This is a genomic window from Ruegeria sp. AH12 (assembly GCF_056541465.1).
In genome coordinates this window covers 446,893-677,006 of record NZ_JBQFYL010000001.1, presented here as the reverse complement: position 1 = coordinate 677,006, position 230,114 = coordinate 446,893, and the positions used below count along the sequence as shown (strand labels likewise).

Annotated in this window: 211 protein-coding genes, 6 tRNA genes and 1 pseudogene (1 of these 218 running past the window's edge); 106 read left to right on the top strand and 112 right to left on the bottom strand. The window is 57.5% G+C overall.

Annotation, left to right across the window (positions count from 1 at the left end; translation table 11 throughout):
- The 4 genes in view from fumC to ACR0EL_RS03385 are tightly spaced (at most 59 nt apart) and all read left to right on the top strand, a layout consistent with a single transcriptional unit that may run on beyond the window.
- A protein-coding gene (fumC, locus tag ACR0EL_RS03400) for a class II fumarate hydratase (RefSeq protein WP_480498189.1) crosses the window boundary here: on the top strand, nt 1–41 show its 3' portion. Its footprint begins 1,354 nt before the window's first position; 41 of the gene's 1,395 nt are visible here — the last part of the coding sequence; the start codon falls outside the window, past its left edge; its stop codon occupies nt 39–41.
- Nucleotides 41–217, top strand: coding sequence for a DUF4169 family protein (locus ACR0EL_RS03395; protein ID WP_353007429.1), 177 nt, complete (start codon nt 41–43; stop codon nt 215–217). The genes fumC and ACR0EL_RS03395 overlap by 1 nt, the downstream gene beginning before the upstream one ends.
- Nucleotides 214–435 carry a ribbon-helix-helix domain-containing protein gene (locus ACR0EL_RS03390; RefSeq protein ID WP_170536890.1) on the top strand — a complete coding sequence of 74 codons (222 nt, stop codon included), beginning with the start codon at nt 214–216 and terminating at the stop codon, nt 433–435. The genes ACR0EL_RS03395 and ACR0EL_RS03390 overlap by 4 nt, the downstream gene beginning before the upstream one ends.
- A gap of 59 nt (nt 436–494) precedes the next feature.
- Nucleotides 495–1,097, top strand: coding sequence for a DNA-3-methyladenine glycosylase I (locus tag ACR0EL_RS03385; protein ID WP_480498186.1), 603 nt, complete (start codon nt 495–497; stop codon nt 1,095–1,097).
- Between the two features lie 3 nt (nt 1,098–1,100).
- Here ACR0EL_RS03385 and ACR0EL_RS03380 read toward each other — a convergent pair whose 3' ends face one another.
- From ACR0EL_RS03380 to ACR0EL_RS03365, 4 genes are all read right to left on the bottom strand, one after another.
- Entirely contained in the window at nt 1,101–1,982 is an 882-nt protein-coding gene (locus ACR0EL_RS03380) for a fructose bisphosphate aldolase (protein WP_480498184.1), read from the bottom strand.
- 70 nt (nt 1,983–2,052) lie between these two features.
- The gene (locus ACR0EL_RS03375; protein ID WP_480498182.1) at nt 2,053–3,402 is read right to left on the bottom strand and encodes a cytochrome P450; all 1,350 of its coding nucleotides are present in this window, start codon (nt 3,400–3,402) and stop codon (nt 2,053–2,055) included.
- A complete protein-coding gene (locus ACR0EL_RS03370; protein WP_480498180.1) occupies nt 3,399–4,613 on the bottom strand; it encodes a hypothetical protein in 1,215 nt (404 codons plus the stop codon). Before ACR0EL_RS03370 ends, ACR0EL_RS03375 begins: the two co-directional genes overlap by 4 nt.
- 55 nt (nt 4,614–4,668) lie before the next feature.
- A complete protein-coding gene (locus tag ACR0EL_RS03365; RefSeq protein WP_480498178.1) occupies nt 4,669–5,421 on the bottom strand; it encodes a cytochrome c biogenesis CcdA family protein in 753 nt (250 codons plus the stop codon).
- A gap of 105 nt (nt 5,422–5,526) precedes the next feature.
- Between ACR0EL_RS03365 and ACR0EL_RS03360 the strand changes: the two genes are divergently transcribed.
- Nucleotides 5,527–5,760, top strand: a complete 234-nt coding sequence (locus ACR0EL_RS03360; RefSeq protein ID WP_480498428.1) for a sulfurtransferase TusA family protein — start codon at nt 5,527–5,529, stop codon at nt 5,758–5,760.
- A gap of 59 nt (nt 5,761–5,819) precedes the next feature.
- On the opposite strand, the gene ACR0EL_RS03355 is transcribed toward ACR0EL_RS03360, so the two are convergent.
- The 7 genes from ACR0EL_RS03355 to purC all read right to left on the bottom strand — a co-directional run bounded on the left by ACR0EL_RS03355 (nt 5,820) and on the right by purC (nt 14,823).
- Nucleotides 5,820–8,549, bottom strand: a complete 2,730-nt coding sequence (locus tag ACR0EL_RS03355) for an Rne/Rng family ribonuclease (RefSeq protein WP_480498426.1) — start codon at nt 8,547–8,549, stop codon at nt 5,820–5,822.
- Between the two features lie 511 nt (nt 8,550–9,060).
- Entirely contained in the window at nt 9,061–10,395 is a 1,335-nt protein-coding gene (locus tag ACR0EL_RS03350; RefSeq protein WP_170536901.1) for a sigma-54-dependent transcriptional regulator, read from the bottom strand.
- Between the two features lie 11 nt (nt 10,396–10,406).
- Nucleotides 10,407–12,185, bottom strand: a complete 1,779-nt coding sequence (locus ACR0EL_RS03345) for a sensor histidine kinase (RefSeq protein WP_353007410.1) — start codon at nt 12,183–12,185, stop codon at nt 10,407–10,409.
- 36 nt (nt 12,186–12,221) lie between these two features.
- A complete protein-coding gene (gene purQ, locus ACR0EL_RS03340) occupies nt 12,222–12,890 on the bottom strand; it encodes a phosphoribosylformylglycinamidine synthase subunit PurQ (protein WP_480498176.1) in 669 nt (222 codons plus the stop codon).
- Nucleotides 12,891–12,915: 25 nt separating this feature from the next.
- Nucleotides 12,916–13,146, bottom strand: coding sequence for a phosphoribosylformylglycinamidine synthase subunit PurS (purS, locus tag ACR0EL_RS03335; RefSeq protein ID WP_117872765.1), 231 nt, complete (start codon nt 13,144–13,146; stop codon nt 12,916–12,918).
- Nucleotides 13,147–13,259: 113 nt separating this feature from the next.
- Nucleotides 13,260–13,925 (bottom strand): MarC family protein, encoded by a 666-nt coding sequence (locus ACR0EL_RS03330; RefSeq protein ID WP_480498174.1) that lies wholly within the window; start codon nt 13,923–13,925, stop codon nt 13,260–13,262.
- A 142-nt stretch (nt 13,926–14,067) separates the two neighbouring features.
- Nucleotides 14,068–14,823, bottom strand: coding sequence for a phosphoribosylaminoimidazolesuccinocarboxamide synthase (gene purC / locus ACR0EL_RS03325; protein ID WP_480498424.1), 756 nt, complete (start codon nt 14,821–14,823; stop codon nt 14,068–14,070).
- A gap of 186 nt (nt 14,824–15,009) precedes the next feature.
- Here purC and ACR0EL_RS03320 point away from each other — a divergent pair, with 186 nt between their 5' ends.
- Entirely contained in the window at nt 15,010–15,330 is a 321-nt protein-coding gene (locus tag ACR0EL_RS03320) for a DUF1476 domain-containing protein (protein ID WP_480498172.1), read from the top strand.
- A 124-nt stretch (nt 15,331–15,454) separates the two neighbouring features.
- Nucleotides 15,455–16,468, top strand: a complete 1,014-nt coding sequence (gene bmt / locus ACR0EL_RS03315; protein ID WP_480498170.1) for a betaine--homocysteine S-methyltransferase — start codon at nt 15,455–15,457, stop codon at nt 16,466–16,468.
- 6 nt (nt 16,469–16,474) lie between these two features.
- On the opposite strand, the gene ACR0EL_RS03310 is transcribed toward bmt, so the two are convergent.
- The 10 genes from ACR0EL_RS03310 to ACR0EL_RS03265 form a co-directional block, all read right to left on the bottom strand.
- Complete coding sequence (locus ACR0EL_RS03310; protein ID WP_480498168.1) at nt 16,475–17,251, bottom strand: enoyl-CoA hydratase-related protein; 777 nt, start codon at nt 17,249–17,251, stop codon at nt 16,475–16,477.
- 73 nt (nt 17,252–17,324) lie between these two features.
- Nucleotides 17,325–17,780 (bottom strand): cytochrome c-type biogenesis protein, encoded by a 456-nt coding sequence (locus ACR0EL_RS03305; protein ID WP_480498166.1) that lies wholly within the window; start codon nt 17,778–17,780, stop codon nt 17,325–17,327.
- Entirely contained in the window at nt 17,777–19,741 is a 1,965-nt protein-coding gene (locus tag ACR0EL_RS03300) for a heme lyase CcmF/NrfE family subunit (RefSeq protein ID WP_480498164.1), read from the bottom strand. Before ACR0EL_RS03300 ends, ACR0EL_RS03305 begins: the two co-directional genes overlap by 4 nt.
- A 75-nt stretch (nt 19,742–19,816) precedes the next feature.
- Entirely contained in the window at nt 19,817–20,395 is a 579-nt protein-coding gene (locus ACR0EL_RS03295; RefSeq protein WP_480498162.1) for a holin family protein, read from the bottom strand.
- A complete protein-coding gene (locus ACR0EL_RS03290) occupies nt 20,386–20,997 on the bottom strand; it encodes a holin-associated N-acetylmuramidase (RefSeq protein WP_480498160.1) in 612 nt (203 codons plus the stop codon). The genes ACR0EL_RS03295 and ACR0EL_RS03290 overlap by 10 nt, the downstream gene beginning before the upstream one ends.
- Nucleotides 20,998–21,148: 151 nt before the next feature.
- Entirely contained in the window at nt 21,149–21,595 is a 447-nt protein-coding gene (ccmE, locus tag ACR0EL_RS03285) for a cytochrome c maturation protein CcmE (protein WP_480498158.1), read from the bottom strand.
- 7 nt (nt 21,596–21,602) lie between these two features.
- Nucleotides 21,603–22,631 carry an N-acetyl-gamma-glutamyl-phosphate reductase gene (gene argC, locus ACR0EL_RS03280; RefSeq protein WP_480498156.1) on the bottom strand — a complete coding sequence of 343 codons (1,029 nt, stop codon included), beginning with the start codon at nt 22,629–22,631 and terminating at the stop codon, nt 21,603–21,605.
- Nucleotides 22,632–22,725: 94 nt separating this feature from the next.
- Nucleotides 22,726–23,535, bottom strand: coding sequence for a glutamate racemase (locus ACR0EL_RS03275; protein ID WP_480498154.1), 810 nt, complete (start codon nt 23,533–23,535; stop codon nt 22,726–22,728).
- An 8-nt stretch (nt 23,536–23,543) separates the two neighbouring features.
- Nucleotides 23,544–24,422 (bottom strand): lysophospholipid acyltransferase family protein, encoded by an 879-nt coding sequence (locus ACR0EL_RS03270; RefSeq protein WP_480498152.1) that lies wholly within the window; start codon nt 24,420–24,422, stop codon nt 23,544–23,546.
- A 78-nt stretch (nt 24,423–24,500) separates the two neighbouring features.
- The gene (locus ACR0EL_RS03265) at nt 24,501–27,920 is read right to left on the bottom strand and encodes an indolepyruvate ferredoxin oxidoreductase family protein (protein ID WP_480498150.1); all 3,420 of its coding nucleotides are present in this window, start codon (nt 27,918–27,920) and stop codon (nt 24,501–24,503) included.
- 169 nt (nt 27,921–28,089) lie between these two features.
- Between ACR0EL_RS03265 and ACR0EL_RS03260 the strand changes: the two genes are divergently transcribed.
- The 5 genes from ACR0EL_RS03260 to grxD all read left to right on the top strand — a co-directional run bounded on the left by ACR0EL_RS03260 (nt 28,090) and on the right by grxD (nt 34,883).
- Entirely contained in the window at nt 28,090–28,998 is a 909-nt protein-coding gene (locus ACR0EL_RS03260) for a LysR family transcriptional regulator (protein ID WP_353007375.1), read from the top strand.
- A gap of 278 nt (nt 28,999–29,276) precedes the next feature.
- The gene (locus tag ACR0EL_RS03255; protein ID WP_480498148.1) at nt 29,277–31,544 is read left to right on the top strand and encodes a mechanosensitive ion channel family protein; all 2,268 of its coding nucleotides are present in this window, start codon (nt 29,277–29,279) and stop codon (nt 31,542–31,544) included.
- A 188-nt stretch (nt 31,545–31,732) separates the two neighbouring features.
- Entirely contained in the window at nt 31,733–33,892 is a 2,160-nt protein-coding gene (purL, locus tag ACR0EL_RS03250; protein WP_480498146.1) for a phosphoribosylformylglycinamidine synthase subunit PurL, read from the top strand.
- Between the two features lie 142 nt (nt 33,893–34,034).
- Nucleotides 34,035–34,271, top strand: a complete 237-nt coding sequence (locus ACR0EL_RS03245) for a BolA/IbaG family iron-sulfur metabolism protein (RefSeq protein ID WP_480498144.1) — start codon at nt 34,035–34,037, stop codon at nt 34,269–34,271.
- Nucleotides 34,272–34,520: 249 nt separating this feature from the next.
- Nucleotides 34,521–34,883, top strand: a complete 363-nt coding sequence (gene grxD, locus ACR0EL_RS03240; RefSeq protein ID WP_170458109.1) for a Grx4 family monothiol glutaredoxin — start codon at nt 34,521–34,523, stop codon at nt 34,881–34,883.
- A gap of 7 nt (nt 34,884–34,890) precedes the next feature.
- Here the strand turns inward: grxD and ACR0EL_RS03235 are convergent, their stop codons facing one another.
- The 3 genes from ACR0EL_RS03235 to ACR0EL_RS03225 are packed head-to-tail and all read right to left on the bottom strand — an operon-like array spanning nt 34,891 to nt 36,490.
- The gene (locus ACR0EL_RS03235; protein ID WP_480498142.1) at nt 34,891–35,241 is read right to left on the bottom strand and encodes an MliC family protein; all 351 of its coding nucleotides are present in this window, start codon (nt 35,239–35,241) and stop codon (nt 34,891–34,893) included.
- Nucleotides 35,238–35,633, bottom strand: coding sequence for a cell division protein ZapA (locus ACR0EL_RS03230; RefSeq protein WP_480498140.1), 396 nt, complete (start codon nt 35,631–35,633; stop codon nt 35,238–35,240). Before ACR0EL_RS03230 ends, ACR0EL_RS03235 begins: the two co-directional genes overlap by 4 nt.
- Nucleotides 35,633–36,490: a hypothetical protein gene (locus tag ACR0EL_RS03225; RefSeq protein ID WP_480498138.1), complete on the bottom strand. Its 858-nt coding sequence runs from the start codon at nt 36,488–36,490 to the stop codon at nt 35,633–35,635. Before ACR0EL_RS03225 ends, ACR0EL_RS03230 begins: the two co-directional genes overlap by 1 nt.
- Before the next feature lie 236 nt (nt 36,491–36,726).
- Here ACR0EL_RS03225 and tkt point away from each other — a divergent pair, with 236 nt between their 5' ends.
- A complete protein-coding gene (gene tkt, locus ACR0EL_RS03220; RefSeq protein WP_480498136.1) occupies nt 36,727–38,748 on the top strand; it encodes a transketolase in 2,022 nt (673 codons plus the stop codon).
- A 48-nt stretch (nt 38,749–38,796) separates the two neighbouring features.
- On the opposite strand, the gene ACR0EL_RS03215 is transcribed toward tkt, so the two are convergent.
- Nucleotides 38,797–39,597 carry a thioesterase family protein gene (locus ACR0EL_RS03215; RefSeq protein WP_480498134.1) on the bottom strand — a complete coding sequence of 267 codons (801 nt, stop codon included), beginning with the start codon at nt 39,595–39,597 and terminating at the stop codon, nt 38,797–38,799.
- A gap of 86 nt (nt 39,598–39,683) precedes the next feature.
- Entirely contained in the window at nt 39,684–40,655 is a 972-nt protein-coding gene (locus tag ACR0EL_RS03210; protein ID WP_480498132.1) for a DUF808 domain-containing protein, read from the bottom strand.
- A 183-nt stretch (nt 40,656–40,838) separates the two neighbouring features.
- On the opposite strand from ACR0EL_RS03210, the gene gap (ACR0EL_RS03205) reads away from it, so the two are divergent.
- From gap (ACR0EL_RS03205) to gap (ACR0EL_RS03195), 3 genes are all read left to right on the top strand, one after another.
- Entirely contained in the window at nt 40,839–41,840 is a 1,002-nt protein-coding gene (gap, locus tag ACR0EL_RS03205; protein ID WP_353007349.1) for a type I glyceraldehyde-3-phosphate dehydrogenase, read from the top strand.
- A gap of 72 nt (nt 41,841–41,912) precedes the next feature.
- Nucleotides 41,913–42,056 carry a hypothetical protein gene (locus ACR0EL_RS03200; protein WP_480498130.1) on the top strand — a complete coding sequence of 48 codons (144 nt, stop codon included), beginning with the start codon at nt 41,913–41,915 and terminating at the stop codon, nt 42,054–42,056.
- 89 nt (nt 42,057–42,145) lie between these two features.
- Nucleotides 42,146–43,150, top strand: coding sequence for a type I glyceraldehyde-3-phosphate dehydrogenase (gap, locus tag ACR0EL_RS03195; RefSeq protein ID WP_480498128.1), 1,005 nt, complete (start codon nt 42,146–42,148; stop codon nt 43,148–43,150).
- Here the strand turns inward: gap (ACR0EL_RS03195) and coaD are convergent.
- The 3 genes from coaD to ACR0EL_RS03180 all read right to left on the bottom strand — a co-directional run bounded on the left by coaD (nt 43,142) and on the right by ACR0EL_RS03180 (nt 45,118).
- The gene (gene coaD, locus ACR0EL_RS03190) at nt 43,142–43,633 is read right to left on the bottom strand and encodes a pantetheine-phosphate adenylyltransferase (protein WP_170536957.1); all 492 of its coding nucleotides are present in this window, start codon (nt 43,631–43,633) and stop codon (nt 43,142–43,144) included. The genes gap (ACR0EL_RS03195) and coaD overlap by 9 nt on opposite strands.
- Nucleotides 43,634–43,716: 83 nt before the next feature.
- Nucleotides 43,717–44,154 (bottom strand): CBS domain-containing protein, encoded by a 438-nt coding sequence (locus ACR0EL_RS03185; protein ID WP_353007339.1) that lies wholly within the window; start codon nt 44,152–44,154, stop codon nt 43,717–43,719.
- Nucleotides 44,155–44,215: 61 nt separating this feature from the next.
- Complete coding sequence (locus ACR0EL_RS03180; protein ID WP_480498126.1) at nt 44,216–45,118, bottom strand: LysR family transcriptional regulator; 903 nt, start codon at nt 45,116–45,118, stop codon at nt 44,216–44,218.
- 103 nt (nt 45,119–45,221) lie between these two features.
- On the opposite strand from ACR0EL_RS03180, the gene ACR0EL_RS03175 reads away from it, so the two are divergent.
- Complete coding sequence (locus ACR0EL_RS03175; RefSeq protein WP_170536963.1) at nt 45,222–46,721, top strand: CoA-acylating methylmalonate-semialdehyde dehydrogenase; 1,500 nt, start codon at nt 45,222–45,224, stop codon at nt 46,719–46,721.
- A gap of 210 nt (nt 46,722–46,931) precedes the next feature.
- Entirely contained in the window at nt 46,932–47,516 is a 585-nt protein-coding gene (locus tag ACR0EL_RS03170; protein ID WP_480498422.1) for a L,D-transpeptidase, read from the top strand.
- Nucleotides 47,517–47,586: 70 nt separating this feature from the next.
- On the opposite strand, the gene ACR0EL_RS03165 is transcribed toward ACR0EL_RS03170, so the two are convergent.
- Nucleotides 47,587–48,063 (bottom strand): fasciclin domain-containing protein, encoded by a 477-nt coding sequence (locus tag ACR0EL_RS03165; RefSeq protein ID WP_480498124.1) that lies wholly within the window; start codon nt 48,061–48,063, stop codon nt 47,587–47,589.
- A 71-nt stretch (nt 48,064–48,134) separates the two neighbouring features.
- Nucleotides 48,135–48,986, bottom strand: coding sequence for a class I SAM-dependent methyltransferase (locus ACR0EL_RS03160; RefSeq protein WP_480498122.1), 852 nt, complete (start codon nt 48,984–48,986; stop codon nt 48,135–48,137).
- Nucleotides 48,987–49,125: 139 nt separating this feature from the next.
- Between ACR0EL_RS03160 and ACR0EL_RS03155 the strand changes: the two genes are divergently transcribed.
- The 4 genes from ACR0EL_RS03155 (at nt 49,126) to mmsB (ending at nt 53,421) form a co-directional block, all read left to right on the top strand.
- Nucleotides 49,126–50,241, top strand: coding sequence for a carboxylate-amine ligase (locus ACR0EL_RS03155; protein ID WP_353007327.1), 1,116 nt, complete (start codon nt 49,126–49,128; stop codon nt 50,239–50,241).
- A gap of 113 nt (nt 50,242–50,354) precedes the next feature.
- Nucleotides 50,355–51,497: an acyl-CoA dehydrogenase family protein gene (locus ACR0EL_RS03150; protein WP_480498119.1), complete on the top strand. Its 1,143-nt coding sequence runs from the start codon at nt 50,355–50,357 to the stop codon at nt 51,495–51,497.
- Between the two features lie 7 nt (nt 51,498–51,504).
- A complete protein-coding gene (locus ACR0EL_RS03145) occupies nt 51,505–52,545 on the top strand; it encodes an enoyl-CoA hydratase/isomerase family protein (protein WP_480498117.1) in 1,041 nt (346 codons plus the stop codon).
- Nucleotides 52,546–52,548: 3 nt separating this feature from the next.
- Nucleotides 52,549–53,421, top strand: a complete 873-nt coding sequence (mmsB, locus tag ACR0EL_RS03140) for a 3-hydroxyisobutyrate dehydrogenase (protein WP_480498115.1) — start codon at nt 52,549–52,551, stop codon at nt 53,419–53,421.
- A gap of 79 nt (nt 53,422–53,500) precedes the next feature.
- On the opposite strand, the gene uvrA is transcribed toward mmsB, so the two are convergent.
- From uvrA to ACR0EL_RS03125, 3 genes are all read right to left on the bottom strand, one after another.
- Entirely contained in the window at nt 53,501–56,359 is a 2,859-nt protein-coding gene (uvrA, locus tag ACR0EL_RS03135; RefSeq protein WP_480498113.1) for an excinuclease ABC subunit UvrA, read from the bottom strand.
- A gap of 175 nt (nt 56,360–56,534) precedes the next feature.
- Nucleotides 56,535–56,611 (bottom strand) — tRNA-Asp (locus tag ACR0EL_RS03130).
- Nucleotides 56,612–56,663: 52 nt separating this feature from the next.
- Nucleotides 56,664–56,740: transfer RNA gene (locus tag ACR0EL_RS03125), tRNA-Asp, on the bottom strand.
- A gap of 201 nt (nt 56,741–56,941) precedes the next feature.
- Between ACR0EL_RS03125 and ACR0EL_RS03120 the strand changes: the two genes are divergently transcribed.
- Nucleotides 56,942–57,016 (top strand) — tRNA-Val (locus tag ACR0EL_RS03120).
- A 108-nt stretch (nt 57,017–57,124) separates the two neighbouring features.
- On the opposite strand, the gene lon is transcribed toward ACR0EL_RS03120, so the two are convergent.
- From lon to ACR0EL_RS03100, 4 genes are all read right to left on the bottom strand, one after another.
- Nucleotides 57,125–59,533 carry an endopeptidase La gene (lon, locus tag ACR0EL_RS03115; protein ID WP_480498111.1) on the bottom strand — a complete coding sequence of 803 codons (2,409 nt, stop codon included), beginning with the start codon at nt 59,531–59,533 and terminating at the stop codon, nt 57,125–57,127.
- Between the two features lie 224 nt (nt 59,534–59,757).
- The gene (locus ACR0EL_RS03110; RefSeq protein ID WP_353007310.1) at nt 59,758–60,165 is read right to left on the bottom strand and encodes a DUF6636 domain-containing protein; all 408 of its coding nucleotides are present in this window, start codon (nt 60,163–60,165) and stop codon (nt 59,758–59,760) included.
- Between the two features lie 92 nt (nt 60,166–60,257).
- The gene (tgt, locus tag ACR0EL_RS03105) at nt 60,258–61,388 is read right to left on the bottom strand and encodes a tRNA guanosine(34) transglycosylase Tgt (RefSeq protein WP_480498420.1); all 1,131 of its coding nucleotides are present in this window, start codon (nt 61,386–61,388) and stop codon (nt 60,258–60,260) included.
- Nucleotides 61,389–61,451: 63 nt separating this feature from the next.
- A complete protein-coding gene (locus tag ACR0EL_RS03100; RefSeq protein ID WP_480498109.1) occupies nt 61,452–62,363 on the bottom strand; it encodes a nucleoside hydrolase in 912 nt (303 codons plus the stop codon).
- Between the two features lie 164 nt (nt 62,364–62,527).
- Here ACR0EL_RS03100 and ACR0EL_RS03095 point away from each other — a divergent pair, with 164 nt between their 5' ends.
- From ACR0EL_RS03095 to ACR0EL_RS03085, 3 genes are all read left to right on the top strand, one after another.
- A complete protein-coding gene (locus tag ACR0EL_RS03095; protein WP_170536986.1) occupies nt 62,528–63,418 on the top strand; it encodes an SPFH domain-containing protein in 891 nt (296 codons plus the stop codon).
- Nucleotides 63,418–63,696 carry an NfeD family protein gene (locus ACR0EL_RS03090; RefSeq protein WP_480498106.1) on the top strand — a complete coding sequence of 93 codons (279 nt, stop codon included), beginning with the start codon at nt 63,418–63,420 and terminating at the stop codon, nt 63,694–63,696. The genes ACR0EL_RS03095 and ACR0EL_RS03090 overlap by 1 nt, the downstream gene beginning before the upstream one ends.
- Before the next feature lie 89 nt (nt 63,697–63,785).
- The gene (locus ACR0EL_RS03085) at nt 63,786–64,148 is read left to right on the top strand and encodes an SUF system Fe-S cluster assembly protein (protein WP_170536990.1); all 363 of its coding nucleotides are present in this window, start codon (nt 63,786–63,788) and stop codon (nt 64,146–64,148) included.
- A 233-nt stretch (nt 64,149–64,381) separates the two neighbouring features.
- Here the strand turns inward: ACR0EL_RS03085 and ACR0EL_RS03080 are convergent, their stop codons facing one another.
- Nucleotides 64,382–64,672, bottom strand: a complete 291-nt coding sequence (locus tag ACR0EL_RS03080) for a hypothetical protein (protein ID WP_480498104.1) — start codon at nt 64,670–64,672, stop codon at nt 64,382–64,384.
- A gap of 192 nt (nt 64,673–64,864) precedes the next feature.
- Here ACR0EL_RS03080 and ACR0EL_RS03075 point away from each other — a divergent pair, with 192 nt between their 5' ends.
- Nucleotides 64,865–65,230: a HesB/IscA family protein gene (locus ACR0EL_RS03075; protein ID WP_480498102.1), complete on the top strand. Its 366-nt coding sequence runs from the start codon at nt 64,865–64,867 to the stop codon at nt 65,228–65,230.
- On the opposite strand, the gene ACR0EL_RS03070 is transcribed toward ACR0EL_RS03075, so the two are convergent.
- On the bottom strand, nt 65,227–66,138 hold the full coding sequence (locus tag ACR0EL_RS03070) for an isopenicillin N synthase family dioxygenase (RefSeq protein ID WP_480498100.1): 912 nt from the start codon (nt 66,136–66,138) through the stop codon (nt 65,227–65,229). The genes ACR0EL_RS03075 and ACR0EL_RS03070 overlap by 4 nt on opposite strands.
- A 123-nt stretch (nt 66,139–66,261) precedes the next feature.
- On the opposite strand from ACR0EL_RS03070, the gene tpiA reads away from it, so the two are divergent.
- A complete protein-coding gene (gene tpiA / locus ACR0EL_RS03065; RefSeq protein ID WP_480498098.1) occupies nt 66,262–67,011 on the top strand; it encodes a triose-phosphate isomerase in 750 nt (249 codons plus the stop codon).
- Between the two features lie 8 nt (nt 67,012–67,019).
- Here the strand turns inward: tpiA and ACR0EL_RS03060 are convergent, their stop codons facing one another.
- The 7 genes from ACR0EL_RS03060 to ACR0EL_RS03030 form a co-directional block, all read right to left on the bottom strand.
- A complete protein-coding gene (locus tag ACR0EL_RS03060; protein WP_480498097.1) occupies nt 67,020–67,466 on the bottom strand; it encodes a nucleoside deaminase in 447 nt (148 codons plus the stop codon).
- 73 nt (nt 67,467–67,539) lie between these two features.
- Complete coding sequence (locus ACR0EL_RS03055) at nt 67,540–67,851, bottom strand: DMT family transporter (RefSeq protein ID WP_170537001.1); 312 nt, start codon at nt 67,849–67,851, stop codon at nt 67,540–67,542.
- 139 nt (nt 67,852–67,990) lie between these two features.
- Entirely contained in the window at nt 67,991–69,367 is a 1,377-nt protein-coding gene (locus ACR0EL_RS03050) for a TRAP transporter large permease (protein ID WP_170537003.1), read from the bottom strand.
- Nucleotides 69,367–70,044: a TRAP transporter small permease gene (locus ACR0EL_RS03045; protein WP_480498094.1), complete on the bottom strand. Its 678-nt coding sequence runs from the start codon at nt 70,042–70,044 to the stop codon at nt 69,367–69,369. Before ACR0EL_RS03045 ends, ACR0EL_RS03050 begins: the two co-directional genes overlap by 1 nt.
- A gap of 112 nt (nt 70,045–70,156) precedes the next feature.
- Nucleotides 70,157–71,158, bottom strand: a complete 1,002-nt coding sequence (locus tag ACR0EL_RS03040) for a DctP family TRAP transporter solute-binding subunit (RefSeq protein WP_480498092.1) — start codon at nt 71,156–71,158, stop codon at nt 70,157–70,159.
- 366 nt (nt 71,159–71,524) lie between these two features.
- Entirely contained in the window at nt 71,525–72,754 is a 1,230-nt protein-coding gene (locus ACR0EL_RS03035; protein ID WP_480498090.1) for a sigma-54-dependent transcriptional regulator, read from the bottom strand.
- Nucleotides 72,751–74,484: a sensor histidine kinase gene (locus tag ACR0EL_RS03030; protein ID WP_480498088.1), complete on the bottom strand. Its 1,734-nt coding sequence runs from the start codon at nt 74,482–74,484 to the stop codon at nt 72,751–72,753. The genes ACR0EL_RS03035 and ACR0EL_RS03030 overlap by 4 nt, the downstream gene beginning before the upstream one ends.
- Nucleotides 74,485–74,531: 47 nt before the next feature.
- Between ACR0EL_RS03030 and ACR0EL_RS03025 the strand changes: the two genes are divergently transcribed.
- Nucleotides 74,532–75,713, top strand: coding sequence for a cytochrome P450 (locus tag ACR0EL_RS03025; protein ID WP_480498418.1), 1,182 nt, complete (start codon nt 74,532–74,534; stop codon nt 75,711–75,713).
- A 136-nt stretch (nt 75,714–75,849) separates the two neighbouring features.
- On the opposite strand, the gene ACR0EL_RS03020 is transcribed toward ACR0EL_RS03025, so the two are convergent.
- Nucleotides 75,850–76,329 carry an Lrp/AsnC family transcriptional regulator gene (locus ACR0EL_RS03020; RefSeq protein ID WP_170537018.1) on the bottom strand — a complete coding sequence of 160 codons (480 nt, stop codon included), beginning with the start codon at nt 76,327–76,329 and terminating at the stop codon, nt 75,850–75,852.
- A 132-nt stretch (nt 76,330–76,461) separates the two neighbouring features.
- Between ACR0EL_RS03020 and cobA the strand changes: the two are divergent.
- From cobA to infC, 7 genes and pseudogenes are all read left to right on the top strand, one after another.
- Nucleotides 76,462–77,241 (top strand): annotated as a pseudogene (gene cobA / locus ACR0EL_RS03015) (uroporphyrinogen-III C-methyltransferase); the annotation flags it as partial.
- On the top strand, nt 77,241–77,555 hold the full coding sequence (locus ACR0EL_RS03010) for a DUF2849 domain-containing protein (protein WP_170537020.1): 315 nt from the start codon (nt 77,241–77,243) through the stop codon (nt 77,553–77,555). The pseudogene cobA and the gene ACR0EL_RS03010, both read left to right, overlap by 1 nt.
- Before the next feature lie 67 nt (nt 77,556–77,622).
- On the top strand, nt 77,623–79,287 hold the full coding sequence (locus ACR0EL_RS03005; RefSeq protein WP_480498086.1) for a nitrite/sulfite reductase: 1,665 nt from the start codon (nt 77,623–77,625) through the stop codon (nt 79,285–79,287).
- Nucleotides 79,277–80,038 (top strand): phosphoadenylyl-sulfate reductase, encoded by a 762-nt coding sequence (locus ACR0EL_RS03000; RefSeq protein ID WP_480498084.1) that lies wholly within the window; start codon nt 79,277–79,279, stop codon nt 80,036–80,038. Before ACR0EL_RS03005 ends, ACR0EL_RS03000 begins: the two co-directional genes overlap by 11 nt.
- Nucleotides 80,035–80,442, top strand: a complete 408-nt coding sequence (locus ACR0EL_RS02995) for a DUF934 domain-containing protein (RefSeq protein WP_353007271.1) — start codon at nt 80,035–80,037, stop codon at nt 80,440–80,442. The genes ACR0EL_RS03000 and ACR0EL_RS02995 overlap by 4 nt, the downstream gene beginning before the upstream one ends.
- A 106-nt stretch (nt 80,443–80,548) precedes the next feature.
- Nucleotides 80,549–81,400 (top strand): ferredoxin--NADP reductase, encoded by an 852-nt coding sequence (locus ACR0EL_RS02990; protein WP_480498082.1) that lies wholly within the window; start codon nt 80,549–80,551, stop codon nt 81,398–81,400.
- 116 nt (nt 81,401–81,516) lie between these two features.
- Nucleotides 81,517–82,107: a translation initiation factor IF-3 gene (gene infC / locus ACR0EL_RS02985; protein ID WP_425328970.1), complete on the top strand. Its 591-nt coding sequence runs from the start codon at nt 81,517–81,519 to the stop codon at nt 82,105–82,107.
- Nucleotides 82,108–82,158: 51 nt separating this feature from the next.
- On the opposite strand, the gene ACR0EL_RS02980 is transcribed toward infC, so the two are convergent.
- The 3 genes from ACR0EL_RS02980 to ACR0EL_RS02970 all read right to left on the bottom strand — a co-directional run bounded on the left by ACR0EL_RS02980 (nt 82,159) and on the right by ACR0EL_RS02970 (nt 84,692).
- On the bottom strand, nt 82,159–82,548 hold the full coding sequence (locus tag ACR0EL_RS02980) for a hypothetical protein (RefSeq protein WP_480498080.1): 390 nt from the start codon (nt 82,546–82,548) through the stop codon (nt 82,159–82,161).
- A 78-nt stretch (nt 82,549–82,626) separates the two neighbouring features.
- On the bottom strand, nt 82,627–83,943 hold the full coding sequence (locus ACR0EL_RS02975) for an aspartate aminotransferase family protein (RefSeq protein ID WP_480498078.1): 1,317 nt from the start codon (nt 83,941–83,943) through the stop codon (nt 82,627–82,629).
- A complete protein-coding gene (locus tag ACR0EL_RS02970) occupies nt 83,940–84,692 on the bottom strand; it encodes a beta-keto acid cleavage family enzyme (protein ID WP_480498076.1) in 753 nt (250 codons plus the stop codon). The genes ACR0EL_RS02975 and ACR0EL_RS02970 overlap by 4 nt, the downstream gene beginning before the upstream one ends.
- A gap of 143 nt (nt 84,693–84,835) precedes the next feature.
- On the opposite strand from ACR0EL_RS02970, the gene ACR0EL_RS02965 reads away from it, so the two are divergent.
- The gene (locus ACR0EL_RS02965) at nt 84,836–85,681 is read left to right on the top strand and encodes a MurR/RpiR family transcriptional regulator (protein ID WP_480498074.1); all 846 of its coding nucleotides are present in this window, start codon (nt 84,836–84,838) and stop codon (nt 85,679–85,681) included.
- A 45-nt stretch (nt 85,682–85,726) separates the two neighbouring features.
- Here the strand turns inward: ACR0EL_RS02965 and ACR0EL_RS02960 are convergent, their stop codons facing one another.
- The 5 genes from ACR0EL_RS02960 to ACR0EL_RS02940 all read right to left on the bottom strand — a co-directional run bounded on the left by ACR0EL_RS02960 (nt 85,727) and on the right by ACR0EL_RS02940 (nt 91,603).
- Nucleotides 85,727–86,518 (bottom strand): FAD binding domain-containing protein, encoded by a 792-nt coding sequence (locus ACR0EL_RS02960; RefSeq protein ID WP_480498072.1) that lies wholly within the window; start codon nt 86,516–86,518, stop codon nt 85,727–85,729.
- Nucleotides 86,519–86,612: 94 nt separating this feature from the next.
- Nucleotides 86,613–88,973 (bottom strand): xanthine dehydrogenase family protein molybdopterin-binding subunit, encoded by a 2,361-nt coding sequence (locus ACR0EL_RS02955; RefSeq protein ID WP_480498070.1) that lies wholly within the window; start codon nt 88,971–88,973, stop codon nt 86,613–86,615.
- A 25-nt stretch (nt 88,974–88,998) separates the two neighbouring features.
- Nucleotides 88,999–89,484 (bottom strand): (2Fe-2S)-binding protein, encoded by a 486-nt coding sequence (locus ACR0EL_RS02950; protein WP_480498068.1) that lies wholly within the window; start codon nt 89,482–89,484, stop codon nt 88,999–89,001.
- Nucleotides 89,485–89,636: 152 nt separating this feature from the next.
- A complete protein-coding gene (locus tag ACR0EL_RS02945; protein WP_480498066.1) occupies nt 89,637–90,638 on the bottom strand; it encodes a molybdopterin-binding protein in 1,002 nt (333 codons plus the stop codon).
- The gene (locus ACR0EL_RS02940; RefSeq protein WP_480498064.1) at nt 90,635–91,603 is read right to left on the bottom strand and encodes an XdhC family protein; all 969 of its coding nucleotides are present in this window, start codon (nt 91,601–91,603) and stop codon (nt 90,635–90,637) included. The genes ACR0EL_RS02945 and ACR0EL_RS02940 overlap by 4 nt, the downstream gene beginning before the upstream one ends.
- Nucleotides 91,604–91,773: 170 nt before the next feature.
- Here ACR0EL_RS02940 and ACR0EL_RS02935 point away from each other — a divergent pair, with 170 nt between their 5' ends.
- Nucleotides 91,774–92,274: a hypothetical protein gene (locus ACR0EL_RS02935; RefSeq protein WP_480498062.1), complete on the top strand. Its 501-nt coding sequence runs from the start codon at nt 91,774–91,776 to the stop codon at nt 92,272–92,274.
- A 3-nt stretch (nt 92,275–92,277) separates the two neighbouring features.
- On the opposite strand, the gene ACR0EL_RS02930 is transcribed toward ACR0EL_RS02935, so the two are convergent.
- The 3 genes from ACR0EL_RS02930 to ACR0EL_RS02920 all read right to left on the bottom strand — a co-directional run bounded on the left by ACR0EL_RS02930 (nt 92,278) and on the right by ACR0EL_RS02920 (nt 94,985).
- A complete protein-coding gene (locus ACR0EL_RS02930) occupies nt 92,278–93,534 on the bottom strand; it encodes a vWA domain-containing protein (RefSeq protein WP_480498060.1) in 1,257 nt (418 codons plus the stop codon).
- Nucleotides 93,527–93,991 carry a hypothetical protein gene (locus ACR0EL_RS02925; protein ID WP_480498059.1) on the bottom strand — a complete coding sequence of 155 codons (465 nt, stop codon included), beginning with the start codon at nt 93,989–93,991 and terminating at the stop codon, nt 93,527–93,529. The genes ACR0EL_RS02930 and ACR0EL_RS02925 overlap by 8 nt, the downstream gene beginning before the upstream one ends.
- A gap of 85 nt (nt 93,992–94,076) precedes the next feature.
- Nucleotides 94,077–94,985, bottom strand: coding sequence for an AAA family ATPase (locus tag ACR0EL_RS02920; RefSeq protein ID WP_480498057.1), 909 nt, complete (start codon nt 94,983–94,985; stop codon nt 94,077–94,079).
- A 121-nt stretch (nt 94,986–95,106) separates the two neighbouring features.
- On the opposite strand from ACR0EL_RS02920, the gene pyrC reads away from it, so the two are divergent.
- The gene (gene pyrC, locus ACR0EL_RS02915) at nt 95,107–96,144 is read left to right on the top strand and encodes a dihydroorotase (protein ID WP_480498055.1); all 1,038 of its coding nucleotides are present in this window, start codon (nt 95,107–95,109) and stop codon (nt 96,142–96,144) included.
- On the opposite strand, the gene ACR0EL_RS02910 is transcribed toward pyrC, so the two are convergent.
- Together ACR0EL_RS02910 and ACR0EL_RS02905 are read right to left on the bottom strand one after the other, a co-directional pair.
- A complete protein-coding gene (locus ACR0EL_RS02910) occupies nt 96,141–97,436 on the bottom strand; it encodes an MmgE/PrpD family protein (RefSeq protein ID WP_480498053.1) in 1,296 nt (431 codons plus the stop codon). The two genes, pyrC and ACR0EL_RS02910, sit on opposite strands and share 4 nt — an antisense overlap.
- Before the next feature lie 38 nt (nt 97,437–97,474).
- Nucleotides 97,475–97,921: a type II toxin-antitoxin system RatA family toxin gene (locus tag ACR0EL_RS02905; protein ID WP_480498052.1), complete on the bottom strand. Its 447-nt coding sequence runs from the start codon at nt 97,919–97,921 to the stop codon at nt 97,475–97,477.
- Between the two features lie 73 nt (nt 97,922–97,994).
- Between ACR0EL_RS02905 and hpt the strand changes: the two genes are divergently transcribed.
- Nucleotides 97,995–98,540 carry a hypoxanthine phosphoribosyltransferase gene (gene hpt, locus ACR0EL_RS02900; protein ID WP_480498050.1) on the top strand — a complete coding sequence of 182 codons (546 nt, stop codon included), beginning with the start codon at nt 97,995–97,997 and terminating at the stop codon, nt 98,538–98,540.
- A 9-nt stretch (nt 98,541–98,549) separates the two neighbouring features.
- Here hpt and ACR0EL_RS02895 read toward each other — a convergent pair whose 3' ends face one another.
- On the bottom strand, nt 98,550–99,692 hold the full coding sequence (locus tag ACR0EL_RS02895; RefSeq protein WP_480498048.1) for an amidohydrolase: 1,143 nt from the start codon (nt 99,690–99,692) through the stop codon (nt 98,550–98,552).
- Nucleotides 99,689–100,639 carry a lipoyl synthase gene (gene lipA / locus ACR0EL_RS02890; protein WP_480498046.1) on the bottom strand — a complete coding sequence of 317 codons (951 nt, stop codon included), beginning with the start codon at nt 100,637–100,639 and terminating at the stop codon, nt 99,689–99,691. The genes ACR0EL_RS02895 and lipA overlap by 4 nt, the downstream gene beginning before the upstream one ends.
- A gap of 263 nt (nt 100,640–100,902) precedes the next feature.
- Here lipA and ACR0EL_RS02885 point away from each other — a divergent pair, with 263 nt between their 5' ends.
- Nucleotides 100,903–101,451: a redoxin family protein gene (locus ACR0EL_RS02885; RefSeq protein WP_480498044.1), complete on the top strand. Its 549-nt coding sequence runs from the start codon at nt 100,903–100,905 to the stop codon at nt 101,449–101,451.
- A 46-nt stretch (nt 101,452–101,497) separates the two neighbouring features.
- On the opposite strand, the gene ACR0EL_RS02880 is transcribed toward ACR0EL_RS02885, so the two are convergent.
- Entirely contained in the window at nt 101,498–102,421 is a 924-nt protein-coding gene (locus tag ACR0EL_RS02880) for a LysR substrate-binding domain-containing protein (protein WP_480498042.1), read from the bottom strand.
- A 50-nt stretch (nt 102,422–102,471) separates the two neighbouring features.
- On the bottom strand, nt 102,472–103,542 hold the full coding sequence (locus ACR0EL_RS02875; RefSeq protein ID WP_480498416.1) for a DUF6456 domain-containing protein: 1,071 nt from the start codon (nt 103,540–103,542) through the stop codon (nt 102,472–102,474).
- 242 nt (nt 103,543–103,784) lie between these two features.
- Here ACR0EL_RS02875 and ACR0EL_RS02870 point away from each other — a divergent pair, with 242 nt between their 5' ends.
- Nucleotides 103,785–104,084, top strand: a complete 300-nt coding sequence (locus ACR0EL_RS02870) for a DUF6477 family protein (protein WP_353007213.1) — start codon at nt 103,785–103,787, stop codon at nt 104,082–104,084.
- Here ACR0EL_RS02870 and ACR0EL_RS02865 read toward each other — a convergent pair whose 3' ends face one another.
- Together ACR0EL_RS02865 and ACR0EL_RS02860 are read right to left on the bottom strand one after the other, a co-directional pair.
- A complete protein-coding gene (locus ACR0EL_RS02865; protein WP_480498040.1) occupies nt 104,085–105,629 on the bottom strand; it encodes a trimethylamine methyltransferase family protein in 1,545 nt (514 codons plus the stop codon). It abuts the gene before it with no gap.
- Nucleotides 105,630–105,771: 142 nt separating this feature from the next.
- Complete coding sequence (locus tag ACR0EL_RS02860) at nt 105,772–106,467, bottom strand: MgtC/SapB family protein (RefSeq protein ID WP_170530088.1); 696 nt, start codon at nt 106,465–106,467, stop codon at nt 105,772–105,774.
- A 157-nt stretch (nt 106,468–106,624) separates the two neighbouring features.
- Here ACR0EL_RS02860 and guaA point away from each other — a divergent pair, with 157 nt between their 5' ends.
- The 11 genes from guaA (at nt 106,625) to ACR0EL_RS02805 (ending at nt 118,325) form a co-directional block, all read left to right on the top strand.
- Complete coding sequence (gene guaA, locus ACR0EL_RS02855; protein ID WP_480498037.1) at nt 106,625–108,199, top strand: glutamine-hydrolyzing GMP synthase; 1,575 nt, start codon at nt 106,625–106,627, stop codon at nt 108,197–108,199.
- Nucleotides 108,200–108,434: 235 nt separating this feature from the next.
- On the top strand, nt 108,435–109,451 hold the full coding sequence (locus tag ACR0EL_RS02850) for a hypothetical protein (protein WP_480498036.1): 1,017 nt from the start codon (nt 108,435–108,437) through the stop codon (nt 109,449–109,451).
- A gap of 99 nt (nt 109,452–109,550) precedes the next feature.
- Nucleotides 109,551–110,456: a DMT family transporter gene (locus tag ACR0EL_RS02845; protein WP_480498034.1), complete on the top strand. Its 906-nt coding sequence runs from the start codon at nt 109,551–109,553 to the stop codon at nt 110,454–110,456.
- 125 nt (nt 110,457–110,581) lie between these two features.
- Nucleotides 110,582–111,727, top strand: a complete 1,146-nt coding sequence (locus ACR0EL_RS02840) for an OmpP1/FadL family transporter (RefSeq protein WP_353007199.1) — start codon at nt 110,582–110,584, stop codon at nt 111,725–111,727.
- 102 nt (nt 111,728–111,829) lie between these two features.
- Nucleotides 111,830–112,726, top strand: coding sequence for a DMT family transporter (locus tag ACR0EL_RS02835; protein WP_480498031.1), 897 nt, complete (start codon nt 111,830–111,832; stop codon nt 112,724–112,726).
- 50 nt (nt 112,727–112,776) lie between these two features.
- A complete protein-coding gene (locus ACR0EL_RS02830; RefSeq protein ID WP_480498029.1) occupies nt 112,777–113,649 on the top strand; it encodes an ATPase in 873 nt (290 codons plus the stop codon).
- 37 nt (nt 113,650–113,686) lie between these two features.
- Nucleotides 113,687–114,604, top strand: a complete 918-nt coding sequence (gene metA, locus ACR0EL_RS02825; RefSeq protein WP_480498027.1) for a homoserine O-acetyltransferase MetA — start codon at nt 113,687–113,689, stop codon at nt 114,602–114,604.
- The gene (locus ACR0EL_RS02820; RefSeq protein ID WP_480498025.1) at nt 114,594–115,547 is read left to right on the top strand and encodes an alpha/beta fold hydrolase; all 954 of its coding nucleotides are present in this window, start codon (nt 114,594–114,596) and stop codon (nt 115,545–115,547) included. Before metA ends, ACR0EL_RS02820 begins: the two co-directional genes overlap by 11 nt.
- A gap of 48 nt (nt 115,548–115,595) precedes the next feature.
- The gene (ppk2, locus tag ACR0EL_RS02815) at nt 115,596–116,465 is read left to right on the top strand and encodes a polyphosphate kinase 2 (protein ID WP_480498023.1); all 870 of its coding nucleotides are present in this window, start codon (nt 115,596–115,598) and stop codon (nt 116,463–116,465) included.
- 115 nt (nt 116,466–116,580) lie between these two features.
- Nucleotides 116,581–117,597 (top strand): sterol desaturase family protein, encoded by a 1,017-nt coding sequence (locus ACR0EL_RS02810; protein ID WP_480498021.1) that lies wholly within the window; start codon nt 116,581–116,583, stop codon nt 117,595–117,597.
- 113 nt (nt 117,598–117,710) lie between these two features.
- Nucleotides 117,711–118,325, top strand: coding sequence for a TetR/AcrR family transcriptional regulator (locus ACR0EL_RS02805; RefSeq protein ID WP_170530110.1), 615 nt, complete (start codon nt 117,711–117,713; stop codon nt 118,323–118,325).
- Between the two features lie 5 nt (nt 118,326–118,330).
- On the opposite strand, the gene ACR0EL_RS02800 is transcribed toward ACR0EL_RS02805, so the two are convergent.
- From ACR0EL_RS02800 to pyrH, 12 genes are all read right to left on the bottom strand, one after another.
- A complete protein-coding gene (locus ACR0EL_RS02800; RefSeq protein WP_353007183.1) occupies nt 118,331–119,389 on the bottom strand; it encodes an adenylate/guanylate cyclase domain-containing protein in 1,059 nt (352 codons plus the stop codon).
- Nucleotides 119,386–119,754 (bottom strand): group I truncated hemoglobin, encoded by a 369-nt coding sequence (locus ACR0EL_RS02795; RefSeq protein WP_353007180.1) that lies wholly within the window; start codon nt 119,752–119,754, stop codon nt 119,386–119,388. The genes ACR0EL_RS02800 and ACR0EL_RS02795 overlap by 4 nt, the downstream gene beginning before the upstream one ends.
- Nucleotides 119,755–119,891: 137 nt before the next feature.
- Nucleotides 119,892–120,758 (bottom strand): urea carboxylase-associated family protein, encoded by an 867-nt coding sequence (locus tag ACR0EL_RS02790; RefSeq protein ID WP_480498018.1) that lies wholly within the window; start codon nt 120,756–120,758, stop codon nt 119,892–119,894.
- Between the two features lie 147 nt (nt 120,759–120,905).
- Nucleotides 120,906–120,995, bottom strand: a tRNA-Ser gene (locus tag ACR0EL_RS02785).
- Between the two features lie 90 nt (nt 120,996–121,085).
- Nucleotides 121,086–123,506, bottom strand: coding sequence for a DUF3772 domain-containing protein (locus ACR0EL_RS02780; RefSeq protein WP_480498016.1), 2,421 nt, complete (start codon nt 123,504–123,506; stop codon nt 121,086–121,088).
- Entirely contained in the window at nt 123,506–124,540 is a 1,035-nt protein-coding gene (locus tag ACR0EL_RS02775) for a cysteine synthase A (protein WP_480498014.1), read from the bottom strand. The genes ACR0EL_RS02780 and ACR0EL_RS02775 overlap by 1 nt, the downstream gene beginning before the upstream one ends.
- 68 nt (nt 124,541–124,608) lie before the next feature.
- Nucleotides 124,609–125,724, bottom strand: a complete 1,116-nt coding sequence (locus ACR0EL_RS02770) for an NUDIX domain-containing protein (RefSeq protein WP_480498013.1) — start codon at nt 125,722–125,724, stop codon at nt 124,609–124,611.
- A gap of 28 nt (nt 125,725–125,752) precedes the next feature.
- Nucleotides 125,753–126,193 carry a TrgA family protein gene (locus tag ACR0EL_RS02765; protein ID WP_480498011.1) on the bottom strand — a complete coding sequence of 147 codons (441 nt, stop codon included), beginning with the start codon at nt 126,191–126,193 and terminating at the stop codon, nt 125,753–125,755.
- A 15-nt stretch (nt 126,194–126,208) separates the two neighbouring features.
- Nucleotides 126,209–127,417 (bottom strand): class I SAM-dependent methyltransferase, encoded by a 1,209-nt coding sequence (locus ACR0EL_RS02760; RefSeq protein ID WP_480498010.1) that lies wholly within the window; start codon nt 127,415–127,417, stop codon nt 126,209–126,211.
- A gap of 69 nt (nt 127,418–127,486) precedes the next feature.
- Nucleotides 127,487–128,911, bottom strand: a complete 1,425-nt coding sequence (locus ACR0EL_RS02755) for a cryptochrome/photolyase family protein (protein WP_480498008.1) — start codon at nt 128,909–128,911, stop codon at nt 127,487–127,489.
- Nucleotides 128,912–128,959: 48 nt separating this feature from the next.
- A complete protein-coding gene (locus tag ACR0EL_RS02750) occupies nt 128,960–130,186 on the bottom strand; it encodes an aminotransferase class V-fold PLP-dependent enzyme (RefSeq protein ID WP_480498006.1) in 1,227 nt (408 codons plus the stop codon).
- Between the two features lie 42 nt (nt 130,187–130,228).
- On the bottom strand, nt 130,229–130,972 hold the full coding sequence (gene pyrH / locus ACR0EL_RS02745) for a UMP kinase (protein WP_480498004.1): 744 nt from the start codon (nt 130,970–130,972) through the stop codon (nt 130,229–130,231).
- Between the two features lie 97 nt (nt 130,973–131,069).
- On the opposite strand from pyrH, the gene miaA reads away from it, so the two are divergent.
- The 5 genes from miaA to ACR0EL_RS02720 all read left to right on the top strand — a co-directional run bounded on the left by miaA (nt 131,070) and on the right by ACR0EL_RS02720 (nt 138,833).
- Nucleotides 131,070–131,963, top strand: coding sequence for a tRNA (adenosine(37)-N6)-dimethylallyltransferase MiaA (gene miaA / locus ACR0EL_RS02740; RefSeq protein ID WP_480498002.1), 894 nt, complete (start codon nt 131,070–131,072; stop codon nt 131,961–131,963).
- Nucleotides 131,964–132,332: 369 nt separating this feature from the next.
- A complete protein-coding gene (locus ACR0EL_RS02735) occupies nt 132,333–134,003 on the top strand; it encodes an ABC transporter substrate-binding protein (protein WP_480498000.1) in 1,671 nt (556 codons plus the stop codon).
- A gap of 123 nt (nt 134,004–134,126) precedes the next feature.
- Nucleotides 134,127–135,173 (top strand): ABC transporter permease, encoded by a 1,047-nt coding sequence (locus ACR0EL_RS02730; protein WP_353007157.1) that lies wholly within the window; start codon nt 134,127–134,129, stop codon nt 135,171–135,173.
- Nucleotides 135,174–135,186: 13 nt separating this feature from the next.
- Nucleotides 135,187–136,650, top strand: coding sequence for an ABC transporter permease (locus ACR0EL_RS02725; protein WP_480497999.1), 1,464 nt, complete (start codon nt 135,187–135,189; stop codon nt 136,648–136,650).
- 95 nt (nt 136,651–136,745) lie between these two features.
- Nucleotides 136,746–138,833, top strand: a complete 2,088-nt coding sequence (locus ACR0EL_RS02720; protein WP_170530142.1) for an ABC transporter ATP-binding protein — start codon at nt 136,746–136,748, stop codon at nt 138,831–138,833.
- Between the two features lie 123 nt (nt 138,834–138,956).
- On the opposite strand, the gene ACR0EL_RS02715 is transcribed toward ACR0EL_RS02720, so the two are convergent.
- From ACR0EL_RS02715 to ACR0EL_RS02705, 3 genes are all read right to left on the bottom strand, one after another.
- A complete protein-coding gene (locus tag ACR0EL_RS02715) occupies nt 138,957–139,943 on the bottom strand; it encodes an MBL fold metallo-hydrolase (protein ID WP_480497996.1) in 987 nt (328 codons plus the stop codon).
- 130 nt (nt 139,944–140,073) lie between these two features.
- Entirely contained in the window at nt 140,074–141,036 is a 963-nt protein-coding gene (locus ACR0EL_RS02710) for a LuxR C-terminal-related transcriptional regulator (protein ID WP_480497994.1), read from the bottom strand.
- A gap of 97 nt (nt 141,037–141,133) precedes the next feature.
- Nucleotides 141,134–141,712: a lytic transglycosylase domain-containing protein gene (locus ACR0EL_RS02705; RefSeq protein ID WP_170530148.1), complete on the bottom strand. Its 579-nt coding sequence runs from the start codon at nt 141,710–141,712 to the stop codon at nt 141,134–141,136.
- A gap of 205 nt (nt 141,713–141,917) precedes the next feature.
- Here ACR0EL_RS02705 and ssb point away from each other — a divergent pair, with 205 nt between their 5' ends.
- Together ssb and ACR0EL_RS02695 are read left to right on the top strand one after the other, a co-directional pair.
- On the top strand, nt 141,918–142,412 hold the full coding sequence (ssb, locus tag ACR0EL_RS02700; RefSeq protein ID WP_480497991.1) for a single-stranded DNA-binding protein: 495 nt from the start codon (nt 141,918–141,920) through the stop codon (nt 142,410–142,412).
- 18 nt (nt 142,413–142,430) lie between these two features.
- Complete coding sequence (locus tag ACR0EL_RS02695) at nt 142,431–143,501, top strand: site-2 protease family protein (RefSeq protein WP_480497989.1); 1,071 nt, start codon at nt 142,431–142,433, stop codon at nt 143,499–143,501.
- 8 nt (nt 143,502–143,509) lie between these two features.
- On the opposite strand, the gene aroB is transcribed toward ACR0EL_RS02695, so the two are convergent.
- Together aroB and ACR0EL_RS02685 are read right to left on the bottom strand one after the other, a co-directional pair.
- Nucleotides 143,510–144,622, bottom strand: a complete 1,113-nt coding sequence (gene aroB, locus ACR0EL_RS02690; protein ID WP_480497987.1) for a 3-dehydroquinate synthase — start codon at nt 144,620–144,622, stop codon at nt 143,510–143,512.
- Complete coding sequence (locus ACR0EL_RS02685; RefSeq protein WP_480497985.1) at nt 144,623–145,210, bottom strand: shikimate kinase; 588 nt, start codon at nt 145,208–145,210, stop codon at nt 144,623–144,625.
- Nucleotides 145,211–145,289: 79 nt separating this feature from the next.
- On the opposite strand from ACR0EL_RS02685, the gene ACR0EL_RS02680 reads away from it, so the two are divergent.
- The 9 genes from ACR0EL_RS02680 to ACR0EL_RS02640 all read left to right on the top strand — a co-directional run bounded on the left by ACR0EL_RS02680 (nt 145,290) and on the right by ACR0EL_RS02640 (nt 156,884).
- Nucleotides 145,290–145,439, top strand: coding sequence for a hypothetical protein (locus tag ACR0EL_RS02680; protein WP_170530159.1), 150 nt, complete (start codon nt 145,290–145,292; stop codon nt 145,437–145,439).
- Nucleotides 145,429–146,946: a hypothetical protein gene (locus tag ACR0EL_RS02675; protein ID WP_480497983.1), complete on the top strand. Its 1,518-nt coding sequence runs from the start codon at nt 145,429–145,431 to the stop codon at nt 146,944–146,946. Before ACR0EL_RS02680 ends, ACR0EL_RS02675 begins: the two co-directional genes overlap by 11 nt.
- A gap of 5 nt (nt 146,947–146,951) precedes the next feature.
- Nucleotides 146,952–147,905, top strand: coding sequence for a site-specific tyrosine recombinase XerD (locus tag ACR0EL_RS02670; RefSeq protein WP_480497981.1), 954 nt, complete (start codon nt 146,952–146,954; stop codon nt 147,903–147,905).
- Between the two features lie 63 nt (nt 147,906–147,968).
- Nucleotides 147,969–149,285, top strand: a complete 1,317-nt coding sequence (locus ACR0EL_RS02665) for an HlyC/CorC family transporter (RefSeq protein ID WP_480497978.1) — start codon at nt 147,969–147,971, stop codon at nt 149,283–149,285.
- 122 nt (nt 149,286–149,407) lie between these two features.
- Nucleotides 149,408–151,825 carry a GcvT family protein gene (locus ACR0EL_RS02660; protein WP_480497976.1) on the top strand — a complete coding sequence of 806 codons (2,418 nt, stop codon included), beginning with the start codon at nt 149,408–149,410 and terminating at the stop codon, nt 151,823–151,825.
- A gap of 31 nt (nt 151,826–151,856) precedes the next feature.
- Nucleotides 151,857–152,474 carry a nucleotidyltransferase family protein gene (locus ACR0EL_RS02655; protein ID WP_480497974.1) on the top strand — a complete coding sequence of 206 codons (618 nt, stop codon included), beginning with the start codon at nt 151,857–151,859 and terminating at the stop codon, nt 152,472–152,474.
- Between the two features lie 742 nt (nt 152,475–153,216).
- Nucleotides 153,217–154,653, top strand: coding sequence for a Do family serine endopeptidase (locus tag ACR0EL_RS02650; protein ID WP_480497971.1), 1,437 nt, complete (start codon nt 153,217–153,219; stop codon nt 154,651–154,653).
- Between the two features lie 193 nt (nt 154,654–154,846).
- On the top strand, nt 154,847–155,527 hold the full coding sequence (locus tag ACR0EL_RS02645) for a response regulator transcription factor (RefSeq protein WP_170530173.1): 681 nt from the start codon (nt 154,847–154,849) through the stop codon (nt 155,525–155,527).
- Complete coding sequence (locus ACR0EL_RS02640; protein WP_480497969.1) at nt 155,520–156,884, top strand: ATP-binding protein; 1,365 nt, start codon at nt 155,520–155,522, stop codon at nt 156,882–156,884. The genes ACR0EL_RS02645 and ACR0EL_RS02640 overlap by 8 nt, the downstream gene beginning before the upstream one ends.
- 2 nt (nt 156,885–156,886) lie before the next feature.
- Here the strand turns inward: ACR0EL_RS02640 and ACR0EL_RS02635 are convergent, their stop codons facing one another.
- The 3 genes from ACR0EL_RS02635 to ACR0EL_RS02625 are packed head-to-tail and all read right to left on the bottom strand — an operon-like array spanning nt 156,887 to nt 159,618.
- On the bottom strand, nt 156,887–157,354 hold the full coding sequence (locus tag ACR0EL_RS02635; RefSeq protein ID WP_480497967.1) for a CYTH domain-containing protein: 468 nt from the start codon (nt 157,352–157,354) through the stop codon (nt 156,887–156,889).
- Nucleotides 157,351–158,106, bottom strand: coding sequence for a ParA family protein (locus ACR0EL_RS02630; protein ID WP_480497965.1), 756 nt, complete (start codon nt 158,104–158,106; stop codon nt 157,351–157,353). Before ACR0EL_RS02630 ends, ACR0EL_RS02635 begins: the two co-directional genes overlap by 4 nt.
- Nucleotides 158,107–158,109: 3 nt before the next feature.
- Entirely contained in the window at nt 158,110–159,618 is a 1,509-nt protein-coding gene (locus tag ACR0EL_RS02625; protein WP_480497963.1) for a CHAD domain-containing protein, read from the bottom strand.
- Nucleotides 159,619–159,715: 97 nt separating this feature from the next.
- Here ACR0EL_RS02625 and ACR0EL_RS02620 point away from each other — a divergent pair, with 97 nt between their 5' ends.
- Nucleotides 159,716–160,063: a TfoX/Sxy family protein gene (locus tag ACR0EL_RS02620; RefSeq protein WP_480497961.1), complete on the top strand. Its 348-nt coding sequence runs from the start codon at nt 159,716–159,718 to the stop codon at nt 160,061–160,063.
- A gap of 53 nt (nt 160,064–160,116) precedes the next feature.
- Here the strand turns inward: ACR0EL_RS02620 and ndk are convergent, their stop codons facing one another.
- Together ndk and ACR0EL_RS02610 are read right to left on the bottom strand one after the other, a co-directional pair.
- On the bottom strand, nt 160,117–160,539 hold the full coding sequence (gene ndk / locus ACR0EL_RS02615; protein WP_008757405.1) for a nucleoside-diphosphate kinase: 423 nt from the start codon (nt 160,537–160,539) through the stop codon (nt 160,117–160,119).
- Nucleotides 160,540–160,642: 103 nt separating this feature from the next.
- Nucleotides 160,643–161,845, bottom strand: coding sequence for a multidrug effflux MFS transporter (locus ACR0EL_RS02610; RefSeq protein ID WP_480497959.1), 1,203 nt, complete (start codon nt 161,843–161,845; stop codon nt 160,643–160,645).
- A 109-nt stretch (nt 161,846–161,954) separates the two neighbouring features.
- Here ACR0EL_RS02610 and ACR0EL_RS02605 point away from each other — a divergent pair, with 109 nt between their 5' ends.
- The 6 genes from ACR0EL_RS02605 (at nt 161,955) to ACR0EL_RS02580 (ending at nt 167,859) form a co-directional block, all read left to right on the top strand.
- Nucleotides 161,955–163,808: an ABC-F family ATP-binding cassette domain-containing protein gene (locus ACR0EL_RS02605; RefSeq protein ID WP_480497957.1), complete on the top strand. Its 1,854-nt coding sequence runs from the start codon at nt 161,955–161,957 to the stop codon at nt 163,806–163,808.
- Nucleotides 163,805–164,425 (top strand): MarC family protein, encoded by a 621-nt coding sequence (locus ACR0EL_RS02600; RefSeq protein WP_170530189.1) that lies wholly within the window; start codon nt 163,805–163,807, stop codon nt 164,423–164,425. The genes ACR0EL_RS02605 and ACR0EL_RS02600 overlap by 4 nt, the downstream gene beginning before the upstream one ends.
- 41 nt (nt 164,426–164,466) lie before the next feature.
- Nucleotides 164,467–165,048, top strand: a complete 582-nt coding sequence (locus tag ACR0EL_RS02595) for a TIGR02281 family clan AA aspartic protease (RefSeq protein ID WP_170530191.1) — start codon at nt 164,467–164,469, stop codon at nt 165,046–165,048.
- A gap of 48 nt (nt 165,049–165,096) precedes the next feature.
- Nucleotides 165,097–165,723 carry an ImuA family protein gene (locus ACR0EL_RS02590; protein WP_480497955.1) on the top strand — a complete coding sequence of 209 codons (627 nt, stop codon included), beginning with the start codon at nt 165,097–165,099 and terminating at the stop codon, nt 165,721–165,723.
- Between the two features lie 230 nt (nt 165,724–165,953).
- Nucleotides 165,954–166,550 (top strand): YceI family protein, encoded by a 597-nt coding sequence (locus ACR0EL_RS02585; protein WP_480497953.1) that lies wholly within the window; start codon nt 165,954–165,956, stop codon nt 166,548–166,550.
- A gap of 82 nt (nt 166,551–166,632) precedes the next feature.
- Nucleotides 166,633–167,859 (top strand): MFS transporter, encoded by a 1,227-nt coding sequence (locus ACR0EL_RS02580; RefSeq protein ID WP_170530197.1) that lies wholly within the window; start codon nt 166,633–166,635, stop codon nt 167,857–167,859.
- A gap of 14 nt (nt 167,860–167,873) precedes the next feature.
- Here the strand turns inward: ACR0EL_RS02580 and ACR0EL_RS02575 are convergent, their stop codons facing one another.
- The gene (locus tag ACR0EL_RS02575) at nt 167,874–168,317 is read right to left on the bottom strand and encodes a MarR family winged helix-turn-helix transcriptional regulator (RefSeq protein ID WP_480497951.1); all 444 of its coding nucleotides are present in this window, start codon (nt 168,315–168,317) and stop codon (nt 167,874–167,876) included.
- A gap of 102 nt (nt 168,318–168,419) precedes the next feature.
- On the opposite strand from ACR0EL_RS02575, the gene ACR0EL_RS02570 reads away from it, so the two are divergent.
- Complete coding sequence (locus ACR0EL_RS02570) at nt 168,420–168,641, top strand: hexameric tyrosine-coordinated heme protein (RefSeq protein ID WP_353007090.1); 222 nt, start codon at nt 168,420–168,422, stop codon at nt 168,639–168,641.
- A 45-nt stretch (nt 168,642–168,686) separates the two neighbouring features.
- On the opposite strand, the gene ACR0EL_RS02565 is transcribed toward ACR0EL_RS02570, so the two are convergent.
- Together ACR0EL_RS02565 and ACR0EL_RS02560 are read right to left on the bottom strand one after the other, a co-directional pair.
- Nucleotides 168,687–170,363, bottom strand: coding sequence for a flotillin family protein (locus tag ACR0EL_RS02565; protein WP_480497948.1), 1,677 nt, complete (start codon nt 170,361–170,363; stop codon nt 168,687–168,689).
- A gap of 32 nt (nt 170,364–170,395) precedes the next feature.
- Nucleotides 170,396–171,112 carry an OB-fold-containig protein gene (locus tag ACR0EL_RS02560; RefSeq protein ID WP_480497946.1) on the bottom strand — a complete coding sequence of 239 codons (717 nt, stop codon included), beginning with the start codon at nt 171,110–171,112 and terminating at the stop codon, nt 170,396–170,398.
- Nucleotides 171,113–171,368: 256 nt separating this feature from the next.
- Here ACR0EL_RS02560 and metG point away from each other — a divergent pair, with 256 nt between their 5' ends.
- The 3 genes from metG (at nt 171,369) to ACR0EL_RS02545 (ending at nt 177,679) form a co-directional block, all read left to right on the top strand.
- The gene (gene metG / locus ACR0EL_RS02555) at nt 171,369–173,087 is read left to right on the top strand and encodes a methionine--tRNA ligase (protein ID WP_480497944.1); all 1,719 of its coding nucleotides are present in this window, start codon (nt 171,369–171,371) and stop codon (nt 173,085–173,087) included.
- A gap of 284 nt (nt 173,088–173,371) precedes the next feature.
- Nucleotides 173,372–174,538: an efflux RND transporter periplasmic adaptor subunit gene (locus ACR0EL_RS02550; protein WP_480497942.1), complete on the top strand. Its 1,167-nt coding sequence runs from the start codon at nt 173,372–173,374 to the stop codon at nt 174,536–174,538.
- 3 nt (nt 174,539–174,541) lie between these two features.
- The gene (locus ACR0EL_RS02545; protein WP_480497940.1) at nt 174,542–177,679 is read left to right on the top strand and encodes an efflux RND transporter permease subunit; all 3,138 of its coding nucleotides are present in this window, start codon (nt 174,542–174,544) and stop codon (nt 177,677–177,679) included.
- A gap of 63 nt (nt 177,680–177,742) precedes the next feature.
- On the opposite strand, the gene ACR0EL_RS02540 is transcribed toward ACR0EL_RS02545, so the two are convergent.
- Together ACR0EL_RS02540 and glpD are read right to left on the bottom strand one after the other, a co-directional pair.
- On the bottom strand, nt 177,743–178,300 hold the full coding sequence (locus ACR0EL_RS02540; protein ID WP_480497938.1) for a DUF2087 domain-containing protein: 558 nt from the start codon (nt 178,298–178,300) through the stop codon (nt 177,743–177,745).
- 192 nt (nt 178,301–178,492) lie between these two features.
- A complete protein-coding gene (gene glpD, locus ACR0EL_RS02535; protein ID WP_480497936.1) occupies nt 178,493–180,070 on the bottom strand; it encodes a glycerol-3-phosphate dehydrogenase in 1,578 nt (525 codons plus the stop codon).
- A gap of 179 nt (nt 180,071–180,249) precedes the next feature.
- Between glpD and ACR0EL_RS02530 the strand changes: the two genes are divergently transcribed.
- The 6 genes from ACR0EL_RS02530 (at nt 180,250) to ACR0EL_RS02505 (ending at nt 184,987) form a co-directional block, all read left to right on the top strand.
- Entirely contained in the window at nt 180,250–181,011 is a 762-nt protein-coding gene (locus ACR0EL_RS02530) for a DeoR/GlpR family DNA-binding transcription regulator (RefSeq protein WP_480497934.1), read from the top strand.
- A 110-nt stretch (nt 181,012–181,121) separates the two neighbouring features.
- On the top strand, nt 181,122–181,277 hold the full coding sequence (locus ACR0EL_RS02525) for a DUF5993 family protein (protein ID WP_480497932.1): 156 nt from the start codon (nt 181,122–181,124) through the stop codon (nt 181,275–181,277).
- A gap of 10 nt (nt 181,278–181,287) precedes the next feature.
- On the top strand, nt 181,288–181,857 hold the full coding sequence (locus ACR0EL_RS02520) for a disulfide bond formation protein B (protein ID WP_480497930.1): 570 nt from the start codon (nt 181,288–181,290) through the stop codon (nt 181,855–181,857).
- Nucleotides 181,858–181,892: 35 nt separating this feature from the next.
- Nucleotides 181,893–182,249, top strand: coding sequence for a DUF3302 domain-containing protein (locus ACR0EL_RS02515; RefSeq protein WP_480497928.1), 357 nt, complete (start codon nt 181,893–181,895; stop codon nt 182,247–182,249).
- Between the two features lie 21 nt (nt 182,250–182,270).
- On the top strand, nt 182,271–183,416 hold the full coding sequence (locus tag ACR0EL_RS02510; protein ID WP_480497926.1) for an HlyD family secretion protein: 1,146 nt from the start codon (nt 182,271–182,273) through the stop codon (nt 183,414–183,416).
- A gap of 11 nt (nt 183,417–183,427) precedes the next feature.
- Nucleotides 183,428–184,987 (top strand): efflux transporter outer membrane subunit, encoded by a 1,560-nt coding sequence (locus ACR0EL_RS02505; protein ID WP_480497925.1) that lies wholly within the window; start codon nt 183,428–183,430, stop codon nt 184,985–184,987.
- Nucleotides 184,988–184,990: 3 nt separating this feature from the next.
- On the opposite strand, the gene mprF is transcribed toward ACR0EL_RS02505, so the two are convergent.
- Both mprF and ACR0EL_RS02495 read right to left on the bottom strand, forming a co-directional pair.
- Nucleotides 184,991–187,600, bottom strand: coding sequence for a bifunctional lysylphosphatidylglycerol flippase/synthetase MprF (gene mprF, locus ACR0EL_RS02500; RefSeq protein WP_480497923.1), 2,610 nt, complete (start codon nt 187,598–187,600; stop codon nt 184,991–184,993).
- 90 nt (nt 187,601–187,690) lie between these two features.
- Complete coding sequence (locus ACR0EL_RS02495; protein WP_170530226.1) at nt 187,691–188,119, bottom strand: Lrp/AsnC family transcriptional regulator; 429 nt, start codon at nt 188,117–188,119, stop codon at nt 187,691–187,693.
- Between the two features lie 86 nt (nt 188,120–188,205).
- On the opposite strand from ACR0EL_RS02495, the gene rocF reads away from it, so the two are divergent.
- From rocF to ACR0EL_RS02480, 3 genes are read left to right on the top strand one after another with little or no spacing between them, the layout of a single operon-like run.
- Nucleotides 188,206–189,126: an arginase gene (rocF, locus tag ACR0EL_RS02490; RefSeq protein WP_480497920.1), complete on the top strand. Its 921-nt coding sequence runs from the start codon at nt 188,206–188,208 to the stop codon at nt 189,124–189,126.
- Nucleotides 189,126–190,046 (top strand): citrulline utilization hydrolase CtlX, encoded by a 921-nt coding sequence (ctlX, locus tag ACR0EL_RS02485; RefSeq protein WP_480497918.1) that lies wholly within the window; start codon nt 189,126–189,128, stop codon nt 190,044–190,046. Before rocF ends, ctlX begins: the two co-directional genes overlap by 1 nt.
- Before the next feature lie 9 nt (nt 190,047–190,055).
- The gene (locus tag ACR0EL_RS02480; protein WP_480497916.1) at nt 190,056–191,096 is read left to right on the top strand and encodes an ornithine cyclodeaminase; all 1,041 of its coding nucleotides are present in this window, start codon (nt 190,056–190,058) and stop codon (nt 191,094–191,096) included.
- Nucleotides 191,097–191,353: 257 nt separating this feature from the next.
- On the opposite strand, the gene ACR0EL_RS02475 is transcribed toward ACR0EL_RS02480, so the two are convergent.
- From ACR0EL_RS02475 to ACR0EL_RS02465, 3 genes are read right to left on the bottom strand one after another with little or no spacing between them, the layout of a single operon-like run.
- A complete protein-coding gene (locus tag ACR0EL_RS02475) occupies nt 191,354–192,757 on the bottom strand; it encodes a TRAP transporter large permease (protein WP_480497914.1) in 1,404 nt (467 codons plus the stop codon).
- Between the two features lie 3 nt (nt 192,758–192,760).
- Nucleotides 192,761–193,390, bottom strand: coding sequence for a TRAP transporter small permease subunit (locus ACR0EL_RS02470; RefSeq protein WP_480497912.1), 630 nt, complete (start codon nt 193,388–193,390; stop codon nt 192,761–192,763).
- Between the two features lie 60 nt (nt 193,391–193,450).
- A complete protein-coding gene (locus ACR0EL_RS02465) occupies nt 193,451–194,467 on the bottom strand; it encodes a C4-dicarboxylate TRAP transporter substrate-binding protein (RefSeq protein WP_353007048.1) in 1,017 nt (338 codons plus the stop codon).
- 427 nt (nt 194,468–194,894) lie between these two features.
- Between ACR0EL_RS02465 and acs the strand changes: the two genes are divergently transcribed.
- From acs to ACR0EL_RS02435, 6 genes are all read left to right on the top strand, one after another.
- The gene (acs, locus tag ACR0EL_RS02460) at nt 194,895–196,859 is read left to right on the top strand and encodes an acetate--CoA ligase (RefSeq protein ID WP_480497910.1); all 1,965 of its coding nucleotides are present in this window, start codon (nt 194,895–194,897) and stop codon (nt 196,857–196,859) included.
- Nucleotides 196,860–197,102: 243 nt separating this feature from the next.
- Complete coding sequence (locus ACR0EL_RS02455) at nt 197,103–197,387, top strand: DUF4212 domain-containing protein (RefSeq protein WP_170530242.1); 285 nt, start codon at nt 197,103–197,105, stop codon at nt 197,385–197,387.
- 7 nt (nt 197,388–197,394) lie between these two features.
- Nucleotides 197,395–199,179, top strand: a complete 1,785-nt coding sequence (locus tag ACR0EL_RS02450) for a sodium:solute symporter family protein (RefSeq protein WP_353007044.1) — start codon at nt 197,395–197,397, stop codon at nt 199,177–199,179.
- Nucleotides 199,180–199,288: 109 nt separating this feature from the next.
- Nucleotides 199,289–201,112 carry a putative nucleotidyltransferase substrate binding domain-containing protein gene (locus ACR0EL_RS02445; RefSeq protein ID WP_480497908.1) on the top strand — a complete coding sequence of 608 codons (1,824 nt, stop codon included), beginning with the start codon at nt 199,289–199,291 and terminating at the stop codon, nt 201,110–201,112.
- A gap of 73 nt (nt 201,113–201,185) precedes the next feature.
- The gene (locus ACR0EL_RS02440; RefSeq protein WP_480497906.1) at nt 201,186–201,704 is read left to right on the top strand and encodes a hypothetical protein; all 519 of its coding nucleotides are present in this window, start codon (nt 201,186–201,188) and stop codon (nt 201,702–201,704) included.
- 2 nt (nt 201,705–201,706) lie between these two features.
- On the top strand, nt 201,707–203,119 hold the full coding sequence (locus tag ACR0EL_RS02435) for a 3'-5' exonuclease (protein ID WP_480497904.1): 1,413 nt from the start codon (nt 201,707–201,709) through the stop codon (nt 203,117–203,119).
- A 56-nt stretch (nt 203,120–203,175) separates the two neighbouring features.
- Here the strand turns inward: ACR0EL_RS02435 and ACR0EL_RS02430 are convergent, their stop codons facing one another.
- The gene (locus tag ACR0EL_RS02430; protein WP_480497903.1) at nt 203,176–204,495 is read right to left on the bottom strand and encodes an ATP-binding protein; all 1,320 of its coding nucleotides are present in this window, start codon (nt 204,493–204,495) and stop codon (nt 203,176–203,178) included.
- A 44-nt stretch (nt 204,496–204,539) separates the two neighbouring features.
- On the opposite strand from ACR0EL_RS02430, the gene ACR0EL_RS02425 reads away from it, so the two are divergent.
- The 3 genes from ACR0EL_RS02425 (at nt 204,540) to ACR0EL_RS02415 (ending at nt 205,811) form a co-directional block, all read left to right on the top strand.
- On the top strand, nt 204,540–205,454 hold the full coding sequence (locus ACR0EL_RS02425; protein ID WP_480497901.1) for an MBL fold metallo-hydrolase: 915 nt from the start codon (nt 204,540–204,542) through the stop codon (nt 205,452–205,454).
- A gap of 77 nt (nt 205,455–205,531) precedes the next feature.
- Nucleotides 205,532–205,606: transfer RNA gene (locus ACR0EL_RS02420), tRNA-Asn, on the top strand.
- 130 nt (nt 205,607–205,736) lie between these two features.
- Nucleotides 205,737–205,811: transfer RNA gene (locus ACR0EL_RS02415), tRNA-Asn, on the top strand.
- A gap of 21 nt (nt 205,812–205,832) precedes the next feature.
- On the opposite strand, the gene ACR0EL_RS02410 is transcribed toward ACR0EL_RS02415, so the two are convergent.
- From ACR0EL_RS02410 to zwf, 4 genes are all read right to left on the bottom strand, one after another.
- A complete protein-coding gene (locus ACR0EL_RS02410) occupies nt 205,833–207,452 on the bottom strand; it encodes a long-chain-fatty-acid--CoA ligase (RefSeq protein ID WP_480497899.1) in 1,620 nt (539 codons plus the stop codon).
- A gap of 176 nt (nt 207,453–207,628) precedes the next feature.
- Nucleotides 207,629–209,236 carry a glucose-6-phosphate isomerase gene (gene pgi, locus ACR0EL_RS02405; protein ID WP_480497897.1) on the bottom strand — a complete coding sequence of 536 codons (1,608 nt, stop codon included), beginning with the start codon at nt 209,234–209,236 and terminating at the stop codon, nt 207,629–207,631.
- Nucleotides 209,237–209,241: 5 nt separating this feature from the next.
- Nucleotides 209,242–209,913: a 6-phosphogluconolactonase gene (pgl, locus tag ACR0EL_RS02400; protein ID WP_480497895.1), complete on the bottom strand. Its 672-nt coding sequence runs from the start codon at nt 209,911–209,913 to the stop codon at nt 209,242–209,244.
- Nucleotides 209,910–211,364 (bottom strand): glucose-6-phosphate dehydrogenase, encoded by a 1,455-nt coding sequence (zwf, locus tag ACR0EL_RS02395; protein ID WP_480497893.1) that lies wholly within the window; start codon nt 211,362–211,364, stop codon nt 209,910–209,912. Before zwf ends, pgl begins: the two co-directional genes overlap by 4 nt.
- A gap of 175 nt (nt 211,365–211,539) precedes the next feature.
- On the opposite strand from zwf, the gene ACR0EL_RS02390 reads away from it, so the two are divergent.
- A complete protein-coding gene (locus tag ACR0EL_RS02390) occupies nt 211,540–212,493 on the top strand; it encodes a radical SAM protein (RefSeq protein WP_480497891.1) in 954 nt (317 codons plus the stop codon).
- Here ACR0EL_RS02390 and ACR0EL_RS02385 read toward each other — a convergent pair.
- The gene (locus ACR0EL_RS02385; protein WP_480497889.1) at nt 212,490–212,759 is read right to left on the bottom strand and encodes an usg protein; all 270 of its coding nucleotides are present in this window, start codon (nt 212,757–212,759) and stop codon (nt 212,490–212,492) included. The genes ACR0EL_RS02390 and ACR0EL_RS02385 overlap by 4 nt on opposite strands.
- Nucleotides 212,760–212,951: 192 nt before the next feature.
- On the opposite strand from ACR0EL_RS02385, the gene gyrA reads away from it, so the two are divergent.
- A complete protein-coding gene (gene gyrA, locus ACR0EL_RS02380; RefSeq protein WP_480497887.1) occupies nt 212,952–215,678 on the top strand; it encodes a DNA gyrase subunit A in 2,727 nt (908 codons plus the stop codon).
- A gap of 131 nt (nt 215,679–215,809) precedes the next feature.
- Nucleotides 215,810–216,472, top strand: coding sequence for a PAQR family membrane homeostasis protein TrhA (gene trhA / locus ACR0EL_RS02375; RefSeq protein ID WP_480497885.1), 663 nt, complete (start codon nt 215,810–215,812; stop codon nt 216,470–216,472).
- Here the strand turns inward: trhA and ACR0EL_RS02370 are convergent.
- The 4 genes from ACR0EL_RS02370 to ACR0EL_RS02355 all read right to left on the bottom strand — a co-directional run bounded on the left by ACR0EL_RS02370 (nt 216,469) and on the right by ACR0EL_RS02355 (nt 221,239).
- Nucleotides 216,469–217,725, bottom strand: coding sequence for a DsbA family protein (locus ACR0EL_RS02370; protein WP_480497883.1), 1,257 nt, complete (start codon nt 217,723–217,725; stop codon nt 216,469–216,471). The two genes, trhA and ACR0EL_RS02370, sit on opposite strands and share 4 nt — an antisense overlap.
- 88 nt (nt 217,726–217,813) lie before the next feature.
- On the bottom strand, nt 217,814–219,283 hold the full coding sequence (locus tag ACR0EL_RS02365) for a carboxypeptidase M32 (RefSeq protein ID WP_480497881.1): 1,470 nt from the start codon (nt 219,281–219,283) through the stop codon (nt 217,814–217,816).
- Between the two features lie 4 nt (nt 219,284–219,287).
- Nucleotides 219,288–220,433 carry a heme A synthase gene (ctaA, locus tag ACR0EL_RS02360; protein WP_480497879.1) on the bottom strand — a complete coding sequence of 382 codons (1,146 nt, stop codon included), beginning with the start codon at nt 220,431–220,433 and terminating at the stop codon, nt 219,288–219,290.
- A 62-nt stretch (nt 220,434–220,495) separates the two neighbouring features.
- The gene (locus ACR0EL_RS02355) at nt 220,496–221,239 is read right to left on the bottom strand and encodes an RNA methyltransferase (RefSeq protein WP_480497877.1); all 744 of its coding nucleotides are present in this window, start codon (nt 221,237–221,239) and stop codon (nt 220,496–220,498) included.
- A gap of 163 nt (nt 221,240–221,402) precedes the next feature.
- On the opposite strand from ACR0EL_RS02355, the gene ACR0EL_RS02350 reads away from it, so the two are divergent.
- Entirely contained in the window at nt 221,403–222,026 is a 624-nt protein-coding gene (locus ACR0EL_RS02350) for a thiamine phosphate synthase (RefSeq protein ID WP_480497875.1), read from the top strand.
- On the opposite strand, the gene ACR0EL_RS02345 is transcribed toward ACR0EL_RS02350, so the two are convergent.
- Nucleotides 222,019–223,134: a hypothetical protein gene (locus tag ACR0EL_RS02345; protein WP_480497874.1), complete on the bottom strand. Its 1,116-nt coding sequence runs from the start codon at nt 223,132–223,134 to the stop codon at nt 222,019–222,021. The genes ACR0EL_RS02350 and ACR0EL_RS02345 overlap by 8 nt on opposite strands.
- A 152-nt stretch (nt 223,135–223,286) precedes the next feature.
- Here ACR0EL_RS02345 and ACR0EL_RS02340 point away from each other — a divergent pair, with 152 nt between their 5' ends.
- From ACR0EL_RS02340 to ACR0EL_RS02330, 3 genes are all read left to right on the top strand, one after another.
- Nucleotides 223,287–224,180: a PfkB family carbohydrate kinase gene (locus ACR0EL_RS02340; protein ID WP_480497872.1), complete on the top strand. Its 894-nt coding sequence runs from the start codon at nt 223,287–223,289 to the stop codon at nt 224,178–224,180.
- Nucleotides 224,177–225,088, top strand: a complete 912-nt coding sequence (locus tag ACR0EL_RS02335; protein WP_480497870.1) for a pseudouridine-5'-phosphate glycosidase — start codon at nt 224,177–224,179, stop codon at nt 225,086–225,088. Before ACR0EL_RS02340 ends, ACR0EL_RS02335 begins: the two co-directional genes overlap by 4 nt.
- Before the next feature lie 64 nt (nt 225,089–225,152).
- A complete protein-coding gene (locus tag ACR0EL_RS02330; protein WP_353006996.1) occupies nt 225,153–225,830 on the top strand; it encodes a DUF502 domain-containing protein in 678 nt (225 codons plus the stop codon).
- Here the strand turns inward: ACR0EL_RS02330 and ACR0EL_RS02325 are convergent, their stop codons facing one another.
- Together ACR0EL_RS02325 and ACR0EL_RS02320 are read right to left on the bottom strand one after the other, a co-directional pair.
- Entirely contained in the window at nt 225,831–226,856 is a 1,026-nt protein-coding gene (locus tag ACR0EL_RS02325; protein ID WP_480497868.1) for a patatin-like phospholipase family protein, read from the bottom strand.
- A gap of 64 nt (nt 226,857–226,920) precedes the next feature.
- The gene (locus tag ACR0EL_RS02320; RefSeq protein WP_480497866.1) at nt 226,921–227,694 is read right to left on the bottom strand and encodes a 3-hydroxybutyrate dehydrogenase; all 774 of its coding nucleotides are present in this window, start codon (nt 227,692–227,694) and stop codon (nt 226,921–226,923) included.
- Between the two features lie 299 nt (nt 227,695–227,993).
- Here ACR0EL_RS02320 and ACR0EL_RS02315 point away from each other — a divergent pair, with 299 nt between their 5' ends.
- Nucleotides 227,994–229,820: an extracellular solute-binding protein gene (locus ACR0EL_RS02315; protein ID WP_480497864.1), complete on the top strand. Its 1,827-nt coding sequence runs from the start codon at nt 227,994–227,996 to the stop codon at nt 229,818–229,820.
- Nucleotides 229,821–230,114: the final 294 nt, after the last annotated feature.

The window sequence follows — 230,114 nt, the reverse complement described above, 5'->3', positions numbered from 1 at the left end:
CGGTTGTCCGGCCCGAGCAAATGATCGGTCCGAAAGACTGATGGGCAAGCCGGTCAATCTGAACCGGTATCGAAAGGAAAAAGCGCGGGCCGAGAAAAAGGCCCGCGCGGACCAGAACTCTGTCTCCTTTGGGCGGAGCAAAGCCGAGAAAGACGTCTTGAAACTGCGGCAAGACAAGCAGAAACGCGACCTCGACAATCACGAGTTGGATGAATGAGCGGTCGGCCTGTCAAACGCTCTCTGACCCTCAAAGGACATCGGACATCGGTGTCTTTGGAAGATGAGTTCTGGCGAGCCTTTCGCGATATCGCACTTGAAAAAGATCAACCAATCAACGCCTTGGCCGCCGAGATTGATGTTGACCGGGATCCAGAAACGGGCCTTGCCTCGGCCATTCGTGTTTTCATCCTGAATTGGTACCGCAATAAGCTTTGATCCTTGCCAGCCGCGCCCTACTAGGTGTAGCGTTGAGGTGGAACAAAAAGGGTACATTCATGAGCAAGACATTGATCGGGCCAGACGGGAAAGCCAGGTGCACATGGTGCATGTCCGCACCAGAATATCCTGACTATCACGACAATGAATGGGGTTACCCGGTCGCCGATGACCAACGGTTGTTCGAAAAAATCTGCCTCGAAAGCTTTCAGTCCGGTCTCAGCTGGTTGACGATCCTGCGCAAGCGCGAGAAATTTCGCGCAGCCTTTTGTGGCTTTGATTTCAACAAGATGGCAGCGTTTACTAGTGCAGATGTTGAGCGTCTGTTGCAGGACACTGGCATCATCCGTCATCGTGGCAAAATCGAAGCTGTGATCAACAACGCGCGTCGGGCGCAGGAGCTGGTCGCCTCTGAAGGCTCCTTTGCGGCCTATGTCTGGCGGTTCGAGCCTCAGACCCCTCCACCACCGCAAACCGCCTCTACGTCAGCGGAATCCATCGCCATGTCGAAGGATCTGAAGAAACGTGGCTGGAAGTTTGTGGGTCCAACCACTGTTTTCGCTTTTATGCAGGCGATGGGGCTAATTAACGATCACGCAGAAGGTTGCGCCTTTCGGGAAAAAGCGGCGCAGATGCGCCGCGATTTTGTCAAACCCGTCTGAGGTTTAGCAGGAAGCCTTAAAAATCTTGTCAATATTCCCACCCAGGGCTGCGTTGAATTCCGCATCAGTCTGTTGCTTAGACAGCCCTTCGGTCAACGCGCGCGAGAAGGACGCGATCATCTTGCTGTTCTGATCCAGCAGATCACAGGCCTGTTCGGTCGAGTAACCGCCAGACAAGGCGACAACACGTACAACACGCGGGTGATCCGCGACCGTATCATACAGACCCGCAGCGCTGGGTATCGTCAGTTTCAGCATCACATCCTGGCCTTCGCCCAGCTGGTCCAAGTTCTTGATGATCTCTGTCTTCAGAATGTCTTCGGCCTCGGCCTTGGTTTCGGAATGGATGTTCACCTCGGGCTCGATGATGGGAACCATTCCGGCGGCCAGAACTTCGCGTGCAACGTCGAACTGTTGCGCAACCACGGCAGCGATACCTTCGGCATTTGCTTCGTGGATGACCGAGCGTTCCTTGGTCCCAAACACACCTTCGGCCTTGCCCAGAGTTTCTGCCAGACCGGGAATTGGCTTCATCAACTGCACACCATTTGCCTGATCTTCCAAACCTTTATCGATTTTTAGAAACGGCACGATCCCTTTGACCGACCACAAGTAGTCAGCCACTTTGCGGCCTTCGATCTGTTCCCCCAGCGTACGTTCAAACAGGATCGCACCAATTACTTTGTCCTTGGTGAAATCATCCGCCAGAATGATCCGCGCCCGCATCTTCTGGATCTCGCCAAACATCTCGGTATCTGATCCGTATTCCGAGGCATCCACGCCATAGAGAGCCAGCGCCTTCGGTGTCGACCCGCCGCTTTGATCCAGTGCTGCGATAAACCCTGCGCCACCTGTCATTTGTGCGCGCTGTTCTGCTTTGGACATAATGCATTCCCGTTCAAAACTGATTCCGTTGCCCTCCGAATACAGCAGGGCGTGAGGGGATGGTAGTTTGTTAGCGCTCAACCATGCGCAACCAGATGCCATCCTTTGATCTGACGGTCAGATGTGCGACGGGAACAGGTGTTTTGCCGGGGATTGTTTCGAATTTGTAGGCGCGTAACAGCATAGACAGGATCAACGGGCCTTCGACCATCGCAAAGCCAGCACCTGTGCAAACGCGGGGGCCGGCTGAGAACGGGATGTAAGCCTCTCGCTGACAGGTCTTGCCATTCTCAGTGCTCCAGCGAGCGGGGTCGAACGCGTCCGGATCGTCCCATAACCTCTCCTGCCGGTGCAGGTGCCAGGGGCTGATGACGATTTGTGAACCTTTGCGGATCTCACGGCTTCGAAATTCTTCAGGACAGCTGGCCTGCCGCACCATCATCGGGACAGGCGGATAGAGGCGCAGCGCCTCGCGGAAGACATCCCTGCTGATCTTGAGGCGTGACATGGCCGCGAATGCGCGGTCGTCCAACGCCTGTGCCTCGGATGCAACCTTGTCCTGCCACTCGGGATAAAGCGCCATCAGGTATAACGTCCATGCTAGGGCAGAGGCGCTGGTTTCATGCCCTGCCAGAAAGAAGATCGCCACCTGATCGACCATCTCATCCGTGCTGAACCGCTTACCCGTATGGGGATCAGCCGTGGTCATGATCTTCGTGGCCAGATCATCTGGTGCCCGGCCCTGTTCGATCGCGTTCGCCCGTTCTGAGGTCAGCCGTTCAATCAAAGCTCGGATGTTACGTGCATTTCGACGGGTGTTCCTGGAATGAAACCGGGGCAACCAAAGTGGCAAAGGCACAAGAGCGGCCAGGTTCAATAAAGGCTGCGCGCGCTGATAGGCACGGAATTTCTGAAAGACCTCTGTGGCGATTTCATTCTCGATTGGTACAGAAAATAAGGTGCGGAAAATCACATCGGCTGCGGCGTGGCTGGTGATTTCTTCACATTCGATCTGCTTGCCTGTTTTGTCGCGCAGTCTTTCTACGCAGGCCTCGGCAGCCTCTCGCATGGCTGGAAACGTGTCTTTCAGACGACCGCCCTCGAAGGCCGGATCAATGATGCGCCGCTGCCGTTTCCAGGTCTCGCCATTGGTCAGGAATACTGAGTTACCCAACAACGGCCGCAGCCCTTCGCTGATCCGACTGGATTTTGGAAAATCATCCGGTCTTTTCTTAAGGACTGTATCAATCAGATCAGGCTGGTTGATCATGTAGGATCGAAAGAACGGCGTGCGAAACTCAGCCATCCAGGCGCGATAAAGGCGCTGAGGCTGCGCTGATAGCAAATCCTGCCGAAACAGTTTCAGGTAACGCCATAGGGAAACGCGATCCGGGCGGGATTTTGGCTTGGGCGGCGTCATGGGCTAACGTTTCTGTATTTGGAAACCGGGGTTTCGATGCGGGTTTTAGACGGTTGCCGCCTCGCAAACCGCGCACCCAGCGTCTGTGGCCCAGCGGTGATGCGGAAATAATCATAGGTGCCAGGTTGATCAAAGGCACAGAGATATTGGAAATGCAGCCTAAAAAACCTCCAACGCAGCGCGTGCCAGCGCTCAGGTGAAAGCGTTTGTGTAAAGGCCGCCGATAGGACCAAAGGCCAGATCTTATTCGACCCGGCAACGCCAGAAACCGCAACCGGATCACAAAGCGCAAAGGAACACCCATCACCGGGGGCCGACACATCCACCCAGGTCGCTGTGTCTTGCATCGAAAGAAACCGCAGATCACCCCGCAATTTCGCGGCCTTAGGCAGGAAAGAAACCATCGGGACCACCTGCCCCAGGCTCAGGAATGATAACGCTGGACCATGCGACGCTTCCTGTCGGCCACGGATAACATCCGACAATACCGACACGCCAAGATGCGCCCCGGAACTGTGGCCAACGACAAGAACCTCATCCACATCGTCTTTCAAGGATGCGCTGATCAGCGCGGCGAACTGATCCAGACGATCCTGCAGTTCCGCTGGCGTTTCCCCATTCAACCGCGCGGAATAGGCGTAGTCATGCATCAGGTAGTAAGCAAACAAGCGGTTGTCGATCTGGCGGAACCAGCGCAGCAGCGCATAGGCCAAGGCGAGCGCGGGCAACAGCGCCCAAACGCCAATCCAAATCCCCAGTAATGCCGTTACTCCGGCCACAACGCCCAATGCGGCGAGCAATTGTAACAGCAGCATCCCGACAGGATAAAGCGCTGCAATCACCGGTCCTTTCCTCAGCTTACGAAGACGTCGCAGCGTTCCGGTTGAGATATAAATCCAGGCCGTGCGGGCAAGCTGCAGGTAGGTCCCCAGGATCGACCCGGACATGCTGTCGCGCACGATGTCAGACCAGACCAGAACCTCGATATCCGTTTGCACCTCAACCCCATCCTGAGTTGAGGTGACATGCCAGCCAAACGGCCCCTCACCTGATTTCGGCGCAATAGAGATGTCATATCCTGAAATCGCAGCCTGTTGGTTGGATTCGGTCCGATACAGCTCACGGTAGCGCCGGGCAGGAATCGGGTCGTAGCCGGGGATGTAGAACACCCGCCGCCTGCGCACCTGTGGCTGTTTTGTCTGACTGCTCATGGCCTTACCTTCTGCTGCGCAGGTTAACGCAGCATTGCGGCCAAGGTAAGATGGATCAGCCCAGTACCGCCAGCGCCGGGAAAGTTTCCAGCAGCCACCAGCTGAATTCGGTGAACAGACCGGTAATCAGCATGATGCCAACAAACAGCAACAGCCCGCCCATCACCTTTTCAATCGCACCCATATAGGGCTTGATCCGGTTCATCACATGCATCGAGCGGTTCAGGAACATCGCTGCCAGCAGAAACGGAATGCCCAAACCTGCCGCATATACGCCCAGCAACAGCGTGCCGCGTGCCACCGAAGCCTCGGACGCGGCCAGCGACAGGATCGCACCAAGCTGAGGGCCGATGCAAGGTGTCCACCCGAAGGCAAAGGCGAGACCCAGGATGTAGGCCCCAAATACGGACCCTCCGGAATCACCAGTTTCAACCCGCGCCTCACGATCCAAGAGCGGGATACGGAACACGTTCAGAAAATGCAGACCAAAGATGATCACCACCGCACCGGAAGCTTTGGCAAACAGCTCCTGATTCTTCAGCACAAACGCGCCAAAAGCCGATGCAGTGAACCCAAGCAGCAAGAAGACGGTCGACAGACCCAGCACAAAAAACAGCGCAGACAGCGTCGCCTTGCGTCGGGCCCGCGCCTCATCCTGCATCTCGTTGATGGTCACACCGCTCATATAGGCCAGATAGGGTGGCACAATCGGCAAAACGCAGGGTGAGAGAAAGCTGATCAACCCGCCGATCATGGCGATGAACATGGCAGGCAGAAGTCCCGCGTCGATGATATCTATTCCGAACATAGACCTGCACATATGGTATGAAAGCGGCTTCGTCACGGGGCCATTCGGTCACAACCTCGTGGTTGCGCGCTGGACACCATGGCAAAGTGGAAATATCTGACCCTTATGTCAAATCCAACCGAGACCCTTGATGCGCTTGGGCTGCTTTGCCCCCTGCCTGTGCTGAAGGCGCGCAAACGGCTGAAATCCATGCCAGGCGGCGCGGTGCTGCGCGTATTGGCTGATGACCCCGCCGCAATCGTAGATGTACCGCATTTCTGTACTGAGTCTGGTCACAAACTGGTATCGCAAGGCGAAGAGAACGGGCATCAGGTCTATCTGATCCAGAAACAAGGCTGATCGCGCCCCGAAGAGGTAACGAAAAAGGCGAGCACCAGGCCCGCCTTTTCGTATTTCGTTTAGCTGCCCAGCGACCACCAACCGCGCCGCTTGGGCTTAGCAGGTTCGCTTGGTTGCTCTGGCTCTTCTGCCACCGTTTCCAGAACGGGTTCGGCCTGAACCTCTTCGGCAACGGGTTCTGCAACCTCTTCCACTGCAGCCGATTCTTTAGCGGCTACTTCGGGTTCAGCCTGTTCCGGTTCGGGCTCTGCTGGTGCAGGTGTTTCTTCGACCGATACTTCGGCTACTTCAGGCTCTGTCGCAGGCTCTGACGGTTCAACCGAGGCATCCTCAGCCGCTTGCACTTCAGGGTCTTGCTGAACCTCGGCATCCGCCACCTCAACCTCTGCCGCAACGGGTTCGGCGTCTTTTTTCTTGCGACGCGGCGCCCGGCGGCGCTTCGGCTTGGCGGGTTTTTCGTCTTCGCCTGTGGCCTCTGGGTCTTCCTGAGCGCTTTCCGCTGGGATGTCTTCCGGCGTTACCTCTTCGGGAGTTGCCTCGGACGCGTCAGTCTCGCCATCCTGTTGCTCGCCAGAATTTCCACCCTTCTTACGACGACGACGGCGACGTTTACGCTTGGGTTTGACCTCTTCTTCGGCCTGAACGGTTTCGTCCTCGACCTCGTCCTCATCGGTCTCGTCAACCATATCCATCAGCGACGCATCGACAGATACAACCGGCGCGGTGGCCTCGGGCACAATCCGGCTGGCCGTCTTGAACTTCTCCATCGAGAAATCCGGGCTGACCAGATGCAAATCCCCTTCGACACGCACCGAAAGACCATAGCGCGCCTCGATCTGAGCGATGTGCTCGCGCTTCTGGTTCATCAGGAAGTTTGCAATGCCAACTGGGCAACGCACCAGAACCTCGCGCGAGCGGCGGCGGGTACCTTCCTCTTCGATCTGACGCAGAATCGACAGCGCCATATTGTCGTCCGACCGGATCAGGCCAGTGCCATGACAATGCGGGCACGGCTGCGTCGTCGCCTCCAGCATGCCGGGGCGCAGACGCTGGCGCGACATCTCCAGCAGGCCAAAGCCCGAAATGCGGCCCACCTGGATGCGCGCACGGTCGGTTTTAAGCTTATCTTTCAAACGCTTCTCGACGGCAGAGTTGTTCTTGCGCTCGTCCATATCGATGAAATCGATCACGATCAGACCCGCCAGGTCGCGCAGACGCAGCTGGCGCGCCACCTCTTCCGCTGCCTCAAGGTTTGTCTTGAGCGCCGTCTCCTCGATCGAGCCTTCTTTGGTTGCTCTCCCTGAGTTCACATCAACCGCCACAAGCGCTTCGGTCACGCCGATAACGATGTAGCCACCCGATTTCAGCTGAACGGTCGGGTTGAACATCCCGGCCAGATAGCTTTCCACCTGATACCGCGCGAACAGCGGCAACGCGTCCTCATATCGTTTCACGTTCTTGGCGTGGGACGGCATGATCATCTTCATGAAGTCCTTGGCGATGCGATACCCGCCTTCGCCTTCGACCAGAACCTCGTCGATGTCGCGATTATACAGATCACGGATCGACCGTTTGATCAGATCGCCTTCTTCATAGATTTTCGCAGGCGCGATGGATTTTAGCGTCAGCTCGCGGATCTGCTCCCACAGACGCTGCAGATATTCATAGTCGCGCTTGATCTCGGATTTTGTACGCTTGGCTCCTGCGGTCCGGATGATCAATCCAGCGCCTGCAGGCACATCAATCTCAGCAGCGATTTCTTTCAGTTTCTTACGATCAGGTGCATTGGTGATCTTGCGGCTAATGCCGCCGCCACGGGCTGTGTTCGGCATCAGAACACAATAGCGCCCTGCCAGAGACAGGTAGGTGGTCAGAGCCGCGCCTTTGTTGCCGCGTTCTTCCTTCACGACCTGTACCAGCAGAACCTGACGGACTTTGATGACTTCCTGAATTTTATACCGACGAGGGCGAGGCTTGCGCGGCGGGCGAATATCTTCGCTGTCATCCTCGTCAGCCACAGATTCGATGGATGCGTCTTTTTCAACCGCGTCCGTCAGTGCTTCAGCCTCTTCACCTTCATCGGTATCGGAGTCAGGTTTCGCCTCTTCGATCTCGTTGGAAGGCTCCACCTGTTCAGGTTCCGCGGTCTCTTCAGCCACCGCTTCTGCTTCGGCCTCAGATGCTTCTTCCGGCGCAGTGTCTTCCACGCCCTCTTGCGCTACCTCCTCGGCAACCGCATCATCGGAGGTCTCAATCTCATCAACCGGTTCTTCGACGGGTTTTTCGGCGACACGATCCGCCGGCGAGGTTCCTTCCTCAACCGCCAGATCCGCTTCTTCACCCTCTTCCAGGTCGATGGTTTCCATGCCGGTCGGTTCGTTCGACACTTCAATCGACTCGACCGCATCATCGGATTTCACATCCGCCGCTTTGGCGCGCGAGCGGCGGCGCTTTTTCGGCTTAACCTCTTCCGCCTCATCCCGGGCCTTCATGGCCTCGGCATAGGCGCGCTCTTCCTCCATCAGCGCCTCACGGTCGGCGACGGGGATCTGGTAGTAGTCGGGATGAATCTCGGAAAACGCCAGGAATCCATGCCGGTTCCCGCCATAATCCACAAAGGCCGCCTGCAGTGACGGCTCGACCCGAGTTACTTTTGCAAGATAGATGTTGCCAGCAAGCTGGCGCTTGTTTTCGGATTCAAAATCGAACTCCTCGACCTTGTTTCCGTCGACCACCACGACGCGGGTTTCCTCCGCGTGGGTGGCATCGATAAGCATTTTCTTAGCCATGTGTCCTTGGTGCACCGCGCCAAACGCGTTGTCCTGACCCGTCCAGGCGGACAGGCGCATTTGGGAAGGTGTCTTGTCAGGGCGATATCAGACGGCGCGCGGCAGGGTCTGGCGCTCTGGCCCCCTGCCCGGTCTTTCAAACGTTGCGCGCGCGTCATCGCGGTTCTTCTCCGACAGGCGCGGCTCACCGCCGCCTGCCCATTTATTCCTTTCGCCCGACGCATCGGGCTCAGGCACTCCACTGCCCCGGGGAAAGGGGCACAATCGGTCTGCTTTGCGATGAAAACCAACGTTCACCTTCGGCAAAACAGCGAAACTCAAAAATCGGGACTTAAAGACACGAAAAAGGTCCGGCCCGTCCGGACACAATAAAAGCAGTCCTGTGGAAAACACAATGGGCAAACTGCATCCCGCCTGCCAACACAGCGCAGGATCCCCTTCATCTGGCCAAAAATATCTCGGGGGTGAATTGAGCCGGAGGCTCAAGAGGGGGCTGGCCCCCTCCCCTTGTTCACAAATAATCCGACCGTTGAAGACCGTATTTGGCCATCTTCTCATTCAAAGTCCGGCGCGGCAGGCAGAGCTCATCCATGACCGAGGCAATCGATCCCTTGTGGCGGCGCATCGTGTTGTCGATCAGCATCCGCTCGAACGCTTCGACATATTCCTTCAAAGGCTTACCTTCGGTGGTCATCACCGGCTGCATTTCCTCGTGATCCGACATCAGCAATGACGCAATCGTCCCCGACCCACGCCGCGATTGCAGCACGGCGCGTTCGGCGATGTTGATCAATTGACGTACATTGCCCGGCCACGGGGCCTGCAACAATTGTGCGGCTTCTTGCGCACTCACCTGCGGTGCCTCGCAGCCGTATTCCTCCGCAAATTGCTCGCTGAGGCGGGTGAACAGGGTCAGAATGTCTTCACCCCGTTGACGCAGCGGCGGCATAGTGATCCGCAGCGCAGCAAGACGGTAGAACAGATCGGGACGCAGCACGTCCTCGCTGGTCTTTCCGGCCTCTTGCAGGTTGGAAATCGCCACGATGCGCGTTTCTGCCGGGGTGCCCTGTTCGTTCATCACGCTTAGCAAGCGTGCCTGCAGCGTGTCGCTCAGCGCTTCGACGTCTTCCAGAACCAGTGTTCCACCGCGCGCCTCTTCGATCGCGGGCAGCTGCGCGTCCTCGGGCATCATCGGGCCAAATAGACGTTTAGACAAAGCCTCTTCTTCCAGCGCCGCGCAGGAGACCAGAACGAATTTCTTGCCCGCCCGGCTGCCCACCGCGTGCAGAGCGTGCGCAACAAGGGTCTTACCCGTCCCGGTTTCACCGTCGATTAGCACATGGCCATCGGCTTGACCAAGATCCAGAATATCCTCGCGCAAACGCTCCATCACAGGGCTGGCGCCGATCAGCTTATTCATGATCTGCGTACCACCCGATAGCTCTTGGCGCAGGGCTCGGTTGTCCAAGGTCAGACGGCGGGCATTGCTGGCCCGCTTAGCCAATTCCGACATGCGGTCTGGGTTAAAGGGTTTCTCAAGGAAATCGAACGCGCCAACGCGCATCGCCTCAACCGCCATCGGGACATCCCCATGGCCAGTGATCATGATGACCGGTAGAGTGCTGTCTGCCCCCATCAGCTTCTTCAGCAATTGAATGCCGTCCATGCCGGGCATCTTGATGTCCGAGATCACAATACCCGGATACTCTGGCCCCAGAACCTTCAGCGCATCCTCAGCGCTGGCAAAGGTTTCGGTGTCATACCCTGACAATGCCAGCCATTGGCTGATCGACTGGCGCATGTCCTGTTCATCATCAACAATGGCGATCTTCATGGCTTGGGCCATAGTCTTCCCTTTTATTCTGCGGCCTCAAGGCCGTCGCTGCCCAAGATGGGCAATTGCATTTCAAACACCGCGCCGCCGTGCTGGCCGTTGCGCGCAGTCAGCCGTCCGCCATGGTCGTTCACGATCCCGGACGAGATGGCAAGCCCCAGCCCGACGCCATCGCCAGGCTGCTTGGTAGTATAGAACGGCTCGAACAGATTCTCGATGTCATCGATCCCATAGCCATTGTCGCGCACGGTCAGCACCGCCATATCTCCCGCCGCCAGGATGATCTCCACATCCGGCTCTGCCACCGATTTGGTGGCGTCCAGAGCATTGCGCAACAGGTTGACCATGACCTGTTCGATCCGCATCCGATCTCCGTTCACCAGCACCGGCTCCTCGGGCAGAATCTGAGTGATCTTAACATGCCTTTGCCGCAACTGCGGCTCCATCATCGACAGCGACGAGGCCAGGGCCTCCCCAAGATTTACGGGCGAAAACGCATCCGCCCCCTTGCGTGCATAGGATTTTAGTTGCCGGGTAATCGCGCCCATCCGCTCGATCAGACCGTCGATGCGGCCAAAGCTGGCCAATGCCTCTTCGGGCCGGTTTCTGCGCAATAGCAGCCGCGCACCCGCCAGATAGGTTTTCATTGCAGCCAGCGGTTGATTCAATTCGTGACTCACCGCTGCTGACATCTCTCCCAGCGCCGCCAATTTCGAGCTTTGGGCAAGCGTCTGTTCGGCCAAATCCAGCGTCTTTTCAACCCGTTCCCGCTCAGCAATTTCCCGCTGTAGCCTTGTGTTCAATGCGCGAAGCTCTGCCGACTCGCGCTGGAAAAGCGTCATCCGCAAGGTGGCCCGACGGCTGAGCGCATAGAAGGCAAGCGCCAGAAGAATCGCAAATCCCATAATCTCGAGCGCCAAAACGCTGTTCACCCGCTCGCGCACCGACTCGAATGTGGTGAAGGATGTCATCTGCCAGCCGCGAAACGGAATGCGTTTTTCCATACGCATCACCGCCTCACCCTGAAGATAGGCATCCGGTGGTAGCGCGGTCCAATCCGTGGTCACGCGGATCGCGCGTTGAATGGCGCTGAGCGGTGGTTGGCGCAGCATCGCCGCCTCTTCATCCAACCCGCGCCATTGTGGTTCGGTCGACAGGATGATGTTGCCAGCGCTGTCAGTGACCAGCACCGCATGTGCAATCCGCGCCCAGGCAGTTTCGAACTTCTGCAGATCGACCTCGACCACGATCACGCCGAGTATGTCCGAGTTGCCCTGGATACGGCGTGAATAGACAAAACTATAGCCACCGGCCTCACGCGGGATGACCGAGAAAATCGTCGAATTTGACCGTATCGCATCAACGAAATAAGGCGCGTTGCGATGTGCCTCGCCCAGACGGTTGCGATCAGTGGCGGCAACTGACCGCCCATCACTGTCAAGCAGCATCAGCGACGCAGCGCCAATCTCTTCGACAAATGAAATCAGGCGCTGGGTCGACAGCGTATAGTCGCTGGAGCGCAGGGCGGAAATCAGCGTCGGATCGCGCGCCAACAATTGCGGCACAATGGCATTGCGGCGCAGCTCACTGACCAGGTTGCCCGAATCGAGTGTCAGCCTGAGCTCGGCCCGATTTCGCGTATCTTGGGTAAAACGATCCGTCAGCAAACGGTTCGTTGTCCAGACCGTTACAACCGTGGCGGCCAATAGGACAAAAACGGCCAGTCGCAATCGCCAACCAAGCGGCGCGCCGCGAAAGGGTCGTAGAAGTTTGGACCAGCCAGTGCGAACCTCTGTACTCATCCCCAGAAGGTACGCGCGCTATGATCTGACCTCAAGTCACGCTGGCGACAGGACGCCCGACAATGCGCGGAACAATGCCGTACCGTCGGTGCCACCATGCCCCTGATCCGCGGCCCGTTCCGGATGCGGCATCATGCCGAGAACGCGACGATTTTCCGACAGGATGCCCGCGATATCCCCGACCGAGCCGTTCGGATTCTCGGTATAGGTGAACGCGACGCGGTCCTGATCCTGCAGCGTGGACAATGTATCGTCATCGGCGAAATAGTTGCCGTCATGGTGGGCAATCGGGATTCCGATCACGTCACCTGCGTTGTAGCCTTCGGTAAACGGGCTGCTGCTGGTTTCAACTTTCAGACCCACGGTTTTGCAGATGTATTTCAGGCCCGCATTTCGCAGCAACGCGCCCGGCAGAATGCCGGTTTCGGTGAGAATCTGGAAGCCGTTACAGACCCCCATTGCATACCCGCCGCGTTTGGTGTGATCGACCACCGCCTGACAGATTGGCGACTGGGCCGCGATGGCTCCGCAGCGCAGATAGTCGCCATAGGAAAATCCGCCCGGAACACCGACGATATCAACGCCGTCAGGCAGCGTCGCATCCTTGTGCCAGACCATATCGACCTGAAAACCGGATTGCTTGAAAGCCACAGCAAGATCCCGGTCACAATTCGATCCGGGGAAGACGACAACGGCAGCGCGCATGGCAAACCCTCCTAATAGGACTGGATCAGACCAGTTCGATCTCGTAACGCTCGATGACCGTATTAGCCAACAGCTTTTCGCACATCTCGGTCACATCCGCCTCGGTCGCGCCGTCTGCAAGCTCCAGATCGATCACCTTGCCCTGCCGAACGCCTTCGACCTGATCAAAGCCCATGGCGCCTAGTGCGTGCCGCACCGCCTCGCCCTGGGGGTCAAGCACCCCGTTCTTGAGCATCACATGCACCCGTGCTTTCATTTTCGCAACTCCACCTGGGGGCCGCAGGTCGGCCCTATTCCGTTGCGCGGGGGATAGCGTGGTTGGGTGCATTGAACAACCCTGTATGATCGCAGTTTGCCGCAGGTGGTACCCTAGCCGTCACCCTTGGACAAAGCGGGATAGTGCGCATCGATTGCATGGAATGTGCCGGTCAAAACCATCTCGACCGCAACGGCCATTAACAATATCGCCATGATACGGGTCACAACGTTGATCATCGTCTCGCCTACAAGGCGCGAGATTTGGTCCGCGAACAACAATCCCAACCCGACAATTGCACAGGCAATCAATATGGCAGCACCCAGCGTCAGGATTTCCGTACCGTCAGACAGCTGATGTGAAAACACAATGGTAATTGCAATCGTGCCGGGCCCGATGGTCAAAGGGATCGCCAGCGGAACAACAGCAAAGTTCAGCTTTCTTTGATGTCCGTCCGCTACGGCGGCCTGATCGCCAGGGGTGCGATCCTCGGCCTTCAGCATCGACATACCTATTCCGAAAATGATGATACCGCCCGCGATCCGGAAAGACGGCACATCTATGCCAAAAATCCCAAGGATTCTTTCGCCTGTCAGCACAGCGGCCAACGCGATTATCGTGACAGAAATTGCAACAACAATCGCAACATGACGCCGTTCCGCAGCAGAACAGTTCTTGGTCATGCTCAGGAAGATCGGAATGTTATAGAGTGGGTTGAAAATCGCCAGCACGGCGGCCAGGAACTTCAGGAAAACTGCCTGATCAAACAATTCCGTCATGCGTTAGATCACCCCGACCGCAAGCAAGTTGGCTGCTTAGATCCAAACATGATCAGGAACGCATAAGCTGTCAAACGTTCTGGAACAGAAAAAGCACCGCTAAAGATCAGCGGCGCCTTCATGGAATTCAAACCAATATCGCTTAGTTGATCAGCGTCGGCTTGGTCACATTGCTTTTGGGAAGAACGCCCAGACGACGCGCGACCTCGGAATAGGCATCCGTCAGATTGCCCAGATCGCGGCGGAAGACGTCTTTGTCCAGTTTCTGGCCTGTTTCAATATCCCACAGACGGCAGCTGTCGGGGCTGATCTCATCGGCGACGATCAATCGCTGGTAGTCACCATCAAAGACGCGGCCGATCTCGATCTTGAAGTCGATCAGTCGAATGCCAACGGCCATCATGACACCGCTCATGAAATCGTTCACGCGCAGGGCAAGGCTGAGGATATCGTCCATATCTTGCTGGCTGGCCCAGCCAAAGGCGGCGATATGTTCCTCGGTGACCAAAGGATCGCCCAGAGCATCGTCTTTATAGCAATATTCGACAATCGGGCGCGGCAGCTGCGTGCCTTCGGCGATGCCAAGACGCTTCGACATGGTCCCGGCCGCATAGTTGCGCACGATGATTTCCAGCGGCACGATTTCGCAATTGCGCACCAGCTGTTCCCGCATATTTAGGCGACGGATGAAATGGGTCGGCACACCGATCTGGTTCAGACCGTTCATGAAGAATTCAGACAGGCGGTTGTTCAGAACGCCCTTACCGTCAATCACGTCCTTCTTCTCCGCGTTGAACGCGGTGGCGTCATCCTTGAAATACTGCACGATTGTGCCCGGTTCAGGACCTTCATACAGAATCTTGGCTTTGCCTTCATAGATTTTCTTGCGACGCGCCATAAGCGACCTTTCCAGTCTGAGCAGTGGGAATGAGTCCCGCCGGTTGGCGCCCTCATAGTCCATGCCCCCCTTCCCCGCAAGTTTGCAAGGCAGCGAGACTTTGACACAGCGCAAATCCCTTGCACCCGTGCTGCCGTATGGTCATATCATCAACAGAGTAATCGCAACCCAAGAGGTCCCTGTCTCATGACCACCTTTGACGAACGTGAAAATGCGTTTGAAACGAAATTTGCGCATGACGAAAAAATGCAGTTCATCGCCCGTATGCGCCGCAACCGGTTCATGGCTGTCTGGGCCTCGACCCTGAAGGGCGAAACCGTAGAACAGGCGCGCAAATACGGTCAGGAGCTGGTTCAAACCGATCTGAAGCACGTCAACGAAGATGACGTCGTCAATGCGGTCAAAGGCTACTTGGGCGATCTTGCCGATGAAGCCAAAATTCGCGCGAAGATGGCGGAACTTCTGGTCGAAGCCAAAGAACAGGTGATGGCTGAGGCCGACATCTAAGTCTCTTTGCAGCACCGCTCATGATGTTCATGAGTATTATGAATTTGATTTGACGCCCCGGTCATGTGACACGGGGCGCCTGTTATTCATAATGGCGCTTTGCGCCAATTTTCGGGCTTCTCTAATGACAAATGCGCTCACCGACCTGCTGAACACCGCTGATGTAATTCTGGCCGATGGTGCGACAGGGACCAACCTGTTCAACATGGGTCTGCAATCGGGCGATGCGCCCGAGCTTTGGAACGTGGATTCACCTGAAAAAATCAAGGCTTTGTATCAGGGCTGGGTCGATGCTGGCAGCGATCTGTTCCTGACCAACACATTCGGCGGAACAGCGGCGCGTTTGAAACTGCATGATGCGCAGAACCGCGTGACCGAGCTGAACCGGATCGGGGCAGAGCTTGGCCGCGAAGTGGCCGATGCGTCCGGGCGCACCGTTATTGTGGCCGGTTCTGTCGGACCAACGGGCGAGATCATGGAACCGGTCGGCAGCCTGTCGCACAGCGATGCGGTCGAGATGTTTCACGAACAGGCCGCCGCATTGAAAGAAGGCGGCGCAGACGTCTTGTGGGTCGAAACCATCAGCGCCCCAGAAGAGTTCCGCGCGGCGGCCGAGGCCTTTGCACTGGCCGACATGCCATGGTGCGGCACCATGAGCTTTGACACTGCAGGTCGCACGATGATGGGCGTAACCTCCGCCGATCTGGCGCAGCTGGTTGAAACTTTTGAGAACCCGCCACTGGCCTTTGGGGCCAATTGCGGCACCGGCTCATCGGATATTATGCGCACCGTTCTGGGATTTGTAGCGCAGGGCACTCAGCGCCCGCTGGTGTCCAAAGGGAATGCAGGCATCCCGAAATATGTAGATGGCAGCATCAAGTATGACGGAACGCCTGATCTGATGGCCCAGTACGCCGTCATGGCGCGGGATGCGGGCGCAAAGATCATCGGCGGTTGTTGTGGCACAATGCCTGCCCATGTCGAGAAAATGCGCGAGGCATTGGATACGACCCCAAGGGCTGAACGCCCGACGCTGGATCAGATCACCGATGCTTTGGGGCCATTTTCGTCGGCCTCAGACGGTACTGGAGAGGAAGCGGCCCCGGAACGGCGCACGCGTCGGCGCCGCCGGGCCTGATTGCGCTCAGCGCCCCTCGAACTTGGCGGGGCGCTTTTCCAGAAAGGCCACGACACCTTCGGCAAAGTCACGCGAGCGCCCGCAGTCACCTTGCAAGCTCGCCTCGGTCTTGAGCTGCTGGGTCAGCGTGTTTTCATATGTACCGCGCAGGGCCGTTTTTATGGCTGCGAAACCAGCTGTTGGGCCAGTGGCCAGATACTCGGCGCGCTTGCGCCAATGCGCGGCGAAGTCGTCATCGGCAACCGCTTCCCAGATCAGGCCCCAATCATCGGCCTGACGGGCACTGATCTTTTCGGCAAAAAGTGCTGCGCCCATAGCTTTGGCCAAACCCATCTGGCGCGGCATGAACCAGGTGCCACCAGCATCAGGCAACAGACCGATCCGGGCAAAGGCCTGCAGGAAGTATGCGCTTTCACTTGCGATCACCACATCGGCGCACAAAGCAAGGTTCGCCCCTGCCCCTGCAGCCGCGCCGTTTACTGCTGCAATGGTTGGCACCGGGCAATCGTGGATCGACTCGAGCATCGGCTCATATTCGTCGCGCAAGGACCGTTCTAGGTCGATTTTTCCGGTTGATGAGGCGTCGCCAAGATCCTGACCCGAGCAAAAAGCCGGTCCAGCCCCTGTCAGCACCACGCAGCGCGCATTGCGAGCAGCCTCTTTCATCGCATGGGTGATCTCTGCCCGCATCTGAGTGGTCAGTGCGTTCATTTTATCCGGGCGGTTGAATGTCAGAACGGCCAGACCGTCAGTGATATCCAACAGGATTGTTTCGTAATTCATGTAAAGCCTCCCCTCGCGCCAGGTTTTGCGAACCCTGACCTATTCGAACAACAAGGGAAAGTGGAACCGAACGTCAGCCGTCGAGAATCTTGCGCAGCCGCTCTTTTTCTTCATCGCTGAGCGTATCATCAGCCTCAACTGCTTGAGCCATTGACCGATTGCGGACAAACGCCCATCCCATGCCCGCTGCAGCCAACAACATGAACGGCCCTGCAAGCCACAGCACTAGGTTGGCGCCTGAAATTTGCGGCCTAAGAAGCACATATTCACCATATCGGTCGACGATAAAGGCCATCGCTTCTTCGTCAGTATCTCCGGCAACCAGACGCTCGCGGACCAAAAGACGCAGATCGCGAGCCAGATCCGCGTTGCTTTCATCAATGCTTTCGTTCCGGCAGACCAGACACCGCAATTCGGCGCTCAGATCACGGGCCCGCTGCTCAAGCACCGGATCTTCAAGAACTTCATCAGGCTGCACAGCATATGCCGGGGCAACCCACAGCATTAGGATCAGGATCAGGCGTTTCATTCCGCAGGCACCCCGGACGCAGGCGTTTTGCGTGCGCCAGCAGCCACCCGAAAGCGTCGATCGCACAGGCTGAAAACGCCCCCAAAGGCCATCAGGATACATCCTGCCCAAATCCAGTTGGCGAAAGGTTTGATATAGGTCCGCACGACCCAACCCCCATCGGCCTGTTGGTCACCGATCACCACATAGAGGTCTCGCCAAATGCGATAGTCAATCGCGGCTTCGGTCGTGGGCATACGTGCAACCGGATAATCCCGCTTTTCAGGATGCAGCATTCCCAAGGACCGACCGTTTGTCTCGACCGAGATATCGGCCATGGTCGAGAAATAGTTCGGCCCTTGAACACGCCGCACATCTTCCAGCGTCAGGGTGAACTGTCCAACTTCAAAAGGTGCTCCGGGCTGGGCAACACGGATGTCTTCAACCTCCCACGCGGTCAGGCCAGCAATCGCAAAGATCGTGACACCCAAACCGGTATGGGCAATCGCCTTGCCCCAATCCGCACCGGGCAATCGGAACAAGCGCCCGAGGCTGCCCTTTCGGCCTGTTCTGCTCCAAAGATCGATGATTGCGCCGCAGGTGATCCAGACCCCAAGAAACAGCCCCACTGGCCCCAGTGCGCTACGCCCCGTCTGCATGGCCCACACCAAAAGCGCCAAAGCCAGCGCCAGCAGAAACGCATAGCGCAAAGACCATGCGGTTTTTCCAAGTCTGCCGCGCTTCCACGGCAGCAATGCACCGATTGGCAGAACTAACCCCAGCAGCACCATGAAGGGAGTGAAGGCAAAGTTGAAAAACGGCGGCCCAACCGAGAGCGTCCGGTCAAACATCATCTCGGCCACCATCGGCCACATCGTTCCCACGAAGACCACGAAACAGCTGACCGCCAGCAGGACATTGTTTACCACCAGCGCGCTTTCGCGGCTGACGACGCCAAACACACCCTTGGCCTCCATCGTCTGGGCGCGTGCCGCGAACAGGGTTAGCGCACCGCCGGTGAAAAAGACCAGAATCATCAGAATGAACACACCCCGCTCCGGGTCGGTGGCAAAGGCGTGGACTGATGTCAGAAGCCCCGAGCGGACAATGAATGTTCCGATCAGCGAGAATCCGAAGGCGATGATCGCCAGAAGAATGGTCCAGCTTTTCAACGCCTCACGTTTTTCAACAACGATGGCCGAATGCAACAATGCTGCCGCCAGCAACCAGGGCATGAACGAGGCGTTTTCAACCGGGTCCCAGAACCAGAACCCGCCCCAGCCAAGCTCGTAATAGGCCCACCAGGACCCAAGTGCGATACCAATCGTCAGAAACACCCAGGCCGCCAGTGTCCACGGCCGCACCCACCGACCCCAGGCCGCATCGACCCGACCTTCGATCAGTGCTGCAACGGCAAAACTGAACGACATGCTCAGGCCTACATAGCCCAGATACAGAAACGGCGGGTGAAACGCCAAGCCGGGGTCCTGCAACAAGGGATTGAGATCGCGCCCATCAAATGGCGCAATTGCCAGCCGATCAAATGGGTTCGACGTAAACAGAATAAACGCAAAAAAAGCCACGGCGACGGCCGATTGAACCGCCAGAACACGCGCTTTCAAGGTGGGTGGCAGCCCGCCGCCAAACAGTGCCGCCATGGCCCCGAACAAGGTCACGATCAGAACCCATAACAGCATAGATCCTTCGTGGTTGCCCCAGGTTCCGCTGATCTTATAGATCATCGGTTTTGCCGAATGGCTGTTTTCCACCACGATCCGAAGCGAGAAGTCCGAGGTTGTGAATGCCCAGACCAGTGCCCCAAAGGAAAACGCCGTCAGCAAAAATTGGGAGATCGCCGCAGGTTCGGCAAAGACCATCCATCCGGTCCAGCGTTTCGCGGCCCCGATCAGGGGGACCACGCTTTGAACGATGGCAATCATAAAGGCGAGGATGAGGGCGAAGTGACCAAGCTCTGTAATCATGGCTCAGGATATATCCCTCAGGTACGTGGCGCGCCAATCACTTTCGCCCATTTCTTCCGAACATAGTGTCGCGGCTCAGGCGTGTCTCAGCCGTTTCCATTCGGTCAGGGCCGGATTGTCGTCCGCTTGTGCGACCTCAATCTGCAAACCCGCATCCGGGCCCGGATCGGCAATGCCGGGGCTGTCACTGCGCATTTGCGCCAAGCTACGCAAATTGGCCAACACCTTGGGTGCACGCGTCATTGTATCCGAAATCTCGCGCTGCAACTCCTGCGCCTTGGCCTGATGGCGCGCGCCGAAATAAAACGAGACGATCACACCCAAAAGCCACCAAAGCGGTTCCGGCACCAGTGCAATGCCCTGCATCCGGGCCGCAAACCACAAGGGATCGATCATCGCAGCCACGAACAAGCCCAACGTCCCCAAAGCCAGCGCTGGGCGGGGCAAACGGTTCAAACCATCCATAAATCGGTCAAAACTGCCCTTACGCGGCACCTGAAACTCTGCCCCGAACTGCGCCATCGCCTGGCTTTGAACCGTCAATGCCCGTTGCGCACCCTCTTCGGCGTTTTCCCGAAAAACCTCTGCCGTTTCACGCACAACATTGCGCCCGCCACCAAACAGAAAACCCAGAATGCCCGATATCAGCCCCATGCTGCGACCCTTTCCTGAAACTGCGCGTCGCTCAGGTGGTATTTTGGAGACAAAAACTCCTCCGCCCGTTTGATCCAGCCCCCTTTGCCGCCTGAACGGCTGCGCGCATATTTGCGCGAGGCAGGCCTGCGATCGGCCAAGCGAAAATAGTAGTTCCGTCGCGCCACCCCATATGCATCGCGCAAGGCTAATTCCCCCGGCAGGGCCGCCTGCGCGCAGGCGCGCGTTGTCTTCGGACCGATCACGCCGTCCACTGCGACGTCAAACCCCATCTCGCGCAACAAACGCTGCAGGATTTTCACGGCCTGGCTGCCCGCATTCACATACATGTCAAAAACCGACGCGTGCAGTACCACGGGCAACTCTGAAATCCGAGGTTTTTCAAAGTAATGCCGCACAAAAATGTCAATCGCCTGCCGCTTGCTCAGCGCGCGCACATCGCTCGTGTCAATCCGACCGTCACCTGTCAGATCAAGTCCCAGCCGCCGCAGGGTGTGAATGGTCACACCAAAATTCGTCGCACCACCGGGATCATCCGGATCATGCACAAATCCACCTTCGCGCGCCATAATCTCTGTCGCTATATCCCGAACCGTCTGCATGTCGTCCCCCGAATGCTCTGTCAGGTGAAACGGTCCGGCAGTAAGCTTAATATCCTCAAACGACACAGGGCGCTGCCCGCCCTTCGCGCGCAACGCCCCTTGTTCTTCTGTTTCAAAATACCTCTGCCGGAGGCACGCAGCAGCGCTGCGTTCAACTGTCGCTGGGCTCTTGATAAACGCCTTGTTCTTTCAGCGCGTCCATCACTTCTTTCGGCATATAGGTCTCGTCATGTTTGGCCAGGATTTCAGTCGCTTCAAACACACCGTTCACGTAACGCCCGGTCCCAACCATCCCCTGGTTTTCCGAAAACAGATCGGGCAATACACCGGTAAAGGCCACCGGCACGCTTTCACCACCATCGGTGACGACAAAGCGCACAGTCTCGCCCTGCCCACGCTGGATCGAGCCTTCCGCGACTAGGCCACCAATCCGGAAAACTTCCGTAGGCTCCGGCGGCTCGGCTATCACTTCGCTTGGCGACCGGAAGAAATTGATCCCATCCTGCAAGGCCCACCCAATCAACGCCGTTGAGGCCGCCAAAGCAACCACCGCGACCAGAATAACCTGTATCCGACGACGTTTCTTGAGCGATTTCATACCGTCCTCACGGGAAAAGCGGGGCCATCATCAGGCCTTTGGTTTCGTCCTCACCTAACATCAGATTGGCGTTCTGCAAGGCCTGACCGCTGCTACCTTTTGTCAGATTATCCAGCGCCGCAACAACGATCGCGCGCCGCTCAATCCGATCCGCAACTACTCCGATATGGCAAAAGTTCGAGCCGCGCACATGGTGGGTCGATGGGGCCTCGCCCATTGGCAGCACTTCGATGAAAGGCTCGTCCGCATATGCCTTAAAAAGCGTTTCATAGACGCTTTGCGGATCGCCCTTCACGTAGCTGGTCGCAAGAATACCCCGATTGGCCGGGATCAGGTGGGGTGTAAACTGTATATGCACGGTCCGGCCAGCAAGCCTGGAAAACTCCTGATCGAACTCCCCCAGATGCCGATGCGTGCCTCCGACAGCATAGGCATTTGCGCCCTCGCTCAACTCAGCATGCAACAGGTTTTCCTTAAGCGACCGCCCTGCCCCGGACACTGCGCATTTCAGGTCCAGAACGATATCGTCCAGATCAATCACTTCGGCGCTGATCAGCGGCCGCAGCACATATTGCCCGGTTGCCGCGTTGCAACCCGTGCCAGCGACCAGCCGCGCTGTGCGAATGTCGTCTCGGTAGAATTCAGTCAGGCCGTAAACAGCCTCTTCCTGCTGTTCCAACGCGCTATGCGGGTTGCCATACCATTTCTCGTATTCATCCGGGTCCTGCAGCCGGAAATCCGCAGATAGATCGATGATTTTAAGGTCATTTGGCAAATCCCGGATGACTTCCTGACTGGTCTTATGTGGCAAGGCGCAGAAACACAGATCGATCTGCGAGAAATCGATTTCCGAGATTTTGCACAGATCCGGCAGGTCCATATGGCGCAGATGCGGAAAAACCTGCGCCATTGACAGCCCGGCCTTACGCTCGGCGGCCAGGGCAACGATGTCCATATTCGGGTGCTCGGCAATCAGCCGCACCAGTTCAGCGCCGGTATATCCAGAGGCACCCAGAATTGCGATTTTGTGGGTCATATCAGACCTCTTCTTTTCATGTGTCACGGGATGTGACCGCCGATGTGACGGTCTTTATATTCAGAATTTCGGAAAGGATGCGCCTTGACCTAGGTCAGGCCGCCTCGAACGTGATTTGTCGTCGGAGGAACTGGGTCGCACGGTCGCTGACAAAACCCGGCTTACCCGTGGTCAGGAACCCGCCAGCGCCCTCGCCCAGCATATTCGGGTGGCGCTGCAGATAGTCCGCCAGGCTTTCGGCAACCAGATCACCCTGGCTGAACACTTGCACATCCGGGCCCAAAGCCGCCTGAAAGGTTTCGGCCATCAAGGGATAGTGTGTACAGCCCAGAATAGCGGCCTGAGGGTCTGGCATCTTGCGTTTCAACGCATCCACATGGCTGCGCACCAGCGCTTCGGCCAGAATCAAATCGCCGTCTTCAATGGCATCGACCACGCCACCGCAGGCCTGTGCTTCGACATCGACACCAATCGCCCTGAACGCCAGTTCCCGTTGAAACGCGCGGCTGGACACGGTTGCAGGCGTGGCAAACAGCGCCACATGCTTAACCGCCACTTCCCGCGGGGGTGAGTTGTCGCCCCACTGCCGTTCTGTCAGCGCCTCGATCAGGGGCACAAAGACGCCCAGAACCCGCTTGCCCTCGGGCACACCGGCCTCCTGCATCCGCCGCAGCGCCGCCGCACTTGCGGTGTTGCAGGCCAGAATCACAAGATTGCAGCCGCGATCCCACAGGTCGTGCACGGCCTTACGGGTCAGCTGATAGATATCGTCGGAATCGCGCACGCCGTAGGGTGCATGCGCACTGTCCGCATAATACAAGAAATCAACGTCCGGCAGGTGTTTCTGCGCGGCGTTCAGGACGGTCAGACCGCCCAAACCGGAATCAAAGATGCCTACTGCCATTTGCCCCTTCAGGCGCGATGCCGTTCCTCGAATTCATAGCCGTAGTCATAAGACTTCAACGGCTTCGGAGACAGCTCATACGTGGCTTTGCGCAGGAAATCCATCATCTTGCGCGTATCCTTGCCAAGTGGGTCCAGAACGTCACGCCCGATGGGGTCGCCAATCACTACTTTTACCGGGGTATCGACGCGTTTCTTGAACTCTTTGATCAAAAGCCCCATGCGCAATGTGTTGTGCAAATGACTGGCGATCTGGAACAGGCGCGAGGTGTGGCCGTCAAAGAATACCGGCACTACGGTCGCATTTGATTTGGCCACCATCCGCGCGGTGAACCCTCGCCAACCCGGATCCATCGGATAGGCGAACGGGTTGACTGCCGTGCTCACTGTTCCGCCCGGGAAAATGCCTATCGCCCCGCCATCGCTCAGATAGTTCAGCGCAGTTTTGCGGGTTTCGAGGTTCAGCTTCATCGCCTCTTTCGTCTCGTCGAACGAGATCGGCAGGATAATTCGGTTCAGCTCTTCCGCCTTACGGAACACGCGATGCGCTAGGATGCGAAAATCCCCACGCATCTCGGACAGCATGTGCCCCATCATCAACCCATCCAGGATGCCATAGGGATGGTTTGCAATCAGGATTAGTGGACCGTCTTTTGGGATGTTCGACAGCGCCCCGCCAACGACATCCAGTGTCAGACCATAGCGTTCAACCATGACGGCCCAGAAGTCACGCCCACTGGCGACGTCTTTTTCATACCCATCCGCACGTTTGATCAGACGGATCCGACCAGTCGTGTTTTCCATAAGCTTGATAACCATCCGGCCACCCTTGGTTTCGGCAGAATGGGCATAAGAAATGTCACGAACAGCATGACGGCGCGAGGGCATCTAATATCTCCGGTATTTCGCCTGCATTATAAATTAGGCGACACTTTTGCCTAGCTCTTGTGACAGATTTGTGACGCCTCATTCCGCCGCAGCGCGCAATTCGGGGCCTCCGCTGCGGATGCTTGCCAGCAATTCTTCACGTCGTTTTGCAGCTTTGGCCTCATTTTCCAGCAAAACAGGGCCGAAACCTCGGATTTCCAGCGGTAAACGCGCCAAGGCTGCAATGGCGTCGTGCGTGTCCTGCGATAGCAGAGGCAGAACCTGTTTCATGTCACTTTCATATTGCTTGATCAGCGCACGCTCCATCCGTCGTTCAGCTGTGTAGCCAAAGATATCCAGCGGCGTGCCGCGCAGCGTTTTCATCCGCGCCAACAATTTCAATGGCCCCATCATCCATTCGCCGAAGGCACGTTTGCGGGGTCTGCCAGTGCCATCCGTCCCGCCTAGGATTGGAGGCGCCAGGTGGAAGGTCATTTTGAAATCGCCGTCAAACTCTGCCGTGGCCTTGTCGCGACTGCTCAGCAGCAACCGCGCGACTTCGTACTCATCCTTGTAGGACAACAGCTTGTGATAGCCTTTTGCAACGGCTTCACGCACCGTTTCATCCTGAATGTCATCGACCAGCTTGCGGTAGCGTTTAGCCAGACGAGCCGATTGATAATCGGTCAGATGCTGGGCCCTGAAATCGATCATTTGATCCAGAGTCTTTGGCATCTCAGCAACAGACCGAGACAGGATCGATTGAACATCAGCCGGAAACAGAACCGCCCAACGGCCGATATCAAAGGCGCGTTTGTTCCGTTCGACCGCTGTGCCGTTCAGTTCGATCGCAGCCAAGATTGCCGAATGGCTAACCGGCAAGATGCCCCGCTGCCAAGCGGCCCCGAACACCATCATATTTGAGTAGATCGAATCCCCCATGACGGTTTTGGCCAGATCGGTCGCGTCAAACAGGCTCACCCCATCCTTCAGACGTGCCTGCAACGCCAGTTCCAACTGATCGCTGGGGATACGGAACTCGGTATCGCGGGTGAAATCACCTGTCACCGTTTCGTGATTGTTCACTACGGCGCCGGTTTGACCCGTCCGTGTCAGGCCCAAAGTCTTGGCCCCGGCAGAGACAACTAGATCGCCGCCAATCAGCGCATGCGCCTCACCAGTGGCCACACGAATGGCACTGATATCCTCGGGCCTGTTGGCCAGACGGCAATGGATATGCACAGCGCCGCCTTTCTGGGCAAGACCGGCCATCTCCATCATGCCGGCGCCTCTACCGTCGATTTGCGCAGCCTGCGCCAGGACGGCCCCAAGCGTGACAACACCCGTGCCGCCAACACCAGTGATGACGACATTATGCGTGCCGTCGATCTCGGGCAGATCAGGCATAGGCAGATCAGGTAGATCAAGTTGCTTCGTGGCTTCTTTTCGGATTTTCGCACCTTGCAGCGTCACGAAAGACGGGCAAAACCCGTTCAAGCACGAGAAGTCCTTGTTACAGCTGGATTGGTCAATCGCACGTTTGCGGCCAAGTTCGGTCTCTTTCGGTACGATTGAAACGCAGTTGGATTGCACCCCGCAATCGCCGCAGCCCTCACAGATATCGGTGTTGATGAACACGCGCTTGTCCGGGTCTGGGAATTCGCCTCGCTTCCGCCTGCGACGTTTCTCGGCAGCACAGGTCTGGACATAGACGATGACCGAGACACCTTCGATCTCGCGGAACCGGTCTTGAACCTTCATCAACTCTGCGCGTTCAAAGCTTTCCACGCTCGCAGGCAACGCGCTCAGGTTCACGTCTTCCTTTTCGTCATAGACTAGTGCGACATGCTGAACGCCCATGGCCTTTACCTCAGCGACGATCCGTTCGGCGGTCAGATCACCTTCGTTCCCCTGCCCACCGGTCATAGCGACCGCGTCGTTGAACAGGATCTTGAACGTCATGTTGGTCCCCGCTGACAGCGCCGCGCGGATCGCCTGGACGCCCGAATGGTTATACGTCCCATCGCCCAGGTTCTGGAACACGTGTTTGGTGGTCGAAAACGGTGCCTCACCGATCCAGTTCGCGCCCTCACCCCCCATCTGGGTGAAACCGGTCGTCTCGCGGTCCATCCACTGCACCATATAGTGACAGCCAATGCCCGCATAGGCGCGGCTGCCTTCGGGTACTTTGGTCGAGCTGTTATGCGGACAGCCCGAACAGAAATACGGCAGGCGCGTTGCGATTTCCTGTGCATTGTCGGCTCGGCGCGCCTCGGACAGTTTTGACAGACCGGCGCGCACCCCGTCTGTGTCGCGGCCTTCTTCGATCAGAATCTCGCCCAGCTTCTCGGCAATCATGATAGGATCAAGCGCATCGCGGGTCGGGAACAACTCTTCACGATGCAGCGCGCCCGCACCGCCTTTGTACCAGCCATAGACCCGACGACCACGCCGATCGTCAAAGATGGCCTCTTTGACCTGAACCTCGATAAGTTTTCGTTTTTCTTCAACGATCACAATCAGGTCCAGCCCCTCGGCCCATTCATGAAAACTGGTCATATCCAGTGGGAAGGTTTGACCGATCTTGTAGGTCGTGATGCCCAGACGCTCTGCTTCGGCTTCGTCGATATTCAACAGCGACAGCGCATGGGTCAGGTCCAGCCAGTTTTTGCCTGCCGCGACGAACCCGACCTTGGCACCTGGTTTGCCCCAAACCCGTTTGTCCAGCTTGTTGGCCCTGCAGAACATCTCGGCCGCAAAGCGTTTGTAATCAATGACCCGCGCCTCTTGCAGATGCGGTGTATCGCCCAGCCGGATGTTCAACCCACCCTCCGGCATATCAAATTCAGGCATCACCAGTTGCATCCGATCCGGCCTGCCATCCACAACCGAGGTGACCTCGATCGTGTCTTTCATGGTCTTCAACCCGACCCAGACACCGGCAAAGCGACTAAGCGCAAAGCCATAGATGCCGTAATCCAGTATTTCCTGAACGCCTGCCGGGCTGACCACCGGCATATACATATCGACCAGAGACCATTCCGATTGGTGCAACACGGTCGAGCTTTCGCCCGTGTGGTCGTCGCCCATGGCCATCAGCACACCGCCATGCTGTGCAGTGCCCGCCATATTCGCATGGCGCATCACGTCGCCGGACCGATCAACGCCCGGACCCTTGCCATACCAAAGGCCAAAAACCCCATCGTATTTGCCATCGCCACGCAGACCCGCCTGCTGACTGCCCCATAGCGCAGTCGCGGCCAGATCCTCGTTCAATCCGAATTGAAAAGTTACATCGCTCTGGGTCAGATATTTTTGAGCGCGCATCATCTGCTGATCGACCGCCCCGAGCGGCGAACCACGATACCCTGTCACCAGACCCGCTGTATTTAGGCCCGTATGCTGGTCGCGTGCCTTCTGCATCAACATCAGCCGCACAAGCGCCTGCGTCCCGTTCAAAAGAACAGGTGATTTCTCAAGATCAAACCGGTCATTCAGCGAAATCTGTGGCTGACTCATCAGACGTCTCCCTTCGTCAGATCAGTGTGCTTTATCTTCGCGCATATTAGGTCACAATTGCTGACCTGTATAGAGTTTATCCACTGAAACCTAAGCATTTCGTGGTTTGTTTGTGGAACTTGTTACCTATTTCATATAGGTCTTCCCGAGGATAACGAAAGTTGCGGCGATGGATTGGGACAAGCTTAGAATATTTCACGCAGTTGCGGACGCGGGCAGCCTGACCCATGCGGGCGACAAGCTCAATTTGTCTCAATCCGCCGTGAGCCGACAAATCCGCGCTTTGGAAGAATCACTCGACGCAACCCTGTTTCACCGCCATGCCCGCGGCCTGATCCTGACCGAACAGGGTGAGTTGCTGTTCGACGCCACCTCGGCCATGTCCAAACGTCTTGATACAGCAGCTGCCCGTATCCGCGACAGCGAAGAAGAAGTTTTTGGCGTTTTGCGCGTCACCACGACCTTTGGCTTTGGCACATTGTGGCTCGCCCCGCGCCTACCCAAGCTTTATGAGGAATACCCCGATCTGAACATCGACCTCATGTTGGAAGAACGTGTACTGGACTTGCCCATGCGCGAAGCGGACGTTGCCATTCGCATGAAAGAGCCCAGCCAAGCTGATCTGGTACGCAAACGCCTTATGACCGTTCAGATGATGCTGTATGCAACACAGGAATACATCGAAACACATGGCGGGATGTTGAATGCGCTGGAGGACATCAAGGATCATCGCCTGATCTGTCAAACACCCGCGGCCCCCCAGGTGGGTGCAAGTGCCTCGATGGTGCAGCACCTGATGACCTACAATCCGAGGTCACTTTTGACTGTGAACAACTACTTTGGTGTGCTTCAGGGGGTTTTGCACAATCTGGGAATTGGCGTTCTACCTGATTACGTGACCCAGGACTTCCCGCATTTGCTGCCGGTTCTGTCCGATATCGAAACTGCTGATGTCCCCGTCTATTTGGCATATCCGGAAGAATTGCGGCATTCCAAACGCGTCGCAGCATTCCGTGATTTTGTTCAAGATGAGATCATTGAGCAGCGTAAGCAAATGAAAAGAATGGGTAAACTTTAGATATGCACTGACAGCATATCGGACATGACCAATCTACAGGCCGTTATTCCTTGAACGTTCACAAACTGCCACCTAAATGAACTCTCGAAGGCGGTGATGCTGAAACGCTCATCATCTTCATACCTCCCTGTTGGACTACGGCCGAGCTTAGTGCTCGGCCTTTTTTTTGGTTTTCCGCCAATTGCATCCCTCAACGCGCGAATAAGTCTGGGAAAACAGGCGGGTGCGCTCTAAGATCACGGAAAAATGATCGAATTTCTAAGATCGAGGGATAATTCATGCTCCACCCACTTCGCCTGATTTTGGCGCTGGTATCTGTCATGTTCCTAACCCTGCCGCTTCATGCGCAGGTAGCAGGGACCACTTCGAGCGACACGTCGACCAGCGTGACAATTCCGGAAGACCTTACGCCGGAACAAGTGGATGATCTTGTTGCGCGCATGTCAGATGACCAAGTCAGGTCGATCCTACTCGAACGTCTAGACGCCGTTGCTGAGAAAAACGCAGCCGACGCTGAAGAGCGAGATGACCCGATCACCGAAATCAACGAGATTTGGGCCGAAATGGTCGCGTCTTGGACTCATGTTATTGTCACGATTCCGAATTTGTTCAGCGCCCAAGCCCACGCCGTCGAGAATTTTATCAAAAAGTTCGGCGGCAATGGTGCTCTACTATTGATCGCTCTCGTCGTCAGCGTTCTGGTTGTCGGGTTCGTGGCTGAAAAACTGTTCGGCCTGCTCACGAGAAAGTGGCAACCCAATGCAGAAGTTGCGGATGAGAACGATCTTAGGGGAGCGGTAAGTTATCTCTTTGTCCGGTTCTGCAAGGAGATCGCCGGGCTCGTTGTCTTTTATGTCGTCATTCGGGCCGTTGGTCGCGGGCTTCTGACGACCGAGCAAATAACCTACGCCGCGCCGTTTGTATTCTATTTGATCTGGGTTCCACGCCTTGGCGCCGCGGCATCGCGGTTCGTTCTTGCGCCAAACAAAGCGGAATTCCGGCTGGTCAATATCGACGACCATTGGGCGAAATACTTGCATCGCAATTTGATTGGCCTTCTGATCCTCGTGGGCTTTACCTTGTTCCTGCTGCATTTCAACGGCCTGAACGGAGTAACAGGTGGTGAAACACGTATCGGTTTCTGGCTCAATGCAGGCATCCACATCTACATTGGTTTGATCGCATGGAAAGCGCGCGAAGGCTTATCTCAGATGATGCTGGGTACTGACCCTGATCACACCAAGTTTGACCAGGAAATCGCCCACTACTACCCTTACTTCGCAATTGGTGTATCGGCGGTGATTTGGCTTCTGGTGGAATTCCTTGCTGCTCAGCGCGATCCGGCGATCCGAGTTATCTTGCTGCAAGGTGCTCATTTCACGACCATGTTCTGGTTGTTGATCGCTCCGGCGCTCGACACATTGATCAGGGGTTTGGTCCGCCACCTTCAACCACCAATGCTAGGCGATGGGCCTGTAGCGGAACAAGCGTATAAATCTACGAAGCGCAGCTACATTCGGATTGGTCGAGTTGTGGCAGTAATTTTCGTGATCCTAATGATCGCCCGCGCCTGGAACCTGAACCTCAGCGAAATCGCTGGTGGCGGTGGGGAAGAAGGCAGTCGCGTCATCCAGTTCTTCATTATCATCGCGGTAGGCTACATCTTGAACGAGGTTGTCTCGCTTTGGATCAACCGCCGCTTAGCGAAAGAGATGACCGCATCCGAGCAGAGCCCTGATGAAGAGGCCGGTGAAGGTGGCGGCGCAGGTGGCTCTCGATTGGCGACCGTTCTGCCACTGCTGCGCGTGACGGCACAGGTTGCAATTGCAGTCATTTTCGCCCTTCTGGCACTCGGGGCCCTTGGGCTGGATATCACCCCGCTTCTGGCCGGTGCTGGAATCTTGGGCCTCGCCATTGGTTTCGGCGCTCAGAAATTGGTTTCCGACATCGTCGGCGGGATTTTCTTCCTGATCGACGACGCTTTCCGTGTGGGTGAGTATGTCGACGTTGGTGGCACCACGGGTACGGTCGAGAAAATCTCGATCCGCTCGATGCAGCTGCGCCACCACCGCGGGCCGGTACACACTATTCCCTATGGTGAGATTCAGAAACTGACCAACTACAGCCGCGACTGGGTCATCATGAAGCTGAAATTCACCGTGCCTTTCGACACCGATCCCAACAAGGTTAAGAAGATCTTCAAGAAGATCGGCGCCGAGATGATGGAAGACGAGACCCACAAGGATGGCTTCCTGCAACCCTTCAAGTCGCAAGGCGTCTTTGATTTTGACGACGTCGGCATGATCATCCGCGGCAAGTTCATGGCCAAGCCGGGCAAGCAGTTCACACTGCGCAAGGAGATTTTCAACCGGGTCAAGGCATCTTTCAAGGAAAACGGTATCGACTTTGCCCGCCGCGAGGTACGCGTTGCGATCCCCGGGCTGGATGACAATGATGACCTGTCTGGCGAGCAAAAGACTGCTATTGGCGCAGCGGCAGGAGCTGTTGCTCAGCAGGCCCAACAACAGAAAGATCAGCCCAAATAAGCTGCAGATCATTCTGTGATCCAAAGATCAAACACGGGGTCGCCATGAGGCGGCCCCTTTTTTCAGCAGACATCGCACACACACACTCAAAACCCTGCCTCAATTGGCAGAGCCGCCTTTCCTCTTCCCCCCGGCGGCTGCTTCCCCTAAAAGGCGCCAAACATTGCCATCTCGGGGACGGATACAGGATGCAAGAGCCAGCCATCACACCGGATTTGATTGCCGCACACGGGCTTAAGCCCGAGGAATACGACATGATCCTAGAGATCATCGGGCGTGAGCCGACCTTCACCGAGCTGGGCATCTTTTCTGCCATGTGGAACGAGCATTGTTCCTACAAGTCGTCCAAGAAATGGCTGCGTACTCTTCCGACCGAGGGCCCTCAGGTCATCTGCGGACCGGGGGAAAATGCTGGTGTGGTTGACATTGGTGACGGTCAGGCTGTGGTCTTCAAAATGGAAAGCCACAACCACCCATCCTACATCGAACCCTATCAGGGCGCGGCGACCGGCGTTGGCGGCATTCTGCGCGACGTCTTTACCATGGGCGCCCGTCCGATTGCGTCGATGAATGCCCTGTCCTTTGGCGAGCCAAGCCACCACAAGACCCGCCAGTTGGTCAACGGCGTGGTCGAAGGCATCGGTGGCTATGGCAACTGCTTCGGCGTGCCTTGCGTGGGTGGCGAGGTGCGTTTCCACCCGGCCTATAACGGCAATTGCCTTGTGAATGCCTTCGCGGCCGGCCTCGCCGATAGCGATAAGATTTTCTACTCCGCCGCCTCGGGAGTCGGCATGCCTGTCGTCTATCTTGGCGCGAAAACCGGGCGCGATGGTGTTGGCGGCGCGACCATGGCCTCAGCCGAATTCGACGTCACCATCGAAGAAAAACGCCCCACCGTCCAGGTCGGCGACCCCTTCACCGAAAAACGCCTGATGGAAGCCACGCTGGAGCTGATGCAAACCGGTGCCGTGATTTCGATTCAGGACATGGGGGCGGCTGGCCTGACCTGTTCCGCCGTTGAGATGGGTGACAAGGGCGGTCTGGGCGTGCGCCTTGATCTGGAAAACGTCCCCCAACGTGAAGAAAACATGACGGCGTACGAAATGATGCTGTCCGAGTCTCAGGAACGCATGCTGATGGTCCTCAAGCCCGAGCTTGAGGCCGAGGCCCGCGCTGTGTTCGAGAAATGGGATCTGGATTTCGCCATCGTCGGCGAAACCATCGCCGAAGACCGCTTCCTGATCATGCATAATGGTGAGGTCAAAGCTGATCTGGTGCTGTCGAAACTCTCCTCCACCGCGCCGGTATATGACCGCCCGTGGGTTGCGACACCCGAGGCTGAGGAACTGGCCGAAGTCCCTCAGATCGACCCCATCGACGGGCTGCGCGCCCTGCTCGCCTCGCCCAATTACGCAGGCAAGCAATGGGTTTACGAACAGTACGACACTATGGTCATGGCCGACAGCACGCGCACACCCGGGCTGGGTGCAGGCATGGTGCGCGTCCACGGAACCGACAAGGTGCTGGCATTCACTAGCGATGTAACCCCGCGCTATGTCCGCGCCAACCCGGTCGAAGGCGGCAAGCAAGCTGTGGCCGAGGCCTACCGAAACCTGACCGCCGTTGGCGCTAAACCGCTAGCCACAACAGACAACCTGAACTTCGGAAACCCCGAAAAGCCCGAGATCATGGGCCAGTTCGTCGGTGCCATTCAAGGCATCGGTGCAGCCGTTGGCGCGCTGGATATGCCGATCGTGTCGGGGAACGTCTCGCTGTACAATGAGACCGATGGACAGGCGATCCTGCCTACCCCGACCATTGGTGCGGTTGGCTTGCTCAGCCACAGCGATGAGATCATCGGCAACGAGGTTCGTGAGGGCCATGTGGCACTGGTGATTGGCGAAACCCTAGGCCATCTGGGCCAATCTGCCCTGCTGGCCGAGGTGTTCAACCGTGAAGATGGCGACGCACCTCATGTCGATCTGGATGCGGAAAAGCGCAATGGCGACTTCATTCGCGCCAACCGCGAATTGATCAAAGCCTGCACCGATCTGGGTGATGGCGGCCTTGCATTGGCGGCGTTCGAATTGGCCGAGGCCGCTGGCGTTGGTGTGCATCTCGATGAGGCCCCGACCGAATTCCTGTTTGGCGAAGATCAGGCCCGTTATCTGGTGGCTTGCAACTTTGATCAGGCAGAGGCGCTGATGATTGCCGCCGGGCAGGCCGGTGTTCCGCTGGTCTCGGTTGGCCGCTTCGCAGGCGACGCTGTGAAGATCGGCGGTTCCGAAGCAGCTTTAACCGACCTGCAGGACACATTCCGCAGCAGCTTTGCGGCAGCCGTCGCCTGATCACACGCGAGCAACGCGAACCAGCCTAATGCACTCCTGCGCTTTCGTGGCGCAGGATTTGGCGTCCTAGGCGATCCGTGCCATCTTGCACGCCCCCGCCCATCGCTCTACATCTTGGGAAAGACTTTCAGGAGTAACCTACATGCCGATGAGCGCCCACGAAATTGAAACCCTGCTGCGCGAGAGCTTTCCGAATGCGGAAATTCAGGTCGGCGGCAGCGATGGCGTGCATATGTCCGCCATGATCGTGGATGAAAGCTTTCGGGGCAAAAACCGGGTGCAACAGCAACGGGCCGTTTACGCGGCCTTGAAAGGCAAAATGGACGGCCCGGATGGGGAGCTGCACGCACTGGCCTTGACTACAAAAGTGCCGGAGTAAAATGGAGCATGCGATTGTAGTCTCAATTGCGGTCTCCGTCTTTGTTTTGCTCATTGCGCTGTTAGCGTGGAGCCATTCAAAGACCAGACACAAGACGAGGCGAGGATCGCCGCCCGGACGCGGACAGCATCTGTTGCATTCCTCTTACAATTCACATGATGGTGCAATTAGTTCGTCGCAGACCCATATGCCCAAAGACCCACAAGACTACGCCAAAGCGATGATGCCGAAGAGCAAAGGAAACGCGAAATGACCGACGTGAAAACCCAGATCGACGAAACCGTCAAAGCCAATGACGTTGTGCTGTATATGAAAGGCACGAAGGAGATGCCTCAGTGCGGTTTCTCATCCCGTGTGGCAGGTGTGCTGAACTATATGGGCGTCGACTATGCCGATGTGAACGTTCTGGCTGATGAGGCTGTGCGTCAGGGCATCAAGGATTACTCCGACTGGCCGACTGTCCCTCAGCTATATGTCAAAGGCGAATTTGTCGGTGGCTGCGATATCATTACCGAGATGACTCTGTCGGGTGAGCTGGACACGCTATTTGACGAAAACGGTGTTGGCTACAACAAAGACGCTGCAGACAAAATCCGCGAGGCGAACGCCTGATCCGCCCTTAGCGGCTGGAGCAATTCTGATAAATGACCTGCTCGTCGGCGGCACCTGAGGCCGACGCGTAGCTTACGCTGGCATCCCACCCTTTTGAGCGCAAAATATACGTTCCGTTAGTGTCCACGGATTCATATCGGATGCCCGATCCGCTTTCGACCTGACGCATTGAAACAAGGGTGTTGTCCACAATCGTCGCCGCCGCGCCCGATCCGTCCGCCGCGTTGAAATAGGTCACCGGCAGCGGCACGCCATTCTCACAAGTGAAACTCACGGTCAGAATGTCGATCTCTGCCGATGCAAGTGATGCAGACAGTGTTAGAATGGCAGTACAGGCCAAAGAACGCATGAAGGTCATTGGGTTTTCTTCTCCTCGATCACGGATGCCAAAGCCTCGGCCCGTGCGGCCAGTTCAGCCAATGTGTCAGTTACCGACGGGGGCACCACAGCCACCTCAACCCGTTCCGGTTCTGGCGCAGGTGCTGCGCGCAGCGTATTCAACTCGGCCTCAACCTCGGCCAATTTGCGTTCCAGAACTTTGACCTTGTCATCCGTCGCGGCGGTTTTGTCGGCCAGCATCAAACCCGCCATAAGCAGCATCCGCGCCTCGGGCATCCGGCCAATCTGATCTGACAGAACCTGCGCTTCGTCATCCAGCATCTTGGCGGCAGTGTGCAGAAACGCCTCTTCCCCGTCCTGGCAAGACACTTCGAAACCACGTCCGCCGATATGAATGGTCACTTCGGGCATTATTCTACCTCACCTTCTGCCAGTTCTGCCTTGCTGAGCAGGGGCTCAAGTCGGGCCAGAATGGCATGCGCTTCGGATGCGTCCGAGGCCTGTTTTGCGCGGGTGGCCTCCAATTCGGCGGCGGTGACCTGATCCAGCAGTTCGGCAACGGGCTGCCCCTGCTCTGCCGCCGCTCGCAGCTCATCAATCGCGCTTTGAAGCGTCGCGTTCGCCTTGCGCATTCGTTGCAAATCGCTGTCCAGGCGCGACATCGCGGCCCCATGGCTGGCCCGTTCGGCACGCAGCATATCAAGCTCGGCGCTCAGGTCTTCCAGCCGTTCGGTATCGGCAAGTTCCGACCGCAACCGGCTGTTTTCCGCCTCAATCTGCTTGGATCGCTCTACGAGCCCACGCAGCTCATCCAATTCTGCCTGTATCGGAGCTGTGTCGGCAAGCATATCCATTTCGGATCGAAGCTGCGCATTCTCAGTCTTCAATGCATCAAGTTCTTCCGAATTCTCCAGCGCCTCTTTGGCCTCGGCCAGTTCCAGCCGGGCGGCCTCAACGCTTGCAAGCTTGGTCGATGCTTCCGCTAGCTGTTCACGCAGCCCCTCAACCTCGGCGTTGTCACCAGACGAAGCCTGCGCCTGATCCAACTCAGCGCGCAGACTGTCCATTTCCTGATCATGACGTTCTTTCAGGGACTTCAGCCGCTCCTGCAACTGGGCATTGGCAACGCGCTCCTCATCAAGCGCCGTTTTCAGGCTGTCATCGGTCGGTTCTCCGCCGGGGGCCGCGTGCTGCATGGCGTCGACACCTGCGCCGATACGCTCCATCGCGGCGATGATGCGATGCTGTAATTCCTCGATCTGGCTCATGCCCCTGTCACCTCTTTATCAAGGTTCGTTCTGTTACGGGGTGATCCGAATCAACTTCACCCCCCGCCTGCGCCTAGTCTAACGGAATGCGACGGAAAATACCCACTGTTTGGTTTCAACAACTTGGACCGCGCTGTTGAAGCATAAACCTTATGCAAAACCCAGTTCTGCTTGCACTTTGAGGGGTGGATGGTATTGAGCCCGCAATCTGCTTGTAATCCGAAGGAACAACGCCCGTGGACCTGACTGCGCTGCGCAATGCCAACCCCGAACACTGGGACAAAGCTGCGGCCATCCGCACTCTGACCCTTGATGCCGTCGCCGCCGCAAATTCCGGCCATTCCGGTATGCCGATGGGCATGGCCGATGTTGCGACCGTGCTGTTCGAAAAGCACCTGAAATTCGACGCCGCAAACCCCAACTGGCCCGACCGCGACCGGTTCATCCTGTCCGCCGGTCATGGCTCGATGCTGGTCTATTCGCTGCTCTATCTCACCGGCCACGCGGATGTGACATTGGATGAGATCAAGAACTTCCGCCAGTTGGGTGCCAAAACTGCGGGCCACCCGGAAAACTTTCTGATCAACGGTGTCGAAACCACCACCGGCCCGCTGGGTCAGGGCATTTCGAATGCTGTGGGTTTTGCCATGGCCGAGGAAATCCAGCGCGCCCATTACGGCAAGAAGGTCGTCGATCACTATACCTATGTCATCGCAGGCGACGGCTGCCTGATGGAAGGCGTCAGCCAAGAGGCAATCACTCTGGCCGGACGTCACGAATTGGGCAAGCTGATCGTCTTTTGGGACAACAACAACATTACCATCGACGGCACCGTCGATATCGCCGACCGCACCGATCAGGTGAAACGCTTTGCCGCTTCGGGCTGGCAGGTGATCGAGATTGACGGGCATGACCCCGAAGCGATTGATGCGGCCATAACCAAGGCCAAAACGTCGAAAAAGCCGACTATGATCGCTTGCGAAAGCCATATCGCGCTGGGTCACGCGGCGCAGGACACCTCAAAAGGTCACGGTGCGCTGACGGATCAGGATCAGCTCAAGGCGGCCAAGGCAGCCTATGACTGGCCGCATGATGCGTTCGAAATCCCGGCTAATGTGAAATCTGCATGGGAAGCCATTGGTACGCGAGGTGCCGCTGAACGTACCGCCTGGGAAGAGCGTTTCGCGCAGCTTTCCGAACGCAAGCAGGCCGAGTTCAACCGGGCCTATGCGTTTGACGCACCCAAGAAACTGGCCGGCGCCATCCGTTCATTCAAGAAACAGATGTCGGAAGACCAGCCGAAACTGGCCACCCGCGCTTCGTCCGAGAAGGTGCTGAACGTGGTGAACCCGATCATGGCCGAGACCGTTGGCGGCTCGGCTGACCTAACCGGTTCGAACAACACCAAATCGGCTGATATGGGTGTGTTCCTGCCCGAGAACCGCAAGGGTCGCTACATCCACTACGGTATCCGTGAGCATGGCATGGCCGCGGCGATGAACGGCATGGCGCTGCATGGCGGCATCCGCCCTTATGGCGGCACCTTCATGGCCTTCACCGACTATGCCCGCCCATCCATGCGTCTGGCCGCGCTGATGAAAATCCCGTCGGTCTTCGTGATGACCCATGACTCGATCGGTCTGGGTGAAGACGGCCCGACCCACCAGCCGGTCGAGCATCTGGCGATCAGCCGCGCGACGCCGAACACCTATGTGTTCCGCCCCGCCGACACCGTAGAGACCGCTGAAGCCTGGGAACTGGCCCTGACCTTCAAGGACAGCCCCTCGGTCCTGTCGCTGACCCGTCAGGGCGTGCCAACTGTGCGCACGGATCACAAGACCAAGAACCTGACCGCCCAAGGCGCTTACGTTCTGGCCGAGGCCGAAGGCAAACGTCAGGCCATTCTGATCGCCACCGGGTCCGAGGTTTCGCTGGCGATGGAAGCCAAAGCAATGCTTGAGGCCGACGGCATTGGCACGCGCGTCGTCTCCATGCCCTGCATGGAGCTGTTCGCTGAACAGGACGAAGCCTACCGCAAACGGGTTCTACCTGCCGGTGCTGTGCGCGTCGGCATCGAAGCCGCCGTACGTGCCGGTGGCTGGGATCGCTGGCTGCTGGGCGAACGTGGCCGCGAAGCCAAGGCGGGCTTCATCGGCATGTCCAGCTTTGGCGCGTCAGCCCCTGCGGGTGAGCTCTACAAGCATTTCGGCATCACGGCCGAGGCGACAGTTGCGAAGGTCAAAGACCTGCTGGGCTGATCCCTACCTGAGAACCACAAAGCCCCGGTGCGGACCGGGGCTTTTTTGTTAGACGAAGATAATCACAGACTGCATTCCGTCGACCAGCAGATCACCCCCGGTGTTCCAGACCCGCATGACCTGAGAGCTGTAGCCATCACGCCCGGCGGTCAGTTGATGCTCCAGCAAGAACCAACCGTCACCTGTTTGAATATCCTCAGCCAAAACATTGAAAATCCAATTCATTGTCGAGTTTGGACCCGGTTTCTTTAGAGTTGGATAGATTGCAGGTGGCGGCAGATCGGCAACCGAAACTAACCCTTCCATCCGATCCCACATGCGCGGATCATTGTGTCGCGCCCAAAGACGCAGATATCCTTTCTCAGCACCCGAGAACGGCAACGCGCCTTCAACCAGCCGGACATCAAAGTTTTGAAGGAACGGGATAGGAGGTCTGGGCAAATCTGGCGGGAAATAAGGCCCCGTGTCTTCAGGTTTCTCCGCAGGTTTGGCCCGGCACTCAAACGCGACATGGCTATCCTGAGGATGACCAAAGGAGAACGTCGCCATAGCGGCGACTTTCCCGTCGATCTGAGCGCGGGCATTGATGATGGTCACATTCCGCCCCTGCCGCAGCACCTCAGTGCCGATGATTGGCGAAGTTCCAATCGGTGCGGTGAAATTCACCAAAGCCGAGCGCAAGGGTGGCAGATCCTTATGCTGCGCGCGAACCGCATCCAGCATGAGCGCAGAAGAGAATCCGCCAAAAGTAGTCCGGCCCTGCATCCAGTTGGATGGCACGGGATAGCTTAGGCCATCGCCCTGCGGCGTTCGGCTTTCAAGAACCTCGGTTAGCGTATGAGACGACATTTGACTTCCAGTTCTTGTGTTTCAGGTCACAGCCTACCTGCCGTTCGGCTTGCGGCCACAACGACCCAACGTCACAAATAGGATTTTCAATGCAGTTTGCTTGATCCTGAAACCATCCCCATCAACGGAGCAACGATCCTGGTTGCCACCGGGATCAGCGCCAGCCCATAGACCAGACCGAAAATGCCATCCATTGTTGCTTTGGAAATCCACTCGACTGCTCCGACCCATTGCTCGGATGCCATGTGCCCCAGCGCATAGGCCCAATCGTGGATATGGTGACCCAGCCAGCCATAGCCCAACACTTCAAGCCCGTGAATCACAATCGACCCACCAACCCAAAGCATCGCGGCGGTGCCGATGATCGACAGCAGTTTCATCACTACAGGCATGGCCTTGACCAATCCGCGCCCGATACCACGCCCAATCGGCGTGGGTGCGTTGCCAGCCAGGAACAGTCCTACGTCGTCCATCTTCACGATCAGCGCGACCGAACCATAGACTGCCACCGTCACCCCGATCCCAACAACGGCCAGCGTTGCCGCCTGCATCCACAGGTTCGGGGCCTCAATCGCGGCCAGAGCAATGGTCATGATCTCGGCGGACAGGATGAAATCTGTCTTGATTGCACCTTTGACCTTTTGTTCTTCCAAATGTCCCGGATCGCGGTTCTTCATATCCTCGTCGATGGCGTGGCTGCCATGTGGAAACAGCACATGGAATATCTTCTCGGCCCCTTCGAAACATAAGTATGAGCCGCCGATCATCAGCAACGGCGTGATCAGCCAGGGCGCAAAATTGGCCAACAACAATGCAACGGGCAGCAACAGGATCAGCTTGTTAAAAAAGGACCCCCGCGCAATGCGCCAGATGATCGGCAACTCGCGCGCGGGCGCAAAACCCTGAACGTATTTCGGGGTTACCGCCGCATCGTCGATAATCACACCCGCCGTCTTGGCCCCGGCCTTGCCCGCAGCGGCGACAACATCGTCAACCGAAGCAGCCGCAACTTTGGCGATCCCCGCCACATCGTCCAAAAGGGCCAACAGACCGCTCATCGCGCTTCCTTTCCTGTCACCTGTCGCGTTTCGGACCCTACCTGATCCAACAGCTAGCGCAAGCGTTAGCGCAATCGGACCAGGTTTGCGCTAACACCTTCAAAATATGCCGTTTTTGCCCTTTTGAGACTCAGGTTTCACCGCTATACGGCCAACAACACAAGCGCATTCTGGAGACATGTTATGACCATCAAGGTCGGGATTAATGGTTTTGGCCGTATCGGTCGCTGTACCCTGTCGCATATCGCCGCCTCTGGGCGCAACGATATCGAGGTGATCAAAGTCAACGCCACCGGCCCGCTGGAAACCTCGGCGCATCTGCTGAAATATGACAGTATTCACGGCCGTTTCCCCCGCGACGTCTCGATCGAAGGCAACACCATGGATCTGGGTCGTGGCCCGATGCACATGTTCTCGACCTACGACATGAACGAGCTGGACTGGGAAGGCTGCGATGTCGTTCTGGAATGCACCGGCAAGTTCAACGATGGCACCAAAGCAAAAACGCATCTTGAGCGTGGCGCACGAAAGGTACTGTTGTCTGCACCCGGCAAGAACGTCAACAAGACCATCGTGTTCGGTGTGAACCACAACACCCTGACCGCCAATGACAACATGGTCTCGAACGGCTCTTGCACCACCAACTGCCTTGCCCCGCTTGCCAAGGTCCTGGACGAAGGTGTTGGCATCGAACATGGCATCATGACCACGATCCACGCTTATACAGGTGACCAGCCGACGCTGGACCGCCGCCACAGCGACCTGTACCGCGCGCGTGCAGCCGCCATGTCGATGATCCCGACCTCGACCGGTGCTGCCGCTGCACTTGGCGAAGTGTTACCCAACCTCAAAGGCCGTCTGGACGGCTCGGCGATCCGCGTGCCTACCCCGAATGTCTCGGCTGTAGACCTGAGCTTCCGCGCCTCGCGCGATGTCACCGTCGAAGAGGTTAACGCCATCGTCGAAGAAGCCGCCAAGGGCCCGATGCAACGCGTTCTGGGCTTTGAGCCCGCTCCGCTGGTTTCGACCGATTTCAACCATACCGAAGAAAGCTCGATCTTCGCGCCGGATCAAACTCGTGTGGTCGACAACCGTATGGTGCGGGTGCTGGCCTGGTATGACAACGAATGGGGCTTTTCCGTGCGCATGGCCGATGTGGCTGTTGCAATGGGCCGTCTTAACTGAGCCTTTGCACATCGCTTGTACCTTCGGGTCCGCTCAGGTTATCTGGGCGGGCCTTTTTCGTTCGGGGAAAGAATGACAAATCAACTCGCTATATGGCTTGGGCTTCTGATCCTTGGCGCGGTGATTCTGGATTATGCACTGTTCGGACCTGAACATTTGGTGTTTCTCAGCAAAAAGCTCTACGCGTTTCTGGACTGGCTCGCCTTCTGGCGCTGATCTAGGTTTTGCTTGACATTCGTGCCAATCTGCCATTGTTAGCGCTAACCAAGCCTCATATCGGGGCCAGCTGACGAACGGAGCGTGACATGACACTCAAACTGGCAATCAACGGCTTTGGACGGATCGGCCGCGGTGTTCTGCGGGCCTTGATGGAAACAGGCCGCACAGATGTGCAGATCGTAGCAATCAACGATCTGGGGAAACCGGAAATGAACGCGCATATGTTCGAGTTCGACAGCGTGCATGGCCGCTACCCAAACAAAGTCACGCTGACCGAAGCAGGCCTGGATGTTGGTGCAGGTCCGATCCGCCTGACCAGCGAGCGCGATCCCGAAGCGCTGAACTGGTCCGACGTAGATGTGGTTCTGGAATGCACCGGCGTTTTCCGAACGCGCGAGGCGGCAGAACGTCACCTGAAAAACGGATCGAAAAAAGTACTGATTTCGGCCCCCGCGCGCGGTGATGGCGGCGTCAAAACCGTCGTCTTCGGCGTGAATGATCACGAGTTAACAGCGGCGGACACGATCGTCTCGAACGCCTCGTGCACCACCAACTGCCTGTCTCCGGTCGCCGCGGCGCTGGATGCTGGGCTGGGCATTGTGCATGGGAACATGACGACGGTTCATGCCTACACGGCCAGCCAGCCCGTACATGATAATGCCGGTAAGGACCCTTACCTGTCGCGTGCTGCTGCCCTGTCGATGATCCCGACTACCACCGGGGCGGCGTCGGCCGTGGGGCTGGTCCTTCCACAACTCGCGGGTAAACTGACCGGTCAGGCGATCCGAGTTCCGACCCCGAATGTCTCGGTCGTTGATCTGGTGGCCGAAGTGTCGCGCCCAACCACCGAAGATGAGGTGAACGCCCTGTTCACGGAAGCCGCCGCAAAAATCCCCGGCGTTCTGGCTGCAGAGTCCCGGCCGCTGGTCTCGATCGATTTCAACCACGATCCCCACAGCTCGACTGTGTCACTGGATGAAACCAAGGTGACGGACGGCACTTTGGTGCGCGTGCTCGCCTGGTATGACAATGAATGGGGCTTTTCGAACCGGATGCTGGATACCGCTGCCGCCATGGGCGCGCTATCCTAAACGGCCTTTCAACGCATCATTCACGCGGGGCGTGACGAATTTCGACACGTCCCCGTTTAGCCGTGCGATTTCCTTGACCAGTTTTGAGGCAATCGCCTGATGCCGTGCTTCGGCCATCAGAAAGACGGTTTCAATCGTATCATCCAAAGCGCGATTCATTCCGACCATCTGGAATTCATACTCGAAGTCCGCCACAGCGCGCAGCCCGCGCACAATAATCTGAGCGCCAACATCACGGGCACAATCGATCAACAAGTTCTCGAACGGATGCGCAACAATCTCTGTCCCCGTCTGCTGGGTCAGTTGTGCGCATTCCGCCTCGATCATCGCAACACGTTCTTCCAGCGTGAACAACGGCCCTTTGTCGCGGTTGATCGCAACGCCGATCACTAACTTGTCCACCAGCGCAGCGGCCCGGCGGATGATATCGATATGACCCAAGGTTATTGGATCAAAAGTTCCAGGATATAATCCAACCCGCATCAGGCTCTCCCGCGCAACAATATTTCTGCGCTAGCAAACATAACTTTGCCGCAGGTGCAAGGGGCTGAAACGCCGCTGCCTCGTCAATGGCCCATGATCATGCCTTGCAGGGCGTCTTTCTCCATCGCCAGTTCCGCAAGCTGCGCCTTGACCACATCGCCCAGTGTCACAATCCCGATCAGCTTTCCATCCTCAACCACGGGCATATGGCGAAAGCGGCCCTCGGTCATACGGGACATGATGTCCTGCACCGTCGCTTGACGCGTGGTCGTCACAAGCTCTTTCGTCATGTAGGAACTGACGGGTTCGTTCAGACATCCGCTACCGCTGGCTGCCAGTTCGCGGACAACATCGCGCTCGGACAGAATACCCTTGGCCGTCTGCCCGCCATCGTCCGAAACGATAACTGTACCGATCCGCTTTTCCGCAAGTATTTTCGATGCTTCCGAAACGGTCGCCGAAGGCTTGACCGTCACAACACCCTCGGTGGCTTTGGATTTCAGAATGGCTTGAACGAGCATGAAAAAAACCTCCGGCAATAACGTACTGTTTTCCAAAGCGTTGCGCGATTAGGGCACCCTGTCAAGTTGCAGTGGCAGCTTCCAGCCGGGCGACCTCTTCCCGAATGCCCTGGGTCAGGGCCTCGGCAAACCGATTCAATCGCTCATTCCGCTGATCACCCTGATGCCGAACCAGATGAAAACTGCGCGTCAAACTCACCTGATCTGTCAGGATTTGCCGCAAGCCCGGATGGAACGGCAGTGTAAAATCATGCGCGACGCAGACGCCGGTCCCCAGAGACACCTGCCGCAGCTGAACAGAAACCGAGTTTGAGGCAAGTGCAACGCGGTCGATACCGATATCGTTCAGATAATCCAGTTCTCGGTCGAAGATCATGTCCGGGATATAGCCGATCAGGCGATGTCCCTGCAGATCAGCAACCGAACGGATCGGGTTGTGGCGGTTCAGGTAATCTTGCGTGGCCACCATGTGCAGCTGATAGTCGCAGATCTTCTGAACCAGCAGTTTTCCGGCTGTTGGTGCACTGACCGTGACAGCCATATCCGCCTCGCGCCTGGACAAGTTGATGATCCGTGGCAAAGCGAGGATTTGAATATCCAGATCAGGGTTCGCGTCGCTGATCTTTGCACAGACTTGCGGCAAAAGATAATTGGCCGATCCATCCGGCGCCCCGATCCGAATTTGTCCGCTGAGCGATTTGCTTGATCCGACCACGGCCCCTGTGGCTGCACGCATCGCTTCTTCGGCCTGTTGTGCATGATCCAGCAAGCGTTCCCCCGCGCTGGTAAGCATGTAGCCTTGCTGAGATTTGGTAAACAACGGCGCATCCAGTTTGGCCTCGAGCCGTGCAATGCGGCGACCGACCGTTGCGGGATCAATCTTTAGGATGCGGCCCGCCGAGGACAGGCTTTCCTCGCGCGCAACAGCTAGAAAAATCCTCATATCATCCCAATTCGGGTTCACGCATCACCTTTTGCATTTTTGCAAAGCCCTTTTGAAACATTGCCTCTGTTCAGGTAATTTCTGCAAGCCTATTCTGCGCGCAACAGATTCAGAGGAGTTTTCGATGCAAGACCTGACCCATTTCCTGAATGGCGCGCAAGTCGCCGGCACCTCGGGCCGGTTTGACGATGTCTTCAACCCCGCAACGGGCGAAGTTCAGTACAAATGCCCGATGGCCAGTGCGGCCGAAACAACTGCCGCGATTGAGGCCGCCGCCGCAGCGCAACCCGCATGGGGCGCGACAAACCCTCAGAAACGTGCGCGCGTCATGATGGCTATGGTCGGCCTGATGAACCGTGACATGGACAAGCTGGCCGAAGCGCTGAGCCGCGAGCACGGCAAGACCATCCCCGACGCCAAGGGCGATCTGCAGCGTGGTCTGGAAGTGATCGAATACTGCATTGGCGCGCCACAGATGCTGAAGGGTGAGTTCACCGACAGCGCGGGCCCCGGTATTGACATGTATTCGATGCGTCAGCCACTGGGTGTTGTCGGCTCGATCATGCCTTTCAACTTCCCGGCCATGATGCCCCTGTGGCACGTGGGCCCAGCACTGGCCTGCGGCAACGCCGTGGTTCTGAAACCATCCGAGCGTGACCCCTCGGTGCCCCTGATGCTGGCCGAACTGTTCATCGAGGCTGGCTTGCCCGCAGGTGTGTTCCAGGTCGTCAACGGCGACAAGGAAGCCGTGGACACGATCCTCGACAGTGAGATCATTCAGGGTGTCAGCTTTGTAGGCTCGACCCCGATCGCGCAGTATATCTACAGCCGCGCAACCGCCAATGGTAAACGCGCGCAGTGTTTTGGAGGCGCCAAGAACCACATGATCGTCATGCCTGACGCTGACTTGGATCAGGCCGCCGACGCGCTGGTCGGCGCTGGTTTTGGCGCTGCAGGCGAGCGTTGCATGGCAATCTCGGTCGCTGTTCCTGTGGGCGAAGAAACTGCGGATCGCCTGATCGAAAAGCTGATTCCTCGTGTCGAAAAGCTCAAAGTTGGCCCCTATACCGCGGGCGACGATGTCGATATGGGCCCTGTTGTAACCGGCGCCGCGAAACAGCGTATCCTTGGTCTGATCAACTCGGGTGTTGAACAAGGCGCGAAGCTGGTTGTCGACAATCGTGATTTCAGCTTGCAGGGCTATGAAGACGGCTTCTTTGTTGGTCCGCACCTGTTTGATCACGTGACGCCCGACATGGACATCTACAAGCAGGAAATCTTTGGACCGGTTCTGTCGACTGTCCGTGCGGGTTCCTACGAAGAGGCGATCGGCCTGGCCATGGATCATGAATACGGCAATGGAACCGCGATCTTCACACGCGACGGTGACACTGCCCGTGATTTTGCCAGCCGGATCAACATCGGCATGGTTGGCATCAACGTGCCAATCCCTGTTCCGCTGGCCTATCACACCTTCGGCGGCTGGAAGAAATCTATGTTCGGTGACTTGAACCAGCACGGCCCGGACAGCTTCAAGTTCTACACTCGCACCAAAACCGTGACCGCGCGCTGGCCGTCGGGCATCAAAGAAGGTGGAGAGTTCAACTTTAAGGCCATGGATTAACCCTATATAATTTAATCCGAAAACGAAAACCGGCCCCATCAGGGCCGGTTTTTTTGTGCAAAGACTTGCCCAGACTTCGAGATAGTCCTGTGCCCTCACGATAAATTCAGATCGCTTGGGCTGGAATTTAAAGCCCTGCGGAAATATCTTACTCGCGATTTGTTGATCGAGCAGTTTGAATATTCGGAGGCCAAATTGTCTAATTCCCGCATGACCCGCCGCTCTGCCTTGTTGGGTGCAGCGTCCGTTCTGGCGACACCCGCAGTGTTGCGCGCCCAAAGCCTGGATGCCTTTCCGCAGGCCGAAGACCCAATCAGCACTCAACCCCCGGTGCGCCGCAATGTATCCTCGTTCTCACAACAGAACTGGCAGGATCACTTTGACGAATTGGGATCCGGATGCTTGCTGGCGGATATCACCAGCCGCGCTGTTCACTATTGGGGGCCCGACGGGACCTACAAGCTCTACCCAAGTTCCGTTCCGATGAGCGAAGAGCTGACAAAACGCGGCTATACCAAAGTGGTGCGCAAGGCCGAAAACCCCAGCTGGACCCCGACCGCATCGATGCGGGAACGTGATCCTTCGCTGCCTGTACGGATGGATGGCGGCGATCCCGGCAACCCTCTGGGCACCCGCGCGATGTATCTGGGCTGGCCCGCCTATCTGGTACACGGCACGCATGACACACGTAAAATCGGACGTCAGAGCTCGTCCGGCTGCATCGGTCTGTATAACCAGCATGTTGAAGAACTGTATCCACTGGTGCAGGTTGGCACACAGGTGCGGCTGGTCTGAAATTCGATACACCAAGCAACAACAAAGCCCCGGCCAGCAGGACCGGGGCTTTTTCGTAAGCGGGCAGCGACTATTCCGGCAGGATCACTTCGTCGATGACGTGGATCACACCGTTGTTGGCCTCGATATCAGCCTGTACCACCTCGGCGCCGTTGACCTTGACGCCATTCTTGGCATTCACGCTCAGACGGTCGCCCTGCACGGTCAGAACCTTCGCGCGCTTCCCTGCGATGTCACCCGACATGACTTTGGCAGGAACCACGTGATAGGTCAGGATCGCAACGAGTTGATCCTTGTTTTCGGGCAGCAGCAGGCTTTCAACGGTGCCTTCAGGCAGCGCAGCGAATGCTTCGTCGGTTGGAGCGAACACTGTGAACGGGCCATCCCCCTTCAGCGTTTCGACCAGCCCGGCGGCTTGTACAGCTGCAACCAAAGTGCTGAATGATCCGGCCGAAACGGCAGTGTCGACAATGTCAGCAGCCTGGGCCTTTAGCGGCATGGCAAGTGCAATTGCGGCGGCAGCGCCCATAAACGTACGACGAAACATGGCTGTCTTCTCCTCTCCAGCTTGTTATGGAAAGGGGTACGGGCCTTCTTCAAACCCGGATCACTTTGCGATCACCGTTCCTTGATCTGGACCCAGATACTCTGCGCGCGCCCGTCGGCGAGAAACGGCAGAGCCTCGACCGCATCGGGGCGATCCTTTTGCAGGTAGTACCCCGGCCAAAGCATTGAAAACGCACCTGATTGCAGCATTGCATGTAGCATGTACTGCTCGCCCCAACCCGGACAATCATAGAAGAACCGCTTGGGATACTCATAAGGCAAAAAAACATCGTGCACATGGATCACAACACCGGGTTTCAGCGCAGGAATAATCCGACAAAACAGGTGCGCCACGTCGTTGGACATCCGCACGACATGGCTGGAATCGATAAACAGGACATCGCCTGCCTCAAGCTGGTCGAACAGCGCCGGGTCCACATCCTCCAGCCGTTTTTGTTCGAACGCATCAACCACATGAGCGATATCGGCACGAGGATACGGATCAATGGCCGTGATCGTTGTGTTCAAACCACCATCGATGATCGCTTGCCGCGTCACGCGGGTCGAGTTTCCGCATCCAACCTCGATCACCCGTTTTGGCTGAAACCTGCGGATCATCAGATAAAGCGCATCCGCATCCGGACTGTCATAGTAGCCATTGCCAATGTGATAGCCGGTTTTGTTGCGCGCGGGGTCTTTCAGCGCGGCCAGAGCGTCATGATGCTGAGCGAACTCTTGTTTTAGCGGCTCGATATCAAACCTCTCCATCCCCGGTGACAGGGCATAGGCCGGGCGCGTCAGCCCTCCTGCCTGCTCAAAGGTTTCGAGCCGCGCACGCTCCTCCTGCTCGGTGACCTTGTCGACCAGTTTGACGCCAAAACGGTCCAACGCGGCATTGATCCGGGGGAATTTTCTGGGTTTCACTCGGCGGGCTCCGATCTGAGGGGCGTTACCGCTCCTTACCTGTGCAGGGCCGGCCTCTGCAAGCGGCAGAACCCCAAACCCTTGGCAAAAGGCCAATTTCCGTATTCACTGAATCAACACGATAAAGAGAGGTCAGCCCATGCAGCAGGATTTCACGCTGGGCATCGAAGAAGAGTATCTGCTGGTCGACCGCGACAGCCTGCAACTGACCGAGGCACCCGCCGCCCTGATGGAGGCCTGCCAGACCGATTTCGAAGGTCAGGTCAGCCCCGAATTCCTGCAATGCCAGATCGAAGTTGGAACCCGGCCTCATACCACCGTCAAAAGCGCGCGTGAGGATCTAAAGCGTCTGCGCAGCTGTGTTTCGAAACACGCGGCGCACTACAATCTCAGCCCGATCGCCGTGTCCTGTCATCCTTTCGCCAATTGGAAAGACCAGCATCACACGCGGAAAGAGCGCTATGATGCCCTTCAGCACGCACTGGGCGGCGTTGCGCGGCGCATGCTGATCTGCGGGATGCATGTGCATGTCGGGGTCGAAGATCAGGCGCTGCGGGCCGATCTGATGCCTCAGCTGTGTTATTTCCTACCACATCTTCTGGCGCTGTCCACCTCGTCCCCCTTCTGGAACGGGGAAGATACCGGTTTGTCCTCGTACCGGCTGACTGTCTTTGACAACCTGCCCCGCACCGGCCTGCCGCCGGATTTCAGCGGCTGGTCGGAATACGAGCGTACAACAGGCGTTCTGGTCGAGCTTGGCGTCATCGAAGACACCTCCAAAATTTGGTGGGATTTGCGCCCCTCACATCGCTTTCCCACGCTTGAGACGCGCATCATGGATGTTCAACCGCGGCTGGAACACACCTTGTCTTTGGCCGCTTTGGTCCAGGCCCTGACCCGGATGCTCTGCCGCCTAAAAGCGCGAAACCTACGCTGGCGGCAATATGATCGCTTTCTAATCGGCGAAAACCGTTGGCGCGCACAACGCTATGGGGTCGGCGAAGGCTTGATTGATTTTGGAGATCGTTCGGTCAAACCCATGGCCGAGCTCATAGGTGAGCTGATGGGCATGCTGGCTGAGGATGCCGAGGCCTTGGGCACCATGACCGAACTTGCCCGTTTGCGCCAGATCGCCGAAACCGGAACCTCAGCCACCCGCCAACGCCGCGTTCATGCTGAGGCTGTCGCCAAGGGAGACGACCCGGGTCAGGCGGTTGTGCGGCACCTGATCGAGGAATTCCACGCGGATTTGTGACCCCGGATCAGGACTGAAAAACCCGCGCCGCCTGCAATTGCCGACCTTGAAAAATTTCTGTAACGATTGAGAAATAAACAACCGTTCAATTCAATGCCGACGGGAGGGTAGCAATGGATTTCGGGCTGACCGAGGAACAGACCGCAATTTTCGATATGGCCTATGGGTTTGGGCAGGAAAACATCGCCCCATTCGCACGGGAATGGGAAAGTGACGGCATCATCCCAAAAGAGCTGTGGCCCCAGATCGGCGAGCTAGGGTTTGGTGCGCTCTATGTGTCCGAGGACAGCGGCGGCTCGGGCCTGACCCGATTGGACGCCACGCTGGTGTTCGAGGCTTTGTCTATGGCCTGCCCCTCGGTTGCTGCGTTCCTCTCGATCCACAATATGTGCGCAAAGATGTTGGACAGCTTTGCCAGCGACGATTTGAAGTCCCGCATTATGCCCGACGTACTGAGCCTGAACACAGTCCTCAGCTACTGCCTAACCGAACCAGGCTCCGGCTCAGACGCCGCTGCGCTAAAAACCCGCGCGGAACGCACGAATGAGGGCTACACGCTAAACGGCTCCAAGGCCTTCATCTCCGGTGGAGGGTATTCGGACGCCTATGTCTGTATGGTGCGTACCGGGCAGGATGGCCCCAAAGGCATCTCAACCGTCTATGTCGAGGATGGCACACCGGGCCTAAGCTTTGGCGCGCTGGAACAGAAGATGGGTTGGAAAAGCCAGCCCACTGCGCAAGTTCAGTTCGACGACTGCAAAATCCCTTCGGGCAATCTTGTCGGAGTCGAAGGCGACGGGTTCAAATATGCCATGATGGGTTTGGATGGCGGGCGTCTGAACATTGCCTCTTGCTCGCTGGGTGCCGCACAAGCCGGGCTGGACATGACGTTGCAATACATGTCAGAGCGCAAAGCCTTTGGTCAATCCATCGACCAGTTTCAGGCCCTGCAATTCCGTCTTGCGGATATGGAGATCGAGCTTCAGTCCGCCCGCACCTTCCTGCGCCAAGCCGCCTGGAAACTGGATCAGGGCGCGCCGGATGCGACCAAGTTCTGCGCCATGGCCAAGAAACTCGTGACCGAGACCGGGTCGAAGGTTGTGGATCAATGTCTGCAACTGCACGGCGGCTACGGCTATCTGGCCGATTACGGCATCGAAAAGCTTGTGCGTGATCTGCGGGTGCATCAGATTCTGGAAGGCACGAACGAGATCATGCGCGTGATCGTTGCGCGCCAGATGATTGCACAAGGCTAAAGGTTTCATGTCTGACATCGACATCCGCACAACCGGCCGCGCCGGTCGCATCACCCTGACCCGCCCCAAAGCGCTGAATGCCATGACCTATGACATGTGCATGGCCATCGATACTGCCCTGCGCAACTGGCGTGAGGATGATGCGGTTGATCTGATCATTTTCGATGCCGAGGGTGACAAAGCCTTTTGCTCCGGGGGGGACATTGCCGAACTTTATCAGACAGGAACGCAGGGCGATTTCACCTATGGCCAGACGTTTTGGCGCGACGAATACCGGCTGAACGCACTGATCTTTGAATATCCCAAGCCTGTCGTCAGCTTCCTGCAAGGGTTCACCATGGGCGGCGGCGTTGGCATTGGCTGCCATGGCAGCCACCGGATTGTCGGCGAAAGCGCGCAGATTGCGATGCCGGAATGTTCCATCGGGCTGGTTCCGGACGTTGGCGGAACCCTCATGCTAGCCCTCGCGCCCGGCCGGTTGGGAGAGTTCCTGGGTACCACAGGCCAGCGCATGGGCCCGGCCGATGCGATCCTTGCCGGGTTTGCCGATCACTTCATCCCACAGGATCAGTGGCCCGATCTGATCGAAATGCTCGAGGCGTCTGGCAATGCCGATTTGATCGCCGAACACGCTGTGGCTCCGCCCGCGGGTGACCTTGCCAATCTGCAATCCGAAATCGATAACAGTTTTGGCGGTGAAACACTTGGCGATATCCTAACCAATCTGCGCGGAAGTGATTCAGAGTTCGCGGCGAACACTCTGGCCAAACTGGAACGCAACGCGCCGCTGTCAACGGCCTGTACGGTTGAGATGTTGCACCGCCTGCGCGGGAGTTCTTTGACCATGCGCCGCGCGCTGGAGATGGAATACCGTTTCACCTTCCGCGCCATGCAGCATGGTGATTTTTTGGAAGGCATCCGGGCGCAGATCATAGACAAGGACCGTAGTCCGCGCTGGCAATACGCCGATATGGCCGTGCCTGCGGTCGCGGTTTCAAAAATGTTGCAGCCCCTGGGCAAGGACGCCCTGACATTCGAGGAGGAATAAGTCATGCAAATCGGGTTCATCGGGCTGGGAAATATGGGCGCGCCCATGGCGGCCAATCTGGCCAAAGCAGGCCATCAGGTGCGGGGGTTCGACACCGCCGGGGTCAGTGTCGATGGTGTGACAAAGGCTGAAACCGCCGCCGAGGCCGTGGCGGGTGCCGAGGCTGTAATCACGATGCTTCCGAATGGCGCCATCCTGCGGACCGTCGCAGACCAGATCATCCCTCATATGCAATCTGGCGCAGCACTGGTCGACTGCTCCACGGTCGATGTCGACAGCGCGCGCGCCGTGGCTGATCAAGCCAATGCCGCTGGCTTGCTATCGGTCGACGCGCCCGTTTCGGGCGGGATCGGTGGCGCCTCTGCGGGTACATTGACCTTCATGGCCGGCGGGTCTGAAGACGCCTTTGCCAAGGCCGCGCCGCTCTTCGACCTTATGGGGCAAAAGGCTGTGCATTGCGGTGAGGCCGGAGCCGGACAAGCGGCCAAGATCTGTAACAACATGATCCTCGGCGTCACCATGATCGCCACTTGCGAAGCCTTTGCCCTGGCTGACAAATTGGGGCTCGACCGTCAAAAGATGTTCGACGTGGTGAGCACCTCCTCCGGCTACAGCTGGACGATGAACGCCTATTGCCCCGCCCCTGGCGTCGGCCCGACCAGCCCCGCGGACAATGATTATCAACCGGGCTTTGCCGCCGAGTTGATGCTGAAAGACCTGCGCCTCAGCCAGCAAGCCGCGGAAAGCGCCGATGCGGACACCCCGATGGGCCAGGCCGCCACCGCACTCTATCAGCAGTTCGTCGAAGCCGAAGATGGTTTGGGCCAGGATTTTTCGGCCATGCTGCCCAGATTTGAGAAACGCAGCCGAGAATAAGGCGCAAGGATCCTTCATTCATCTGGCCAAAAATATCCCGGAGCGCGAGGCAGAGCCTCGCAAAAACCCGTGTCGCAGCCTATTCAGCCGCGACACGGGTGCCTGAAAGCATTGGTTTGAGGTAGCGCCCGGTGTGGCTGCGCTCAACTTCGGCAACCTCTTCCGGCGTGCCTGTTGCCACAATTTCACCGCCACCATCGCCACCCTCGGGGCCGATATCGATGATATGATCAGCTGTTTTCACAACGTCCAGATTGTGTTCGATCACAACAACAGTATTGCCCTGATCGACCAATTCATGCAGCACTTCCAAAAGCTTACGCACGTCCTCGAAATGAAGGCCTGTGGTGGGTTCATCCAGAATATATAGCGTCCGCCCGGTTGAGCGTTTCGACAGCTCTTTCGACAGCTTGACCCGCTGCGCCTCACCCCCGGACAGAGTCGTGGCCTGTTGACCAACCTTGATATAGCCCAGCCCCACACGCGCCAGCGCATCCATTTTATCCCGGATCGAGGGCACGGCCTTAAAGAACTCCTGCGCGTCCTCCACCGTCATATCCAGCACATCAGCAATGGACTTGCCTTTGAATTCGATCTCCAGCGTCTCGCGATTGTACCGCGCGCCCTTGCAGGTCTCGCAGGTCACGTAGACATCGGGCAGAAAGTGCATTTCAATCTTAATAACGCCGTCGCCCTGGCAGGCCTCACACCGCCCCCCTTTGACGTTGAAGCTGAACCGTCCCGGCTTGTAGCCGCGCGCTTTGGCCTCGGGCAATCCCGCGAACCAGTCGCGGATCGGGGTGAAGGCCCCGGTATACGTCGCTGGATTCGACCGCGGGGTGCGCCCAATCGGTCGCTGGTCGATATCGATGACCTTGTCCAGATGCTCCAACCCTTTGATCGTCTCGCAGGGGGCCGGGGTTTGTCGCGCACCGTTCAACCGCATCGAGGCGGTTTTGAACAGCGTTTCAATGGTCAGCGTGGACTTGCCCCCACCCGATACGCCCGTGACACAAACAAACTTCCCCAGTGGAAAATCAGCAGTCACATTCTTAAGATTGTTGCCCGTCGCCTTGATGACCGAGACCTTTTTCCCGTTACCCTTTCGGCGTTCGGCAGGCACTGCGATTTCGCGTGTTCCGGCCAGATACTGCCCGGTGACCGAGGCTGCATCTGCGGCAATCTCACACGGGGTTCCCTTGCTGACGACCTGCCCGCCATGCACACCGGCACCGGGGCCGATATCGAACACATAATCCGCCTCGCGAATGGCTTCTTCATCATGCTCGACCACGATCACGGTATTCCCCTGATCCCGCAGGTTCTTGAGCGTTCCCAGCAACCGGTCATTGTCACGCTGATGCAGCCCGATTGAGGGCTCGTCCAGCACATAGAGAACCCCTGTCAGGCCCGAGCCAATCTGGCTGGCCAACCGGATACGTTGGCTTTCGCCACCAGACAAAGTACCACTCGAACGTGACAGCGTAAGGTACTCCAAACCAACATTATTCAGGAATCCCAGTCGTTCGCGGATTTCTTTGAGAATGGCCCGCGCGATCTCGTTTTTCTGAACACTCAGATGGTTCGGGGCGTCCTCGATCCAGGCCAGAGCCTCACGGATCGACATCTGAACGACCTGACCGACATGCAGGCCGGCAATCTTGACGGCCAGCGCTTCGGGGCGCAGGCGATAGCCTTCACAGGTTCCACACGGGCGGTTGTTCTGATAGCGTTCAAACTCTTCCCGGATCCACGCGCTGTCGGTCTCGCGATAGCGGCGTTCCATATTCGGGATCACACCCTCAAAACTGCGCGTGACCTGATAGACCCGACCGCCTTCATCATAACGGAACTGGATTTCCTCCTCACCTGAGCCGCGCAGGAACACCTGCTGTACCTTCTTGGGCAGGTCCTTCCACGGTGTATTCTTATCGAACTCGTAGTGCCGCGCGATGGCCTCGATGGTTTGCAGAAAGTACGGAGATTTGCCCTTCCGCCACGGGGCCAAGGCCCCGTCATACAGTTTCAGTGTCTGGTCCGGCACGACCAGTCGTTCGTCAAAGAACAGCTCTACCCCCAAACCATCACAATCCGGACAAGCGCCGAAGGGTGCGTTGAACGAAAACAGCCGGGGTTCGATCTCAGGAATGGTGAAGCCACTGACCGGGCAGGCAAAATTTTCGCTAAACGTGATACGCTCTGGGTCACCTTCACGCGGAGCCGTTTCTAGAACGGCAATGCCATCCGCAAGGTCCAACGCGGTGCGCAGACTGTCGGCCAGCCGGGTCTCCATCCCTTCGCGGACCACCAGCCGGTCGACCACCACGTCGATGTCGTGGCGGAATTTCTTGTCCAATGTGGGTGGTTCATCCAGCTCATAGAAGTCGCCATCGACCTTTACACGCTGAAAGCCCTGTTTGCGCAGTTCCAGAAACTCTTTCTTATATTCGCCTTTCCTATCCCGCACGATGGGGGCCAGCAGGTACCCCCGCGTCCCCTCCTCCATCGTCATGATCCGGTCGACCATATCCTGCACCTGTTGTGCTTCGATCGGCAGGCCCGTTGCGGGGCTGTATGGCGTCCCTGCACGCGCAAAAAGCAGACGCAGATAGTCGTAAATCTCGGTCACGGTCCCCACAGTCGAGCGCGGGTTTTTCGACGTGGTTTTCTGCTCGATGGAAATCGCCGGGCTCAAGCCGCTGATGTGATCCACATCCGGCTTCTCCATCATGTCCAGGAACTGACGCGCATAGGCCGAAAGGCTTTCGACATAGCGGCGCTGACCCTCGGCATAGATCGTATCAAAGGCCAGCGAAGACTTGCCCGAGCCCGACAGACCGGTGATCACCACCAGCTGATCCCGTGGTATATCCACGTCGATGCTTTTGAGGTTATGCTCGCGCGCGCCGCGCACCTCGATATTTTTCAGCTCAGCCATTCTGGCCCCCAACAAACACGTCCCTCAGAAATAGGCGAGTGGCGCTGAGTCTCCAACAGAAAAGTTAGAACAAAGGCGGAACTTTTGGATTATTGCCGACACATCCTGACAAGATGCGATGCAGATAGGCGCGATACGACCAGCGCTCTGGTAACGTGACATGATCAAGGGAAAATGGCGCGGTTGACGGGGCTCGAACCCGCGACCCCCGGCGTGACAGGCCGGTACTCTAACCAACTGAGCTACAACCGCGCATTTTGGGTCTATGTCCGATCCGTTTGCCTGGATCAAAGGCTGACAGTGATGGCGCGGTTGACGGGGCTCGAACCCGCGACCCCCGGCGTGACAGGCCGGTACTCTAACCAACTGAGCTACAACCGCCCACTGCCCGTTCCCGATGGAACGTTGGGGTGTATTATGGCCCCGCCCCGACATCGTCAAGCGGCGTTTTGAAGTTTTTTGACAGAAGCCTGATTTTTCCATGCGGCCCAAATCGAAGGCCCCATTTTCGTGCCTCACACAGCATTTCCGAGCAGCTCGGGCTTGCGCAGCCTTTTAGGACACGATAACAGCACGCGCTATGGGTGATTAGCTCAGTGGTAGAGCGCTTCGTTCACATCGAAGATGTCAGGAGTTCAAATCTCTTATCACCCACCATCTTACCCTTGCGGATTGTTTTGAAGCGCTCCTATGTCCTGGGTTTTCGGGTACGCCATCAAAAAAGGCGAGCATGTCTGCCCGCCTTTTTGAGTTTAGTTAATAGTCTTAGTGCGCCGTCGCTGCTGGGCCTGCACTTTCAGCCGCTTTCGCTGCCGCGGCGGCTGCTTCCTCAGCGGCCTCATCCCATTCGATGGGCTCAGGATCACGCACGAGCGCCAGCTTCAACACTTCCGAGACGTGTTTGACCGGGATGATTTCCAGCCCTTCTTTCACGTTGTCCGGTATCTCGGCCAGATCCTTTTCGTTTTCTTCCGGGATCAGAACCGTCTTAATGCCGCCACGCAGCGCCGCCAGCAGTTTTTCTTTCAACCCACCAATGGGCATAGCGTTCCCGCGCAGGGATACCTCGCCCGTCATGGCGATGTCTTTGCGCACCGGAATACCGGTCAGGACCGAGACAATCGACGTGACCATCGCCAGACCAGCCGATGGACCATCTTTGGGCGTTGCCCCATCCGGTACGTGGACGTGGATGTCCAGCTTATCGAATTGCGGAGGCCTCACCCCGATCTTCGGCGAGATCGACCGCACGTAAGACGACGCCGCGTCGATGGATTCCTTCATCACGTCGCCCAGCTTACCGGTGGTCTTCATCCGACCCTTGCCGGGCAGTTTCAGCGCTTCGATATGCAGCAGATCACCGCCCACGGAGGTCCAGGCCAGACCGGTCACAACGCCGATCTGATCGTCTTGCTCTGCCAGGCCATAGCGGAACTTGGGCACACCAAGGAAGTCATCCAGATTTTCAGGCGTCACGGTAACCGAGTCCGCCTCTTTCTTGATGATCTTGGTCAGCGATTTCCGCGCCACCTTGGCGATCTCACGTTCAAGGTTCCGCACACCCGCCTCGCGGGTGTAGGTGCGGATGATCGATTGCAGCGCCTCATCGGTCAGTTCAAATTCCTTGGCCTTCAGACCGTGGTTTTTGACCTGCTTGCTGATCAGGTGCTGCTTGGCGATCTCAGACTTTTCCTCTTCGGTGTAACCGGCCAGCGGGATGATCTCCATCCGGTCCAGCAGAGGCCCGGGCATGTTATAGCTGTTCGACGTGGTCAGGAACATCACGTTGGACAGGTCATATTCGACCTCAAGGTAATGATCCATGAACGTGTTGTTCTGTTCAGGATCCAACACCTCCAGCATAGCCGAGGCCGGGTCACCACGGAAGTCCTGCCCCATCTTGTCGATCTCGTCGAGCAAGATGAGCGGGTTCGTGGTTTTCGCCTTTTTCAGCGCCTGAATGATCTTGCCGGGCATCGAGCCAATGTAAGTCCGACGGTGGCCGCGAATTTCGGATTCATCGCGCACACCACCCAAGCTAATGCGAATGAACTCGCGTCCCGTTGCTTTGGCAACGGACTTACCCAGCGAGGTCTTACCCACGCCCGGAGGTCCGACAAGGCAAAGGATCGGGCCTTTCAGCTTTTTCGAGCGTTGCTGAACCGCCAGATACTCGACAATCCGTTCTTTGACCTTCTCAAGGCCATAGTGATCGGCATCCAGAATATCCTGCGCCCGGCCCAGATCCTTTTTGACGCGGGATTTGGTGCCCCACGGCAGCGACAGAATCCAGTCCAGATAGTTGCGCACGACGGTGGCCTCAGCCGACATCGGGCTCATATTACGGAGCTTCTTAAGCTCGCCTTCGGCCTTTTCGCGCGCCTCTTTCGACAGCTTGGTCTCGTTGATCTTTTCTTCCAGCTCGGCAACTTCGTTCGAGCCGTCCTCACCATCGCCAAGCTCTTTCTGAATGGCCTTCATCTGCTCATTCAGATAATACTCGCGCTGCGTCTTCTCCATCTGGGATTTGACGCGGGTCTTGATCTTTTTCTCGACCTGCAGAACTGACATTTCGCCCTGCATCAGGCCATAGACCTTCTCAAGCCGCTCGCTGACGCTGAGGGTTTCCAGCAGTTCCTGCTTTTGCTCGACCTCAATACCAAGGTGACCTGACACAAGGTCAGCCAGTTTGGCGGGCTCGGTGGTCTCACCAACGGCAGTCAGCGCTTCCTCGGGGATGTTTTTGCGTACTTTGGCATAGCGCTCGAACTCATCCGCCACAGTGCGCAGCAGCGCCTGGGTCGTGGTTACATCGCCCGGGATTTCAGTCAAATATTCGGCGCGAGCCTCGAAAAACTGATCGTTTTCAAGGAATTCGGTGATCTGCACGCGCGCCTGCCCTTCGACCAACACCTTCACGGTGCCATCGGGCAGTTTCAGCAGTTGCAGCACATTGGCCAGAACGCCGGCCTGATAGATGCCGTCCACTTCCGGGTCATCAACACCGGGGTCGATCTGGCTGGACAACAGAATTTGCTTATCATCCTGCATCACCTCTTCCAGCGCGCGGACCGATTTGTCTCGGCCCACGAACAGCGGCACGATCATATGTGGGAACACCACAATATCGCGCAGCGGCAGGACGGGGTATGAGGAATTCAGAGGCTCTTGCATGCTCTATCCTTATCGTTGGCAAGACGACTCTGGTCCCTGCTTGAGGCAACCGCTGGCCGTCTCCTGTCTTGGATGGTTAAAGGTGGGGCTGTCACCGCCCTATTTCAACCTCACCATCATGTCTCAGTTCGCAGCATGACCCGAGGTTTTCCGGACTGCAAGGCGCCCGACCGAGATATCCACCGAAATTAGAGCGCCACGCATGCAAAATACGCAGCCAAAACTCAGAACACGCGCTGCACGGCGCGAGACAGGAAAAATCCGTGGCCGTCCTGATTGCGACACTCAAGACCTTTCCGAGAAGAACTGCACGTAAACCCACCAAACTGGCCCGTGACCCCATATTCCGCGCGGTCAAACCCGCCGCGGTTTCGATTTAGCGGCTGGCACAGCATTTCCACGGGGCCGGTATCGAACATCAGGAAATCATGGCCCCAGTCGGATTGGCAGTCCGAAGGCCGCGGCAACGCGGGCTGGCCAGACTTTTCGATTATCGTGCACTGGATATCAGAAGACTCAGCGCCTTCCCCTACCGAACACTGAATATTTTCGGATGGGGTTTCAAAGGTCCAGACATCTGGAATGGCAGGTGTCGCGCAGAAAACAGCTGCACCGAGAAAAAGGCGAAACATAAAAACTCTCCGGGTCACGAACAAAAAATAGCATTGCTTGAAGTGGTCTTAGACTACCTGAAAACCACGCAATTGTCACCCGAACGGGATGGCTACAGCGGCTCGATATCACCCTGCGCGCGTGTTGCATGAAACTCAGCCTGCCACGCGTCGAAGGTTCCGGCGGCGATCGCATCCCGCATGCCCTGCATGATGTCCTGGAAGTAGTGCAAATTGTGCCAGGTCAGAAGCATGCCCGAAATCATCTCATTAGACCGGAACACATGATGCAGATAGGCGCGTGAATAGTTCGAACAGGCCGGGCAAGAGCATTCCTCGTCCAGCGGGCGCGGATCATCGGCATGGCGGGCGTTTTTGATGTTGACGACACCACGTCGCGTAAACGCCTGCCCCGTGCGCCCAGAGCGTGATGGCAATACGCAATCCATCATGTCGACGCCGCGCGCAACGGCACCCACGATATCGTCGGGTTTACCCACGCCCATCAGATAGCGCGGCTTGTCCGTGGGCAGAAAGTCGGGCGCGTAGTTGAGGCAGTCGAACATCGCCTCCTGCCCCTCACCCACGGCGAGGCCTCCGATGGCGTAGCCCTCGAAACCGATGGCTTTCAGCGCCTCGGCGCTTTCTTCGCGCAGGTCTTGTTCTAAACCACCTTGCATGATCCCAAACAAGGCATGGCCCGGACGTTCGCCAAACGCATCCCGGGACCGCTCGGCCCACCGCATCGACAGCCGCATCGACTCAGCGATCCGATCCCGATCAGCAGGCAGCGAAGGGCATTCGTCGAAACACATCACAATATCCGAGCCCAGCAGGCGTTGGATCTCCATCGACCGTTCCGGCGTCAACTCATGTTTGGATCCATCCACATGGGATTTGAAGGTCACGCCCTTTTCGGTCAGCTTGCGAAGCCCGGCCAGAGACATAACCTGAAACCCACCCGAGTCTGTCAGAATGGGCCGGCCCCAGTTCATGAACTTGTGCAGACCACCTAGCCGATCGATCCGTTCAGCCGTGGGACGCAGCATCAGGTGATAGGTGTTTCCCAGCAGGATATCGGCCCCGGTGGCACGCACGCTTTCCGGCATCATCGCCTTGACGGTCGCCGCCGTCCCGACCGGCATAAACGCTGGCGTGCGCACTTCACCACGGGGCGTGTTGATCACGCCTGTACGGGCCTTGCCATCGGTGGCTTTGAGGTCAAATGAAAACGGCTGGGTCATGTCAGTAACTCGGATAGCGGAACCGGGCAGGCTTTGCCCGATCCGCTGATGCATTGCAACCCGTCAAGGCAGCGAAGCGACCCGGGCCGTGAAGAGGTCAACCACCCCTGCCCCATCCACATCTCGACATACGGTCACGGGCGGGCGGCCATCCTGCGGTATTGTCGCGCCCAACGCATCCCCTTCGGTAATCACCTGCACCCCGGTTTGAACCAAGTCGAACATATGGTCATGGGTGCAGGCAATCACCGCGGTGGAATCGTGCAGGCCACAGCCATCCAGGCCGCCGATCTCCTTGTAGAACTGCAAATAGAACTTGGAGATGTCGCGCAGGAACACCCCTATATCGGTTGACTTCTGCGCCAGCGCCTCGAAATCCGCGTTTTGATACAGCGTTTTCAGCGTCACATCCAAACCCACCAGAACCGTTTCGGGCGGCGCGGCAAAAACCGCATCGGCGGCCTGCGTATCGTGATAGATATTGGCTTCGGCATGCGGGGTGATGTTTCCGGGGCAATAGACAGCGCCCCCCATAATCACCAAGCGTCCAAGGTTCTTTGAAAACAGCGGGTCCAGCGCCATCGCATCAGCGATATTGGTGAGCGGACCAATGGCACAGACAACCAACTCTCCGACATGCTGCTGGGCCATTTCGACCAGAAACTCAGCCGCCGTCAGATCATGGTTCTGCCCGATCTCGGGAATATCGGTCAGATCACCAAAGCCTTCTGGCCCGTGCACATGCTCGGATGGGTTGTGATCGTCTTTGCCATGAGCCGCGCTTGCACCTTGGGCAACAGGAATATCCAAACCCAATTTATTGACCAAAAATCGGGCGTTCCGGCTGGATTGGTGGACATGTGTATTGCCAAAAACGGTGGTCAGGCCGATCAGGTCTATTTCGGGCGCGGCGGCAGCGTAGGCGATGGCCATCGCGTCATCGATGCCGGGGTCTGTATCAATTATCAGTTTCATTCCGTTCCGATACCGCAGTCACATGCAGATGCAAAGCGATCACTGTCGTCGTCGCCAAGGCACGACACTATTTGCAACCAACCACATTCGCGCCATACCAGAGTTGAAATCGGGCGACTCAATCCCCAAATGTATACTATAGTACACAATAAAAGAGGACAGATATGACAGAAGAGCAGATCATCGGATTGCTTTCATCGAATATTATCTACCTGCTTGGCGCCGTTCTGGTCGTCATCGTTATTCTCAAGGGCATTAAAATCGTGCCACAATCTGAGAAATACGTAGTTGAACGGTTCGGGCGTTTGCACTCGGTGCTGGGCCCCGGCATAAACTTTATCGTTCCATTTCTGGATGTTGCACGCCACAAGATCTCGATCCTGGAACGTCAGCTGCCAAATGCAACGCAGGACGCGATTACCAAGGACAACGTGTTGGTGCAGATCGACACATCGGTATTCTACCGGATTCTGGAGCCGGAAAAGACTGTCTACCGTATCCGCGATGTGGACGGCGCGATTGCCACCACCGTCGCCGGTATCGTCAGGGCGGAAATTGGTAAAATGGATCTGGATGAGGTTCAATCGAACCGTTCGCAGCTGATCAGCCGTATTCAGGAAAGCGTCGAAACCGCCGTGGATGACTGGGGGATTGAGGTGACGCGTGCAGAAATTCTGGACGTGAACCTTGACCAAGCAACACGGGACGCGATGTTGCAGCAGCTGAACGCCGAACGCGCACGACGCGCACAAGTGACCGAGGCCGAAGGTCAAAAACGCGCGGTTGAGCTGCAGGCAGATGCCGAGTTGTATGCCGCCGAGCAATCGGCCAAAGCCCGCCGTATTCAGGCCGATGCCGAAGCCTACGCTACCGGTGTCGTGGCCAAGGCCATTCAGGATAACGGGATTGAGGCCGCCCAGTACCAGGTTGCCCTGAAACAGGTGGAATCGCTCAACGCATTGGGCAATGGTTCGGGCAAACAGACTATCGTTGTTCCGGCCAACGCCTTGGAAGCATTTGGAGATGCGTTTAAGATGCTGAAAGGAGCAAAGTAATGGCTGATCCCTTTTGGCTGACATGGTGGATCTGGTTGGCGGGCGCCCTGGCGCTCGGCATACTGGAACTGGTTCTGCCCGGGTTCATCTTTCTGGGCTTTGCCATCGGAGCCGCGATCACAGGTTTGATTCTGGTCATCCCCGGAGTCACGCCGTCGCTGCCCATCCTGTTGCTGATTTTTGCGGTTCTGTCCCTGATTGCCTGGCTGATTTTGCGCCGCATGTTCGCACTGCCGCATGGCCAAGTGAAAACATTCCAGCACGATATCAATGACTGACACCATTCTGGCATTGCCCGGACGGGATGACTGGACGCTGGGCAGGCCATTCCCTATATAAAAAGTCAGGCAACTGACCCGAGGCTATGATGACCCATCCCAGCGAACAGTTTGAAGGTGCACCCTTGATTGCGCCCTCGACAATCGAACATCCTCTATACGATCAAGTGGTGGATGCATGCCGAACGGTTTATGACCCTGAAATTCCAGTCAATATCTATGATCTGGGCCTGATCTACACGATCGACATCAAGGAAGATAATGCCGTCAAAGTCATCATGACCCTGACCGCTCCGGGATGCCCGGTTGCCGGGGAAATGCCCGGCTGGATTGTCGAAGCCATCGAACCCGTTGCTGGCGTGAAAGAGGTTGATGTCGAACTGACATGGGAACCCCCTTGGGGCATGGACATGATGTCTGACGAAGCGCGGCTAGAACTCGGCTTTATGTAAATCAGCCTGAACAGCCTGCTGAAGGCTGATTGTCACAAAACATTAGCTTTTGCGTTACCTTGCTGTGTGCTGCCTGTCACATTGCTGCGGGACATTTACGGCGCATCTGCAATCGCACAGGTTGAACGCAGTGATGCACTTGGGCCGTGACCAATGCGCCGCCCCCCCGCCGCCCGGCCCCGAATCTGGACCGCTCTTGCCCGAGAGCGGTCTTTTCAATGTCTAACAAACACTTATGGTATGCCACAAGTCGATCTGATCTCGGCCGCGCGTGCATCAAGCTGTTTGATATAGTCGCCTGCTAACATCTTAAGATGTTTGTTCTCAGTTCCCGTCACCAGACCCAGCAGAGCACCCGCGGGCAGAATCGAAACAACACTTTCAACCTGCTGATCTTCGGCATGTCGTTTCTCAGCCGCGATCGCGCGTAAATCACCGGGTGCAGTCGCGCAGTTAACGGGATGCCGCTTTGTATCATCGGCAGCCATCGCCGGTTGCGCAACAGCGAAGCAGAGCAAACCCATCAAGATGCTTTTTCTAACTATGTGTTGCACCGTCATCGCGTCTGACCTCCTTCAAAACAATCTGCTCGCAGGCTAAAGCGAGCCAGCCACCGATGACAACCCGCAGCAGAAACAGAAATTGAATGCGCGCTCTCTTGAGCCCGGCCCGTGTCGGGCCTAGATTAAAACAAACGCGTGACGACGGAGACACAGATGTTCGGCATTCCCGGCAAACAAGCCGTGACCATGACGCCCAAAGCTGCAGAGCAGATCACCCGCCTGATGACAACAGGTGGGCATGCCGGTTTGCGCATCGGCGTCAAAAAGGGCGGCTGCGCGGGCATGGAATACACCATGGACTATGTGGATGAGGCCGACCCCCATGACGAGGTCGTCGAGCAAGACGGCGCACGCGTGATGATCGCCCCTATGGCGCAGATGTTCCTGTTCGGCACCGAGATTGACTACGAGGTCTCGCTGCTTGAATCCGGTTTCAAGTTCAGAAACCCGAACGTGGTCGACGCCTGCGGATGCGGTGAGTCAATCAAATTTGACGAAAGCCTTTCTTCAGAGGCTTAGGCCGACTTTAAATGCACATAGGTTTCGTTGAAGCGTTTCGTCAGGTGCTCACCTGCCGAAATCATCTGATCTGACTCAGGCGGCGCGACATTGGTGTCGTAGGACGGGTTAAAGAACAACGGGACCGAAATCCGTTCATGAGCCCCGCCAACCACCCGGTGTTCCGTCGCCTTGACGCGGCCTGCGGTCCAGAACTCAAGCATTTCACCAAAGTTGATGATGAACGTACCTGGCGCGGCCTCGACCTTTTCCCAGGTCCCGTCAGGCATACGAACTTCCAGGCCTGCGGTTCCATCGGTTGCCAGCAGGGTCAGGCAGCCATAATCGGTATGGGCCCCAATGCCAAAATCCCTCTCGCCCGCCCATACAGGCCGCTGCGGATAATAATTCCCGCGCAGCAGAGCCATTGGCGTGTCAAAGGCCGTGTCGAAACTGTCAGCATCTCGACCCAGGGCCACGGCGATGGCGCGTAGTACCCGCATTGCTACACCACACGCATCCGAATAGTAGGCACGGATGGTCTGCTCGAAGCTTTCTGGTGCCTCGGGCCACTGGTTCGGCGCATAAACGCTCAGTTTGCGCGCGCGATATGGGCTCAGTTCAGGCAGTTCATAGCCGCAATCAAAGACCTCTTTGAAATCCGGGTTGGCGTTCGGATCCACCTGTTCAGATTTCGGCGCGCCCCACCCCCGGTTTGACCCGGTCGCAGCCATATCGACCAGTTTCTTATCCTGCTCAGGCAGCCGGAAGAAGTCGAAGTAAGTCGAAATCACCTGCTGCACCCGTTCAGCGCTCAGCCCGGTATTTCCGATGGTTAAAAAACCCACCTGCCCGATGGCTTGCTGAAGCCGGGCAAGTTCGTCCTTGTCGCGGCTATCCAGTTTTTCGAGATCAAGATTATCAATCATGGCGCCCTCACCGAATCACGGCGGACCGTGCCGAGGTGCAGCCGGAACTGCAACCGGAATTGTAAGGCCCGATCAACGGTGATATCCGGATGGCAAATCACAGATGCAACGGGAGAAACGGGTATGCGGCGCAAGCTGGCGGCGGGAAACTGGAAAATGAACGGAACCGGCGCGGCCCTTGCCGAGCTTGAGGCGTTGGCAGCGCGTTATCCAACGCCCGAGGTCGATATCCTGATCTGCCCGCCAGCCACGTTGCTAGAGCGTGCTGCGACAACCGTCGAAAGCTCTGGTGTGGCCGTTGGTGGCCAGGATTGCCACGCGGAAAGCGCGGGGGCACATACCGGCGACATCAGCGCCGAGATGCTGCGGGATGCGGGCGCCTCGGCGGTGATCCTGGGCCATTCGGAACGCCGTGTGGACCATGGCGAACAAAATGAAGATATCCGCGCAAAGGCCCGTGCTGCCATGGACGCAGGGTTGCAAGCCGTCATCTGCGTCGGTGAAAGCTTGGAACAGCGCGAAGCGGCCAACACGCTGGACATCATCGGCGGTCAGATGTCAGGCTCGATCCCCGATCAATCTACTGGCGAGAACCTGATCGTCGCCTATGAACCGATCTGGGCCATTGGCACCGGCAAAGTCCCAACGCTGGACGAGATTGGGGCCGTACACGATTTTATTCGTGCCCGTCTTGAACGCCGATTTGGTGAGGGTGTCGGACGTTCGGTCCGTGTGCTCTATGGGGGATCGGTCAAGCCGTCGAACGCGGCGGAGATTTTTGGCGTATCCAATGTGGATGGCGCGCTGGTGGGCGGCGCCAGCCTGAAAGCAGATGATTTCTCGGGCATTATCGACGCATTGCGTACGATGTGAGGCGGATGTTACTCAGCGATATCTTCCGCCCAAAGCTCGGGCTTCTCCGCGATAAACCGCTTCATCAAGGCGATACATTCTGGGTCTTCGGCTAAGACAACCTCAACGCCGCGTTCACGCAGAAACGCTTCATTACCGCCAAAGTTCTGAGTGTCCCCGATAACTACGCGTGGGATTCCGAATTGCACGATGGTGCCCGCACACATCATGCAGGGTGACAAAGAGGTATAGAGGACCGTATCAAGATAGGTCTTCTGTCGCCCCGCTTTGCGCAAGGCATCCATTTCGCCATGGGCGATCGGGTCACCACGCTGCACCCGTTGGTTGCGCCCTCTGGACACAACCTCTCCACCCCGCGCCAACACCGATCCGATTGGGCAGCCACCTTCGTCAAACCCCGCTTTCGCCTCATCATAGGCAATGCGCAGTAGGCGCATGTCGGTGTCTGTCATCATGTCGCGTAAACCTCCTCGGATCGGTGTTTTGTCAGCAGCGTGACGAATACAGATGCAGGCGTCAACGCCGCCATCACGCCAGCTTCATGGTTACGATCCCCGCAATGATGAGGGCCGCGGCCAACAAGCGCATAGGAGTCAGCGCTTCACCCAACACGGTGACGCCAACCACAAACGCGCCAACCGCACCAATACCGACCCAGATCGTGTAGGCGGTGCCTAGCGGCAGGTCTCGCATCGCCAGCGACAGTAGTCCAAACGACCCGATCATCGAAACGCCCATGATCGCGGTCGGCCAAAGCCGCGTAAAACCAGCGGATTGCTTCATCGCACCCGCCCAGACAATTTCTAGTATTCCGGCAAAAACAAGCATGATCCATGCCATGAGGTGACCCCGTATCAAAGCGGGTCGTCCCGCATGATCTGCCCGTGGTGGGGAGGTCGTCCTCTGATCCAGAGATGGGTATCCCTGTCCCGACGTTCAAGTCTGGCCGGGCAACATCTGCTGCCCGGCCATCCACGCGCTAGTTCGTTATGATTTCAGGCCCCATGACCGAGTTCGGCAGGAAGGTCGAAATCCACGGGATGTACGTCACCATGATCAGGAAGACGAACAGCACCGCCAGGAAAGGCAGCGCAGCCTTCACGACACCCATCATCGGCATGCCGGCAACGCCGGACGTCACGAACAGGTTCAGCCCAACCGGTGGTGTGATCATCCCAATCTCCATGTTCACCACCATGATGATGCCCAAATGGATCGGGTCGATGCCCAGTTCGATTGCAATCGGGAACACCAGAGGTGCAACGATCACCAACAGACCTGAAGGTTCCATGAACTGACCACCGATCAGCAGAATCACATTCACCACGATCAAGAAGGTTACAGGACCCAGGCCAGCAGACAGCATCGCCTCGGCAATGTGCTGCGGCACCTGTTCGTCGGTCAGAACATGTTTCAGGATCAACGCGTTGGCGATCACGAACAGCAGCGTGACGGTCAGCTTTCCAGCCTCGAACAGCGTGTGCTTGGTGTCAGGATGGAAGAACGCTGTGATCAACGCGTGGGGTTTTTTGAACAGCGAGATATTCGCGGTCCCTTCTTCCGTGCTAAGCGGCCCCATATCCTTGTAGACAAAGCTGGCAATCAGAAAGGCGTAGACAGCGGCCACGGCTGCGGCCTCGGTTGGTGTGAAGATACCACCATAGATACCGCCCAGGATGATCACGATCAGGAACAGGCCCCAACCAGCCTCGCGCGCCGAGACGAAGATTTCGCCCCAGCCCTTCCAATCGCCCTTCGGCAGATTCTTAACCTTGGCCATGACATAGATGGTGATCATCAGCATCAGACCGGCCATCAGGCCCGGAATAACACCGGCCAGAAACATGCGCCCGACCGAAACCTCGACGGCCGCGGCGTAGACAACCATCACAATCGACGGCGGGATCAGAATGCCCAGAGTTCCCGCGTTACAGATCACACCGGCGGCGAACTCTTTGGAGTATCCAACCTGCCGCATCCCTGCGATCACGATGGACCCGATGGCGACCACAGTCGCTGGCGACGATCCGGACAGTGCTGCAAACAGCATACAGGCGAACACACCCGCGATTGCCAGACCGCCCGGCAAATGCCCCACACAGGCAATCGAGAACCGGATGATCCGCCGCGCCACACCGCCCGTGGTCATGAAGGACGAGGCCAGAATGAAGAACGGGATCGCAAGAAGGGTAAAGTGCCCCTCGAACGCCTCAAACAGTGTTCCTGCGACAGAAGCCAATGAACTGTCGGAATAGATCAGCAGGAACAGGGTCGAGCTAAGGCCCAAAGCCACGGCAATCGGAACACCGATCAGCAGGAGGCCAATGACCATTGAAAAGAGAAGTACGACGTCCATTAGTTGTGCTCTCCTTGCTGAGCCCGGACCTCTTCGATCTCGTCCTCGACCTCGTGACTGGCGACCAGGCGGTCGGTCTCACCACGCCAGATCTGAACGGCGACCTGCGCAAAGCGGATCACCAGCAGCAGCATCGACAGGGGTAGGATGAAGTAAGGAACGACCTTGGGTAGTTTTTCGTAGTATTCGCCGTAGTTGATCAGGCCTTCCAGAAACCGCAGCGGAGCGATCATCGGGATGTCGTCAACTTCGTAAAAGCTCTGACTGCGCGCATCAAAATTCAGACCCGTGGGAAACCAGCGGCCTGAGGTCGGCGGCAAATCCGCGAACACCGCCCAGTAGTCATAGGACCCTTTGAGCAGCAAAAGCGAGAAAACCAGACAACAAGCGACGGCAATCAGCGCCAATACGCGACGCGGTGCCGGGGCCAGCATGTTCAGGATCGCATCAACGCCCAGATGCGCGTGCTTTTTCACCGCATAAGAGGCGCCCAACAGAACCAACCAGCCGAACATGAACACTGTCAACTCCAGCGCCCATAGAATATTGGAATTAAAGAAGAACCGGGCGATCACATTGGCAAAGGTCACGGCCGTCATCAGGCCCAGCAGCAATGCAATCAGGGTTTCTTCGATATGGTCGACCAGCCCGGTCGGGCCGGATTTCGCACCAGACATCTTTCTGTCCCCGCAATTTTTGTGATGAGAGTGATAGCGGGCGGGCTTTCACAGCCCGCCCGGCCGACGCGTCGAATACTCCCCAGTCCCCCGACGCGTGGCCCGATCCGGATCAGAACCCGGCGTTGATCGCCTGAGCGGCGTCGATCTTGTCCTGACCTACGTCGCCAGCGAATTGATCCCAAACAGGCTTCATCGCATCGACCCAGGCTTGACGCTGTTCAGGTGTCAAATCGCGGATGATGCCGCCCGCGTCGGTGATCGAAGCTTTGGCCGCTTCGTTCACTGCGAAGGCTTCCTTATTCCGTTGCTCGGTCACTTCGGCCAGAATAGTTGTGAACTGGTCGCGGACTTCCGGGTCCAGGCTATCCAGCCAGTCCACCGAGGTCACGACCAGATAGTCGATGATACCGTGATTGGTCTCGGTGATGCCGTCCTGCACCTCAAAGAACTTCTTGCCGTAGATGTTCGACCAGGTGTTCTCCTGCCCGTCTACAACGCCCTGCTGCAGCGCGCCATAGACTTCCGAGAACGCCATTTTCTGCGGGCTGCCGCCAATGGCTTCCATCTGAGCAACCAGAACGTCCGAAGATTGCACACGGAACTTCAGGCCATCTGCATCGGACGGATCAACCAAAGGCTTGTTGGCCGACATCTGCTTCATGCCGTTGTGCCAGAAGGCCAGCCCCTGCAGGCCACGACGCTGCATGCTGTCTTTCATCGCCTGACCATCTGCTGATGCTTGGAACGCATCCACAGCATCGATGTTCTTGAACATGAACGGCAGGTCAAACAGGCGGAACTGCTTGGTGAATTTCTCGAACTTCGACAGCGATGGCGCGGCCAATTGCACATCGCCCTGCAGCATCGCCTCAAGCACTTTGTCATCGTTGTAGAGGGTGGAGTTCGGGTAGACCTCCATGCACATCACGCCCTGCATCTCGTCATTGACGCGCTGCTCTAGCAGCGAGGCAGCGATACCCTTGGGGTGTTTGTCGGTGTTGGTCACATGCGCGAATTTGACAACAATCTCGCCGTCATCACAGGCCGTCATGCCTGCTGTAGCGGTTACCGTAAGCGCCATCGCCGTTGCGGCGGTTGCTAGAAGTTTCATCTGTCTTCCTCCCTGACTTCAAAACAGTTCAATAGGTGCCACACGGGCACCGCATGCCGGGCAGTCAAACGAATCAATTCTAACGGCACAACGATTTGATCGACTTCAGCTGAGATCCTATTTTAATAAATAATAACAATGTATTATATCTAACTTCGAACTTCCCCCCTTACACATGGCAACTCGCTTGTGCGAAAATTCGCACATCAAAATTCTTGTATGTGCGGATTTTCGCACGGATTTCGAATCAATTGATACGAATCGCATTTGATGCCCAAAAGCACCGACCGCAGCCCGCGCCAGCGGGCTGCCCGGTCCAACAACTTGCCCGCATGACATGCGGGTTAAGTTGGCGGGAGTACCTGCTTATCTTCGGTAGTCTTCCGGTTTGATCTGGTACCGCGCGAGTTTGTCATAAAACGTCTTGCGTGGCAGCTTCAGTGCCTTTGCCGCGTCCGAGGCTTTGCCGTTGTGCCGCCCTAACGCAGCAATCAGCAATGATCGTTCGACCCGCGCCATCTGATCGCTGAGCCCAAGCTCAGCCGCTTGCGCCACATCGTCCGGCATCCCCAGAACAAAACGCATCGCTGCCGACATCAGAGACCGCGCATTGCCCGGCCAATCACGCGCCATCAGCGAGGCAAGGTGTTCCGAAGTGATCTCTGGCTCGGGAATGCCTGCCTGTTCAGCCGCTTGCGCAACATAGTGGCGGAAGATGACAGGAATATCTTCAGGCCGTTCTGCCAGTGACGGAATACGCACCCGCATCACATCCAACCGATAGAAGAGATCGGCGTTGAACTGACCTTGGTCTGAAAGCGCTGACAGATCAGCCGTTGTTCCCGCGATAATCCGCGTCTCAGTGCCTTGTTCCATCAGCTCAAGCGCGGCGTATTGGGTTGCCACCGGCAGCGCGGATATCTCATCCAGAAACAACGACCCGCCGACAGCAGAAGCAGCACTTTGTACCAGATCATCAGCGCTCAGCCCCGAGGACGGGCGTTTCACAAACGATCCTTGGGCAACGGCTGACATCAGGTGCACAACTTCCGCAACCTTGGAGATGCCGCTGCCCGGCGGACCGGTGACCAAAACCTCGGCGCCGGTCATTGCAACATTGCGGACCCGGTCACGCAAAGCCGCTGCCTGCGCGGACAAGCCAAACAACAGCCGTGCGGCTGGGTCACCGCGCTCCAACTCGGTTTTTAGTGCACGCTCACGCAGAACTTCACAGCGCGCCGAAAAAGCGCGTTCAAGCACGGTCAGCAAATCAGCAGCGGCGCAGGGCTTCTCCAGAAAATCGAAAGCCCCCTGCCCCATGGCTTTTACCGCCATGGGGATATCGCCTTCGCCGGTCAGCAGGACAACCGGCAGGTCTGGGTCAATCTCATGTGCATAGGCCAACAGATGAAATCCATCCCGACCCGGCATTCTAATGTCTGACAGGATCACACCCGGAAAATCGGCGCGTATATGATCCTTGGCTGCCACAAACGATCCCATGGACAGAGGCTCACATTCCGCCAGCTCCAGCGTCTGTGACAACGCCTCGCGCACCGCTGCGTCATCATCCACCAACAGCACTTTGCGCGTCATGCCACCTTACCCTCTGCGAAATGCTCCAGTTCCACACTGAACACAGCACCACCTTCCGCGTTTGCACCCCGGATATTGCCGCCAAAGCTTTGCACCAATCCGTAAGAGATCGACAACCCAAGCCCCAAACCTTCGGACGAGCCTACGGATTTTGTTGTGTAGAAGGGCTCAAACAGCTTGTCCGGATCTTCGATCCCCGGGCCTGTATCGCGGATGAACACAACCAGACGATCCCCGTTATCGATCTGAATACTGATCCGTTTGTCCGCCTGACCGTGCATGGCATCGATAGCGTTGTTGATCAGGTTCACAAAAACCTGCGCCAGACGGACCTCTCCACCCCAGGCGTTCATGGGATGGGAGGGAGGCCACCAATTTAGTGTCACCCGCTCCTCTCGCAGGCGAGGCTCGGTCAGTTCTATTGCCGACTGGATGACCTGCACCAGATCGACCTTCCCCATAGGCTCGCTCTCATTACGAGCAAATGCCCTGAGGTTTTTGATGATCCGCGCCATGCGTGCCGCCATTTCTGAGATGCGCCCAAGGTTTTTCCCAGCTTTCTCGCCTTGCCCGCGCTCCATATAGGCCGCGCCATTGTCCGCAAATTGCTGGATTGCCATCAACGGTTGGTTCAACTCGTGACTGATGCCTGCCGACATCTGACCCAAAGCGCTGAGCTTACCGGCCTGAACCAATTCCGCTTGCGCTTTCTTCAGCGCCGCTTCGGCCTCCTGCCGCTCTGCCACTTCGCGCCGCAAAGCGGTATTGGCCGTGGTCAGGTCACGCGTTCGTTTCGCCACGCGGCCTTCCAGTACCGCATTTGCCTCAGTCAGAGTGCGCCGTCGTTCGGTTGCCAGAAACAACAACGCACCGAACGCGAGGCAGATCGCTGCAACCGCCGCCGCCTGCAGCCCAGCCAAACGCCGCGCCGGCGCCACGTCCATCAGCACTTCAGCCGTCATGTCGATCACGGGCAGATCAAGTGTCAGATGCAGAGCCCGTTGAGGCAAATAGCGACCCCAGTTCAACGACCAGAGCTCGTGCCCATCCACCCAGGACGTGGCAAAATCAATCGGGCTCCCATCGGGCGGTGTCAGCCCCCGTTGCCCCTCAGCCCGTGACCAGAACAAAAGATCGGACCGGTTCGAGATAAAGACAACCCCGTCATTGTCCACAAAAAACACCGCTTCTGTACTGCCGCGCCAGGTCTGTTCTACATCCTGAACATCCGCGACCACCATAAGCGCGCCGTCAACCTGACCTGTGGGGCCGAAACTGGGCGCGGCATAAGAATACGTCCTGTTTCCGCTGTCCGGTTCAACGCCATGCGCGCTGCCCATGGCCCCCTGCAGGGCGCGCTTGAAGGCTGGATGCTCGGCCATATTACGTGGCCCCATGGGCTTTGCGGATGCCAAAACCCGGCCCGTCTGATCCAGATAGATCATGTTGATCGCGGCCGTCTTGTCCGCCACATCCAGCAGCATCAGACGGGCCGCCAGTTCTTGCTCAGGAGTACTGAGCTCTTGCAGCGTCGGATGGTTCGCCATCAGGACCGCAAGCTCTTGATAGACCTGCATCTGCGTGCTCAGCCGGTCGGCGGCGAGTTCCAGATCGGCCTCAGCCTTTTGGCTCAGCTGCGACAAGGCCTGCCGATACCCATAAGACCACACAGCCGTCGATAACAAACCAACCGCCAACAGGAATCCAGCAATGACCCAAAGCCTCTGCATGACATAGGGTCTTGCATTCACCACGCCCGATGGCAAGTCTGCGCGACATGAAGACCCTGTCACAATCCCCGACCGACATCGCTTTTGTCCAAAACCCGTACCCGTTCTACGACACGGCCCGCGCCTGTGGCGATCTGTTCTATTGGGAGGACTACCAGATGGTCGCGGCAGCCTCACACAAAGCTGTGCAGGCGCTGTTTCGTGACAGACGATTTGGCCGTGAAGTTCCACCCGAACACGCCCAACCCTCGCCCGATCATCTGGCCCCGTGGCTTGCGGTCGAGGCGCATTCGCTGCTCGAAGCTGAACCGCCCCGCCACACGCGCTTGCGCGCCTTGGTCACCCGCGCCTTTACGTCTCGGGCGATTACCAGCCTTGCGCCTTCCATCGAAACGCTCTGCCACGAACTGATCGATCACTTTCCTGATACGCCGTTCGACCTGCTGCAGGCTTACTGCACCCAAGTTCCGGTCATCACAATCTGCCGCCTTCTGGGTGTACCAGAGGCAATGGCCCCGGATCTCTTGCGCTGGTCCCATGATATGGTCGCCATGTACCAGGCCAGCCGAATAATCGAAACAGAACATCGGGCAGCGCAATCCTCGCGCGAGTTTGCCGACTTCCTTCTGGGGTATATCGATCAACGACGTACGGACCCGCGCGATGATCTGATCACCCGCCTGATTGCGGCTGAGGAAGAAGGAGAGAAACTGTCGACGGATGAACTGGTCGCGACTTGTATCCTGCTTTTGAACGCCGGGCATGAGGCAACGGTGCATTCGCTCGGCAATGGGGTCAAAACCCTGTTGCAAACCCAAACTGACAAGGCGGCTCTGGCATCTGATGCGATAGACTCCACGGTCGAAGAAATCCTGCGCTACGACCCGCCCCTACATATGTTCACACGCTACGTCTATGAAGACATCGAAGCCTTCAGTCATCCATTCAAACGCGGCGATCAGGTGGCACTGCTGCTCGGGGCCGCCAATCGAGACCCTGCGGCTTGGCCTGATCCAACCCTTTTCGATCCAACTCGGCCCGTCCAAACCAATTCCAGCTTTGGCGGCGGTCTTCATTTCTGCGTCGGCGCGCCGCTCGCCCGTCTTGAAATGCGCATCGCCCTGCCGATCCTGTTCGACAGATGCCCCGATTTGCAATTGACCGAATCTCCGCAGTTTTCAAACAGCTACCACTTCCACGGCCTGGAAAAGCTGATGGTTCAATACTGAATCGCGCGTGCCGCGCGATGCCTCCGGCGGGGATATTTTTGGCCAGATGAACAGGGGATCCAGACTTCATCTGGCCCAAAATATCTCGGGGGGGTCGCCCCTTTAGGGGCGTCGGGGGCAGAGCCCCCAAGACATCCTAACCATCTGCCAATGCGCTCAGGGGCAGCATTGTCGTCGATTTAATCTCCTCCATCGACAGCAAAGCGGTCACGTTGTGAACGCGCACTTCGGCGATCAGGGATTGATAGAACTGATCGTATGCGCGGGCATTTTTAACCCGCACTTTCAGGATGTAATCGATATCCCCAGCCAAGCGGTGCGCCTCTTGCACCTCGGGCTGATCCCGTAGCGCTTTCAGGAACTTTCGCTGCCAGTCTGCCTCATGCTCCGAGGTCCGGATCAACACAAAAAACGTCGCTTCAAACCCCAGCGCCTCAGCATCCAGCAAAACCGTTTGCTGGCCAATAATGCCAGCACTTTTCAGTTTACGGATTCGATTCCAAACAGGTGTCTTGGAACTGCCTACCCGGGCCGCTATTTCATCCAGCGACTGACTGGCATCGCGTTGCAACTCAGCCAAAATTTTCCGATCTGTGCTGTCTATCCGCACTGTCATTCCGGTTTCCCTTCGATATTAGAACCCGCGTCCCGCTATTTTCAATCATTAGAACATTTGTTCTTATTTGATCACCAATATGGCACTTTGACGGGAATATTTCCTATATTGAGAAGCAAGTCAAACCACGCTCTGGACGATCTGATGCAGCTCGAACGCAAAACAGGATATGTCGAATTTGTCGGCGCGGGACCCGGTGATCCGGACCTGCTTACGCAAAAGGCGCTCAAAGCCTTCGCAGCTGCGGATATTGTCCTGCATGATCGGCTGATCAGCGCAGAGATTCTGGCGCTTGCCGGTCAGACTGCGACTCTCGTCGATGTTGGAAAAGCCGGGTTTGGACCCTCCTGGAAACAGGAAGATATCGACGCTCTTCTGGTCGACTATGCGCTCAAGGGCAACCGCGTTGTGCGCCTAAAATCTGGTGACCCCACAGTGTTCGGGCGGCTGGATGAAGAAATCGACGCCGTCGATGCTGCTGGCATTCGTTGGAGCATCGTTCCGGGCATCACAGCCGCGTCTGCCGCTGTTGCAGGAATTGGCCAAAGCCTCACCCGCCGCGGTCGCAATTCATCGGTTCGCTTTCTGACCGGGCATGACATGAAAGGCTTTGCCGATCACGATTGGTCTGCGCTTGCCCGCAATGGTTCGGTTGCTGCGATCTATATGGGCAAAAAATCCGCGCGTTTCATTCAGGGCCGTCTGATCATGCATGGTGCGGATCGCGCGACCCCGATCACACTGGTCGAAAACGCCTCGCGCCCCGATCAGCGCGTTCTGACCACCAACCTAGATCAATTGCCCGCCGACCTGAGCGCCGCCGAACTGGATGGCCCGGTGCTGACATTCTATGGCCTTGCCCCGCGCCAGGCGGCTGAGGCCTTGACCGAATTCAATAAGGAGCTTGCCTGATGGCCCGCGCTTTTACCCCCAAAGTTGTCACCGCCAATGACCTGTTGGAAGGCGATGTGATCTATCAGACCGAGGATGACCGCTGGTCGCGTGAGCTGTCCGAGGCCGAGTTGATCACAGACGAGGCCCACGCACAGGTGCGTCTGTTGGATGCCGCCCGTCAGGCCAACAAGATCGTCGGCGCCTACCTGGCCGATGCGGTTGCTGGCGACAACGGCCCCGAACCCACCCATTTCCGCGAGGAGTTCCGCCGCACCGGACCTTCGAACTATGCCCATGGCAAGCAGGAAACCGAAACGCAGCCCCGGGCCTGATTTCTGGCCCGCCTCTCTCCCCATAAAAGGCCCCAGGTTTCGGGGCTGCAACTAAGGACAGCTAGATATGTATCGCTACTCCGAGTTCGACACAGCCTTTCTGGCAGAACGCAACAAGCAGTTCCGCGCGCAGGTTGAGCGTCGTATTGACGGCTCGCTTACCGAAGACGAGTTCAAGCCCCTGCGCCTGATGAACGGCCTTTATCTGCAACTGCACGCCTATATGCTGCGGGTCGCAATCCCCTACGGCACGCTCTCAAGCGCACAGATGCGCCAACTGGCCCTGCTGGCCGAGAAGTGGGACAAGGGCTATGGCCACTTCACTACACGTCAGAACATCCAGTACAACTGGCCGAAACTGAACGACGTGCCGGATATGCTGGACGCGTTGGCCGAGGTTGGCATGCATGCCATCCAGACCTCAGGCAACACCATCCGGAACGTGACCGCCGACCACTTTGCCGGCGCCGCAGCAGACGAGGTCGCCGACCCGCGCCCCTATGCCGAACTTCTGCGCCAGTGGTCCACCGACCACCCCGAGTTCCAGTTCATGCCGCGCAAATTCAAGATCGCCATCACCGGCAGCGAAAATGATCGCGCCGTGATCAAGGCCCATGACATCGGGCTGCAATTGGTCGAGCGCGATGGTGTTCTGGGTGCCCGTGTCATCGTCGGCGGTGGTTTGGGCCGCACGCCTATGATTGGCAAGGAACTGTCGGACTTCGTCGCCTTTGACGATCTGCTGGCTTATCTTGAGGCCACCGTTTCTGTGTGGAACCAGATCGGCCGTCGGGACAACAAGTACAAAGCGCGCATCAAAATCACAGTGCATGAGCATGGCATCGACGCCATCCGTGCCAAAGTGAACGAACGCTTCCTGAAGGTTCGCCCGCAGTTCAAAGGCGCGGATATGAACCTGCTGGAAGAAATCAAAGGCCACTTTGCGCCCCCGGCTTTCCGTGAAGGTTCGGTTGCCTCGTTCGAGAGTGCCTACACCAATGATCCGGTTTTCCGGTCGTGGGTCGACACCAACATCGCGCCGCACAAGAATGCGGACCACGCGATCGTTACGATCTCGATCAAGAAACACGGTGCAACACCGGGTGATGCAACTGCCGAGCAGATGCGCGTGATGGCCGATCTGGCCGAAGAGTTCGCCTATGACGAGCTGCGCATCAGCCATGAGCAGAACGTGATCCTGCCGCATGTTCACAAATCGGACCTGCCTGTGATCCATGCCAAGCTGAAGGAATACGAGCTGGCCACCGCCAATATCGGTCTGATCAGCGACATCATCGCCTGCCCCGGCATGGACTATTGCGCGCTGGCCACGGCGCGGTCGATCCCGGTTGCCCAGGAAATCGCGACCCGGTTCGACGAGCTGAAGCTGGAGCATGATATCGGCCACCTGAAGATCAAGATATCGGGCTGCATCAACGCCTGCGGTCACCACCACGTGGGTCACATCGGCATTCTGGGGCTGGATCGTGCAGGCGTCGAAAACTACCAGATCACTCTGGGCGGCGACGGCACGGAGAACGCAGCCATTGGAGACCGCACAGGCCCCGGCTTTGCCTATGATGAGATCGTTCCGGCCGTGGAACGCATCGTGGGTACCTATCTTGAACTGCGCGAGAGCGCGGAAGAGGAGTTCCTGCAAACCTACCGTCGCGTCGGCATGGCGCCGTTCAAGGCCGCACTCTACCCCGAGGCGCAGGCGAATGCCGCTTGATCTGATCCAGACGGAACTGGGCAGGGATCGGCGTGAACTGACCGAAAAGGTTAACGCGCTGAATGCCCGGTTCCGCCATCACTCGGCCCATGACGTGATGCATGGAGCCATCGAAGAGATCGAAAGGCTTGCCCTCGTCTCAAGCTTTGGTGCGGAATCGGTGGTATTGCTGCATATGGTGGCGGTGGTCGACAAGATGACCCCGGTATTGTTCATCGACACCCAGATGCTGTTTGCCGAAACGTTGACATACCAGCAGGACGTCAGCGAGCGTTTGGGGTTGCAGAACGTCCAGATCATCCGCGCGGATGAGGGGGATGTGCAGCGAGAAGACCCATATGGCGCGCTGCGTCTGCGTGATACGGATGCCTGCTGCAACCTGCGCAAAACCTTCCCGCTGCAACAGGCCCTGACGGGGTATTGCGGTTGGATCACCGGGCGCAAACGGTTTCAGGCCGGCACGCGGGCCGCGCTCGACTTTTTCGAGGTCGAGGACGGCACCGGTCGGATCAAGGTGAACCCGCTGGCCCATTGGGCGCCCGAGGACGTGCGCACATATATGGACGAAAACAACCTGCCCCGGCATCCGCTGGTGGCCAAAGGATACCCTTCGATCGGCTGTGCGCCCTGCACCTCGCCGGTCAAAGCAGGCGAAGACCCCCGCGCCGGACGCTGGCGCGACCAGAGCAAGGAAGAATGTGGCATTCATTTTGTAGATGGCAAGATGGTGCGCGCCGGAGAGACAACATGAACGTAATCGTAAACGATGAGGGCTTTGCCCCCGATGACTGGACCGACGGGTTCGTCACACTGGAAGACGCCGCAAATGACGTTGTGGCACTGGATGTGGCCTCGGACACCGACCCGGATGAGCTGATTGACCGCCTAGGCGGCGCCAAGATGGTCCGCGTGGACTTTCCGTCCTCGGCGGATGGGCGCGGCTTCACTATTGCTCGTGTTCTGCGCCTGAAAGGCTTTACTGGTCGTTTGCGCGCAAAGGGTCATGTCCTTGCGGATCAGTACGCCATGGCGCGTCGCAGCGGCTTTGACGAGGTTGAAATCGACAACGCACTGGCCGCCCGCCAACCCGAAGATCAATGGCTAGCGCGGGCCGATTGGAAAAACAACAACTATCAGGCCCGTTTGCGCGGCTAACCCAGCTATCGACAGCCAACCAGAACCGGGGGCAATCTGTCCCCTTTTCCTGACCTGGATCAAAGATTAAACGGAGATGTCGGTTTAACAAACCGGCAGTGAAACGATGACAGAGATGAAACCCGTGAGTGAAGCCACCGCCGTGAAAGCCCCTGTCCTGCCTGACGCGCAGACCGTGACCGATGTAAAGCATTGGACCGACAGCTTGTTCTCGTTCAAAGTATCGCGCCCGGCAACGCTGCGTTTCCGCTCGGGCGAGTTCGTGATGATCGGCCTGATGGGCGACCCGGACCCCAAGACCGGCCGCCAGAAGCCTTTGTTGCGCGCCTATTCCATCGCTTCGCCTTCGTGGGATGAGGAACTGGAATTCTACTCAATCAAGGTGCAGGACGGCCCGCTGACCTCGAAGCTGCAGCATATCAAACCCGGCGATCAGATCATTCTGCGGCCCAAGCCCGTCGGCACATTGGTCCATGACGCCCTGCTGCCTGGCAAGCGCCTGTGGTTCTTTGCCACCGGTACCGGCTTTGCCCCCTTCGCCTCGCTGCTGCGCGAGCCTCAGACCTATGAGGATTACGATGAGATCATCATCACCCATACCTGCCGCGAAGTGGCCGAGTTGGAATATGGTCGTCAGCTGATCGACAGCATCCGTCAGGACGAATTGCTGGCGGAACTGATCGGCGAAGGCTTTGCCGACAAGATCCGCTACTACCCAACCACCACGCGGGAACAGAGCCCTAAGATGGGCCGCATCACCGAGTTGCTGAAAGATGGCACCGTGTTTGCCGATTTGGGCATCGAAGGCGGCATCAAGCCGGAAACCGACCGTGCAATGGTCTGCGGATCATTGGCTTTTAACCTGGATATCAAGGAAATCCTGGAAGGATTTGGCCTGCGCGAGGGCGCAAACTCGGAACCCAAAGAGTTCGTGATCGAAAAGGCATTTGTCGGCTGATAGACAAGGCTGGCCGGGCCTTTCCTGACCCGGCCAGCCGATTCCCGCGATAATTCACGGGAATTTCCGACTAACAGGCGTTTATGCTGCTTGAAACGCTGCCCGGCCCGGTCTAAATTCCGGGCTCGAAATTCTGCAATCATCAAAGGAATGAACCCATAGCTCGCAGACCCCACAACGCGCCGCCGCAAAGAGACACCGGACCGCGCGTCAATGACAAGATCCGTGCCCCCGAAATTCGCCTGATTGGCGCTGAAGGCGAAAATGTCGGGGTGGTTCATCCCGCCAAAGCCATGCAACTTGCTGACGAAGCTGGTCTCGACCTGGTCGAGATTTCGCCAAATGCGAATCCGCCGGTTTGCAAGATCATGGACTTCGGCAAGTTCAAATATGAAACGCAAAAGCGTGAAGCCGAAGCCCGCAAGAAGCAAAAAGTCATCGAGGTGAAAGAGGTCAAATTCCGGCCCAACACCGACACTCATGACTATGACGTCAAGATGCGCAACGTTTTCAAGTTTCTGGAAAACGGTGACAAAGTCAAAGTCACGCTGCGTTTCCGCGGTCGTGAGATGGCACACCAGAACCTAGGCCGTGAGCTTCTGGAACGGGTGGCCGAGGATGTTAAAGAAATCGGCAAGATTGAAAACATGCCGAAGATGGAAGGCCGTCAGATGATCATGATGATCGGCCCGCTTCCACAGAAATAAAACCGATTGCAGAAGCCCCCTTGATGCCAAGGGGGCTTTTTTGCGCGCGCATTACTGCCTTTTGCGGTCTTTGTTCCACAAAATCGCGTCTCGCAGGTCAAAGCCCAGCGAAATAAGATCGACCACCAGCAGCACAAGCAAAAACTGCGCGTAGATCGGCAGAAGATCGGTATGCGTGTTCAGGACGTAGACGATGATCAAAACCATCGGCGTCCAGAACAGCAGATGCGGAAGCGCCATGGCGCGCGACATGCCACGCTCTGCCATCATGATCGGCAGGTTCAATGTCATCCCCAGAATGGCCAGCCCCGCAATCACCGTCCCATAGGGCTGATCCAAAAACGCCAGCGGCACCAAATTGGCCGGAACCAGAACGACCGACATCCAAATTTGGACCCAGGCCGGAAGGTTTCGGAAGCTGATCCAGATATCTCTGAGCATTTTCAAGGACCTTACTGTCTTTATTTCAGGTCGAGCTTAATCAGGCCCTCGCTGGCGGAAAGGCCCCTCACAGAATTGTCAGAGGGACGCGTCCAACGCCGCCGAAAGCTTGGTGACCAACTCGTCGATCTGGGCCTCTTCGATGATGAAAGGTGGTGCCAGCAGGATGTGATCACCGGTATTACCATCGCGGGTACCCGACATCGGATAACAAATCAGACCTTCGGCCAACGCCGCTTTCTTAACCTTCCCCGCTAGCCACAAAGATGGGTCAAACGGGGTTTTGGTCGCGCGATCAGTCACCAGCTCCAGCCCCCAGAACAGCCCTCTCCCGCGTATATCCCCCACATGAGAATGCTGACCAAAGGCCGCGTTCAGCGCCGCTTCCAGTTTATCGCCCATCGCCGCGGCGCGTTTTGGCAGGTCTTTGGAGGTCAATTCCTGAACAACAGCCAGGGCGGCTGCGGTGGCGACTGGGTGGCCGATATAAGTGTGGCCATGTTGAAAAAAGCCTGAACCGTCCCGAATGGCATCATAGATTTTACCGGTACACAACATCGCACCGATCGGTTGATATCCGGCCCCCAACCCTTTGGCGATGCACAATATATCCGGACTGATCTGGTCATGATCGCAGGCGAAAAGATGGCCGGTTCGCCCCATACCGCACATGACCTCATCCAAAATCAAAAGCACGCCGTATTGATCGCAAATCTCCCGAATCCGCTGGAAATACCCATCAACGGCTGGAACCGCCCCCAAAGTCGCGCCCACCACCGGCTCTGCCATGAACGCCATCACGGTATCCGGGCCAAGGCGCAAAATTTCGGCCTCAAGCTCATTGGCGACGCGCTGGCCATAATCAAAGCTGCTCTCATTGTCGGGCTTTTCAGCATATTCGTAACAGGCCGCGATATGGGACATACCGATCAACATGGGTGCAAACTGCGCCCGGCGCCATTCATTGCCGCCCGCTGACAACGCGCCCAACGTGTTGCCATGGTAGCTCTGCTTGCGTGCAATCACATGGCGGCGTTCGGGCTGCCCGATCTCTAAATAGTACTGCCGTGCCAGTTTGATCGCTGCCTCGGTGGCCTCGGACCCACCGGATACAAAATAAACCCGCTCCAAATCACCCGGGGCGTGTTTGATCAGCAAATCCGCCAGCGTTTCAGCCGGTTCCGAGGTCATGAAGCCGCTATGCGCAAAGGCAATCTGCTCAACCTGCTGCTGCACGGCCCTAGTGACCGCAGGGTTCGAGTGCCCCAAACAAGACACTGCCGCATCACCACAATCCAAATAGCGTTTGCCATCTGCGTCGATCAGGTAACACCCCTCGCCCGCCACTGCGACGGGCAAAGTGGATTTGGTATGTCGGGGAAACACGTGGCTCATTGGGAAGCTCCTTTAAGCAAAGCCATGAGTCCTGTGACCGAGGCTGCATTGTCAGGCCAAGGCTGGCCGTCCGAATTCGTCAAGCTGTTTTCAAATCCAACCCGCAGATCACCGCCCTGCCGCGCCGCCTCAGCCAGACACGCATGTTCGAGAGGCCCAAACGCGCACACCATCCACGGGGAAGTATCCTGCGGAAAGGATGCGATATCTTCGGGTGAGGAGATTTGATTGACTGTGTACCGCCCCAGCACCAGCAGGCGATCCACCTGCCCGTCTCGCACGACGCCCGCGTTCTGCCATTCGTTCAGCAGCGCCGCGTCCTCAGCGTCATACAGAATATGCTGCACCCGTGTGCCCTGATCATGACACAGCCCATAGACGCGTTCGGCCAGATCCGGCTGCCGGGCGATTTCTCGTACCGAGATGGAGGCCCATTTTGGTTGCACTCGGCGCAAACACTCAAACTGCGCCTCAACATCATAGAGACCTGCCGCCTCAGTCGTGATCTGAACATCCAGCTTAGGGAGTTGCCTGTTCAGCTCTGCGACCGCCTCAAGATATCGCGCTACATCCAGCGAATGCCGCCCATCCGCGCCCCGAATGTGAAGATGCAGACCATCCGCCCCTGCCAAATGACATGCCCGTGCGGTTGATATGGTCTGATCCAAGGTGACCGGCAGCTTGGCGTGATCCTCAGGTCCACGCCGGGCACCATTCGGCGCGACTAGAATATAAGGGGTTGTGGCCACCGGACCCTCCGCAATTGCCTCAGCTCGACCTACTCTGTTCCAGCTTGTTTTCAATTGGCAACATAGAAAACATATGTTTTCTTTGTTCAATGACCGATACGTATAGCCATTTGATCAGAACCCTCCGGCACGACATTGATCACATGCCGCCACAACTGCAGGCGGCTGCGAAATACGTGATCGATCATCCCGGCGATTTCGGCCTTGATCCGATCCGCACAACGGCCCGGAAGATCGGCGTCAGTTCTAACGTTCTTGTCCGCCTTGCTCAACGGATGGGCTATGACGGCTACGACGCATTTCGCCACCCGTTTCGTCAAGCCCTGGTCACGGATGGAGAGGATCGGTTGCACCAGGATTGGTTATCGCTTCAATCGTCCGACGGGCCGTTCAGCGCGGCCCAAGCCGATTTTGCCCGCAATGAGTTGAACGTGGTCGCCCGATCCCTGCGCCTTGTAGAACCTGGACGGGTCAAGGCCGCAACAGATCTCATTCTGAACACGCAACGGTGCTTTGTCACAGCAACACGGGCCAGCTATGCCCTGGCCTATTACTTTCACTATGCAGGTCGCATGGCCCATCCCGGATTGCAGCTGGTTCCCCGGCATATGGGCTCTGCAGCAGATGATCTGCTGGATGCGGGCAGCGGCGATTGCCTGCTGGCTATTACCGTCAGGCCCTATTCAGCCGAAACCATCCGCACCATGCGCTTTGCCGCTGATAAGGGCGTCCGGATCATCCTGATTTCAGATAGTGATGTGATCGCACCGGGAGTGCGCCCCGATGTCAGCTTACAGATCAGCACACGGTCAATGCACCATTTCTCTAGCTTTTCCGGGGCGATGGCCGTTCTGGAATGCCTGCTGAGCCATCTCTTTTCTGCAGGTGGTCAAGATGCCCTTCACCGAGTCGAGGCCTATGAGAAAGCCCGTGAAGACACAGGCGCTTATTGGCAGCCGCAAAAATTGCCCAGACTACGCCGCACGTGAAAAAGCCCCGGTTTTCACCGGAGCTTTGCTGTGTCTATCGGTTTTCTACAAACAAGCTTGGACTGCGCGTTTGGTCATGACGGAGACCAGATGTGCGCGGTAGTCTTTGCTTCCGTGCAGGTCGGCGATCATGTTCATCGGGTTGACCTTCAGCCCCATCAGGGCGTCGGCGCGAAACTCGGTGTTGAGCGCGGCTTCCGCCTCGGACCAGCGGAACACGCCGTCCTCGCTGGCGCCGGTGACGGCCACCCGCACACCATCGGCAAACCGGGCCAGATAAACCCCGACCAAGGCAAAGCGCGAGGCGGGTTGCAGGAACTTCTGGTAGCTTGCCGCTTGCGGCACCGGGAATCGGACCGAGGTGATGATCTCGCCCTCATCCAGCGCAGTACTGAACATGCCTTCAAAGAAGTCATCCGCCGCAATCTGGCGCGTGTTGGTCACAACCGTCGCGCCCGACCCCAAAACACCCGCCGGATAACAGGCCGCCGGATCGTTATTGGCAACTGACCCGCCGATGGTGCCGCGATTGCGCACCGCCGGATCACCGATCTGACCCGCCAGCGCGGCCAGCGCCGGATAAGACCCCGCCGCCTCGCGCGCGACCGTGGCATGGGGCGTCGCCCCGCCAATGGTGACCGAGCCGTCATCCTCGACACAGACCCCCTGCATCTCGGCAATCCCACTCATGCTGACCAGCACGGATGGCGCCGCCAGGCGCTGCTTCAGCGTCGGGATCAGCGTCTGACCCCCACCCAGCGCCTGCGCATCCTCGGCCCCCATCGCGGCAACCGCGTCGGCAATGGTCGTGGGCTTTTCAAACTCGAAACTGTACATCTCGTCTTCCTTTCCGAAAGGCGCGGATCCGCCCTTCATCTGGCTAAAAATATCCCGGGGGTCTGGGGGCAGAGCCCCCAGCTACCCCAACCTCTCAGCTGTTCATCGCTGCCCAAACGCGCGACGGGCTCACCGGCATGTCGATGTGATCCACCGCCTTGCCGCCCGCGTTCAGCGCATCCAGCACCGCATTGACCACAGCCGGAGGCGAGCCGATCGCCCCGGCCTCACCACAGCCCTTCACCCCCAACGGGTTATGCGTGCAGGGCGTCTGGCTGGAATGATCGACGCCGTAGAAGGGCACATCATCGGCGCGCGGCATGGCGTAATCCATGAAGGACGCGCTTAGCAACTGGCCATTCTCGTCATAGGCGCAGTTCTCCAACAGAGCCTGGCCGATACCCTGACCAATACCGCCATGAACCTGGCCATCCACGATCATCGGGTTGACGATGTTGCCAAAGTCATCCGCCGCCGTGAACTTCTCGATACTGACCTGCCCGGTCTCGGGATCAACCTCGACCTCGCAGGCATAGGCCCCCGCCGGGAAGGTGAAGTTGGCCGGGTCGTAAAACGCGGTCTCCTCCAGCCCCGGCTCCACCTCCAGCGGGAAGTTATGCGGCACGTAAGCCGTCAGGGTCACATCGCCCCAAGCCACCGACTTGTCGGTGCCTGCCACGCTGAACTGACCGTCCTTCAGCTCGATATCGGCCTCGGAGGCTTCCAACAGGTGAGCGGCGATCTTCTTGGCCTTGTCGATCACCTTCTCGGTCGCCTTGACCATCGCTGAGCCACAGACCGCCAGCGAGCGCGAGCCATAGGTGCCCATGCCGAACGGGATCTTCGAAGTGTCGCCATGCACGATCTCGACCATCGACTCGTCGATACCGATCATGTCAGCCACAACCTGCGGGAAGGCGGTCTCATGCCCCTGCCCGTGGCTATGTGCGCCGACCATGACGCTGATTGAACCGGTGGCATTCACCCGCACGGTGGCCGCGTCATAAAGACCCGCTCGGGCCCCCAGCATGCCAACGATGTTCGAGGGCGCAATGCCGCACGCCTCGATATAGCAGTTGATGCCCAGACCCCGCAGCTTGCCCTTGGCCTCGCTTGCCGCACGGCGCGCGGCGAAACCTGACAGATCGGCGGCAGCCTCAAGCTTGTCCATCGTCCCGTTGTAATCCCCGGTGTCATAGGTCAGCGCCACCGGTGTGTCATAGGGGAACTGGGTGATGAAGTTCTGGCGGCGCAGGGCAATCGGGTCGACTCCCAGCTCGCGCGCGGCCTTGTCCACCACGCGTTCCAACTGGAACGTCGCCTCAGGCCGGCCCGCGCCGCGATAGGCATCCACCGGCACCGTATTGGTGAACATCGCCTTCACATTCACCTGAATGACCGGCGTCTTGTAATTGCCAGCCATCAGCGTGCCGTGCAGCCATGTGGGCACGGAACTGGAGAAAGTCGACAGATACGCCCCAAGGTTCGCGTAGGTGTTGGTGCGCAACCCGATGAAGTTATTGTCTGCATCCAGCGCCAGTTCGATTTTGCTGACATGATCCCGGCCATGGGCGTCCGACATGAACGCCTCGGACCGGCTGGAGGTCCACTTCACAGGCCGGTTGCAGGCCTTGGCGGCGAAGGTACAGAACGCCTCTTCCGCATAGTGGAAGATCTTGGTGCCAAAACCACCGCCCACATCCGGGGCCACCACGCGGACCTTGTGCTCGGGCAGGCCCAGCACAAAGGCGCACATCAGCAGGCGGATCACATGCGGGTTCTGCGAAGTGGTATAGAGCGTGTACTCATCCGTGCCACGTTTATACTCGCCCACCGCCACGCGCGGTTCCATCGGGTTGGCGACCAGGCGGTTGTTGACCAGATCCAGCGTGGTCACATGGGCCGCATTGGCGAAGACCTCGTTGACCTTGGCGTCATCCGCTTCACCCAGCTGCCAGTCATAGCAGATGTTGTTCTTCAGATCGTCATGGACCAGCGTCACGCCCTCTTGCGCGGCGGCTTTCATGTCGATCACGGCGGGCAGTTCCTCGATATCCAGATCAATCGCCTCGGCCGCGTCGCGCGCCTGTTCCAGGCTGTCGGCCACGATGGCGGCGATGGGATCGCCCACATGGCGCACCTTGCCTTGGGCCAGAATGGGATGCGCAGGCTCCTGCATGGGCGCGCCGTGCTTGTCCGTCACCTCCCAGCCGCAGGGCATGCCGCCCACGCCTTCGAAATCTTTGCCGGTAAACACCTTGACCACGCCCGGCATGGCCTCGGCCGCCGAGGTATCAAGGCTGGTGATCCGGCCATGCGCGATATCCGAGCGCAGGAAATGAACATAGGCCTGTCCGGCCACGTTGATGTCGTCGGTGTAATTGCCTGCTCCGGTCAGAAAGCGCACGTCCTCGCGCCGCTTGGAACTGGCTCCGATGCCACTGTCTTTGGGCATTGCTTGTTCTCCTCCCTGAGGCCGCTTATTCGGCGGCGATGCTGCTGACGTCCTGGCCCGAAGCGGCCATGATCGCCTTGACGATGTTGTGATAGCCCGTGCAGCGGCACAGGTTGCCCTCAAGATATTTGCGGATCTCAGCCTCGGTCGGGCGCGGATTGTCCTTCAGCAAGGCCGCCGCGCTCATCACCATACCCGGCGTACAAAAGCCGCATTGCAACCCGTGGTGATCCTGAAACGCCTGCTGGATCACGTTCAACAAGCCATCCGGGCCAGACTGGCCTTCAATCGTGCCAACCTCAGCTCCATCCGCCTCAAGGGCCAGCATGTTGCAGGACTTCACCGCCTCGCCATTCACATGCACGACACAGGCTCCGCATTGAGCCGTATCGCACCCTACATGGGTGCCGGTAAGAGACAGATGATCGCGCAGAAAGCTGGACAGCAGGGTCCGGCCTTCGACATCACCGCTAACGGATTTACCGTTCACGGTCATTGAGACCTGTGTCATGAATTCCTCCCAGTTTTGATTTTCTCCCTGTGAACAAGTTAAGCACGGGAATTATTGTTTGAGAACAAAAATTTTGTCGTATTCGACGCGCTATGCGCCGCTTAGCACTCACGATTTAGTGCGATAGCGAAACGGGTCAAAATACCGTCGCGTTACGGCTTGCGATGCGCGCGTGGTTGGGGGCGTGTCGGGATTTCCTTGAGCAATCCGCCGACCCCCATCGCGGCGATATCCGCACCAGTTGTCTCAACGCCGCAAGCCACGCGGGACAGAACCCAATCCGCCCCGTTTAAGGCAGGGGACCGCGCGCAGCCCGGTAGCCCGATTACAGGGCGCTTACCCAACGACCCCAGAAACAGCAGATTGCCGGGATCGACCGGCATCCCAAACCGATCCACCACCCCTCCGGCCTCACGAATGGCTGACGGGGCCACATCATCCACATCCGACGTTGCCGAAGCGGTCAGGATCATCAACAGGTCCCCAGGCATCTGGGCGATTGCCGTAGCGATCCGGCCGCTATCGTGAGGCACGATCTGAACGTCGCTCAGCTCCATCCCCAACAGCTCGACCCGCCCTTTTATGGCCGCGATGCCTTTTTCATTCCGTGGGCCACCAGGAATATCAGTGACGATAAGCCCTGCAGTTTTGTGGACCGGTGCAATCAATCGAACCGCGCTTAGCGCATAGTTTGCGGCACGCCGAACGTCAGCCACGGGAACCGCATAGGAGATGATCTTGATCGTTGCGACCATACCCCCATCGTTCATTTGCTGGTGCTGAGGCACGGTAGCGACGGTGATCATCGGGTTGACCCGATTGAACTGTTCCAGTGCTTCGACATCTAAGATCACAACGCCCGGACTATCAGCCAAAAGGTTCACGCGCCCGGTAAACGCTTCGGTGATCCGCAGATTGGCGGCCTCTGCATCGGGAACCAAAGCGCGCGCCAAAAGACCAGCCGCCTCATCTTCATGACAGTCTCCGGGATCCAGTTGCGCGACGGTGACTTCGGTCAACCCCGCTTGGGTCAGTTCCGCAATGTGATCATCTGAGAGCGTCAATCCCTTGCGCAGCTTGCGCCCGTTTGCTGAAACTGAATGCGCAAGGATCGCTCCCTTCGCCTGATTGACGGGCATTGGGCCAAACTTCATGCCTTGCCCCGCAGAACAGCCGTCATCTGGGCCAGGATGGCCACTGCAATCTCTGATGGATCAGACGCTCCGATATCCAGGCCGATAGGTCCATGGATCAGATCGATCTGTGCGTCGGTAAACCCGGCGGCTTGCATCCGCGCTACCCGTTTCGCGTGGGTCCGGGTCGAACCCAGCGCGCCGATGTAGAACACATTCGCCTCAAGCGCGGCTTGCAGTGCGGGATCATCCAGCTTTGGGTCATGGGTCAGCAACACGACCGCGGTACGCGTATCCAATCCCAGCTTGGCAACGGCCTCATCCGGCCAATCCGTGAGAATAGTCTCACCCGGAAAGCGGGCGTCAGATGCGAAGGCCTCACGCGGGTCGACAATTGCGGGATCATATCCGGCGATCCGGGCCATCGGCACAAGCGCCTGCGCGATGTGAACTGCGCCGACGACGATCAGCCGAAGCGGCGGATTGTGGACGGCAACAAAGGTTTTGCCATCTTCTTCGAAACCTGACCGGTCAATGCGCAAACGGTCGGGATATTTGTTGCGCCGCAGGGACCGGTGGCCGCTGTCGATATTGACTTCATAGGCCAAGGGCTCGCGCGCTGCCCGCGCGGAGACCAGTTCGGCCAGCATGGGTTCGGGCAAAACCTCGCCCACCGGCTCGACCAAAACCCGGATGGTGCCGCCGCAAGCCAGACCGACGGCAAAGGCGTCCTCGTCGCTGACACCAAACTCCAATAGGCGCGCCTCACCCTCGTCGATAGCTTCCAGTGCCTCGACAATCACAGCCCCTTCGACGCAGCCACCCGAGACAGAGCCTTCGATCCGACCATCGCCACCGATGACCAACTGCGCTCCAACGCGACGCGGCGCACTGCCCCAGGTTTCGACAACAGTTGCAAGGGCCGCGCCGCGCCCGCTGCGATACCAGTCCAGAGCCGTTTCAGGGCTGTTATCGAATCTCTGCATCAGAGCCTCCTGCGGTGTATCGGTTCAACATAGTGAACCATGATACAAAGAAAAGCGTAGGCGGGTTGTTGTGATATCAGATTGATCCTATCTCGCCCGACTTCTAGTCTGTCATCATGCTTGGAATCAAATCCGGCAGACCCCCAAAATTTCAGAACGGAGACACAGAGTTGAAACGCATTCTTACACTCGGCGCCGCAATCGGCATGTTGGCTGCAACCACAGCCTCTGCGGATACATATGAACGCTATGGCGAGGTCGAAGGCTGGAAAGTCTTCATCGATAATGAGCGTAAATCCTGCCTGATCGAAGCCATTGATAACGCTGAAAATGTGGTCCAGATGGGGCTGACCGAAGATCGCGGCGTTGGCTATGTTGGTGTGTTCACCAAAGCCAAGACAAACATCAAACGCGGCGAGAAAGAAGCCGTGGCAATCCTTCTGGGCGACAACCTGTATCTGGGCGAAGCCACAGGCATGAAGGGCAACATCACCAAAGGTTATTCCGGCGGATATGTCCTGTCCGATGACCCTCAGTTCGCGGAAGACATCGCGAAGAAACAGGTGATGATCGTGTTCCCCGAAAAGGAGTTCGCCTTCACCGTCGATCTGACCGGCACCTATAAGGCGATGGAAATGGCACGGGAGTGCAACGCAAAACAACTTGGCTAAATCCTAGCCTGAAAGCGCGGACATAAGCCGCGCTTTCTCACCCATGTCACCGGGTTCCGAGATGACGGTCGCCAAGTCTTCAAGCGAGGCAATGGAGTGACCGGCCCGAAAACTATCAACATGTGGCAACATCGCGGCCACACCCTGCGCCTTGGGCGCAAACCCATCCCAGCGCAGCAGCGGATTGAGCCAGATCAGGCGGCGCGCAGACAGGTGCAACCGTTCGGTTTCCTTGGCTAACGCTTCTGGATCACCCCGATCCAACCCGTCCGAGATCAGCAGGACGACTGCACCCTGCCCCATCACTCGGCGCGACCAGTCGCGGTTGAAGGCGTGCAGGCACTCTCCGATACGTGTGCCCCCTTCCCAATCCTGCGCCTCGGCCCCCGCAGCGGCCAAAGCGGCATCCACATCGCGTTGGTGCAGGTGGCGGGTGATATTGGTCAGCCGCGTCCCAAAGGTGAAGGCATGGACCTTTGCCCAACCCGCCCCCTTGGCATTCGAAACCGTGTGCAGGAAGTGAAGGATCAGGCGGCTATATTGGCTCATCGACCCGGAGATGTCGCAAAGCACCACCAGATTGGGCCAACGCTGTCGCTGTTTTTGCCGGGCAATTTCGTGGAGTTCACCCCCTTGTCGCATTGCTGCACGCAGGGTTCTGGCCCGATCTATCCGATGACCAACATGACTGGGCTGTCCACGGCGGCTTTCAATAGGTTTAACAGGAAGGCTGAGACGCGCCAAAAGGCGTTTGGCTTGGGCAATCTCTGCCGTGCTCATCTGTTCGAAATCCAGACTGCGAAGCCTTTCTTCGGAGGATGCGGTTTGTGACGCGTCAATATCGAGTTCGGTCTCACCCTTATCATTCGTACTTTCGGGCTGGTCGCGCTCGACCCCATCTAGCAACGCCTCTGCCGCCCGTTTTTCGGCGGCGTCCGCTTTGCGTTCCTCCTGCACCCCACGAATGGCAGGCAGCATCATGGACATCATATGCTCCAGATATCGCGGGTCGCGCCAGTAGAGGCGAAAGACCTGAGCAAAAACGGTGCGATGTTCGGGCCGGTTCACAAAGCAGGCGTGCAGGGTCCAATAGAAATCCTGCCTTTGGGTAAAACCGGCAGCCTGCACCGCCCGGATCGCATCCACCACCCGCCCCGTCCCAATCGGCAATCCCGCTTTGCGTAAGGCCCGTGCGAAATGCGTGATGTTCTGAGCCAGCTTCGGGTCTTCGGGGATATCCAACGGGAGTTGCTCAGCCACGCGACGCCTCCAGGTGCTGGACAATGAACGCCGCCGCAGCCTCCGCCGTCATATCTGTTACATCCAAAACCACCGCTGTGTCGGGAATGAGCAGCTTTTCTGAGTTTCGAATACTTGCAAGGATGTGAGGATCAGTCAGTTTGGCCCCACCAACACGTGTCGGATCCATCAGCCTTCTTTGGTTCTCTTGAACGGTGGCATCCAAGACAAATAGATGCAAAGGCGCTTTGCGATCTTTCGCAAAATCAAGCGTTGGTTGAAACAAGGGAACCGCCGCAGGTTCATCCGCTAACGCATCTGTAAAAACAATGGCTATGTCCTTGGGCAAATTCTTGGCACGGTCGAGTATGAGTTTGCGAACCTCCTCACGCATTTCAATACTCTCGAGCGTGTTGCGCGCGTAGAGAGCGCGCGAGGCGTCTAGCATCAAATGATTGTGGATCAGACGTCCGCCCAAAGTCTCGGCCACGATCCGACCGATTGTCATTTTGCCAACACCTGGCCAGCCACCGATATGAATAACGGGAGCGACGGGCATTGAATCAGACCGGTTCCAAATCCGCTTTGGCCTCATCCAGAATGCGTTTCGCTTCCGAACCCTGCAGCTTCTGGATGTCATCCTGGTATTTCAAGATCGCGCCCAGCGTGTCGCCGATCACCTCGGGGCTGAGGTTGATGACGTCCAGCGCCAACAGGCATTTAGCCCAGTCGATGGTCTCTGCCACGCCGGGTTTCTTGAACAGGTCTTCGGTGCGAAGACGCTGAACAAAGGCCACAACCTCGCGACTAAGGGCCTCAGCGGCTTCGGGCGCGCGGGCGTGCAGAATTTCAATCTCACGATTGAAATCAGGGTAGTCGACCCAGTGATACAGGCAACGCCGTTTCAGGGCGTCATGCACTTCGCGGGTGCGGTTCGAGGTCACGATGACGATGGGCGGTTCGGGTGCCTTGACGGTGCCGAGTTCGGGGATGGTGACCTGAAAATCGCTGAGCGCTTCGAGAAGGAAGGCCTCGAACGGCTCGTCGGTGCGATCCAGTTCGTCGATCAGCAAAACCGGCGCACCGTATTCATCGGGCCTCATCGCTTGCAACAACGGGCGCTCGATCAGGAAATCATCCGAGAACAGTTCTGTTTGCAATGCGTTTCGATCTGCACCCCCGGAAGCCTCGGCCGTGCGGATCGCCACCATCTGGGCCGGGAAATTCCATTCATAGACAGCGGAAGAGGCATCCAGTCCTTCGTAGCACTGCAGACGGATCAGGCGGCGGTTCAATCCGGCGGCCAACGCCTTGGCGATCTCGGTCTTGCCAACCCCAGCTTCGCCTTCCAGAAACAGAGGCCGACCCAGTTTCAGCGATAAGAACACCACGGTCGCCAGAGCCCGTCCGCAGACATAACCCTGCTCTCCCAACGTTTTCTGAACCGCATCAATCGACTGCATCTTTGACATGGCATCCCTCCGTCCGACCAAAAGGTCACGCTGGGCGCCGGTCGTCAACCCGGCCCGATATGGTCCCTTAGTCGCATTCCAGGCTCTTTCACAGCGGCCCGCGCTATGTTAGCGGGGCGTCATGACCGAAAGCATCACGATCCGCCGCCCCGACGATTGGCATTTGCATCTGCGCGATGGCGCGATGCTGAAGGCCGTCCTGCCCGAAACCGCACGCCATTTTGGACGTGCGATCATTATGCCCAACCTAGTGCCCCCGGTTGTGACCGGTGCGCTGGCTGCCGCGTATCGGGATCGTATTCTGGCTGCGCTGCCAGAAGGCATGCATTTTGAGCCGCTGATGACTCTGTATCTGACCGAGGATACCGACTCGAGCGATCTGGCTGCGGCCCATGCCAGCGGATTGGTCAAGGCTGTGAAGCTTTATCCGGCCGGGGCCACGACTAATTCAGCCTCGGGCGTGCGAGATTTTGACAAGGTTCGCCCGGTGCTTGAGAAAATGGCCGAGATTGGTCTGCCCCTATGTGTGCATGGTGAGGTCACAGACGCCGAGATCGACATCTTCGACCGTGAGGCGGTGTTCATCGACCGCGTTCTTGACCCGATCCGCAAGGCCACACCGGGCCTGCGTGTGGTGATGGAGCACATCACGACCCGCGATGGCGTTCAGTATGTTGCCGCCAATGAGGCCGATCTGGGTGCGACGATTACGGCGCATCACCTGATCATCAACCGCAATCACATTCTGGTAGGCGGGATCAAACCGCACTACTACTGCCTTCCGGTTGCCAAGCGCGAAGAACATCGGCTCGAGTTGCTGAAAGCTGCGACATCGGGTGACCCACGTTATTTCCTGGGCACGGACAGTGCGCCGCATACGGATGACAACAAGGAAATGGCCTGTGGTTGCGCCGGGTGTTTCACCGCAACTAACACGATGTCACTGGTGGCTGAAATGTTCGACCGTGAAGGGGCCATGGACAAGTTGGAAGGGTTCGTCTCGCTGAATGGACCCGCGTTCTATGGCCTTCCGGTGAACGAAGATACCATCACGTTGGCCAAAGGCGACCCGGTCGAATATCCCGACAAGATCGAAACCGAAGACGGCCCCGTTACGGTTTTTGATCCCGGCTTCCCTCTGCACTGGCGTGTGGTCTAACCCGCCAGTTTTGCCGCAAGATCGCGGGCGCGACCTCCGGTGCGCAGCATCGACCAGATCGCGTCCGCCTCATCCGTGCCAATCAGTTTCGAGGCTTTGGCGCGCACACGATCCTCTCGATCCGGCAGAGATATCGGGGTCATCAGGTCATGTGTTGCCTCAAGCCGAGCCCCATCGCGGCGCAGCAGGGCCAGTTGGGCTTGCGTCTCAGACAAAGCCTCGTCTGCTTCGACCACGATACGATCCTGCAGCGATTTGACACGCGCGTCTGCACAGACTTTCTGAGAGTAGCTTCCGAGCAAGGCGGTATCATAGCCAAGGGCCTGCATGGCGATCACGGCACGGTACGAGAACTTGGCTTCGAGCCCTGTGGTGGGTGACATCTGGTTGCAGACGCTCATCCAGCGCGGATGCGTTTTGACCTTGATCTCAGCGACTTCGGGTTCGGCGATATCCAGATCACGTGCCGCTTCAAGCGCCGCATGCAATCCATGACAACAGGCGTGGAACTTGTGGCTAACGGATTCGAACAGCCATTCATCTCCGAGACCGTCCAGCGCTGCGGCGTCATCGGCAGCCCCTTGATGGGTGGCGCCAAAACCAAACGGGCCCTCCATAGCGTTCTCGTTAGGCTCAAACCCTTTGTGAATCAGAAGCGCAGCCTCGACGCCCGCAGCAGAGGCCATCCCAGCGTTATAGGGTTTGCCCATTGTCCCGAATTGCGCCTTCAGACCCGCCGCGCGGGTCGCCGTCAGGCCCAGCACCTGCCGCATCTGACCCGCGCTGAACCCCAGAATGCGCCCGACCGCAACCGCTGCCCCAAAGGCCCCTGCTGTGGCCGTTTGATGAAACCCGTTCTGATAGTGACCACGGCCCAGCCACAGCCCGATACGGATTGATGTCTCCATCCCAACCAAAGCCGCCTCCAGAAGATCGACCAGGATACGATCATCCCACTCTGACACGGCCAACGCCGCGGGTAGGACAGCGACCGAAGGATGGCCGATATGGGCAAAATGGGTGTCGTCATAATCCAACGCATGGGACACTGTACCATTGACCAAAGCCGCAGTACGTAAGGGCGCGGCGCCTCCACCGAACAGATGCGCCTGCGCTGCACCATTCTCGTCCATCGCCATGTCGCGGACAATCGTCGAAACGGGCTCGTTAATACCGGCCCGGCCAACAGCGACCCAATCCAGAACAGAAAGCGATGTGACGATGCGCGCCTGGGCGGTTGTCGTGATCGGGCCTGCGGCAAATGCCGCCAGTGTTGAGGTGAAATCTGACATGAGGCGCAGTCTAGCGTGCGCCAAGCGCGGGTAAAGCCTTAGCTGTAAAGCGCGGCGGCGCGCGCCTCGAACGCACGCACGATGCGCTGCATGGCTTCGTTAAATACAACGCCGATAATGCCTTGCAGGATGGCGTTCTTGAACTCGAAATCCACGTGGAATGAGATGTTGCACCCACCTTCAGGCGCGTCCTCGAACTGCCAATCGGATTTCATGTATTTGAACGGGCCATCCAGATACTCGGTATCGATTTTCTTCTGATCCGGATACAGGGTCACCCGGCTGCCAAATCGTTCGCGGAACACCTTGAACGAGATGACCAGATCAGCCTCCATCACTTCAGCCTCGCCCACCGCATAGGTTTTGCGAATACGGGCTGCCGCGCACCAGGGCAGAAACTGCGGATACTGGGCGACATCCGCGACCAGATCATACATCTGTTGGGCGGTGTATGGCAGGTGGCGGGTTTCCGAGTGGATAGGCATGGCATTCAGGCATTTACAGGTGACAATGGCGCGTCATGTCGTATGTTGCGCGCCAAAGATCAAGGGGGCAGCGATGAGCGACCGCGCATATGTGATAGATGAGATGATCTCGGCCAAGGCCATCGCGGCGCGGATCGAGGAGTTATGTCGCGAAATCACCGAAGAGTTTGGCGATACCGACAAGCTGGTCGTGGTCGGCCTGTTGCGCGGTAGTTTCGTTTTCATCGCCGATCTGGTGCGTGAGCTGGACCTGCCGATCGAAGTGGATTTCCTTGAGGCCTCGTCTTACGGCGATTCGATGGAGAGCAGCCGGGAAGTCCGTATTCTCAAAGACTTGCGCGGCGCAATTGAAGGGCGCGATGTACTGGTTGTCGAAGATATCGTTGACACCGGCCATACGCTGAACCACGTCACAAACCTGCTGCGCAGCCGCGAGCCAAATCGCCTGAAATCCATTGCTCTTCTGGACAAACCCAGCCGGCGAGAGGTCGATTTCCGCTCGGACTGGATCGGGTTTGAAATCCCGGATGAGTTTGTCGTGGGCTACGGCATCGACTACGCGCAGCGCAATCGCAACCTCCCCTTTATCGGCAAGGTCAGGTTCACCCAAGACGGGTAAGCAGCGGTTTCAGCCCAGAATCTGACGGATCGCGTTCAGGAAGATACCCGTTCCGACCGGGATCAAGGCGTCCGGGAAATCGTAGTCCGGATTGTGGAGTTGCGGGCGATCTCGCCCTGACCCAAGCCAGAACATCGCCGCTTTCGCACCTTTGCCGAACTGTCCAAAATCCTCGGAAAACCGTTGCGGTTGGTCGGTCAGGTCACAGGTAACGTTTTGTGTCGCGCATGCATGGCATAAAATATCGACGGCATCCGCATGATTGGTGCAAGCGTCAAAGACATCTTCGTAATTGATCGAGGCGCTAAGCCCTTCGGATCGCGCGACCTTTTGCACCAGCGCTTCGGCGTCTGATACGAGCTTGTCCATGCGTTGATCAGATACCGTGCGTAACGTCACCCACAATTCACCCTGCCCGGGGGCAACGCCAAATGTTCGCTCTCCTAAACGCGCATGAGTGATAGTCGTGAGCGCGTAGTCCTCGCTTAGGTCGCCACCCGTGCCGAGGCCCGTGAGCCTGGGAATCAGGGCTGACACCGCATCCGCCGGGGACACCCCATCCTGAGGCGCTGCGGCGTGCGAGGTTTTGCCCGTCAACCCAATTCGCATCCCGCGTGAGGCGCAATTGGCAGGGCCTTTGCACAGCTCGACCCGACCAAGCGCAAGACCCGGCAAGTTGTGCAACGAAAACACGTAGTCTGGCGCGATCTTTGCAAAACGCGGATCAGCGCGAAAGGCTTTGGCCCCCTGCCCGGTTTCTTCAGCGGGCTGGAAGATCAGGGCAGCACGTCCGCGTATTGGGCGTTGCTGTTGCAAGGCCAACGCCACACCCAGAACCATCGCCATATGGCCATCGTGACCACACAGATGCCCTTTGCCCGGAATCTGTGATTGATATGGAAGATCCGAAAGCTCCTGTATCGGCAACCCATCCAATTCACACCGAATCGCAACACAAGGACCTGTCTGGCCGCTGTCGAAGATGGCGGCAACGCCATGCCCTCCAAGCCCCGTTAGAACCGTGTCCGCGCCTGCGTGCCGCAACTCATTTGCCATCCGCGCGGCGGTGGCCTGTTCCTGTCCGGACAGTTCGGGCTTTAGGTGCAGTTCGTGGCGCAGCTGTGTGAGCCGCGCCAGATGGTCTGGCGTCACGCCTGCCCCAGCTTTTCTTGCCGAGCAGCGCGCAGGCGGGCGAAATCATCACCGGCATGGTAGGAAGACCGAGTCAACGGTGTAGCCGAAACCATTAGGAATCCCTTGCCATAGGCCGCCTTTTCATAGGATTCGAACTCTTCGGGTGTCACGAAACGATCCACCGCGTGATGTTTAGGCGTCGGCTGCAGATACTGCCCGATGGTCAGGAAATCAATGTCGGCTGCGCGCATGTCATCCATGACCTGGGCAACCTGCTGTTTGTCTTCGCCTAACCCAACCATAATGCCGGATTTGGTAAAAATCGACGGGTCCAGTTCTTTGACCCGCTGCAACAGACGCAGAGAATGGAAATACCGCGCACCAGGACGCACCTCGGGATAAAGGCCCGGAACGGTTTCCAGATTGTGGTTGAACACATCCGGTTTCGATTCCACCACAGTCTCCAGAACTTCCGGATCACATTTCAGGAAATCCGGCGTCAGAATTTCGATGGTTGTCTTGGGTGATCGATGACGCACCGCGCGAATAGTCTGCGCAAAATGATCTGCACCACCATCCTTTAGGTCATCCCGATCGACAGAGGTGATCACCACATGGTTCAGACCCAATTTCTCAACCGCATGCGCCACACGGCCTGGTTCAAACACGTCCAGCGCGTCGGGACGCCCGGTCGCGATGTTGCAGAAGGTGCAGCCACGGGTACAAATCTCACCCATGATCATCATGGTGGCGTGACCCTGGCTCCAGCACTCGCCCACATTGGGGCAGCCGGCCTCTTCGCAGACGGTGACCAGATTGTTTTCTCGCATGATCCGATGCGTTTCGGCATAGCCTTTACCACCGGGCGCCTTCACACGAATCCATTTGGGTTTTTTCGGCTGCGCATTGTCCGGGCGGTGAGCTTTTTCCGGATGACGTTGTTCTGGGATCTTCAGATCTCGCACGGGCCGCTTTCCTAGCATTGGGTCAACTTTGTGTACCTATAGCATAGTGCACTGAGGCCGGTTACGCCAGCGCTGCATAGCCGCTATGCATGCACACCGCGCAAGCGCAGAACGCGGCGGAAATCAAACTAATATTGTCTTGTTTTTTCGTTTATTACCTATCGCTTAGAGATAACTCGCATATGCAGCATTTCTACGATTGAAGGCCCGGATCAACTGTTCTAATCCCAAGTCAATTCAATATGAATCACAGGAGATCCAGCATGAAATCCGGCGCAAAACTGCCTGATGTTACCTTTCACACTCGCGTCCGGGATGAGGCCATCGAAGGCCCCAACCCCTATCGCTGGCAGGATGTCATCACCGCGGATTATTTCGCGGGCAAGCGGGTTATCCTGTTCTCGCTGCCCGGTGCGTTTACCCCGACCTGCTCGACCTACCAACTACCGGGTTTCGAGAAGGGCTACGGCGATTTCGTCGCCAAAGGCGTTGATGCTATCTACTGCATGTCGGTCAACGACAGCTTTGTGATGAACAAATGGGCGCAGGATCAGGGGCTGAAAAACGTCAAGGTCATCCCGGACGGGTCCGGTGAATTCACCCGCAAGATGGGCATGCTGGTCGACAAAGACAATCTTGGTTTTGGCATGCGGTCCTGGCGCTATGCAGCGATCATCAATGACGGTGTGGTCGAAGCCTGGTTCGAAGAACCCGGCCTGATGGATAACTGCCCCGAAGATCCGTATGGGGTTTCGTCGCCCGAGAACCTTATGAAACACTTGGAACAGGCGGCAGAGCCTGAATTGGCCTAAGCCAACTTCGACACCCACGATCTGGCCCGCCCCTTGGCGGGCCATTTCATGTTCGGGTGGCCGTTACGATCTGTTCACCCACATCGCGGATCACGTGTTCCAGCCTTTCGGCCCAATCGGCCTTACCGCTCGAAGCACGGCGAACCAGCCCGACAGTACGTGCGGGCTGAGGGCTGCCGAACCGCAACAGTCGCAGGCCCGGTACGGCCTCAGCCTCCGCATGGGCCGCGAGCTCAGGCATCAGGGTCAAACCAAACCCCTCGGCCACCAACCGCGACAACGTTGCCAGGGATGAGGCCCCCATGTTGATCTGCCCGCTGCCCCGGTCCTGACCGCAAACCTCGAGCGCCTGATCGGTCAGGCAATGACCATCTTCAAGCAGCATCAATTGAGCGGATTGCAGATCAAGTGGGCGCAGCATATCCGGGCTTGCTGATACCTTTTCAAGACGCGCAGCACTGCCTGCCAAAAGGAACTGATCCTGAAACAGAGGTGTTTCCCGGAATTCGGTGCCACCAACCGGCAAGGCCAGCACAGCCGCGTCAATCTCGCCCGCGCGTAGCAAGGCCAACAGACGCTCGGTTCTGGCCTCACGTATCTGCACCCGCAGCGAAACATCACCCGAACGCAAACCAGCCAGAACGCCAGGCAAAAGATAAGGTGCAATCGTTGGGATAATGCCAATGGATAAGGACCTGTGCCCGCCCGAATGATCGCGCGCAAACTGATCCAGCCGGTCGGCGGCGCCGAGGATCAGGCGCGCGCGCTCCAGCACATCGCGCCCCAATGGCGTCAGCAAAATGTCGCGGGCCTGTCTTTCGAACAGAACACCGCCCATAATCTCTTCCAGCGCTTTGATCTGAACCGATAACGCGGGTTGGGACACATTGCAGACCTGAGCCGCACGACCAAAGTTGCGCTGTTCGGCGACGGCCTGAAAATATTGCAATTGTCTGAGGGTAAAGCCCATAACCCCTGCTTATCAACACCAGGCGATTCCGCAAGGGTTGTATATGGCCATTATCCGATCATCTGGTCCCGTTCCGTCTGGCCCTCGTAATGGCGTTTCAGGCGTTGCAAGGCGATACGCAGAACGATCTTGCCGGACCGTGCAGACCAACCCATTCGCTTCTCTGCTGCCTCCAACCCTTCGAGGTAACAGCAACAGCGTAAGGCCACGTCGCTCAGCCCCGGCCCCAAATCCGACAATGCCCGCGCGACCCGATCTCGCGCATCCGAAGATCCGCGCCCGCCATGCGATTCACTGTCAAATCTGCCCCTGCCACCCCCCGTCAAGAATCGATCCCAGTTCTGCGCGACCTGCGGCCCGATCTGTGCCAGTTCGAAATCCTCGCGCAGGCGCTCTCCGGCGCTGACAAGGCTTTCGTCCAGAAAGGGTTTGCCATCGCGATCCTTGCGACGCGCCAGCGCGACCAAGGGGCTTTCGGCGGCACAATAACGAATCCGCCGCGTCCGATCCGTTTGCGGTGTTGTGGCTTTGGCCTGAAACGGCATCTGAGCCTCAGCCATTCCAAAATCATTCTTGGTGCGGGCCTCGTTCTCTGCTTCTGCCACCAGACGGTTCAGCGCCGCGCGCCCCGATGCCGAAATCCGGTATCGCGAGATGCGACCAGGATTGTCGCAGCTGATCCAATCCTGCAGCGCTAGCGCCTGCGCAATCTTGCAATCGACAACGGCCGTTCGGGTTGCCGCGGCATCGCCGGTATCCCGAACAACAACCGCCTTATCCATATCTTCCGCAACGGCAAGAACCGATCCGGTTTCGCACAGACGACGCAGTATCCGCATCGCTTCCTGATCAAAATTCTCTGCGTCTTCTGACTCTTGCCCAACCCGGTGATCTTCCGAGATCGAGAAATGCGTTTCGGCCAGCGATTGCAACGCAGCATCCACAAGTGGATCATCCCGACGCATTTCGATACGTCTGATTTGTCGCAGAATAGTTGATGCATGGCACCCCTCGGATCGTGCGATATCTCGTATCGATCGACCGGTCTCGGTATGCGCAAGGTATCGCTGCGCCCCTTCGGGCACCCAAGCCGGTATGGTGAAAGCCATGTAGTTTTCCATATTCATTTGCCCTCGTCGACAAAATTGACTGCCACTTTTCGCCCGCGGAATTTGAGTTAACCAAATCTAACTAGAGGTGCTTTCGTTACTCGTTCGTTAACCCCAACGGTTGCTAACCAGATTTGATTCAAAATGATAAACAGTCGTGAAACCATAGTTCGGAGGGAACCCGCACCAAGCAACACCCGCTTAGGTTGTGTGACAAACAGGCCAAATCAAAACCGCGTAAAGGAACACGGAAGATGCAGGACCTGATGACCATGATCACGACACTTCGCCGCCCACGGCTGCTGACACGGGCGGCAAAACTCGGGGTGCAGGACTACAATCGGGACCGACATCTGCAGCGCATTCTGGGCTATGGATCGCTACCCAGTACAGGCGCGGCGCTGATGCGGCTGATGGATCTTGAGCGAGAGGTAAACACGCAACGAAAAGAAGAAGATGCCGCTTACTCATTGGTGCGGCATCTGGATCTTCTGATCGCGCTGTTGGGTGAGGCGCAGTTGTATCAGGCCAACCGCGCCTCGGCCCTGAACTGATCAGGTAAACGCATCCGGCATCGAGGCTTTCTTCTCAGCGATGTAGGCCTCAAGCGCTGCGGCTGTGTCCGGGTCCATCTGTGGCTGCTGATAGTTGGCCAACAGATGTTCTACCCGGCTCGACGCCAACTGCCGGGTATCGCGCGACCCTTCGTCCTGCCAGGTCTCGAACGGCTTGTAATCCAGAACGTCGGATTTCCAGAAGGCTTCTTTGAAGTTGGCCTGCGTATGCGCGCAACCCAGATAGTGCCCGCCCGGACCAACCTCGCGGATCGCATCCATGGCCTGAGCGTTTTCATCATAAGCCACGCCTTTGGCCAGCCCATGCAAAACACCCAACTGGTCGGCATCCATGACGAACTTTTCAAAGTCGGCAACCAGACCACCTTCTAACCAGCCACAGGCATGCAGCATAAAGTTCACACCAGCCATCAACCCCATGTTCAGTGAGTTCGCCGTTTCATAGGCCGCCTGCGCATCCGGCAGTTTCGAGCCGCAGAACGATCCGGCAGAGCGGTACGGCAGGTTCAGGCGGCGGGCCAATTGACCTGCGCCATAGGTGATATGCGCCGCCTCTGGTGTACCGAATGTCGGCGCGCCAGAGTTCATGTCGATCGAGGTCACAAAGGCCCCGAAGATTGCCGGCGCGCCGGGCCGAATGATCTGGCTGTAAGAAATACCCGCCAGCACTTCTGCCAGAACCTGCGTCAGCGTGCCCGCAACCGAAACAGGCGCCATTGCACCGCCCACGATAAAGGGCGAAATGATACAGGCCTGGTTGTTCTTGGCATACACCTCCAGCGCGCCCATCATTACGTCATCGAATGTCATCGGTGAGTTGATGTTGGTCAGCGAGGTCATGACTGTGTTGTTCTGAACGAACTCTTTGCCGAACAGAATCTCGCACATTTCAACAGAATCCTGCGCCCGGCTAGGATCGGTGACTGATCCCATGAACGGCTTGTCAGATAGGGTCATATGCGCCTTGAGCATATCCAAGTGCCGCTTGTTCACCGGAATATCGGTCGGTTCGCATACGGTACCGCCCGAATGGTGCAGCCACTTGGACATATAGGCCAGTTTCACGAACTTGTTGAAGTCATCCATGGTCGCATAGCGGCGGCCACCTTGAGCATCCCGCACAAACGGCGGGCCATAAACCGGAGCCAGCACCAGATTGCGGCCGCCAATCACCACCGATTTCTCGGGGTTGCGGGCGTGTTGCGTGAACTCGCTGGGGGCGGTCTTGATCAGCTCGCGCGCCAATCCACGGGGGATGCGCACGCGTTCGCCATCAATATCGGCGCCGGCATCGCGCCAGCGCTCCAGCGCGGCCGGATTGTCGACAAAGTTGACACCGATCTCTTCCAGCACGGTTTCCGCGTTGTGTTCGATGATCTCCAACGCTTCTTCGTTGAGGATCTCGAAATTCGGAATGTTGCGTTCGATATACTTCGCCGTTTCGATACGAACTGCGGTGCGCTCGGCACGGCGGGCGGCGCCACCGCCACCTCTCGCCCTGCGTCGGGTGCTTGCCTCTGCCATGAGAAATCCCGTCTGATGTGTTTAGATTGACAGCTTAGTTACAGGATTGAGCACCCGCAGGCATATGGTTTACGGCGCTCTGGGGGGAAAAGCGACATTGGGCGCAGCGTTCGCAATCATCTGATCCGTCGCGGCGATGACGCTACGCTTCCGAGATCGTATCCCACTCGATACTGTCGATGCTTGGCTCTAACATCAGTGGAGCCACAACCTTATGCTGCAGTTCTTCGGGATGATCCTCCATCGAGACAAGAACAGCAATTGTTCGCTTGCCCTCAATTGCGTCGCCTTTTTCAAAGCCCACGATCCGAACATTGTTCTGCGCCAATGCCTTGAGAACAGCGACACGGGCATCTGCCTGCGCCTCTTCCAAGCATTGAAGAACAACCTTAAACTCTTGCGTCAGAGGCACCCCGGCACGCGTCGTGCGTTTTAGCCACTTCACCAACGGCCTGAGGCCAAGGTTCACGAAGATGACGAAGCCCGTCATCATGACGGCGAACACCCAGGCACCCGCCCCCGCCATCATTCCAACTGCTGCCGAACACCACAGCGTTGCCGCGGTATTGAGGCCGTGAATCGTGAACCCGTGCCGGAAGATTATCCCGGCCCCCAAAAAGCCGATGCCCGAAACCACCTGAGCCGCAACACGCGTTGGGCTCACCTCATCGGGAAAAAGCGCTGAGAATACAACAAAGGCGGCGGCACTTAGCGCAACAAGGGCATTGGTGCGCAGTCCCGCCATTCTTTGACGCACCTGACGCTCTGACCCGATCAAAGCGCCACAAAACAGCGCCAGTCCCAGGTTTAATGCGGCTATCTCGATGGAAATCGGCAATTTCTGTCCCTTGTCTTATCGGGGCATTCCTTGACCCAGCCGAGCCGTCATATTTTCGTTACAAAACTTTTACAATTCCTTTTTTGGGTTCGCAGAACTTACCTGAGGATCAGAGGTTGCTCTTGCGAAACTGATGCGCTTGGCCTAAGGCGCGGATATGACCCAAGACACCCATGACCGCCTTCTGATCATCGACTTCGGCAGCCAGGTGACGCAGCTGATTGCACGCCGCCTGCGCGAGTTGAATGTCTATTGCGAAATCCACCCTTATCAGAATGTCACGATGAACCTTGTGCGCGAAATGGCCCCGCGCGCCGTGATCTTCTCGGGTGGGCCCGACAGTGTGACGCGCGAAGGATCACCCCGCGCCCCGCAAGAGATTTTCGACTACGGCGTTCCAATTCTTGGCATCTGCTATGGCCAGCAGGTGATGATGCAGCAACTGGGTGGGAAGGTCGAAGGTGGTAAAATTTCGGGCGGTGGCGGCACTGCGGAATTCGGCCGTGCTTTTGTCAGCCCTAAGGGTGCCTTGTCCCTGCTGGACGATTGGTTTGCTGAAGGTGACGAACAGGTCTGGATGAGCCACGGTGACCATGTCAGCCAGTTGGCACCGGGGTTCGAGGTTTATGGCACTTCGCCTAACGCGCCCTACGCGATCACAGCCGACACGACACGCCATTTCTATGCAGTCCAGTTCCACCCCGAAGTGCACCACACCCCAAAGGGCGCCAAGCTGTATGAGAATTTTGTAAAGCTCGCAGGCTTCAAAGGCGATTGGACCATGGGTGCCTATCGTGAGGAAATGATCCGCAAAATCCGTGAACAAGTCGGCGACAAAAGGGTCATCTGCGGCTTGTCCGGCGGCGTTGACAGTTCGGTCGCGGCGATCCTGATTCACGAAGCCATCGGCGATCAGCTGACCTGTGTGTTCGTCGACCACGGGTTGCTGCGGAAGAACGAGGCCCAGGAAGTCGTTGGCATGTTCCGCGATAATTACAATATTCAGTTGATACACGCCGACGAATCCGAACTGTTTCTGGGCGAGTTGGACGGTCAATCCGACCCGGAAACCAAGCGCAAGATCATAGGTAAGCTGTTCATCGACGTGTTCCAGAAACATGCCGATACCATCGAAGGGGCCGAATTCCTGGCTCAGGGAACGCTGTATCCGGATGTGATCGAGTCTGTTTCTTTCTCGGGCGGTCCCTCGGTGACGATCAAATCGCACCACAATGTGGGCGGTCTTCCTGAAAAGATGGGCTTGAAACTGGTTGAACCCCTGCGTGAGCTATTCAAGGATGAGGTCCGCGCCTTGGGTCGCGAACTGGGTCTGCCCGCCAGCTTTATTGGCCGCCACCCCTTCCCCGGCCCCGGCCTGGCAATTCGTTGCCCCGGCGAGATCACCCGCGAAAAGCTGGAGATTCTGCGCGAGGCTGACGCCATCTATATCGACCAGATCCGCAAACACGGGCTCTATGATGATATCTGGCAGGCCTTTGTTGCCATTCTGCCCGTGCGCACCGTGGGCGTGATGGGCGACGGCCGCACCTATGACTACGCCTGCGCCCTGCGCGCGGTTACTTCGGTCGATGGCATGACGGCGGATTATTATCCGTTCAGCCATGAGTTTTTGGGCGAAACCGCCACGCGGATCATCAACGAGGTCAAGGGCATCAACCGCTGCACCTACGATATCACGTCTAAGCCGCCCGGAACGATCGAGTGGGAGTAGTCCCAAACTGAACGAACGGGAAATCGTGCTGAAAATCCCTTCGCCTGTACGGGCAATCTACCCACCTCAGCGCGATTTCTTGCGCTCAGGATTGGCTTGCAATCCAATCCCTTATCACTCACCTTATGAGCGGCTCGTCTGGTGTGTACGACCCGGCCAATTGATTTTTTGTTACTAGGTCCCGCCCAAGGCTTTGTTTATGGCACTGATCCGAAACGCTTTTTATATTCTTTTCATGACTATCTTCACACTGATCGCGCTTGAAGTGGTCCTGTTTGCCGCGTTTTCGATGCGGGACATGCTCAGTGGAAACGAAGCCCCCAAAACCTCCAATAATCCCAATCAAGATGAAGAGACCCGGCAGTTCCAAAACGACGCTCAGAGCTTTCAGGGCTATCCCTATAAGGCTTTTGTGGGGTGGCAATCGCCACAAATCTCAAGCGAGACGCTGAACATCGATGAAAATCTGCGTCGGATTACAGTAAATTCGAACCCGCCGACGGATCACAAGGTACATTTCTTTGGCGGTTCCACCATGTGGGGGCACAGTGTTTCCGACAAAAATACAATCCCATCCCATTTCAGCAATTTAACGGGAAAGACGGCGATCAATTACGGGGAACAAGCCTATAATTCGCGCCAGAGCCTCAACAGGCTTCTCAACACCCTGGACAGTATCCAACCCGGCGACAACGTCGTGTTTTTTGATGGTGTAAATGACGTTTATCACAACTGCCTCAGCCTGAACTCTCCTGACGGGCACCCGCGCGAGGGGTTTATTAAGGAGAAGCTGCGTGGGAAGTCCGGCGGCATCTGGGGGCTGGTATCATCGACCTCAACTTACCGCTTGGCCCGGCGGTTCAGTGAGAAGCTGGGCTCGGGCGATAACGGCCAGCGTTTTGACGATCTGAACCAATGTGGTGATCCGGCCTATGCCGAGCGTGTCGCCGATTTCCTCGTCAGCAGCTGGGCTGCAACCGAAGCCATTGTAAATTCACGGGGGGCACGTTTTTCCTGCGTCTTGCAACCAAACCCGTATACCCTGCCCGACCGTCCGTTCAGCCACAGCGACACATATGCCGCGCAGATTCAACAGGTCTATCCGCTGATCCGTGAAAAGGCGCAAAAACTCGACTGTTTTCAGGACTATTCCGGCATCCTGCAGCAGGATTTCTATATCGATCATTGTTGCCACGTAAACGCACAGGGAAATCTGGCAATCGCCCGGCGTTTTGTACAGGACCTCAACTAATCCAGCCATTTCTTCCTACACGGAAAGATTCAGAGTGCCAGAGCGGAAAAAATCCGGTTAGTTCCAGTTGCAACGTCAAGAAATTGCGAAGGACACCGGGTGGATAAGGGCTCAATTCAAATCGGCAAGGCGGCCCTTTGGATGACAGGGGCCATTCTGTCATTTTCCTCAATGGCAGTGGCCGGGCGAGAATTAAGCCTGCATCACGATACGTTCGAAATCATGATGTATCGCAGCTTTGTGGGCATCGTGCTGGTCGCTCTGGTGCTGAGCGTATCCGGCAAATGGCATCAGGTCACAACCCAGCGACTTGGCCTTCACGCCGTACGCAACGTGCTGCATTTCACCGGGCAAAACCTTTGGTTTTATGCAGTAGGAGTGATTCCCCTGGCCCAGGTGTTTGCACTGGAATTCACGCAACCGATCTGGGTGATCCTTCTTTCGCCTCTGTTGTTGAAAGAGCGTCTGACTCCGCTGAAAATGCTGGCCGCCCTCATCGGTTTTGCCGGTATCTTGATTGTCGCGCGCCCCGGAACGGCGCCGTTAAGCCCGGGGCTGATAACCGCCGCAGCGTCTGCAATTTTCTTTGCGTTTACAACGATTACCACGAAAAAGCTTACGCGCTTTGCCAGTATCGGCTGCATCATGTTCTGGCTAGCGGTCATGCAGGCCGCACTCGGCGCAGCAGCGGCCGGTCTGGATGGTCAGATCGCCCTACCAAACGCCCGAACCGCACCGTTTCTGGTTCTGGTGGGATTGGCCGGGTTGCTGGCACATTTCTGCATTACCAATGCCTTAGCAATCGCGCCTGCAACAGTGGTCGTACCGTTTGACTTTGCCCGCCTGCCCACCATTGCGGTGGTTGGCATGCTTTTGTACCATGAGCACATTGATCATTGGACCATGCTGGGCGCCGCAGTCATTTTTTCGGGCATCTTTCTGAATGTCTGGTCTGAAAATCGTAACAGTTTAGCAACAGTCCATAAGTCTAGTTGCAATAAGTAACGCTCCGTCACCCGTTGACCTTAAACTAACCGAAAAGAAAGTATCGGGCACTAATCAGCGGGTCAGTGTCGAACACACTCAGTTCTATTCACGAAAACCCGCATCGAAAGCAAGGGAGGACAGCAATGAAAAAGGCACTACTCGCCACATGCGCGCTGTGCGTGGGGGCAACGGCAGGCTATGCAGGTGGTATCGACCGAAGTGGTCAAGGTATCAACCTGATTTTTGAAGAAGGAACGGTTGTTCAGTTTCGGCTTGGATATACCGATCCTCGGGTAAGCGGGACGCTTTTGGATGCGAACCCTGCAAGCCCAACCAACGGACAGGTCGTAGACTCGGGCAACGTAACGGAAAGCTTCTTCACCCCGCATTTGGGTTTTAAAACATCGCTGACCGAGCAGCTTGATTTCGCAATCATGTATGATCAGCCATTCGGGGCAGACCTCTCCTATTCGTCAGCTTACCCGCTGTCGATTAACCCGTTGGCACCGACAGTGACCAACACGCTGAACGCGACCGCAGACACCGATGCCATAACTGGCTTGTTCCGCTACAAGTTTGATAACGGTTTCAGTGCGTTGGCGGGTCTACGCGTTCAACGGGTTGAAGCTACTGTGAATGTTCCTGCTGTTAGGGGCTACAATGTTCAAACAAGTGCAGATACTGCATTCGGCTATGTAGTTGGTGTCGCATGGGAAAAGCCCGAGATCGCAGCGCGCGTATCGCTGACATACAATTCCAAAATCTCGCATGACCTGTCGCAAACCGAGACAAGCCTTTCAACTGGAACTGCCGCTACAAACAGTGAAATTGAAACACCGCAATCGGTAAACTTGGACTTCCAGACAGGTGTCGCACCTAAGACACTGTTGTTTGGGTCGGTCCGATGGGTTGATTGGCCGCAATTGCTGTATGCTCCGCCGGTCTACACTGGCCCACTTGGGCAAGCAAACCTGGTGGACTTTGAGGATGACACCTTCACCTATACACTGGGCTTGGGCTATCAGTTCACCGATGAGTTTTCGGGGGCAGTAACCCTGGGTTACGAATCCAAAGGCGCCGAACCTGTGTCAAACTTAGGACCGACCAACGGCTTCTGGAGCATCGGACTTGGCGGTACTTACTCGCTGGAAAAAGCCAAGATCTCAGGCGGAGTTCGTTATACTGACATCGGTGATGCCGTTGCGGATGGTGGATTTGGTCAAAACGCCAACTTCACCGGCAACAGCGCTTGGAGCGTTGGCTTCCAGGTTACCTATCAGCTGAATTGATCAGTCCAAATCGCAAGTCTAAGACCCCGCCCACCCGGCGGGGTCTTTCTTTTTCGCAAGAACCGGGTCGCGACGCCTGTCATCAAATGACAAGTTAAGGCCATGGAACCTCAAAAACATCTCTCACACCGAGCTTGGGCCGAACTGCTGTTGCTCGGCCTGATCTGGGGCGCGTCCTTTTTGGCGATCCGCATCGCTCTGGACACTATCCCGGTTATGACTTCGGTTCTACACCGAACCTTCTGGGCCATGGCCGTGCTATGGTTTATTGTCTGGATCAAAGGCATTGAGATTCCAAGAAATCCAAAGGTTTGGCTCGCGTTCCTGATCATGGGCCTTTTGAACAACGCTATCCCATTTTCACTGATGGCCTGGGGGCAGCTTTACATCGACACCGGCCTGACTGCGATATTGAACGCCGCAACAGCAGTCTTCGGCGTACTGGTCGCCGCGCTGTTCTTTAAAGACGAACGGCTGACACCAAACCGGTTGATCGGTGTGGTCCTGGGGTTTCTCGGCGTCTCAATTGCCATTGGGTTAAACAGCTTCACCGGTTTCAATCTGCAAAGCCTTGCCCAACTGGCCGTACTGGCGGGCACGGTCTCTTACGCATTTGCCAGCGCGTGGGGCCGCGAACACTTGTCGGGTCTGTCTCCTATCCTCGCGGCTGCTGGAATGCTGACGGGGGCAACCTTGCTGATCCTGCCAATCAGTATAATACATGACGGGCTGCCCACTCTTGCCCTTCCGGCAGTGACATGGGCTGCCATCGGATATTATGCGATCATCGCAACGGCGGCGGCCTATCTACTCTACTACCGGGTACTTGCCATGGCAGGCAGTGGAAATCTGATGCTGGTAACCCTTGTGATCCCTCCTGTTGCCATCGTTCTCGGCTCGCTTTTGCGGGACGAAACGCTTGGCGCAAACGCCTATATCGGCTTTGCGATCCTTGCACTGGGTCTGCTGATCTTGAACCGCCACGGCAAGCATGATTGACGCGCCCCCTCGCCCGTTCTAGCAAAGGCGAAACAAGGGGACAGCGGATCATGATCTACGGCTCGGCAAAAGACTGGCGCACAGCTGCGCGCAAGAAAGTGCTGTTTTTCGGCATGTCGGGCTTGGGCAAAACCTATGTGTCCAACATCCTGCGCGATTCAGGCGATTGGTTCCACTACTCGATCGACTATCGGATCGGCACACGATATATGGGCGAATACATCACCGACAACGCCAAGGCCGAGGCGATGAACGTGCCCTTTCTGCGGGACCTGCTTCTGTCGGATTCCATCTATATTGGCTCGAATATTTCGTTCGAGAATTTGACCCCCGTCGCCGCCTATCTGGGAAAGCCAGGCGATCCGGCCAAGGGTGGGCTTGAAATGCCCGAATACCGGCGCCGGCAAGAACAATTTCGACTGGCCGAAATTCACGCCTTGCTGGATACTGAATATTTTATCGATCGCGCTCAGCGCCTGTATAGCTACCCTCATTTCATCTGCGACACCGGCGGCTCGATCTGCGAATGGGTCGACCCGGACGACCCTTCGGATCAGGTGATGACTGAGTTGTCAAAGCACACGCTGATGATCTGGCTCAAAGGCGATGAAGAGCACACGGCCGAGCTAATTCGCCGCTTCGACAAAGCCCCAAAGCCGATGTCCTATCAGTCCGAGTTCCTGACCCGCAGTTGGACTGAATATCTGGATCAGCAAGGTTGTTCCGAGGCTGAGGTCGATCCCGACGCCTTCATCCGCTGGACCTATGCTCAGGCGCTGGCCCACCGCCAGCCAAGATATGCCGCGATGGCCAAAAACTGGGGCATCGCCCTCACCGCAGCGGAGATCGGTCGCGTGCGTGATGCATCTGATTTCGATGAGTTGATCGAAGGCACCCTTGAGGCCCAGACCAGGAAAGCCTAATTAGCAGTTTCCATTAAACTTATTAAAGCCTGAACCGATGCCGATCAAAATCCCATCAGACCTGCCCGCCTATGATGTCCTTACAAAGGAGGGCGTCATGGTCATGGCCGAGGATCAGGCGATGCGGCAGGACATCCGCCCTTTGCGCATCGGGTTGTTGAACTTGATGCCCAAGAAAATTCAGACTGAAAACCAGTTTGCACGTTTGATCGGGGCGACACCGCTGCAGATCGACCTGTCGTTGATCCGTATGACGGAACACCGCACCAAGAACACGGCTGCCGCGCATATGGCAGAGTTTTACCGGCCGTTTCAGGAGGTGAAGGATCAAAAGTTCGACGGCCTGATCATCACCGGTGCTCCGATTGAGCATCTGGAGTTTCCCGATGTCACCTACTGGGACGAAATCAGCGAAGTGTTCGAATGGACGCAAACCAATGTGCATTCCACCTTCGGCGTCTGCTGGGGCGGAATGGCAATGATCAATCATTTCCATGGCGTGAAGAAACACATGCTGGACGCCAAGGCCTTTGGTTGTTTTCGACACCAGAACTTGAACCCGGCCTCGCCATTTCTGCGCGGGTTTTCAGACGATTGTGTCATCCCCGTCAGTCGCTGGACCGAGATGAAGCAGGCTGAGATCAATGCCGCGCCGGGTCTGAACACCCTCTTGGGCAGCGATGATGTCGGCCCCTGTCTGGTAGAAGACCAAAAGCACCGTGCGCTCTATATCTTCAACCATTTCGAATATGACAGCGATACACTAAAGCAGGAATATGATCGGGACGTGGCCAATGACACGCCAATCAATGTGCCGATCAACTACTACCCGGATGATGATCCTGCACAAACGCCTCAGAACAGGTGGCGCAGCCATGCGCATCTGCTCTACGGCAACTGGATCAACGAAATCTATCAGACAACACCGTTCGATATGGATCAAATTGGCCGCTAAAATACTGATATCATTTGCCGTACTCCTGCTGGGCTTCGCTATTTTTACAACTTGGCGCAGCACCCAGATCGAAGCACGGGCCGAGGCCGCCTTCCCCCCCGAAGGTGAGATTCTGGATGTTGAAGGGATCGCGGTTCATGCCGTTGTGATGGGCACTGGGCCAGACGTTGTATTGATCCATGGCTCCAGCGGGAACACTCGTGATATGACCTTTGCGCTGGCTCCGATCCTTGCGCAGCATTATCGCGTGATCGTATTCGACCGCCCCGGCTTGGGTTATTCGGCCAGCTTCAACCCGAATGGCGAAACTATCATCGAACAGGCCGAAATCCTGCAAAAGGCCGCGGCGCAGCTTGGGGCAGAGAAACCCATTGTCGCGGGGCAAAGCTATGGTGGATCGGTTTCCCTGGCCTGGGCAGTAACACAGCCCGACAACATTTCAGCCCTTGTTCTGATTGCACCTGCCGCAATGCCCTGGGAAACGCCTTTGGATGGCTTTAACCGCCTAGCCTCAACCCCAACTGGCAATGCTCTGGCCTTGCCGTTGATCACATCCTTTGTTCCAAACTGGTATGTGGACCAGGCGATGGATCAAGTCTTTGCTCCGCAATCCACGCCAGAAGGCTATGCTGCGCATTTCGGACCCGAACTGACGATGCGCCGCGCATCTATGCATGCCAATGCCAAGCAGCGAGCAAATCTACTGGACGAAGTCGCCGCGCTACAGCCGCGCTATTCAGAAATTTCGGTTCCGACCGAGATCGTGCATGGAACGGCGGATGACACCGTTGGGCTGGAGTGGCATTCCCACCGTCTGATTGACCAGATACCAGGTGCAGAACTCATCGAACTGCCGGGGATCGGCCACATGCCTCAGGTCGTCGCGGCTGATGCGGTCGCAGCAGCAATTGATCGCGCCGCAGAACGCGCGGGTTTGCGTTAAGCGGTCAGCTAATCCATAGTAACTTATGGATTTATCATGAGGTGAGGCATGGCCCGGACCGAAAAAGACGCGATCACGGCCTATTTCAACAAGAAAGCCCCCAAGGACGTACGCACGCTGATCAGGGCGGCCGAAAAAGGCGATATCCTGAACCCGACCTATCCTTATGCTCGAAAAATGAAGTCGAAAGACTATGACGCTCAGATCGATGCGCTACAGATCGAACTGGTCAAGATGCAGTCTTGGGTCAAAGAAACCGGCGAGCGGGTAGCGATTATCTTCGAAGGCCGTGATGCCGCGGGCAAAGGCGGCACAATCAAGCGGTTCCGCGAAAATCTAAACCCACGAGGTGCACGCAATGTTGCGCTGTCCAAGCCCTCGGACGCCGAGCGCAGCCAATGGTATTTTCAGCGCTACATCCCTCATCTGCCTGCCGCGGGTGAGATCGTGTTTTTTGATCGCAGCTGGTACAATCGCGGGGTGGTTGAGAATGTCTTTGGCTTCTGCACGCACGAAGAACGGGAACGCTTTTTTCGTCAGGTCATTCCACTGGAAACCGGTTTGGTCAATGACGGCATTCGACTGTTCAAGTTCTGGCTAAATGTCGGCCGGGCCGAGCAGCTCAACCGGTTTTTGGCACGAGAGACCGACCCGCTAAAGCAATGGAAACTCAGCCCGATCGACGTGGCCGGTCTGGACAAGTGGGACGCGTATTCTGAAGCGATCTCCGAAACCCTAACCCGTTCACATACCGAAAAAAGCCCCTGGACCATCGTCCGTTCAGACGACAAAAAGCGCGCTCGTATTGCGGCCATCCAGACGGTTCTACATGCTTTGGATTATGATCAAAAAGATCGCAAGGCCTTGGGCAAGGTGGACGCGAAGATTTGTGGCGGGGCCGAGATATGGGAAAGCTGAGCACCTGAGCAATACGTATTCAAAATGACAGAAACTGGCCTCAATTCGGCCACGTCAATGCCGCTGATACAACTCATAAAGCACCAAAAAACCAGCATCGAGACAGGAGCCGATCATGGTTGAAGAGATTTTCGCGGCGTTCCGTCACCCTTTCGAACTGTTCTTCGACCCGACCCAGCGTCTGTCTTTTTTACATATGGGCACGGCCCTGGCCTTTGCGATCTTCGTCTTTTATCGATCCCGTAAGAGCTTGAAAGGGCTGATCAAATGGCTGCTACCTTGGGATATCCTGACGCATAAATCCGCCAAGGCCGATTATGTGATGTTCTTTGTGAACAAATCCATTATCGCGGCCATCTATGCATCGGTTCTGATTCAGGTCTCGGTCTGGTATGCTCTGGTCGAAAAAATCATGGGACCTGCTGGCCCTGGCCCGTCAGAGCCGTCCTGGACCGTATCCGCCTTTTATACACTCGCCGCTGTTCTGGCGGTCGATGGCGCGCTTTGGTTTGGGCACTATATCTTTCATAAAGTTCCGTTCTTGTGGGAATTCCACAAGGTGCATCACTCTGCCGAAGTGATGACACCGCTCACTGCAACGCGCATGCACCCGCTGGAAGAGATCATCTCGACCTCAATGAGTGGTTTTGCCGTTGGCGTTGTCGTTGCGTTGTTGGATCAGTATTTCGGCACTGGCGCGCGTGCCTTTACGCTGTTTGGCCTGAACATCGTGATTTTTCTGTTCTTTGTGGTCGCGTTCAACCTTCGCCACAGCCATGTTTGGCTTCAGTATCCCAACTGGATTCAACATGTCTTTGTCAGCCCCGCCCAGCATCAGATCCACCATTCGAAGGCACGCAAGCATTGGGACAAGAACATGGGCTTCATCTTTGCTTTTTGGGATTGGGGCGCCGGGACACTGTATTCGCCTAAAACCAATGAAAACGTCGAATACGGTTTAGGAAACGGTGAAGACGGAACCTGGAACAATCCTGTGACGCTGTATTTCCGGCCTTTCAAGAACGCGTATGAGCTGTTCAAAAAGGACCCGCGCGGTGCTTTGACGCGCCAACCGGCGAAATCAAAGGCGAAACAGGCGGTTGCACCCGAAAGCTCAGCCGAAACCAATTAGTGTTTTGGTAGCAGCTAGATGAAATCCAGCGCGTCAAGCGTTGGACGAACTCTTGCGGATACTCTATCTCTTTAGATTCAATAACCTATTGAACAAAGAGCTCTGAGGCCGGGATGACGAAACGCGGGTACCACCACGGAAACCTGAAACAAGCCTTGATCGAGGCCGCGTTGTCCCTAATCGAAGAAAAGGGGCCAACGGGCTTCACCCTGTCTGAGGCCGCTAAAACCGCCGGTGTCACACCTGCCGCTGTCTATCGCCACTATCACGGGCGCGAGGACTTGATAGCCGAAGCGGCAAAACAGGGTTTTGAGATGTTCGCTGACCTGATGCAATACGCCTATGACCAAGGTCAGCCTTCGGCTTTAGCCGCGTTCGAGGCTACAGGGCGCGCCTATCTGGCTTTTGCCCGAAAACATCCAGGCCACTATATTGCGATGTTCGAAAGCGGCGTCTCATTGAACCGCACGCCCGAGCTGTCGCTGGCCGCGAACCGTGCCAAATCCGTGCTGGAAAAGGCAGCTGCAGATCTGTCGCAGCATATTCCGCCCGAAAAGCGCCCTCCTGCCTCGATGTTCAGCGCACATATCTGGGCGATGAGCCACGGCGTGGTCGAGCTGTATGCCCGCAACACGGGTGCAACATCGCCCTTCCCGCCCGAGGATCTGCTGGAAAGCGGCATCGGCATCTATCTGCGAGGTTTGGGTCTGGTCCCGCAGGACGATTGATTAGTTCAAACGCGCCCGCTGCCCTGAGGGACACGCAGGCCAGGTGTGACATTGATCAGGTCCATGTCACCCATTCCCTTGATCGCAACACGCCCTATATCCGACACTTGGAACTCGTCAATCAGCGCGTATTTCATCTCTTCCGGAGCAACAATATGCATCGGATTTGCAAAGACCTGAAGACGCGCAGCTGTGTTCACCGCAGGCCCGAACACGTCATAAACATATTTCTGAATACCTACTACCGACCCGACAGCTGCGCCCATGCCCAGACCAATCCGGGCCTGCCATTTATGCGGGTGGCTTTCGTTTCGACGCTCGAGATATCGCAGAAAGCGCACGGCGCAATGGGCCACAGAGGTTGCGTGATCAGGCGTGGCGTCCGGCATACCCGAAACAGCCAGATAAGCATCGCCAATCGTCTTGATCCGCTCACAACCGAACTGTTCGACGATCCGATCAAAGGCCGTGAATATATCATTTAATTCGCTGAGTGTGACGGTTGGATCGGTTTTGGCGGCGAAATCGGTGAAGCCAACAAAATCGAGCATTACCACCGAGACTTCTTTGTACAACTGAGGCGTCACTACGCCAAAGGTTTTGAACTCTTCATACACGGCGCGCGGCATGACGTTCAGCAGCAGACGCTCGACCCTCTCTTTTTCACGCTCCAACTCACGGGTGTTGCGCTCTACCATGGTCGAGTAGCTGTCGATCATGCTTTCAAGCTCACGAATGCGTGTGATGTTCTGGCATTCAACAATCAGCAGTTGGTCTGACAGTTCATTGGTCAGCGAAACGGTGACCGCAAAGACCAGTGTGCGGCGCTTTGGTTTGATCTGTAACTCAACAGAGTAGCGTAGTCCGGACTGTTTCACATCATCCAGTTCACGCAGATCAAGGTCAGGGATAAGGTCCAAAAGCGTCTGTTTCTTTTCGGGCGTGCCAAACCATTCCGAGAAAGGACTGTTGTGAAAGACAAACTTCAGGTCCGACGCCCGCACGATTGCTACGCCGACCCCGATCGCGCGTAGTAGTTGTTCATTGATGGCATGAATGCTCATGCAGCGTGCCGAACCACTATGATCGAACGTTTGTTTTCAATCGCGCCAAGGGCCGTTTGGATATCCTGAGCGGATACACCGTGCATCTCCAAAGCTTCACCAAACAGCGCAGCCATCTCGTCAAAATCCGCATGCGTAATATTGAGATGGCTATGAACCGCCTTGATCCGTTCATCACTGAATGAAGCCGGGCCGCCGATCAAAGAGGATACAAACTTGGTCTGATGATCAATCAATCGAGGCATATCGATATCTTCGAAATAGTCCCCGATCTGGTCGGACTCTAACGCCATTTCATAAAATGACATCACCACCCGGCTGATCGTTTTGAAACCACCGTATTTCTCATAAAGCGTCTGTGCCACACGAATACCCGGGTGCTACCTTTGAATAACACCATGAGACTACATCAAATTAATGGTTTTGTTAACGTTTAACGGGTCAATGCACCTGCAACCTGTGTATCTGCCGAAAAACGTGACATCGAATTGTGGGTCATCGCTTATCTGGTTCCGTGTGTTTGATCATATGCGGACACAGCAGGTTGCACATGTGCTGATCGCGCTTCATCGCCCGGATCGTAGACCTCGATCAACAAGGGATAGCACGCGGCGGTGTCCGATGAATGCTCTGACGAACAATCTCCGCCTGGACAGGCTGACAGGCCAACGGTCACGTCGATTTCGGCATAAAATTCAAGATAATCGCCGGGGCGCACCGGGCTGGCCTTCATGAAATACTGCCCGGTTTCCTGTGTGAATCCGGTGCACATGAAAACGTTCAGCACGTCATGCACAAGCGTCTCGGCCTCGTGCAAGGGCAATTCACGATGCTGGGCCAGCGCGCGTGTCAGATTCGAATGGCAGCAATGGTGGTAGTCTTGGCCCGACAGCAAACGCCCCGTGTACGGATCACACCGAGTGCCAATCACATCATGGACCGAGCCGCCAAAAGCGTCGAACCCGTACCAATCCAGCGTATCGTCAACGATAGTGGCTATTGGGCGCAGGAAAGGAAAGCTGGACCACATCCGGTCACCCGTCGACAAATGCGTGCCATGCAACGCGCGGGTTTTGCCGGAATAGAACCGCTCCGACAGGTTATGGGTGTTCCACAGGTTCAAATCCCCAACCTGCGGGCCTTCGACCGAGACAATGCGAAAAAAGGCACCGGCAGGCACGTCGATACAGGCAGCATCGCGCGGTGCTGCTGTCACCTCAGCTGATTTACGGGCTGTTTCGCGCAGTGCCTTTAGCCCATTCAGATTGGGCTGCACCAAGCTATCAGAAGGGTAGCAAATGACCGGCTGAATGGCCTGACGCGCCGCCGCATCAAAAGGCGCTGCGTGGTTGGGATTGTCAGATTTCATTGGCTACCTCCGGACCAAGTATCGATTGTTCCGTAACTAGTTAGCTTAGTTTCCAATCGACAACCATGCCAGCATCGAGCTGCCACAAGAAACACATACCCAAAGCCGCCTACACGCCAATCGAAGATTTCTATCAGCAAGGGGTGATGGCGGAGAGACAGGGATTCGAACCCTGGAGACGGTTTCCCGCCTACACACTTTCCAGGCGTGCGCCTTCGACCACTCGGCCACCTCTCCGTGAGCGGGATACTTGAACCATCGTCAGAGGATTTGCAAGGGGCGAATAGCGCGAAAACTCAACCTTTCACAGGCAGATCTGAAATCGGGCTAAGGCTCATCTCCGTCACCGTCAGACAGATCCGCCTGAGTCAGATCGGCGGGCTTAGAAGAGGCCTGTCTGGGTTTCTCCTCAGGCTTGGTGACAGGCGATTGCGCCTGCAGCACCTCTGGGTTCCGCAGCCAAAGATCACGCTGAGCGAATGGAATCTCAATACCCGCTTCGGTGAAGCGTCGGTTGATTTCGTGGTTCATGTCGGACTTTACTGACAGCACCCAGTTTACATCCCGCAGGATCGCCCGGATTTCAAAATCCAGCGAATCCGCGCCGAACCCCTGGAACACGACGCTGGGCGCTGGGTTCGCCAGAACCATGGGATGTGCGTTTGCAATCTCACCCAGGATTGTTTCAACCTGCTGTGTATCGGTGCCATAGGCGACACCCACCGGCACGATTACGCGGCCAATTGTATTGCCTCTTGTATAATTGGTGACCACGCCGGAAATCAGGTCCGAGTTGGGGACGATCACATCTGTACGGTCAAATGTTTCGATCCGCGTTGACCGGACCGAGATATCGCGCACATAGCCCATCATTCCGTTTACATCGATCCAGTCGCCTTTGGAGATCGGTCGCTCAACCAACAGGATGATACCGGACACGAAGTTCGATACGATGGTCTGCAGACCAAACCCAATACCGACAGACAGGGCACCCGCGACAATAGCAAGCGATGACAGATCAAAACCTGCCACCATAATTGCAACCAAAGCTGCCAGGAAAATCCCCACATAGCCCGAACCGGCCACAATCGCATTTTGCCCACCCGGATCGATACTGGTTTTGGGCAGCAACGAGTTTCGCAGCCCGCTTTGCAACAATCGTGTCAGCCCATACCCGATCACAAATACGGCGACAAAGGTCAGGAAGTTACTGGGCGAAATTGTAATCCCGCCGATGTTGAACCCTTGCAAGAGGCGCGACCAGACTTCTAGCAAGTCCGTTTCACGCGCGCCCCAGTAGATCGCAAGAATTGGCAACGCCAGTATCGACAGGGCAAACCCGACCAAAACAGCGAACAGAGAATCCCGCGCGGCATCGCCCTGCCCTGTGATCCAGCCATAAACCTGGCTGATAAAACGTTGGATGATGACCAACGCAGCGATCAGAACAAGCGTCTTAACAGCAGGGAAGACAATGGCCTCGGCCGCGTTGATATAGCCAAAAATCGCCAGAAAAGGCGTTGTGATACCCAGCAAGAAAACAGCGCGGCGCAAAAATTCGATCACTTGTGTGAAACCGGCGCTGCGCACCGTGCCCGCCTGATCGGAACCCTCGAACCTTATATCGTTGGTTCGAATTTGCCGAACACGTAGTAGCAAAAGTGCAGTGACCACGATCACCGGAAAACTGACAACCGCGCGGGTCGCATCAGAGGTGTTTTCAATCTGCTCGAACAGCAATGCCAACTCGTGCAGGATCAACATGATCGCTAGAAGATCAATGTAGATGCGCAACTCTGTGATTCTGGCAGGGGAAATACGCTTAAAGTCGTTCGCAGCGCTCATCACGTAAATCTGGCGGCCGATCCAGTCATAAAACAGAATGATCGCAGCCCAATAGGGAATCTCATCCAGCAGCAAAGTGCCCCTCAGACCAAGAACATCGGTCATGTCGATTGCTGTCACGATAGCGACGACCCCGATCCAGGGCAGAACAATCCGAAGCAGAGAAATCACAAAGGTCCATGCGCATGCACCCCTGCCGCCGAGCCTGCGCAAGTAGTCCCCGCCTTTTTCGGACCAATGCTTACCAAAGATCAGCAAAACAGCGGAAAGCACCAGCAATATAAAGATGCCTAAACCACGATCGGTGACCTGTTCGCGAACAACGTCTGTTCGCATGTTCTCGACCGTTTCATTGATGAGGCTGCGGAAGGCCTCTTTCACGTCCACCCACGCCGGACCCCAATAAACCGGATTGATCGGAGATGGCCCTTTTTCAAGCAGTTGCTTTTTCTGACGCTCGCGCAGAATTTGATCAATCTCGCTGATCAGCCCATTTGCCCGGCTAAATGCTTCCTCAGATATGATCCGAGGGACCCGCAGACTATTGAGCTGGTTTTCGAGATGTTCGCGCAACGCAGCGATGTCTTCAGGTTCTGAGGCATCACCTTCAGGCTTGGGGCCCAGGGCCTTTAATTGGCTTTCAAGGGTCTGTATCCGCTCGGTGTTGGCGCCACGCGCCCTGTTAAAATCTTCGCGATATCCATTAATTTCCGAGCGCAAGTTCTCCATTGCGGCATTCGATGCTCGGTTTGCATCGATCACCGCCTCAGCCCGGTCCGCCGTCTTGATCCAACCCTGATAATACTCACTCTGCCTGTCGGTCAGTTGCGCGGTAGCCGCGCCAACTAGCCCGAACATGCAAAAGATCACCAGCGTCAGACACAGGCGGACCTGTTGCAGCATCAGATATCCTCGAAAACGCCGGGGATTTTACGGGGAACTTCGGTCATCCAATCAGGCACCGGCAGCTCTTTTTCCCGCAGGAATTCCGGGTTGAACAGTTTCGACTGATAGCGCGTGCCATAGTCGCACAGAATGGTCACAATGGTATGGCCTGGCCCCAAATCCTTGGCCAGACGCACAGCGCCCGCCATGTTGATCGCGGTCGACCCGCCCATGACCAGACCTTCTTCGCGCAGCAGATCGAAGATATAAGGCAAGGCTTCGTTATCGGTCATCTGATACGCGAAATCGGGTTTAAGCCCTTCGAGGTTCTTAGTGATGCGCACCTGCCCGATGCCTTCGGCAATCGAGCCGCCCTCCATCGCGATCTCACCGGTGGTGTAGTAGGAATACAGCCCCGCGCCCATCGGATCGACCAGACCGATCTTCACGCCTTTGGGCTGCAACGCTTCGGCCACACCGGCCAATGTACCGCCCGACCCGACCGCGCAGACAAAACCATCCACCTTGCCGTCTGTCTGTTCCCAAATCTCAGGCCCAGTGGTTTCGACATGCGCCTGACGGTTAGCGACGTTGTCGAACTGATTGGCCCAGATCGCGCCATTGGGTTCGGTCTTGGCCAGTTCCTCGGCCAAACGACGCGAGTAATGCACAAAGTTGTTGGGGTTGCGATACGGAGCGGCGGGAACTTGCACCAATTGCGCACCCGCAAGGCGCAGCATGTCCTTCTTTTCTTCCGATTGAGTTTCGGGGATCACGATCACCGTCTTGAACCCCATCGAAGCACCGACAAGCGCAAGGCCAATCCCGGTATTGCCAGCGGTACCTTCGACAATCGTGCCACCGGGCTTTAGCTCACCTCGGGCAACCGCATCACGAATGATGTAAAGCGCCGCGCGGTCTTTGACGGACTGGCCTGGGTTCATGAACTCGGCTTTGCCGAGGATCTCGCATCCGGTCTCTTCACTGATGCGTTTCAGCCGGATCAGCGGTGTTTTCCCGACTGCGTCGGCAAGGTCTCGTGCAATGCGCATGGCGCCCTCATGTCATTTGGTATCAGGCAAGATTTACAGCCGCGCTGCCACAACCACAAGCGCGATAGTCACCCGCGCAGCCGGTCCCGGTGGCGGGCCAGCCAATGGGCTAAGGACAGAAGCGGCAAATCCTTGAACGCATGGCTGTCTACAAGGTTAATGAATTCGGAATAAGGCACGATCCTGGTGCGGATATCTTCACCTTCGCTAGCCAAACCGCCCGTATCCGTGGTTTGGGTCAACTCCCCTATTCCGACATAAAGATACAGGTACTCGGTCGAGGATCCGCTGGACGAATAAGCCCCGCCTGCAAACTCCAAAGTGTCAAAGGTGACGCCGGCCTCCTCCAGCGCTTCGCGATATGCAGCCTGTTCCGGTGTTTCACCCGGATCGATCATGCCCGCGACAGGCTCCCACATCCAGGGTTCTGGGTCTTCGATCAGGAAAATCGGTGTCCGAAACTGTTCGACCAGCAGAACCGCGTCACGCACAGGGTCATAAGGCAGAACGACCACCGCACTGCCCTGCAACAGGCTGTTGCGGTTCAGAACCGGCCCCATCGATCCGTCATGCTGGCGATGTTGAAGCCGGATCTCCTCCATCCCGAAATAGTCGACATAGGCGCGGCGGTGGCTGTGGACCACCACGTCCTTTGTGATGTCACGCGGATCACCAGTGCGCCGCTGTCGAGCGAACAGCTTGGCCCAGGCACGGGTCTGGATGGCGGGCATGCTACGGGTCATCTGCTTTGCGTCGACCCTGCCGAAATAGGCCATCTCTTCCTCGGCGGCGAGGGCCGTGACGGGCCCCAGTCTTTCGGCCCATGCTTCCAATGACCACAGACCTGAGGGAACCCAGGCGCCGGGGGCTGGGAAGAACACCTGAGCCTCAGCCTGAACGCCATCCGGCAATTCTACATTCAGCGTCTGCAGGTCATAGTCGAAACCGCCTTCGTAGAACCCAAGCCGCGCCAGATCGACCTCGCTAAGGCCGCGCACCAGCAAACCATTGGCCTGTGTGCCGGGTTTCGGCTGGATCATCGGGAAATCCTGCCCCTGCACCGCGTGAACCGCGTGATCTACAAGGGTTGCTGGTGTGATGCGCAAATCCTCTGCGGAACGGCCCAGGACACGCTCCAGCAGCGGGACATAGCGAAGGGTGCCGTAAAAGAACAAATCTGACACGGAGAGGCTTTCTATTTGGAGTGACGGGTTAGCGCCAGCGGCGGCTGGCGATTTCGGTTGCAAGCCCAGACAAGACGGATCCGACGGCCAAGGTGATCAGGATTTCAGGCACCAGCAGAAGCTTTCCATAATCCACTCCGATCACGAAGATCGCCTTTACAGCCTCGAACGGGCCATCATACCGGTTGCGCATGGCCAGGCGGAACATCTCGTAACAGCCCTGCACGAACAGCGCCCAAAACACCAGCGAGGCCACTCCGGTCAGACCATTGTTGATCCCCGCTGTCCATCCACGCCCGGCGCGCTTGCCCATGATCTTCCACCCACAGGCAACGGCCAGCGCAATGTTCACAAGGGTGAAATAGCCATAGTCTTTGCCCTCTTCGCCATTCTCGATGATCATGGTCGACACCAGAAAGGCCACCACCGCTAGGCAAAGGGCGGCAACAAGACGTGCGGCTGTGGGCATTGCGTATTCCGTTCCTTAACTGGGCTTTGCTATGGTGATCTGTGTCACATCGCAATTGCCCGTGTCAAAGGCGGCGCCACATGCGGTCAAATAATAATTCCACATGCGGCGGAAACGCTCATCAAACCCCATTTCAGCGATCTGATCCCATTTGGCGTTGAAGGTGTCATACCAGCGGCGCAAAGTCAGGTCATAGCTTTTGCCGAACTCTTTCGAGCGTACTAGGTTCAGCCCCGCCAGATCGATTTGTTGACGTAAAACCGTGGGCGATGGCAGCATACCGCCGGGGAAGATATATTTCTGAATGAAATCAACGCCATTCTTGTAGTAATCCCACCGGTGATCGCCAACTGTGATAATCTGTAGCGTCGCCTGCGCCCCGGGTTTCAACCGCTCGCGCACCGTATCGAAATAGACAGGCCAGTATTTCTGCCCCACCGCTTCGAACATCTCGATCGAGGCGATACCGTCATATTGCCCGGTTTCATCTCGATAGTCTTGCAGCTTCAGATCAACCATATCGGAAAGCCCAGCCTTTTCCATACGTTGCTGCGCAAACTTCAACTGCTCTTGACTAATGGTCAGGCCGGTGACCCGAAGGCCACGCTCTTTCGCGGCATATTCGGCAAAACCGCCCCACCCGCATCCGATCTCAAGCACATGATCACCGGGTTTCACGCCCATCTCGTCAATCAGGCTTGCATATTTGGCGGTCTGTGCCTTTTCCAGACTCTCCTGCCCGGTCTCGAACAAGGCGCTGGAATAGGTCATCGTATCATCGAGCCACAGCCCATAGAAATCATTGCCCAGATCGTAGTGATACGAGATGTTTTTTTTGGCCTGAGCCCGGTTGTTCCGATGCAACCAGAACCGCAGACGTTCATAGGCTTGAACAAGGAATTTACCCGTAAACCCGTCGTAAACCGTTTCCGAGCCCAGATGCACCAAGTCCATAAAAGAACGCAGGTCCGGCGTGCTCCAATGCCCTTCCAGATACGCGTCCGAGAATCCAAGTTCGCCTTCGCGGATCAATCGCGCAAACACATCGGGATCGTGAATCTCAACCGCAGCGATAGGACCTGGCTGAGAACCTTCCGTCCGAAACACGCGACGATCGGGCAGCGTAATGTCCAATCGCCCGGCCTCCATCCTGCCGAGCATTTTGAAAACTTGAGCGAAATATCTGGGCAGGTCTTTCTGCCCCTCGGTCGATGTCAGGGTCATCCGCTCTCCCCTCTGCGGTGTTTGATGCAGGCTAGGACGGGTTTTTGTTTCTTGCAAGTTTTCAGTTCCTTACTGGTTTTTTCGGCTGTCATACGCAGACAGAGCGCGGGCGCGGCCTGCGGCCAGTTCAACAATAGGCAGCGGATAGGATTGCCCTAAATCCAGCCCCCAGGACCGGGGAACCGCATCGAAATATGACAGGGCCGTAGGCGTCGGGTTCGAACGGTCTTCGGCGATCCAGCGATCCAGATATTTGCCTTGCGGATCAAACTTTTCCTGCTGGGTTAGCGGATTGAAGATACGGAAGAACGGCGCCGCGTCCGGGCCCGATCCGGCCACCCATTGCCAGCCCATCGCGTTGCAGGCCGGGTCCCAATCAATCAGGCAATCCTCGAACCAGCGCATGCCAATCTTCCAATGGGTCATCAAATGCTTGGTCAAATAGCTTGCAACAATCATCCGGGCGCGGTTGTGCATTCGGCCGGTCACATACATCTCTCGCAGGCCTGCATCGACCACCGGAATTCCGGTTCTTGCCTGCTTCCACGCTGTCACCTCGGGGTGGTCCGCGTCTGTGTTCCACGGAAATGCATCCCATTCAGGCCGCCAGTTTCCAGTGAGCAGATGTGGCGTGTGGTACATCAGATGATAAGCGAACTCGCGCCACACCAGTTGTCGCAAAAAGCTACCAGTGCCCGAAACTCCCAGCATTGCCGCGCGCTGCACCCTGTGCCATGCGCTCCGTGGCCCGATCTCACCCAGCGAAAGGTATTCTGACAGGTTTGAGGTCCCATCGATATCCAGCCGATCCCGGTCATCAGAATAGCGCGCGACACGGTCAAGAAACCCGTCCAAATGATCGAACGCGGCGCTTTCGCCGGGCTGGACATAGGGGCGCACGATCAGCGCACCCCGGTCCATGGATCCCGCTAAATTCCAGTCAGCCAGGGTGTCGCTCTGAGGCCAGTGCAACGGTGCGGTCAGGCGCGTGACGGCCGCATCAGGCTCTGGCACGTCTCTCCCCTGCACCGCGCGCCACATCGGAGTGAACACCCGAAACGGTTGCCCGGTTTTAGTGGCGACGGTCCATGGTTCAAACAACAGATGACCCGCGAAGGATTTCGCATGTACGCCATCCTCGGTGAGCTTCGTCTTTATGTTGGTATCGCGTGCAATCGACTCGGGATCGTAAGCGCGCGACCAGTAAATCTCGGACGCACCTGTCTCGGCAATAACTGCGCGCAACTGCGCCAACGCATCCCCGCGCCGAAGGATCAGACGGCTGCCAATCTGTTCTAAGCTTTTGGAAAAGGCATCCAGCCCCAGACCCAAACGCCATTTGGGGGCAGCGCCCAAACCCTCGGTCAAAGGGTCGAGGATGAAGACCGGCACAACCGGTCGGCCTGACCGCGCAGCAGCGGACAGCGCCGGATGATCGGACAGTCGCAGATCCCTGCGAAACCAGATGATGATCGGAGAGTGCTGTGTCGACATAGCCAGCCTGTTGTTTTCTTCGCACTACGAAACAGGGCTGAAAGTGGATCACAAAACGCGGTCAAGCGCCTCCAGCAATTGATCAATTTCCTGTTGTGAAGTGTAATGCGTGAAGCTGACCCTTAGGACACCCATAGCCGGATCGACACCCATCGCCTGTAACGGGCGCACCGCGTAAAAATCGCTTCCGCCAGCCATTAAACCATATTTTGCCAGCTCCGCAGCAACAGGCTCTGCTGGCCGTCCTAACGCAAGTGCAACCGTCGGTGCACGGCGCGTTGCATCCGAGGGGCCGATCAAACGCACGGTATTGCTGGTTTTCATAGCATCCAAGACCGGTTGCAGCAACGCCTCTTCATGGGCGCGCATCAGATCGTGGACGAAAGCGCCCTGCTCTGCCGCCCCCTGCTTTGGCCCGCCGTGATGCAGGCAAAGCCGTTCGATGTAATCGGCAATCCCGGCGCTGGCCGCAATTTGCGCGTGGTCGGGCCCAGCGGGGGTGAACCGCTTGTACAGGAAATCCCCGTTGAAGTAGTGCGCTTGGTTTGGCAGTAGCTCGCCCAGCCCGCGCCGGATGACCATACAGCCCTGATGCGGACCATAGGTTTTATATGCGGAAAACAGGTAGATATCCGGCCCCAGATCGCCGACATTCGGCAACCCGTGCGGTGCATAAGACACGCCATCCACGCACACAAATGCCCCGGCTGCATGAGCAATCGCGGTGATTTCCGTCACCGGATTGATCTCACCCACCACGTTGGAACAATGCGGAAAACAGACAAGGCGCACCTTCTCATCCAGAAGGTTTTCAAGGTCCTGCGGATCCAGCGCGCCGGTGTCAGGATCGATCTGCCATTCCCGCACCTCGACACCGGCATCCGCAAGCCGCCGCCAGGGGCCGGAATTTGCCTCGTGATCCTGATTGGTGACGACAATCGCCTCGCCTGGCTTCAGCCACTGCCGGAAGGCCTGCGCCAGAACATAGGTGTTTTGCGTGGTCGACGGGCCAAAGCTCAGCTCATCTGTCTCAACCCCCAGAATGGCGGCAATCCGGGCGCGCGCCTCGTCCATCTCAGCGCCCGCGAGTTGACTGACCTCAAACGGCGCATAGGGTTGAACCTTGCGCTGGGTGTAGAACCGGTTCAGCCGGTCGATCACGGGCTTGCAGGTGTACGACCCGCCCGCGTTCTCAAAGAAAGCCTTGCCCAGCAAACCGGGTTCGGAAAAGGCCGGGAATTGCGCCCGCACGAAATCAATATCCAACGGTGCCATGACCGGTCCCTCCCCTATGTGCTTTCGATCGGTTGCGCGGTGTCAGCCCTGAACCTTGGTATAGGTCCCCTCACCCGCCAGAATGCCCCGGAACCCGCCGGGCTCATCAAGCCCAAACACGATCAATGGCAGGTTATTGTCCCGCGCCAACGCAATGGCCGAGGCATCCATGACCCGCAAGCGTTTCGCCAGAACGTCATCATAGCTGACCGTGTCATAGCGCACGGCATCCGCGTGCTCTTTGGGGTCTTTGTCGTATACACCATCGACCCCGTTCTTACCCATGAATATCGCCTGACAGGCCATCTCATTGGCGCGCAGGGTCGCAGCGGTGTCGGTGGTGAAATAAGGATTGCCGGTTCCGGCAGCAAAGATGCAAACCCGTTTCTTTTCCAGATGTCGCACGGCGCGACGGCGGATATAGGGCTCGCACACCTCATCCATGCGAATGGCCGAGATCACACGGGTGAACACCCCGATCTCCTCCAGCGCCGACTGCATCCCCAGCGCGTTCATCACGGTCGCCAGCATCCCCATGTAGTCGGCTGTGGTCCGTTCCATTCCTTGTGCTGAGCCGCTGAGGCCCCGGAAGATATTGCCGCCGCCGATCACCATGCAAATCTCGACACCCAGATCATGAACCGACTTCACCTCTTGCGCGATGCGCTGGACGGTTGGCGGGTGCAGGCCGAATCCCTGATCCCCCATCAGCGCCTCACCAGAGATCTTTAGCATGACGCGATTATACTTGGGTTTTGTGATGTCGGTGGACGGGGACAGGCTCATATTGCGCTCCGGGCTGGCACGGGTTTATTTTCCGGCGCAAAATGAAGCAAAACCTCCGCAGGTTCAATGCGGTTGGTCAGGAATAAGAAACCCCAATATGGCACACCACACCCAAGCACAGATTTGGAACGATTTGCCCCCAATTGAAGACGGCAAACCCGTTCTGATCGCAGGCCCAACCGCATCGGGAAAATCCGAGCTTGCCTTGCAGATCGCGGAAACCTTTGGGGGGGTCATCGTCAATGCGGATGCCAGTCAGGTCTATGATTGTTGGCAGGTCATCTCGGCCAGACCCTCGGCTCAGGACGAGGCACGCGCGCCTCATAGGCTTTATGGTCACATCGCCTATGATCAAAGCTATTCCACCGGTCATTGGTTGCGTGAAGTTGTGCCGCTGCTGACGGGCGATGAACGACCGATCATTGTTGGCGGCACCGGGCTTTACTTTACAGCCCTGACCGAAGGCATGGCCGAAATCCCGGCCACTCCGCTCGAAGTTCGGCAACAGGCGGATCAACTGCCCCTGTCAGACCTGATCAATGGCGTAGATACGGTTACGTTGGCCGGGCTCGACACCAACAACCGCGCGCGCGTCCAGCGCGCGTGGGAGGTTCAGCGTGCCACCGGCCGCAGCCTGAACTCCTGGCAGGCAGACACCCCGCCGCCGGTCCTGCAGATCAAGGATTGTACCCCCCTGGTCTTTGATGTCGATAAAGCCTGGCTGCAGAACCGCATCACCCGCCGGTTTGATCAGATGCTGGAAAAAGGCGCTTTGGACGAAGTTGCTGCCATGCGCGAGCGCTTCGATCCTGCGTTGCCAGCCTTCAAGGCCATCGGCGTGCCCGAGTTGATGTCGGTTTTAGAGGGCCAGATGACCTTGGACCAAGCCCGCGAGCGCGCCACCATCTCAACCCGACAATTCGCCAAACGACAGCGCACTTGGTTCCGGGCTCGAATGAAGAACTGGAATCGCATAGATATCTCAAAGTGATATGAAGTGAGGTTATCGCGCGCCTTCTCGCAGATCGAATACGCGTCTCCCATATTGGCCCGCTGGGCCAAACGTCACCTTAAATCGACATAAGCAGCATCCAGAGCCCACTTGAATCCGATTATTAACAAAACAATCAACTCTGGCCGTTACCGGAAACAGCCCGTTCTGAAGGGCAAAGGATGTCGTTTTTGTACCTTGGATGACGAATTCGAACATTGACGCTGCCATTTTTCTGGTGCCGAATACGCCCATGGGGAGAGACAGAATCCAAAAAACGAGACCCATAGAATTACCTGACGGCGCAAAATGCGCCGCGTAATCTGAATCATCACATCAAAAAAAACTGTAACTCAGGGAGAAGAGTTAATGGCAAATCAATCAACTACCGGAGCAAATGTTCACTGGGCGGCCGAGATGCACGCTCAGGAATGTCGCGACGGTAAACTCAGCCGCCGCGAGTTCATGGCGCGGGCAACCGCGCTGGGTGTTGCCGTACCCACAGCCTATGGCATGATCGGCCTACAAACACCTGCGGCTGCTCAAGAACCTCCGCGCGGCGGCACCATTCGCTATCAGATGGAAGTGCGCGCGCTCAAGGATCCGCGCACATATGACTGGACACAGATCGCCACCTTCACCGCAGGCTGGCTGGAATATCTAGTCGAATACAACAACGACGGTACGTTCAAACCCATGCTTCTGGAAAGCTGGGAAGCCAATGATGACGCAACCGAATATACGCTAAACGTGCGTAAGGGTGTAAAGTGGAACAATGGCGACGACTTCACAGCCGAAGACGTGGCGCGCAACATCACCGCATGGTGTGATGCAACGGTCGAAGGCAACTCGATGGCCGCGCGGATGGCTTCGCTGGCAAATGCGGACACGCAGAAAGCAGCCGATGGCGCGATCACCGTTGTCGACAGCCATACGGTTAAGCTGAAATGTAACGCCCCGGACATCACCATCATTCCAGGCATGGCCGACTATCCAGCCGCCATCGTGCACAGCAGCTTTGACGCCAATGACATGCTGAGCAACCCGGTCGGAACCGGATTCATGCTGCCGGAAAGCCACGAAGTGGGCGTGAAAGGCGTTCTGGTTCGCAACGAGGGCCATGAGTGGTGGGGCTACGAGGCCGGCAAGGGCGGCTATATCGACCGGATCGAGTTCATCGACTACGGCACCGACCCGGCCGCCTTCCTGGCCGCGTATGAGGCCGAAGAGATCGACATGAACTGGGAATCGGTTGGCGAGTTTGTCGACATCTTTGATGGCATTGGCCTGGTTCGTTCGGAAATTCCGTCGGGCTTTACTATCGTTATCCGCCCCAACCAGTTGGCCGAAGATGGGAATGGCAACAAGATCTATGGCGACAAACGGGTCCGTCAGGCCCTTGCGATGGCCGTGGACAATGAGGTTTGCCTGGAACTGGGTATGTCCGGATACGGCATCCCAGCCGACAACTGCCATGTGGGCCCGATGCACCCCGAGCATGACTCGGCCGTGACCCGTATTCCATACGATCCGGCAGGTGCAAAGGCACTGATGGACGAAGCGGGCATGGGTGATTTCGAGCACGAGGTTCAATCCATCGACGATGACTGGCGTCGGAACACCACCGCTGCTGTTGTCGCTCAGCTGAATGATGCGGGCATCAAGGCAAAGCACACCGTTCTTCCAGGATCGACCTTCTGGAACGACTGGACCAAATACGCGTTCTCGTCGACCAACTGGAACCACCGTCCGTTGGGTACACAGGTTCTGGCGCTGGCCTATAAATCAGGCGTTGCGTGGAATGAATCAGGCTTTGCCAATGAGGAGTTCGATACGCTGCTGGCCGAAGCGAACTCGATCGCTGATGTCGATATGCGCCGCGAGGTGATGGCCAAACTGCAGGCGATCATGATCGACGAAGGCGTGACTATTCAGCCTTACTGGCGGACGGCGATGCGCCACCACCGCGATAACATGGTGGGTGTCGAAAAGCACATCGCGGACCTGCCGCAGATCTACAAGTTCGGCATCCTGTCCTGAGCCAATACCAAACACGAGGCCGCGCCACATTGGCGCGGCCTTTTCGTCCTGACTGCGGCGACCATAAAACAGCTACGCGCGAAGCCAAAAGGTATTCACGCCAGCCTACCAACAGGGGCTAACATGGGACTATTTATCCTAAGACGCGTGGGCATCATGCTTTTGACAGCATTGTGTCTGACGTTCTTGGTCTTCTTTCTGACGAACCTCTATCCAAACCTGGAAAAGCTTGCGAAAACGCAGGGCAATTTCCGGATGTCGGATGAGCAGGTTGAGAGTTTTCTGGAAAAAGGCGGCTATCTGCAATCCACGCCGATCAAATACGGCGAATGGCTGGGGGTTCTGCCCTCGTACCGGCATACGAATGAAGATGGCACGGTTCAAGGCCGATGCATCCTGCCCGGTCAATCTGCGGAAGAGGCCCCCAATTTCTGCGGTATCCTGCAAGGATATTGGGGATATTCGACGGTCTTTAAAGAAGAGGTCTCAACCGTTGTTGGTAATCGTCTGGCACTGACCGGACGGCTGATGTTTTGGGTGATGTTGCTGATGGTCCCGTCTGCGCTGATCCTGGGTATCCTGGCCGGGATGAAAGAAGGCTCGGCCACCGACCGGACACTTTCGACCTTTGCCATCACCACCACAGCGACACCAGAATATGTGTCGGGCGTGATCTTCATCGCCATCTTCACCTCATCCGCTGTTGGATTGAAATGGTTCAAGGGCACGGCCACGCAAGCGATGGAGAACCCGACGTTTGAGAACTTCTTCCTGCCGGTGCTGACCATTGCGCTTTATGGTATGGGCTATATCGCCCGAATGACCCGCGCTTCGATGACCGAGGTGATGACGGCGCAGTACATCCGCACCGCGCGTTTGAAAGGCGTGTCTTTCCCGAACATTGTCATGAAACACGCGCTGCGCAACGCGCTGATCGCGCCCTTCACCGTCATCATGCTGCAGTTCCCATGGCTGCTGAATGGCGTGGTGATCGTCGAGACCCTGTTCAACTACAAGGGCTTTGGCTGGGCACTGGTTCAGGCGGCGGGCAATAACGACATCCAACTGTTGCTGGCGATCTCAGTCGTGTCGGTCTTTGTGGTCCTGATAACGCAGCTGATCTCGGATATCGGCTATGTCTACCTTAACCCGCGCATCCGCATTTCTTAAGGAGGGATAGGATATGGAACCATTAACCTGGACCGGCTCTATCGCCTTCCTGAACCCGCTATTGGCCCTGGCATTGGGGCTGATGATCTTGTCAATCGTGGTCTGGATGTTGGCCAGCATCGTGCTGCCAGAGGATCAGATGACCGTGAACCCGGATGGCACGCTGACCTCAAGTTCGGGCTTGAGAAATCTCATCGGCGCGTCGTTGCGCTACAGTTTCCTGGCCAGTGTCGGGATTGCCGTCGCTTATATCGTGCTCGGCATTGTGCTGGGCACCGGCGCGGGCATCATCGGCGCCATGTCTCAGCAATTTCTACCTGTCTGGTTTTCGCTGATCCTGCTCTATGCCATGTCGATCGCCTTCAAACGGAAGCTGGGCCTTTATGGCAAGCTGTTCGACAGCCCCATTGGCATGATCGGTTTCGGCCTTGTCATGTTCTGGGTCTTTACCGGGATATTCGGGGCGGTCGACATGATCGTGACCCATGACCCACTGGCACAGGTCTCGGGGATGAAAAACAAGGTGCCCGGCACTCCATTGTCCAATATCGAAGACGGCCAGTACGCCTGGTACCTGCTGGGTGGCGACAATTTGGCCCGCGACGTCTTTAGCCGAATGGTCAAAGGCGCCTGGATCGTGGTGCAGATCGCGCCGCTGGCAACGATGTTTGCCTTTATGGTTGGCATCACCTTAGGCCTGCCCGCCGGGTATTATGGCGGTCGGTTGGATACTCTGCTGTCGTTCCTGGCGAACCTGATCCTTGCCTTCCCGGTGATCCTGCTGTTCTACCTGCTGGTGACGCCCGAGATCGTGGCAACCGGAGTGCCGAACTATATGGCGGCTGTCCTGTTCATCTTCCCGATCATCTTCTTGGGAGTATTGTTGAACTCGCGCTACTACACGCGTCCAAATTTTCGCACACCTCTTCTGATCGGTGTTCTGGGTGTGGCCTTGTGGTTGTATCTGTCGCTGATTTCGACCGGCGGCTATATCATCAATACGGATAGCTATCGCATCTGGGGTCTGCCCACCTATCTGGACCTGTTCGATATTCCGGGCGGCATTCTGGTGGTGTTCGTCTCGGTGGTCTTTGTGAACTCACCCACCGTGTTCCGGATCGTTCGGGGCCTGGCGCTGGATATCAAGACCCGCGACTATGTGGCGGCGGCGCAAACCCGTGGCGAAGGTCCATGGTACATCATGCTGTGGGAAATCCTGCCCAACGCGCGTGGTCCGCTGATCGTCGATTTTTGTCTGCGGATTGGCTATACAACCATCCTTCTGGGGACCTTGGGCTTCTTCGGGTTGGGCTTGCCGCCCGAAAGCCCGGATTGGGGATCCACGATCAATGAAGGGCGCAAGCTTCTGTCGATCTATCTGCACCCTGCCCTTCCGCCCGCGTTGGCGTTGCTGTCACTGGTTCTGGGTTTGAACCTGTTGGCAGATGGTCTGCGCGAAGAAAGTCTGAAGGACTGATGTGACTGTGGCCGGGGGGCCAGCCCCCCGGACCCCCAGGGATATTTATAGCCAGATGAAGGGGATCCCCCGGACTCTCGCGAGGAGAAACACAGATGAATAAATTGGCGGACTATGATGGGCCCATCCTAGAGATCGACAAGCTTTCGATTTCGTTTTTCACCCGGCTGAGGGAAATTCCCGCCGTTATGGATTTCTCGGTTTCTGTACAACCGGGCGAGGCTGTCGGGCTGGTGGGTGAATCCGGCTGTGGTAAGTCCACGGTGGCGCTGGGTGTCATGCAGGATCTGGGCAAGAACGGGCGCATTGTTGGCGGCTCGATCAAGTTCAAGGGGCGTGATCTGTCTGAGATGACCACCGAAGAACTGCGCGATATCCGCGGCAACGAGATCGCGATGATCTATCAGGAGCCGATGGCCAGCCTGAACCCGGCCATGAAGATCGGCAAACAGCTGATGGAAGTGCCGATGATCCATGAAGGCGTGAGTCAGGAAGAGGCCTATTCCCGCGCGCTGGAGGTGGTCACGGATGTGCGCCTGCCCGACCCCGAGCGGATGCTGAATTCCTTCCCGCATCAGTTATCCGGTGGTCAGCAGCAGCGGATCGTGATTGCCATGGCGCTGATGTCAAAACCGGCGCTTTTGATCCTGGATGAGCCAACCACTGCGCTGGACGTGACAGTCGAAGCCGCAGTGGTCGAACTGGTCAAGGATCTGGGTAAGAAATACGGCACATCGATGCTGTTTATTTCGCACAACCTTGGGCTGGTGCTTGAGACCTGCGACCGGCTGTGCGTGATGTATTCCGGTGAAGCGGTCGAGCGTGGCTCGATCAAAGATGTGTTCGACGAGATGCAGCACCCCTATACGCAGGCGCTGTTCCGGTCGATCCCCCTGCCCGGCGCGGACAAGAACGCGCGCCCACTTGTCGCCATTCCGGGGAACTTCCCCTTGCCGCATGAACGCCCACCGGGCTGTAATTTTGGGCCGCGCTGCGACTATTTCGAAGAAGGTCGCTGTGACGCGCAGAATATCCTGATGGAGGCGGTGCCCGGAAATGACCGACACCACACGCGCTGCCTGAAGTTCAAAGAGATCGACTGGAACGCGCCGATCACAGTGGGCGAGCAGAAGGAAAAGGCCGAGATCGGCCGGACCGTTCTGAAGATGGACAACCTCAAGAAGTACTATGAGGTGGCAGCCAACGCTCTGTTCGGAGGCGGTGAGACCAAGGTGGTCAAGGCCAACGAGACGCTGAGTTTTGAGGCTCATGAATCCGAGACGCTGGCCATCGTGGGCGAATCCGGTTGCGGTAAGTCTACCTTTGCTAAGGTTCTTATGGGGCTGGAAACAGCAACTGACGGGCAAATCCTGTTGGACAATCGCAATATCGAAGATGTGCCGATTGAAGAACGCGACGCGAAAACGGTGGGTGAAGTGCAGATGGTGTTCCAGAACCCGTTTGACACTCTTAACCCCTCGATGACCGTGGGGCGCCAGATCATCCGCGCGCTTGAGATCTTCGGGGTTGGTAATTCCGAGGCTGAGCGCAAGAAGCGCATGCTGGAATTGCTGGATCTGGTGAAACTGCCCCGCGCCTTTGCGGATCGGATGCCCCGGCAATTGTCGGGCGGCCAGAAACAGCGTGTGGGCATCGCACGAGCTTTTGCTGGCGATGCACGGATTGTGGTGGCGGATGAGCCTGTTTCGGCGCTGGATGTGTCGGTACAGGCGGCGGTCACCGATCTACTGATGGAGATCCAGCGCGAGCACAAGACAACACTGCTGTTCATCAGCCATGACCTGTCGATTGTACGCTATCTCAGCGACCGGGTGATGGTGATGTATCTCGGCCACGTGGTCGAACTGGGAACAACCGATCAGGTCTTCTCCCCCCCCTATCACCCCTATACCGAAGCCCTGCTGAGCGCGGTTCCGATTGCGGATACATCCATCGAGAAAACGCATATCGTTCTGGAGGGGGATATACCGTCAGCCATGAACCCACCGCCGGGCTGCCCGTTCCAGACGCGCTGCCGCTGGAAATCCGAAGTGCCGGACGGACGGTGTGAATCGGATGTTCCACCAGTCAGAACACTGGCCGAAGGTCATCAGGTTAAATGCCACCTGGCCGAGGACATTCTGGCACGTATGGAGCCGGTGATCAAAATCGCCGCAGAGTAAGCCACTGACCAGAATTGGAAACGGCCGGTCATCGACCGGCCCTTTCTGTTCGCACCGCGGTTTGTGGGGAGACAGGTGGCGCGCATCGGTATGCGTAAGCGGCAGAAGTCTTCCGAGGTCGGCTCAGCCGGTCATGACGTTGTTCCCGAAATGCATGAACTCCTCACTCATTCCGGCAATTTCACCAGCTTCAAGCTGGAGGCTGGCGCTGTCGAGCATCTGGTAACTCTGCTGTCCTTTGACCCAATCATCGGCGGATTGCAGTGTGGTCAGTGTGTAAGACGTGACCTCGTTCAGGTAGTGGGTCGGGATGATGACCTTGGGCTTGAGCTTAGACACGATGTCGTTTCCCTGATCAAAGCTGAGAATGTGTTCTGAACCATCCACCGGCAGTGTCAGAACATCAACCTGCCCGATGGCATCCCAGAACTCCTGCGGCGGGTTATGGCGATTGTCGCCCCAGATCAGCGTACGGATGCCGCCGGTTTCGACCAGATAGACCACCATATCCATATGGCCCACATTGTTCGGCGGGCAAGCTTCCACCCCAAACTCGGCGAGCGCGTTCGTCCAGTCATACCAGCCAGGTGCAACGCAAGCGTGTTTATCGGCAAAGCCCGTGATCTTGACGTCGGCAAACTCGAAATTGCCCACCATCCGATCCAACACCATGGTCGAGCTTGGACGCTCAATCGCATCATGGTCAAAATGCGCATGGGTCGACAACGTGATGTCGACAGGGATTTGCGGGAATTCATTGCGGAACCAAAGTCCCCAGGCACCAGACGGATCATCGCGCCACGGATCAAACAAAGCAGTTGCCCCATTGGGTGAAGTGATTTTGATTGCACAATGACCGTAGTAATCGATGCCTACAGCCCCGGTGCTGGCCTGGCCGGTCGACCCCTGAAGATCAATCACATGATTGTTGTTACCCGGCTGTAGCCAGGCCTGCGATTGCGCCTCTGCTGGTTTTGCGCCAAGAACCGAAGCTGTTGCGCCGACACCCGCTGCGCCCGCTGCCATAAAGAAAGACCGGCGCGACAACCCCGGTGCCAGATGATCCCTGTCCCCTTTCAGGAGTGTGGGTTTCAGATCTTTGCGATCCATTTTGATGTACCTCTCTGTTGGTTGTGCGCAGTTAGTCCGCACCTCTCGGCAGAGGGTAACAAGTCAAAGCATATGGGCTCAGACCGGAAAATTAAGGGTGAAATATGGGGGCAAACCCCATATTCGAACATCACGAAATCGAGAGCAGATGGCTGCGCAGGTTCTTGTCGCGCCCTTCAAGGCCCAGTTTGCGACGGATGTTGTTGCGGTGAAAATCGATGGTCGACGTTTCTCGCGACAGCGCCTTGGCGATGTCTTTGGTTGTTTTTCCAAACATCACCATCTGTGCGATTTCAATCTCGGTCGGAGTCATCACGGCGAACGCGTCCGTGAGTTCGTCAGAGAGTGACGATGTAATTTCGTTCAGGTTTTTCTCAGCCAACTCAAGGTAAACATACTGTGCGTCGTCCCCTGATAGCTGAGCACGAACCTTTTCGAGATATGGCAATACGCGGCTACGCACCTGATCGACAATTTCGTGATCTCGGCTTTTACGGTCATCATCCAAACTGGACAACAAAACACGCAATGCTGTGTTCGTTTCTTGCAACTCGAGGGTGCGATCCGAAACGCGGGTTTCGAGCTGCGCCAGCGTCTCGTTCAGTTTTTCTTCCAAGGCGCGACGCAGGTAAACCTCTTGCAACAAGGCCAAATCCGACTCGACCATACGCGCAAACTGCGTCAGACCTTCGCGGAACAACAACGCGCGCCTGTTTTGCTTGCGGTCCAAAACACAGATTGTGCCGAACACCGATCCATCCGGCCATTTCAACGGCAAGCCGATGTAAAATGTCATACCGTGTTCAAGGTCGTCATTGTCTGCCCAGACCGGATCGCAGGCGGCATCCTTGACCACCAGTTCTGCGTCGCGTTGTAGAACGCCGTGACAATAGAGTTTCGGGTTAAGCTGAAAACTCATACCAACCGGATATGGGTTTTCTGGATGATCCGATGTGATCAGAACCGCATGATCAGGCGCATCGGTTTTCATGATCAGACTTGCTGGTACATCCGCCAGCTCTGCAACCAGATCCACAAGCTGTTGCCAGTTGGCCAGTGTTTCCTTGGGAATCTGAGGATGATCAACAGGCATGAAGGTTCTCACCAATTGGTGGGCAATACCCTTTCAGGTTAGTTGGACCATCGGTGAAAGATCAAGAATAGGGCGCTCTGCGTCGCAGCATCAGGGCTTAACCGCCCCAGATTACTTTCACATAGTTCTGGGTTTCCTTGTACGGCGGGATACCGCCGTGCTTTTCAACCGCTTTGGGGCCAGCGTTGTAGGCGGCCAGAGCCAAGGGCCAGGATTTGAACTTGCGATATTGCCAGGACAAATACCGCGCGCCGCCTTCAAGGTTCTGTTTGGGATCATGCGGATTCACGCCCAGCAGTTCAGCCGTTTGTGGCATCAGCTGCGCCAGACCCAGCGCCCCTTTGTGCGACTTTGCATGCGGATTCCAGCCGCTTTCCTGTTGCACGAGACGCAAGAACAGCTCCTCAGGGATGCTATGAAGACGGGCGGCTTGCCGCGCCATTGTCAGATATTGGCCGCGATAGCTGCCGGTATAGCGTTTTGCGAAACTACCCTGCGGGGTCTTTGGTTTCAAACGCTCAGACCCGCGATACTGCGTGGCAGCGCGGCCATCCAACACTTTGGATTGTTTCAGGAAAATATCCATTCGACTTTTGGTCGACAAGGTATCCGCCTGCGCAGCACCCGACAGCAGCACAATGCCCAGAACCGTTAAACCAACACACACAGAACGCATCAAAGCTTATCCCGCTCGCTCAAAAATCAGTCGGAGTATAGGTATTCCAGTCAAAAATGAAAGCTTGGTTAAGGCTGGCGCAAGATTTCTTGCCGAACGATAGTGTGATCAATCATGTTTTAACCATGACGCAGGCGATATAGGGTCGCAAAGATATCCGGCGTCAGATTCGGCGCATTCAAAGTAATACAGAACGGGGAAATACATGGCGGGTTCAGTCAACAAGGTCATTCTGGTCGGCAATCTTGGCCGCGATCCCGAGGTGCGGTCGTTTCAGAACGGTGGCAAAGTGTGCAACCTGCGCATCGCCACATCTGAGAACTGGAAAGACCGTAACACTGGCGAGCGTCGGGAACGGACGGAATGGCATTCGGTGGCCATCTTCTCGGAACCGCTGGCTCGTATTGCCGAGCAGTATCTGCGCAAGGGCAGCAAGGTCTATATCGAAGGTCAGTTGGAAACCCGCAAATGGCAGGACCAGTCTGGGCAGGATCGTTACTCGACCGAAGTTGTTCTGCGCCCCTATCGTGGTGAACTGACCCTGCTGGACAGCCGTGGCGAAGGTGGCGGTGGTGGCCAGTCGGGCGGTTATGGCGGCGGCGGTCAGGCCGGTGGCGGCTATGGCGATCCCTATGGCGGCCAATCCAGCGCCCCTGCCCCGGCATCCGGCGGAATCGACGACGACGAGATTCCGTTCTAAGCAAGACGGAGACAACACATGACATGGTCCTTTTCGCTCGGCCGACTACTCGGGTCCGAACTGAGGGTCCATGTCACCTTCTTCCTTCTGCTCGCCTGGGTGGGGTTTGCGGCCTATTCCAGCGGCGGCTGGCCAGCAGCTATCGACAATCTGCTGTTTGTGCTGGCCCTATTTGCCTGCGTCGTGGCGCACGAGTTCGGCCATGCCTTGATGGCCCGGCGCTTTGGCATCAAAACCCCTGACATCACCCTGTTGCCCATCGGCGGTCTGGCGCGACTGGAGCGGATGCCAGAAAAACCGATGCAGGAAGTCCTCGTGGCCCTTGCAGGCCCAGCGGTGAATATCGTCATCTGGCTGGTGCTGGTTCTACTTGGCGCAGGGATGTCGCTTGGGTCTTTCGCCGATCTGGATACGACCAGTTCAGGGCTATTGCAGCGGCTGGCTTACATCAATCTGCTATTAGCGGCATTCAACATGATCCCGGCCTTTCCCATGGACGGGGGGCGTGTCTTTCGCGCCCTGCTCTGTCTACGCATGGATCGCAGTAGCGCCACCCGTATCGCCGCAGTCAGCGGCCAGATCGTCGCAGTTGGCTTCGGGTTTTGGGGGCTGAGTTCAGGCAATCCCGTTCTGGTTCTGATCGCAGTCTTTGTGTTCATCGCAGCCAATTCCGAAAATCAGGACGTGGCGCTTAGGTCAGTGGCACGGCGCGTTCTGGCACGCGACGCCATGATCACCGCGTTCCGCTCTCTTTCGCCTCAGGACACTTTAAACACAACGGCCGAGGCCGTGATCCACACAACTCAGCATGAGTTTCCGGTGCTGGAATCTGACGGAGCACTGCTGGGCTTTGTCACACGCGATCGGCTGTTTGCAGCGCTGGCCGGGGATCACCCGCGATCCGACCCGGCAACATCGATCATGGAGGCCGATATCCCGCAGGTTGCGCTGACCACAGGGCTGGAAACGGTGTTGGGCGAGTTGCACAAAGGCGCGCCTGCCGTCGCGGTGATGAGCCAAACCGGGAATATGATCGGCTATATCACGCGCGAGAACATTGCCGAGTTGATGATCATAGGTGGACGCTGAATAGCGGCTCAGCGCGCTGCCAACGCATCCTGTAACACCGACATCACCGCATCACGCGGTACGTCCGAGGTGACAAAAGCCTGACCGATCCCATGCGCCAAGATAAAGCGCAGTTGACCGTCGATCACTTTTTTGTCCTGCGCCATCAGGTCGACCAGCGCTTTGGCATCCGGAAGCTCTCCGGGGATATCGGACAGGTCGGTTTTCATCCCCATGGCCTTTAGATGTGCCCGAACTCGGCTTGGGTCTTCCTGCGAACACAGACCGAGACGGGATGACAGCTCAAACGCCAGCGCACAGCCGATGGCAACGCCTTCGCCATGCAGCAGGCGGTCGGAATAGCCGGTCGCAGCCTCCAGCGCATGGCAGAAGGTATGGCCGAGGTTCAGCAGCGCCCGGTCACCCTGCTCTGTCTCATCCCGCGCGACGATGTCGGCCTTCATCTGCACCGAGCGTGTGACCGCCTTGACTCGCGCGGCCATGTCACCGGTCGAAACATCTGGGCCGTTGGCCTCAAGCCAGTCAAAAAACGCGGCATCGCCGAGCAGGCCGTATTTGACGACCTCACCATATCCAGACAGGAAATCCCTCTGGGTCATTGTGCCCAGAACCGATGTGTCGGCCAGGACAAGCGAAGGCTGATGAAACGCGCCAATCAGGTTCTTGCCCTGCGGCGCGTTGATCCCGGTTTTTCCGCCCACCGAACTGTCGACCTGCGCCAGCAGAGAGGTAGGGATTTGCACAAACCGAACCCCACGGCGCAGCACGGCGGCAGCAAAGCCCGCGAGGTCTCCGATCACGCCGCCGCCTAAGGCGATGATAATATCGCGGCGTTCGACTTTTTCGGCCAGCAGCCATTCAACGGCGCGTTCAAAATGCGGCCAGCTTTTGGTCGCCTCACCTGCGGGTAGTGCAAGCGCAGACATCTGAATCCCGGCAGCGGCCAGACCTGCACGCAAAGCCTCCAGATGCAGCTTGGCCACGTTTTCGTCGGTTAGAACCGCAACCTTTGGGCGATGCAGCAAAGGCGCGATCCGTGCGCCCGACTGCGCCAGCAGATCAGGGCCGATCTCGACATCATATGCGCGTTCGCCCAGCTCTACATGTACGGTTTGATGCATTTATTTTCGTTCCAAAACATCCGGGCGGGCCAGCAAGGCCTCGACCACGCGGTCCACCATATTGTCGATCGAAGTTTCGCCATCCGAGTCCGCGATCAGATCGGCCTTGGCATAAATCGGAACGCGTTCGTCGTACAGGGCCTTGAGCGTGGCGTATGGATCGGCGGTGTGCAACAAGGGGCGCGTATCCTTGTGACGCACCCGGTTCCAAAGCACAGTCAGATCCGCGCGCAGCCAAACCGCTGCGCCGCGTTCACTGATCATGCCGCGATTCTCGGCAGACATAAACGCGCCGCCACCGGTGGAGAGTATCCCCCGCTTCTCATCCAACAAACGACCAATGACCTGGGTTTCCTTTTTACGAAAGAACGGCTCTCCATCGCGTTCGAATATCTCGGGGATCGTCATGTTGGCCGCCGATTCGATTTCGGCATCACTATCGAGGAACGGAACACCCAGCCGCGCGGCCAAGGCCCGGCCCACAGCTGTCTTTCCGGCCCCCATCATCCCTACAAGCACAACCGTTTTGTGCAGATCATATGATGATCCGTCATCCGCAAGTCGCGTGTTATGCTTAATTTCGCTCATTTCATCGTGAATGACGTGATCTTAGAAAAAATGCCAGTTATAACTTGGCCAAAATCAAAAATTGAGGCAGCGTGACGCCATGGGCCGTCTGATCAAGTTCCTGATATATATAATTTGCCTGTGCTTCATCGGGCTCGTGGGCTATGCCTATATCGGCCCGTTCTTTGGGGCCGATTTCTCGGCCCCTCAAAGCGAAATCCGTGAGCCGGTTACACTGGATGTCGACTAAGCACATTGCGGTGGCAGTGCTGTTGGCCGGGGCCGCGAGCGCGCAGGAGCCCCTGTCGGCTATCGAATGGCTGACCGAACCGCCAGAAAACTTACCCGGCACGGTCCTGCTGGAACCGCCCGTAACCCAAAATGGAATTCAGCCCGAGGTCGAGGTGACGCCGCTTGAGGCACTGTCTCAGCCGCTGGGCCTTGTGTCATCCTCGGTCACCGGGCTGCCGGTCGACCTATGGCAGGGCAGCGATCCCGCGCGTCTGGCTGAACTGATCGCGCGCGTTCCGGTCAAGACCAACCCGGCCATGCAGCGCCTGCTGTTTACGCTTCTGCTGTCGGAATCCCGTGCGCCTGCTGGGTCAGGTGCTGAGGAGACCCTGTTGCTGGCCCGGCTGGATCGTCTGATACAGCTTGGCGCCGCCGACCCCGCGCAGTCGCTCGTTCAACTGGTCGGCCCTACTGACACGATGGCGCGATTTCAGCGCTGGTTCGATGCCACGCTGTTGACCGGGGATGAGGATCGCAGCTGCACCGCTCTGATCGCGCAGCCGCACCTGTCTTCTGACTATGCGGCGCAGATCTTCTGCAAGGCACGCCGGGGGGATTGGGCGTCGGCTGCTCTGACGCTTGAGGCCGCACATGCGCTGAGCCTGCTGCCGCCGGAAGAGCTGGACCTACTGGATCGGTTTCTGAGCCCCGAACTTTATGAAGACGCGGCTTATCTTCCCCAACCGGACGATCCGAACCCCCTGACCTTTCGCCTGTTCGAAGCGATCGGAGAGCGGTTGCCTTCGGCGCCGTTGCCGCGCGCTTTTGCCAATGCGGACCTGCGCGATGTGGCTGGCTGGAAATCCCAGATCGAAGCTGCAGAACGCCTGACCCGGATCGGCGCGCTGACCCCCAACCAGTTGCTTGGACTTTACACCGAGCGTGAGCCAGCCGCTTCGGGCGCCGTCTGGGATCGAGTTGCTGCGATGCAGCGCTTTGAAAGTGCGCTGAAAACCGGCAGTGCCGAGGCAATCGGCAAGACCCTGCCCCGCGTCTGGGACCAGATGCGCAGCGTCGGGCTGGAGGTTCCGTTTGCAGAGCTGTTCGCCGATCAGTTGGCGCGCGTGACCTTGCCAGTGCCCGCAACCGACGCGCTGCGGTGGCGCATTCTGATGCTGTCCGAGCTTTATGAACAGGCCGCCATGTCCCCGCCGGACACTTCAACCGAGACGCAGTTCCTGACCGCCCTTGCACAAGGCGACCCGGGGCGCGCGATCTCTCCGTCACCCTTGGCGGATGCGGTATCGCAAGGGTTCCAATGGGCGGCTCCGGTTCCGCCGGATGTCGACGCTTTGCTGGATCAGGGCCAATTGGGTGAGGCACTGCTGGAAGCCATGCAGATGTTCGCACATGGCGCACGCGGGAACCTTGTGGACCTTTCTGCCGCCATCGCTGCTTTTCGACGTGTGGGTCTGGAAGACACGGCAAGACGCGCCGCACTAACCCTTTTGATCCTGCAACGGTGACCGTGATGAGCGCGCCAGCCTCTCATGAATTGTGGATTTCCACCTTTCTCCAGGCGCAAGCAGCCGAACTTGGGGCAGCGACAAACACGTTGCTAGCCTATGGGCGCGACCTGAAGGATTTTGCCGCATGGCTGGACTATCGGAAGATTGCGCTAGGTGACGCAGACCGCGACCAGATCGAAGCCTATCTGATCGATTGCGACGCCCAAGGCTTATCGAAATCCACGCGCGCGCGCCGTCTGTCAGCGATCAAACAACTCTTTCGATTTGCCTTTGAAGAAGGATGGAGAGACGCCAACCCCGCAATTCAGATCAAAGGCCCCGGCCGGTCCAAGAGGCTACCAAAAACGCTCGACGTCGCAGAAGTGGACCGCCTGCTTGAGGCCGCACGTACAACCGGGCGCAGCGCATTAGACCGGATCCGGAACACCTGCCTGATGGAGTTGCTATACGCCACCGGCATGCGCGTGACCGAACTGGTTTCGCTGCCAGTCTCCTCGGCGCGCGGCGACCCACGCATGCTGTTGGTTCTGGGCAAAGGCGGCAAGGAACGCATGGTGCCCCTGTCCCCACCCGCCCGCGACGCGCTGGCCGATTGGCTGGTGCAGCGCGATGAGGCCGAAGAGAAAGCACTTGAGAAAGGCGGGCAGAAATCACGGTTCCTGTTCCCCTCGCGCGGGAAATCGGGGCACCTTACGCGGCACCGCTTCTTTCTTCTGGTCAAGGACCTGGCGGTTGCTGGCGGCGTTTCCCCTGCAAAGGTCACGCCGCACACGTTGCGCCATGCCTTTGCCACGCATCTTCTGGCCAATGGGGCTGATCTGCGTTCAATCCAGACCCTACTGGGCCATGCCGATGTCGCCACGACCGAGATTTACACTCATGTTCTGGACGAAAGACTGGCCGAACTGGTGCTAGAGCATCACCCGCTGGCCAAAGACCCCAAAGATCAGGGCTAAACCCTTGATCCATAGGGACAGCATCCCCATAACGGGTGCAGATACACGAACAACCAAGGACCGATGGAACCCACATCCTCTCTGATCGACGGCGCATTCTGGCTTACCGCTGGCGCCATCCTGCTTTTGCTTTTCCTGTCAGGCTTCTTTTCCGGCTCGGAAACCGCACTCACGGCCTCATCCCGCGGCAAGCTGCGCGCACAGGCCGATAAAGGCTCTCGCGGAGCGAAAAAGGCGCTGGAAATTACCGAAGATAATGAACGTCTGATCGGATCGGTTCTGCTGGGCAACAATTTGGTGAACATTCTAGCGGCCTCGCTCGCCACTGCTATGTTCACACGGCTGTTCGGCGAAAGCGGCGTGGCGCTGGCGACGCTGGTCATGACCCTGCTGGTTCTGATCTTTGCCGAGGTTCTGCCCAAGACCTATGCGATCACCAACTCGGAAAAAGCGGCCTCGGCGGTTGCGCCGATCATCGGCGTTGTCGTCACCGTGTTCTCGCCCATCGTGGCCGCGGTACGGCTGCTGGTGCGTGGGGTTCTGCGCCTGTTCGGTGTGCGGATTGACCCCGACAGTAACATCCTTGCGGTCCGAGAGGAGATCGCGGGCGCCCTGCAGCTGGGCCATTCTGAAGGCGTGGTTGAAAAGGAAGACCGGGACCGCATTCTGGGCGCGCTCGATTTGGGCGACCGGGTGGTGGAAGAGATCATGCTTCACCGATCCAACATCGAAATGATCGATGCAGATGACGCGCCCGAGGCCATTCTGAAGCAGTGTCTGGAGAGCCAGCATACCCGCCTGCCCGTCTTTCGCGACGAACCTGAAAACATCGTTGGCGTCGTCCATGCCAAAGACCTGTTCCGCGCCATGTATGCGCAGGTTGGCGGCACCGATGGCGATGCGGATCGGCTGAAGTCTTTCGATATCGCCAAGGTCGCCAATGACCCCTATTTCGTTCCGGAAACCACCACTCTGGATGACCAAATGCGTGAGTTCCTGCGGATGCACAGCCACTTCGCGCTTGTGGTGGACGAATACGGATCACTGAGAGGGTTGATCACCCTCGAAGACATCCTCGAAGAAATCGTGGGCGAGATCGCAGACGAATTCGATATCGAAGAGGATGTGCCAGTGACCCGGTCCGAGGATGGGCAATACCTTGTCGAAGGGGCAATGACGATCCGTGACGCGAACCGCGCGCTGGATTGGTCCCTGCCCGATGAAGAAGCCAACACCCTGGCCGGGCTGGTCATCCATGAGGCTCAGATGATCCCCGTTGTGGGTCAGGTCTTTTCGTTTCACGGCTTCCGGTTCGAGGTGACGTCGCGCGAGGGCAATCGGATCACGGAGCTGAAGATCAGACCTCTTCCCACGCTGTAACATGCGCCAATCAGAGCGCATTGGTAAAAACTGATGCGCTCTAACCGACAAACTTTGTCGTATTTTCACATGCAGAACACCACCCTCCGATCAGACTGAGCGCAATTCTGACGGAGGTATTCATGAAACTTCAAACCCGTGTGGCCGTGATCGGCGGTGGCGTTGTTGGCTGTTCGGTGTTGTATCACCTGACCAAACTGGGTTGGGCAGACGTGATGCTGCTGGAACGGTCCGAGCTGACCTCGGGCTCGACCTGGCATGCGGCGGGCGGATTTCACACTCTGAACGGCGATACCAATATGGCGGCGCTGCAGGGCTATACGATCCGCCTGTATAAAGAGCTGGAAGAGATCACCGGCATGTCCTGCGGGCTGCACCATGTGGGCGGGGTGACGCTGGCCGACAATCAGGATCGGTTCGACATGCTGCTGGCCGAACGCGCCAAGCACCGGTTCATGGGGCTGGAAACCGAAATCGTCGGCCCGGATGAGATCAAGAAGATCGCGCCAATCACCAATACGAACGGCATTATCGGTGCGCTTTATGATCCGCTGGATGGGCACTTGGACCCATCGGGCACCACTCATGCCTATGCCAAGGCGGCCCGAATGGGCGGTGCCACGATCGAGACCCATTGCATGGTGCGTGAAACGAACCAGCGCGCGGATGGCACCTGGGATGTAGTCACTGACAAAGGCACGATCCACGCCGAACATATTGTCAACGCAGGCGGCCTCTGGGCGCGCGAGGTCGGCGCGATGGCGGGTGTCTATTTCCCGCTGCACCCGATGGAGCACCAATATCTGGTCACCGACTCGATCTCTCAGATCGAGGCCATCATCGACGCGGGCGGAGAGCATCCGCACGTAATGGACCCTGCTGGAGAGAGCTATCTACGGCAAGAAGGGCGCGGGTTGTGCATCGGGTTCTACGAACAACCCTGCAAGCCTTGGGCCGTGGACGGAACGCCGTGGGAGTTTGGGCACGAACTGCTGCCGGATGACTATGACAAGATCACCGACAGTATCGAGTTTGCCTATAACCGCTTCCCTGTTCTGGCCGAGGCCGGGGTGAAATCGGTGATCCACGGGCCGTTCACCTTTGCGCCGGACGGGAACCCTCTGGTCGGGCCAGTGCCCGGAATGCGCAACTATTGGTCGGCGTGCGGGGTGATGGCCGGGTTCAGCCAAGGCGGCGGCGTTGGCCTGACGCTGGCGCAGTGGATGATCGAGGGCGAGCCGGAACGCGATGTCTTCGCCATGGACGTCGCCCGGTTCGGCGATTGGATCAGCCCCGGCTATACCCGCCCGAAGGTCATTGAGAATTATCAAAAACGGTTCAGCGTCGCCTACCCGAACGAGGAACTGCCCGCCGCGCGTCCCAACCGCACTACGCCGATGTATGACATCTTCAGCGAACTGGACGCGGTCTGGGGTCAGCAATATGGGCTGGAAGTGCCGAACTATTTCGCGCAAGGCGATGAGCCCGGCTTTGAGACTCCCTCTTTCCGCCGCTCGGATGCATTCGAGGCGACGGGCCGCGAGGTCCGCGCCGTCCGCAACGGTGTTGGAATCAATGAGGTGCATAATTTCGGCAAGTACCGGATCTCGGGGCCAGAGGCGCGTGATTGGCTGGATCGGATAATGGCCGGGCGGATTCCGCAGCCGGGGCGCCTGTCGCTGACACCGATGTTGTCGCACAAGGGCAAACTGATCGGTGATTTCACTGTGTCTTGCCTGAGTGAGACCGAATTCCGCCTGACCGCCTCTTATGGCAGTCAGGCCTTCCACATGCGCTGGTTCCAGCAAAACGCAATCGATGGAGTTTCCATCGACAACATCAGCGATCAACTCAACGGCTTCCAGATCGCGGGCCCGAAGGCCGCACAGGTCCTGTCGGCCTGCACACGTGAGGATATTTCGAACCTCAGATTCATGGATATGCGCCGGATGACAATCGGCATGACCGATTGCATTGTGCAACGGGTCAGCTACACCGGCGATCTGGGCTATGAGATCTACTGCGATCCGATGGCGCAACGACAGCTGTGGTGGAGCTTATGGCAGGCTGGGCAGCCGTTTGGCATAACACCCTTTGGCATGCGCGCCATGATGTCCCTGAGGCTGGATAAGTTCTTTGGCTCCTGGATGCGGGAGTTCTCGCCCGATTATACTGCGGCTGAAACCGGGTTGGATCGCTTCATCTCATTTTCGAAGAACGCAGATTTCATAGGTCGCGCTGCCGCAGAAGAGGATCGCGCAGGGGGTGCCGCACGCAAACTTGTGGCCTTCGAAGTCGATGCGGCAGATGCGGACGTCAACGCCTATGAGCCAATCTGGTTGGACGGCGCTGTTGTTGGGTTCTGTACTTCCGGCGGCTATTCCCACCACGCGCACAAATCCATTGCCTTGGGGTTCCTGCCAACTGACCGTGCGCAGGACGGGCTGGACGTTGAAATCGAAATCCTGGGGGATCTGCGCAAGGCCCGTGTGATCTCGACCCCGCTGTTTGATGCGGATGGCGCGCGCATGAGGGGATGACTTGCCGCCACTGGGGCGGCATGTTGTCCACATGATACAGATACCGATCCTGCTGCTGGCCGCCGGGCAATCAAGCCGTATGCGCGGCGCCGACAAGTTGACGCAAGAGATTGACGGTATTCCCCTGTTAAGACGCTCGGCTTTGGCCGCGATGGCGGCCGGACCGGTCATTGTCGCGCTACCGCCACGGCCTCATCCACGGTACGAGGCATTATCGGGGCTTGATGTGCAGATCGTACCAATCCCGGATGCAGCCGAAGGTATGAATGCAAGCCTGCGGGGCGCTTTGGCCTATGTCAGCCCCGTTTCACCCGCGGCTATGGTTATGCTCGCAGACCTACCGAACCTGACGCCCGAGGATCTGAAGGCGGTGCTGCGCGCTCGTGAGCGGAACCCAGACCATCTGATCTGGCGAGGTGCTACCCAAAGCGGCAAACCCGGTCATCCGGTTCTGTTCGATCAAAGCCTTTTTGCCACCTTATCGCAATTGACCGGAGATACTGGTGCGCAATCCGTCATACGTTCGAACGGTGCGCGCCTTTGCTTGGTGCCCCTTCCCGGTCGAAACGCGCTGTATGACCTGGATACACCGGAAGACTGGGCGAACTGGCGAGAAGTTCAGGACAGCAAAACCCAGCCGCCAAAATAGTTGCGACCCGGTTGTTGCCAACCGGGCCGCGTACCCAATAAAGGACTACCACTTTCTTCAATCTCAAATGCGCAACCTAACGCCAAACGGGCTGGTCGACTATGCTGCGAAACCTAAACAAGACCCCCTCGTTAACATGCAACATACACTACCTGAGATCGAGAACACCGTCGGCACCCCCTAGTGCTTTCGGCTCCCCCTCACTTGGGTAAGATCATTTACCCCGATCTGATCTCTCAAAACAATATAAAATTGGGCAAAACGAACCAGTTCAGGACTGCTCTTCTGGCTTTTGAGCAACATCCCGCTTTTGTCAACATTACTTTAAGTTGTGTCCAAGATGGAACCCTTGCGGCGAAACACCATTTATGAGCACGCATAATTGATCCAAAGGCAATAAAAATAGCCAGTTAGTACATGAATTTCTGCACCAGTAAATTCAACGCTCAACCCAAGGACGATCACCTAATTTTCGAATTTTGAGTGGTGCGCATTGTCCCCAAAAGAAAGGCAATGCAATAAATTTGATTGTTTGACGCCGATTTTGGCAACAATCCACTGATTCTTCGACGCGGCCATTAAGGACTCAACGAATCCCCAAGCGGCGATGATCTGCACTCAACTGCCCCTTTGTGGCAAAATTAAGTTTTCTTAACGAAACCATCAGGTAACACCCAGATTATCGGCATATCTCCGGCTTTAACGCGCGGTTGCAATCGCGTGAAACACACAGGAGACCTAAATGAGCATCCGTAAATCCTCGCTTCTTTTGCCGCAGAAATCCGGCTGGATCGGCGCAAGCGCACTGGGCGCCGCGTTGCTTGCATCCACTGCCCTGCCCGCGCTGGCGGATGAAGCGCTGGCTGATCTGGTCGAAACCGTATCCCCTTCGGTCGTGACCATCATCGCCGAACAGGACCCGACCACTCGCCCCGCATTCGGCCAAGACTTTGACCTCGACTCCCATCCGTTTGGTGAGTTTTTTAAGCGCTTCGGTGGACCCGAAGGCTTCCAGGCACCACAACGCGGTCCGGCACAGGGTTTGGGATCGGGGTTTGTGCTGGATGAGACCGGGTACATCATCACCAACCACCATGTTGTCGACAATGCCACAAGCGTGACCGTGCGCCTGAACGATGATCGGAGTTTTGAGGCTGAAGTGATCGGCACCGACCCGCTGACCGATATTGCCGTTCTGAAAATCGATGCGGGCGAAACGCTGCAAGCCGTTGAACTGGGTGACAGTGACTTAATCCGTGTTGGCGAAGATGTGGTGGCCATCGGCAACCCGTTCGGGCTCAGCTCGACCGTGACCACAGGGATTGTATCAGCCAAGGGCCGCAACATCTCGCAAGGGCCATATGCCGAGTTCATTCAGACAGATGCAGCAATCAACAAAGGCAATTCCGGCGGCCCCCTGTTCAACATGGAAGGCGAAGTTGTTGGCGTGAACTCGGCCATCTATTCGCCAAGTGGCGGATCTGTCGGTCTTGGCTTCGCCGTCACCTCGAACATTGTTGAACATATCGCAGCCGACCTGCGCGACGATGGTCAGGTCAGCCGCGGTTGGCTGGGTGTTTCGATCCAGAATGTCAGCCCGGAGCTTGCCGCTGCCTTGGGCATCGACCAATCTACCGGTGCGCTGGTCTCAGATGTAGTGGCAGGCAGCCCAGCGGAAGGCGTCCTGCAGCAAGGTGACGTGATTCTGAGCTTCAACAATAACGCCGTTGATAATAGTGGCGATCTGCCGCTTTTGGTTGGCACCACCAAGGTGGGCACTGAAAGCACTCTGACGGTGCTACGCAATGGTGACCAGCAAGAGCTTCAATTGACCATCGGCCAGCATCAGTCGGCATCAGCCGAGGCGGATATTCCGGTCGATCCCGAGGTCTCGGGCACCCAACTGGGTGTGACCGTCGCTCCGCTGACCGATACCGCACGGGCCGAGATGGGCGTGGCACAGGGTGTAGACGGCGTGGTTGTGACTGATCTGCAACCAGACAGCCCGGCGGCTAAGGCCGGTCTGCAGCGCGGTGATGTCATCGTCAAACTGGGCAGCCAGGACACGCTGACACCCGACGCGCTCAAGGCCGCGTTGGACAGCGAAAAAACTGATCCGGCACTGGTGCTGATCAATCGCGGTGGCAACCAGATTTTCGTTGCGGTCGAGATCGCCTGATCCCAAACCCGCGCACGCCTCATGATGGGGATATTTGGCGTGCGCCTCCCGGCCGGATTGGTTTGTCCGCAATCCGTCGGGCGTGCCGGGTGCGCGAGGCTGCACCCGGCACAGAGTTGTTGAGGCAGCCCCGTCAAAACCATGTGCTTTGTACGGAAATTGTGTTTAAATTCCGATAGAAAGGAACCCGATCATGAGCCGACGCCTTCTGATTGTTGAAGATGACGAAGACACACGGGACTTCATCGCCAAGGGCTTTGGCGAAGAAGGATATGTGGTCGAGGTTGCCGCTGACGGCCGCGAGGGTCTGTATCACGCCACCGATGGTGGATTCGACGCCGTCGTGCTGGATAGGATGCTGCCCGGGTTGGACGGGCTGTCGCTGATCAAATCCATGCGCGCAGCCGGTTTGAAGACACCGGTTCTGATGTTGACCGCGATGAGTGCGGTGGACGAGCGTGTGAAGGGGCTCAATTCGGGCGCGGATGATTATCTGGTCAAACCCTTCTCGTTCCAGGAACTACATGCGCGGATCGAGGCGCTTCTACGCCGCCCTCAGGAATCGGAAGAGACACCAACCCTGACCTGCAAAGACCTTGAGATGGATTTGCTGACTCGCAAGGTCACCCGCGACGGGCATGAGATCACCCTGACCCCGCGCGAGTTCCAGATTCTGGAGTTTTTTCTGCGCCGCAAGAACCGCGTCGTGTCACGCACCATGCTGCTGGAAGGCGTTTGGGACTACCACTTCGACCCGAACACCAACGTTGTCGACGTCCATATCTCGAAACTGCGTCGCCAGTTGGACGAGGGCGGAGAAGCACCGTTGATTGAAACCGTCAGAGGTTCAGGCTACATGATGTCTGATGGATAACCTTCGGCTTTCTCTGAATAATTCCCGAACGCGGCTGGTACTGGCCAGTATGGTGCTCAGCATTTTTCTGACGGCAACCGTACTGGCCTTGGTCTATTTCACAGCAAATCGCAGCATTGAATCCGAGACCCGATCAGTGGTTTCCGCTGAATTAACTGGGCTGGCAGATGAATATGAACGTCGTGGGTTGATCGGCCTGATCACAGCCATCGAACGCCGCCTTCCCAGCGCATCGGAGCGCGATGCGCTGTACCTGCTGACAGATCGGTTCGGCAACAAGCTGGTTGGAAACCTCAAGCAATGGCCCGAGCATATTACAGCTGGTAGTGGCTGGGTGGAACTAGAACTGCGCCGCGCTGACAACGACCAACTTGTTCCCGTCTCAGCCGCCTCGATCCGCCTGCCCGGCCAAGAGCGCCTGATCGTCGGTCGAGACGCTGTCGCACGTCAGCAGTTTGATCGGGTTTTGCTGAGATCCGTGGCGCTGACCCTTGGCATTGCTCTGGTTCTGAGTGTGCTCACCGCATGGCTGTTCACCCGCTTGGTCTTTTCCCGCCTGTCGGACATCGCCAGCACAGCAGAGAACATCGTCTCGGGTGATCTGTCCCGACGTATGCCCCTGCGTGGTACCGGCGATGAGTTCGACCAGGTGGCGGGGACGCTGAACAACATGCTCGACCGGATCGAGGAACTGATCAGCAACCTACGCACGACATCAAATTCGATTGCGCATGATCTGCGATCCCCCCTGTCGCGTCTAAAACAACGGGTCGAGGCGCTGTCTGACCCGGGTAAAAGCGAGCAGGAGCGCGAGGCTGATATCACCCGCGCTACTTTGGAAATCGACCACGTCTTGCGTGTGCTGGGGCAGCTAACCGAAATTTCACGGGCTGAGGCCGGCTTGGGCCGCGAACAGTTCGAAGAGGTCGATCTGCAGCACCTCGTTAGCGATGTGATTGAACTCTACGACCCGGTTGCCGCTGACCAGAACATCCAGCTTAAGGTCGAAGGAGAGGCCGCACCAGTGCAGGGTCACCGCCCGTTGCTATCACAAGCGCTGTCGAACCTGTTGGAAAACGCAATGCGATACGCGCCGGAGAACACGACCATTGCCATCACAATTGGTGAGGACGACCAGTTCGCCCAGCTCAGCGTGCGCGATCAGGGGCCAGGCGTCCCCGCCAAAGATCTGCCCCGCCTGCAATTGCCTTTTGTCACGCTCGACCCTGCCCGAACCGAGCGTAATGCCGGGCTTGGCCTAGCACTGGTTGCTGCGATCACGCATATGCATGGAGGGAAGTTCGTGGCCCGCAACTGTGATCCGGGCCTTGAGGTTACGCTGAACCTGTCACGCTGAGTCTAGCCAGGCGCCCCATCAATGGCCAGGTTCTTGTTTTTATAGCGTTTATCTTCGGTCACATCAGCACCAAACCACGCGGGCGGCGTGAAACCAAGTGCCTCGGATTCGCTGGAAAATTCCACTTCGACCAGTCGCAATGGTGCCAACGCACCCTGAAAGATATCCAGCTCGAACTCCCGCCCATCTGGCAAACTGTTGGTAAAGCGTTCTTTTTCAACACGTCGCCCCTCGGTTTCGGGCCAAAAGGTTTCGAACTGTTCAGCGGACATCTCGGTCTCACGCTCCACCCGAACCAACCCCCCTGCACCTTTGAGCGTCAGGAAATACTGGTCATTCTTCTGCCGCAGGCGCAGTTCGGTCGAATCCTCGGGGGCGGTCAGATAACCCTGTCGCACCACAGCCTTTTGTGCACCGCTCAGGTCTGGCAGGCTGTTGACCAGAAACTTACGTTCGATTTCCTTGCTCATTCGGTCGAAACCACCCCGTTTTCCACCTCGTTATAGAGTGCCTGATAGGCCGCCCCCGCCGCACTGCGCGGGGCATAGGTCAACACCGGTGCGCGATGTTGACCCATCTTTTCGACATCCGCCGCAAAGGGAATGCTGCTGCGCATGAACCTTTTTCGATAGGTCTTTCGCATCGCCGCGATCGTCTGCTGATGTAACGTTTTGCGCTGCTGCACCATCGAAAAGAACGCTTTCAGCTTCTTCTTCGGCAGTTTGTGCTGGTCGAAGAACCCAACCAGCTGCTCAAAGGTCCGTTCGGACAACGTTGTCGGGATCACCGGCACAACGATCTGGTCTGCGGCCTTAAAGATGTTTTCGGACAGGGTCGAAAAGTTGGGCGGACAGTCCAGGATGATGACATCGTAATCACTGCCCGCCGCCGTCAGAGCCTTTTTCAAGCGCGACCGACTGTTCCGCATGCGCGACAGAAACACATCAAAGTCACGAAAGGTCAGGTTCGCGGGAAGAATATCCAGCCCTTCGAAATCACTTGCACGAATGGCGCTGGTGAAGCGCTTAACATCCTCGAAGAACCGCGCATCCGTCAGCTTCTTCGAAGGTTTCACACGGAAATAGAACCCTGACGCCCCCTGCGGATCAAGATCGCACAGCAAGACCAGCTTGCCCGCCGCCGCATAGGCGTGGGCCAGATTGACCGAAGTGGCGGTTTTTCCAACACCGCCTTTGTTGCTGTAACAGGCAATGATTTTCATTCCTCACTCCTTGGACCGATGAAACAGGTGGCGAAACATCTGACGGGTGTCAGGGGCATCAAATTGCTGGAAATTGGCGATTACACGGTCACGCTCGGCCCGCTGACGTTGGTCCAGCACGGCGATCAGCCCTCCAACCGCCAGACCAATCTTTACATCAACGCGTCGTTGGGCATTGGATTGCTGCGCGGCAAACTGCTGCAACGCCTCTTGCTGGACCGAGTAATCATTGAACAGCCCCAGATTATCCTGAAGCTTTTTCAGGGGCTTGAGAATGGACTTGAAATCTTTCGCATCGAAAAGGGGCGCAAAGAATTCCATCAGATAGCGCAATTTCTTACAATCGATCCGCAGGTCATGCACAAGCTCATCCGGTGTTTCAGGCGTGATGCTGCGCGCAATCTTGCAGACCTTGCGATAGCGCTTCCAGATCAGGGCGCAAGCATGATCATAAGCCCGGCGCTGCGCGTTTGGACCTGGCTGTAGACGTTCGGTGGTGCTGAACAGCGCTGTTAGCTCTGCCATCTGACTTTGGTAGGCTTTGCTGCGTAACCTGCGGGTCAGCCGCGAGAGTTCCTGCATGCGTTCCTTCTGGAACTGCCCAAACATGGCATCCAATCCGGGATGAAGTGTGTGCGGCACAAGGCTGTAATATATGTCTTTTTCCAGAAGATAGACATCCAAATCCCGCACACGCCCGGTCGGGGTCATCATATCTGAGAAGGTCTTTTTCAGCGTCGCAGTTTGATCGTCAGAGAAAACTCCTTTGAACAAGCTGATGACAGATCGTATTCGGCGCAGAGAAACGCGGTAATCATGCAGGAATTCGGTATCGATATCAGCGATAAGTCTACTTTCATTTTGCTGCGCAACTTTTAGAAAAGTATGAATAATATCAGTAGCCACCTGAATCGAAGGCTCTGATCGCCCCAAAGTGATCTCGGGCTTTGCCCGATATGGGACCTCACCCGGCTCTAAAGCTTTAACAATTGCAGACAGGTCAGCTCTGTCCGAACCAGCCGCCAACATCGCGTCGCAGGCACGGAGGTAGGCCTTGTCATACCCCCGCAGACGACTGAGGCGTATAACCGTCACCTGCCCGTTTGCGGTCGACAAAACCGTGACGCGACCTCGCACCTGTGTTTTCTCGAGATCATCCAGAACCGCAAGGCTGCCTTCCTCGACCACGCCCGAAGTAATTTCCATCAATGCGCGCAATTTTGGAAACCGGTGCAATGCATCGCGGACCGGACCGCCTGGCAGGTCTTGTGCAAAACGCCCCTCACCCTTGGACCTTTGGCTCCAACGCGCGCCTTTACCATCCAGCAGATGCAATGACCCACCGAACTCAAGAAGCGTCCGACCGGATGCGCGGATCGACTGGTCATGACAATCCAGCAGAACAAAGGGCTTGGAGGCCCGTTCCGGATCATATCGCAGGTTCAGCCCGACAAACTTTGCTGGATCAAACGCGCCGCGCAGGACAAACAACGTCTCAGTCTCGAAACTCATGGTGTCATGAAATCTTCAGATCCGTCGGAACACAAGCAAAACCGGAATGCGCCAATGCTGGGGTGACAGCGCTAGGTTGGACGTTTAAACCAAACCCATGTCCGAACCTGTGTCATCGATCAGAAATCTTGGCCCTGCCTTCGAAGAAGCTTGCGCCCGTGCAGGGATACACTCCGCGCAGGATCTACGTGAACTGGGCGCGGATGAGGCCTACACCCGGCTGTTGCAGGCCGGAACCAAGGCACATTTCATCGGCTACTACGTGTTGGTTATGGGCCTTCAGGGTCGCCCATGGAACGACTGCAAAGGTGAAGAGAAAAAGCAATTACGTCAAAGGTTTGACGCGATCAAAGCCAGCGCCAAACCCGCAGCGGAAAGCCAGTTGGTCTCAGACCTGAACGCGATCGGGGTGCGCGTGTCCGCAAGTGATCTGAAACAGGTTTGAACGAAAAAGGCCGCCCCAAACGGAGCGGCCCGAAATCAGCACGAAACAGTGGCTTAGCCGACCAGTTCGATACCCGAGAAGAAATATGCGATCTCAACAGCCGCAGTTTCCGGAGCATCCGACCCGTGGACCGAGTTTTCACCGACCGATTCAGCGAACTCGGCGCGGATGGTGCCGGGGGCTGCATCTGCAGGGTTGGTTGCGCCCATGACTTCACGGTTCTTGGCAATGGCGCCTTCGCCTTCCAGAACCTGAACAACGACCGGAGCCGAGGACATGAACTCACACAGTTCGTCATAGAACGGACGCTCGGCGTGGACATCATAGAATTTGCCCGCCTGAGCTTTGGTCATGTGAATGCGCTTTTGCGCCACGATGCGCAGGCCGGCTTCTTCGAACTTGGCATTGATCTTGCCAGTCAGGTTACGGCGGGTTGCATCGGGTTTGATGATTGAGAATGTGCGTTCCAGTGCCATGTCGGCCTCTCCTTACAATGTGGCGCAGGGTATGCGCCGAAATCCATCGCGCGCCGGGTAACATGGTACGGCGCGTATGAAAAGCGTTATGATGGTTCACGGCTCAGATCGCCTGGGGCAGCGGGTCGATCCTGTCCAACCTGCGGACGTAAAGCACCGCTAACAGCCCAACAAAACTGCTGCCGCTCATCATGCTCAGCACCAGATACGGGCCATTTTCGGGGCTGACGAATGCACCTGTCATCGAGGTCAGGATGGCACCAAGCGCGACGACCATCGCCCCGGACAACCCCGCCGCACTGCCTGCCAGTTTGGGCCGTACCGACATCGCTCCGGCCGAGGCATTGGCGTTGGTCAAACCATTGCCAAATCCAACACAGATGGCCGACCCGAAGAACACCCAGACCGAGCCGTGTCCACCTACAAACAACAACAAACCGAAGAACGGACCAACCGAGGCCACGATCCGTCCACATAAGATCATAGTGGTTAGCCGAGTGTGCGTCGCGATACGTCCAGTGACAAAGTTGCCCACCATGAAGCCACCTGTGATGATCCCGATCCCTAAGCCCAGCATCGCCGGGCTAAGGTCGAACCACGCAGCGGCGACCAGGGGCGCGCCAGTAATGAAGCTGTAGAACCCGCCGATCGAGAACGCGGCACATAGCGCATAACCCCAAAATCGGCGGGCGCGAAGTAAATGCGGGTATTCTTTCAATTGCGCGGCCAAGGTTGATGAACGGTCTGTGTTGGTCTCTCCCATGTCGAACCATAGCAAGGCCAACAGCCCTGCCCCAAGCACCGAATACAGAACGAACCCCGCGCGCCAGCCGAACAGCATGTCCAGCGCGCCGCCCAGCATTGGACCCAGCATAGGCGCGAGCGCCATGGCCATCGCGACATATCCTAGCTTGCTGGCGGCTTCGTTGGGCGGATATCGATCCCGGATCGAGGCACTGGACAGAACCGACCCGGCTACGACGACAGCCTGCAACAGCCTGAAACCCAGAAAAACCCAGATCGACTCGGCCAGCGTGCATCCGATTGATGCGATCACGAAGACGGTCATGCAGATCAACAGAACAGGCCTGCGCCCAAACCGATCTGACAGCGGCCCCATGATCAGTTGCAGCACCGCCGAGACGGCCAGATATCCTGCCACTGACAAGTTCACGAGGCCATAGTCGACCGCGAAGTCGTCGCTCATATGCGCTAGCGAGGGCAGGAACATATTCAGCGACAACACGGAAAGTGCGGTGGCGAAGATCAGCGTGATCAAATTTGGGGGCGTCCGGGCCGCGCGCATGTCGAAAACCGTGTCAGAAAAGCAAACGACACAGCGCTAACACATTGCCCAGCGCTTGAACATGCCAAGCCGCTGGCGGCTGCATCACGGCTCTGCTAAGAGCCCCCTCATGCTACGGATCGAAGACATCACCTATGCCGTTGAAGGCCGCCCCTTGTTCGAAGGGGCCAGCGCGACCATCCCCGATGGCCACAAGGTTGGTCTGGTGGGTCGGAACGGCACCGGCAAGACCACTCTGTTCCGACTGATCCGCGGAGAATTAGCGTTGGAATCCGGCGCCATCTCGATCCCGAAACGCGCGCGGATTGGTGGCGTGGCGCAAGAAGTGCCCTCATCCGATGTGTCCCTGATCAACACCGTTCTGGCGGCTGACACAGAACGCAGCGCGCTGATGGCCGAGGCTGAAAGCGCCACGGACCCGGCACGTATTGCAGATATCCAGACCCGTCTGGCCGATATCGATGCCTGGTCGGCTGAGGCTCGGGCGGCGTCAATCCTTAAGGGCCTTGGCTTTGATGACGAAGACCAGTTGAAACCGTGTTCCGATTTCTCTGGCGGCTGGCGAATGCGCGTTGCACTGGCGGCAGTGCTGTTCTCGCAGCCCGACCTGCTGCTTTTGGACGAACCGACCAACTATCTGGACCTTGAAGGCGCGTTGTGGCTGGAGAGCTATCTGGCGAAGTATCCGCATACTGTCATCATCATCAGCCACGACCGCGGGCTGTTGAACCGGGCCGTTGGCTCGATCCTGCATCTGGAAGACCGCAAGCTCACCTATTACGCCGTGCCTTATGACAAATTCGCCGAACGCCGCGCGGAACGTCTGGCACAGGCAGAATCTGAGAACGCCAAGGCCAAGGCCCGCATCGCCCATCTACAAAGCTTTGTGGATCGCTTTCGCTATAAAGCGTCGAAGGCCGTGCAGGCCCAATCCCGCCTAAAAATGATCGAACGCATCCAGTTGGTCTCGACCCCGCAAGAGGCCGCGTTGCGCGCGTTCTCTTTCCCAAAACCCGAGGAGCTTTCGCCCCCGATCATCCAGATCGAAGGTGGCGTAACCGGTTATGGCGAGACTGAAGTGCTGCGCCGTCTGAACTTGCGCATTGATCAGGATGATCGCATCGCGCTGCTGGGGAAAAACGGTCAGGGCAAATCGACCCTGTCCAAGCTGCTATCCGACAGATTACCCCTGATGGCAGGTCAGATGGCCCGCTCCAACAAGCTGCGCATCGGCTATTTCGCACAGCATCAGGTGGATGAGCTTTATGTGGACGAAACGCCTCTGGATCATCTGCGCCGTCTGCGCCCAGATGAGGCTCCGGGCAAGTGGCGGTCGCGTCTGGCTGGGTTCGGATTGAACGCCGGTCAGGCAGAAACCGAAGTCGGGCGTCTGTCGGGTGGTCAAAAGGCGCGCCTGTCGCTTCTGATCGCCACTATCGACGCGCCACATATGCTGATCCTGGACGAACCGACCAACCATCTGGACATCGAAAGCCGCGAGGCGCTGGTCGAGGCGCTGACCGCCTATTCCGGTGCGGTCGTTCTAGTCAGCCACGACATGCATCTGCTGTCTTTGGTGGCGGACCGGCTCTGGTTGGTCTCGGACGGCACCGTCAAACCATTTGATCAAGACCTCGAAGCCTATCGCGCGATGCTGCTGGCCCGCGACAAGCCGGTGAAGCAAAAGCCTCAGGCAACACAGCCCAAGCGCCCCTCGCGGGATACCATGTTGGCCCTGCGCGCCGATCTGCGCAAGTGCGAGGACCGGATCGAGAAGTTGACAGATATGCACGACAAGCTCTCGGCCAAACTCGCGGACCCGGCCTTGTACGAAGATGACAGGATCGATGATCTGGAAACCTGGAACCGCAAATTCGCCGAGGTGGTGGAGGCCATGCAAAAGGCCGAGGCGCTGTGGGTCGCGGCCGCCGAAAAACTGGAGCAGGCGGAGAATGCCGCATGATTGACGCTGCCTTCTTCATCACCGCCTTCACCACTTTGTTCGTCGTGATCGACCCGTTCGGCACCGCGCCCATTTTTGTCGCCATGACACAGGATATGGACGCGCGCGCAAGGCGGCGCACGGCCTATCGCACCTGTTTGGTTGCAACCGGCATTCTGATTGCCTTCGCCGCCTTCGGAGAGGCGGTTCTGGGCTTTGTCGGCATCTCGATGGAGGCGTTCAAGGTTGCCGGTGGCGCGCTGCTGTTCCTGACCGCATTGGACATGCTGTTCGAACGCCGCACCAAGCGGCGCGAGGATCGGGCTGAGGAAGAGGAACATAACGACCCGTCGGTCTTTCCACTCGCCATCCCTCTGGTCGCCGGGCCGGGATCGATTGCGACGATCATTCTGTTGTCCGGACAGCATCCGGGTCTTCAAGGAATTGCGGCGGCAGTGGCCGTAATGCTGGCTGTCATGGCCGTGGTTCTGTTGTTCTTTCTAGCCGGTGGTCTGATCGCCCGCATTCTGGGCAAAACGGGCTTGAATGTGCTGACCCGTCTGCTGGGCATGCTGCTGGCGGCTCTGTCTGTTCAGTTCATTCTGGATGGCCTCAAGGCCTTTGGGTTTGCGTCGTAAATCCCCATATAGAGTGCAGAATAAACTGTAAGGGCAATGGCATGAATGGCGACGATATCGGGCGTTTGGTGTATCTGGTCGTGCTTGGCGCGGCCATATTGCTGTGGTTTGTCGCCCAGAACCGTCAATCCCTGAACAAGACCCTGCAACAGGTCATGGCCTGGGTTTTTATCTTCGTGGGGGTCATCGCGGTCATTGGCTTGTGGGAGGATATTCGATCCTCGGTCAGCCCAGCCCCACAGATGGCGGTTACCGGCGATATGATCGAGGTGCCGCGTGCCCAGGACGGGCATTATTACCTGCCAGTCACCGTGAACGGCGAACCCATTGTGTTCCTTGTGGATACCGGGGCCAGCCAAATCGTGCTCAGCGCGCAGGATGCGGAGCGTGTGGGCATTGATCCTGATCAGCTGAATTATTTCGGGCGCGCAATCACGGCGAATGGAGAGGTTCGAACAGCACCTGTGCGGCTGGACAGTTTCGAACTGGGTCCAATTGCCGATCGCAATGTTTCGGCCTGGATCAATGAAGGAGAGTTGCACCAGTCGCTGCTGGGCATGGATTACTTGCACCGGTTTTCCAACATTCAGTTCACCGATGGCCGGATGATCCTGTCACGTTAGGCGCGTTCACAACTTGAGAACAAAATAAGAACATGATATATACATATCATGTCTGCTCAGCTTCTTGGCGCCAAGCCCGCGCGTCCCGCGCCGGGGGTCAAACTTCATGATGAGGTCACCCTGCAACAGGGTCGCGTGCACGAAGCCTGCGGCCCCGCCCGGCGCAGCTTCGCCATGTGGCTTGCCGGGCAGACCCAAGGGCCGGTCTTGTGGATTTATCCCGCATGGGAGCTGGGCCAGCTGAACCCCCACGGAATGGTCGATTTTGCTGACCCCGGAAGATTTCTCTTTGCTCGCCCCAAACGGGCCGAGGACCTGCTGTGGTGCATGGAAGAAGCCCTGCGTAGCCGAGCCGTTCCGCTGGTCATCTGCGATCTGCCCGGTGCGCCGGGTCTGACACCGGTGCGGCGGCTGCATCTGGCAGCGGAACAGGGTGATATAGGGCAGCCCCCGCTGGGTCTGTTGCTGACCCCCGGCGACGGTGGTGCGCAGGGGGTCGAAACGCGTTGGCACATGGCCGCTGCACATCGGGATGAGGCGAACCGCTGGATCCTGACCCGCCGCCGCGCCCGCGCCCTGCCCCCAGCGAGTTGGCAGGCCACTATGGCAGCCCCTCGCGCACAGATGCATCTGCAACCTGCGAGAAGCGACGAAGACCGTTCACGCAAGATGTGATTGGCCGGGCCAAGGCGATCGCCCTAGCGTTTCCAACAAATAAGCGCGCTCATCGATTGTTGCCGGCGAACCACCCACGGCAATTGATTTGAGGCCGGAGCGAATAAGACTGCAAGCTCGCGTGTTAACCAATCATTACGTCCTGCGTTCTAGCGTCAGGACAGCAGATATCAGCACAGGGGCGGATCAGACCACATCCGGCATGGGCAACACAGGCGAAAGGGATCGGCATGACCAGAATGACCAGACGCAGTTTCGTAGCTGGATTGGCACTATGGCCCAGCTTGGGGGCGGCACAATCCGTGATGATCCCCTATGCGCTTGCGCCTAAGGGCACATCGGTCGGGTTCACCTTTGATCTGTCCGGAGTGGCGCAATCGGGCACCATGCCGATCCAATCTGCCAACATTCAGCTGGATACAAAACGCCTGCAAAACAGCAAGGTAGATGTCATCCTGAATGTAGCCGCCGCGCGAACACGTTTGCCCTTTGCGCGCGGACCCATGTTGGGCGAAAGCGTGCTCAATGCTGATGCGCATCCGACCATTCGCTTCACCTCGACCAAAATCCAGCTTGGTCCAGGCGGGCGCATCTCGGATGGGGCCTCGATCAAAGGCGACCTGACCGTACGCGGCATTACCCGGCCGGTGACCCTTAATGCAGCGCTTTATCGTGCGCCCGGCAGCGCTGCGGATGATCTTGATGCCCTGTCGATCCAGCTGACTGGTGCGCTGGACCGTCATGCATATGGGGCCTCCGGCTATCCCGATCTGGTCGATGAGACGGTTGGCCTTAACATCATGGCGCAGATCACACGCCTGAACTAATCCGAGAATTCGCAAAAAACGACACCTAGGCGTCGATAAAACGTGCGCAAGTTCTGCAAGACCGGTAGAGCGTGGTCTCATTATGCGCACGATCATTTCCTTTGCCGCCCTCTTCCTGTCCGTCATTCTGTTGCAACTGTCGACAGGTGGCGTTGGGCCACTGGATGCGATCTCGGGCATCACGCTGAACTTCACGACCGAACAGATCGGTCTGCTGGGGTCGGCGCATTTCATCGGTTTCTTCATCGGTTGCTGGTGGGCGCCACGCCTGATGGGCAGCGTCGGGCATTCGCGCGCGTTTGCAGTGTGCACGGCCCTGGGCGCGATGGGCTTGATCGGGCATACCCTGACCGAAAACCCCTATGTCTGGGCCGCGTTGCGGATCGCGTCAGGCACCTGCGTGGCCGGGTGCTATACAGTCATCGAGGCCTGGCTGAACGCCAAGGTCACGAACGAAACGCGCGGGCGGGCGATGGGAACCTATCGCATCGCGGATCTGGGGGCCTCGCTCAGCGCGCAGTTGATCATCGCGGTTTTGCCGCCTGCATCTTATGTTTCGTATAACCTGCTGGCGATCCTGTGCTGTGCATCGCTGCTGCCGTTGACATTAACACGGGCCAGCCAACCTCAGACCCCCAGCGCCCCACGGCTGAGGCCCAAACTGGCTTGGGCCTGTTCACCGCTGGCCGTTGCTGGCGTGATCGTTTCGGCGCTGAGCTCTGCATCCTTCCGGATGGTCGGCCCGGTCTATGGTCAAGAGGTGGGTTTGAGCTTGGATCAGATCGCCTTTTTCCTCGCCTCCTTCGTTTTGGGCGGTGCACTGGCCCAATATCCGCTTGGCTGGCTGGCTGACAAGTACGACCGGCGTTGGGTCCTGATCTGGCTTTCCGCTGCCGCGGTGCTCAGCTGTGGGGTCACAATGGCCGCCAGCGGGGCGGGAACACTGGGCGTGATGCTGGCGGCTGGTTTCTTTGGTCTGACCACCTTCCCTATTTTCTCGCTATCGTCCGCCCATGCCAATGATTTTGCCACCACCGAACAACGGGTCGAACTGTCTGCGGCCCTGATGTTCTGGTACGCGCTGGGCGCAATCGCCTCGCCCTATGTGTCTTCGACATTGATCGAACAATTCGGCCCAGGCGCTTTGTTCGCCTTTGTGGCCGTTGGACATCTGGGGCTAATCGGGTTTGGTTTGGCCCGCATGCGGTCTCGCCCAACACCTGATGCGCGGACCAACTACGTCTATGCCCCGCGCACCTCGTTCACAATCGGAGGTCTGTTAAAACGATCGCGCGAGGGGAAAGAGTAAGCTCGATTGGCATCTCATCGGCCACCATTCAATCCGTCTCTCAGTCGAAATAGCAGCGTTTGCAGTTTTTGCAGTTCCGATTTGTCCAGCCCTGTTTGCTCAATCATGCAAGAGGTGATTTCTGGCGCTTTGTGCTTGAGAGCCAAACCCTGCTCGGTCACAAAAACCTCCACCGCACGTCCGTCAGCTTGACTGCGCGACCGAGTTACGTGGCCCAGGTTCTCCAGTCGCTTGACCAACGGTGTCAGCGTGCTGGTCTCCATCCCGAGTTTCTGGGCAAGCGTATTGATCTTTTGTCCATCATGCTCCCACAGCAAGGTGAGCGTGATGTACTGCGGATAGGTCAGACCCAATTTCTTAAGGTGTGGTGAGTAGGCACGGTTAATTGCGTGCGACGCGGTATAAACGCCAAAACAAAACAGATCATCCGCCTGCTTAGGAATATCAAAGCTGTCCAATTCAAAGCTCCATTTATATCGCGCACGATATTATTCTTGACATAAACACTGGTTTCGTCAACTTTGCATTTTAGGTCGCGCACGATATAAATGGAGAGTGAAATGTCCTGGCTACCCAGTTTGAAAACCCAAACACCGGAAGAAGGTTATGAGCTTGCAGTGAAGTTATCGCGGATGGCAGTCAAACTGACGCAACCCGATGATGCAGCCCGCAACCGGATGCGTCCTGAATATGCAAACAACGCGGATAGTTTGATTGGTGTCTCTCACGTTGTTGCCGTCAACTTTCAAACCGTCTCGCATGCAAACAATTTCTGGAAGTAGCGCTCTGAAAAGAAAAAAGGGCCGGGAAATCCCGGCCCATTTGGTTTATTGATCGCTAAGCGTTTCGTCTTCGACCAGATCGGCATTATCTGGCGATGAGATCGCTGGCGTTGCCTCCAGCGCCCCGTTCACGGCACCGGAAACACCGTTTTCCATCGACAGGCCAAGTTCTTCACCCAGCTTCTTGAGCGCGGGCATCTGCACCGCCATACCCATGATCGAGTCAAGCGCCTGATTGACCACCGGCTTGTCGGTGCTAGCTGCCCCACTAGGCGCGCCCGCACCGATACCACCAACCTGATGGATCTTGATCGAGTCGATCTTTTCCGCAGGCTTGACCATTTCCGAGATGATCGAGGGCATGGTTTCGATCCGTGCCATATCGACCTTCATGCGGATTTGCGCTGCGGACAGAGCATTGTCAGCCTCAACAATCGCGCGCTTACCTTCCGCCTCGGCCAACATGTCGTTCTTCTTGGCTTCGGCCCGGATGTTCAGCGCATCCGCTTCGGCCTGCGCTTCTTCGCGGCGCGCTTCGGCACGGTCAGCGGCGGCCTCTTTCTCGGCCTGCGCAGACAGACGGATCGCGGTGGCCTGACGTTCCGCTTCACGGGTGGCTTCAATCAGAACGATTTGCTTCTGACGCTCGGCCTCGGCCACCTCGCGTGCTGTTGCAACGGCTTCGGTCGCCTTGGTTGCCTCGGCCCGGGCCAGGTCAGCCGATGCACGCGCGCGGCTTTCCTCTTCGGATTTCTGCGCGATGATGATCTGGCGTTCCTGTTCGGCCACTTCAATCTCACGCTCTTTGGCGATCTCCGCATCGCGGATCTTGCGCTCGCGTTCGATTTCGGCTGAGCGGATGGCCTCTTCCCGCGCAATCCGGGCGCGTTCGGTTTCCCGCACCGAGTCCTCGGTCCGCGCTGCAATCTCAGCCTCTTGCGCCACGCGCAGGGTTTCAACCTGCTGCGTCTGCTCGATCCGCGCTTGTTCTTCATCCTTTTCGATCAACAGCTTCTGACGCTGGGCTTCCATCGCGGCACGGCGCACCTCAACCTCGGCCTCGGCATCGATCTGCGCGCGCTCTTTCTTTGAGGTCGCAATCACCTCGGCCAGCTTGCGCATACCCACAGCGTTAAAGGCGTTGTTTTCGTCCAGCGCCTCAAAGGGCGTCTGGTCCAGCGCAGTCAGAGAGACGGATTCAAGCGACAAACCGTTCTTCAACAGGTCCTCGGACACTGCATTCTGCACCTCTTGAACAAAGTCGGCACGATTTTCATGCAAACCGTCCATGGTCATTTGCGCCGCCACGGCGCGCAAACCGTCGATCAGCTTGCCTTCGATCATCTCGCGCAGCTGTTCGACATCAAAAGTCCGGTCACCCAAGGTCTGCGCAGCGCGTGCGATCCCTTCTTCGGTGGCCATAACCGAGACGTAGAACTCGACACCCACATCAACCCGCATACGGTCTTTGGTGATCAAAGCAGCCTCACCGCTGCGTTGCACTTCAAGGCGCAGGGTCTTCATGTTGACCGGGCTGACCTCGTGCAGCAAGGGCACGATGATGACGCCGCCATCCATGATGACCTTCTTGCCGCCTGCCCCGGTTTTCACCAGGCTGACTTCGCGGGTCGCGCGTTTGTAAAGTCGGCCCAACACAAGGCCGATGAACAGAACGACCGCCAAAATGGTCGCAACTGTGGTGATCAGGAAAGTAAGTTCCATGCAAAATCCTCCGATTTGGGGTTAAATTTTTGTTAGTTCGAAAGGCCGACCAGAACGAACCGGTCTTGCCGTCGGTCGCGCAGCACCAGCACTTCGGTGCCCTGTTCCAGCGTGTCGCTGTCTTGCAGCGGTTCGGCCCGCAGGTAGTGCGCATTGCCAAAGCGATCCATCACGCGCACTTCGGCCGGACGTCCGCGCGATGCGGTGCCTTGCGAGATGAAGCCACGGCGACGGGCCAGCATCCGCTCGGACATCGCCTCGGTCTCGGTCTTGGGCAGAAAGCGCGCAAAGACGCCCCCAAAGCCGCGTGCAAACCAAAGACCAAAGGCTCCAGCAGGTAAGGCAGCCATCCAGCCCGGCAGGTCAAAGCCCAGCAGATCGCGCAGTGCAAGCTGCAGGCCAATGCCTGACAGGCCGAACCCGGCCAACAGAACAACAAGCCAGATCATGACCGGTACCCTGCCGATGCCTAGCCAGGCCAAAGGGCCAGCTGAGGCGACCGTGGGCGCGTCAGGTTCGACATCCGCCAGTTCAAAATCGCCCAGATCGACATCCGCATCGATGTCGAGGTCAAAACTGCCGACATCCAGATCCGGCCCGTCTGCCATATCCAAATCAAGATCGCCTTCGCCCGCCATCAGGCTAGCCCCCAGCAGCAAAGCGATCAGTTCAAGCGCCAGAAGGCCGAACAGCAATGCAAGCGCTAGGGTAAAGGGCGCAAAAGCACCCTCGAGCAAAAAGTCGAACATAAGGAAATAGCCCTCGTTATTGTATACTTTGGTATACCCAAAAGATGGGAGTTCATTGTCGAAATTCAAGAGGTTGTGATTCAATACTACAACCTATGGGTCATTTGGCGCGCGACACTTCGGCAATCGGTGACCTTTGGTCAACCTGTTTTTTCCATATCGTGGCACCGAAAATGTCATCCAGATGAAAGCCGGGGTTTTTCTGGCCGATCACATAAGGTAGACGGGCGCGCAGACAGATACGTGGAAACGCAAAATGGCCCGGATTCTTATTACCTCGGCGATCCCCTACATCAACGGGATCAAACACCTCGGCAACCTGATCGGCTCGCAATTGCCTGCCGATCTTTACGCACGCTACCAGCGTGGCCGGGGGAAAGAGGTCATGTTCCTCTGCGCCACCGACGAGCACGGCACGCCTGCTGAGTTGGCTGCCGCCAAAGCAGGCAAGCCGGTGGCCGAATATTGCGCCGATATGTATGCGGTTCAGGCCGATATTGCCAAACGCTTTGGGCTAAGCTTTGATCACTTTGGCCGGTCCTCCAGCGAACAGAACCGGCATCTGACGCAGCATTTCGCGGGCAAATTGGATGAGGCCGGTCTGATCCGTGAAGTCAGCGAGAAACAAGTCTACTCGAACGCCGATGGACGGTTCCTGCCGGACCGGTATATCGAGGGCACCTGCCCCAATTGCGGCTACGACCGTGCGCGCGGTGACCAGTGTGAAAACTGCACCAAGCAGTTGGACCCGACCGACCTGATCGAGCCACGCAGCGCGATCAGCGGCTCGACCGATCTTGAGGTGCGTGAAACCAAGCACCTCTATCTGCGCCAATCGGCGATGAAGGATCAGCTGGATGCGTGGATCGACAGCAAGACCGATTGGCCGATCCTGACCACATCCATTGCCAAGAAATGGCTGCATGACGGCGACGGCCTGCAGGATCGCGGCATCACCCGCGATCTGGACTGGGGCGTGCCGGTCAAGAAAGGCGATCAGGACTGGCCGGGTATGGAGGGCAAAGTCTTCTATGTCTGGTTCGACGCGCCGATCGAATACATCGCCTGCGCCAAGGAATGGGCCGACGCCAACGGCAAGACGGATGCCGATTGGGAGCGTTGGTGGCGCACCGACAAAGGCGCGGATGACGTGCGTTACGTGCAGTTCATGGGGAAAGACAACGTCCCCTTCCACACGCTCAGTTTCCCGGCCACCATTCTGGGCTCGGGCGAGCCGTGGAAGCTGGTCGACCACCTGAAATCGTTCAACTATCTGAACTATGACGGTGGTCAATTCTCGACCTCTCAAGGCCGTGGCGTCTTCATGGATCAGGCGCTGGAGATCCTGCCCGCCGACTACTGGCGCTGGTGGCTGCTGAGCCATGCGCCGGAAAGCAGCGACAGCGAGTTCACCTGGGAGAACTTCCAGCAATCGGTGAACAAAGACCTCGCCGACGTATTGGGCAATTTTGTTAGCCGGATCACCAAGTTCTGCCGCTCGAAATTCGGCGAGGTCGTGCCCGAAGGTGGAGAATTCGGTGCTCGCGAACAAGAGCTTATCGCCGAGCTGACCCGCCGTATCCGCGCGTACGAAGAACATATGGAATCGATGGAGGTCCGCAAATCGGCGCAGGAATTGCGCGCGATCTGGGTTGCGGGAAATGAATATCTGCAAGCCGCAGCCCCTTGGTCGACCTTCAAGGAAGACCCGGAACAGGCCGCCGCACAGGTGCGCCTGGGCCTGAACCTGATCCGCCTATATGCCGTGCTCAGCGCGCCGTTCATCCCCGACGCTTCAGCACGGATGCTGAGCGCCATGAACACCCTGGATACAGGCTGGCCGGAAAGCGCCGAGACAGCGCTTAACGCCCTGCCCGCCGGACATGAGTTTACGGTTCCGGACGTTTTGTTCGCCAAGATCACGGATGAACAACGCGAAGATTGGCAAACCCGTTTTGCCGGAACGCGCGACTGATAGGCTGGCATATTCGCTCGACTCTATGACCTAAGGCGAAGGTTCCAACCTTCGCCTTATTTGTGTTCGGCATCCCGATTATCCACGGGTTCAGCACCCATATCTACATCTGTTGCACATCTAAGTTGGCCTGCAACCAGAACAATTTCCGGCCCACTCCAACTCACCGCGATATTCAAGGCGCTTGAGATATGTCTCTAAACGAGCCATCCTGACCCGGAAAACTATCGACTCGTCGTGGCCTCGCGCCATGACGCATATTCCTTTTGAACGAGGCGTCCGCCATGCCCCTTGAATTGAAGAACTCTATCCTCCGCTATCAGGGTCCGGCTTTGGCCATCGCCGTCCTGGCCAGTCTGGGCGTCAGCTATACTGCGCTGGCGCAGGATCAAAGCGAGGCGCCAGCCCCCAAAGTGTCAATCGCGGCGGCTTATACGCAAGAGATCACAGATGAGGCGGCGTTCATCGGACGGGCCGAAGCGATCAACAAGGTCGATATTGTGGCGCGGGTGAATGGATTTCTGGAAAGCCAGAATGTCGAAGACGGGGCACTCGTCACCAAGGATGAGCTGCTGTTCACCATCGAACCGGACCTGTATCAGGCCACGCTTGAGGCCCGCAAAGCCGACCTGAACCGGGCTCAGGCCAATCTGGAACTGGCAAAGATCGACCTGGATCGTAAGGAAGAACTGTTCAAGCGCGACGCAACGCCTGAATCCGAACGCGATACAGCCCGCGCGAACGAATTGGTTGCCGAGGCCGAGGTCAAAGCCGCAAATGCTGCAATTCAACAGGCTGAGTTGGACCTGAGCTATACTCAAATCCACGCCCCGTTTGACGGGCGGATCGGCCGCGTGACCACCAGCGTTGGCGATGTGGTTGGCCCCACGAACCCAGCATTGGTCAATCTGGTCAGCGAGGCGCCGATTTATGTGAATTTCTCTCTGAACGAAAAGCAGTTCACCTCGATCCTTGAGCAATTTAACGAAAACGCAGCCTCACTTGCGGAAAGTGACCAAAGCCCGAATGTCCATGTGACCCTGCCGAACGGCACGGAACTGGATGAGACAGGCGAGATCGTCTTTGTCGACAACCGTATCGACCCACTAACCGGCGCGATTACAATACGTGCCGAGTTCGACAATGCCAAACGTCTGATCCTTGACGGAGCATTCCTGACCGTTCACATCGAGGCGTTGGAGCCCACACTACAAGTACTGATCCCGCAGGCGGCCCTGCAACGCGACCAGCGCGGTGAATTTGTTCTTGTGGTCAATGACAAGCAAATGGTGGAACAGCGTTATATCACCACGGGCGATACGGTCGATACTGCGATCATTGTACTGGACGGCCTACGTGAGGGCGAAAGCGTGATCGTCGAAGGTTTGCAAAGGGTACGCCCGGGCGTCGCGGTTGACGCGGTTGTGGCCTCAGAGCAGCCGGGAGAGTAACACATGTTCTCGGCCCTCTTCATCAGCCGGCCCAAGCTGGCGCTTGTCATTTCGCTGGTCCTAACGATCATGGGCGGCATCGGCTATATGGTTCTGCCGGTCGCCCAGTTCCCGGACATCACGCCACCCGTTGTCAGTGTGACCACCACCTATACCGGCGCCAATGCCGAGACGGTGGAAAACACTGTCGCTGCCCCGATTGAGGCGCAGGTAAACGGTGTTGACGACATGATCTACATGACGTCAACGTCGTCCGATAACGGTTCTTATTCATTGAATATTACCTTCGAAGTGGGCACCGATCCGGATATCGCCTCGGTCAATGTGCAGAACCGCGTGGCGCAGGCCATGTCTTCGCTTCCAACCGAGGTAACATCCTCGGGCGTGGTCACGCAGAAAGCATCGACCAACATGCTGTTGCTGGTGACATTGACCTCACCCAACGAGACCTATGACAGCGTGTTCCTGTCGAACTACGCGTCGATCAATCTGAAAGACGCGCTGGCGCGGATTCAGGGTGTGGGCAAGGCGGATGTTCTGACCAATCTGGAATATGCAATGCGCATCTGGATGGACCCAGACAAGATGGCGGCCCTGTCGATCACACCCGGGGACGTGATCAACGCTATTCGGGAACAGAATATCGAGGTTTCGGCGGGTTCAATCGGTTCGCCCCCAGTGCCCAAGGGGCAAACCTTTCAGTACACGATCAAATCCAAGGGTCGCCTGACCTCTGCTGCCGAATTCGGGGATATCGTTATCCGCACAGGCGATGCCGGGTCGATCGTGCGTGTTCGTGACATTGCGCGGGTTGAGCTTGGGGCACAGTTCTATTCGGCCTCGGGCTATTTCCAGTCCGTTCCTGCCACCGTAATTGGTATCTATCAGGCTCCCGGCGCAAACGCGCTGGCTGTCTCTGAACGGGTTCAGGCCGAGTTGGAAAGGCTGTCGCGTTCCTTCCCAACGGATGTGGAATATGATGTGCCCTTCAATACTACGGATTTTGTCGAAGCCTCGTTGAACGATGTGGTCTCGACCCTGATCCTGACCTTCATCCTTGTGATTTCGGTGGTGTTTGTTTTCCTCGGCAGTTGGCGAGCAACAATCATTCCAGCCGTCGCCATCCCGGTGTCGCTGATCGGCACGTTTGCCTTCCTTTTGGCTTTTGGCATGTCGCTGAACACGATCTCGCTGTTCGCTTTGGTGCTGGCCATCGGGATCGTGGTGGATGATGCCATCGTGGTCGTGGAAAACGTCGAACGGATCATCGCAGACGAAGGCCTGCCCCCGGCCGAAGCCACCCGCAAAGCCATGGGCCAGATCACCGGCCCGGTCATCGCCACCACACTGGTTCTGCTGGCGGTGTTTGTGCCCGTGACCTTCATGCCCGGCATTTCAGGCCAGTTATATTCGCAATTTGCGGTGACCATTTCGACCGCTGTTGTGATCTCCTCCATCAACGCATTGACCTTATCGCCAGCACTGTGCGGGTTGGTTCTGAGGGCGCGTTCCGGCCCTCCCAGAGGTGTGCTGGCTCTGTTCGAAAGGCTCATCGGAACAGTGCGGAACGGCTATGTCTTGATCGTGCGCAAGCTGCTGATCTTGCCGATTGTTGCCCTGGGCGTGATCGTAGCGCTTGCGATGGGAACCGGAACGATCATGTCCAACACCTCCAGCGGTTTCATCCCGCTTGAGGATAACGGTTATCTGTTCGTTGATGTTCAACTGCCCGACGCGGCCACGCTGGAGCGGACAGAGACGGTGACCGCGCGTCTGGACGATCAGATACGCGAGATACCCGGTGTTGCCAGTACGGTTCTGGTGAACGGTTTTTCATTGCTCAACGGCACCACCACCAACGGCGCTGCGATTTTCGTCAACCTGGACAACTGGAATGACCGGCAAGAGGATGATCTGAGTGCTGATGCCATTCTCGCCAAGATATTGGCGATTGCGAATGGCGAATCCGCGGCCTCGGTCCTGGCGTTCAATCCGCCCCCCATTCAGGGCCTCGGCATGTCCGCCGGGGTTGAGATGGAGGTGCAGCAAACCGGAGGTGGTACGCCGCAGGATTTGGCCTCGGCCGTAGGGTCCTTTGTCTACGCGGCAAATCAACGGCCAGAAATCGGCCAAGCCTACACGACCTTCCGCGCCAACGTTCCGCAATTGTTTGTCGATCTGGATCGGGAAAAGGCCAAGACCCTGCAGGTTTCAGTGGCTGAGATCTTCCAGACCATGCAGGCGCAGCTGGGATCGTACTATGTGAACGACTTCAACCTGTTTGGCCGGGTCTATCGGGTGATGATCCAGGCAGATGGGACCTATCGGGACAATGTCGAAGATATCTCGAACCTCTACGTGCGTTCTCAACAAGGCGAGATGGTACCACTGGGCACGCTGATCGATGTGGAAAACGTGCTGGGCCCGGTTCTGTTGAAACGGCATAACCTGTTCCGCTCGGCCACGGTCACGGCCGTGCCCGCACCAGGGCTGTCCAGCGGCGACGCAATCAGCGTGATGACTGAGGAATCCGCCACCGCCCTGCCCCCCGGCTATGCCTTCGAATGGACCGGGACGGCACAGCAGCAATTGGCCTCGGGCAGTCTGGTGATCATCATCCTTGGGCTGGCCATCCTGTTTGGCTACCTGTTCCTTGTCGGCCAGTATGAGAGTTGGTCGATGCCCGTGTCGATCCTACTATCGGTGATCGTTGCCCTCTTCGGGGCGGTGGCCGCCGTGGCCATCGTGGGCAGTGATATCAACCTCTATACCCAGATCGGGATGATCATGTTGGTGGGTCTGGCCTCGAAGAACGGGATTTTGATCGTGGAATTCGCCATGGAGCAGCGCGCCAAAGGTCTGTCGATCAAGGACGCCGCAGCCGAGGCCGCCTATCAGCGTTTCCGCGCGGTGATGATGACGGCGCTGTCCTTCCTGCTTGGGGTTGTTCCGCTGCTGGCGGCCAATGGGGCTGGTGCCGCAAGCCAGAAAGCCATCGGTGTTGCCGTGTTTGGGGGCATGCTGGCAGCCACTCTGGTCGGCGTGATCCTTGTGCCGGTGCTGTATGCCCTGATGCAGAGCCTGCGCGAATGGCTAAAGGGCAGCAAACGTGATCCTGATCCGGCGACTGAGACCAGCTGAGATCAACGGCCATGAAACATGATAAAGCCCCGTGCTAGTCACGGGGCTTTCTTTGCTGCGACGCTATGCGGCACCGACCGCTGCCCGGTTGCGTCGCCGCAAAGTAACCTCGCGGATAACGGCCTGCGCTTCTGGCGGTGGGGCCTGCTCAATCCGGCGATAGTCACTACCGTCGATTTGTCGCGTCAGCAGCCCACAGGAGATCATAGTGCGCCGCAACGTCGCCGGGTCATCGAACAGGTGCTCTTGCCCAAGCCGTTCATTGACCTCGGTCTCCGTCAGGCTGATGCCGGCAGGGATGCTGGCCCATAAGGCCCATAGGGCAAGGGTCTGCACAGCACGTCTGGACGGCCATCGTTTCAGATACCCTGCGGCGTCGAATTGAATGAACGCCCGCTCGACCGTTCGCATATCCAGCGGCTCTGCATCGGGTCGTGTTTCGATACGCCGCTTGGCCGCGTTGGCGGCCCGCATATGCTGCAGGTTCTGAAATCCGGCCGCGCGGGCCAGCATATTCATCAGGCTGAGATGAGGCGGGCTGGCCTCACCCAATTGGTGGTTCAAAGCACGCGCGAACCCGGTTAGGTCATCCACATGCAAAGGGATCGGTGATTTGGTCATCATGCATCCATATCGGGCGTTTCATACGCTCGTCGGTCGCTGACTTAACGAAACAACGCCCCTAGGAATTGCGATGTCGTTTCAATCTGAATGGCAGGTTTAGCTCTCCCGCAGGAGCAGCGACGCCTCGGTGACTGCCGACCGTACCCAAGGGCTAACATGCTCAGCCCCGGCAGCCAAGCCTTCGATGGCCTATGCCTGTAGGCGCTGCGCCATCCACTGATCGATCCGTTCGATCTGCTCAGGCTTCAGCCGCAGACCCAGCTTGTTGCGCCGCCAGACCACATCCTCGGCCCTGCGCGCGTATTCCTTGTCCATGAGCCAGGCAACCTCGCGCGCGGTGAGTGTTGCGCCGAAATCCTCGCCCAGATCGGCAGCCTTTGTTGCATCGCCCAGGATCTCTTGCGCCTCGGTCCCGTAGGCACGGATCAGGCGTGCAGCCCATGCGGTGTCGAGGAATGGATAGTCTGCAACCAAGTCGTCCCTCAGCGCCTGCACGCCATCAACAGGGAAATCCCCGCCAGGCAGTGCCACACCCGCTGTCCAGGGGCCTGGCAAATCCGGGAAGTGCTCGCCCACCTTCTCTAGCGCGCTTTCCGCCAAACGGCGATAGGTGGTGATCTTGCCGCCGAACACGTTCAACACCGGCGCGCCGCCGATTGCGTTCACTTTCAACGTATAATCCCGCGTCGCCGCCGTCGCACTGCTGGCCCCGTCATCGTAGAGCGGGCGCACGCCTGAATAGGTCCAGACGATATCGTCCTTGGTCACGGGCTGCGCGAAATACTTCGTGGCAAAGGCGCAGAGATAATCCTTCTCAGCCTCGGTACAGACCGGGTGTTCGGATGGGTTCGCATGATCCTGATCGGTGGTGCCGATCAGCGTGAAATCCTGCTCATACGGAATGGCAAAGATGATGCGCCCGTCTTCGCCTTGGAAGAAGTAACACTTGTCATGATCGTACAGCTTGCGCGTCACAATATGGCTGCCACGGACAAGCCGCACGCCTTCGCGCGAGTTCACGTGGATTTTGGACTGGATGATATCACCAACCCAGGGGCCACCTGCATTGATCAGCATCTTCGCCCGGACGACCCGCATTTCATCGCTGTCGCGATCCCTGACCGTAACTTCCCACAGATCGTCAACCCTGTGGGCCGATGTCACCTCGGTCCGCACCATGATCTGCGCCCCACGCGCCTCGGCATCGCGGGCGTTCAACACGACCAACCGCGCGTCCTCGATCCAGCAATCGGAATACTCGTAGGCGGTTTCGAACTTTTTCTGCAATGGCGCGCCTTCGGGTGCGCTGCTCAGGTTCAGCGAGCTGGTTCCCGGCAGGATCTTGCGCCCACCGAGATTGTCATACAGGAACAACCCCAACCGGATCAGCCAGGCCGGACGCCGCCCGCGCATCCACGGCATCACGGTGCTGAGTAGTTTTGAGGTCGGCGTTTCGGAATCGAACCGCATATCCTTGTGGTAAGGCAGCACAAAGCGCATCGGCCAGCTGATATGCGGCATCGCGCGCAGCAGCGTCTCACGCTCGATCAGCGCTTCGCGTACCAGCCGGATTTCGAAATACTCCAGATAGCGCAGGCCCCCATGAAACAACTTGGTCGAGGCTGACGAGGTGGCAGACGCCAGATCGTTCATCTCGGCCAACGCCACCGACAACCCGCGCCCGGCGGCGTCGCGCGCGATACCGCAGCCGTTGATCCCGCCGCCGATGATGAACAGGTCGGTGATCTGATTGTCGGTTGATGCCATGGTCAGTGATTCCCACTCAAATCCGGTTGTTTGCATTAATCAGAGCACCCTTCGCATAATCAAGCTTTATGTTCGCTTATTTTCGTTTTGCAACAGTGCTATGAATTATACGCAGAGAAACTTGCCAAATTGACAGGAAAGAACATAAACGAAGATGTCTGAACCATACGGAAACGCCGATGTCGCTATCCTTTCGCCAAGCCGATATTCTTGAGATCGCCAGCGCCGAAGGGCGCGTCACAGTCGATGGGTTGGCCGAACGGTTCGGGGTCACAGTCCAAACCATCCGGCGTGATCTGACCGAACTGGCAGAGGCCGGCAAACTCGACAGGGTGCATGGCGGTGCGGTTCTACGGTCGAGCCTGGCCAATATCGGATACGAGGATCGCCGCACCCTGAATGCCGACGCCAAAACCCTGATGGCGCAGGCCTGCGCCCAGCACATCCCCGATGGCGCATCGGTTTTCTTGAACATCGGCACTTCGACCGAAGCCGTTGCCCGCCAGTTGCTGACCCATAAGAACCTTATGGTTGTGACAAACAATATGAATGTCGCCAATATTCTGGTCGACAACCCCGATTGTGAAATCGTGGTGGCGGGCGGCATGCTGCGCCGCTCAGACGGGGGGCTGATCGGCAACCTGACCGTGTCGACCATACGCCAGTTCAAATTCGACTATGCGGTGATTGGATGTTCCGCGCTGGACGCAGATGGTGATTTGCTGGATTTTGACTTTCAGGAAGTCCATGTCAGCCAAACCATCATCGCACAGGCGCGTCACAGCCTTCTGGTTGCAGATCATTCGAAGTTCCAACGTTCAGCCCCGGCGCGGATTGCCTCTCTGGCCGAGATGGACAGCATCTATACCGATCAGGCGCTACCCGGTAAGTTGCCGAAGCACTGTCGCGAGTGGCAAACAGACATCATCGTGTGCGACTAAAGACATACCATTTTCAACGCTTGGGCAAGTTGCGCGGCTTGCCAGATGGAAACTGGCCTGACACTATCCTTGATACAAGAACTTGTGCACGGGAAGGGGAGCACCGGGCCATGATTGCTCTTTTGTTTGCATTGTTTATCGCCGTGATGGGGCTCAACTATTTCAATCTTACCAAAGCGGGCAACGCTCTGTTTTTTGTCACGCTGGCCATGTGTATCTACTGGTTGAAATTCCACGCCACCACGCCACTGACAATTCAACTCTGAGGGATTTTCGATGACACCTGAACTGTCCCGCACCCTCAACGCGATCGGCATGCTGGCCGTAAGCCTCGTTCTGGCGTTGGCGTTTTTCTATCAACTTGTTCTCTATGAACTGCCCTGCCCGCTTTGCTTGTTGCAGCGTGTCGGTTTTGTTGCTGTGGGTGTTGGGCTTGGCCTGAACCTGCTCTATGGCGCACGACCGCAACACTATGCCATCATATTGATCGCAGCCTTGTATGGCGGCAGTGTATCGATCCGGCAAATTCTTTTGCATATCGTGCCGGGAACCGGGCATTACGGGTCTCCGGTTTTGGGGCTGCACTACTATACATGGGCCGGAATCGCCTTTTTCCTTGTGTTACTTGGCACATCAATCATGCTGTTGTTTGAACGCCAATACGAAGGATCTTCAGATCACGAACCTCGTTTTGGCGGCAATACACTGGCAAAGATCGCTTTCTTCGTCATGCTGGCTCTGGCTGTGCTGAATGCGGGTTCGACCTTGTTGGAATGCGGCCCCGGTATCTGTGCTGACCCTCCGACAAGCTACAAGTTGATTGACGAATTGGGTGCAGGCAACTGAAGATAGATTAACCTTCCCAAACCGGAGGCGCGAGCATGGGACTATTGGGACAGCCGTTAGGCTACTATGACTACCTGACTTTCGTGGCATTGATCCTGCTGCTGGCCGCCGTGATGGCGTTGTTCCTGTTCATCATGGGGCTGCCCGGCCGCATAGCGATCAAACGCAACCACCCGCATGCCGAAGCGGTCAAAATCATGGGCTGGATGGGATTTCTGGCTGTTGTACCTTGGGTCCATGCTTTTATGTGGGCGTTCCATGACGGTGTGACTGTCGACATCCGTCGCGGCCCGGACGAAGAAAAAGACGCCATCCGCAAAGATATTGAACGTCTGGGGGGAACGGTGAAAGAAGAATATCAGGCCGCGTCCGACGAGACGCAGAAAAGCTAAGGCCAAAGGAAACACTCGGACATGTTCGTTGCCCTCGGCATTACGCTGTTCTACATCATTTTCGTCTGGTTCATCTTCTTCAAGATGGAGTGGCTTAAGTTCAATATCGCCTGGGGCATCGTCTCGTTCTGGGTCGGCGCGCACTTACTGCTGATCTTCCTTGTTGCATTGCGTTTCTTTCAACCCTTCTCAGTCGACAGCCATGTGGTGCGATCCACCATTCAGATCGTCCCGAAGCTGACGCAGCCCACCATCCTGACCGAAGTTCTGGTTGAACCGAACACACCTGTGACAAAGGGCGATCCGCTTTATCGCTTTGATGATACGGTTTTTTCGTTGGCTGTAGACAATGCGCAGGCTCAATTGGTCGCGGCGCAGCAGAACGCAAAAATCCTGGAACAGGATGTCATTGCCAAGACCGAAGCAGTCGAGCGGGCAAATGCACAGCTGGACTATGCGCTGACCGAACAAGCCCGGTACGAGAACCTGGTTCCGGCGGGTGGCGCACGTCAGGATGAGCTGGACCGCTGGAACGAACAGGTGGCCGAGGATACAGCGGGTGTAAAACAGGCAGCCGCGAACCTGCAAAAGGCGGTTCTGGCACAAGACTCCCAGATCGATGGGGTGAACACCGGCATTCTGCAAGCGCAGGCGCAGCTGGCCGAGGCCGAATACTTCTTGAACAACACGACGATCTACGCCCCAGAAAACGGGATGATCGTCTCGCAACAGGCCCGTCCCGGTCTGGTCGTTGGCGATATACGTCTGGGCGCGATTGCCAGCTTCGTGACCGAAGATAACCCCTATCTTCTGGCCACGTTCCGTCAGCAGAACCTGAAATTCGTCGAGGTTGGGCAAGAGGTTGAGGTTGCACTGGACCTCTACCCCGGAGAGATCCTGCCCGGCAAGGTCGAGGCGATCTGGTGGGCCACACGTCAGGGGCAGTATCTGCCCTCGGGCCGCCTGCCCGGTTTTGAGCTTCCGAAACTGCCCGGCCGGATCGCGGTTCAGATCACGGTTGAGATGCCTGAAGAACATATCTTGCCAGCGGGCGGCCACGCTGCTGTTGCCATCTATACCGGACAGGGCAAAAGTTTCGAGTTTCTGAGGCGCATCAACATCCGCCTCTATTCCTTCGCCAACTTCATCCGACCGCTGGACATTTGAGGACGCAGACCATGAAACGGGCCACCTTTCGCAATTTGATAGGAACGGCTCTGTGCGCGGCGATATTGGTCGCCTGCACTCCGCTGGGCCCCGATTTTGTGCGCCCGAATTCGCCGGTCGTGAAAGAATGGATCGAGGTCAACAGCCCCAGCGCAGGACAAAGCGGCCTGACTGCGCGCAGCGCACCGGTTGTGAAGTGGTGGGAGACATTCAATGACCCCACCCTGAACAAACTTGTGGCCGAAGCCTATGCCCAGAACCTGAGTTTGCAAGTTGCCGGGGCGCGTGTATTGCAAGCGCGTGCCCAACTAGGGATCGCCTTCGGTGAGCTCTATCCGCAATCGCAGGCGCTTGGCGGGTCCCTGCAAAGGCGCGAGATCAGTGACAATCTTGGCCCGATTGCAGATATCAATCGGATCATCCCGCTGGATACAGAGTTTTCGACCTCGCAAGTGGGCTTTGATGCCCAATGGGAGCTGGACGTCTGGGGCGCACAACGTCGCGGCGTACAAGCGGCACGGTCGAACCTCGCCTTGCAGGTGGCAAACTATGATGATGCGTTGGTCACGCTGACCGGGGATGTCGCGGCGCTTTACATCAATATCCGCGCGTTGCAGGAGTCGCTGGCCGTTGCCCGCGAAAACATCAAGCTGCAGCAGGAATCGGCGGATCTGACGCAATTGCGGTTCAACAACGGCGTCACCACTGAACTGGACGTTCAGGAGTCAACCGCCCTGTTGAACAACACCAAGGCGCTGGTGCCCGAGCTAGAGAGCGATCTGCAACAGACCAAGAATGCGCTGGCCGTATTGCTGGGTGCGACACCTTCGCGGATGACAGGCCTTCTGGGCAATTCCGGTCGCATCCCGTCGGCGCGCTCCAATGTCGCCGTGGGCGTTCCGGCCGAGTTGCTGCGCCGTCGCCCTGATGTCCGCGCCGCCGAACTGGCCGCGGCCACCCAATCGGCGCAGGTGGGTATCGCCATGGCGGACCTCTATCCGCAGTTTGTTCTGTCCGGCTCAATCGGGTTGCAGGCCTCGGGCGGGCGCGACCTGTTCAGTTCGAACAGCACGACGGGTCTGGCCAGCGCGGGTGCGGTTTGGAACGTACTGAATTATGGGCGCATCAAGAACAACGTGCGGGCGCAGGACGCGGCTTATCAGGCTTTGATCGCAAACTACCAGAACACCGTGCTGACGGCCTATTCCGAGGTCGAAAGCGCCATGGTCGCCTATGCACAGGCACGCAAGCAGGTCGGGTTCTATCAGCAAAGTGTCGACGCCTCACGCAAGGCTGCCGAGATTGCGATCAGCCAGTATCGTGACGGGATCGCCAGCTATTCTCGCATTCTGAACACCCAGACTGCGCTGCTGCGGTCTCAGGCCAATCTGATCGAGGCGCGGCAAGAGGTGTCCAGCAATCTGGTCGCTGTCTACAAGGGTCTGGGCGGCGGCTGGCAAATCCGTCAGACCCGGGAATTCCTGCCGGATACGGTTCTGGCCGAGATGGCGTATCGCACAGATTGGGGAGACCTGTTGCAACAGACACCAACCGGAGCCAGCCTGAACTAACCCCTACTTGGTCAGTCCGCGCAAACCGCCTGAGATCAGGATGTTCACCTCATAGAGGATGCGTGGAGCAGAGAACCCACCGGGGCTGGCCAGATAATTTGGGCTCCACTCCGGGTCGAACTTTTGTTTGAACGCACGCAGCCCTTCGAAGTGATAAAACTGTTCCCCGTGTTCATACACAAACCCGCCAATCCGGTTCCAGATTGAAGCGAGTTGGCGGTTCTCGATCCCCGAAAACGGCGCCGCGCCAAGTGAAAACCAATGAAAGCCTTGCTCGGAGCCCCAGACCATCATCTCGGCAAACAGCGCATCCATGACAAAGCTGGGGCTGTCGGGCTCGTACCGCATCAGGTCCAGCGAGAGCTCGGATTTATTGCCACCCTGAAACAGATTGGCGAAGGCCTTGATCTGCCCGGTCTCACCGTTTCTCAGCACCGCATGATCGAAATAGGACAGATAGGCGTCATCAAAGCCGCCCAATGCAAACCCCTTTTCAGCCCCCGCCTTCTGCGCTAGCCAATCATCCGAGATTGTCCGAAGTTCCGGCAGCACCGGCGCAAGTTCCTCTTTCGGGATGATCTCAAACACATAGCCTTCCCGCTCGGCCCGGTTCTTTGCCTGCCGGAACCGCTTGCGAGATTTGCCGTCCAACGAGAATTCCTGAAGCGGCACGCGGGCAACCTCACCGATTTTCAGAATCGATAGGCCCAGATCAAGGAAGGTCGGCAAGTATTTGGTCGAAACGCTATAGAAGGCGCACAGCTTGCCCTCTCGATCCGCCATCTCGCGCAGTTGCCAGATCAATTGCTGCCCTGCCTTTTCATCCCCCACTGGCTCGCCCTTGGAAATGATCGCATTTCCAGTGTCCGCGTAGGCAATAAAGGCCGACTCATCCGGTGAAATCAGGAATTGCTTGTCCCCGGTCAGCGAAATCTGGGACTCTGTGTCCTCGCTCTGCATCACCAGCCGTTCCACGACCTCGGGGATATCAACGCGCTCGGGCACCGGAATCTCGCGCCCGAACAACGAGGTGACCGCGACGATGCCCACGATCACGGCCACCACAAGGCTGGAACGTAAGAAGCGTGAGGCATCGCCGTTCCAAGCGAATTCCCACCACAGCGCATTTTGGTATTCGACGTGCGAATAAGCAAAGAGGCCGATCCAGAAAATCACGGCCAACAGAACGACTACACTGATCAGCCACGGGATATTCAGCCGGAAGATCGACGCCCCGCTGACCCGGTAAAACGCCCCGCGGAACAGCGCAAGAACAGCGATTGTACCCAGCATGCTGATGGCTTCTTGAGTATCCAATCCCTTGGCAAGCGATGCGGCAAATCCCGCCGCCATCAGCAACATGGCGACGACCCAAGCGCGGTAGAGTTTGCGGAACAGACCCCTGGAGATCAATAACAGCAAAACGCCGACTGCACTGCCCGCCAGATGCGAGGCTTCGACGAATGACAAGGGCAGCACATCGCGCAAGACGCTGAGGTTTTGCGAGTTCGATGGCAACGCGCCTGAAACCAGCAAAATCACGCCGGCAATCGCTGCTACACCCGCCGCCACCATCGGAACAATCGGGCGGATCGCTCGATAGACCCAGATCGCCGCTCCGCCGATCCGGTGGCGTTGCGTCAGGGCCGAGGCGACGGCGATCGTAAAGCTTGCGATAGCGAAAGGCAGAAACGTGTAGACAACGCGATACAACAGTAGCGCCGCGATCACATCCGACCTGCCCGACGCGCCCAGCCCTGCGATGATAGTAGCCTCGAAGACGCCGATCCCGCCGGGGGCATGGCTTAGGATACCCACCGCAATGGCACCGACATAAATCGCAAAGAAATACGGGAAACCAACACCCAGATCATCGGGCATCAGCACATAGAGCACCATGGATGCGCCAAACACATCGCCCAAGGCTGCAAGAGTCAGCAGGCTGGCCAGTTTCCCACCGGGCAGATCGAATTCGAACCCTGCAAATGAAAACCTACGCCCACCGCTGGACAACCAGACAAAAACCGCCACCAATCCGGCCAGTAAAAACAGGCCAATAGCCGTCTCAACCGTTTCACTGATGGGCAGAACTTTGGATATCCCATCCGGGTGCAACGTCAAAAGCACCCCCAGGATCAAAGTTAGCCCCATCCAGAACGCCACCCAGGACGTGGCGATCACCCCTGCGACCCGTGCCAGATCCAACCCCAGCGAAGCGTAGATACGATACCGGATTGCGGTACCTGTGATGTATGAAAATCCCAGACAGTTCGAAACCGCATAGCCACTGGCCCCGGCCATGCCAGCAACCGGTAATGGTACCTCGCCGTCAGCAACACTTTGGACAGCAAAGACATCGTAGAAGGACAGCGACAAAAAGCTGACAGCCGTCCAGCACAGCGCGATGAAAAACACGGTCCACGGGGTTGCCGCGATATCAGATTGCACATCCGGCCATTTCACATGCGCTGACAGGTCATGCAGTATCGTCAAAGCGACCAGCGTGATCACAACAGGAATGGCAATCCGCACCCACGGCTTTTCCAGAAGGCCTGTTAGCTTTTCAGCCCATTGCAGGGCTTTGGGCTCAACGCCTTGGTCTTGTGCGGTCATGGCTCTGGCCCCTGCCTGTGGATCAGCTTTGGCGGAACTGTGTCACAATTTCCTTCCGGTTCAAAGCGCTAGGGCAACTAAGATGAGGTGTCACAACCGCCCCTTCCGCGTTGACAGCAGCAGGTTGGTTTCGGATCGGGTGATCCCCTCCATCCGTCTGATCTGAAACAGAACTTCATCCAGCTCTACCAGTGTTTCGGTGCCAATCTCAGCAATCAGATCCCAACTGCCATTGGTCGAATGTACGGCACGCACCTGACGCATTGCGCCGATCCGCGCCATGGTTCGTTCAGTGCCACGCCCTTCGATTTCAAGCATCATCAGGCCGCGCACCGGGCTTTGAGCCTCATCCCGCCGGGTCAGCACAGTGAAACCGACAATCTCGCCGGACTGTTTCAGCCGCTGCATCCGACTGCGCACGGTCGTGCGGGTCACGCCCAATGTTTCCGCAAGTTCCGACAGGGATGCGCGCGCATCCCGATGCAAAGCGCTGATCAGGCGCGTATCCAGTTCGTCCATTAGATCTTTCCATTTCGGATTTTCAAAGCCCATTTTGAACAATTTGCGGGCTTCCAGCAAGATATATTGAGCGGCTAAATGAGCCTATGGATAACAAGCAGATTATTTTGGTCGGGGCCCCGATGGATTCGGGAAAACGGCGTCAGGGATGCCGGATGGGCCCCGATGCGCTTCGCGTAGCAGGGCTGGAACAGGCAATTGCCGATCTGGGGCATAAGGTTGCGGACTGGGGCGATGTCGATCCCGATCAGGTTAATCTACCCCAGGATTCGCATCTGTTCTCACTACCCGAATGCATCGGCTGGACTCGCGCCCTGAGCCGAACCGCTGAAAAGGCTGCCTCCGAGGGCACGCCTATCTTTATGGGTGGCGATCACGCGCTGTCGATGGGCACGGTTGCGGGTATGGCCGCGCATGCGCAACAGTTGAGCCGCCCCCTCTTCGTGCTCTGGCTTGATGCGCACAGCGATTTTCATACGCCGCAAAGCACAGACAGCGGCAATCTGCATGGCACGCCAGTGGCCTATTTCACCGGGCAATCGGGGTTCGAGGCCTTCCCCGCGCTTCCAGCAACCATCCCCACAGATCGCGTCGGGATGATTGGGCTGCGCTCGGTCGACCCTGCGGAACGTACCGTTCTGGAACAAAAAAGCGCCATGCTGGCAGATATGCGCAGCATAGACGAACATGGGATCAAAGCCCCGTTGATGGCCTTTCTGGACCGTGTCCGCGCCGAAAACGGTATGCTCCATGTCTCATTGGACGTAGATTTCCTTGACCCTTCCATCGCTCCGGCTGTTGGCACCACTGTTCCTGGCGGTGCGACCGAGCGCGAGGCCCATCTGGCCATGGAGTTGCTGCATGAAAGCGGGCTGGTTTGTTCGCTTGACCTGGTCGAGCTGAACCCGTTTCTCGATGAGCGCGGGCGCACCGCAAAGCTGGTTGTCGATCTGGCTGCCTCCCTGTTGGGGCGCCGGATCTTTGACCGCCCCACCCGGAGCTTCTGATGCTGTCTCTTCAAGCGCCTTCCGCAGTCGTCATGGTCCGCCCGCATGCTTTTACATCCAATCCGGAAACGCGCGATGACAATGCGTTTCAAACACTGGCCAACCGATCGGCCAAAGCCACATCCGCCACGGCACGCGACGAGCATGACAAAGCCGTTGAACAGCTGCGCGCTGCGGGCGTTACCGTGCATGTCTTTGACGACCACGGGGATCTGGACACGCCAGACAGTGTTTTCCCGAACAATTGGTTTTCCACCCACCCCGGAGGCCACGTGGCGATCTACCCGATGTTCGTTCCGTCCCGCAGACGTGAACGGCGCTCGGATGTCATCGAGTTGCTGAAACGCGAATACCGGGTGCAGGATGTCATCGATTATTCGGGGCTTGAGCAAGATGATCTCGCCCTGGAAGGGACCGGGGCGATGGTCCTCGATCACGTTGGCCGCATTGCCTACACGGTGAAATCAAACCGCGCCGACCCGGTTTTACTGGAAAGGTTCTGCACGCATTTCAACTATGAACCCATCGCTTTCGAAGCTCGTGACGCGGCAAATCGCGACGTGTATCATACCAATGTCCTCATGGCGATTGGCACGCAATATGCACTGATCTGTCTGGACATGATCCCTGATGCCGAGCGGCGGGAAACCGTCAAGTCCCGGCTTGAGGAATCCGGACGAACGGTCGTTGATCTGTCTCATCAACAAATCGCTGAGTTCGCCGGAAACGCGATTGAGCTGACCGGTGAAAACGGGTTGGTGCTGGCTCTTTCCAGCCGGGCGTTGGCGGCACTGACGCCTAACCAGATTGCCACGATTGAGGAAAGCGCAACGCTATTGCCTCTTTCGGTTCCAACAATAGAAACTGCCGGTGGATCGGTACGCTGCATGATCGCGGGCATCCACCTGTCCCGCCGATAGGAGCAATAAATGCAGCCGTCAGATAAGGCCCTCGTCCCCTTTGTATCCGTCGACAACATGATGCGGCTGGTTCACCATATCGGGGTCGAGCAGATGATCACCAGGATCGCAGCTCAGATCGAGGCCGATTTTAAACGATGGGAAAGTTTCGACAAAACCCCCCGCATCCCGGCCCATTCTCCACATGGCGTGATCGAGTTGATGCCGACCTCGGATGGCGAAGCTTACGGATTCAAATATGTCAACGGCCACCCGAAGAACACCTCCGAAGGTCTTCAGACTGTCACGGCTTTTGGCCTGCTGGCAGATGTATACACGGGTTACCCGACCCTGCTGACCGAGATGACCATGCTGACGGCCCTGCGTACCGCAGCAACATCAGCCCTTGTCGGCCAGTACCTGGCCCCCAGAAACGCCAAGACCATGGCCATGATCGGCAATGGTGCGCAGTCCGAATTCCAGTGTCTGGCCTTTAAAACCATGTGCGGTATCGAGACCGTTCGTCTTTATGACATTGACCCGAACGCAACCGCCAAATGCGCCGCCAACCTACAGGGCAAAGGCCTGACAGTCGTATCCTGCAAGAGCGCCGAAGACGCCATTGAAGGCGCGCAGATCATCTCGACCTGCACCGCAGACAAGAAGTATGCCACCATCCTGACCGACAACATGGTCGGCCCCGGCGTGCACATAAACGCCATTGGCGGCGATTGCCCGGGCAAAACCGAGTTGCACCGCGATATTTTATTACGCTCTGAAATCTTCGTGGAATACCCCGAGCAGACAAGGATCGAAGGTGAGATTCAAGCGCTTGAAGGCGATCATCATGTGACTGAGATGTGGCAGGTAATGACGGGACAAGCCGAGGGGCGCAAAGATGATCGGCAGATTACCCTATTCGATAGCGTCGGCTTCGCCATCGAAGATTTCTCGGCCCTGCGGGTCATCAAGAACTTGGTCGCCGAAACAGAGTTTTTTGAGCCACTCGATATGCTGGCGGATCCGGACGATCCGCGTGATCTGTTTGGCATGTTGATGCGGGCGCAGTGACACCCGCGTCGTTCGTTTACCAAGCCGCGAAAGAGGGGGCTCTGCCCCCGCCGCCCTTTGGGCGTCTCCCCCGGGATATTTTTGGCCAGATGAAGTAATGGATCATTAACCAAATCCACCGAATAAAGAGAGGCGGTACAGGCAGGGATGCCGATGACCGCGCCAGGTGAAGCTCTCTGGGCGGAAGTTCAGAGAGTGGATCCCTGCTTCATCTGGCTATAAATATCCCGGAGCGCGAGGCAGAGCCTCGCTAAACTCTACCCCGCCAAGGATGGCAGGAAGAGAACAATGCTCGGGAAGGCCACAAGCAGCGCAATTGTCAATGCATCGGCGATGAAAAACGGTGTCACACCTTTAAATACATCCTGAACACTCAGATCAGGCCGCACGCCGGCGACAACGAAACAGTTCAAGCCAATGGGCGGCGTGATCAGACAGAACTCGGCCATTTTGACGACCAGAATACCGAACCAGATTGCACACATCGGACCGGACATGCCAAAGGCGCTGTCAGCCGCGCTGACGGTTTCACCGCCGTTCAAGGCCATCACCGCCGGGTAGACAACCGGAAGGGTCAACAAGAGCATCCCAATGGCATCCATGAACATGCCCAACACCGCATAGGCCAACAGAATGCAGATCAGGATCAGCATCGGGGACATCTCAAGGGACGTAATCCAGTCCGAGAATGCGCCCGGCAAATCTGCGAAGCCCAGAAAGCGCACATAGATCAAGACGCCCCAGATGATCGAAAAGATCATCGCTGTGAGTTTGGCGGTTTCTAGCAGGGCGGATTTGAACTCGGGCCAGCGCATGCCGTGAAACAGGGCAAAACAGAAGACGATGAAAGCCCCTATTGCGCCGCCTTCGGTCGGGGTGCCCCAGGCTTTGTCACCAAACGGGTTGTAGACGAAGCAAATGATGATCAGGATCACGGCCACGATCGGAATGGCACCTGGCAGTGCTGCGAAGCGTTGTTTCCAACTGAAGCCTGTCACCGGAGGACCCACCGATTTGAACACGACCGCGATGCCGACGATCAATAGGCCATAAACAAGCGCTGAGAACGCTCCGGGTATGAACCCCGCCAGAAGCAACTTACCGACGTCTTGTTCGACTATGATGGCGTAGATCACGAGGATCGCTGAGGGTGGGATAAGTGAGGCCAAGGTACCGCCTGCTGCGACGACCCCGGCGGCAAAGCGTTTGTTGTAGCCGACGCTCAGCATCTCTGGGATTGCAATGCGCGCGAACACGGCAGATGTAGCAACCGAGGCACCGGAGACTGCGGCGAAGCCAGCGGTGGCGAAAATGGTCGAAACCGCCAACCCGCCGGGCACCCAGGCAATCCAGCGTTTGGCGGCTTCAAAGAGCGCTCGCGTCAGACCGGCGTAATAAGCCAAATAGCCGATCAGGATGAACGTCGGAATCAAGCTGAGCGTATGGGCCGCCACTTTGGAATGTGGCACCTGACCGGCTGTTTTCACGGCCACTGTAACGGCTTTGCCAAAACGGTCCGGATCGTAGCCGAACTTGGCCCAAAAAATCCAAATCAGCCCGATTAACCCGGCCAGACCCGCAGCAAAGGCCACGCGCATCCCGGTTACAACAAGAAGCAGCAGGCCTCCGGTGACCCAAAGGCCAATCTCAATCGTATCCATGCGCTAGTCCTGCCCTTCGAACTGTTCCGCCTCGGCAGCGGCTTGGGCGGCAGCGTCCTGGATCAATGGAACGGCAACCGGCGTCTCAAGACCCAGCACCAAGGCGCGCCCGTATCCCCAAACCTGCAGAACCAGCCGCATGCACAACACCGAGAATGCGACTGGCGCCAGCAGTTTTGCAGGCCAAAGCGGTATACCAATGTCGATTGAACTGTCGCGGCTCCACAGTGGAGCGCCGAAATCGAAGGACCGGTCGAAATGTGACCAGCTGCCCCAGACCAGGGCCAGCATCAGGAGAAGGATCAGAAGGACCGAAACAAGTTCAAACAGCCACAGGGCCCGCCCCTGCAGGCGAGAGATCACGATGTCCATGCGGATATGCCCGCCATCTCTCTGCACATATGAAATGCCCAGAAAGGCAATCAGCGGCATCGCCTGTTCGATCCAATCCACATAGCCAGGCAGTGGCGCGTTAAAGGCGTTCCTGCCACTAACCGAAACAACGGCCAGAACCATCAGGCTGAACACGGCCAGCCCGCTGATCAGCGCCAAGAATTTTTCAAGCGTCAGCAAGCGCTGATCCAGCTGGCTGAGGCGGCTGCCATCTTCCAGCACCGTGGCTTGACCTGCCATTTAGGCGATCCTTTGTATCAGGGCAGTCCGGGCACTCGGTAAGAGTGCCCGGAGATAAGATCAGTTCCCGCCGCGCTGTTGCTGCAACGTAGCTTGAACAAGATCATAAAGCTCTTGCGCCGGAAGGCCCTGCGCAGACATATCCGCGATCCACTGTTCGCGGATCGGGTCAGCCGCCTTTGTGCGGAACTCTTCGATGACTGCGTCGTCGATCATCACTTTCTGAACGCCTTTTTCGGACAGAACGCTATCCCATTGCTCGAGCAGACCACCGTAATTCGCCAGATAATGCGCAATTGCTTCGTCAATCGAGCTGTCGAGCGCTTCGCGATGCTCTGGCGACAATGCCTCATAGGCGTCGATGTTCACAACAACTGGGCAATTCACAGTGCCGGGGTTCAGGTTTGCCGTCCACCAATCTGCCTCATTGATTGTACCAAAGGACAGATGCGCGTGCTGAGCGAAGGCCACGGTGTCAACAACACCGGATTCCATCGCGTTGTAAGCTTCGGTTGCGGGAACTGATGTCGGAACTCCACCCACGGCCTCGAATGCCTGACCAAGACCGCCGGTTGCACGGACGCGCATGCCTTCGAAATCAGCCAGCTGATCGCGAGGATCGCCGGTGCCCACAAGATTGTATTGCGGCATAGGCGAGGTCATCAGGATGCGCGCATTCCACTGCGCCATTTCATCAGCCACAGCCGGATGGTCATAAACCGCATGGCTGACAGCAACTTCTTCTTCCAGATTGTTCACGCCCAGGAAAGGCAATTCCAGCACGGTGATCGCGCGGTTCTTGTCACGGTGATAACCTGCGCAGAACTGCGCGACTTCAAAAGCGCCGATCTCGATCCCGTCCAGGTTTTCGCGCGGCTTGGACAGGCCACCATAGCTGACATTGATCGTGAATTCGCCACCGGTTTTTTCGTTCACCAGTTCGGATAGCTTTTCAACATGCTCGGTAAAGGCGCGCCGCTTGCCCCAGACCGAGGCATTCCACTCTGTTGCAGCCGCCTCGGTCACAAAGGCAATCCCAAGGGCGGCGACAGCGGCACCGCTCAAATACTTTTTCATTCTGATGTCTCCCTTATGTGCGCCTCTTCCCGAAGCGCTTGGCGAAAAGTTAGCGCCAACCCCCGCATCTGCCAACCCCGCAGACGCGGCAACGGATACCTGAAGCTCTGGACTCGGCTGTGTTTCACGCTTGGGTTTACTCTGACTCTGAGACCAAGCGGCGACTAGAGCTGTTTCAAACGCAGCGATCTGTGTTACAGCCTTCCTTTTGATTTTATATAATTATTTTAGGCGTCCAGGGCCATTTTTACAAATACACTCCAAGCTAAGAAATTTTTTGACAAACAAATGCAGGGATTACGGCAATTTATTTATTTATTTTCAGAACGCAGCAATACTGCGCTCGGGGAGGAATGGGATCGACATTACCCGTTCAGCGGGCAAAGAAGATCCAGAACTATCCAGTCCAGAGGGAGGAGCCTCAAAAATGACTACCGCTGCCCAGGCAGATGCCAAGACATATGCGCCATCAGCAGATACCGTCGCCCGCGCGCATGTTGATGCCGCTAAGTATGACGCGATGTATGCAGCTTCGATCAGTGACCCCGACGCTTTTTGGGCCGAGCAAGGCAAACGCGTCGACTGGATCAAACCCTTCTCTCAGGTCAAAGACGTCAACTACGATTTCGGCTCGGTCAAGATCAACTGGTTCGCAGATGGTACGCTGAACGTTTCCGCCAATTGCTTGGACCGCCATCTTGAGACACGCGGAGATCAGACAGCGATCATTTGGGAACCCGACGATCCAAATGATCCCGCTCAGCACATCACCTATGCTGAGTTGCACCGCCGCACTTGCCGGATGGCTAACGTTCTGGAAACACTGGGTGTGCGCAAAGGTGACCGGGTTGTGATCTATCTGCCGATGATCCCCGAGGCAGCCTATGCGATGCTGGCCTGCGCACGGATCGGCGCCATCCATTCTATTGTTTTCGCAGGTTTTTCACCAGACGCCTTGGCTGCGCGCGTCAATGGGTGTGACGCCAAGGTCGTCATCACAGCAGACGAAGCCCCGCGCGGGGGCCGTAAGACGCCACTGAAATCCAACGCCGATGCGGCCCTGCTGCACTGCAAGGACACAGTGAAATGCCTTGTTGTCAAACGCACAGGCGGTCAGACCACTTGGATTGACGGTCGCGACTGCGACTACAACGAAATGGCGCTGGAAGCGGATGACTATTGCGCACCTGCTGAGATGAGCGCCGAGGATCCGCTGTTCATCCTCTACACCTCTGGCTCAACAGGTCAGCCCAAAGGCGTTGTTCATACGACCGGGGGCTATCTGGTTTACGCGGCCATGACGCATGAGATCACCTTCGACTACCACGATGGCGATATCTACTGGTGCACCGCAGATGTGGGCTGGGTGACCGGCCACAGCTATATCGTCTATGGACCGCTGGCCAATGGGGCGACCACGCTGATGTTCGAAGGCGTGCCAACCTATCCGGACGCCAGCCGCTTCTGGCAGGTCTGCGAAAAGCACAAGGTCAATCAGTTCTATACGGCCCCAACCGCGATCCGTGCGTTGATGGGCCAGGGCACAGAGTTCGTCGAGAAATGCGACCTCAGTGATATGCGTACATTGGGGACCGTCGGTGAACCGATCAATCCGGAAGCCTGGAACTGGTACAATGAGGTTGTCGGCAAGGGCAAATGCCCCATTGTGGATACATGGTGGCAGACCGAAACCGGTGGTCATCTGATGACCCCCCTGCCCGGCGCACATGCGATGAAGCCAGGTTCGGCCATGAAACCCTTCTTTGGCATTCAGCCCGTGGTTCTGGACCCGCAATCCGGGGTAGAGATCGAGGGCAACGGCGTCGAAGGCGTTCTGTGTATCAAAGACAGCTGGCCCGGCCAGATGCGCACCGTTTGGGGAGATCATGAACGGTTCGAAAAGACCTACTTCTCGGACTACAAGGGCTACTACTTCACCGGTGACGGATGCCGCCGGGATGAGGATGGTGACTACTGGATCACCGGTCGCGTTGACGACGTGATCAACGTCTCGGGCCACCGCATGGGCACCGCCGAAGTCGAAAGCGCGTTGGTGGCTCATGCCGCCGTGGCTGAGGCCGCCGTAGTGGGTTATCCCCATGAAATCAAAGGGCAAGGTATCTATTGCTACGTCACTTTGATGAATGATCGTGAGCCTTCAGATGAGCTGTTGAAAGAGCTGCGCACTTGGGTTCGGACCGAGATCGGACCGATTGCCAGCCCGGATGTCATTCAGTGGGCCCCCGGCCTGCCAAAGACCCGTTCGGGAAAGATCATGCGCCGCATCCTGCGCAAGATCGCGGAAAACGACTTTGGCAGCCTGGGCGACACTTCAACCCTCGCAGACCCGTCAGTGGTTGAAGACCTGATCGAAAACAGGGCCAACACTTAGGCCCTGGTCTAAGACGACCTCATCGCCCGCGCTGGAGGACCTAGCGGGCGATGAGACACACGAATGGGAGGAGATAGGCCGCAAGGCTTTGATCCTGAAACCGAATACTTCGATTGAACCGCCTTGGCGGAACAGCGGAGTTTTGCCGGACGTCACGGAGCGTTTGGCACAACCAAGAAGCGGCGCATCGCACTGGAGGAGTTGTGCAGCGTCGCCCAAGAGGGAAGCGAAGGAGGACACCGCATGGCGGATCATTCATCAAACTCCGCGCAGGCTGCCGATGCCGATAAGGGCTATTGGCAGGCCAACCTGCGCCTCATCTACATCAGCCTCGTCATCTGGGCGCTGGTGTCGTTTGGATTCGGCATCCTGCTGCGTCCGCTTCTGTCGGGGATCGCCATCGGCGGCACCGATCTGGGCTTTTGGTTCGCTCAGCAAGGATCAATCCTGGTCTTTCTGGTGCTGATCTTCAACTACGCCTGGCGCATGAACAAGCTGGACGCAGAATACGGCGTGGACGAGGAGTAAGCGAACCATGGATCAGTTTACCATCAACCTGCTGTTTGTTGGCGCATCCTTCGCGCTCTACATCGGCATCGCGATCTGGGCCCGCGCTGGGTCCACATCTGAGTTCTACGCGGCCGGTCGCGGCGTTCACCCGGTCACCAACGGTATGGCGACAGCGGCGGACTGGATGTCTGCGGCCTCGTTCATCTCGATGGCGGGCCTCATCGCCTTCACCGGCTATGACAACTCGACCTTCCTTATGGGTTGGACCGGTGGCTACGTGCTGCTGGCTCTGCTGCTTGCGCCCTACCTGCGTAAGTTCGGCAAGTACACCGTCTCGGAATTCATTGGCGACCGTTTCTACAGCCAGACTGCACGTGTTGTTGCGGTTGTCTGTCTGATCGTTGCGTCGGTGACTTATGTGATCGGTCAGATGACCGGCGTGGGCGTGGCCTTTGGTCGCTTCCTTGAGGTCGACAACACCACAGGCTTGCTGATCGGTGCCGCAGTTGTGTTTGCATACGCGGTGTTTGGTGGGATGAAGGGCGTGACCTACACTCAGGTCGCTCAGTACTGCGTGCTGATCACCGCCTACACCATCCCGGCCATCTTCATCTCGTTGCAACTGACAGGCACGCCGATCCCGGCACTGGGTCTGTTCGGCGATACCGCAAGTGGTGAGCCGCTGCTGACCAAGCTGGACGCGATCGTGACCGAGCTGGGCTTTGCTGAATACACAGCTCACCATTCGAACACGTTGAACATGGTTCTGTTCACGCTGTCGCTGATGATCGGTACCGCCGGTCTGCCGCACGTGATCATGCGCTTCTTCACCGTTCCCAAAGTGTCTGACGCACGTTGGTCCGCTGGCTGGACGCTGGTATTCATCGCCCTGCTGTATCTGACCGCCCCTGCGGTTGGTGCCATGGCGCGTCTGAACATCAGTGACATGATGTGGCCCAATGGCGGCATCGAAGGCGGAGCCGTATCGGTCGAACAGATCGACAATGACCCGCAGTACGACTGGATGGCCACATGGCAGAAAACCGGTCTGCTGGACTGGGAAGACAAGAACGGCGACGGCAAAATCCAGTACTACAACGACAAATCCGAAGCGATGCAGGCCATTGCGGAAGAAAAAGGCTGGGTTGGTAACGAGCTGACCAAGTTTAACCGCGACATCCTGGTTCTGGCGAACCCGGAAATTGCCAACCTGCCAGGTTGGGTTGTGGGTCTGGTTGCTGCCGGTGGTCTGGCTGCCGCCCTGTCCACGGCTGCGGGTCTGTTGCTCGCAATCTCGTCAGCGGTGTCCCACGACCTTGTCAAAGGGGCTATCAACCCGTCGATCTCTGAAAAGGGTGAGCTTCTGGCGGCGCGGATTGCAATGGCTGTGGCCATCGTGGTCGCAACTTGGCTGGGTCTGAACCCACCGGGCTTTGCGGCGCAAACCGTGGCCTTGGCGTTTGGTCTGGCGGCAGCCTCGATCTTCCCGGCGCTGATGATGGGGATCTTCTCGACCCGCATCAACAACACCGGCGCGGTCGCTGGCATGATGGCTGGTCTGGTCGTGACCCTGGTCTACATCTTCCTGCACAAGGGCTGGCTGTTCATTCCGGGCACCAACTCGTTCACCGATGCTGACCCGCTGCTGGGTCCGATCAAGTCGACCTCGTTCGGCGCCATCGGTGCAATGATCAACTTCGGCGTTGCTTACGTCGTTGCCGGCATGACCAAAGAGACTCCGCAGGAGATCAAAGATCTGGTCGAAAGCGTTCGCATTCCCCGTGGTGCTGGCGCAGCTCAGAATAAATGAGCATGATGCGGCGCATGGATAGATTCTATGTGCCGCGTCTTTCGACTTACTGTTCCCGCCCGGCATTCCACCGGGCGGGATTTTTGCTTGGAGATCATCGAGCGTTCTGATGCCCCTGTCCCAATCGCAGATCACCCGGTTTCTGAAATCCGTTCATCCCTATGATGCGTTGCCCGAGGACGTGCTGGAAGATATCGCGCGCCGGGCTGACATTCAGGATGTGGACGCGGATGCGCAGCTTTATGATCTGGGGCACACCCTGCCCGGCGTGTTTCTAATCTACGAAGGGCTGGTCGAGATCACGGATGAAAACGGCGCTGTTGTCTCGCAACTGGGATTGCGCAATTCCTTCGGCGAACGGGGCCTGCAACGTAATGGCAAAGCCGCGACACGTGCAACCGCGCAACGCGCATCTATCCTGATCATCCTGCCGCCCGATCTGGTGCAGGATCTGGTGAACTCGCATGAGATCGTATCCCGGTTTTTCAACCGAACCCGTGGGGATCGTTCCAGCCCGCAGAGCCTGGCCACCAGTGCCATCGACGTTCTGATGGCCCGTGATCCAGCGACCTGCCTACCCGATACCCCCGTCCCCGAGGCCGCGCGCCTTATGCGCGACAAGAAGATTTCCTCCCTTTGCGTGACAAATGCCGACGCGTTGTTAGGGATCGCAACCCTGCGCGATATCTCAAGCAAATACGTGGCGGATTCACTGCCCCCGGATACGGCAATATCGGAGATCATGACCTCAAACCCCATTACGCTTTCGCCCACCGATATCGGGTCTGATGTGCTGCACATCATGATGGAGCGTGGGATCGGTCATATCCCCATTTGCAAGGCCGGTCAGCTGGTCGGGATTGTGACTCAAACCGACCTGACCCATTATCAAGCGGTAAACTCGGCAGAGTTGGTGCGCAGAATTGCCCATGCCGATTCACCCGCCGAAATGGCAACCGTTACGGCGGAGATACCGCAACTTCTGGTCCAGCTTGTGGCCGCGGGGAACCGGCACGAGATCGTGACCCGCCTGATCACCGATATCGCTGATACCGCCACGCGGCGATTGCTCGCGCTGGCCGAGGAGACACTGGGGCCACCGCCTGTTCCCTATCTGTGGCTGGCCTGTGGCTCGCAAGGGCGGCAAGAACAGACAGGTGTGTCGGATCAGGACAATTGCCTGATGCTGGACGACAGCGTTACCGACGCCGATATGCTTTACTTTCAATCCCTGGCCAAATTCGTCTCGGACGGGCTGGATGTCTGCGGATATTTCTATTGCCCCGGCGATATGATGGCGACCAATCCACGCTGGTGTCAGCCTCTACGGGTCTGGCGCGAGTATTTCAGCGGCTGGATCGCTAAACCCAACCCCGAGGCACAGATGCTGGCCTCGGTCATGTTTGACCTGCGCCCCATCGGCGGCACGTTTGAACTGTTTGCCGATCTTCAGGCGAACACGCTGAAAGCGGCCAGTTCGAATTCAATCTTTGTGGCCCATATGATTGCAAACTCGCTGAAGCATACCCCACCGTTGGGGCTGTTTCGCGGGTTTGCCACTGTTCGGTCAGGAGAACATCGCAACACATTGGACCTAAAGCATAATGGCGTGGTGCCTGTGGTTGATCTGGGCCGCATCTACGCCCTACAGGGGCAGTTGACCGAAGCCAATACCCGCGCGCGACTGAAAGCGGCTGAGGCGGCAGGCGTGCTCAGCCCCTCGGGTGCACGGGACCTGCTGGATGCCTATGACCTGATCGCTGAAACCCGTCTGGAACATCAGGTTCGAAGGGTCAAATCAGGCGCGGGCCCGGACAATTACCTGCCTCCCTCGGACCTATCGGATTTCGAACGCAGCCACCTGCGCGACGCCTTTGTCGTGATTAAGACAATGCAATCTGCGGTTGGTCATGGCAAAGGGATGCTGGGTTAGGAACTGCTAACGCTCTGATAGAGCAAATGAATTAAAGAAAGGGCCGTCTGCGCCCTGAAAGTGGAGGAAACAGATGTTTCTGGAATTGATCGGCACCATATTTGCAGGCTTCGCCTTTGCCGGGGTCGTGATGGTGCTGAACAAAGTCACCGGTGGTTTACTTCCTCGTTGGGCAACTCCTGTTGCCGCAGGTTTGGGTATGATCGGAATGACCATAGCCAGCGAGTATTCTTGGTACGACCGCACCCGCGACACGCTGCCTGAGAGTCTGACCGTGATACAAGAGGTTGAAAGCCGTGCAATCTATCGCCCATGGACCTATGCGGTGCCCTTTGTCGATCGCTTTGCCGCCATCGATACCGTCTCGCTGCGGACCAATGATCAGGTGCCGGATCAGCGTCTGATCGACCTTTATTTCTTTGGCCGCTGGGCGCCGCGTTCGATGGTCCCTATTGCGGTTGACTGCGCCCAGAACCGACGCGCCAATCTGGCTGACGGAGCCGAGTTTGGGGCTGATGGACAACTGGTAAATGCCGATTGGTTCACAGCCGGAAGCAGTGATCCAATCATTGAGGCCACCTGCGGAGTGTAATCATGCTGACCCGCCTCAGCCTTCGACTTAGGATTTTCCTGTTCTTCTGTTTGCTCGCCCTGGGTGGGCTATTGGTGACGGCTTTGGCTTTGGGGCTCAGCTATACCCGTGCAGGCCAGCCGGAACTTCTGGATGCATTCATTTTCTCTGGACTTCTGATCGGGTTTGGCCTGCTGGCGCTGGTCGCAGGGATTTGGCTGCTGTTTGACGACAATATCGCAAAACCGATCGAGCGCATTTCGGCACAGCTTCGCGCCCGTGCCCATGCTGGCGTCAGTACGGACATGGATATACAGGCAGCGCGCTACCTTGGCGACCTGGCCCCCGCAGCCGCGGGGCTTGCCGATCAACTATCGGACAAGACGTTAAATATAGCCGAGGCTGTGGCGACTGAAACGGCTGCTTTGGCCGCGGAAAAAGAACGCCTGACCGCTTTGCTCACCGAAATTCCAGTGGCCATGTTGCTGGCAAGTCCGACGCACAAAATCGTTCTTTACGATGCGCAGGCGGCTGAGGTTCTGGCCCAGATTGCGCATCCGCGCCTGAATGCTTCCCTGTTTGAGTATCTCAAGTCAGACTCGTTGGAGGCCGCGTATAAGCGCCTGATGAAAACAGGGCTGGATGTGGATTGCACCTTGCACAGCGTCGACGACAAGCAAAGTTATCAGGCGCGGATCAAACCCTTGGGTGATGCACCGGGATATATGCTGATCTTCGACGATAGCGCGGCCCGCATCGCCCCGGATTCGGCACGCCCGTTGGTCTATGATTTCGACCTGCTGACAAGCGCGGCTGAGGAAGCGCTTGAAACCCGGAACCTGTCGGATTTGTGCTTTGTGGTGTTCGATACGGAAACAACCGGCCTGCTACCCCACAAGGATGAGATCGTTCAAATCGGCGCGGTGCGCGTCATCAAGGGCCGAATCGTTGCAGGGGAACAGCTGGATATGCTGGTCGACCCAGGCATTCCCATCCCTGCGGCTTCGACCAAGGTGCACAAGGTCAGCGACCACATGGTTCAGGGCGCGCCAGATATTGGTCAGGCGGGGCGGGTGTTCCATCAATTCGCTCAGGATGCGGTGATCGTCGCCCATAACGCGCCGTTTGACATGGCTTTCCTGCGCCGTCATGCGCAGCGTATGGGCGTTGAATGGAACCACCCCATTCTCGATACCGTCCTGATATCCGCAGTCCTGTTTGGCGCCAGCGAGACGCACACGCTGGACGCCCTATGCGAGAGGTTGGACATCACCATCCCCGAAGCTCTGCGCCATACGGCACTGGGGGATGCGGTGGCGACGGCGGATGCACTGGTCAAGATGCTGCCGATGCTTGAGGCCCGCGGTATGACCACCTTCGGCGCGGTGATTTCAGAGACCCGCAAACATGGACGACTGCTGGAAGATTTGAACTGAGTTCGAGGCAGCGCTTTAAAACTCGGTTCTTGGGCGCGTGTATCGCTTTCAGAACCCTACCGTCCGATTATGATATCAGCGCACAAACCGCCCAATCGCTCACTTTGAGCCAGCCGCAGAACCCCACCATGCGCCCGTGCCACATCCGCGACAATTGCCAAACCCAGCCCGACGCCGCTGCCTTGATTCTGGTTTCGGGCCGGATCAAGGCGAGAGAACGGCTTTACCGCCTCGGTACGCCGATCCGCCGGAATGCCCGGCCCGTCGTCTTCGACCCGAATTCGCAAGGATTTTGGGGTGATAGACAGGCTCACATCCGCACGGCTTCCATAGCGCACCGCGTTGCTGATCAGGTTCTCAACCGCTCGCCTTAAGGCCATCGGGCGCAGCATGACGGTGCCCTGCCCGTCCACTTCGACCAATGCGGCCGCGTGGCCCGCTCGCTTGGCATCTTCAACGATCTGATGCACCAGGATTTCGATGTCGACCTCTTCCGGCGCGCCTTCGGCTGCCCCGCGCGAGAAATCCAGAAAGGCATCCAACAGAGACTGCATCTCGGTCACGTCCTGCTGCATAGGTGCGGCCTCGTCCTCGGGCAGCATCGACAGGCCCAGCTTCAGCCGGGTCAATGGCGTTCGCAGGTCGTGACTGACACCGGACAGCATCATCGTCCGTTGTTCGATCTGCCTTTCGATCCGGGCGCGCATGTCCAGAAAGGCATTGCCTGCTGCGCGCACCTCAATCGCTCCGCCGGGTGTGTAGTCGACCACCCGCCCCCGCCCAAAGGCCTCGGCGGCTTTGGACAGGCGCGTGATCGGGCGCAGCTGATTGCGCATATATAGAAACGATATCGAAGTCATGACGATGGCGAAAAACACCATTGTCACGATCAACTGATGCGGTGCCGTGGGCGCAAGCCGCCTGCGGTCAAACACAAGCTCCAGTGTGCCCAATGGTGTGTCCATGTAGAGCCGCGCGTCCGGTCCATTGGGCAAAGCCACCGCCTCAAGATCAGGCAGCAGTGCATGTAAATCCGCCTCAATCTGCGGAGCGATGAAATCGTACCAGCGCCCGGTGCCGATATCCGGCGCTTCGTTGAGATCAAGGAACCGAACGCTCATCTCAAGTGCGGCCAGATCGGGGCGCACAGCAGCCAGCGCCTGTTGCTGAGTCTCAACGCCCTCCATCGCGCCGGTTATCAGATTGACCTCACGCGCGGCGGTGCGGACCATTTGAGCGGTTACGTCTTCGAGATGTCGCTGCAGAAACGCATTTCCAACGACCAGCAGCAGGACGATCACCGGCAAAACCAGAATCAACGCCGCCCGGGCGTAAAGGCTGCGTGGCAGATAAGGTTTGAGCCATTGCGAAGACATGCGCTAAACCTAGCGGGCTGCCCGGGCAAGAGGAAGAGGACAGAATGCAGGCGCCAGATGATTTCGACCCACCCGTCGGGCTTGCGATGGAATTGCAACCCGGACTAAGGCGCATTCTGGCCCCCAACCCGTCGCCCATGACCTATCGTGGGACCAATACCTATCTACTGGGAACACGGGATGTCGCAGTGATCGACCCGGGCCCTGTGTCCGAGGCACATCTGCAAGCGATTCTGGGCGCACTAAAGCCCGGTCAAAAGATCAGCCATATCTTCGTGACCCACAGCCATTTGGATCATTCACCGCTGGCTGCACCATTGGCCAGCCGAACGGGCGCGCAAATCCATGCGTTTGGAGGACCGGAGGCCGGGCGCAGTACCGTGATGACTGAACTGGCGCAGAACGGTCTGGTGGGCGGCGGTGAAGGGATTGATCTGGCGTTTCGCCCGGATGTTGAAATCGCGGATGGTGAGTTGATCGAAGGCGACGATTGGCAACTTGAGGTGATCCATACACCAGGGCATCTGGGCAATCATATCGCGCTGGCCTGGGGTCAGACCTGTTTCACCGCCGATCATGTGATGGGTTGGGCCAGCTCACTGGTTTCCCCTCCGGATGGTGATTTGACGGATTTCATGGCAGCCTGTTACAGGCTGCAGGAGCGCGATTGGTCGGTGTTTCATGCCGGCCACGGCGCACCTATCGCCGACCCTGCCGGGCGGTTGACATGGCTGATTCAGCACAGGCTGGGCCGTGAAGCGCAAATCCTATCTGCGCTGGAAGATCACCCCGGCAGTGCCCGGCAATTGGCCCAGCGCATCTACATCGAAACGCCCAAAGCGCTGCTGCCCGCAGCAGAACGGAATGTCTTTGCCCATCTGGTTGATCTGGTTGGAAAATCCAAAGTAACGCACGCGGGAGCGCTGTCGACCGAGGTCGTCTTTCACCGGCACGCATAGGCGAAAAAGTTTTTTCCCAAATCGAGCGCTTCCCCACTGGACGACAAAAATCGAGGTTGCTATACGGCGCGAACCGTTCCGGCGTAGCTCAGCGGTAGAGCAGTTGACTGTTAATCAATTGGTCGTAGGTTCGATCCCTACCGCCGGAGCCATTCTTCCCCCTAAGAAGCTCGCGAATTCGCCCTCAGGAGCCTTGTCATTTCGGGGCCGCGTTTTTTCGTCGAAAAACTGCCTGTCCCCTCTGGACGGGGCCAAATCTGATTGCTATACGGCGCGAACCGTTCCGGCGTAGCTCAGCGGTAGAGCAGTTGACTGTTAATCAATTGGTCGTAGGTTCGATCCCTACCGCCGGAGCCATTCTTCCTCAAGTACACAGGATCAGTCGGTCAGGGCTGTTTCGAAATCGGCACGCAGGTTCCGTTTCAGCACTTTACCCGTGGCGTTCAGGGGCAAAGCCTCAACAAAAACAACCTTGTCCGGGATTTGCCACTTGGCGATCTTGCCCTCGAAGAAGGCCAATAGTTCCTCTTCGCTGGGTTCCTGCCCGTCGGCCTTGACCGCCACCAGCAAGGGCCGTTCATCCCATTTAGGATGCGGGACACCCACAACAGCAGCTGTCGCAAGCTTGGGATGGGCCACGGCGATGTTTTCCAGCTCGACCGAGCTGATCCATTCGCCGCCTGATTTGATGATGTCCTTGGACCTGTCCCTGATCGTCATGTAACCATCTGAATCCAGTGTCGCCACATCTCCGGTGGCAAACCACCCATCCTGCAACAGCGCCTGGTCCTGCATTAGGAAGTAGCTGTCCAACACCCATGGGCCACGCACCAGAAGATCGCCCTGGGTGACACCATCATGCGGCAGTTCCTTACCATCATCGTCGACGATTTTCAGCTCGACCCCGTAAGGCGGTCGCCCCTGGCTTTCGCGCAGCTTATGTTGTTGGTCGATCGGCAGATCGCGGTGCTTGGCCATTGGTGTATTGGCGGTGCCCAGCGGGCTCATCTCGCTCATGCCCCAGGCATGAACCGTGTCGACGCCGTAAGTGTCGCGGAAGGTTTCGATCATCGACGGCGGACAGGCCGCGCCGCCAATCACGGTGCGTTCCAGACTGGTCAATTCGCTACCCGATTGAGCCGCCTGCGCCAGCAATCCTTGCCAGATTGTAGGGACCCCCATGGCCAGGGTCACGCCATAGGTGTCGATCAGCTTGACCAGAGACGCGCCATCCAAGCCTGGCCCCGGCAGGACCATTCTGGATCCCGACATCGCGCAGGCATAAGGCGAGCCCCAGGCATTGACATGGAACATCGGCACAACCGGCATCACCACATCCATGGCTGAATAGCCGATCACGTCCCGCGTGTTCGACCCAAAGCTATGCAGCACAGTTGACCGATGCGAATACAGAACCCCCTTTGGGTTACCTGTGGTGCCCGACGTATAGCAAAGGCTGGACGCCGTGTTTTCGTCAAAGCTGGGCCAGGCATAGCCTGCATCGCCGGTTTCGATCAGTTCATCATAGAACGCGACCCCATCGATCTGGGCCAGCGCCTCGTCGTTGCGCGGCCCCATCAGGACAAAATGGCGAACCTCGGTCAACGATGGCTTTAGCGCAGCAACCAATGGAATGAAGGTGGCATCAAAGAACAGAACCCGGTCTTGCGCGTGGTTGATGATATAGGTCAGCTGTTCGGGAAACAGTCGCGGATTGACAGTGTGACACACATATCCAGCGCCCGAGGTTCCATAGTAAATTTCAAGATGGCGCCGGTTGTTCCAGGCCAAGGTTCCGATCCGGTCCTGCGGCTCTAGCCCCAGCTTGCCCAGCGCCGAGGCCAGTTTACGCGCGCTAGTGGCCACCTCAGACCAGCTGGTCTGCGTTACGGTTCCATCCGTTTCGACCGAGTGTATCTCGGTCTGACCGTGATAGCGTGCGGCGTGTTCGATCAGCGACGAGATCAGCAAAGGCTGCGTCATCATCTGTCCCAGCATGGACGTCCTCCCCATTTCTCGGCTTGGCCTTTGCGGCCAATGCCGTGTCATCGACACCTAGGGGCAATGCCCCATGGGTCAATTCCATTCTCCTCAGGAGGAACCCTGCCAAGCATTTAATTGTCTGACAATATCAGAATGCAGCCTGCCCTAAGGGCAAGCCACTAGATTTTGCGCTAGTCTCGGTGTTTCAACGCGTAAGCAACCAGCGCCGCAGTCGAGCCATCCTTGCCTTCTGCGCTTTCCTCACCATCCACGATAGGACCCAGTGAGGTTGCCAGTTCTTTGCCCAGCTCAACACCCCATTGATCGAAAGAGTTAATACCCAGAAGAACGCCTTCGACAAAGACACGATGTTCATAGAGCGCGATGATCTGGCCCAGCACAAAAGGCGTCAGTTTCGGGTAGATCAAGGTGGTCGACGGCCGATTGCCCGCAAACACGCGATGACGGGCCTGACGATCCAGCTCATCCCCCTCAAAACCCTTTTCAGCCATTCGTGCGCGGGCCTCGTCCAGCGACCGGCCACGCATCAGCGCCTCGGACTGGGCCAGACAATTGGCCAGCAACAGCCGGTGATGATGGGCCAGTTCTGGTTCGTGCCCATCTGCAGCCACCATGAACTCACAGGGGATGACATCCGTGCCCTGATGGATCAGCTGGTAGAACGCGTGCTGACCATTGGTGCCCGGCTCACCCCAGACAACCGGGCCCGATGGTATGGTCAGAGACGCGCCATCCATCGCCACGGATTTCCCATTCGATTCCATCTCAAGCTGTTGGAAATAGGCTGGAAGGCGCAGCAGGCGCTGATCATAGGGTAGAACGGCGCGGCTGGCATAGCCCAGAACCTGACGATGCCAGATGCCAACAAGGGCCAGCATGACAGGCATGTTCTCAGCCCAGTCGGCTGATAGGAAATGCAAGTCCATCGCCTGCCCGCCGCGCAGGAATGCATCAAACGCGTTCGAACCCAACGCGATCATCACCGGCAGACCCACCGGCCCCCAGACCGAATAGCGCCCACCGACCCAATCGGCGAAGCCAAAGACACGGTCCGCCGGGATGCCAAACGCTTGCGTCTTGTCCAACGCGCTGGACACAGCGGCAAATTGTTTTGCCGGGTCGCCCCCACCGTCGCTCATCCAGGCCCGCGCGGTGCGTGCGTTGGTCATGGTTTCGATGGTCGTAAAGGTCTTGGAGGCCACGATGACCAAGGTCCGCGTCGGATCAAGCTGCCGCAGCGTATCCGCGATATGCGCCCCATCCACATTCGAGACATAGTGGATGCGCGGCCCGTCATGATAGGGTGACAGTGCATGGGTCGCCATCACCGGCCCCAGATCGGACCCGCCGATACCGATATTCACCACATCCGTAAAGCTGCCGCCTACCCCCGCTATGGCCCCTCCGCGAATTTCTTCGGCAAAGACACGCATGCGCTGTAAGGTTGCAAGCACATCTGGCATGACGTCCTGATCATCAACCTGCACAGCGCCGCCATCCAGATTGCGCAACGCCGTGTGCAGAACAGCGCGCCCCTCGGTTTCGTTGATTTTCTCACCCGAAAACATGGCAGCGCGCCGCTCGGCCAGGTTGGCCTCGTCGCACAGTCGGATCAGGCCGTCGCGCATATCAGCGTCGATCCGGGTTTTAGAATAGTCAAAGACCATATCCCCAGCTGAGGCCGAGAAGTTTTGCGCCCTGTCCGGGTCAGCAGCAAACAAATCCACGATGCGGTCGGTCTGCGCTGCGGCCAATGCTTGAAGATTTTTTAAGTCCATCACACTCACTCCGCCCAATGCACCGTCATACCACTCAACACGGCAGCGATTGGCGCCTCTTCCGGTGGCAGCGCCATAGCGCGCTCCAATGCGTCACGTTTGGCTGCCCCAAAAATGATCAGGTGTTTGGACAGAGCCCCATCCAGAACCGGCCCCGTGAGTGTAATACGCGGCTCGGGTTGAACCTGCGTGCGGGCCACGGCGAGCGTAGGAGCATGGCTGTCGAGGGCCGCCTCCAGCCCTTCCATACCCGGAAACAGGGATGCTGTGTGCATGTCTTCTCCCATACCCAGTACCAGAACCGACAGCGGCAGAACCGGTGCGATCAGAGATTCTATTTCTGGCAACGCCGCCTCAGGCGCGGTCCCCGGAACATAAAGCGGGATGTATTGCGCCGCTGACGCACGATTGGTCAACAACCGCCGTCGGATCAGGCGTTCATTCGAACGCTCGCTGTCGGCCGGCACGCAGCGCTCATCGGTGGGCATGACACGCACGCGATCCCATTCCAGATCAGCCGCGCAGAGAACATCGAACACCGGGCCCGGAGTCGTCCCCCCCGGAACCGCCAGCGCGATGGTTTCATTGTGCAACAACGCGGCCTCAAGCTCTCCGGCCAGCATATTTGCAACATCGATGGCCAGCATGTCCCGATCGGCATAATCCTGAATATTCATGGCTTTATTCCTTGCCAGCGGCGACCATCACGTTTCATCAGCAGCTCGGCGTCGCCGGGGCCTGTGCTGCCGCTGTCATAGGGTTTGGGCACGTCACCGCGCGCCTGCCAGCTGGCGATGATCGGATCGGTCCAGGCCCAGGCGGCCTCGACCTCATCGCCGCGCATGAACAGGGTCTGGTTGCCACGGATCACATCCATTACCAAGCGCTCATAGGCGTCGGGCGGGTCCTGGTTTTCAGGTCCCAATGCATCGGCAAAGCTCATATCCAGCGGCACGTCGATCAGGCGCATACCGCCCGGCCCCGGCTCTTTGATCGTCACCTTCAGCGTGATGCCTTCGTTCGGTTGCAACCGGATAGACAAGGCATTTGCGTGCCGCCCCGCAGCCTCACCAAAGATCGAATGCGGCGCATCCTTGAACTGCACATTGATGACCGAGGATCGTGCGACCAGCCGCTTGCCCGTACGCAGATAAAACGGAGTTCCAGCCCATCGCCAATTGCTGACATGCGCTTTCAAAGCCACATAGCTTTCAGTGGTCGATCGGGGATTGTTCACCACCTCACGATAGCCCGGCTCTCCCTCGCCCGCTGCAAATTGGCCCCGCACGATGTGATGCGGCTCGACCGGATCAAGCGCACGAATGACTTTCAGCTTTTCATCGCGCACCGCATCGGGGTCGAACTTGGCAGGCGGCTCCATGGCGATCAGGCAGAGCAACTGCATCAGGTGATTCTGCACCATATCCCGCATCGCGCCTGCGCGTTCGTAATACTCCTCGCGCCCATCCACGCCGACCGTTTCGGCAACAGTGATCTGGATGTGATCGACATATTGGCTGTTCCACAGCGGCTCGAACAGCATATTGCCAAAGCGTACGGCCATCAGATTCTGGACTGTTTCTTTACCCAGATAGTGATCGATCCGGTAGATTTGCCCCTCGTCAAAATGTGCCGCCAGGGTTGAATTCAGACCGCGCGCACTGTCGAGATCATGGCCAAACGGTTTCTCGACGACGATCCGCGTCTGGTCTGAAACCATACCATGCGATCTGATCTGCTCGGCCAAAGGACCAAACAGGCGCGGACCAACCGAGAAATAGAACGCCCGAATACGATCCTTGGTCAGCCGTGCAGCCAAGTCCGACCACCCATCCCCCAACATTGCGTCCAGCACGACATAATCAATCCGGTGAAGGAAGCGATCCAGCGCTTCGGTATTCTCGGCGCACCCAGGCGCCCCACGCCTTAGCGAGTCAGCCACAATCTGTCGGAACGCATCCGCTGTCAGGTCGGATCGCGCAGCACCAATGATCTGTGTATCTTCCGGCCATTGGCCTGCACAAAACCGGCGAAACAAGGCCGGCAAAATCTTGCGCTGCGCCAAATCACCAGTGCCGCCGAAAATGACCAGATCAAATGGGTCAACAGGTATGACACGCGAAACCATGGCTTGTCCTTATCCTGCCCCTATCGACATGTCCAATGTTAGCGCAATCATTTTCGAACCTTTTGGCAGGAAAACTCTCATTCATCAAAACTCTGTCAGAACGCCATCAGACCCTTACCATAGAGACAACAAACAGATAAATCATTCAAACGACTTCAAAGAACCGGATGTGGGAATGAAAGACAACGCCCCTCAGCTTGCCAATATCGGCAAGTTTCAAGACAGATTGGTGACGGCAGACGGACAGACCCGCGCGTCAGTTGCCCTGTCAAACCCGCAGACCCTGTGGTTCAATACCGGTACGCTGTGCAATATCGAATGCGTGAACTGCTATATCGAAAGCAGCCCCACCAATGATGCGCTGGTCTATATCACAGCGATCGAAGTCTCTGACTATCTGGATCAGATCGAACAGCGCACCTGGCCTGTCAAAGAGATTGCGTTCACCGGCGGTGAGCCTTTCATGAACCCCGAGATGATCGAGATCACACGCGCCGCGCTGGACCGCGGCTATGAAGTGCTGATCCTGACAAATGCGATGCTGCCGATGATGCGCCGCAAGATGCGCGAGGGTCTGCTGGAGCTTCAGCACGACTATAATGATAAGCTGACCTTGCGGATTTCGGTCGATCACTATCGGCCCGAACTGCACGACGAAGAACGCGGCAAAGGCAGCTTTGCCAAGACGCTGACAGGGATGGAATGGCTGCGCGATCACGGCTTCAACATGGCCGTGGCAGGGCGCACCGTCTGGGGTGACAGCGACGCGGACAGCCGCGCAGGCTATGCTGCGTTTTTCGATGCCCATGGGTTTGACATTGACGCAAACAACCCAGCGCAGACCGTTCTGTTCCCGGAAATGGACGAAACGGTTGAGGTACCGGAAATCACCACCGCCTGCTGGGGCATTTTGAACAAATCCCCCGATGCGGTCATGTGTGCCAGCGCGCGCATGGTGGTGAAACGCAAAGGCGCCGCGCGTCCGGCCGTTCTGGCCTGCACCTTGCTGCCCTATTCGCCTGAGTTCGAGTTGGGCGAAACATTGGCCGAGGCCGAGGCGGACGTGCATTTGAACCACCCCCACTGCGCAAAGTTCTGCGTCTTGGGCGGGGCCAGCTGTTCGGGCTAGTTCACACGGAATTCCCCGACCATGTTGCGCCATTCCCCGGGCGCGATCATCTTGCGATGCGTGAATTTGACCGAATGCAGCGGTCCTTCGATCTCTCGCTGCCAGAAGTCGATGAATTCAAACAGTTTGGGGTGATCGGGGGCCAGATCATAGTCCTGCCAGATGAAGGTATTCAATACATGGATATAGTCGGGCATATGATAGAAAAACTCCGCCGTCGTCAGCCCATATCCTTTCAGCATTAGCTCGGTTTCGCTCTGCTCCATTCAGACCTCCGGTTTCATGCAAGGTCTCTTGAGGCTACCCCGAAACTGCCTAATTATTAGATAACAATATGTTACTCGGGTGTTACCGGCCTATTTCGACTGCGGCATCGCGGGCTGCTTGCACCTTATATGCTAGGTCTGATAAGGTGCATCCACAAGATATAGATCAAGAACAAGACACGGGCAGCCTACGTGAGCGATACGCCAGAAACTCCTGAAAACATGGACGAAACCCCGCCCGAGCGCCCAGTCTATGACGGCCCGACGGTCTCCATCGAATCCGAGATGCGCACATCCTATCTGGACTATGCCATGTCGGTCATCGTGTCCCGCGCGATCCCCGATCTGCGCGACGGGTTGAAACCGGTGCATCGGCGCATCCTCTATGCGATGCACGAGACCGGAAATACCCACGACAAAGCGTACCGCAAATCGGCCCGTCCGGTGGGTGATGTGATGGGTAAGTACCACCCGCATGGTGACAGCGCGATCTATGACGCGCTGGTGCGGATGGCGCAGGATTTCTCGATGTCACTGCCGCTTCTGGATGGTCAGGGTAACTTTGGCTCGATGGACGGCGATAACCCGGCGGCGATGCGTTACACCGAAGTGCGGATGGACAAACCCGCCGCGTCCCTGCTGGCCGATATCGAAAAAGAGACGGTCGATTTTCAGGACAACTATGACGGCAAGGACCGGGAACCAACGGTTCTGCCCGCGCGTTTCCCGAATATGCTGGTCAATGGCGCTGGCGGCATTGCCGTGGGTATGGCAACCAACATCCCACCGCACAACTTGGGCGAAGTGGTCGACGCAACTTTGGCGCTGATCGACGATCCCGATCTGACATCCGAACAACTGATCGAATACGTTCCGGGCCCCGATTTCCCGACCGGCGGCGTGATGCTGGGCCGGTCTGGCGCGCGCAAGGCCTATCTGGAAGGTCGCGGCAGCGTCATCATCCGCGCCAAGACGCGTACGGAAGAGATCCGCAAGGATCGTTACGCCATCATCGTGGATGAGATCCCCTATCAGGTGAACAAAGCCTCGATGATCGAAAAGATCGCCGAGGCCGTGCGCGAAAAGCGCATCGAAGGTGTCGCTCATGTGCAGGATGAATCCGACCGCAACGGCGTGCGCGTCGTGGTTGAACTGAAGCGTGACGCGACGCCTGAGGTGGTGCTGAACCAGCTTTATCGCTTCTCGCCGATGCAGACGTCCTTTGGCTGCAACATGCTGGCCTTGAATGGTGGTCGGCCCGAGCAGTTGACCCTGCGGCGCTTCCTGACCTCGTTCATCGACTTCCGAGAGGATGTTGTAGCGCGGCGTACCGCATACGACCTGCGCAAGGCACGAGAGCGCAGCCATATCCTGTGTGGTCTGGCCGTGGCTGTGTCGAATGTAGACGAAGTAGTAGCCACAATCCGCTCGTCTGCCGACGCCGCCGAGGCGCGCGAGAAACTGATGACCCGCCGCTGGCCCGCTTCCGAGATCGAGGGTTATCTGCGCCTGATCGACGATCCGCTGTCCAAAATGAATGACGATGGCACCTATAACCTGACCGAGATCCAGGCCCGCGCCATCCTGGAACTGCGCCTGCAGCGCCTGACCCAACTGGGCGTCAAAGAGGTCACGGACGAGCTGGAAGAACTGGCCGGTAAGATCAAGGAATATCTGGATATTCTGTCCTCGCGCGAACGCATTATGAGCATCATCGCAGATGAGCTGCGCAGCGTCCGCGAGCAATTCGCTGTGCCGCGCCGCACCGAGATCGTCGACTGGTCCGGTGACATGGAAGACGAAGACCTGATTGAACGCGAGGATATGGTCGTGACGGTCACCTCGGGCGGCTATATCAAGCGCACGCCGCTGGCCGATTTCCGTGCGCAGAAGCGTGGCGGCAAGGGGCTGTCGGGTATGCAGACCAAGGAAGAGGATGTGGTCACCAACCTCTTCGTGGCCAACACCCATACACAGCTATTGTTCTTCACTACCGACGGGATGGTCTACAAGCTCAAGACCTGGCGCTTGCCGCAATCCAGCCGCACCGGCAAGGGCAAAGCGATCGTCAACATCCTGCCGATCCCAACCGGGGTGTCCATCGCAGCGATCATGCCTGTGGATGTCCCGGATGAAGAATGGGAAAACCTGCAGATCGTCTTCGCCACCAGCGCCGGTGACGTGCGCCGCAATGCGCTAAGCGATTTCACCAATGTCAAACGCAACGGCAAGATCGCCATGGACCTGCCCGAAGGCGTGGAACTAGTCAATGCGCGCATCTGTTCCGAAGATGATGACGTCATGCTGGTCACAAATTCAGGCCGCGCGATCCGGTTCCAGACCACGGCTGTGCGCGTCTTCAAGGGCCGCAAATCGACCGGTGTGCGCGGCATTAAGCTATCCAATGGCGACCGGGTTGTTTCGATGTCGGTGATCCGTCACTTCGAGGCCACGTCGGACGAGCGCGCCGCGTATCTCAAAATGCGACGCCTGATGGCCGGTGTGACCGATGAGACCGAAAGCGATGAAGACGAAGGCAACGCCGACAGTGTCCTGCCCCAGGAACGTTATGCCGAGATGTCGGCCGCTGAAAACCTGATCCTGACCATTACTACTGGCGGCGCGGGCAAACTGAGCTCCAGCCACGACTACCCGGTGCGTGGACGTGGCGGCATGGGTGTCGCCGCGATGGATAAGGCGATGCGAGGCGGTGAACTTGTCGCCTCCTTCCCCGTTGAGATCGACGATCAGATCATGCTGGCCACCTCCAAGGGCCAATCAATCCGGGTGCCGGTTGATGGTATTTCCTTCCGCTCCCGCAGCGCAGGTGGTGTTCGGGTGTTCAACACCGGCAAAGGTGAAGAGGTTGTTTCCGTGGCCTGGATCGCCGATCAGGGGGATGAAGAGGCCGAGGAATAGCCCTCACATTCCACAACAAAACTGAAACAAAACGTCCGCAATGCGGGCGTTTTTTCGTTTCGGATCACGTTATGGGTATCGAAACGGCCCGTTAACTTGCCCGAAACCCTGCTGCTGCTTAACTTTTTCCCATGTGGTCCTTCGCACATATCCGCCCAGCCTATAGCCGAGCCGAGCGCTTGAGTGACGGGGTTGTTCATGTTCTGGGCATATGCGCCGCCGTCATCGGCGTGCCGCTGTTGATCACCATGACCGTGCTTTACCGGTATGATCCGGCGGCGGTTGTCGGGGTGTCGATCTATGGCGTTACGCTTATCCTGATGCTCAGCTTGTCCGCCTTGTACAACATGATTGAAAGCGATGATTGGACCGAGCTTCTACGCCGCCTTGATCATTCGGGTATTTATGTAAAAATTGCAGGCACCTATACGCCGTTCCTGTTGCTATCTGGTACGCAGGCGACCGGGCTTTTGCTGGGTTTGTGGTCTTCGGCCACTTTGGGGTCGGCTCTTAAGATGCTCGACCCAAACCGCTTTCGCTGGTTCGGCCTGGCGCTGTATCTGATGATGGGATGGGCCGCCGTTTGGGCCGGACAATCCATGTTGGCAGAGCTTGCGCCCACCGTTTTGATGCTAATGATCGCCGGAGGGTTGGTGTATACCGCTGGCGTGGTGTTCTACCTGTCCGACTGGATGGCCTATCACAACACGATCTGGCATGTCTTTGTGCTGGTGGGCAGTGTCTTATTCTTTGCCGCCGTTGCCGCGCGGATTGAGTTGATGCCTGGCGTCTAGCGCGTGCGGTCTGCCGTCAACAGATCCTCGACCGCCCAAAGCCGATCCTGCCCCCACAGGCTTTGCCCATCGACGCAGAAGCTGGGAACGCCCCACAGGCCAAGCTCTTGCAGGCGGTGCTGATTAACCTCCACCCGACTTCGCCAATCCTGCGCGTTTAGCAAGGGCCGCGCGACGCTCCATTCCAGACCTGCGCTGGTTACGATCCGCTCCATCCCTTTGTCGGTCGCGGCATCCACGCCTTGCGACCAGACGGACCGCATGAAGGCCGCGCAATATGGTGCCAATTTGCCTTGATCTTCGGCATAGTCGAACAGCGCATAGCCGCGTTCGACCCCAGCCCCCAACGGATCACAAATCCGGCCAAACGGGATACCCAAGCGCCGCGCCTCGCGCGTGCAATCCCTTAGAATGTAACGCGATTTGGCCTTGGAAACCGGCAATCCACGCATAAGCATAGGCAGCACCGGCTTAAGTATCAGCCGGGCGTTGTGCCGCTTGCCAAGATTAACCACTCGTTCGAAGGCCAGATAGGAATAGGGACTGCGGAACGAGAAAAAGAACTCCAGCTCTTGTGCTTCACCTGCAAGAGGCTGATCCGTGGGATCAGAAACCGGAACGATCAGAGGGTCCCCGCCCAACCCTGCCTGCTGCAACCGCTGTTCCAGATAATACAGACGGTCGATCCCCCAATACCATTCGCCGCCATAAAAGAATGTACCGCCCAGATAGTGACCCATTGAGACCAACGTTTGATCCCCCGCAGTCATGCTGGCGCCCGGGTCTACACCGGTTTCCTCCGGCAGCGCGTGACCGGTCCAGAGGGCCGCAGAAACGTCGCTCAATCGATCAGTCCAATCCGGGGTGTCAATCGCGGCTGCGAACAGACGATTGGCCTTCTGTATCCTTTCGATGGAGGGCTTCACAGGCGCGTTCAACCCATGTTTCAACGCCAATCGGGTCGCATCAACCATAGCGTTTTTCTGATAAGCATCGGGTTCGGGCACAGCCTCGGATGGTGGGCCCGAGATGAGGTGCGGACACAACATAACCCCATACTTTGCCTGAAATGCGGGCAGGATTTGCGCGGTCAGCGCACCGTAAGGGTCGGCAGCATCATGGAAGTAGTGCACCACATGATCCGCGCCACGCAGGCGGCGGCGTAGATCATGCACCCGCCTGCGGGCATTCAGCAATTGATCACTTGTGATGGCCGCTGCCAGATTGGATTTCAGATTTGTTTTCAGGGGCAAGCGGCTCTCCGTCGGGTATGGTGCCGCCTACTCTACCGATCCAGACATCAAACGCCACGTTGCCGCACGACAACGTGACGACAACCTGTCAAAGACCGTAGAGCGCCCCGAATTTCTGCTCCAGATAGTCCAACAACGGACCCGGCCCCGGTTCAATCCCGCTGGCCTGCCGAATGATCTCGCGCGGCGCATAGAGACCGCCGTGGCGCTGAACCGTTTCGCGCAGCCATCCGGTAGCCTGCGATGTGTCACCTTCGGCCAGCTGGGCCTCCAGTTCCGGCACCGCCTTCTGAAGGGCTTGATAGAGGCACCCGGCATAGACATTGCCCAAGGAATAGGTCGGGAAATAACCAAACAAACCCACTGACCAATGCACATCCTGCAAACACCCGTTCGAAGGCTTGTCGACCGCATAGCCGAAATCAGCCTTGAACCGGTCATTCCACGCGGCCTCAAGATCGCTGACTTGCAGATCACCCGCCATCAGAGCACGCTCCAGATCAAAGCGCAGCATGATGTGCAGGTTGTACTGCACCTCATCCGCCTCGGTGCGGATGTAGCCGTTGTGGACGCGGTTGACGGTGGCATAGAACGCGTCCGCATCGGCGATGCCAAAGTCACCAAACGCATCTTTCATCTGGCCAAACAACCATCCGGTGAAGGCACGTGACCGGCCCAACTGGTTCTCATAAATCCGGCTTTGGCTTTCGTGCACACCCATTGACACGCCCTGACCCAGCGGCGTCAGCAGATAGTCGCGGTCAATGCCTTGTTCATAGGCCGCGTGGCCGACCTCGTGAATGGTCGAATAGAAGCAGTTGAACGGGTCGGTTTCGCTGGTGCGGGTGGTGATCCGCACATCCAGCCCGCTGCCCGAGCTGAACGGATGCACCGCCTTGTCCACACGACCATTGTTCAGGTCATACCCAAAGGCAACGGCCAGCTTTTCGGCAAGCTGCATTTGAATGCGCTCATCGAATTGACCGGTCAGTTCCGCGGGCTGTGGGCGTGCAAGCACTGCAGCGCGCAAAGCCACCAGACGCGGGCGCATTTCATCAAAGATCGCGGCGATCTGAGCGCCTGTGGTGTAGGGCTCATAATCCTCGACCATGGCGTCATATACGTCGCCGCCCTGCGCCAGCGCTTCACCTTCTTGCCGCTTTAGCCCAACCACCTCTTCCAGCACGGGAAGGAAGGCCGAGACATCTTCGTCCGCCCGCGCCTGCGCCCATTTGCCCTGAGCTGCCGAGGTCACGCGGGCAATTGCAGTTGCCAGATCGGCCGGTACTTTGACCGTCCGTTCATAAGCCCGGCGAATTTCGCGCAGCTGTGCCTTGCCTGCCTCATCCTGAGGGGCGGCCTGATCCAACCATTCCGATACGCACGGGTCAGACCGGCGGGCATGCAGCACAGCCTCGATCGCGGCCATCTCCTCGGCCCGTTGAGCGGCAGCGCCACGTGGCATCATCGTTTCCTGATCCCAGCCCAACCGCCCTGCGATCTGAGCTAAGGCCGAGGTTTCACGCTGAAAGGCCATCAGGTCATTGAATGCGGTCATGGTATCAAACTCCGCGCACTGAAGTTGCAATTGGGTAGGCCGCCAGGAAGCGCGCGCGCAGGATCAGGGTCCAGACGACAACGGCCATGAACTGGTGGAAAATGGCAATCTGCCAGGGTGCTGCGTAGACGACCGTCACGATCCCGACCACCACCTGCAGAGACAGGGCTGCCAAGGCTGCATTGAAGGCGAAACGGGTCTGTGGGTGGGTGCTGCTCTGCCCCCGACGCCAGACGATGATGGCGAAGATGAACAGCAGATATCCCGCGCAACGGTGGATGAACTGCACCAGACCGGGGCTTTCGAAAAAGTTGCGCCACATCGGTTCCAGCATGGTCGCATCTGGCGGCAATAGCTGCCCACCGATCAGAGGCCAGTCGGTGTAAGACCGTCCAGCATCGATCCCGGCGACAAGCGCACCGATGAGAATCTGCAAAAAAGCGAAATGCAGCAAGCCGGTCGAGAGCGAGAACAGTTTCGCCTCTTTCGCGCGGCGGGCCTGCATCAGGTCGCGCTCATCCCGGCGCAGCTCAAAGATATACCAAGCAAGGAACCCAAGGATCACGAAGGCCAAGCCCAGATGTGTCGCCAGACGATAGCTGGCAACGGCTATCATCCCCTCACCCTGTGTCACGCCCGAGGCGACCATCCACCAGCCGACCGCACCCTGAACGCCGCCCAAGGCGCCGGGGATTAGCAGTTTGCCGGTCCAACCCGTGGGGATTTCGCGAGCAGCAAGGAAGCCAAAAAAGCCAATCGCCCAGACCAGACCGATCACGCGGCCCAGTTGGCGGTGGCCCCATTCCCACCAGTAGATGAATTTGAAATCATCCAGCTCCATCCACTGGTTCTGAATGCGCCACTGGTCGATTTCCTTGTACTTGTCGAATTCCGATTGCCATTCGGCCTCGGTCATCGGCGGGATGGCCCCGGTGATCGGACGCCATTCGGTGATCGACAGCCCGCTATCGGTCAGCCGGGTCAGGCCACCTACGGCGATCATCACAACAACCAGAGCGAACAAGATCATCAGCCACGCCCGGATCGCCTTGCGTGCCCCGCCACGGCCCTTGTCAATCATACCGGGTTGAACGGCCTTTTGTTTTTCGGTGTCTGAGACGTCTTCGAAGATGCTGCGCTTGGCGCTCATGCTGTCCTCATATGTCCTGGATTTCGTCGCAAGCTAGGGCCAGTGAGGGGTAAGGTCCAGCCTTACCCTTTGTCTTTCCAACGGACCATCTGACGCATGACACCGTGCAACATCTGCACATCCGCCCGCGTCATCCGCATCCGCGACCACAGGTTGCGCAGATTGGTCTTCATGCCTTCGGCCTTTTCCGGCGGGTAGAAGAAACCAGCCTCTTCCAGCCGATCTTCATAGTGCTCAACCAGCTTCTCGACCTCGATCCCGGTCGCCCAATCGCCCTTGCCCAGATCGGTGGCCTTGTGCACCACATCACCGGTCTGGCGCATCCACTCATAGGCGGTCAGCAAGACGCATTGGCCCAGGTTCAGCGAGGCATATTCTGGATTTACGGGAACCGAGATGATGGCGTTGGCTTTGGCGATGTCTTCATTTTCCAGCCCAGCGCGTTCGGGCCCAAACAAAACGGCGACCTTTTCGCCTGCCGCCACCTTCTCCGCCGCGATCTGCATAGCGCGTTCTGGACTGTAGACCGGTTTGGTCAGACCGCGTTGACGCGCCGTCGTCGCAAAGACAAATGTGGTATCTGCCAAAGACTCGGCCAGGTCGTCATATAGCTGCGCCTCGTCAAGCAGCCGACCGGCGCCGCTGGACATCGCCACCGCCTTCGGGTTCGGCCACCCATCCCGAGGGGCAACGATCCGCATACGATCCAGCCCGAAATTCCACATCGCCCGCGCAGCGGCACCGATGTTTTCACCCATCTGCGGGCGCACAAGCACGAAAGAAGGCTGGGATGTATCGCTGGGCATGGCTGTCTCCAAAAACTTCCGCACGCTCTAATCCGCCAGCCTTAGTAGGGCAACCCGATCCGCTTCATCCATTCGTAAATTCGCGCCCGGCGGGCATATAAGTTTGCTTCCCCGCCGCAATCCGCTAAACCGCGCCAGGAACTGAATGCCGAAGGACGCGCACATGGACACCCCAGAGCAGCCGCAGATTTACCTGATCACGCCCCCGACCATCACGCTCAGCGCCTTTCCGGACCAATTGGCGCGGGTGCTCGACGGGTCCGAGATCGCGTGCATTCGCCTCGCTCTGGCCGGGAATGATGAGGATACCATTGCCCGCGCTGCCGATGCCTGCCGCGAGGTAGCCCATGCGCGCGATGTGGCGATTGTGATGTCTAACCATGTTCTGTTGGCGCAGCGGCTTGGGCTGGATGGCGTGCATTTGGATGACGGGGCACGGTCGGTGCGCGCGGCGCGCAAGGAACTAGGTGCCGATGCCATCGTTGGCAGTTTCTGCGGGGCCTCCAGCCATGACGGCATGACCGCAGGTGAGGCAGGCGTCGACTATGTCGCCTTCGGTCCAGTGGGCACCTCTTCCCTAGGCGATGGCACGCTGGCGGAGAAAGACCTGTTTCAATGGTGGTCCGAAATGATCGAAGTTCCGGTTGTGGCCGAGGGCGGCCTGACCCCCGACCTGATCCGCACCCTGTCCCCCTGCACAGATTTCTTTGGCATCGGCAACGAAATCTGGTCTGCCGAGGACCCGGTGGTGGCGCTGAACACTCTGCTTGAGAGCATAGCTAGCTAAGCAACCAAGGCTGGATCATCCAATAAACGCCCAGACCGGCAATCAGGATCGAGCCCAAAACCGAGATGCGACCGCGCAGACGATGGGATCCGCCCGCGATTACTGTGACAACACCCAACACGGCAGCGGCAGCCGCTGACAGGACCGCCAGATAGCCAATCGCATACCCCAAAAGCGCCGGCGGCAGGTGATCCGGCGGCGCACCGATCGCACCAAGCGATTGGCTTAGGGCATTGCCCAACAGCAGGCCAATGGCAAACACCGCCAACAGGCGAAACACATGAATACCGCGCAGGATCAGATTCCAAAGCGCCAGCACCACAACTGCTGCCGTCAACGACATCGTCGTAACAACGGACGACAGCACCAATGCTCCGTAAGCTGACAACGCCAGCCCAAAAACCGCGCCTAGGGACAAAAAGACCAATTGTAGGACCAGTGACCTTGGGGTCAGCGACAGAAAGACCAAAGCCAGGGCCAACGCAAATACACGCATACCGTCCATTACGATCTGCTCTGCCCCTTTGACCAGAAACACCTGTATCGTTTGTTGTCCGCTCAGTGCCGCGCCACCTTGCAGAGGGATCAGCGGGCTGGTCTCTCCGGCCATCAGGTATCCGGTATAGGGTGCCTCGACACGCTGCTGTTTGATCACAACGGGGCCGTGACCGGAGGGCCACGTCAGCCGCAGCGCCGATGCCCCATCGGGCAAGGGTGCCGTCAGCAAAAGCTTTGAGAGACGGGGCTCGTCCGGATCCCCAACCACCGGGATGCGCACGCCTTCGTAGGAAAGACGAACCGGTCCTTCGACATCAACCTGCAAAGAGGCCGCCCAGTCTTCGACAAAGCCCCGCACCTCGACCTCCAACTCGGATGAGACCAGCCGGCGCAGTTCGCGGTAGCGCGCACTGCCCGCAACATCCGGTTGCGTGTCGGGGTCGAGCCCGGCCAGAAACATCTCGGCATTCAGGCTGATCTCGATCAGCAGGCTATCTGCTTTGGTCCAGAATTCGACAATGCTCGGCGGATGCGATTGCGCCTTAAGCGGCGCAGCAAACAAGGTCAAAACGACCGGCAATATCAGGATAAGGCGGATCAACCCGCTCATGCGCGACACTCTGCGAATAAAATCAAATCAGAAACCATATGTGGCAAGTTTCTCGCTGAACGCGTCGGATCGCAAGCCCGAACACATGGTCGCTCGGCTTTATCTGCGCGCGCCCTCTTGCACGCCCCCCGGTGCTGCGGCATGACAGCAGCATGACTCAGAACAGCGAAATCCTGTGTATCGGTTCTGTCCTGTGGGACGTGATCGGACGATCCGCCAGCGCCATGCGACAAGGATCGGATGTGCCCGGCCGGATCACGCGTTTGCCCGGTGGCGTTGCGATGAACATCGCCATGACGCTGGTGCGCTTTGGCATGACCCCGACCCTGCTGACCGCGATTGGCCGCGACCCCGAAGGTGACGAATTGGCAAACGCCTGCGCACGGCTCGGTATGGTGACCGAGCATATCTACCGCTCGCAAGACCTGCCCACTGACCGCTACATGGCGGTCGAAGGGGCGAATGGTTTAATTGCTGCCATCGCCGATGCGCATTCGCTTGAGGCGGCCGGGGCCAAAATCCTGCGCCCGTTGATGAACGGTCCCTTGGGGTACGAAAACGCCCCCTTTGAAGGCCCGATTGCGCTGGATGGGAACCTGACACTGAACCTGCTGGAAGAAATCGCGCAGAGCCCGGCCTTTGCCAAGGCAGACCTGCGGGTTGCGCCGGCTTCGCCCGGCAAGGCCGAACGCCTGCTGCCCTTCCTGAAACACGCCCGTGCGACGCTCTATGTGAATTTGGAAGAAGCGGGCCTGCTCTGCCAGCGCGAGTTCACCGATTCAGAATCCGCCGCCAAAGGCCTGCTGGATCGCGGTGCGCTGCGGGTCCTAGTCACCGATGGCGGCAGTTCCGCGACCGTGGGATCAGCAACAGGCGTTCTGACCCAGACACCCCCATCCGTTCTGGTGACCCGCGTTACCGGCGCGGGCGACACTTTCATGGCGGCCCATATCGCCTCGGAATCAAACGGGGCCGATGAGCGCTCGGCCCTCACCCGCGCATTGAACGCCGCCGCAACCTATGTTTCCGGAGAAACACCGCTGTGATCAACATCCACTATTCCACCGAGGTCCGCACCGCCAAGGACACTGGTCAGCCCATCGTGGCGCTGGAAAGCACCATCATCACCCATGGTATGCCCTACCCCCAGAACATCGAGGTCGCAGCCCAGGTAGAACAAGACATCCGCGATGCGGGCGCCGTTCCGGCCACGATGGCGGTGATCGAGGGCGCGCTGCACGTAGGTCTTGAACCCGATCAGTTGCAGTCTTTGGGCCAAGCGCAAGGCGTCGCCAAACTTTCGCGCGCGGATATGGCAGCGTGTCTTGCGACCGGTGGTACCGGTGCCACCACCGTCGCCGCGACGATGATCGCAGCGCATTATGCGGGGATCGAGGTCTTTGCGACCGGCGGTATTGGCGGTGTGCACCAGGGGGCTGAAACCTCGTTCGATATCTCTGCTGATCTGCACGAGCTTGGCCAAACCCCAGTCACTGTTGTGGCTGCTGGGGCCAAAGCCATCCTTGATCTGGCCAAAACACTCGAAGTGCTCGAGACGTTGGGTGTGCCTGTCATCGCCCATGGCCAAGACGAATTCCCCGCCTTCTGGTCGGCCAAATCCCCCTATGCCGCGCCCTTGCGGATGGACAGCGCCGAGGCCATCGCCAAGGCCCATGCCACCCGCCGCGCTCTGGGTCTGCCCGGCGGTCAGTTGGTCGCCAATCCGATCCCCGCCGCCGATCAGATCCCAGCCGAGGAACTGGCCCCGATCATCGCCGAGGCGCAGGCCGATGCGGATGCACACCGCATCACCGGAAAGGCCGTCACGCCCTATCTCCTGCAACGGATATTTGAAAAGACCCAAGGCCGGTCGCTGACCGCAAATATCGCATTGGTCCGCAACAACGCGCGACTGGCTGCGAATATCGCTAAAGCACTGGCAAACAGCACGTAATTCTGCCCTATTGCACCGGCCCGCCGGACTGCTTAACTAGTCCGGCAAGCCACTCGGATCTGCAATGAATACACCGTTTGACGAAAAGCCCCATCGCCGCCCCGGTCTGTTCGCGCGCCTGCGTGCGTCATTCCTAACGGGAATCGTCGTGATCGCGCCGGTCTGGCTGACCGTCTGGTTGATCTGGTCCGTCGTTGGCTGGATCGACAGCGCGGTGCTGCCTTTGGTGCCACATCAATTCCAGCCTGAGCAATATGTGGGTATCAACCTGCGCGGCGTTGGCGTCATTATCTTCCTGATCTTCACGATTCTGGTCGGTTGGATCGCTAAGGGCATCCTTGGCCGCTCGTTGATCTCATTCGCTGAAGGCCTGGTAAATCGCATGCCCATCGTGCGATCGATCTATTCCGGGATCAAACAAATCTCGGAAACCGTGTTCGCCCAGACCGAGCGGTCCTTTGAAAAAGCCTGTCTTGTTCAATACCCACGTCGCGGCATCTGGGCCATCGGGTTCGTGTCGACCACAGCCAAGGGCGAAGTCAATGTCAGGGCCGAAACCGGCGGCGACCTGCTGAGCGTATTCATTCCGACCACACCCAACCCGACCTCGGGCTTCTTGCTGTTCTTCCCAGAGGAAGACGTCATCTTGCTGGATATGAGCATCGAAGATGCGGCTAAACTGGTGATCTCGGCCGGGCTGGTCTATCCGAACGAAAAAGACCCGACCCAACCGCCCGAGTGATCAGCCGAACATCGCAGGCAGATCGACGGTACTGTTCTGCCCAAGATCATCCTTGTGCCGTGACAGGAACCCATCCGCAGCATCCCGACCTGCCTGTTTCAGCTTATGCAGGATCACCGGGTTGGGCACCGTCTTGGTGGCAACAGACAGGCTGTTCATCAGGTCGTTATCCGCGATCATGTGCACTAACACACGGCTCATCTCACCCGCTTTCAGTTTACCTTCTTGCAACAAGCGCTGCACAAAACTGATCGCCCGCAACTCGCGAAACAGCGAAGAATTAAAACTAATCTCGTTGATGCGGTTCTGAATCTGTTGCGGCGTGATGGGCAATTCATCTCGTTCCAGCGGGTTGATATTCACAATCACCACATCATCCGGCAGGTCATCACCGAACAAAGGATACAAGGCCGGGTTACCCGTATACCCGCCATCCCAATAGGCTTCGATCCGCTCGGTCTCTGGGTCATAAATCTCAACCGCCTTGAACAAGGTCGGCAAACAGGCCGAGGCCAGAATAGCATCTGTCGATATCTCGCTGCCCGTGAACACACGGATCTTGCCGCTGCGCACGCAGGTTGCACAGACAAACAGGCGTGGCCCCTGATCGGCGCAGACTTCTTCAAAGTTGAACCGGTCAACAACGGGCTCAAGCGGGTTGGAAAAGAACGGCCCATAGGCATAAGGCGACACCATCCGCGACCAGGCCTCGCCCACCGAATAGGGCAGCGAATATTCCATGGTCTGCGCAATGCTGGACGGCTCCAACCCGCGAAACCAGTTGGTCACGCGCATGTCCCCCACAGCGCCCATCTGTTTCCACAACTCATCCAATCGCGCCCGCGCGCCGTCGCGGCCTGCATGCACCATCCCCGATTTGAACGCCGCCCCGTTCAACGCCCCGGCCGAGGTTCCGGTGATCGCCGCAACCTCGATATCCTCTTCATCCAGAATTCGGTCAAGAACGCCCCAGGTGAAGGCCCCATGCGCCCCACCACCTTGCAATGCCAGATTGATCCGTTTCATGGTTCCACCTCTTCATCTGGCCAAAAGTATCCCGGGGGTATGGGGGCAGAGCCCCCATGATAGCTCACAAAGCCGTCCAGCCCCCATCCACCGAGATCGTCGTACCTGTGATCTGCGCCGCCGCATCGGAACACAGGAATTGCACTGTGCCACCCAGTTGCTCGACCGTGGCGAACTCCTTGGAAGGCTGCCGCTCCAACATGACATTCTTGATCACGTCCTCGCGGCTCAAGTTGTATTCCTTCATCGTGTCGGGGATTTGCGCCTCAACCAGCGGCGTCAACACATAGCCCGGACAAACCGCATTACAGGTGATCGGCTCCTGCGCTGTCTCCAGAGCAACCGATTTGGTCATCCCGACAACGCCGTGCTTGGCTGCGACATAGGCCGTCTTGTAGGGCGAAGCCGTCAGACCATGGGCCGACGCGATATTGACGATCCGTCCCCAACCTGCGGCACGCATCAAAGGCAAAGCTGCTGCCGTGGTATGAAAAGCTGAGTTCATGTTGATCGCGATAATCGCATCCCATTTCTCGACCGGGAACTGATCAATGGGCGAGACGTGCTGAATGCCCGCGTTATTCACCAGGATATCGCAAGCCCCGGCCTGCGCGATCAGGCCCCGACATTCATCGCCCTTGGACATGTCGGCCTTGATGTAACGTGTTTTGGTTCCCGTTTCTTTTGCGATCTCGGCAGCGAGCGCATGATCCTCATCCCGATCCGTGAATGAGTTTAAGACCACATCTGCCCCGGCTTTGGCCAGTTCGCGCGCAATGCCCAATCCAATCCCTGAATTCGACCCCGTGATGATCGCTGTTTTTCCCGACAGGCTCATAACCATTCTCCGCTGACCTCTGTTCAAACGCAGCATGCCATGCTGCACCTGCAAAGAAAACGGGGAAAGACGCCGATAAAGTCTCGCGCTGATACGGCTCGCCGTAGTCAAAAAAAACGCCCGCACGAAGCGGGCGTTAAGTTATTGAGGCAGGTTTCATACAGGCAAGAAACCTATCGAGCAGTGAGACCTTTATAAGCAATTCCATGCCTTCATCCAAGCTAAAAGTTTGAAAATAAGAAAAATCATCGGTACGATGATACCCAACAAAATAAGGCCAGAGCAGGATTGTTTCCAAAATGAGCCCGGATTTTCTACGCCCTCTTCGTTCACTCGCAGCGGGAATCGCCTGCATTTTGGCCGCCCCTTTGGCCCAAGCAGATTCGTCACATGGCATAGCTATGTATGGCGATCCGGCTCTACCACCGGATTTTGTGTCTCTGCCCTATGCAAATCCAGATGCGCCCAAAGGTGGCAAGGTCGTTTTTGGGAATACGGGCGGCTATAACAGTTTGAACCCGTTTGTGCAAAAAGGCACCTCTCCCTGGCAATTGCGATTTTGGACCCATGAAAGCCTGATGGGCCGGTCCTGGGACGAACCTTTCACTCTTTACGGGCTGTTAGCCGAATCGGTTGAGACGGCGCCGGACCGGTCCTGGGTCGAATTCACGCTTCGGGAAGAGGCTGCGTTCTCCGACGGAACACCGGTCACGGTCGAGGATGTGATCTGGTCGTTCCAGACACTGGGCACCGAAGGTCATCTGCGTTATCGCGGTCTGTGGTCCAAGATCGACAATATAGAAGCAACCGGCCCGCGCACGGTCCGGATTTCGTTCAATGAACCTGATCGCGAATTGGCGCTGATCGCTGGGCTGCGGCCGATCCTCAAAAAGGCTCAGTGGGAGGGCAAGAGCTTTGCCGACGCCCCGCTGCAAGACATCCCGATCGGCACCGGCCCCTACGTGATCGATGACTTTGAGGCGGGCCGATACGTCAACCTGCGCCGAAACCCTGACTATTGGGGCGCAGACATCCCATTCCGCCGCGGTACGATGAACCTGGATGAGATGAGGATCGAGTTTTATGGTGATGGAACAGTCGCTTTCGAAGCGTTCAAGGCCGGTGAGCTATCGGCCGTGCGTGAGTTCAACGCAGACAAGTGGAACACTCAGTATGACTTCCCTGCAGTGCGACGTGGAGACGTTGTAAAAACCGAAATCCCGCATCAAAAACCCTCTGGCATGACTGGTTTTGTCATGAACACTCGCAAAGCTCCATTCGATGATCGGCGCGTGCGCGAGGCCCTGACGCTGGCGTTCAATTTCGAGTTTATCAACGACACCATCACGGGAAGTGCGCAGCCAAGAATAACCTCTTATTTCTCAGGTTCTGAGCTAGGCATGAAGCCGGGCCCAGCCACCGGTCGTGTGGAACAACTGCTGGAAACGTATGCCTCTGATTTAGCGCCGGGCACGCTGGAAGGCTATGAGCTGCCCGAGGGGGATGGCACCGAGCGCAATCGCCGCAGTATTCGCAAAGCGCTGGGCCTGCTGGAAGAGGCTGGCTGGACCATTCAGGATGGTCAACTGCGCAATACTGATGGTATGCCCTTCAAAATAGAACTTGTGATCAGTCAAGGCAGCCTGAACGTGGTACAGGATGTCAGTGTGATCGCAGAAATATATGCGCGTGCTCTGGAACGTCTTGGGATTCAATTGACGGTCACAAAGGTCGATGACGCGCAGTACACCTCTCGTATCGACGCGCAAGACTTTGACATGACCCCCTTCCGCCGTGCGTTGTCCCTGTCTCCGGGTAATGAACAGCGCCTGTATTGGGGCAGCGAAAGCGCCAATACGCCAGGAACGCGCAACCTTATGGGCGTTGTCTCACCGGCTGTGGACGGGATGATCGATGCCATGCTGGCCTCGGAATCCCGCGAGGATTTCGTGGCCGCCACCCGCGCGCTGGACCGGGTTCTGACAGCAGGTCGGTATGTCATTCCGATCTGGAATTTCGATGTTGGCCGTATCGCGCATATCAGGGAACTGAAGTTCCCCGAAACGCTGCCGATCTACGGCGACGGGCCGCAATACATGCCAGAGATCTGGTGGTACGAAGGTTAAGCCCCTTTGCGTCGCACCAAAAGCCTGACAAAGCGAATGGCCTGTTGAACCGAACACTGGATGCGAGGCTCTGATCGCGCCCCAACCCTTTTGCTATCCTGCTTCGGCAATAATCGGCACAGGGTGACATACGCCCCATGTTTAGTGTGGTGATAAACAAAGATCGGCAACATACGTCTCAGACATCTAAATTTGGTAGGTTTCCGACCATAGTCATCAATTCACTTTACTCATCATATTCTAGTGATATAGCCTGAGCGTAGGGAAACACACGATCCGCAGAAAATTAGCTCT

Excerpts from the sequence above, each read along its gene's own strand:
- ACR0EL_RS03395 (WP_353007429.1), top strand. The coding sequence starts at position 41 with ATGGGCAAGCCGGTCAATCTGAACCGGTATCGAAAGGAAAAAGCGCGG.
- ACR0EL_RS03390 (WP_170536890.1), top strand. The coding sequence starts at position 214 with ATGAGCGGTCGGCCTGTCAAACGCTCTCTGACCCTCAAAGGACATCGG.
- ACR0EL_RS03385 (WP_480498186.1), top strand. The coding sequence starts at position 495 with ATGAGCAAGACATTGATCGGGCCAGACGGGAAAGCCAGGTGCACATGG.
- ACR0EL_RS03380 (WP_480498184.1), bottom strand. The coding sequence starts at position 1,982 with ATGTCCAAAGCAGAACAGCGCGCACAAATGACAGGTGGCGCAGGGTTT.
- ACR0EL_RS03375 (WP_480498182.1), bottom strand. The coding sequence starts at position 3,402 with ATGACGCCGCCCAAGCCAAAATCCCGCCCGGATCGCGTTTCCCTATGG.
- ACR0EL_RS03370 (WP_480498180.1), bottom strand. The coding sequence starts at position 4,613 with ATGAGCAGTCAGACAAAACAGCCACAGGTGCGCAGGCGGCGGGTGTTC.
- ACR0EL_RS03365 (WP_480498178.1), bottom strand. The coding sequence starts at position 5,421 with ATGTTCGGAATAGATATCATCGACGCGGGACTTCTGCCTGCCATGTTC.
- ACR0EL_RS03360 (WP_480498428.1), top strand. The coding sequence starts at position 5,527 with ATGTCAAATCCAACCGAGACCCTTGATGCGCTTGGGCTGCTTTGCCCC.
- ACR0EL_RS03355 (WP_480498426.1), bottom strand. The coding sequence starts at position 8,549 with ATGGCTAAGAAAATGCTTATCGATGCCACCCACGCGGAGGAAACCCGC.
- ACR0EL_RS03350 (WP_170536901.1), bottom strand. The coding sequence starts at position 10,395 with ATGGCCCAAGCCATGAAGATCGCCATTGTTGATGATGAACAGGACATG.
- ACR0EL_RS03345 (WP_353007410.1), bottom strand. The coding sequence starts at position 12,185 with ATGAGTACAGAGGTTCGCACTGGCTGGTCCAAACTTCTACGACCCTTT.
- purQ (WP_480498176.1), bottom strand. The coding sequence starts at position 12,890 with ATGCGCGCTGCCGTTGTCGTCTTCCCCGGATCGAATTGTGACCGGGAT.
- purS (WP_117872765.1), bottom strand. The coding sequence starts at position 13,146 with ATGAAAGCACGGGTGCATGTGATGCTCAAGAACGGGGTGCTTGACCCC.
- ACR0EL_RS03330 (WP_480498174.1), bottom strand. The coding sequence starts at position 13,925 with ATGACGGAATTGTTTGATCAGGCAGTTTTCCTGAAGTTCCTGGCCGCC.
- purC (WP_480498424.1), bottom strand. The coding sequence starts at position 14,823 with ATGGCGCGTCGCAAGAAAATCTATGAAGGCAAAGCCAAGATTCTGTAT.
- ACR0EL_RS03320 (WP_480498172.1), top strand. The coding sequence starts at position 15,010 with ATGACCACCTTTGACGAACGTGAAAATGCGTTTGAAACGAAATTTGCG.
- bmt (WP_480498170.1), top strand. The coding sequence starts at position 15,455 with ATGACAAATGCGCTCACCGACCTGCTGAACACCGCTGATGTAATTCTG.
- ACR0EL_RS03310 (WP_480498168.1), bottom strand. The coding sequence starts at position 17,251 with ATGAATTACGAAACAATCCTGTTGGATATCACTGACGGTCTGGCCGTT.
- ACR0EL_RS03305 (WP_480498166.1), bottom strand. The coding sequence starts at position 17,780 with ATGAAACGCCTGATCCTGATCCTAATGCTGTGGGTTGCCCCGGCATAT.
- ACR0EL_RS03300 (WP_480498164.1), bottom strand. The coding sequence starts at position 19,741 with ATGATTACAGAGCTTGGTCACTTCGCCCTCATCCTCGCCTTTATGATT.
- ACR0EL_RS03295 (WP_480498162.1), bottom strand. The coding sequence starts at position 20,395 with ATGGGGCTGATATCGGGCATTCTGGGTTTTCTGTTTGGTGGCGGGCGC.
- ACR0EL_RS03290 (WP_480498160.1), bottom strand. The coding sequence starts at position 20,997 with ATGCAGACGGTTCGGGATATAGCGACAGAGATTATGGCGCGCGAAGGT.
- ccmE (WP_480498158.1), bottom strand. The coding sequence starts at position 21,595 with ATGAAATCGCTCAAGAAACGTCGTCGGATACAGGTTATTCTGGTCGCG.
- argC (WP_480498156.1), bottom strand. The coding sequence starts at position 22,631 with ATGACCCACAAAATCGCAATTCTGGGTGCCTCTGGATATACCGGCGCT.
- ACR0EL_RS03275 (WP_480498154.1), bottom strand. The coding sequence starts at position 23,535 with ATGGCAGTAGGCATCTTTGATTCCGGTTTGGGCGGTCTGACCGTCCTG.
- ACR0EL_RS03270 (WP_480498152.1), bottom strand. The coding sequence starts at position 24,422 with ATGCCCTCGCGCCGTCATGCTGTTCGTGACATTTCTTATGCCCATTCT.
- ACR0EL_RS03265 (WP_480498150.1), bottom strand. The coding sequence starts at position 27,920 with ATGAGTCAGCCACAGATTTCGCTGAATGACCGGTTTGATCTTGAGAAA.
- ACR0EL_RS03260 (WP_353007375.1), top strand. The coding sequence starts at position 28,090 with ATGGATTGGGACAAGCTTAGAATATTTCACGCAGTTGCGGACGCGGGC.
- ACR0EL_RS03255 (WP_480498148.1), top strand. The coding sequence starts at position 29,277 with ATGCTCCACCCACTTCGCCTGATTTTGGCGCTGGTATCTGTCATGTTC.
- purL (WP_480498146.1), top strand. The coding sequence starts at position 31,733 with ATGCAAGAGCCAGCCATCACACCGGATTTGATTGCCGCACACGGGCTT.
- ACR0EL_RS03245 (WP_480498144.1), top strand. The coding sequence starts at position 34,035 with ATGCCGATGAGCGCCCACGAAATTGAAACCCTGCTGCGCGAGAGCTTT.
- grxD (WP_170458109.1), top strand. The coding sequence starts at position 34,521 with ATGACCGACGTGAAAACCCAGATCGACGAAACCGTCAAAGCCAATGAC.
- ACR0EL_RS03235 (WP_480498142.1), bottom strand. The coding sequence starts at position 35,241 with ATGACCTTCATGCGTTCTTTGGCCTGTACTGCCATTCTAACACTGTCT.
- ACR0EL_RS03230 (WP_480498140.1), bottom strand. The coding sequence starts at position 35,633 with ATGCCCGAAGTGACCATTCATATCGGCGGACGTGGTTTCGAAGTGTCT.
- ACR0EL_RS03225 (WP_480498138.1), bottom strand. The coding sequence starts at position 36,490 with ATGAGCCAGATCGAGGAATTACAGCATCGCATCATCGCCGCGATGGAG.
- ACR0EL_RS03215 (WP_480498134.1), bottom strand. The coding sequence starts at position 39,597 with ATGTCGTCTCATACGCTAACCGAGGTTCTTGAAAGCCGAACGCCGCAG.
- ACR0EL_RS03210 (WP_480498132.1), bottom strand. The coding sequence starts at position 40,655 with ATGAGCGGTCTGTTGGCCCTTTTGGACGATGTGGCGGGGATCGCCAAA.
- gap (WP_353007349.1), top strand. The coding sequence starts at position 40,839 with ATGACCATCAAGGTCGGGATTAATGGTTTTGGCCGTATCGGTCGCTGT.
- ACR0EL_RS03200 (WP_480498130.1), top strand. The coding sequence starts at position 41,913 with ATGACAAATCAACTCGCTATATGGCTTGGGCTTCTGATCCTTGGCGCG.
- gap (WP_480498128.1), top strand. The coding sequence starts at position 42,146 with ATGACACTCAAACTGGCAATCAACGGCTTTGGACGGATCGGCCGCGGT.
- coaD (WP_170536957.1), bottom strand. The coding sequence starts at position 43,633 with ATGCGGGTTGGATTATATCCTGGAACTTTTGATCCAATAACCTTGGGT.
- ACR0EL_RS03185 (WP_353007339.1), bottom strand. The coding sequence starts at position 44,154 with ATGCTCGTTCAAGCCATTCTGAAATCCAAAGCCACCGAGGGTGTTGTG.
- ACR0EL_RS03175 (WP_170536963.1), top strand. The coding sequence starts at position 45,222 with ATGCAAGACCTGACCCATTTCCTGAATGGCGCGCAAGTCGCCGGCACC.
- ACR0EL_RS03170 (WP_480498422.1), top strand. The coding sequence starts at position 46,932 with ATGACCCGCCGCTCTGCCTTGTTGGGTGCAGCGTCCGTTCTGGCGACA.
- ACR0EL_RS03165 (WP_480498124.1), bottom strand. The coding sequence starts at position 48,063 with ATGTTTCGTCGTACGTTTATGGGCGCTGCCGCCGCAATTGCACTTGCC.
- ACR0EL_RS03155 (WP_353007327.1), top strand. The coding sequence starts at position 49,126 with ATGCAGCAGGATTTCACGCTGGGCATCGAAGAAGAGTATCTGCTGGTC.
- ACR0EL_RS03150 (WP_480498119.1), top strand. The coding sequence starts at position 50,355 with ATGGATTTCGGGCTGACCGAGGAACAGACCGCAATTTTCGATATGGCC.
- ACR0EL_RS03145 (WP_480498117.1), top strand. The coding sequence starts at position 51,505 with ATGTCTGACATCGACATCCGCACAACCGGCCGCGCCGGTCGCATCACC.
- mmsB (WP_480498115.1), top strand. The coding sequence starts at position 52,549 with ATGCAAATCGGGTTCATCGGGCTGGGAAATATGGGCGCGCCCATGGCG.
- uvrA (WP_480498113.1), bottom strand. The coding sequence starts at position 56,359 with ATGGCTGAGCTGAAAAATATCGAGGTGCGCGGCGCGCGCGAGCATAAC.
- lon (WP_480498111.1), bottom strand. The coding sequence starts at position 59,533 with ATGCAAGAGCCTCTGAATTCCTCATACCCCGTCCTGCCGCTGCGCGAT.
- ACR0EL_RS03110 (WP_353007310.1), bottom strand. The coding sequence starts at position 60,165 with ATGTTTCGCCTTTTTCTCGGTGCAGCTGTTTTCTGCGCGACACCTGCC.
- tgt (WP_480498420.1), bottom strand. The coding sequence starts at position 61,388 with ATGACCCAGCCGTTTTCATTTGACCTCAAAGCCACCGATGGCAAGGCC.
- ACR0EL_RS03100 (WP_480498109.1), bottom strand. The coding sequence starts at position 62,363 with ATGAAACTGATAATTGATACAGACCCCGGCATCGATGACGCGATGGCC.
- ACR0EL_RS03095 (WP_170536986.1), top strand. The coding sequence starts at position 62,528 with ATGACAGAAGAGCAGATCATCGGATTGCTTTCATCGAATATTATCTAC.
- ACR0EL_RS03090 (WP_480498106.1), top strand. The coding sequence starts at position 63,418 with ATGGCTGATCCCTTTTGGCTGACATGGTGGATCTGGTTGGCGGGCGCC.
- ACR0EL_RS03085 (WP_170536990.1), top strand. The coding sequence starts at position 63,786 with ATGACCCATCCCAGCGAACAGTTTGAAGGTGCACCCTTGATTGCGCCC.
- ACR0EL_RS03080 (WP_480498104.1), bottom strand. The coding sequence starts at position 64,672 with ATGGGTTTGCTCTGCTTCGCTGTTGCGCAACCGGCGATGGCTGCCGAT.
- ACR0EL_RS03075 (WP_480498102.1), top strand. The coding sequence starts at position 64,865 with ATGTTCGGCATTCCCGGCAAACAAGCCGTGACCATGACGCCCAAAGCT.
- ACR0EL_RS03070 (WP_480498100.1), bottom strand. The coding sequence starts at position 66,138 with ATGATTGATAATCTTGATCTCGAAAAACTGGATAGCCGCGACAAGGAC.
- tpiA (WP_480498098.1), top strand. The coding sequence starts at position 66,262 with ATGCGGCGCAAGCTGGCGGCGGGAAACTGGAAAATGAACGGAACCGGC.
- ACR0EL_RS03060 (WP_480498097.1), bottom strand. The coding sequence starts at position 67,466 with ATGATGACAGACACCGACATGCGCCTACTGCGCATTGCCTATGATGAG.
- ACR0EL_RS03055 (WP_170537001.1), bottom strand. The coding sequence starts at position 67,851 with ATGGCATGGATCATGCTTGTTTTTGCCGGAATACTAGAAATTGTCTGG.
- ACR0EL_RS03050 (WP_170537003.1), bottom strand. The coding sequence starts at position 69,367 with ATGGACGTCGTACTTCTCTTTTCAATGGTCATTGGCCTCCTGCTGATC.
- ACR0EL_RS03045 (WP_480498094.1), bottom strand. The coding sequence starts at position 70,044 with ATGTCTGGTGCGAAATCCGGCCCGACCGGGCTGGTCGACCATATCGAA.
- ACR0EL_RS03040 (WP_480498092.1), bottom strand. The coding sequence starts at position 71,158 with ATGAAACTTCTAGCAACCGCCGCAACGGCGATGGCGCTTACGGTAACC.
- ACR0EL_RS03035 (WP_480498090.1), bottom strand. The coding sequence starts at position 72,754 with ATGACGCGCAAAGTGCTGTTGGTGGATGATGACGCAGCGGTGCGCGAG.
- ACR0EL_RS03030 (WP_480498088.1), bottom strand. The coding sequence starts at position 74,484 with ATGCAGAGGCTTTGGGTCATTGCTGGATTCCTGTTGGCGGTTGGTTTG.
- ACR0EL_RS03025 (WP_480498418.1), top strand. The coding sequence starts at position 74,532 with ATGAAGACCCTGTCACAATCCCCGACCGACATCGCTTTTGTCCAAAAC.
- ACR0EL_RS03020 (WP_170537018.1), bottom strand. The coding sequence starts at position 76,329 with ATGACAGTGCGGATAGACAGCACAGATCGGAAAATTTTGGCTGAGTTG.
- ACR0EL_RS03010 (WP_170537020.1), top strand. The coding sequence starts at position 77,241 with ATGGCCCGCGCTTTTACCCCCAAAGTTGTCACCGCCAATGACCTGTTG.
- ACR0EL_RS03005 (WP_480498086.1), top strand. The coding sequence starts at position 77,623 with ATGTATCGCTACTCCGAGTTCGACACAGCCTTTCTGGCAGAACGCAAC.
- ACR0EL_RS03000 (WP_480498084.1), top strand. The coding sequence starts at position 79,277 with ATGCCGCTTGATCTGATCCAGACGGAACTGGGCAGGGATCGGCGTGAA.
- ACR0EL_RS02995 (WP_353007271.1), top strand. The coding sequence starts at position 80,035 with ATGAACGTAATCGTAAACGATGAGGGCTTTGCCCCCGATGACTGGACC.
- ACR0EL_RS02990 (WP_480498082.1), top strand. The coding sequence starts at position 80,549 with ATGACAGAGATGAAACCCGTGAGTGAAGCCACCGCCGTGAAAGCCCCT.
- ACR0EL_RS02980 (WP_480498080.1), bottom strand. The coding sequence starts at position 82,548 with ATGCTCAGAGATATCTGGATCAGCTTCCGAAACCTTCCGGCCTGGGTC.
- ACR0EL_RS02975 (WP_480498078.1), bottom strand. The coding sequence starts at position 83,943 with ATGAGCCACGTGTTTCCCCGACATACCAAATCCACTTTGCCCGTCGCA.
- ACR0EL_RS02965 (WP_480498074.1), top strand. The coding sequence starts at position 84,836 with ATGCCGCCACAACTGCAGGCGGCTGCGAAATACGTGATCGATCATCCC.
- ACR0EL_RS02960 (WP_480498072.1), bottom strand. The coding sequence starts at position 86,518 with ATGTACAGTTTCGAGTTTGAAAAGCCCACGACCATTGCCGACGCGGTT.
- ACR0EL_RS02955 (WP_480498070.1), bottom strand. The coding sequence starts at position 88,973 with ATGCCCAAAGACAGTGGCATCGGAGCCAGTTCCAAGCGGCGCGAGGAC.
- ACR0EL_RS02950 (WP_480498068.1), bottom strand. The coding sequence starts at position 89,484 with ATGACACAGGTCTCAATGACCGTGAACGGTAAATCCGTTAGCGGTGAT.
- ACR0EL_RS02945 (WP_480498066.1), bottom strand. The coding sequence starts at position 90,638 with ATGAAGTTTGGCCCAATGCCCGTCAATCAGGCGAAGGGAGCGATCCTT.
- ACR0EL_RS02940 (WP_480498064.1), bottom strand. The coding sequence starts at position 91,603 with ATGCAGAGATTCGATAACAGCCCTGAAACGGCTCTGGACTGGTATCGC.
- ACR0EL_RS02920 (WP_480498057.1), bottom strand. The coding sequence starts at position 94,985 with ATGTCAAAGATGCAGTCGATTGATGCGGTTCAGAAAACGTTGGGAGAG.
- pyrC (WP_480498055.1), top strand. The coding sequence starts at position 95,107 with ATGACCGAAAGCATCACGATCCGCCGCCCCGACGATTGGCATTTGCAT.
- ACR0EL_RS02910 (WP_480498053.1), bottom strand. The coding sequence starts at position 97,436 with ATGTCAGATTTCACCTCAACACTGGCGGCATTTGCCGCAGGCCCGATC.
- ACR0EL_RS02905 (WP_480498052.1), bottom strand. The coding sequence starts at position 97,921 with ATGCCTATCCACTCGGAAACCCGCCACCTGCCATACACCGCCCAACAG.
- hpt (WP_480498050.1), top strand. The coding sequence starts at position 97,995 with ATGAGCGACCGCGCATATGTGATAGATGAGATGATCTCGGCCAAGGCC.
- ACR0EL_RS02885 (WP_480498044.1), top strand. The coding sequence starts at position 100,903 with ATGAAATCCGGCGCAAAACTGCCTGATGTTACCTTTCACACTCGCGTC.
- ACR0EL_RS02880 (WP_480498042.1), bottom strand. The coding sequence starts at position 102,421 with ATGGGCTTTACCCTCAGACAATTGCAATATTTTCAGGCCGTCGCCGAA.
- ACR0EL_RS02875 (WP_480498416.1), bottom strand. The coding sequence starts at position 103,542 with ATGGAAAACTACATGGCTTTCACCATACCGGCTTGGGTGCCCGAAGGG.
- ACR0EL_RS02870 (WP_353007213.1), top strand. The coding sequence starts at position 103,785 with ATGCAGGACCTGATGACCATGATCACGACACTTCGCCGCCCACGGCTG.
- ACR0EL_RS02865 (WP_480498040.1), bottom strand. The coding sequence starts at position 105,629 with ATGGCAGAGGCAAGCACCCGACGCAGGGCGAGAGGTGGCGGTGGCGCC.
- guaA (WP_480498037.1), top strand. The coding sequence starts at position 106,625 with ATGACCCAAGACACCCATGACCGCCTTCTGATCATCGACTTCGGCAGC.
- ACR0EL_RS02850 (WP_480498036.1), top strand. The coding sequence starts at position 108,435 with ATGACTATCTTCACACTGATCGCGCTTGAAGTGGTCCTGTTTGCCGCG.
- ACR0EL_RS02840 (WP_353007199.1), top strand. The coding sequence starts at position 110,582 with ATGAAAAAGGCACTACTCGCCACATGCGCGCTGTGCGTGGGGGCAACG.
- ACR0EL_RS02835 (WP_480498031.1), top strand. The coding sequence starts at position 111,830 with ATGGAACCTCAAAAACATCTCTCACACCGAGCTTGGGCCGAACTGCTG.
- ACR0EL_RS02830 (WP_480498029.1), top strand. The coding sequence starts at position 112,777 with ATGATCTACGGCTCGGCAAAAGACTGGCGCACAGCTGCGCGCAAGAAA.
- metA (WP_480498027.1), top strand. The coding sequence starts at position 113,687 with ATGCCGATCAAAATCCCATCAGACCTGCCCGCCTATGATGTCCTTACA.
- ppk2 (WP_480498023.1), top strand. The coding sequence starts at position 115,596 with ATGGCCCGGACCGAAAAAGACGCGATCACGGCCTATTTCAACAAGAAA.
- ACR0EL_RS02810 (WP_480498021.1), top strand. The coding sequence starts at position 116,581 with ATGGTTGAAGAGATTTTCGCGGCGTTCCGTCACCCTTTCGAACTGTTC.
- ACR0EL_RS02805 (WP_170530110.1), top strand. The coding sequence starts at position 117,711 with ATGACGAAACGCGGGTACCACCACGGAAACCTGAAACAAGCCTTGATC.
- ACR0EL_RS02800 (WP_353007183.1), bottom strand. The coding sequence starts at position 119,389 with ATGAGCATTCATGCCATCAATGAACAACTACTACGCGCGATCGGGGTC.
- ACR0EL_RS02790 (WP_480498018.1), bottom strand. The coding sequence starts at position 120,758 with ATGAAATCTGACAATCCCAACCACGCAGCGCCTTTTGATGCGGCGGCG.
- ACR0EL_RS02780 (WP_480498016.1), bottom strand. The coding sequence starts at position 123,506 with ATGCTGCAACAGGTCCGCCTGTGTCTGACGCTGGTGATCTTTTGCATG.
- ACR0EL_RS02775 (WP_480498014.1), bottom strand. The coding sequence starts at position 124,540 with ATGCGCATTGCACGAGACCTTGCCGACGCAGTCGGGAAAACACCGCTG.
- ACR0EL_RS02765 (WP_480498011.1), bottom strand. The coding sequence starts at position 126,193 with ATGCCCACAGCCGCACGTCTTGTTGCCGCCCTTTGCCTAGCGGTGGTG.
- ACR0EL_RS02760 (WP_480498010.1), bottom strand. The coding sequence starts at position 127,417 with ATGACCCTGACATCGACCGAGGGGCAGAAAGACCTGCCCAGATATTTC.
- ACR0EL_RS02755 (WP_480498008.1), bottom strand. The coding sequence starts at position 128,911 with ATGTCGACACAGCACTCTCCGATCATCATCTGGTTTCGCAGGGATCTG.
- ACR0EL_RS02750 (WP_480498006.1), bottom strand. The coding sequence starts at position 130,186 with ATGGCACCGTTGGATATTGATTTCGTGCGGGCGCAATTCCCGGCCTTT.
- pyrH (WP_480498004.1), bottom strand. The coding sequence starts at position 130,972 with ATGAGCCTGTCCCCGTCCACCGACATCACAAAACCCAAGTATAATCGC.
- miaA (WP_480498002.1), top strand. The coding sequence starts at position 131,070 with ATGGCACACCACACCCAAGCACAGATTTGGAACGATTTGCCCCCAATT.
- ACR0EL_RS02735 (WP_480498000.1), top strand. The coding sequence starts at position 132,333 with ATGGCAAATCAATCAACTACCGGAGCAAATGTTCACTGGGCGGCCGAG.
- ACR0EL_RS02730 (WP_353007157.1), top strand. The coding sequence starts at position 134,127 with ATGGGACTATTTATCCTAAGACGCGTGGGCATCATGCTTTTGACAGCA.
- ACR0EL_RS02725 (WP_480497999.1), top strand. The coding sequence starts at position 135,187 with ATGGAACCATTAACCTGGACCGGCTCTATCGCCTTCCTGAACCCGCTA.
- ACR0EL_RS02720 (WP_170530142.1), top strand. The coding sequence starts at position 136,746 with ATGAATAAATTGGCGGACTATGATGGGCCCATCCTAGAGATCGACAAG.
- ACR0EL_RS02715 (WP_480497996.1), bottom strand. The coding sequence starts at position 139,943 with ATGGATCGCAAAGATCTGAAACCCACACTCCTGAAAGGGGACAGGGAT.
- ACR0EL_RS02710 (WP_480497994.1), bottom strand. The coding sequence starts at position 141,036 with ATGCCTGTTGATCATCCTCAGATTCCCAAGGAAACACTGGCCAACTGG.
- ACR0EL_RS02705 (WP_170530148.1), bottom strand. The coding sequence starts at position 141,712 with ATGCGTTCTGTGTGTGTTGGTTTAACGGTTCTGGGCATTGTGCTGCTG.
- ssb (WP_480497991.1), top strand. The coding sequence starts at position 141,918 with ATGGCGGGTTCAGTCAACAAGGTCATTCTGGTCGGCAATCTTGGCCGC.
- ACR0EL_RS02695 (WP_480497989.1), top strand. The coding sequence starts at position 142,431 with ATGACATGGTCCTTTTCGCTCGGCCGACTACTCGGGTCCGAACTGAGG.
- aroB (WP_480497987.1), bottom strand. The coding sequence starts at position 144,622 with ATGCATCAAACCGTACATGTAGAGCTGGGCGAACGCGCATATGATGTC.
- ACR0EL_RS02685 (WP_480497985.1), bottom strand. The coding sequence starts at position 145,210 with ATGAGCGAAATTAAGCATAACACGCGACTTGCGGATGACGGATCATCA.
- ACR0EL_RS02680 (WP_170530159.1), top strand. The coding sequence starts at position 145,290 with ATGGGCCGTCTGATCAAGTTCCTGATATATATAATTTGCCTGTGCTTC.
- ACR0EL_RS02675 (WP_480497983.1), top strand. The coding sequence starts at position 145,429 with ATGTCGACTAAGCACATTGCGGTGGCAGTGCTGTTGGCCGGGGCCGCG.
- ACR0EL_RS02670 (WP_480497981.1), top strand. The coding sequence starts at position 146,952 with ATGAGCGCGCCAGCCTCTCATGAATTGTGGATTTCCACCTTTCTCCAG.
- ACR0EL_RS02665 (WP_480497978.1), top strand. The coding sequence starts at position 147,969 with ATGGAACCCACATCCTCTCTGATCGACGGCGCATTCTGGCTTACCGCT.
- ACR0EL_RS02660 (WP_480497976.1), top strand. The coding sequence starts at position 149,408 with ATGAAACTTCAAACCCGTGTGGCCGTGATCGGCGGTGGCGTTGTTGGC.
- ACR0EL_RS02655 (WP_480497974.1), top strand. The coding sequence starts at position 151,857 with ATGATACAGATACCGATCCTGCTGCTGGCCGCCGGGCAATCAAGCCGT.
- ACR0EL_RS02650 (WP_480497971.1), top strand. The coding sequence starts at position 153,217 with ATGAGCATCCGTAAATCCTCGCTTCTTTTGCCGCAGAAATCCGGCTGG.
- ACR0EL_RS02645 (WP_170530173.1), top strand. The coding sequence starts at position 154,847 with ATGAGCCGACGCCTTCTGATTGTTGAAGATGACGAAGACACACGGGAC.
- ACR0EL_RS02640 (WP_480497969.1), top strand. The coding sequence starts at position 155,520 with ATGGATAACCTTCGGCTTTCTCTGAATAATTCCCGAACGCGGCTGGTA.
- ACR0EL_RS02635 (WP_480497967.1), bottom strand. The coding sequence starts at position 157,354 with ATGAGCAAGGAAATCGAACGTAAGTTTCTGGTCAACAGCCTGCCAGAC.
- ACR0EL_RS02630 (WP_480497965.1), bottom strand. The coding sequence starts at position 158,106 with ATGAAAATCATTGCCTGTTACAGCAACAAAGGCGGTGTTGGAAAAACC.
- ACR0EL_RS02625 (WP_480497963.1), bottom strand. The coding sequence starts at position 159,618 with ATGAGTTTCGAGACTGAGACGTTGTTTGTCCTGCGCGGCGCGTTTGAT.
- ACR0EL_RS02620 (WP_480497961.1), top strand. The coding sequence starts at position 159,716 with ATGTCCGAACCTGTGTCATCGATCAGAAATCTTGGCCCTGCCTTCGAA.
- ndk (WP_008757405.1), bottom strand. The coding sequence starts at position 160,539 with ATGGCACTGGAACGCACATTCTCAATCATCAAACCCGATGCAACCCGC.
- ACR0EL_RS02610 (WP_480497959.1), bottom strand. The coding sequence starts at position 161,845 with ATGCGCGCGGCCCGGACGCCCCCAAATTTGATCACGCTGATCTTCGCC.
- ACR0EL_RS02605 (WP_480497957.1), top strand. The coding sequence starts at position 161,955 with ATGCTACGGATCGAAGACATCACCTATGCCGTTGAAGGCCGCCCCTTG.
- ACR0EL_RS02600 (WP_170530189.1), top strand. The coding sequence starts at position 163,805 with ATGATTGACGCTGCCTTCTTCATCACCGCCTTCACCACTTTGTTCGTC.
- ACR0EL_RS02595 (WP_170530191.1), top strand. The coding sequence starts at position 164,467 with ATGAATGGCGACGATATCGGGCGTTTGGTGTATCTGGTCGTGCTTGGC.
- ACR0EL_RS02590 (WP_480497955.1), top strand. The coding sequence starts at position 165,097 with ATGTCTGCTCAGCTTCTTGGCGCCAAGCCCGCGCGTCCCGCGCCGGGG.
- ACR0EL_RS02585 (WP_480497953.1), top strand. The coding sequence starts at position 165,954 with ATGACCAGAATGACCAGACGCAGTTTCGTAGCTGGATTGGCACTATGG.
- ACR0EL_RS02580 (WP_170530197.1), top strand. The coding sequence starts at position 166,633 with ATGCGCACGATCATTTCCTTTGCCGCCCTCTTCCTGTCCGTCATTCTG.
- ACR0EL_RS02570 (WP_353007090.1), top strand. The coding sequence starts at position 168,420 with ATGTCCTGGCTACCCAGTTTGAAAACCCAAACACCGGAAGAAGGTTAT.
- ACR0EL_RS02565 (WP_480497948.1), bottom strand. The coding sequence starts at position 170,363 with ATGGAACTTACTTTCCTGATCACCACAGTTGCGACCATTTTGGCGGTC.
- ACR0EL_RS02560 (WP_480497946.1), bottom strand. The coding sequence starts at position 171,112 with ATGTTCGACTTTTTGCTCGAGGGTGCTTTTGCGCCCTTTACCCTAGCG.
- metG (WP_480497944.1), top strand. The coding sequence starts at position 171,369 with ATGGCCCGGATTCTTATTACCTCGGCGATCCCCTACATCAACGGGATC.
- ACR0EL_RS02550 (WP_480497942.1), top strand. The coding sequence starts at position 173,372 with ATGCCCCTTGAATTGAAGAACTCTATCCTCCGCTATCAGGGTCCGGCT.
- ACR0EL_RS02545 (WP_480497940.1), top strand. The coding sequence starts at position 174,542 with ATGTTCTCGGCCCTCTTCATCAGCCGGCCCAAGCTGGCGCTTGTCATT.
- ACR0EL_RS02540 (WP_480497938.1), bottom strand. The coding sequence starts at position 178,300 with ATGACCAAATCACCGATCCCTTTGCATGTGGATGACCTAACCGGGTTC.
- glpD (WP_480497936.1), bottom strand. The coding sequence starts at position 180,070 with ATGGCATCAACCGACAATCAGATCACCGACCTGTTCATCATCGGCGGC.
- ACR0EL_RS02530 (WP_480497934.1), top strand. The coding sequence starts at position 180,250 with ATGTCGCTATCCTTTCGCCAAGCCGATATTCTTGAGATCGCCAGCGCC.
- ACR0EL_RS02525 (WP_480497932.1), top strand. The coding sequence starts at position 181,122 with ATGATTGCTCTTTTGTTTGCATTGTTTATCGCCGTGATGGGGCTCAAC.
- ACR0EL_RS02520 (WP_480497930.1), top strand. The coding sequence starts at position 181,288 with ATGACACCTGAACTGTCCCGCACCCTCAACGCGATCGGCATGCTGGCC.
- ACR0EL_RS02515 (WP_480497928.1), top strand. The coding sequence starts at position 181,893 with ATGGGACTATTGGGACAGCCGTTAGGCTACTATGACTACCTGACTTTC.
- ACR0EL_RS02510 (WP_480497926.1), top strand. The coding sequence starts at position 182,271 with ATGTTCGTTGCCCTCGGCATTACGCTGTTCTACATCATTTTCGTCTGG.
- ACR0EL_RS02505 (WP_480497925.1), top strand. The coding sequence starts at position 183,428 with ATGAAACGGGCCACCTTTCGCAATTTGATAGGAACGGCTCTGTGCGCG.
- mprF (WP_480497923.1), bottom strand. The coding sequence starts at position 187,600 with ATGACCGCACAAGACCAAGGCGTTGAGCCCAAAGCCCTGCAATGGGCT.
- ACR0EL_RS02495 (WP_170530226.1), bottom strand. The coding sequence starts at position 188,119 with ATGGACGAACTGGATACGCGCCTGATCAGCGCTTTGCATCGGGATGCG.
- rocF (WP_480497920.1), top strand. The coding sequence starts at position 188,206 with ATGGATAACAAGCAGATTATTTTGGTCGGGGCCCCGATGGATTCGGGA.
- ctlX (WP_480497918.1), top strand. The coding sequence starts at position 189,126 with ATGCTGTCTCTTCAAGCGCCTTCCGCAGTCGTCATGGTCCGCCCGCAT.
- ACR0EL_RS02480 (WP_480497916.1), top strand. The coding sequence starts at position 190,056 with ATGCAGCCGTCAGATAAGGCCCTCGTCCCCTTTGTATCCGTCGACAAC.
- ACR0EL_RS02475 (WP_480497914.1), bottom strand. The coding sequence starts at position 192,757 with ATGGATACGATTGAGATTGGCCTTTGGGTCACCGGAGGCCTGCTGCTT.
- ACR0EL_RS02470 (WP_480497912.1), bottom strand. The coding sequence starts at position 193,390 with ATGGCAGGTCAAGCCACGGTGCTGGAAGATGGCAGCCGCCTCAGCCAG.
- ACR0EL_RS02465 (WP_353007048.1), bottom strand. The coding sequence starts at position 194,467 with ATGAAAAAGTATTTGAGCGGTGCCGCTGTCGCCGCCCTTGGGATTGCC.
- acs (WP_480497910.1), top strand. The coding sequence starts at position 194,895 with ATGACTACCGCTGCCCAGGCAGATGCCAAGACATATGCGCCATCAGCA.
- ACR0EL_RS02455 (WP_170530242.1), top strand. The coding sequence starts at position 197,103 with ATGGCGGATCATTCATCAAACTCCGCGCAGGCTGCCGATGCCGATAAG.
- ACR0EL_RS02450 (WP_353007044.1), top strand. The coding sequence starts at position 197,395 with ATGGATCAGTTTACCATCAACCTGCTGTTTGTTGGCGCATCCTTCGCG.
- ACR0EL_RS02445 (WP_480497908.1), top strand. The coding sequence starts at position 199,289 with ATGCCCCTGTCCCAATCGCAGATCACCCGGTTTCTGAAATCCGTTCAT.
- ACR0EL_RS02440 (WP_480497906.1), top strand. The coding sequence starts at position 201,186 with ATGTTTCTGGAATTGATCGGCACCATATTTGCAGGCTTCGCCTTTGCC.
- ACR0EL_RS02435 (WP_480497904.1), top strand. The coding sequence starts at position 201,707 with ATGCTGACCCGCCTCAGCCTTCGACTTAGGATTTTCCTGTTCTTCTGT.
- ACR0EL_RS02430 (WP_480497903.1), bottom strand. The coding sequence starts at position 204,495 with ATGTCTTCGCAATGGCTCAAACCTTATCTGCCACGCAGCCTTTACGCC.
- ACR0EL_RS02425 (WP_480497901.1), top strand. The coding sequence starts at position 204,540 with ATGCAGGCGCCAGATGATTTCGACCCACCCGTCGGGCTTGCGATGGAA.
- ACR0EL_RS02410 (WP_480497899.1), bottom strand. The coding sequence starts at position 207,452 with ATGCTGGGACAGATGATGACGCAGCCTTTGCTGATCTCGTCGCTGATC.
- pgi (WP_480497897.1), bottom strand. The coding sequence starts at position 209,236 with ATGGACTTAAAAAATCTTCAAGCATTGGCCGCAGCGCAGACCGACCGC.
- pgl (WP_480497895.1), bottom strand. The coding sequence starts at position 209,913 with ATGAATATTCAGGATTATGCCGATCGGGACATGCTGGCCATCGATGTT.
- zwf (WP_480497893.1), bottom strand. The coding sequence starts at position 211,364 with ATGGTTTCGCGTGTCATACCTGTTGACCCATTTGATCTGGTCATTTTC.
- ACR0EL_RS02390 (WP_480497891.1), top strand. The coding sequence starts at position 211,540 with ATGAAAGACAACGCCCCTCAGCTTGCCAATATCGGCAAGTTTCAAGAC.
- ACR0EL_RS02385 (WP_480497889.1), bottom strand. The coding sequence starts at position 212,759 with ATGGAGCAGAGCGAAACCGAGCTAATGCTGAAAGGATATGGGCTGACG.
- trhA (WP_480497885.1), top strand. The coding sequence starts at position 215,810 with ATGTGGTCCTTCGCACATATCCGCCCAGCCTATAGCCGAGCCGAGCGC.
- ACR0EL_RS02365 (WP_480497881.1), bottom strand. The coding sequence starts at position 219,283 with ATGACCGCATTCAATGACCTGATGGCCTTTCAGCGTGAAACCTCGGCC.
- ctaA (WP_480497879.1), bottom strand. The coding sequence starts at position 220,433 with ATGAGCGCCAAGCGCAGCATCTTCGAAGACGTCTCAGACACCGAAAAA.
- ACR0EL_RS02355 (WP_480497877.1), bottom strand. The coding sequence starts at position 221,239 with ATGCCCAGCGATACATCCCAGCCTTCTTTCGTGCTTGTGCGCCCGCAG.
- ACR0EL_RS02350 (WP_480497875.1), top strand. The coding sequence starts at position 221,403 with ATGGACACCCCAGAGCAGCCGCAGATTTACCTGATCACGCCCCCGACC.
- ACR0EL_RS02345 (WP_480497874.1), bottom strand. The coding sequence starts at position 223,134 with ATGAGCGGGTTGATCCGCCTTATCCTGATATTGCCGGTCGTTTTGACC.
- ACR0EL_RS02340 (WP_480497872.1), top strand. The coding sequence starts at position 223,287 with ATGACTCAGAACAGCGAAATCCTGTGTATCGGTTCTGTCCTGTGGGAC.
- ACR0EL_RS02330 (WP_353006996.1), top strand. The coding sequence starts at position 225,153 with ATGAATACACCGTTTGACGAAAAGCCCCATCGCCGCCCCGGTCTGTTC.
- ACR0EL_RS02325 (WP_480497868.1), bottom strand. The coding sequence starts at position 226,856 with ATGAAACGGATCAATCTGGCATTGCAAGGTGGTGGGGCGCATGGGGCC.
- ACR0EL_RS02320 (WP_480497866.1), bottom strand. The coding sequence starts at position 227,694 with ATGAGCCTGTCGGGAAAAACAGCGATCATCACGGGGTCGAATTCAGGG.
- ACR0EL_RS02315 (WP_480497864.1), top strand. The coding sequence starts at position 227,994 with ATGAGCCCGGATTTTCTACGCCCTCTTCGTTCACTCGCAGCGGGAATC.